203 protein-coding genes and 5 pseudogenes (1 of these 208 cut by a window edge) are annotated in these 227,715 nt (G+C 64.6%); 113 read left to right on the top strand and 95 right to left on the bottom strand.

Annotated features, from left to right (window positions below):
- The 3 genes from LDZ27_RS24230 to LDZ27_RS24220 all read left to right on the top strand — a co-directional run.
- A protein-coding gene (locus tag LDZ27_RS24230; RefSeq protein WP_244817639.1) for an ATP-binding cassette domain-containing protein crosses the window boundary here: on the top strand, positions 1 to 626 show its final stretch. 880 nt of this gene lie to the left of the window's left edge; the window shows 626 of its 1,506 coding nt (coding positions 881-1,506); its start codon lies off the left edge, out of view; the stop codon is at positions 624 to 626.
- A 232-nt stretch (positions 627 to 858) separates the two neighbouring features.
- A complete protein-coding gene (locus tag LDZ27_RS24225; RefSeq protein ID WP_244817638.1) occupies positions 859 to 2,007 on the top strand; it encodes a porin in 1,149 nt (382 codons plus the stop codon).
- A 59-nt stretch (positions 2,008 to 2,066) separates the two neighbouring features.
- Entirely contained in the window at positions 2,067 to 2,684 is a 618-nt protein-coding gene (locus tag LDZ27_RS24220; protein ID WP_244817637.1) for a hypothetical protein, read from the top strand.
- Positions 2,685 to 2,741: 57 nt separating this feature from the next.
- On the opposite strand, the gene LDZ27_RS24215 is transcribed toward LDZ27_RS24220, so the two are convergent.
- The 4 genes from LDZ27_RS24215 to LDZ27_RS24200 all read right to left on the bottom strand — a co-directional run bounded on the left by LDZ27_RS24215 (position 2,742) and on the right by LDZ27_RS24200 (position 5,512).
- Complete coding sequence (locus tag LDZ27_RS24215; RefSeq protein ID WP_244817636.1) at positions 2,742 to 2,903, bottom strand: hypothetical protein; 162 nt, start codon at positions 2,901 to 2,903, stop codon at positions 2,742 to 2,744.
- A gap of 158 nt (positions 2,904 to 3,061) precedes the next feature.
- The gene (locus tag LDZ27_RS24210; RefSeq protein WP_244817635.1) at positions 3,062 to 4,210 is read right to left on the bottom strand and encodes an alanine racemase; all 1,149 of its coding nucleotides are present in this window, start codon (positions 4,208 to 4,210) and stop codon (positions 3,062 to 3,064) included.
- Entirely contained in the window at positions 4,207 to 5,109 is a 903-nt protein-coding gene (locus tag LDZ27_RS24205; protein WP_244817634.1) for a DMT family transporter, read from the bottom strand. Before LDZ27_RS24205 ends, LDZ27_RS24210 begins: the two co-directional genes overlap by 4 nt.
- Positions 5,110 to 5,125: 16 nt before the next feature.
- Entirely contained in the window at positions 5,126 to 5,512 is a 387-nt protein-coding gene (locus tag LDZ27_RS24200; RefSeq protein ID WP_244818033.1) for a hypothetical protein, read from the bottom strand.
- Positions 5,513 to 5,921: 409 nt separating this feature from the next.
- Between LDZ27_RS24200 and LDZ27_RS24195 the strand changes: the two genes are divergently transcribed.
- Complete coding sequence (locus LDZ27_RS24195) at positions 5,922 to 6,188, top strand: hypothetical protein (RefSeq protein ID WP_244817633.1); 267 nt, start codon at positions 5,922 to 5,924, stop codon at positions 6,186 to 6,188.
- A 69-nt stretch (positions 6,189 to 6,257) separates the two neighbouring features.
- Positions 6,258 to 6,485: a hypothetical protein gene (locus LDZ27_RS24190; protein WP_244817632.1), complete on the top strand. Its 228-nt coding sequence runs from the start codon at positions 6,258 to 6,260 to the stop codon at positions 6,483 to 6,485.
- A gap of 43 nt (positions 6,486 to 6,528) precedes the next feature.
- Here LDZ27_RS24190 and LDZ27_RS24185 read toward each other — a convergent pair whose 3' ends face one another.
- Entirely contained in the window at positions 6,529 to 7,113 is a 585-nt protein-coding gene (locus LDZ27_RS24185) for a TetR/AcrR family transcriptional regulator (RefSeq protein ID WP_244817631.1), read from the bottom strand.
- A 160-nt stretch (positions 7,114 to 7,273) separates the two neighbouring features.
- Here LDZ27_RS24185 and LDZ27_RS24180 point away from each other — a divergent pair, with 160 nt between their 5' ends.
- The 5 genes and pseudogenes from LDZ27_RS24180 to LDZ27_RS24160 all read left to right on the top strand — a co-directional run bounded on the left by LDZ27_RS24180 (position 7,274) and on the right by LDZ27_RS24160 (position 12,088).
- The gene (locus LDZ27_RS24180) at positions 7,274 to 7,915 is read left to right on the top strand and encodes a DsbA family oxidoreductase (RefSeq protein ID WP_244817630.1); all 642 of its coding nucleotides are present in this window, start codon (positions 7,274 to 7,276) and stop codon (positions 7,913 to 7,915) included.
- Between the two features lie 15 nt (positions 7,916 to 7,930).
- Positions 7,931 to 8,833 (top strand): annotated as a pseudogene (locus tag LDZ27_RS24175) (LysR family transcriptional regulator); the annotation flags it as partial.
- A gap of 49 nt (positions 8,834 to 8,882) precedes the next feature.
- Positions 8,883 to 9,299 (top strand): annotated as a pseudogene (locus LDZ27_RS24170) (phage minor tail protein L); the annotation flags it as partial.
- Positions 9,286 to 9,519: a hypothetical protein gene (locus LDZ27_RS24165; RefSeq protein ID WP_244818032.1), complete on the top strand. Its 234-nt coding sequence runs from the start codon at positions 9,286 to 9,288 to the stop codon at positions 9,517 to 9,519. The pseudogene LDZ27_RS24170 and the gene LDZ27_RS24165, both read left to right, overlap by 14 nt.
- A 217-nt stretch (positions 9,520 to 9,736) precedes the next feature.
- Complete coding sequence (locus LDZ27_RS24160) at positions 9,737 to 12,088, top strand: type VI secretion system Vgr family protein (protein WP_244817629.1); 2,352 nt, start codon at positions 9,737 to 9,739, stop codon at positions 12,086 to 12,088.
- Here LDZ27_RS24160 and LDZ27_RS29130 read toward each other — a convergent pair.
- A complete protein-coding gene (locus LDZ27_RS29130; RefSeq protein WP_370653467.1) occupies positions 12,070 to 12,945 on the bottom strand; it encodes a hypothetical protein in 876 nt (291 codons plus the stop codon). The two genes, LDZ27_RS24160 and LDZ27_RS29130, sit on opposite strands and share 19 nt — an antisense overlap.
- Positions 12,946 to 12,963: 18 nt before the next feature.
- On the opposite strand from LDZ27_RS29130, the gene LDZ27_RS24150 reads away from it, so the two are divergent.
- The 7 genes and pseudogenes from LDZ27_RS24150 (at position 12,964) to LDZ27_RS29120 (ending at position 17,539) form a co-directional block, all read left to right on the top strand.
- Positions 12,964 to 14,529: a hypothetical protein gene (locus LDZ27_RS24150; protein WP_244817628.1), complete on the top strand. Its 1,566-nt coding sequence runs from the start codon at positions 12,964 to 12,966 to the stop codon at positions 14,527 to 14,529.
- Entirely contained in the window at positions 14,522 to 15,187 is a 666-nt protein-coding gene (locus LDZ27_RS24145) for a hypothetical protein (protein WP_244817627.1), read from the top strand. Before LDZ27_RS24150 ends, LDZ27_RS24145 begins: the two co-directional genes overlap by 8 nt.
- On the top strand, positions 15,184 to 15,444 hold the full coding sequence (locus tag LDZ27_RS24140) for a PAAR domain-containing protein (RefSeq protein ID WP_244817626.1): 261 nt from the start codon (positions 15,184 to 15,186) through the stop codon (positions 15,442 to 15,444). Before LDZ27_RS24145 ends, LDZ27_RS24140 begins: the two co-directional genes overlap by 4 nt.
- Positions 15,445 to 15,447: 3 nt before the next feature.
- Positions 15,448 to 15,828 carry a hypothetical protein gene (locus tag LDZ27_RS24135; protein WP_244817625.1) on the top strand — a complete coding sequence of 127 codons (381 nt, stop codon included), beginning with the start codon at positions 15,448 to 15,450 and terminating at the stop codon, positions 15,826 to 15,828.
- A 561-nt stretch (positions 15,829 to 16,389) separates the two neighbouring features.
- Positions 16,390 to 16,569: pseudogene (locus LDZ27_RS24130) on the top strand (type VI secretion system baseplate subunit TssF); the annotation flags it as partial.
- Positions 16,570 to 16,899: 330 nt separating this feature from the next.
- Positions 16,900 to 17,091: a hypothetical protein gene (locus LDZ27_RS29125; RefSeq protein ID WP_370653486.1), complete on the top strand. Its 192-nt coding sequence runs from the start codon at positions 16,900 to 16,902 to the stop codon at positions 17,089 to 17,091.
- Between the two features lies 1 nt (position 17,092).
- Complete coding sequence (locus LDZ27_RS29120) at positions 17,093 to 17,539, top strand: DUF6216 family protein (RefSeq protein ID WP_370653466.1); 447 nt, start codon at positions 17,093 to 17,095, stop codon at positions 17,537 to 17,539.
- 19 nt (positions 17,540 to 17,558) lie between these two features.
- On the opposite strand, the gene LDZ27_RS24125 is transcribed toward LDZ27_RS29120, so the two are convergent.
- Positions 17,559 to 18,233 carry an HAD family hydrolase gene (locus LDZ27_RS24125; protein ID WP_244817624.1) on the bottom strand — a complete coding sequence of 225 codons (675 nt, stop codon included), beginning with the start codon at positions 18,231 to 18,233 and terminating at the stop codon, positions 17,559 to 17,561.
- A 181-nt stretch (positions 18,234 to 18,414) separates the two neighbouring features.
- On the opposite strand from LDZ27_RS24125, the gene LDZ27_RS24120 reads away from it, so the two are divergent.
- Positions 18,415 to 19,533 carry a 3-deoxy-7-phosphoheptulonate synthase gene (locus tag LDZ27_RS24120; protein WP_244818031.1) on the top strand — a complete coding sequence of 373 codons (1,119 nt, stop codon included), beginning with the start codon at positions 18,415 to 18,417 and terminating at the stop codon, positions 19,531 to 19,533.
- Positions 19,534 to 19,653: 120 nt separating this feature from the next.
- On the top strand, positions 19,654 to 21,459 hold the full coding sequence (locus LDZ27_RS24115) for a phosphodiesterase (RefSeq protein ID WP_244817623.1): 1,806 nt from the start codon (positions 19,654 to 19,656) through the stop codon (positions 21,457 to 21,459).
- Positions 21,460 to 21,464: 5 nt separating this feature from the next.
- Here the strand turns inward: LDZ27_RS24115 and LDZ27_RS24110 are convergent, their stop codons facing one another.
- Positions 21,465 to 26,381 (bottom strand): response regulator, encoded by a 4,917-nt coding sequence (locus LDZ27_RS24110; protein WP_244817622.1) that lies wholly within the window; start codon positions 26,379 to 26,381, stop codon positions 21,465 to 21,467.
- A 617-nt stretch (positions 26,382 to 26,998) separates the two neighbouring features.
- Here LDZ27_RS24110 and LDZ27_RS24105 point away from each other — a divergent pair.
- Positions 26,999 to 27,898, top strand: a complete 900-nt coding sequence (locus tag LDZ27_RS24105) for a tetratricopeptide repeat protein (RefSeq protein WP_244817621.1) — start codon at positions 26,999 to 27,001, stop codon at positions 27,896 to 27,898.
- A gap of 84 nt (positions 27,899 to 27,982) precedes the next feature.
- The gene (locus tag LDZ27_RS24100) at positions 27,983 to 28,474 is read left to right on the top strand and encodes a low affinity iron permease family protein (protein WP_244817620.1); all 492 of its coding nucleotides are present in this window, start codon (positions 27,983 to 27,985) and stop codon (positions 28,472 to 28,474) included.
- Positions 28,475 to 28,497: 23 nt separating this feature from the next.
- Here the strand turns inward: LDZ27_RS24100 and LDZ27_RS24095 are convergent, their stop codons facing one another.
- From LDZ27_RS24095 to LDZ27_RS24070, 6 genes are all read right to left on the bottom strand, one after another.
- Entirely contained in the window at positions 28,498 to 30,300 is a 1,803-nt protein-coding gene (locus LDZ27_RS24095; RefSeq protein WP_244817619.1) for a thiamine pyrophosphate-requiring protein, read from the bottom strand.
- Positions 30,301 to 30,497: 197 nt separating this feature from the next.
- Positions 30,498 to 31,454 carry an ABC transporter permease gene (locus tag LDZ27_RS24090; RefSeq protein WP_244817618.1) on the bottom strand — a complete coding sequence of 319 codons (957 nt, stop codon included), beginning with the start codon at positions 31,452 to 31,454 and terminating at the stop codon, positions 30,498 to 30,500.
- Between the two features lies 1 nt (position 31,455).
- On the bottom strand, positions 31,456 to 32,451 hold the full coding sequence (locus LDZ27_RS24085) for an ABC transporter permease (RefSeq protein ID WP_244817617.1): 996 nt from the start codon (positions 32,449 to 32,451) through the stop codon (positions 31,456 to 31,458).
- Positions 32,448 to 34,007: a sugar ABC transporter ATP-binding protein gene (locus LDZ27_RS24080; RefSeq protein WP_244817616.1), complete on the bottom strand. Its 1,560-nt coding sequence runs from the start codon at positions 34,005 to 34,007 to the stop codon at positions 32,448 to 32,450. The genes LDZ27_RS24085 and LDZ27_RS24080 overlap by 4 nt, the downstream gene beginning before the upstream one ends.
- 70 nt (positions 34,008 to 34,077) lie before the next feature.
- The gene (locus LDZ27_RS24075) at positions 34,078 to 35,079 is read right to left on the bottom strand and encodes an ABC transporter substrate-binding protein (protein ID WP_244817615.1); all 1,002 of its coding nucleotides are present in this window, start codon (positions 35,077 to 35,079) and stop codon (positions 34,078 to 34,080) included.
- A gap of 171 nt (positions 35,080 to 35,250) precedes the next feature.
- Positions 35,251 to 36,324, bottom strand: coding sequence for a LacI family DNA-binding transcriptional regulator (locus LDZ27_RS24070; protein WP_244817614.1), 1,074 nt, complete (start codon positions 36,322 to 36,324; stop codon positions 35,251 to 35,253).
- Between the two features lie 236 nt (positions 36,325 to 36,560).
- On the opposite strand from LDZ27_RS24070, the gene LDZ27_RS24065 reads away from it, so the two are divergent.
- Together LDZ27_RS24065 and LDZ27_RS24060 are read left to right on the top strand one after the other, a co-directional pair.
- Complete coding sequence (locus LDZ27_RS24065; protein WP_244817613.1) at positions 36,561 to 37,361, top strand: phytanoyl-CoA dioxygenase family protein; 801 nt, start codon at positions 36,561 to 36,563, stop codon at positions 37,359 to 37,361.
- Positions 37,358 to 38,326 (top strand): aldose 1-epimerase, encoded by a 969-nt coding sequence (locus LDZ27_RS24060; protein WP_244817612.1) that lies wholly within the window; start codon positions 37,358 to 37,360, stop codon positions 38,324 to 38,326. Before LDZ27_RS24065 ends, LDZ27_RS24060 begins: the two co-directional genes overlap by 4 nt.
- Before the next feature lie 45 nt (positions 38,327 to 38,371).
- Here the strand turns inward: LDZ27_RS24060 and LDZ27_RS24055 are convergent, their stop codons facing one another.
- The 3 genes from LDZ27_RS24055 to LDZ27_RS24045 form a co-directional block, all read right to left on the bottom strand.
- The gene (locus LDZ27_RS24055; protein ID WP_244817611.1) at positions 38,372 to 38,695 is read right to left on the bottom strand and encodes a hypothetical protein; all 324 of its coding nucleotides are present in this window, start codon (positions 38,693 to 38,695) and stop codon (positions 38,372 to 38,374) included.
- Between the two features lie 408 nt (positions 38,696 to 39,103).
- Positions 39,104 to 39,424, bottom strand: a complete 321-nt coding sequence (locus tag LDZ27_RS24050; RefSeq protein ID WP_244818037.1) for a hypothetical protein — start codon at positions 39,422 to 39,424, stop codon at positions 39,104 to 39,106.
- 114 nt (positions 39,425 to 39,538) lie between these two features.
- The gene (locus LDZ27_RS24045; RefSeq protein WP_244817610.1) at positions 39,539 to 39,760 is read right to left on the bottom strand and encodes a hypothetical protein; all 222 of its coding nucleotides are present in this window, start codon (positions 39,758 to 39,760) and stop codon (positions 39,539 to 39,541) included.
- 200 nt (positions 39,761 to 39,960) lie between these two features.
- Between LDZ27_RS24045 and LDZ27_RS24040 the strand changes: the two genes are divergently transcribed.
- From LDZ27_RS24040 to LDZ27_RS24010, 7 genes are all read left to right on the top strand, one after another.
- Positions 39,961 to 40,260 carry a DUF3140 domain-containing protein gene (locus LDZ27_RS24040; protein ID WP_244818030.1) on the top strand — a complete coding sequence of 100 codons (300 nt, stop codon included), beginning with the start codon at positions 39,961 to 39,963 and terminating at the stop codon, positions 40,258 to 40,260.
- Positions 40,261 to 40,335: 75 nt separating this feature from the next.
- Positions 40,336 to 41,547, top strand: a complete 1,212-nt coding sequence (locus LDZ27_RS24035; RefSeq protein WP_244817609.1) for a putative DNA modification/repair radical SAM protein — start codon at positions 40,336 to 40,338, stop codon at positions 41,545 to 41,547.
- Position 41,548: 1 nt separating this feature from the next.
- On the top strand, positions 41,549 to 42,982 hold the full coding sequence (locus LDZ27_RS24030) for a UdgX family uracil-DNA binding protein (protein WP_244817608.1): 1,434 nt from the start codon (positions 41,549 to 41,551) through the stop codon (positions 42,980 to 42,982).
- 154 nt (positions 42,983 to 43,136) lie between these two features.
- Positions 43,137 to 43,913: a DUF4410 domain-containing protein gene (locus tag LDZ27_RS24025; protein WP_244817607.1), complete on the top strand. Its 777-nt coding sequence runs from the start codon at positions 43,137 to 43,139 to the stop codon at positions 43,911 to 43,913.
- A 69-nt stretch (positions 43,914 to 43,982) separates the two neighbouring features.
- A complete protein-coding gene (gene cls / locus LDZ27_RS24020; RefSeq protein ID WP_244817606.1) occupies positions 43,983 to 45,254 on the top strand; it encodes a cardiolipin synthase in 1,272 nt (423 codons plus the stop codon).
- 125 nt (positions 45,255 to 45,379) lie between these two features.
- The gene (locus LDZ27_RS24015) at positions 45,380 to 47,446 is read left to right on the top strand and encodes a bifunctional diguanylate cyclase/phosphodiesterase (RefSeq protein ID WP_244817605.1); all 2,067 of its coding nucleotides are present in this window, start codon (positions 45,380 to 45,382) and stop codon (positions 47,444 to 47,446) included.
- A 70-nt stretch (positions 47,447 to 47,516) separates the two neighbouring features.
- Positions 47,517 to 47,813, top strand: coding sequence for a DUF4148 domain-containing protein (locus LDZ27_RS24010; protein WP_244817604.1), 297 nt, complete (start codon positions 47,517 to 47,519; stop codon positions 47,811 to 47,813).
- 69 nt (positions 47,814 to 47,882) lie between these two features.
- Here LDZ27_RS24010 and LDZ27_RS24005 read toward each other — a convergent pair whose 3' ends face one another.
- Together LDZ27_RS24005 and LDZ27_RS24000 are read right to left on the bottom strand one after the other, a co-directional pair.
- Positions 47,883 to 48,752: an EAL domain-containing protein gene (locus LDZ27_RS24005; protein WP_244817603.1), complete on the bottom strand. Its 870-nt coding sequence runs from the start codon at positions 48,750 to 48,752 to the stop codon at positions 47,883 to 47,885.
- Positions 48,753 to 49,062: 310 nt separating this feature from the next.
- Positions 49,063 to 50,184, bottom strand: coding sequence for an ABC transporter ATP-binding protein (locus LDZ27_RS24000; protein ID WP_244817602.1), 1,122 nt, complete (start codon positions 50,182 to 50,184; stop codon positions 49,063 to 49,065).
- A 271-nt stretch (positions 50,185 to 50,455) separates the two neighbouring features.
- Here LDZ27_RS24000 and LDZ27_RS23995 point away from each other — a divergent pair, with 271 nt between their 5' ends.
- The 7 genes and pseudogenes from LDZ27_RS23995 to LDZ27_RS23965 form a co-directional block, all read left to right on the top strand.
- The gene (locus tag LDZ27_RS23995; RefSeq protein ID WP_244817601.1) at positions 50,456 to 51,826 is read left to right on the top strand and encodes a sugar ABC transporter substrate-binding protein; all 1,371 of its coding nucleotides are present in this window, start codon (positions 50,456 to 50,458) and stop codon (positions 51,824 to 51,826) included.
- A 29-nt stretch (positions 51,827 to 51,855) separates the two neighbouring features.
- On the top strand, positions 51,856 to 52,797 hold the full coding sequence (locus LDZ27_RS23990; RefSeq protein WP_244817600.1) for a carbohydrate ABC transporter permease: 942 nt from the start codon (positions 51,856 to 51,858) through the stop codon (positions 52,795 to 52,797).
- A complete protein-coding gene (locus LDZ27_RS23985; RefSeq protein ID WP_244817599.1) occupies positions 52,794 to 53,675 on the top strand; it encodes a carbohydrate ABC transporter permease in 882 nt (293 codons plus the stop codon). Before LDZ27_RS23990 ends, LDZ27_RS23985 begins: the two co-directional genes overlap by 4 nt.
- 37 nt (positions 53,676 to 53,712) lie before the next feature.
- Positions 53,713 to 54,693, top strand: a complete 981-nt coding sequence (locus LDZ27_RS23980) for a sugar-binding transcriptional regulator (protein ID WP_244817598.1) — start codon at positions 53,713 to 53,715, stop codon at positions 54,691 to 54,693.
- A gap of 16 nt (positions 54,694 to 54,709) precedes the next feature.
- Entirely contained in the window at positions 54,710 to 55,456 is a 747-nt protein-coding gene (locus LDZ27_RS23975) for an SDR family oxidoreductase (RefSeq protein WP_244817597.1), read from the top strand.
- A gap of 46 nt (positions 55,457 to 55,502) precedes the next feature.
- Positions 55,503 to 56,537 (top strand): NAD(P)-dependent alcohol dehydrogenase, encoded by a 1,035-nt coding sequence (locus tag LDZ27_RS23970; RefSeq protein ID WP_244817596.1) that lies wholly within the window; start codon positions 55,503 to 55,505, stop codon positions 56,535 to 56,537.
- A gap of 96 nt (positions 56,538 to 56,633) precedes the next feature.
- Positions 56,634 to 56,828 (top strand): annotated as a pseudogene (locus tag LDZ27_RS23965) (hypothetical protein); the annotation flags it as partial.
- Here the strand turns inward: LDZ27_RS23965 and LDZ27_RS23960 are convergent.
- On the bottom strand, positions 56,776 to 57,141 hold the full coding sequence (locus tag LDZ27_RS23960; RefSeq protein WP_244817595.1) for a VOC family protein: 366 nt from the start codon (positions 57,139 to 57,141) through the stop codon (positions 56,776 to 56,778). The pseudogene LDZ27_RS23965 and the gene LDZ27_RS23960 sit on opposite strands and share 53 nt — an antisense overlap.
- A gap of 118 nt (positions 57,142 to 57,259) precedes the next feature.
- On the opposite strand from LDZ27_RS23960, the gene LDZ27_RS23955 reads away from it, so the two are divergent.
- Positions 57,260 to 57,661 carry a hypothetical protein gene (locus LDZ27_RS23955; protein ID WP_244817594.1) on the top strand — a complete coding sequence of 134 codons (402 nt, stop codon included), beginning with the start codon at positions 57,260 to 57,262 and terminating at the stop codon, positions 57,659 to 57,661.
- A 219-nt stretch (positions 57,662 to 57,880) separates the two neighbouring features.
- Positions 57,881 to 58,048 carry a hypothetical protein gene (locus LDZ27_RS29115; protein WP_370653465.1) on the top strand — a complete coding sequence of 56 codons (168 nt, stop codon included), beginning with the start codon at positions 57,881 to 57,883 and terminating at the stop codon, positions 58,046 to 58,048.
- A 106-nt stretch (positions 58,049 to 58,154) separates the two neighbouring features.
- Here LDZ27_RS29115 and LDZ27_RS23950 read toward each other — a convergent pair whose 3' ends face one another.
- A complete protein-coding gene (locus tag LDZ27_RS23950) occupies positions 58,155 to 58,298 on the bottom strand; it encodes a hypothetical protein (protein WP_244817593.1) in 144 nt (47 codons plus the stop codon).
- A 45-nt stretch (positions 58,299 to 58,343) separates the two neighbouring features.
- Between LDZ27_RS23950 and LDZ27_RS23945 the strand changes: the two genes are divergently transcribed.
- From LDZ27_RS23945 to LDZ27_RS23935, 3 genes are read left to right on the top strand one after another with little or no spacing between them, the layout of a single operon-like run.
- Positions 58,344 to 58,799: a (2Fe-2S)-binding protein gene (locus LDZ27_RS23945; protein ID WP_244817592.1), complete on the top strand. Its 456-nt coding sequence runs from the start codon at positions 58,344 to 58,346 to the stop codon at positions 58,797 to 58,799.
- Position 58,800: 1 nt separating this feature from the next.
- Positions 58,801 to 61,047: a xanthine dehydrogenase family protein molybdopterin-binding subunit gene (locus LDZ27_RS23940; protein WP_244817591.1), complete on the top strand. Its 2,247-nt coding sequence runs from the start codon at positions 58,801 to 58,803 to the stop codon at positions 61,045 to 61,047.
- A gap of 11 nt (positions 61,048 to 61,058) precedes the next feature.
- Positions 61,059 to 62,354 carry a cytochrome c gene (locus LDZ27_RS23935; RefSeq protein WP_244817590.1) on the top strand — a complete coding sequence of 432 codons (1,296 nt, stop codon included), beginning with the start codon at positions 61,059 to 61,061 and terminating at the stop codon, positions 62,352 to 62,354.
- Between the two features lie 32 nt (positions 62,355 to 62,386).
- Here the strand turns inward: LDZ27_RS23935 and LDZ27_RS23930 are convergent, their stop codons facing one another.
- A complete protein-coding gene (locus LDZ27_RS23930; RefSeq protein ID WP_244817589.1) occupies positions 62,387 to 62,656 on the bottom strand; it encodes a DUF1488 family protein in 270 nt (89 codons plus the stop codon).
- A 353-nt stretch (positions 62,657 to 63,009) separates the two neighbouring features.
- Here LDZ27_RS23930 and LDZ27_RS23925 point away from each other — a divergent pair, with 353 nt between their 5' ends.
- Positions 63,010 to 63,432, top strand: a complete 423-nt coding sequence (locus LDZ27_RS23925; protein WP_244817588.1) for a DUF3331 domain-containing protein — start codon at positions 63,010 to 63,012, stop codon at positions 63,430 to 63,432.
- Between the two features lie 141 nt (positions 63,433 to 63,573).
- On the opposite strand, the gene LDZ27_RS23920 is transcribed toward LDZ27_RS23925, so the two are convergent.
- Positions 63,574 to 65,010 carry an amidase gene (locus LDZ27_RS23920; RefSeq protein ID WP_244817587.1) on the bottom strand — a complete coding sequence of 479 codons (1,437 nt, stop codon included), beginning with the start codon at positions 65,008 to 65,010 and terminating at the stop codon, positions 63,574 to 63,576.
- Positions 65,011 to 65,121: 111 nt separating this feature from the next.
- On the bottom strand, positions 65,122 to 65,829 hold the full coding sequence (locus tag LDZ27_RS23915) for a YceH family protein (protein WP_244817586.1): 708 nt from the start codon (positions 65,827 to 65,829) through the stop codon (positions 65,122 to 65,124).
- 163 nt (positions 65,830 to 65,992) lie between these two features.
- Here LDZ27_RS23915 and LDZ27_RS23910 point away from each other — a divergent pair, with 163 nt between their 5' ends.
- The 3 genes from LDZ27_RS23910 to LDZ27_RS23900 are packed head-to-tail and all read left to right on the top strand — an operon-like array spanning position 65,993 to position 68,809.
- Positions 65,993 to 66,259, top strand: coding sequence for a hypothetical protein (locus LDZ27_RS23910; RefSeq protein WP_244817585.1), 267 nt, complete (start codon positions 65,993 to 65,995; stop codon positions 66,257 to 66,259).
- The gene (locus tag LDZ27_RS23905; RefSeq protein ID WP_244817584.1) at positions 66,256 to 67,728 is read left to right on the top strand and encodes a circularly permuted type 2 ATP-grasp protein; all 1,473 of its coding nucleotides are present in this window, start codon (positions 66,256 to 66,258) and stop codon (positions 67,726 to 67,728) included. Before LDZ27_RS23910 ends, LDZ27_RS23905 begins: the two co-directional genes overlap by 4 nt.
- Before the next feature lie 43 nt (positions 67,729 to 67,771).
- A complete protein-coding gene (locus LDZ27_RS23900) occupies positions 67,772 to 68,809 on the top strand; it encodes an alpha-E domain-containing protein (protein WP_244817583.1) in 1,038 nt (345 codons plus the stop codon).
- Between the two features lie 9 nt (positions 68,810 to 68,818).
- Here the strand turns inward: LDZ27_RS23900 and LDZ27_RS23895 are convergent, their stop codons facing one another.
- Positions 68,819 to 69,880, bottom strand: coding sequence for a putative zinc-binding metallopeptidase (locus LDZ27_RS23895; RefSeq protein WP_244817582.1), 1,062 nt, complete (start codon positions 69,878 to 69,880; stop codon positions 68,819 to 68,821).
- 130 nt (positions 69,881 to 70,010) lie between these two features.
- On the opposite strand from LDZ27_RS23895, the gene LDZ27_RS23890 reads away from it, so the two are divergent.
- The 3 genes and pseudogenes from LDZ27_RS23890 to LDZ27_RS29105 form a co-directional block, all read left to right on the top strand.
- The gene (locus tag LDZ27_RS23890) at positions 70,011 to 73,439 is read left to right on the top strand and encodes a DUF2126 domain-containing protein (RefSeq protein ID WP_244817581.1); all 3,429 of its coding nucleotides are present in this window, start codon (positions 70,011 to 70,013) and stop codon (positions 73,437 to 73,439) included.
- 44 nt (positions 73,440 to 73,483) lie between these two features.
- On the top strand, positions 73,484 to 73,837 hold the full coding sequence (locus tag LDZ27_RS29110; RefSeq protein ID WP_370653464.1) for a hypothetical protein: 354 nt from the start codon (positions 73,484 to 73,486) through the stop codon (positions 73,835 to 73,837).
- Positions 73,838 to 73,861: 24 nt separating this feature from the next.
- Positions 73,862 to 74,512 (top strand): annotated as a pseudogene (locus tag LDZ27_RS29105) (circularly permuted type 2 ATP-grasp protein); the annotation flags it as partial.
- Between the two features lie 357 nt (positions 74,513 to 74,869).
- Here the strand turns inward: LDZ27_RS29105 and LDZ27_RS23880 are convergent.
- The gene (locus LDZ27_RS23880) at positions 74,870 to 75,643 is read right to left on the bottom strand and encodes a FadR/GntR family transcriptional regulator (protein WP_244817580.1); all 774 of its coding nucleotides are present in this window, start codon (positions 75,641 to 75,643) and stop codon (positions 74,870 to 74,872) included.
- A 139-nt stretch (positions 75,644 to 75,782) separates the two neighbouring features.
- On the opposite strand from LDZ27_RS23880, the gene LDZ27_RS23875 reads away from it, so the two are divergent.
- The 5 genes from LDZ27_RS23875 to LDZ27_RS23855 all read left to right on the top strand — a co-directional run bounded on the left by LDZ27_RS23875 (position 75,783) and on the right by LDZ27_RS23855 (position 79,673).
- A complete protein-coding gene (locus LDZ27_RS23875; protein WP_244817579.1) occupies positions 75,783 to 76,631 on the top strand; it encodes an NAD(P)-dependent oxidoreductase in 849 nt (282 codons plus the stop codon).
- A gap of 83 nt (positions 76,632 to 76,714) precedes the next feature.
- The gene (locus LDZ27_RS23870; RefSeq protein ID WP_244817578.1) at positions 76,715 to 77,461 is read left to right on the top strand and encodes an amino acid ABC transporter permease; all 747 of its coding nucleotides are present in this window, start codon (positions 76,715 to 76,717) and stop codon (positions 77,459 to 77,461) included.
- Complete coding sequence (locus tag LDZ27_RS23865) at positions 77,458 to 78,111, top strand: amino acid ABC transporter permease (protein ID WP_244817577.1); 654 nt, start codon at positions 77,458 to 77,460, stop codon at positions 78,109 to 78,111. Before LDZ27_RS23870 ends, LDZ27_RS23865 begins: the two co-directional genes overlap by 4 nt.
- Entirely contained in the window at positions 78,095 to 78,823 is a 729-nt protein-coding gene (locus LDZ27_RS23860) for an amino acid ABC transporter ATP-binding protein (protein WP_244817576.1), read from the top strand. The genes LDZ27_RS23865 and LDZ27_RS23860 overlap by 17 nt, the downstream gene beginning before the upstream one ends.
- 55 nt (positions 78,824 to 78,878) lie before the next feature.
- Entirely contained in the window at positions 78,879 to 79,673 is a 795-nt protein-coding gene (locus tag LDZ27_RS23855) for a transporter substrate-binding domain-containing protein (RefSeq protein WP_244817575.1), read from the top strand.
- A 72-nt stretch (positions 79,674 to 79,745) separates the two neighbouring features.
- Here the strand turns inward: LDZ27_RS23855 and LDZ27_RS23850 are convergent, their stop codons facing one another.
- Positions 79,746 to 80,426 (bottom strand): dihydrofolate reductase family protein, encoded by a 681-nt coding sequence (locus LDZ27_RS23850; RefSeq protein ID WP_244817574.1) that lies wholly within the window; start codon positions 80,424 to 80,426, stop codon positions 79,746 to 79,748.
- A gap of 32 nt (positions 80,427 to 80,458) precedes the next feature.
- The gene (locus LDZ27_RS23845; protein ID WP_244817573.1) at positions 80,459 to 80,686 is read right to left on the bottom strand and encodes a hypothetical protein; all 228 of its coding nucleotides are present in this window, start codon (positions 80,684 to 80,686) and stop codon (positions 80,459 to 80,461) included.
- A gap of 796 nt (positions 80,687 to 81,482) precedes the next feature.
- On the opposite strand from LDZ27_RS23845, the gene LDZ27_RS23840 reads away from it, so the two are divergent.
- Positions 81,483 to 81,650 (top strand): hypothetical protein, encoded by a 168-nt coding sequence (locus tag LDZ27_RS23840; protein ID WP_244817572.1) that lies wholly within the window; start codon positions 81,483 to 81,485, stop codon positions 81,648 to 81,650.
- 29 nt (positions 81,651 to 81,679) lie between these two features.
- Here LDZ27_RS23840 and LDZ27_RS23835 read toward each other — a convergent pair whose 3' ends face one another.
- Positions 81,680 to 83,905 (bottom strand): family 1 glycosylhydrolase, encoded by a 2,226-nt coding sequence (locus tag LDZ27_RS23835; protein ID WP_244817571.1) that lies wholly within the window; start codon positions 83,903 to 83,905, stop codon positions 81,680 to 81,682.
- 449 nt (positions 83,906 to 84,354) lie between these two features.
- On the opposite strand from LDZ27_RS23835, the gene LDZ27_RS23830 reads away from it, so the two are divergent.
- The 3 genes from LDZ27_RS23830 to LDZ27_RS23820 all read left to right on the top strand — a co-directional run bounded on the left by LDZ27_RS23830 (position 84,355) and on the right by LDZ27_RS23820 (position 88,177).
- A complete protein-coding gene (locus tag LDZ27_RS23830) occupies positions 84,355 to 85,479 on the top strand; it encodes a glycosyltransferase family 1 protein (RefSeq protein WP_244818029.1) in 1,125 nt (374 codons plus the stop codon).
- A gap of 134 nt (positions 85,480 to 85,613) precedes the next feature.
- Positions 85,614 to 86,684, top strand: coding sequence for a UDP-galactopyranose mutase (gene glf, locus LDZ27_RS23825; RefSeq protein WP_244818028.1), 1,071 nt, complete (start codon positions 85,614 to 85,616; stop codon positions 86,682 to 86,684).
- A 317-nt stretch (positions 86,685 to 87,001) separates the two neighbouring features.
- Positions 87,002 to 88,177 (top strand): hypothetical protein, encoded by a 1,176-nt coding sequence (locus LDZ27_RS23820; protein ID WP_244817570.1) that lies wholly within the window; start codon positions 87,002 to 87,004, stop codon positions 88,175 to 88,177.
- 20 nt (positions 88,178 to 88,197) lie between these two features.
- Here LDZ27_RS23820 and LDZ27_RS23815 read toward each other — a convergent pair whose 3' ends face one another.
- The gene (locus LDZ27_RS23815; RefSeq protein ID WP_244817569.1) at positions 88,198 to 90,510 is read right to left on the bottom strand and encodes a PAS domain S-box protein; all 2,313 of its coding nucleotides are present in this window, start codon (positions 90,508 to 90,510) and stop codon (positions 88,198 to 88,200) included.
- A gap of 149 nt (positions 90,511 to 90,659) precedes the next feature.
- Here LDZ27_RS23815 and LDZ27_RS23810 point away from each other — a divergent pair, with 149 nt between their 5' ends.
- From LDZ27_RS23810 to LDZ27_RS23800, 3 genes are all read left to right on the top strand, one after another.
- Complete coding sequence (locus LDZ27_RS23810; RefSeq protein ID WP_244817568.1) at positions 90,660 to 91,421, top strand: 3-oxoacyl-ACP reductase; 762 nt, start codon at positions 90,660 to 90,662, stop codon at positions 91,419 to 91,421.
- A 217-nt stretch (positions 91,422 to 91,638) separates the two neighbouring features.
- Positions 91,639 to 92,499, top strand: coding sequence for an NAD(P)-dependent oxidoreductase (locus tag LDZ27_RS23805; RefSeq protein WP_244817567.1), 861 nt, complete (start codon positions 91,639 to 91,641; stop codon positions 92,497 to 92,499).
- A gap of 26 nt (positions 92,500 to 92,525) precedes the next feature.
- Positions 92,526 to 93,821 (top strand): MFS transporter, encoded by a 1,296-nt coding sequence (locus LDZ27_RS23800; RefSeq protein ID WP_244817566.1) that lies wholly within the window; start codon positions 92,526 to 92,528, stop codon positions 93,819 to 93,821.
- 113 nt (positions 93,822 to 93,934) lie between these two features.
- Here the strand turns inward: LDZ27_RS23800 and LDZ27_RS23795 are convergent, their stop codons facing one another.
- The gene (locus tag LDZ27_RS23795) at positions 93,935 to 94,768 is read right to left on the bottom strand and encodes an anti-sigma factor (RefSeq protein ID WP_244817565.1); all 834 of its coding nucleotides are present in this window, start codon (positions 94,766 to 94,768) and stop codon (positions 93,935 to 93,937) included.
- A complete protein-coding gene (locus LDZ27_RS23790) occupies positions 94,765 to 95,313 on the bottom strand; it encodes an RNA polymerase sigma factor (RefSeq protein WP_244817564.1) in 549 nt (182 codons plus the stop codon). The genes LDZ27_RS23795 and LDZ27_RS23790 overlap by 4 nt, the downstream gene beginning before the upstream one ends.
- A gap of 168 nt (positions 95,314 to 95,481) precedes the next feature.
- Between LDZ27_RS23790 and LDZ27_RS23785 the strand changes: the two genes are divergently transcribed.
- The 11 genes from LDZ27_RS23785 to LDZ27_RS23735 all read left to right on the top strand — a co-directional run bounded on the left by LDZ27_RS23785 (position 95,482) and on the right by LDZ27_RS23735 (position 108,097).
- Positions 95,482 to 95,640, top strand: a complete 159-nt coding sequence (locus tag LDZ27_RS23785; protein ID WP_244817563.1) for a hypothetical protein — start codon at positions 95,482 to 95,484, stop codon at positions 95,638 to 95,640.
- A 146-nt stretch (positions 95,641 to 95,786) separates the two neighbouring features.
- Entirely contained in the window at positions 95,787 to 96,272 is a 486-nt protein-coding gene (locus LDZ27_RS23780; RefSeq protein ID WP_244817562.1) for a type VI secretion system tube protein Hcp, read from the top strand.
- A 55-nt stretch (positions 96,273 to 96,327) separates the two neighbouring features.
- Positions 96,328 to 97,380, top strand: coding sequence for a type VI secretion system protein TssA (gene tssA / locus LDZ27_RS23775; RefSeq protein ID WP_244817561.1), 1,053 nt, complete (start codon positions 96,328 to 96,330; stop codon positions 97,378 to 97,380).
- A 67-nt stretch (positions 97,381 to 97,447) separates the two neighbouring features.
- Positions 97,448 to 97,978 carry a type VI secretion system contractile sheath small subunit gene (gene tssB / locus LDZ27_RS23770; protein WP_244817560.1) on the top strand — a complete coding sequence of 177 codons (531 nt, stop codon included), beginning with the start codon at positions 97,448 to 97,450 and terminating at the stop codon, positions 97,976 to 97,978.
- Between the two features lie 4 nt (positions 97,979 to 97,982).
- The gene (gene tssC, locus LDZ27_RS23765) at positions 97,983 to 99,491 is read left to right on the top strand and encodes a type VI secretion system contractile sheath large subunit (protein WP_244817559.1); all 1,509 of its coding nucleotides are present in this window, start codon (positions 97,983 to 97,985) and stop codon (positions 99,489 to 99,491) included.
- Positions 99,492 to 99,520: 29 nt separating this feature from the next.
- Positions 99,521 to 100,078, top strand: a complete 558-nt coding sequence (gene tssE / locus LDZ27_RS23760; protein ID WP_244817558.1) for a type VI secretion system baseplate subunit TssE — start codon at positions 99,521 to 99,523, stop codon at positions 100,076 to 100,078.
- Entirely contained in the window at positions 100,075 to 101,970 is a 1,896-nt protein-coding gene (tssF, locus tag LDZ27_RS23755; protein WP_244817557.1) for a type VI secretion system baseplate subunit TssF, read from the top strand. Before tssE ends, tssF begins: the two co-directional genes overlap by 4 nt.
- Positions 101,955 to 103,013 carry a type VI secretion system baseplate subunit TssG gene (tssG, locus tag LDZ27_RS23750; protein ID WP_244817556.1) on the top strand — a complete coding sequence of 353 codons (1,059 nt, stop codon included), beginning with the start codon at positions 101,955 to 101,957 and terminating at the stop codon, positions 103,011 to 103,013. Before tssF ends, tssG begins: the two co-directional genes overlap by 16 nt.
- Positions 103,006 to 105,654 carry a type VI secretion system ATPase TssH gene (tssH, locus tag LDZ27_RS23745; RefSeq protein WP_244817555.1) on the top strand — a complete coding sequence of 883 codons (2,649 nt, stop codon included), beginning with the start codon at positions 103,006 to 103,008 and terminating at the stop codon, positions 105,652 to 105,654. The genes tssG and tssH overlap by 8 nt, the downstream gene beginning before the upstream one ends.
- A 24-nt stretch (positions 105,655 to 105,678) precedes the next feature.
- Complete coding sequence (locus LDZ27_RS23740; RefSeq protein WP_244817554.1) at positions 105,679 to 106,068, top strand: DUF4280 domain-containing protein; 390 nt, start codon at positions 105,679 to 105,681, stop codon at positions 106,066 to 106,068.
- A gap of 22 nt (positions 106,069 to 106,090) precedes the next feature.
- A complete protein-coding gene (locus tag LDZ27_RS23735; protein ID WP_244817553.1) occupies positions 106,091 to 108,097 on the top strand; it encodes a type VI secretion system Vgr family protein in 2,007 nt (668 codons plus the stop codon).
- Between the two features lie 11 nt (positions 108,098 to 108,108).
- On the opposite strand, the gene LDZ27_RS23730 is transcribed toward LDZ27_RS23735, so the two are convergent.
- The gene (locus LDZ27_RS23730; RefSeq protein WP_244818036.1) at positions 108,109 to 108,339 is read right to left on the bottom strand and encodes a hypothetical protein; all 231 of its coding nucleotides are present in this window, start codon (positions 108,337 to 108,339) and stop codon (positions 108,109 to 108,111) included.
- On the opposite strand from LDZ27_RS23730, the gene LDZ27_RS29100 reads away from it, so the two are divergent.
- The 5 genes from LDZ27_RS29100 to tagF all read left to right on the top strand — a co-directional run bounded on the left by LDZ27_RS29100 (position 108,245) and on the right by tagF (position 117,369).
- On the top strand, positions 108,245 to 110,458 hold the full coding sequence (locus tag LDZ27_RS29100) for a type VI secretion system-associated FHA domain protein (protein WP_370653485.1): 2,214 nt from the start codon (positions 108,245 to 108,247) through the stop codon (positions 110,456 to 110,458). The genes LDZ27_RS23730 and LDZ27_RS29100 overlap by 95 nt on opposite strands.
- A gap of 9 nt (positions 110,459 to 110,467) precedes the next feature.
- Positions 110,468 to 111,805, top strand: a complete 1,338-nt coding sequence (gene tssK / locus LDZ27_RS23715; RefSeq protein ID WP_244817552.1) for a type VI secretion system baseplate subunit TssK — start codon at positions 110,468 to 110,470, stop codon at positions 111,803 to 111,805.
- Entirely contained in the window at positions 111,802 to 113,181 is a 1,380-nt protein-coding gene (tssL, locus tag LDZ27_RS23710; protein ID WP_244817551.1) for a type VI secretion system protein TssL, long form, read from the top strand. The genes tssK and tssL overlap by 4 nt, the downstream gene beginning before the upstream one ends.
- A gap of 64 nt (positions 113,182 to 113,245) precedes the next feature.
- Positions 113,246 to 116,701, top strand: coding sequence for a type VI secretion system membrane subunit TssM (tssM, locus tag LDZ27_RS23705; protein ID WP_244817550.1), 3,456 nt, complete (start codon positions 113,246 to 113,248; stop codon positions 116,699 to 116,701).
- Positions 116,701 to 117,369 carry a type VI secretion system-associated protein TagF gene (gene tagF, locus LDZ27_RS23700; protein ID WP_244818026.1) on the top strand — a complete coding sequence of 223 codons (669 nt, stop codon included), beginning with the start codon at positions 116,701 to 116,703 and terminating at the stop codon, positions 117,367 to 117,369. Before tssM ends, tagF begins: the two co-directional genes overlap by 1 nt.
- 507 nt (positions 117,370 to 117,876) lie before the next feature.
- Here the strand turns inward: tagF and LDZ27_RS23695 are convergent.
- The 8 genes from LDZ27_RS23695 to LDZ27_RS23665 all read right to left on the bottom strand — a co-directional run bounded on the left by LDZ27_RS23695 (position 117,877) and on the right by LDZ27_RS23665 (position 126,469).
- On the bottom strand, positions 117,877 to 118,713 hold the full coding sequence (locus LDZ27_RS23695; protein WP_244817549.1) for a PP2C family serine/threonine-protein phosphatase: 837 nt from the start codon (positions 118,711 to 118,713) through the stop codon (positions 117,877 to 117,879).
- A 41-nt stretch (positions 118,714 to 118,754) separates the two neighbouring features.
- Entirely contained in the window at positions 118,755 to 120,113 is a 1,359-nt protein-coding gene (locus LDZ27_RS23690) for a serine/threonine-protein kinase (protein ID WP_244817548.1), read from the bottom strand.
- 16 nt (positions 120,114 to 120,129) lie between these two features.
- Positions 120,130 to 121,008, bottom strand: a complete 879-nt coding sequence (locus LDZ27_RS23685; protein WP_244817547.1) for a DUF3365 domain-containing protein — start codon at positions 121,006 to 121,008, stop codon at positions 120,130 to 120,132.
- Complete coding sequence (locus tag LDZ27_RS23680; protein WP_244817546.1) at positions 121,005 to 121,877, bottom strand: FecR domain-containing protein; 873 nt, start codon at positions 121,875 to 121,877, stop codon at positions 121,005 to 121,007. The genes LDZ27_RS23685 and LDZ27_RS23680 overlap by 4 nt, the downstream gene beginning before the upstream one ends.
- Before the next feature lie 57 nt (positions 121,878 to 121,934).
- Complete coding sequence (locus LDZ27_RS23675; RefSeq protein WP_244817545.1) at positions 121,935 to 123,470, bottom strand: hypothetical protein; 1,536 nt, start codon at positions 123,468 to 123,470, stop codon at positions 121,935 to 121,937.
- 69 nt (positions 123,471 to 123,539) lie between these two features.
- The gene (locus LDZ27_RS28890) at positions 123,540 to 123,674 is read right to left on the bottom strand and encodes a hypothetical protein (RefSeq protein ID WP_255751462.1); all 135 of its coding nucleotides are present in this window, start codon (positions 123,672 to 123,674) and stop codon (positions 123,540 to 123,542) included.
- Between the two features lie 48 nt (positions 123,675 to 123,722).
- The gene (locus tag LDZ27_RS23670; protein WP_244817544.1) at positions 123,723 to 124,070 is read right to left on the bottom strand and encodes a hypothetical protein; all 348 of its coding nucleotides are present in this window, start codon (positions 124,068 to 124,070) and stop codon (positions 123,723 to 123,725) included.
- Between the two features lie 23 nt (positions 124,071 to 124,093).
- Positions 124,094 to 126,469: a bifunctional diguanylate cyclase/phosphodiesterase gene (locus tag LDZ27_RS23665; protein ID WP_244817543.1), complete on the bottom strand. Its 2,376-nt coding sequence runs from the start codon at positions 126,467 to 126,469 to the stop codon at positions 124,094 to 124,096.
- Between the two features lie 341 nt (positions 126,470 to 126,810).
- On the opposite strand from LDZ27_RS23665, the gene LDZ27_RS23660 reads away from it, so the two are divergent.
- A complete protein-coding gene (locus LDZ27_RS23660; protein WP_244817542.1) occupies positions 126,811 to 127,086 on the top strand; it encodes a GlpM family protein in 276 nt (91 codons plus the stop codon).
- Positions 127,087 to 127,096: 10 nt separating this feature from the next.
- Here the strand turns inward: LDZ27_RS23660 and LDZ27_RS23655 are convergent, their stop codons facing one another.
- Positions 127,097 to 127,792, bottom strand: coding sequence for a GNAT family N-acetyltransferase (locus LDZ27_RS23655; RefSeq protein ID WP_244817541.1), 696 nt, complete (start codon positions 127,790 to 127,792; stop codon positions 127,097 to 127,099).
- A gap of 103 nt (positions 127,793 to 127,895) precedes the next feature.
- Between LDZ27_RS23655 and LDZ27_RS23650 the strand changes: the two genes are divergently transcribed.
- A complete protein-coding gene (locus tag LDZ27_RS23650) occupies positions 127,896 to 128,870 on the top strand; it encodes a GlxA family transcriptional regulator (RefSeq protein ID WP_244817540.1) in 975 nt (324 codons plus the stop codon).
- Positions 128,871 to 128,936: 66 nt separating this feature from the next.
- On the opposite strand, the gene LDZ27_RS23645 is transcribed toward LDZ27_RS23650, so the two are convergent.
- Positions 128,937 to 130,511 carry a catalase gene (locus LDZ27_RS23645; RefSeq protein WP_244817539.1) on the bottom strand — a complete coding sequence of 525 codons (1,575 nt, stop codon included), beginning with the start codon at positions 130,509 to 130,511 and terminating at the stop codon, positions 128,937 to 128,939.
- A 600-nt stretch (positions 130,512 to 131,111) separates the two neighbouring features.
- Between LDZ27_RS23645 and LDZ27_RS23640 the strand changes: the two genes are divergently transcribed.
- The 3 genes from LDZ27_RS23640 to LDZ27_RS23630 all read left to right on the top strand — a co-directional run bounded on the left by LDZ27_RS23640 (position 131,112) and on the right by LDZ27_RS23630 (position 133,689).
- Positions 131,112 to 132,116, top strand: a complete 1,005-nt coding sequence (locus LDZ27_RS23640) for an aldo/keto reductase (protein WP_244817538.1) — start codon at positions 131,112 to 131,114, stop codon at positions 132,114 to 132,116.
- A gap of 111 nt (positions 132,117 to 132,227) precedes the next feature.
- Positions 132,228 to 133,241, top strand: coding sequence for an NAD(P)-dependent alcohol dehydrogenase (locus LDZ27_RS23635; protein WP_244817537.1), 1,014 nt, complete (start codon positions 132,228 to 132,230; stop codon positions 133,239 to 133,241).
- A 106-nt stretch (positions 133,242 to 133,347) separates the two neighbouring features.
- Entirely contained in the window at positions 133,348 to 133,689 is a 342-nt protein-coding gene (locus LDZ27_RS23630) for a hypothetical protein (RefSeq protein WP_244817536.1), read from the top strand.
- A gap of 14 nt (positions 133,690 to 133,703) precedes the next feature.
- On the opposite strand, the gene LDZ27_RS23625 is transcribed toward LDZ27_RS23630, so the two are convergent.
- A complete protein-coding gene (locus LDZ27_RS23625) occupies positions 133,704 to 134,630 on the bottom strand; it encodes a sensor domain-containing diguanylate cyclase (RefSeq protein WP_244817535.1) in 927 nt (308 codons plus the stop codon).
- A 207-nt stretch (positions 134,631 to 134,837) separates the two neighbouring features.
- Here LDZ27_RS23625 and LDZ27_RS23620 point away from each other — a divergent pair, with 207 nt between their 5' ends.
- The 3 genes from LDZ27_RS23620 to LDZ27_RS23610 are packed head-to-tail and all read left to right on the top strand — an operon-like array spanning position 134,838 to position 136,991.
- Positions 134,838 to 135,152 carry a hypothetical protein gene (locus LDZ27_RS23620; protein WP_244817534.1) on the top strand — a complete coding sequence of 105 codons (315 nt, stop codon included), beginning with the start codon at positions 134,838 to 134,840 and terminating at the stop codon, positions 135,150 to 135,152.
- A gap of 17 nt (positions 135,153 to 135,169) precedes the next feature.
- Positions 135,170 to 136,462 (top strand): sulfite dehydrogenase, encoded by a 1,293-nt coding sequence (soxC, locus tag LDZ27_RS23615; protein WP_370653463.1) that lies wholly within the window; start codon positions 135,170 to 135,172, stop codon positions 136,460 to 136,462.
- On the top strand, positions 136,455 to 136,991 hold the full coding sequence (locus LDZ27_RS23610) for a c-type cytochrome (protein ID WP_244817533.1): 537 nt from the start codon (positions 136,455 to 136,457) through the stop codon (positions 136,989 to 136,991). Before soxC ends, LDZ27_RS23610 begins: the two co-directional genes overlap by 8 nt.
- Positions 136,992 to 137,001: 10 nt before the next feature.
- Here the strand turns inward: LDZ27_RS23610 and LDZ27_RS23605 are convergent, their stop codons facing one another.
- A complete protein-coding gene (locus tag LDZ27_RS23605) occupies positions 137,002 to 137,997 on the bottom strand; it encodes a sulfonate ABC transporter substrate-binding protein (protein WP_244817532.1) in 996 nt (331 codons plus the stop codon).
- A 115-nt stretch (positions 137,998 to 138,112) separates the two neighbouring features.
- Positions 138,113 to 138,466 (bottom strand): hypothetical protein, encoded by a 354-nt coding sequence (locus tag LDZ27_RS23600; RefSeq protein WP_244817531.1) that lies wholly within the window; start codon positions 138,464 to 138,466, stop codon positions 138,113 to 138,115.
- A 574-nt stretch (positions 138,467 to 139,040) separates the two neighbouring features.
- Between LDZ27_RS23600 and LDZ27_RS23595 the strand changes: the two genes are divergently transcribed.
- The 3 genes from LDZ27_RS23595 (at position 139,041) to LDZ27_RS23585 (ending at position 142,512) form a co-directional block, all read left to right on the top strand.
- Positions 139,041 to 140,090: an SDR family oxidoreductase gene (locus LDZ27_RS23595; protein WP_244817530.1), complete on the top strand. Its 1,050-nt coding sequence runs from the start codon at positions 139,041 to 139,043 to the stop codon at positions 140,088 to 140,090.
- Between the two features lie 202 nt (positions 140,091 to 140,292).
- Positions 140,293 to 141,681, top strand: coding sequence for an FAD-binding oxidoreductase (locus LDZ27_RS23590; protein ID WP_244817529.1), 1,389 nt, complete (start codon positions 140,293 to 140,295; stop codon positions 141,679 to 141,681).
- A gap of 48 nt (positions 141,682 to 141,729) precedes the next feature.
- Positions 141,730 to 142,512 carry a substrate-binding domain-containing protein gene (locus tag LDZ27_RS23585; RefSeq protein WP_244817528.1) on the top strand — a complete coding sequence of 261 codons (783 nt, stop codon included), beginning with the start codon at positions 141,730 to 141,732 and terminating at the stop codon, positions 142,510 to 142,512.
- Between the two features lie 25 nt (positions 142,513 to 142,537).
- On the opposite strand, the gene LDZ27_RS23580 is transcribed toward LDZ27_RS23585, so the two are convergent.
- Positions 142,538 to 143,068: an SLATT domain-containing protein gene (locus LDZ27_RS23580; RefSeq protein WP_244817527.1), complete on the bottom strand. Its 531-nt coding sequence runs from the start codon at positions 143,066 to 143,068 to the stop codon at positions 142,538 to 142,540.
- A gap of 184 nt (positions 143,069 to 143,252) precedes the next feature.
- Here LDZ27_RS23580 and LDZ27_RS23575 point away from each other — a divergent pair, with 184 nt between their 5' ends.
- Complete coding sequence (locus LDZ27_RS23575) at positions 143,253 to 144,026, top strand: SDR family oxidoreductase (RefSeq protein ID WP_244817526.1); 774 nt, start codon at positions 143,253 to 143,255, stop codon at positions 144,024 to 144,026.
- 16 nt (positions 144,027 to 144,042) lie between these two features.
- Here the strand turns inward: LDZ27_RS23575 and LDZ27_RS23570 are convergent, their stop codons facing one another.
- The 3 genes from LDZ27_RS23570 to LDZ27_RS23560 form a co-directional block, all read right to left on the bottom strand.
- Positions 144,043 to 145,497, bottom strand: a complete 1,455-nt coding sequence (locus LDZ27_RS23570; RefSeq protein WP_244817525.1) for an MFS transporter — start codon at positions 145,495 to 145,497, stop codon at positions 144,043 to 144,045.
- 40 nt (positions 145,498 to 145,537) lie between these two features.
- Positions 145,538 to 147,496: an aconitase family protein gene (locus tag LDZ27_RS23565; RefSeq protein WP_244817524.1), complete on the bottom strand. Its 1,959-nt coding sequence runs from the start codon at positions 147,494 to 147,496 to the stop codon at positions 145,538 to 145,540.
- Between the two features lie 105 nt (positions 147,497 to 147,601).
- Positions 147,602 to 148,492 carry a LysR family transcriptional regulator gene (locus LDZ27_RS23560; RefSeq protein ID WP_244818024.1) on the bottom strand — a complete coding sequence of 297 codons (891 nt, stop codon included), beginning with the start codon at positions 148,490 to 148,492 and terminating at the stop codon, positions 147,602 to 147,604.
- A 258-nt stretch (positions 148,493 to 148,750) separates the two neighbouring features.
- On the opposite strand from LDZ27_RS23560, the gene LDZ27_RS23555 reads away from it, so the two are divergent.
- Positions 148,751 to 151,750, top strand: coding sequence for an AAA family ATPase (locus LDZ27_RS23555; protein ID WP_244817523.1), 3,000 nt, complete (start codon positions 148,751 to 148,753; stop codon positions 151,748 to 151,750).
- Between the two features lie 19 nt (positions 151,751 to 151,769).
- On the opposite strand, the gene LDZ27_RS23550 is transcribed toward LDZ27_RS23555, so the two are convergent.
- A complete protein-coding gene (locus LDZ27_RS23550; protein ID WP_244817522.1) occupies positions 151,770 to 152,693 on the bottom strand; it encodes an alpha/beta fold hydrolase in 924 nt (307 codons plus the stop codon).
- Positions 152,694 to 152,775: 82 nt separating this feature from the next.
- Positions 152,776 to 153,042 carry a DUF4242 domain-containing protein gene (locus LDZ27_RS23545; protein ID WP_244817521.1) on the bottom strand — a complete coding sequence of 89 codons (267 nt, stop codon included), beginning with the start codon at positions 153,040 to 153,042 and terminating at the stop codon, positions 152,776 to 152,778.
- Positions 153,043 to 153,245: 203 nt separating this feature from the next.
- On the opposite strand from LDZ27_RS23545, the gene LDZ27_RS23540 reads away from it, so the two are divergent.
- Together LDZ27_RS23540 and LDZ27_RS23535 are read left to right on the top strand one after the other, a co-directional pair.
- A complete protein-coding gene (locus tag LDZ27_RS23540) occupies positions 153,246 to 153,518 on the top strand; it encodes a hypothetical protein (RefSeq protein ID WP_244817520.1) in 273 nt (90 codons plus the stop codon).
- Positions 153,519 to 153,521: 3 nt separating this feature from the next.
- The gene (locus LDZ27_RS23535; RefSeq protein ID WP_244817519.1) at positions 153,522 to 153,782 is read left to right on the top strand and encodes a hypothetical protein; all 261 of its coding nucleotides are present in this window, start codon (positions 153,522 to 153,524) and stop codon (positions 153,780 to 153,782) included.
- A gap of 37 nt (positions 153,783 to 153,819) precedes the next feature.
- Here the strand turns inward: LDZ27_RS23535 and LDZ27_RS23530 are convergent, their stop codons facing one another.
- Together LDZ27_RS23530 and LDZ27_RS23525 are read right to left on the bottom strand one after the other, a co-directional pair.
- A complete protein-coding gene (locus tag LDZ27_RS23530) occupies positions 153,820 to 154,794 on the bottom strand; it encodes a 2-hydroxyacid dehydrogenase (protein ID WP_244817518.1) in 975 nt (324 codons plus the stop codon).
- Between the two features lie 49 nt (positions 154,795 to 154,843).
- A complete protein-coding gene (locus tag LDZ27_RS23525; RefSeq protein WP_304657617.1) occupies positions 154,844 to 156,199 on the bottom strand; it encodes an MFS transporter in 1,356 nt (451 codons plus the stop codon).
- 118 nt (positions 156,200 to 156,317) lie between these two features.
- Here LDZ27_RS23525 and LDZ27_RS23520 point away from each other — a divergent pair, with 118 nt between their 5' ends.
- The gene (locus LDZ27_RS23520; RefSeq protein ID WP_244817516.1) at positions 156,318 to 157,499 is read left to right on the top strand and encodes a citrate synthase family protein; all 1,182 of its coding nucleotides are present in this window, start codon (positions 156,318 to 156,320) and stop codon (positions 157,497 to 157,499) included.
- Positions 157,500 to 157,509: 10 nt separating this feature from the next.
- Here LDZ27_RS23520 and hutG read toward each other — a convergent pair whose 3' ends face one another.
- From hutG to LDZ27_RS23485, 7 genes are read right to left on the bottom strand one after another with little or no spacing between them, the layout of a single operon-like run.
- A complete protein-coding gene (hutG, locus tag LDZ27_RS23515) occupies positions 157,510 to 158,316 on the bottom strand; it encodes an N-formylglutamate deformylase (RefSeq protein ID WP_244817515.1) in 807 nt (268 codons plus the stop codon).
- A gap of 28 nt (positions 158,317 to 158,344) precedes the next feature.
- Entirely contained in the window at positions 158,345 to 159,754 is a 1,410-nt protein-coding gene (locus LDZ27_RS23510; protein ID WP_244817514.1) for a formimidoylglutamate deiminase, read from the bottom strand.
- Complete coding sequence (locus LDZ27_RS23505) at positions 159,751 to 160,308, bottom strand: HutD family protein (protein ID WP_244817513.1); 558 nt, start codon at positions 160,306 to 160,308, stop codon at positions 159,751 to 159,753. Before LDZ27_RS23505 ends, LDZ27_RS23510 begins: the two co-directional genes overlap by 4 nt.
- Entirely contained in the window at positions 160,305 to 161,069 is a 765-nt protein-coding gene (locus LDZ27_RS23500; RefSeq protein ID WP_244817512.1) for an amino acid ABC transporter ATP-binding protein, read from the bottom strand. The genes LDZ27_RS23505 and LDZ27_RS23500 overlap by 4 nt, the downstream gene beginning before the upstream one ends.
- Positions 161,066 to 161,734 carry an amino acid ABC transporter permease gene (locus LDZ27_RS23495; RefSeq protein WP_244817511.1) on the bottom strand — a complete coding sequence of 223 codons (669 nt, stop codon included), beginning with the start codon at positions 161,732 to 161,734 and terminating at the stop codon, positions 161,066 to 161,068. The genes LDZ27_RS23500 and LDZ27_RS23495 overlap by 4 nt, the downstream gene beginning before the upstream one ends.
- A 2-nt stretch (positions 161,735 to 161,736) precedes the next feature.
- Complete coding sequence (locus tag LDZ27_RS23490) at positions 161,737 to 162,507, bottom strand: transporter substrate-binding domain-containing protein (RefSeq protein WP_244817510.1); 771 nt, start codon at positions 162,505 to 162,507, stop codon at positions 161,737 to 161,739.
- A 42-nt stretch (positions 162,508 to 162,549) separates the two neighbouring features.
- Complete coding sequence (locus LDZ27_RS23485) at positions 162,550 to 163,299, bottom strand: IclR family transcriptional regulator (protein ID WP_244818023.1); 750 nt, start codon at positions 163,297 to 163,299, stop codon at positions 162,550 to 162,552.
- Between the two features lie 276 nt (positions 163,300 to 163,575).
- On the opposite strand from LDZ27_RS23485, the gene LDZ27_RS23480 reads away from it, so the two are divergent.
- The 7 genes from LDZ27_RS23480 to LDZ27_RS23450 all read left to right on the top strand — a co-directional run bounded on the left by LDZ27_RS23480 (position 163,576) and on the right by LDZ27_RS23450 (position 171,901).
- A complete protein-coding gene (locus LDZ27_RS23480) occupies positions 163,576 to 165,117 on the top strand; it encodes a methyl-accepting chemotaxis protein (protein ID WP_244817509.1) in 1,542 nt (513 codons plus the stop codon).
- A 292-nt stretch (positions 165,118 to 165,409) separates the two neighbouring features.
- On the top strand, positions 165,410 to 166,444 hold the full coding sequence (locus LDZ27_RS23475; RefSeq protein WP_244817508.1) for a substrate-binding domain-containing protein: 1,035 nt from the start codon (positions 165,410 to 165,412) through the stop codon (positions 166,442 to 166,444).
- 33 nt (positions 166,445 to 166,477) lie between these two features.
- Complete coding sequence (locus LDZ27_RS23470; protein ID WP_244817507.1) at positions 166,478 to 167,965, top strand: sugar ABC transporter ATP-binding protein; 1,488 nt, start codon at positions 166,478 to 166,480, stop codon at positions 167,963 to 167,965.
- On the top strand, positions 167,962 to 168,912 hold the full coding sequence (locus LDZ27_RS23465) for an ABC transporter permease (protein WP_244817506.1): 951 nt from the start codon (positions 167,962 to 167,964) through the stop codon (positions 168,910 to 168,912). Before LDZ27_RS23470 ends, LDZ27_RS23465 begins: the two co-directional genes overlap by 4 nt.
- Positions 168,909 to 169,895 (top strand): ABC transporter permease, encoded by a 987-nt coding sequence (locus tag LDZ27_RS23460; protein ID WP_244817505.1) that lies wholly within the window; start codon positions 168,909 to 168,911, stop codon positions 169,893 to 169,895. Before LDZ27_RS23465 ends, LDZ27_RS23460 begins: the two co-directional genes overlap by 4 nt.
- 41 nt (positions 169,896 to 169,936) lie before the next feature.
- Positions 169,937 to 170,845, top strand: a complete 909-nt coding sequence (locus tag LDZ27_RS23455) for an SMP-30/gluconolactonase/LRE family protein (protein WP_244817504.1) — start codon at positions 169,937 to 169,939, stop codon at positions 170,843 to 170,845.
- Between the two features lie 36 nt (positions 170,846 to 170,881).
- A complete protein-coding gene (locus LDZ27_RS23450) occupies positions 170,882 to 171,901 on the top strand; it encodes an ABC transporter substrate-binding protein (protein ID WP_244817503.1) in 1,020 nt (339 codons plus the stop codon).
- A 171-nt stretch (positions 171,902 to 172,072) separates the two neighbouring features.
- On the opposite strand, the gene LDZ27_RS23445 is transcribed toward LDZ27_RS23450, so the two are convergent.
- A complete protein-coding gene (locus LDZ27_RS23445) occupies positions 172,073 to 174,193 on the bottom strand; it encodes an EAL domain-containing protein (RefSeq protein WP_244817502.1) in 2,121 nt (706 codons plus the stop codon).
- Positions 174,194 to 174,571: 378 nt separating this feature from the next.
- On the opposite strand from LDZ27_RS23445, the gene LDZ27_RS23440 reads away from it, so the two are divergent.
- Complete coding sequence (locus LDZ27_RS23440) at positions 174,572 to 175,555, top strand: sensor domain-containing diguanylate cyclase (protein ID WP_244818022.1); 984 nt, start codon at positions 174,572 to 174,574, stop codon at positions 175,553 to 175,555.
- A gap of 583 nt (positions 175,556 to 176,138) precedes the next feature.
- On the opposite strand, the gene prpR is transcribed toward LDZ27_RS23440, so the two are convergent.
- A complete protein-coding gene (prpR, locus tag LDZ27_RS23435) occupies positions 176,139 to 178,091 on the bottom strand; it encodes a propionate catabolism operon regulatory protein PrpR (RefSeq protein ID WP_244817501.1) in 1,953 nt (650 codons plus the stop codon).
- 195 nt (positions 178,092 to 178,286) lie between these two features.
- Between prpR and prpB the strand changes: the two genes are divergently transcribed.
- The 4 genes from prpB to prpF all read left to right on the top strand — a co-directional run bounded on the left by prpB (position 178,287) and on the right by prpF (position 184,299).
- Entirely contained in the window at positions 178,287 to 179,183 is an 897-nt protein-coding gene (gene prpB / locus LDZ27_RS23430) for a methylisocitrate lyase (RefSeq protein ID WP_244817500.1), read from the top strand.
- A 23-nt stretch (positions 179,184 to 179,206) separates the two neighbouring features.
- A complete protein-coding gene (gene prpC, locus LDZ27_RS23425) occupies positions 179,207 to 180,376 on the top strand; it encodes a 2-methylcitrate synthase (RefSeq protein ID WP_244817499.1) in 1,170 nt (389 codons plus the stop codon).
- Positions 180,377 to 180,491: 115 nt separating this feature from the next.
- The gene (gene acnD, locus LDZ27_RS23420; RefSeq protein WP_244817498.1) at positions 180,492 to 183,089 is read left to right on the top strand and encodes a Fe/S-dependent 2-methylisocitrate dehydratase AcnD; all 2,598 of its coding nucleotides are present in this window, start codon (positions 180,492 to 180,494) and stop codon (positions 183,087 to 183,089) included.
- A gap of 22 nt (positions 183,090 to 183,111) precedes the next feature.
- Positions 183,112 to 184,299: a 2-methylaconitate cis-trans isomerase PrpF gene (prpF, locus tag LDZ27_RS23415; protein ID WP_244817497.1), complete on the top strand. Its 1,188-nt coding sequence runs from the start codon at positions 183,112 to 183,114 to the stop codon at positions 184,297 to 184,299.
- A 69-nt stretch (positions 184,300 to 184,368) separates the two neighbouring features.
- Here prpF and LDZ27_RS23410 read toward each other — a convergent pair whose 3' ends face one another.
- The 7 genes from LDZ27_RS23410 to LDZ27_RS23380 are packed head-to-tail and all read right to left on the bottom strand — an operon-like array spanning position 184,369 to position 192,204.
- On the bottom strand, positions 184,369 to 185,235 hold the full coding sequence (locus LDZ27_RS23410; protein WP_244818021.1) for an alpha/beta fold hydrolase: 867 nt from the start codon (positions 185,233 to 185,235) through the stop codon (positions 184,369 to 184,371).
- 29 nt (positions 185,236 to 185,264) lie between these two features.
- Positions 185,265 to 186,506 (bottom strand): 3-(3-hydroxy-phenyl)propionate transporter MhpT, encoded by a 1,242-nt coding sequence (gene mhpT, locus LDZ27_RS23405; RefSeq protein ID WP_244817496.1) that lies wholly within the window; start codon positions 186,504 to 186,506, stop codon positions 185,265 to 185,267.
- A 60-nt stretch (positions 186,507 to 186,566) separates the two neighbouring features.
- On the bottom strand, positions 186,567 to 187,586 hold the full coding sequence (dmpG, locus tag LDZ27_RS23400) for a 4-hydroxy-2-oxovalerate aldolase (RefSeq protein ID WP_244817495.1): 1,020 nt from the start codon (positions 187,584 to 187,586) through the stop codon (positions 186,567 to 186,569).
- Positions 187,587 to 187,598: 12 nt separating this feature from the next.
- Positions 187,599 to 188,552 (bottom strand): acetaldehyde dehydrogenase (acetylating), encoded by a 954-nt coding sequence (locus tag LDZ27_RS23395; protein ID WP_244817494.1) that lies wholly within the window; start codon positions 188,550 to 188,552, stop codon positions 187,599 to 187,601.
- Positions 188,553 to 188,577: 25 nt separating this feature from the next.
- The gene (gene mhpD / locus LDZ27_RS23390; protein WP_244817493.1) at positions 188,578 to 189,357 is read right to left on the bottom strand and encodes a 2-keto-4-pentenoate hydratase; all 780 of its coding nucleotides are present in this window, start codon (positions 189,355 to 189,357) and stop codon (positions 188,578 to 188,580) included.
- A 14-nt stretch (positions 189,358 to 189,371) separates the two neighbouring features.
- Entirely contained in the window at positions 189,372 to 190,358 is a 987-nt protein-coding gene (locus tag LDZ27_RS23385; RefSeq protein ID WP_244817492.1) for a 3-carboxyethylcatechol 2,3-dioxygenase, read from the bottom strand.
- A 1-nt stretch (position 190,359) separates the two neighbouring features.
- The gene (locus LDZ27_RS23380; RefSeq protein ID WP_244817491.1) at positions 190,360 to 192,204 is read right to left on the bottom strand and encodes a bifunctional 3-(3-hydroxy-phenyl)propionate/3-hydroxycinnamic acid hydroxylase; all 1,845 of its coding nucleotides are present in this window, start codon (positions 192,202 to 192,204) and stop codon (positions 190,360 to 190,362) included.
- Positions 192,205 to 192,368: 164 nt separating this feature from the next.
- Here LDZ27_RS23380 and LDZ27_RS23375 point away from each other — a divergent pair, with 164 nt between their 5' ends.
- Positions 192,369 to 193,154 (top strand): DNA-binding transcriptional regulator, encoded by a 786-nt coding sequence (locus tag LDZ27_RS23375; RefSeq protein ID WP_244817490.1) that lies wholly within the window; start codon positions 192,369 to 192,371, stop codon positions 193,152 to 193,154.
- 74 nt (positions 193,155 to 193,228) lie between these two features.
- Here LDZ27_RS23375 and dmpG (LDZ27_RS23370) read toward each other — a convergent pair whose 3' ends face one another.
- From dmpG (LDZ27_RS23370) to LDZ27_RS23330, 9 genes are all read right to left on the bottom strand, one after another.
- On the bottom strand, positions 193,229 to 194,263 hold the full coding sequence (gene dmpG / locus LDZ27_RS23370; RefSeq protein WP_244817489.1) for a 4-hydroxy-2-oxovalerate aldolase: 1,035 nt from the start codon (positions 194,261 to 194,263) through the stop codon (positions 193,229 to 193,231).
- Positions 194,260 to 195,210 (bottom strand): acetaldehyde dehydrogenase (acetylating), encoded by a 951-nt coding sequence (locus tag LDZ27_RS23365; protein ID WP_244817488.1) that lies wholly within the window; start codon positions 195,208 to 195,210, stop codon positions 194,260 to 194,262. Before LDZ27_RS23365 ends, dmpG (LDZ27_RS23370) begins: the two co-directional genes overlap by 4 nt.
- Positions 195,211 to 195,252: 42 nt before the next feature.
- Entirely contained in the window at positions 195,253 to 196,038 is a 786-nt protein-coding gene (gene mhpD, locus LDZ27_RS23360) for a 2-keto-4-pentenoate hydratase (protein ID WP_244817487.1), read from the bottom strand.
- 113 nt (positions 196,039 to 196,151) lie between these two features.
- Positions 196,152 to 196,898, bottom strand: a complete 747-nt coding sequence (locus tag LDZ27_RS23355; RefSeq protein WP_244817486.1) for an alpha/beta fold hydrolase — start codon at positions 196,896 to 196,898, stop codon at positions 196,152 to 196,154.
- A gap of 113 nt (positions 196,899 to 197,011) precedes the next feature.
- Positions 197,012 to 197,869: an alpha/beta fold hydrolase gene (locus LDZ27_RS23350; RefSeq protein WP_244817485.1), complete on the bottom strand. Its 858-nt coding sequence runs from the start codon at positions 197,867 to 197,869 to the stop codon at positions 197,012 to 197,014.
- Positions 197,870 to 197,888: 19 nt separating this feature from the next.
- Entirely contained in the window at positions 197,889 to 199,166 is a 1,278-nt protein-coding gene (locus LDZ27_RS23345; RefSeq protein WP_244817484.1) for an MFS transporter, read from the bottom strand.
- Between the two features lie 13 nt (positions 199,167 to 199,179).
- On the bottom strand, positions 199,180 to 200,310 hold the full coding sequence (locus tag LDZ27_RS23340; RefSeq protein WP_244817483.1) for a porin: 1,131 nt from the start codon (positions 200,308 to 200,310) through the stop codon (positions 199,180 to 199,182).
- A gap of 192 nt (positions 200,311 to 200,502) precedes the next feature.
- On the bottom strand, positions 200,503 to 201,039 hold the full coding sequence (locus LDZ27_RS23335) for a VOC family protein (protein WP_244817482.1): 537 nt from the start codon (positions 201,037 to 201,039) through the stop codon (positions 200,503 to 200,505).
- Between the two features lie 183 nt (positions 201,040 to 201,222).
- Entirely contained in the window at positions 201,223 to 201,480 is a 258-nt protein-coding gene (locus LDZ27_RS23330; protein WP_244817481.1) for a hypothetical protein, read from the bottom strand.
- A gap of 74 nt (positions 201,481 to 201,554) precedes the next feature.
- Between LDZ27_RS23330 and LDZ27_RS23325 the strand changes: the two genes are divergently transcribed.
- Positions 201,555 to 203,131 (top strand): IS3 family transposase gene (locus LDZ27_RS23325; RefSeq protein ID WP_244814132.1). Its coding sequence is split into 2 segments (ribosomal slippage): positions 201,555 to 202,023 and positions 202,023 to 203,131, totalling 1,578 coding nucleotides; the frame shifts between segments, so codons are not numbered across the junction.
- 2 nt (positions 203,132 to 203,133) lie between these two features.
- Here the strand turns inward: LDZ27_RS23325 and LDZ27_RS23320 are convergent.
- From LDZ27_RS23320 to LDZ27_RS23310, 3 genes are read right to left on the bottom strand one after another with little or no spacing between them, the layout of a single operon-like run.
- Positions 203,134 to 203,877: a VOC family protein gene (locus LDZ27_RS23320; RefSeq protein ID WP_244817480.1), complete on the bottom strand. Its 744-nt coding sequence runs from the start codon at positions 203,875 to 203,877 to the stop codon at positions 203,134 to 203,136.
- 13 nt (positions 203,878 to 203,890) lie between these two features.
- The gene (locus LDZ27_RS23315; RefSeq protein WP_244817479.1) at positions 203,891 to 204,457 is read right to left on the bottom strand and encodes a flavin reductase family protein; all 567 of its coding nucleotides are present in this window, start codon (positions 204,455 to 204,457) and stop codon (positions 203,891 to 203,893) included.
- A gap of 26 nt (positions 204,458 to 204,483) precedes the next feature.
- A complete protein-coding gene (locus tag LDZ27_RS23310) occupies positions 204,484 to 205,731 on the bottom strand; it encodes an acyl-CoA dehydrogenase (protein ID WP_244817478.1) in 1,248 nt (415 codons plus the stop codon).
- A gap of 113 nt (positions 205,732 to 205,844) precedes the next feature.
- Here LDZ27_RS23310 and LDZ27_RS23305 point away from each other — a divergent pair, with 113 nt between their 5' ends.
- Positions 205,845 to 206,753: a LysR substrate-binding domain-containing protein gene (locus tag LDZ27_RS23305; RefSeq protein ID WP_244817477.1), complete on the top strand. Its 909-nt coding sequence runs from the start codon at positions 205,845 to 205,847 to the stop codon at positions 206,751 to 206,753.
- A gap of 306 nt (positions 206,754 to 207,059) precedes the next feature.
- On the opposite strand, the gene LDZ27_RS23300 is transcribed toward LDZ27_RS23305, so the two are convergent.
- The 4 genes from LDZ27_RS23300 to LDZ27_RS23285 are packed head-to-tail and all read right to left on the bottom strand — an operon-like array spanning position 207,060 to position 210,809.
- Positions 207,060 to 208,019, bottom strand: coding sequence for a LysR substrate-binding domain-containing protein (locus tag LDZ27_RS23300; RefSeq protein WP_244817476.1), 960 nt, complete (start codon positions 208,017 to 208,019; stop codon positions 207,060 to 207,062).
- Between the two features lie 22 nt (positions 208,020 to 208,041).
- Positions 208,042 to 209,514 carry an NAD-dependent succinate-semialdehyde dehydrogenase gene (locus tag LDZ27_RS23295; protein ID WP_244817475.1) on the bottom strand — a complete coding sequence of 491 codons (1,473 nt, stop codon included), beginning with the start codon at positions 209,512 to 209,514 and terminating at the stop codon, positions 208,042 to 208,044.
- Positions 209,499 to 209,855, bottom strand: a complete 357-nt coding sequence (locus LDZ27_RS23290) for a hypothetical protein (protein WP_370653462.1) — start codon at positions 209,853 to 209,855, stop codon at positions 209,499 to 209,501. The genes LDZ27_RS23295 and LDZ27_RS23290 overlap by 16 nt, the downstream gene beginning before the upstream one ends.
- A 51-nt stretch (positions 209,856 to 209,906) precedes the next feature.
- On the bottom strand, positions 209,907 to 210,809 hold the full coding sequence (locus tag LDZ27_RS23285) for an NAD(P)-dependent oxidoreductase (protein WP_244817474.1): 903 nt from the start codon (positions 210,807 to 210,809) through the stop codon (positions 209,907 to 209,909).
- A 170-nt stretch (positions 210,810 to 210,979) separates the two neighbouring features.
- On the opposite strand from LDZ27_RS23285, the gene LDZ27_RS23280 reads away from it, so the two are divergent.
- Complete coding sequence (locus LDZ27_RS23280) at positions 210,980 to 211,819, top strand: FadR/GntR family transcriptional regulator (RefSeq protein WP_244817473.1); 840 nt, start codon at positions 210,980 to 210,982, stop codon at positions 211,817 to 211,819.
- Between the two features lie 80 nt (positions 211,820 to 211,899).
- Here the strand turns inward: LDZ27_RS23280 and LDZ27_RS23275 are convergent, their stop codons facing one another.
- From LDZ27_RS23275 to LDZ27_RS23260, 4 genes are all read right to left on the bottom strand, one after another.
- Positions 211,900 to 212,709 (bottom strand): enoyl-CoA hydratase/isomerase family protein, encoded by an 810-nt coding sequence (locus LDZ27_RS23275; protein WP_244817472.1) that lies wholly within the window; start codon positions 212,707 to 212,709, stop codon positions 211,900 to 211,902.
- Between the two features lie 34 nt (positions 212,710 to 212,743).
- Positions 212,744 to 213,808: a tartrate dehydrogenase gene (locus LDZ27_RS23270; RefSeq protein WP_244817471.1), complete on the bottom strand. Its 1,065-nt coding sequence runs from the start codon at positions 213,806 to 213,808 to the stop codon at positions 212,744 to 212,746.
- Positions 213,809 to 213,935: 127 nt separating this feature from the next.
- On the bottom strand, positions 213,936 to 214,517 hold the full coding sequence (locus tag LDZ27_RS23265; protein ID WP_244817470.1) for a flavin reductase family protein: 582 nt from the start codon (positions 214,515 to 214,517) through the stop codon (positions 213,936 to 213,938).
- Between the two features lie 87 nt (positions 214,518 to 214,604).
- The gene (locus LDZ27_RS23260; RefSeq protein WP_244817469.1) at positions 214,605 to 215,840 is read right to left on the bottom strand and encodes a sensor histidine kinase; all 1,236 of its coding nucleotides are present in this window, start codon (positions 215,838 to 215,840) and stop codon (positions 214,605 to 214,607) included.
- Positions 215,841 to 216,023: 183 nt separating this feature from the next.
- Here LDZ27_RS23260 and LDZ27_RS23255 point away from each other — a divergent pair, with 183 nt between their 5' ends.
- Complete coding sequence (locus LDZ27_RS23255) at positions 216,024 to 217,940, top strand: ATP-binding protein (protein ID WP_244817468.1); 1,917 nt, start codon at positions 216,024 to 216,026, stop codon at positions 217,938 to 217,940.
- Positions 217,941 to 217,950: 10 nt separating this feature from the next.
- On the opposite strand, the gene LDZ27_RS23250 is transcribed toward LDZ27_RS23255, so the two are convergent.
- The 4 genes from LDZ27_RS23250 to LDZ27_RS23235 form a co-directional block, all read right to left on the bottom strand.
- On the bottom strand, positions 217,951 to 218,790 hold the full coding sequence (locus LDZ27_RS23250) for a hypothetical protein (RefSeq protein WP_244817467.1): 840 nt from the start codon (positions 218,788 to 218,790) through the stop codon (positions 217,951 to 217,953).
- Positions 218,791 to 218,867: 77 nt separating this feature from the next.
- The gene (locus tag LDZ27_RS23245) at positions 218,868 to 221,132 is read right to left on the bottom strand and encodes a xanthine dehydrogenase family protein molybdopterin-binding subunit (protein ID WP_244817466.1); all 2,265 of its coding nucleotides are present in this window, start codon (positions 221,130 to 221,132) and stop codon (positions 218,868 to 218,870) included.
- The gene (locus LDZ27_RS23240; RefSeq protein ID WP_244817465.1) at positions 221,129 to 222,139 is read right to left on the bottom strand and encodes a xanthine dehydrogenase family protein subunit M; all 1,011 of its coding nucleotides are present in this window, start codon (positions 222,137 to 222,139) and stop codon (positions 221,129 to 221,131) included. The genes LDZ27_RS23245 and LDZ27_RS23240 overlap by 4 nt, the downstream gene beginning before the upstream one ends.
- Positions 222,136 to 222,693: a (2Fe-2S)-binding protein gene (locus LDZ27_RS23235; protein ID WP_244817464.1), complete on the bottom strand. Its 558-nt coding sequence runs from the start codon at positions 222,691 to 222,693 to the stop codon at positions 222,136 to 222,138. Before LDZ27_RS23235 ends, LDZ27_RS23240 begins: the two co-directional genes overlap by 4 nt.
- A gap of 151 nt (positions 222,694 to 222,844) precedes the next feature.
- Here LDZ27_RS23235 and LDZ27_RS23230 point away from each other — a divergent pair, with 151 nt between their 5' ends.
- The 3 genes from LDZ27_RS23230 (at position 222,845) to LDZ27_RS23220 (ending at position 225,733) form a co-directional block, all read left to right on the top strand.
- A complete protein-coding gene (locus LDZ27_RS23230) occupies positions 222,845 to 223,138 on the top strand; it encodes a hypothetical protein (protein WP_244817463.1) in 294 nt (97 codons plus the stop codon).
- 54 nt (positions 223,139 to 223,192) lie between these two features.
- Positions 223,193 to 224,500 (top strand): cation:proton antiporter, encoded by a 1,308-nt coding sequence (locus LDZ27_RS23225; RefSeq protein ID WP_244817462.1) that lies wholly within the window; start codon positions 223,193 to 223,195, stop codon positions 224,498 to 224,500.
- Positions 224,501 to 224,605: 105 nt separating this feature from the next.
- Positions 224,606 to 225,733: an aminotransferase class V-fold PLP-dependent enzyme gene (locus LDZ27_RS23220; protein WP_244817461.1), complete on the top strand. Its 1,128-nt coding sequence runs from the start codon at positions 224,606 to 224,608 to the stop codon at positions 225,731 to 225,733.
- A gap of 318 nt (positions 225,734 to 226,051) precedes the next feature.
- Here the strand turns inward: LDZ27_RS23220 and LDZ27_RS23215 are convergent, their stop codons facing one another.
- Positions 226,052 to 227,599, bottom strand: a complete 1,548-nt coding sequence (locus LDZ27_RS23215) for an EAL domain-containing protein (protein WP_244817460.1) — start codon at positions 227,597 to 227,599, stop codon at positions 226,052 to 226,054.
- Positions 227,600 to 227,715: the final 116 nt, after the last annotated feature.

Below are 227,715 nucleotides of genomic sequence, written 5' to 3'. Positions count from 1 at the left end.
TGAACGGCGCGGGCAAGACCACGCTCTTCAATGCGATCTCCGGGCTCGTGCCTTATCACGGGACCGTGCGCTTCGCCGGTCAGGACCTGAAGGGCATGAGCGGCGCGGCCATCGCGCGGGCGGGCATCGTGCAATGTCCGGAGACGCGCGAGTTGTTCGGCGACATGACCGTGCGCGAGAACCTCGATCTCGGCGGCTATCATCTGCCGGGCAACGAGCGCGCCGAACAGCTCGCATGGCTCTTCGAACTCTTTCCGATTCTCAAGTCGCGTCAGGCGCAGACGGCTCGCACGCTCTCGGGCGGCGAGCAGCAGATGCTCGCCATCGCGCGCGCTTTGATGATGCAGCCGAAGCTCCTGATCCTCGACGAGCCGACGCTCGGCCTCGCGCCGGTGATTCTCGAACAGTTGTCGAAAGCGCTCGACAAGTTGCAGAAGACCACGCCCATCACCGTGCTGCTCGGCGAGCAGAACGTGACCTTCGCGCTGCCGCATGCGGACCGCGTGTATGTGCTGGAGCATGCGCGCATCGTGTGGGAGGGCAGCCCCGCGCGCTTCGAGCGCGAGATGAGCGAAGGCTTTCTCGATGCCCCCGCTTCGGGGCAGGCGCAAACGGCGCGCGCCTGAATCGGCGAGGCGCGGCTTCGCGTCGGCATAACGCGCAGTTGCGGAAAAAACCACACAACCCCGCGACTGGCGGCGCATTGCGTGCGCCGCCGTATCCGGTGTGATAAAAGTCCGCGTGCTTTCACGCGCGCGTAGCTTTGCCTATTCGCGAGCCGTCAAGCTTCAGACAGCGTGACGAAAGCTCGCGCGAAGGCGCGCATCACATCGATCAAAAAACCAAGCCATCACATTCATGAAGACGATCTCATCGCGCGCGGCGTCCGCGTTCGCCGCATCCGCCATCGCGCTCGCCGTTGCGCTGCCTTGCCAGTCCGCGTTCGCGCAAAGCTCCGTCACGCTTTATGGCGTCGCCGATGTCAGCGTGCGCTATCTGACGAACGCGAACGCCAACAACGACGGCAAGCTGTTCATGACGAACGGCGCGATCACCAACAGCCGTATCGGGCTGAAGGGCACGGAAGAACTCGGCGGCGGTCTGAAGGCCGTGTTCCGGCTGGAAAGCGGCGTCGAACTGGAAAACGGCCAGTACTCGGACAGCCAGCGCGAATTCAATCGCGCGGCCTACGTCGGGCTTGCGAACCAGTATGGCGCGCTGACGCTCGGCCGTCAGAAGACGCCGCTCTTCGACATGCTCGGCGACGTGTACGACCCGCTCACCGTCGGCAATTACTTCGAGAACGCGTGGCTGCCGGTCGCGCTCGGCGCGGGTCTCTATGCGGACAACGCCGTGAAGTACACCGGCACGTTCGCGGGCCTGAGCATCGGCGCGATGTACTCGTTCGGCACGAACTTCACCGCGACCGGCCCCGGCGGTTTCTCGGGCCAGGTGCCGGGGCATCTCGGCGCGGGCAGCATGTACGGCTTCACGGCTTCCTATGCAATGGGACCGTTGTCCATCGGCGGCGGGTATCAGCAGAACAGCGACAACGCGAGCAACAAGCAGAAGATCTGGAACGCGAACATCGTCTATGCAATCGGCAACGCCAAGCTCTACGCGGGCTATCTGCATTCGACGGACGACACCGGCTTCGTCGACAGCCTGCTCGCGCAGCGCAATCTCGTCGCGGGCGTGGATATTCTCAAAGGCTCGGGCCGCCGCGACGATGGCCCGTTCGCGGGCGTCACGTGGCAGGTCACGCCTGCGCTTCTGCTCACGGGCGCGTTCTACTACGACCACATGAAGAACGCGGCCATCGGCGGCGGCGAAACGGGCAGCGGCAACCGCTACACGGGCGCGGCAGTGGCGGAATACGCGCTTTCGAAGCGCACCGAAGTGTATGGCACCGTGGACTTCAACAAGGTGACGGGCGCGGGCGTCGTCGAGTTGCCGGGCAGGTCGAATCAGACGGGCGTGTCCATCGGCATGCGCAATCTCTTCTGACGCTTTCGCGGGTGCGGTTTTTGCGTGTCGGGGTCATTCAACAAGAAAAGGAGACGACGATGCCCGACACGACACATCTCGACCCATGCAGGCTCGGCGTCGCGTTCATCGACGCGCAGCTGCTCTCGCTCTACGCGCACGCCGGCCTGCTCGCCGACTGGATCGATCACGGCGAGCGCGCGCCCGACCTGAGCGCGGTGGCGCGGCTCGTCGCGCATCGACATGGGCATCCGGAAGCGCATGCGCACAGCGAAGACGGCATGCCGATGAAGGAGGAGCCATCCGATGCGCCGCCATCGTGGCCGAGCTTCGACGATGCCGCGCAACGCATGACGTTCGCGCTGCACGTGCCGTGCACCAACGCGATCCTCGCGGTGGCGGATTTCTTCGACGTTCATCGTCTTTCGAGTTCGCGCACGCCCGAGGTCCAGTTCCTCATGCGTCTGCGCAGTGCCGCCGTGAACGGCGACCGCTTTCACATCGGCGAGAACGAATACGTGCCGCATGCGGCGTATGGCGGGCTCATCATCGATAAGACGCTCGATGGCCGCGCGCTCTTCGGCGATGGGAGCGAGCAGGGCTTCATCGCGTTCGGCGATGTCGTCGGGCTCTTTCGGTATCTGCGCAAGCTGCTGGTGAGCATGCAGTCGGTGATCAGTTCGGGCGACGCCGGCTGAACGAACGCGGCCGCTGCAATCGCTTGCAGCGGCCGCGTTTCTTCTTGCGTGGCGAATTTATTCCGCCGCTTTCTTGTGATGTTTGTGATGCTTGTGCGTCTTGCTGTAAGCGGGACGCTTCTGGTTGGCCGGATACTCGGCCGCCGCAAACGACAGCGTAGGCGCAGCGAACGCCGCGAGCACGAACAGCACGAGGGTCTTCTTGAAGGCAGTTTTCATCGGAAGCTCGCAGAGGAAAAGTCATGACGTCGCGATGACGAACGCTCGTGCTTCGAACGCAACATTCACCGCGCTGCGCAGTGTAAGGCGCAAAAAAAGAGCGTGCCATATGCGTGTGACAGTGTCGCGAATAAGCGCCCGCAATGACACGTCGCGCCTTACCAGCCGTGAAACCTGCTCCATACCGCGACGTGGCCCTCAGGCATGACGGCGTAATACTCCGGAAATTGCGCGCCCGTCGCGCACGCGTGATTCGGCAGGATGCGCAGCTTCATGCCGAGCGGAAAGCGCGTTGCGAGCGCATCCGCATCGTGCGGCTCGATTGCGACGATGCCGTGTTCCTGATTCGCGCCGACGAACGCGGCGCCAGCGATCGGCGTGCCGTCGAGCGCGCATACGAGGCCGTAGCCGAAATCGTGCGACTGCTTCGCGGTGCCTCGGTCGCGGCTCAGGGCCATCCATCCCGCATCGACGATGACCCAGCCCTTGTCCGGCTGATGACCGATCACGCTCGCCAATACGCTTAGCGCGATGTCGTTCGTGCCGCATACGCCGACGTTGCGCATCACGAGATCGAAGAATACATAGACGCCGGCGCGCACTTCGTCCACGCCCGGCAGTTCCCGCGCATGCAGGGCGGTGGGCGTCGAGCCGACGCTCACCGTCTTGCACACGACGCCCGCCGCGCGCAGACGCTCCGCCGCGAGGACGCATCCGGCGCGCTCCTGTTCGGCGAGCGCGGCAAGCGCTTCGACGTCGTGCAGTTCGTAGCTGGAGCCTGCGTGCGTCATCACGCCGCCCACTTCGACGCCGCCATCCTGCAGCGTGCGGCCCACTTCGATCAGTGCGTCATGGCCCGGCGCGAGCCCTGAGCGATGCCCGTCCGTGTCCACTTCCAGCCACACTTCGAACGCGTGTCCGTGCACCTTGCCGAATTCAACGACGGCATTCGCCGCAGCCGCATTGTCGAGAATCAGCTTGAGATCGCAGCCGCGTTGCCTGAGCGCGAGCGCGCGCGGCAGCTTCGACGGCGTGATGCCGACTGCGTACAGAATGTCCCCGATGCCCGCCGCGAAGAACGCCTCGGCTTCCTTCAACGTCGACACGGTGATGCCCTGCGCGCCCGCCGCGATCTGCGCGCGCACCACGTCCACGCATTTCGTCGTCTTCACGTGCGGGCGAAACCGCACGCCGAGTTCGTCCATGCGCGTCTGCATGCGCGCGATGTTGCGCTGCATGCGTTCGACGTCGATGAGCGCGGCCGGTGTGTCGATGGCATCGAGCTTCGGGCTGTGTGCTGTGTTCATGCGTTCGGTCCTTCCGGTAACTTGCGCTGCCACGCGACCGCCATCGCGCTGCCGACGATGAGCGCGATGCCCGCAAGCGGCAGCGGCTCGATGGTTTCTTCCCACACCGTGTAGCCGAAGAGGGCCGCCCACGCGATGCTCGTGTAGTTGAACGGCGCGAGCGCGCCCGCGTCGGCGCGGCGATACGCGACCGTCATCAGCAACTGGCCCGCGGTGGCAAACGCGCCGAGCAGCGCCATGATGACGAGTGCGTCGAGCGTCGGCGTCTTCCATGCGAAGGGAAGCGTGCACGCGGTCACGATGGCGCCGACCGCGCTGAAAAAGAGCACCGTCGTGCGCGAATCGTCGGTGGCGCGGATGCGCTTGATCTGCATGATCGACAGCGCGCCGAAGAGCGCGCAGCCAATCAAGAGCAGCGGCCCGAGCCAGTTCGTCTGCCCGCCGCCGGGCCGCACGATGAGAAGCACGCCCGCGAAGCCGACGAACGCCGCGCATGCGCCGCGCGCCGTCATCTTTTCGCGCAGGATCAGCGGCGCGAGCGCGACGACGATCAGCGTCTCCGAATACGCGATCGCGACGGCCTCGCCGAGCGGAATGTACGGCAGCCCCGCGAAGAAGCAGCCGGAGGCGCACAGCAGCGTGAGCGCGCGGCCCGTTTGTCCTTTGAGATCGAGCGTTCGCATGCGATCCGCGAAGGAACGCTTGCCCGCGCAGCACATCGCGAATGCGGGAACGACGCCGAACAGCATGCGAAAGAACGTGACTTCGTTCGCCGGATAGTGAAGCGCAACGGCTTTCGCGAGCGCATCGACGATCGCGAAGCAGAACATCGACGCGAGCACGCAGCCGATGCTCGCAAGTGGAAGCTGGCCGCCCCGTGCGGCGATGGATGTTGTCATGTCCGTTTGACCTGCATTAGTCGTTGAACTGCTTTGTGCGCGCTGCCTTGCGCGGTTTCGGCGCCACACCGATGCGCGGATCGCGCGCGAGCACCAGATCGGTCACGCGCTGCGCCACGGCTTCGAACGCCGGGTGATCCTGCGCGACGTAGAGCCATTTGCCGAGGACCGGATGCGGTGCGAGAGCCGGCATCGCATCGATGAGCGCGGCGTGACGGTCTTGCGACGTGCAGACGAGAAGCCCGTTCCACGGCTTTTCGCGATCCGCCGCGACGAGACACAGCATGCCGTCGAGATACGCGGCGTCGCACCCGAACATGCGCTTTCGTATGAATGTCGGATCGCGCTCGAATGGCTCGAAGATCCAGACGAGCGAGTTGCGAATCGAAGCGGGCGTGGGCAGTCAGTGCGTCGGTACTCGAGGTCCGACGATTCTCGCATAGCTGGCTCGGCCGCCATTCATTGAAAAGATCGGTACAACGTTCACGGCGAATCTACCGATTGCCTTTACGCGCGCGTCGGAAGAAGCCGGGCGCTTACCGAGCTTTTAGCATCGGCTAGCGCGCCGCGATCGCCAAGCGTGCGTTGAAGAACGCGCGATGCGTTTAAGTACGAATTAAGGAGTCTCTCCACATTGGTAACGAGACGTTAAAGCTGATGCATCGTCAGATCGATGTCGGTAATGTTGTCGACGTCGTCAAAACTTCGACATATTACGAACGGTCGATAAGTTGTCCTCGTGAATCGAACCGTCCTACAACGATCGAGAACGCCTCCACGATGAGCCGTTCCAGACATGAACCTGAGAGAAGATGAGCCAGAGCAAAGAGATCGCGTACAAAGGACACATACTCACCGCCACCCCCGTCGTGGACCGCCTCATGTATGCCGTGACTATCGCCGTGCGCGGACCGAGCGGCGTGCGGCGCAGCAGCGGCATCCTCGGTGAATTCCCCAGCGAAATAGACGCCGTGCGCTATGCGTTCGCCTATGGCATCGCGGCCATCGACGATCGCCGGCCGCCTTCGAACTGGCAGCAGACCCCGGCGAAGCACAGCGACATGCGCGCGTCCGCCTGAGGCGTAGCGGCGACGCGAGTCATCCGGGCGCAGGCGCCCGCATCAATTTTTCTTGGGGGAAGCCAGATCATGATCATCTACCACCGTGGAGCGGCATTCGAGCCTGACGTTACGCGTGCGGGCGGCGCTTTCGTGGCGACGGCCTCGATCTTCGAGGAAGACGGCCATACGACCTCGCTCGGCAAGCTCGGCATGTTCGCGAACCAGGAGTGCGCGATCAACTTTGCGGTCCGGTGCGCGACTGCATTTCTCGAAGGCGACGACATGCCCTTGCCGCCTTTTGCGATGCGTTCCTGAGCGTTCCTCTCATCGAGTGAAGGCGGCGCTGCATCGGCGAGCATTACGACGTGCGTAGCCCGCCAAAGAGTCCGCGCAATGCAACGCGCAGCAGATCGCCGGACGTGGGCTTGCTGACGAAGCTCATGGCCGGCGCATAAGTCAGTTCGAAGACGAGCGCACCGACAATCTCAGGCTTGAGTTGCAGTTGCGGGTCGAACTGCAACAGCAATTCGCCCAGCGCCCTCCACTGCGCGCGCAAGACTTTCTCTTGCGACTTGCGAAACGTGTCGTCGGGTCTTGCGACACGGGAATATTCGAGTATCAGCATCGGCCAGTTTCCGTGGCTGGAACTGCGCGTGGCCCAGGCCGCGATGCGGTCGATGGCCTTTGTGATATCCGGTGCGTCCTTTAATTCTTCGAGAATCTCGTTCACGCTGAGTCGGCCGTGTTCCTCCAGCACGCCGAGGAACAATTCGTCTTTTCCCGCGAAATTCGAATACACGGCGCCTTTGCTGAAGCCCGCATCTTCGGCAATGCGATCGACTGACGCGGTTACGTAGCCGTCGCGTGCGAAATGTTCTCTTGCGACCGCCAGAAGCCGCGAACGAGTGAGTGCCTGAGTTTGTTCGCGAGTGAGCCGAGCCATTCATTCCTTCCGATTCGTTGGGTTTTCCGGATGCTAACAAGTATCCGGAAGCATGAGAAGGCGCGTCCACATAAAAGCGCATGACGATGAAAGCGCCCGGCGAGCGCACCCGATTCGCGATAATCTGCGCACTTCATCGACTCACTGCGCGGGAACGCTCATGACTCAACCGCTTCGCATCGACTTCATTTCCGACATTGCGTGCCCGTGGTGCGCAATCGGCCTCGCCTCGCTGCAGATCGCGCTATCGCGCCTTGCGGATGTCGTCGAGCCGGAAATCGTCATTCATCCGTTCGAACTCAACCCGCAGATGCGTCCCGAGGGCGAAGTCATCGTCGAGTATCTGGGACGCAAATACGGCCGCACGCCCGCGCAGATCGAAGAGACGCAACGGCTGATCCGGGAGCGCGGCGCGAGCGTTGGCTTCGCATTCGGTCCGCGTACGCATGTGTACAACACGTTCGACGCGCATCGGCTGCTGCACTGGGCGGGCATCGAAGGCAGGCAGGTGCTGCTCAAGCTCGCGTTGCTGCGCGCCTATCACGGCGAAGGCAAAAGCCCGAGCGATCACGATGTGCTGATCGAGACGGCGCAATCCGTCGGACTCGATGCCGCACGCGCGCGCGAAGTGCTGCAAAGTGGCGCATACGCGGACGAAGTGCGGGCGCAGGAGCGCGAGAACGAAGCGATGGGCATTGCCTCCGTTCCGGCGATCGTCTTCAACCAGCGCTATCTGGTGAGCGGCGGTCAACCGCCCGAAACGTTCGAAGCAGCGATCGGGCAAGTGATCGCGCAAGCGTGATGGCGAGAATCGCACATGAAAGATGAACGACTGCTGGAGATGCGCGTATCCAAGGCCGTAGTGGAAGCCGGGGGCTTCACCGCTGCGGCTAATCTTCTGAACGTGAGCCAGCCGTTCGTCAGCCAGAGCGTGAACAGTCTGGAAGGCCGGCTGGGCGTGCAATTGCTGCATCGTTCGACGCGCATGTAGCGTCTGACGAGCGAAGGCGAGCGCTTTCTCATGTCGTGTAACGACATCCTCGACGGTCTGGAAGAAGCCGAGAGGCGCAAGTGCGTTCGAGCGAGCCGACGGGCAATCTGCGCGTCAGCGCGCCTCACGCCTTCGGCATGGATCAACTCGTGCCAGCCATCCCCGCCTTCATCGCCACCTATCCGAAGCTGTGCATGCACTTTTCGCTATCGGATTCGAACGTCAATCTCATCGAAAGACAATTTCGATGTCGCGGTCCGCATGGGCCGCCTGCAAGACTCGTCGCTGCGCAGCAGAAAGCTCTGCGACCTTCAACGCATCGTCGTGGCTTCGCCGGGCTAAATCGCAGCGCACGGCCAGCCGGTGACGCCGCAGGGCCTCGGCAAGCACGCGTGTCTCACATGGGAATCGCCGCGCGAGCATCTGAACCAGTGGCCGTTCATCGTCAACGGCCGGCTCGAACGCGTGGCGGTTCGCGGCAGCTTTCGCAGCACCGACGGCACCACGCTCTTCCAGCTATGCGTGGCCGGAGTCGGCATCATGCGGCTCGCCGAACATCTGGCCTTGCCTGCGATTCGCCGTGGCGATCTCGTGTGGCTCCTGCCCTAATACGAAGCGAAGGACGATACCGCGATTCATGTCGTGGATCTTCCCGAGCGGCAAGCGGTGCCGCGCATCCGCGCTTTCATCGACTATTTCGTGGAGGCTTTTCGCGCGCCGCCGTGGCTCAGGGCTCGCTGCTCTATGAACTGTCGTTCACGTTCGAGCAGGTGTTTTTATGAGCGTCAAGAGCACGCGCCATATCGATCAGGTGCTGCGCTTTCACGCCGGGACCAACAGGCTCGGCGGCGATGTGATCTGGCAAGGCGTGACGTATGTCCGCTATCCCGTGCGTGCGACCGGTTTCGAGTGGAAGGCTCGAGGCGCATTACCCCATCCGCGCCTCGCGGTGGCGAATGTGATCGACATCGTCTCGGCGATGTGTCATCAGTACAGCGACCTCGTTGGATGCCCCGTCACGCGTAAGCGCACGCTCGCGCGTTATCTCGACGCGGCCAACTTCGCGAACGGCAATCCGTTCGCGAATCCCGCCGACCACTTCAACGACGACCTGTTCGCGGTCAACCAGAAGGTGCGTGAATCGCTCGATATCGTCGGGTTCGAGTTGGCTGCGCCGATTGATGTCGAAGGCGTCTTACTGCCGCGCCGACAGGTCGTGTGCAACGCCTGTCCGTGGCGCGATCGCGGGGACCGGCTGCGGCTACGCCGGACCGCCCGTCGCCGATATCAACGACAACCCGACACGCGACGCGACGGCCGACGCGAGCGGCAAGCGCCTGAAGTCTTGCAAGCTGCGCTTTGGCAACGGCAGGCTGCCGTTCGGCGGTTTCCCCGGCGCAGGACGGTATCGCTAACGACCTATGCTGCTTCAACAGGTATGGGGCGTTTGAGAAAAATCCGAATTTCAGCTTGATAAGGAATGCAGCAATTATATATCTCGATGAATCTATAAGTGTTTCTCTTGCAGGAAACATGATTAGCTTACCGAAGCATACTTTGCGCGTATCGTCGTTGAAAGTATGATGTACTGACCCGAATTGGGCTGTACATAAGGACGAGGCGACGCACGGCATGGCTGCACTTGATTTTCTGACGGCGATCAAAGATCCCAACGCTTGGCTATCTCAGCATCTGTCACTGATGGTTGCGGGATTGAATTCAGCAGTCAGTCCGCTGGAATACAGCATCGACGAGGAAATGAACGAGTTGTTCGAACTCGAAGTCCTCGTTCATTCTGATGACCAGACGCTTGACGGCGCCGACTTTCTCGGCAAGAACGTCACCTTCGTCATTGAGGAACGTGCCGCGCTGAAGTACCTGGAGCCAGCCTCGCGACATGCACGCACGGTTCATGGGGTGGTGCGGCAATGGGAGCACGAGAAATCGACTCGGGACGGCGCGCAGTTTCGCCTGCATATCGGCCCGCGCATTTCCCTGCTGGACCTTGAAATCGACTCAGATGTGTTTTTGAAAAAGACGCTGAAGGAGATCTTTTATGACCTGCTCGTGGATCGTCAGCGCATCTTCCCGCACGACATCGAACTGAATTTTGAAGGGCTGGAACAACGCTACGACCAGCTTCTGATGGTCGATGAAAGTGTCTTCGGTTTCGTCAGGCGCCAGTGTTTACGGCACGGCCTGAATATGTACTTCAGGCACGCTCCGGTCGACAGCAAAACCCACCGCGATACGCTGGTGATCGACAATCGTGCAAACGGCTACATGCGTTCGATCGATGTGCCGTTTGTGCGACCCAATGGTCTAGATGGCGAATTCCATGAAGCGCTGCTGAGCCTCAAGCTCAAGCAAACGCTGATGCCCGAAAGCATCGAGCTACGTGACCACAACTATCGCACGCCTAACGCGCCGGTCTCAGCCATCGCCTACGTCGATCGCGGCGAGAAAACGCTCTATGGCCGCATTAATCGCAGCAACGAGCATTTTCATACGAAAGAAGAGGCGCAGACACTGACCAAGGTGCGTGCGCAGGCGATCGGCTCAAGGCAGGTGGTTCACACCGGCACCTCCAACATCGTCGGACTGTATCCGGGTTGGGTGCTGAATACCACCAATCACAAGTTGCCGAAAGCGCCTTACGGGCTGGTCATCACCAAAGTCAAGACGACCGGCACACTGTCGCAACCTGCGCTGAACGAATTCGAGGGCACGCCTGCGGACAAGGTATGGCGGCCTGAGTACATCCCGGAGCGGGACTGGAAATGGATGCAGGGTTCGATTAAGGCGACGATCGAATCGAGCGCCGAGAACAGTCCCTATGCCGATTTGGATGAGCATGGCCGTTATCTGGTTCGGTTCCACTTCCATCATGGCGCGGGCAAGTCGGGTTCGAACAGCATGCGATTGCGGTTGATGGTGCCGTCTGCATCGAAAGAAGGTGGGTTGCATTCGCCCTTGCTTCCGGGAACCGAGGTGCGAATATTTTTTACAAATGCCGATGTGGATAGGCCCTACATTGCATTTGCCGCATATGACTATTCGCACGCCAATCACGTTCACGGTCGTGAGGGCTGGAATTCGCGGGCCGTGTGGCGCTCGCCGCTGCTGGCGAACAAGGTGCGCTTCGAAGACTTCAAGGGTCGGGAAGGCGCGAAGATCGCGACGATCTATCAGAAGTCGTCGATCAGCATGGGCTATCTGGTGGACAGCCAGAAGCAACTTCGGGGTGAAGGCCTTGAAATTCACTCCCAGGGCCATGCAACCCTCCATGGCTCAAAGGGCGTGTTTCTCTCCGCCGATGCGTTGTCGAGCCCGAATGCGCCGCATCTGGAGATGAATGCGGCGTTGCGGGAGTTGCAGTCGGCTTTGAATCGCGTGACGTCGCTTGTTCAGGCGACGACCCAGGCGAAGGCGACGCCCGCTGACTCCGATACGCAAGCCAGCTTGATGGACACGCTCGATCAGCTTAAAAGCGCCGGGTTGCTCGCCAGTGCGCCGGGCGGCATGGCCTTTGTGACGCCGCGCTCGGTGCAGCAGGCCGCGGGTGACAACGTGATGCTCAGCGCAGGCAAGCACGTCGATATCAGTGCGGTGAGGCGTTTCACCGTCGCGGCGGGCGATCTGATTTCGATGTGCGCGCAGAGGCTCGGCATGAAATTGTTCGCGAAAGGCCCGGTTGATATTCAGGCGCACGACAGCACGCTGAACCTCTACGCCGACCAGCAATTGCACGTCTCCAGTGCCAACGCCGATGTGCTCGTGAACGGCAAGACCAAAGCTGTGCTCGCTTGCGGAGGAGCCGCCATCAAGATCGAGAACGGCAGCATCGAACTGATCTGTCCGGGCGATTTCAAGATCAAGGCAGGTTCGTTCACGTTTGAAGGACCGCAGAGCGCTGATTCGCCTTTGCCGAAGCTGCCCGAGAGCGAATTCAAACCTACTAATTTCTATCCGTTGACCCGCTGAGCATGATTATTAGCCCTCCCTTTCTTCCGGCTGCTGGGCTCGGAAGCACCGACGCCGACGCCAACCCGCCTGTACTTGACCTGATGATGGACAAGGTGGACGCGTTCGAACTCGCCCACGGAATCTATCCAATCGGATTCGACCGACGCTGGCATTGCGGCGCGCATCTGATGCCGTCGATGCAAAACGAAAAGGTACGCGCCATTGCCGATGGCGAGGTCGTCGCGTATCGCGTGTGTCAAAAGGCCTACGATGGTGGCGGTGGAAAGCTTCGAAATCGCATCCGGGCTCACGTCGATATAACCTTCCCGGCCAGCGGCGAACGTCACCCGCATCCAAGTTGCGCGCGGATTTTGCGCATCTCTGGATCGAGGATTTCCCTGCGGGCTGGCATCTACCGGAGGTGGCGTGCCGCCCGTCGCCATACCCAACGTGGGCGATGGCGAAAGAATCCGTCCGAACCGAAGCAATTCATAGCCGTCGCTCGGACACGCCGGGTACAGTGCCGTAGCCCGCTTGTACATCTCGTACTCGTAGTCCTTCTCTTTCACTGGCGTGGGCGTGAGCAACGTTCGGCTTTGACCCGATACCGCCCACACGTTGGTGAATTTATGGCCCTTGTGAAAGAACATCTCTACAAACAACTGCTCGGCGTTCCGATCCGCCTGCAATGCTTCAAATGCAATGCCCTTGAGCGTCCTCTGTGAATCGACGCCGGGCGGTAGCGCGAGAAACGACGAGCCTGCGGGAATCACATAGTAGGTGTGCCCCCAACAATCGCTGCTGCTCGCCATACTCGCTGTCGGCGTCCCAAGCTGCGTGCGACCGAAGTAGGCATCGTAGTCCGTCTTGGTCATGAATATCTCGAAGTGCAGATGCTGCTGAGCGTGGCACGCGCCGACCCAGCCGAGCACATCCTTTCTCCGCACTTTGAGATTGACGCCTTTCTGCGCAGGCGACGGTTCGGTGTCACCACCCGGCGTAGGCATCTGCAAAAACTTCGGGAGCAGTTTTCCATCCGCTCCGTTGTAGCTGCTCAGGTCGAGCAGGTGCATATACAACGAATAGAACGTCAGTGTCCGGCCATCGCCTGTTTCGGTCGTGTGTTTGAGCAAGACGAAGCCCGCATTGCTGTCGAGCTTTCCGATGCCGACTTCTCAGTGCTCGCAGGCGGGGAGAAGATCAGCGAGGGCAACACGCCGTTCAGCGCCGACGGACTGTGCGATATCGACGCGCTGAAGAAAATCGTCAAGGACACCAAGGACCATCAGACGCCGCAGCAAGTTGCGCTGACCGAAGAGTACAGGAAAGAAGATGTGCTTGCCAATTACATCAGGTCGAATAAGACTATTCGTGAGCGATTGAAGGGGTTCGTCTGCGAAGCGCCGAGCGAGTGGGATAGTTCTAACAATGAAGCGCGTTATGGCAAGCTGAAGGATGAAGGCGAGTTTTATCACGGCGATGAAGCTGGCTATAAGGCATTTATCAAACTGCTGAAGTCATTCCAGTTTTGGGATAAGACTGACTTCACTGCGGGGCAGAAGCTTTGGTTTTTTCATCCGCTCGCGTTTGTGCGGCATTTTAGGAAGTGTGGGTGGTTAAGCATTGGGGAATTTCGTCAGGTCTATTCGGACGATCAATATGCTGGAAACTCTAGTCCGACACCCCACGAGTTACGTACAACATATCTTTTCCCTCTAAACTTTGCGACGCGCAAATTTGGGCTTACCTCGCCACTGAGGTTGTCTCATTTTCTTGGGCAAGGCGCAGTTGAAAGCGGCTGGCTCACCTCGATGCAAGAAACAAGCATGATCGGAGTCGTTGGAGCGGGGACCGTTCACGGAAAAAGAAAAAATCCAACTTCGATACTGGCGGAGTCAACGCTAGGCCACTGGTATGGGGCTGTTGCAGAAGAGGATGATCCGTGGTTTCGATCTGAAAAGTTCAATAGCCACGGAGGGCGGATTGCCGGGTCATACGACTGGAAAAACGGAAATTGCGACAGTAAGGATTCGCAAAAATTCCGAGGCCGCGGCTTTAAACAGTTGACAGGACGCAGCAACTACGCCGGCTATTGGGTATTTCGAGGTTGGATCAATTCGTCGTCATTCAATGACTCTTGGTGGACCGACCCGGAGTACATCAAACATAACAGAGGTCGAATGACGAAGATACCAGCTGAAATTAGAAACCCTCAAGAAGTGAGCCTTAAAGAAAATTGCATTGATAGCGGGGCCTATTTTTTGCTGTGCGAGCGAGCAAAATGGAAAATTACTGGGGCAATCGATAAAGATATACCTACGGTGGCAGATGACGCGGCGGGAAAACTGCGTGAGTTCAATCTTTCACGTGAGGTTACCTACGCGATCAACGGTGGCTATATTGATGACAAGCGTAGATGTGATTATACGCGGCTGGCGAAGGAGATAATTTGTGATTAAGCAATTTGCAGCAATGATTAGCCTACTAATTGTTTGCGGAGTCTATTCAAAATTGGCAGTCGCTGATACTGAGTACGCGGTCGAAAATGGTTTCGTGAAGCTAGTGACGGACGGCACAACTGTGCGCCTTTGCGAACTGAGTGAGAAACCTATTTTTGCTGTTCTGAGTTTTGATAAGTCAGCCATCATTGTTTCCGATACGGGCTATGCAGACACACAAGAACTTCAAAACTGCTCGGCCACGGTTAAAGTAAAGGTCTCGCACATTCCTGAGGGCGTTGGATTTCTGTCCGACATAAATTTATCAAAAGGAATTTACGTCTCGCTTGATTTCGTAAGTGTCCAGCCTTTCACTTGGTTGGCAACCATTGCTCGCATAGGGACAACTAAAAATCTTTTATCACTACATGGGGTTTTTCAAAAAGGGAAAGCGTTGAGAGAACTGCGGAAGTACTCTTTCGATAGTATCGGAGAGGCCGGAGCATCGGTAATTTCCGTAGACGGAGATTTTGTCGCGCCGAATGGGAAAATAAGCTGCCGAGTGGATTCATATCCTGGGGTTTGGGATCTGAAGAGAAAGAAGCGCGTAATTGCAGACGAGGCATTCTGTGCACGAATCTTCCAAAGACGGATAGAGCCAGGGATACGTCAACAATGAAATCCCCCATCCGCTACGGCGACCAACTCGAACACGGCGGCGAAGTCACTAGCGGCTCACCGTTCACGACCTTCATGGGACGCGCACTCGCCCGTCGAGGCGACAGCGCCCAATGCGATGTCCACGGACAAACAACGATCGCCGAAGGCGATGAGCGCTTCCCCGATCGTGATGGTCAGCCTTACGCGATGCACGACCACCGTTGCGCGTGCGGTTGTCGCTTAGTGTCGTCCCTGCTAAACGTCAACTTCGCTTGACGCATGCCGGTTGATCTGTCTGAGGTGGGCGAACCTTATCCGTACCCATCCCATGGTCCGCGTCTGCTGCCGTGGCTCGGTATCTGGTTCGCATGCTGCGCGGTAGGCGTGCCGCTCATCCTGCTGGCGTGGCCTGCAAGCGAGCCCGCGAGTGGTGTGGGGTTCTGGGCTGCCGTGATCGGCGGCCCGCAAGTCGTGTTTCTCGCCCTGCTGTGCATCGGACGCGTTAGCTACGCCGCTCCGCCCGTCGCCGATATCAACGACAACCCGACCAGCGACGCAAGCGCTGACGCGTGTGGCGAGCGCCTGAAGTCTTGCAAGCTGCGCTTTGGCAACGGCTGCCTGCGGTTCGGCGGTATCCCCGGCGCGGGACAGTATCGCTAACGACCTATGCTGCTCGGTAGCTCTGAATATCTGAGAGAAATCTGAATTTCAAAAGCGTTCAGGAGTGCAGGAGTTACGTATCTCGATGAATTTCAAATTGTTTATCTTGTTAACACATGATTAGCTCGCCGAAGCATGCTTTGAGTGCATCGCCTTTTAAAGAATAATGTACTGACCCGAAATGGGATGTACATAAGGACGAGGCGACGCACGGCATGGCTGCACTTGATTTTCTGACGGCGATCAAAGATCCCAACGCTTGGCTATCTCAGCATCTGTCACTGATGGTTGCGGGATTGAATTCAGCGGTCAGTCCGCTGGAATACAGCATCGACGAGGAAATGAACGAGTTGTTCGAACTCGAAGTCCTCGTTCATTCTGATGACCAGATGCTCGCCTGCAACGCCTGTGCGAAGAATTGCGCGTGTCACTGGGCTGGCGCTGGCGAAACGCGATGCCGTGGCTCATGCTCGCGGGCGACGACACCCGGCAAGACGCGCATTGATTGCGAGGCCCTGTACGCCTTCCATACAGACGCAAAGACGCGATCCCAGAATACGAATGAAAAAAGACACACCAAACGGCATCGAACCGGACTTCATAGCCGCGCGACAGAACGACGATCCGGTGCTGCGTTACTACGAAGCCGAGATGCGCTATCTGCGCGAGTCGGGTCGCGAGTTCGCCCGCGCGCACCCGGACCGCGCCCGCATGCTCAACCTTGATCGTGTCGGTGACCGTGTCCTCACGCTTCGCGCCCGAGCCGTCGGTAAGCACAAAGCCAATCGCTATCTCGCCTCGCCTGGGCTGGACCGTCTTGCTGCCTGCTCAGGCTGAACGCATCGTCACCATCGACGTCGGTGTGTGTGAGGCGATTCCAAAGCCGAAGCCGAATCCGCATCTCCAGAGGGAAGCCGCCTGAGAATTGAAAAGCGGGATCGTCTCCAACGTCAACATACCGGATTGCGCGCCCAGCAAAGAAACGAGACACCTCTATGACCGAAAATGGCTTCGTATCTCATGCGTTCGGGCTGCTCACAGTGGCGGTCGGCGTGAGGTAGCGACGATGCCCTGCTTGAAAGAACAATAAATGAGGCAAACCAACTAACGGCGTTTCGATTCCTTTTCTTGCCGGGTGTTGTTCAATGGTCCGAAGCTCAATCGATATTGCGATGGGCACGCTCGCAACAAGTCGGCATGACATCGATTGCCGCGTCTGGGAAAATATTTCGATTCAAAGAAGCAGGTTATAAACGCGGCTAGCGTGAAGTCGTCGACCAGCTATGCGGGCTATTTCGTCGCATTCTTGATTGCAGCGATCCTGATGGCAGGAGCGATTCGGTTTGCAGCATCGGCAAATACGTTTGTAACTTTCAAGAAAACGGGTACTTGGATCAGCGTGAACAAATCGTATGCAAAGCGAACCTTCGATTCGGAAGCAGCACCCGTCTCTAAAGATAGTTGTAGGGAGGGGAAGTCGAACGTGCAGGCCGCGAACTCGGCGTGGGGCGCGCTCGCCATCGCCGGCCGAGACGCGCTTCGTCCCGATTCGCCTCACGCCGTATCCGCATTCGTCTGCGGGCCGCGTGACGGACGACCACTCCGCGCAGCGCACCTGGCCCGAAGCGGCGTCGCTCACGACGGATCGCGCGCAAGCGTGATCTCGTCGATGCACTGTTTCCCTAGGACCGGCAGCAAACCCCGTCGATGAACGAGCCGCCAACGCCCCATCAAGGCCGCGCGGCCACTTCGTCCAGATGGTTCAGCAAATCGGCCGGGTCTTCATAAACGCGCAGCGCCCCCGCGCGCTCCAGTTCGTCGCTGCCGTAGCCGCCCGATAACAGGCCGACGCCGAGCGAGCGGCAACGCCGCGCCGCGAGCATGTCCCAGATGCTGTCGCCGACCACGACCGTATGTTCGATCGGCACGTTCAGACGCTCGGCCGCCGCGAGGAAGAGGTCGGGATCGGGCTTGGCGTACTTCACGTCGTCGCGCGTGACGACCACCTGTTTGGATGCATCGACGCCCAGCGCCTCCAGATTGACCGCCGCCGTTTCCATGCGCCCGCTCGTCGCAATGGCCCAGCGCGTGCCGGCATCGGTCAGCGCGGCGAGCAGCTCGCGCGCGCCCGGCAGCGGACACACCTGCGCGCGCAGCCGTTGATACGCCTCGGCGTGCAGCCGCCGCAAGTGCTCGACGCGATCCGCGCTGATTTCGCCGTGCGTCTCGCGCAAAAGCTGATTCGTGAAGAGCCCGCCGCTCATGCCGATCTTGCGGTGAATGCGCCACACCGACAATTCGATGCCCTCCGCGTCGAGCGCTTCCTTCCACGCGAGTACGTGCTGATAGACGCTATCGACAAGCGTGCCGTCGAGGTCGAAAAGAAACGACGTTTCGATCCGCATGGTTTTTCTCCCTGAATGAAGCCTCATCATACGCACGAAGCTGATGCGCGTTTGCCCGTGGCGACGCGCATGCCAGCGCATCGATGCGATAATCGCTCTGTGCGCCGAACCCCGGCAAGCACGCGAAAACGCCGCATAAATCGTGCTTTTTAAGCATCAATCACGCATGACGGAGGCTATTTTGAGCCGCATCGACAATCCCTCCCGCGATCAGGAGGCCGGCGTGGCCGACTCCACGCAAGATACGACCCGCATCGACGACACGCGCATTGGCGCGGTGCGTCCGCTGATCTCGCCGGCGCTGCTTCTGGATGAGTTGCCCGTTACGCCCGGCGTGCAAACGCTCGTCGAAAAGAGCCGCGCGGCGATTGCGAACGTCCTGCATGGCCGCGACGATCGTCTCGTCGTGGTGGTCGGACCGTGCTCGATTCACGATCACGGTCAGGCGATGGACTACGCGCATCGTCTGAAGACGGTCGCGGATCGGCTTTGCGACGACCTCGTCATCGTCATGCGCGTGTACTTCGAGAAACCGCGCACGACGGTCGGCTGGAAGGGCTATATCAACGATCCGCGTCTCGACGGCAGCTTCCGCATCAACGAAGGGCTGCGCCGCGCGCGCGAGCTTCTGCTGGAAATCAGCGCGCTCGGCCTGCCGACCGGCACCGAATTCCTCGACTTGCTGAGCCCGCAGTACATCGCCGATCTGATCGCGTGGGGCGCCATCGGCGCGCGCACGACGGAAAGCCAGAGCCATCGCCAGCTTGCGTCGGGCCTGTCGTGTCCGATCGGCTTCAAGAACGGCACGGACGGCGGCGTGCAGGTCGCGGCGGACGCGATCGTCGCGGCGAGCGCGAGCCACGCGTTCATGGGCATGACGAAGATGGGCATGGCCGCGATCTTCGAGACGCGCGGCAACCAGGACTGTCACGTCATCCTGCGCGGCGGCAAGAAAGGCCCGAACTACGACGCGCAAAGCGTGGCCGCGACCTGCACGGCGCTCGCCGCGCTCAAGCAGCGCGAACAGGTGATGATCGACTGCTCGCACGCGAACTCGAACAAGTCGCATGCGCGTCAGATCGAAGTCGCCGATGACATCGCGCGGCAACTCGCGGCGGGCGAGACGCGCATCACCGGCGTGATGATCGAGAGCCATCTCGAGGAAGGGCGGCAGGACCTGAAGCCGGGTGTGCCGCTCGAGCACGGCGTATCCATCACGGATGCGTGTCTCGGATGGACGCAGACGGAGCCGGTGCTCGAAACGCTCGCCGATGCCGTGCGCCAACGCCGCGCGCGATAAGCCAGGCGAGCGATAGGACATGGGCGCACCGCCACGGTGCAACGCTTCACGAAAGCTTCATTCAAGTTCGCGCGCGGCGCTCCGTTACTTCGGACGATAGCCCGCTCCGATTGAAGGCCCATGTCCGCCAATCCGTCCGCTCATGTAACGCCGCGCTCAAGCATCGAAGAACTCATCGCGTCGAACGCGCTCACGGCCGTGTTTCAGCCGATCGTGCGCTTCGCGGACGGCGAGATCATCGGCTATGAAGGTCTCATTCGCGGCCCTGCGGGAACCGCGCAGGAATCGCCCGCCGCGCTTTTCGAGCAGGCGGCGCGCGAACGCCACGGCGTGATGCTGGAGCACGCGGCGGCGCGCGTGTGCATCGCCGCGTTCGCGCAGCTTGCGCGCAGCGGGCTGCTCTTCATCAACTTCAGCGCGGCCGCGATCGAAGCGGCGCTCGGCGAGCGCGACGCGCCCGGTCATCTGGCGAGCGACCACGGCCTCGATGCGAAGCGGCTCGTCGTCGAGCTGACCGAGCAGAGCGTGATCGCCGATGCCGAGCGCTTCGGCGTGTGCGTGCGCGCGCTGCGTGCGTCCGGCCCGCAATTCGCGCTCGACGACTACGGCAGCGCGAATGCATCGATGAACCTGTGGGTGCGGCTCGCGCCGCATTACGTGAAGATCGACCGCTTCTTCGTGTCCGGCATCGCGCGCGATCCGCTCAAGTTCGAAGCCGTGAAAGCGATGGTGTCGTTCGCCAACGCGAGCGGTGCGTCGCTGATCGCGGAAGGCATCGAGCGCGAGGCGGACCTCGAGATCGTGCGCGATCTGGGCATTGCGTGCGCGCAGGGCTTTCTGCTCGGCCGGCCCGCCGCTTCGCCGAGCGCGCGGCTGCCGGAGCCCGTCGCGCGCGCGTTGCGCTCGGGGCAGATCGCGGTTTATCCGGCCAGCACGCGCACGGGCGCCACCGCCGACATGAACGCGGTGATGCTCGAACGCATGCTCGTCGAAGCGCCGACGCTCAACCTGAAATCCCGCAACGACGACGTCGTGCGCCTCTTCAATCGGATGCCGTCGCTGCACGCGGTCGCGATCGTCGACGAGGGGCGGCCCGTCGCGCTCATCAATCGCCGCTCGTTCATGGATCAGTACGCGCTGCCGTATCACCGCGAACTGTTCGGCAAGCGGCCGTGCATGCAGTTCGCCAATCGCGCGCCGCTCGTCATCGAACGCGGCTCGACGCTCGAAGAAATCGCGCGGCTCTTCACGAGCGACGACCCGCACGATCTCTCCGACGGCTTCATCGTCACGGAAAACGGCCGTTATGCGGGACTCGCGACGGGCGCGAGCATGGTGCGGGCCGTCACCGAAGTGCGCGTGGAAGCCGCGCGCTATGCGAACCCGCTCACGTTCCTGCCGGGCAACGTGCCGCTCAATTCGCACATCGACCGGCTGATCGCGAACGGCTCGGCGTTCGTCGCGTGCTACTTCGACCTCGATCACTTCAAGCCCTTTAACGACCGCTACGGCTACTGGCAGGGCGACGAAGTGCTGAAGGCGGCGGCGAGCACGCTCGCCTCCGTATGCGAGCCGACGCGCGATTTTCTCGGACATATCGGCGGCGACGACTTCCTGCTGCTCTTTCAGAGCGACGACTGGCAGGCGCGCGCCGGGCGCGCCATCGACGTGTTCAATGAACTCGTGATGCGCTTCTATTCGCCGCAAGAGCGGATCGCGGGCGGCATTCACGGCGAAGACCGCCTCGCGCGGCCCGCCTTCTTCGGCTTCGTGCGGCTGTCGGCGGGCGCGGTGCCGATCGCGCCGGGCGCGGCGCACGGCAGCGCGCATGTGAGCGCGTTGGCCGTGGTCGCGAAGCGCGCCGCGAAGGAAGAGGCGAGCGGCTTCGTCGTGATGGAACTCGGCGACGCGGGGCCGCTTCAGTAACGCGTTCAGTGAGCGGTCGCGGCCTTCACCGCGTCGAGCAGCGCGAGCGGGTCGTAAGGCTTGCGTAGCTGAACGGCGTGCGGCAGCGCATCGTGCTCGGCTTCGGTCAGCGCGAGTTCGTAGCCCGTCACGAAGATGACGCCCAGCCCCGGCACGCGCCTCGATGCCGTCCGCGCCAGCTCGATTCCCGATTCGCCGGCGAGATCGACGTCCGTCAGCAGCACATCGAAGCGTTCTTCGCGTAGCAGCACGAGCGCTTCCTTGACGCTTGCCGCTTCGGTCAGATCGAGCCCCAGCGTGCGCAGCAATTCCGCGCTGCTCGCGCGCACCAGTTCGTCGTCTTCGACATAGAGCACGCGCGGATTCGAAGGCGCATCGTCCAGCAAGGCAGCGGCGCGGGCATTGGCGACGTTGGCGACGCTGGCGGCGTTGGCGGCGGTCGCGACGCTGGCCGCGTTGGTGCGCTCGTGCGCCGAGCCGGCGAGCACCTGGCGGATCTTTCGCGCGAGCGCCTCGTGCGTGTACGGCTTGCTCAACAGGTCGATGCCGTCGTCGAGCCGCCCCGCATGGACGATCGCGTTGTCCGTATAACCCGACGTGAACAGCACCGCGATGCCCGGCAGCCGCTCGCGCGCCTTCCTCGCGAGTTCCGTGCTGCGCAGCGGGCCGGGCATCACGACATCGGTGAAGAGCAAGTCGATGCGCGCGCCGCTCTCGATGATCGCCAGCGCGCTTTGCGCATCCTTCGCGCGCAGCACGCGATAGCCGAGATCCGCGAGCAGCTCGACGACAGTCGCGCGCACTTCCTCGTCGTCCTCGACCACGAGAACGGTCTCCGAGCCGCCTTTCGCCGTCCCGCCGTCGATGTGCGTTTCGAGGTCTTCTTCCTGGCGCGCGCGCGGCAGATAGATGCGCACCGTCGTGCCGTGACCCTCTTCGCTGTACACCTTGACGTGCCCGCCCGACTGCTTCACGAAGCCGTAGACCATCGAAAGCCCGAGGCCCGTGCCCTGTCCTTCGCGCTTGGTCGTGAAAAACGGCTCGAACGCGCGTTCCTGCACTTCCGGCGACATGCCCGAGCCCGTGTCCGTGACGGCGACCATGACGTACTGGCCGGGCGTCACGTCGGCGTTGCGCATCGCGTAGGTTTCGTCGAGCGATGCGTTGCCCGCCTCGATGGTGAGCTTGCCGTGGCCGTTCATCGCGTCGCGCGCGTTGATCGCGAGATTGAGCAGCGCGTTCTCCACCTGAAACGGATCGACGAGCGTGTTCCACAAGCCGCCCGTCACGATGGTCTCGATCTCGATGCCGTCGCCGAGCGCGCGGCGGAACATGTCGTCGAGGCCGCGCACGAAGCGGCCGAGGTTCACGACTTTCGGCGCGAGCGGCTGGCGCCTGCCGAACGCGAGCAGTTGCGAGGCGAGATTCGCGCCGCGCGCGACGCCCGCGAGCGCGCTCTTCACGCGCTGTTCCGGCTTGTCCTGTCCCGCCACGTCTTTCGCGAGCAATTGCAGATTGCCGCCGATCACTTGCAGCAGGTTGTTGAAGTCGTGCGCGACGCCGCCCGTCAGCTTGCCGATGGCTTCCATCTTCTGCGCCATGCGCAGCGCTTCCTCGGCGTGGCGCAGCGCCTCGGCGGTTTCGCGGTCGGCGGTCACATCGCGGCCCACGCCGTGAATGCGGCGCGTGCGCGGATCGAGCGACAGCGTCCATGCGATCCACCGCCAGCCGCCATCGATGCGCGCGAGGCGGCATTCGTAGCGCGTCGGCAGGCCGCTCGCGCGCAGCTTGTCGAGTTCGAGCGCGACGGCTGCCGCATCGTCGGGATGCACGAGATCGAGCATCCTGCGCGCGTGCAGGCGTTCGCCATCCATGCCGAGCACCGACGACCACGATGGACTCACGCGCAACAGCGCGCCGTCGAAGCTCGTGATGACGAAGAGGTCCTCGCTCAGTTCCCACAGCCTGTCGCGGTCCGCGACGACTTCGGTCACGCGGCGCTCCAGCGTTTCGTTCAAATCGCGCAGGGCGGCCTGCGCCCGCGTGCGCTCGGCGATCTCGTTCTGCGCCGCCTGAAAGAGGCGCGCATTGTCGATGGCGACCGCCGCCTGTGCCGCGATGCCCGCGAGGATGCGCTCCGCGCGCTCGGTGAACACGCCCGCGTCCGCATGGCCGAAGAAGAGGCCGCCGAGCACTTCGCCCGTGCGCGAGACGACGGGCGCGGCGAGATAGCTGCGCACCGCGAGGTGGCCTTTGGGCATGCCGAAGTGCGGCGAGTTGTGGCCGTAGCGCGGATCCTTCGTGATGTCGTCCGAGCGCACGATGCCCTCGCCGCGAAACGTCGGGCCGAACACGGCGGTGTTGCGCGGCATCGGAAAGCTGGCGAAGCTCTCCTTCGCCGCGCCGGAGAGCGAGTAGAGCGTGTAGCTGCCGCCTTCGTCATCGAGGACGTTGTAGAAGAACGCGCCGAACGCCGCGCCGGTCAGCTCGGTGGCCGCGTCGGTCACGACCTGCACCGCGCGCGACAAGTCGAGTTCCGCGGCAATCGTCTTGCCGACGCGATTGAGCACTTCCAGCACGCGCGACTCTTCGAGCAGCCGCTCTTCCGTCTCGCGGCGCAGGCGCGCGAGCCGCAGGTTGCCCGTCACGCGCGCGAGCAGTTCGCGCGCGGAGAAGGGCTTGGTCAGATAGTCGTCGGCGCCGGCTTCGAGGCCGCCCACGCGCGCTTCCTCGCCCGCGCGCGCCGAGAGCAGCACGATGGGCGTCTCGCGCAGCGCCGCGTCCTCGCGCAAGGCGCGCAGAAGGCCGTAGCCGTCGAGGCGCGGCATCATCACGTCCGACACGATGACTTCCGGATGCGCCGCGCGTGCCGCCTCCAGCGCGGCACGGCCGTCGGCGGCGACGCGCACGTCGTGGCCCGCCGCCGCGAGCAGGCGGCGCATGTATTCGCGCAGGTCGGCGTTGTCCTCGACGACGAGCACGCGGCCCGTCGTCGCGTCCGATGCCGTCGCCGGCTCGACCGGCCGCAGCGATGGAACGTCGAGCGCGATGCCCGCGTCGTTTGCATCGTTCGCGGCGCCGTCCGTGTCCGGCGCCCAGCGCAACGCGGCGCTCACATACGACCGCGCGCCGCTGCTGGCTTCGGCGCGCGGCGTGTCGTCGGGGCAGGCAAGCGCCTCGCGCGCGGCCGGCAGCGTCACCGTGAAACACGCGCCCGCGCCCGGCCGGCTTTCCACGCGGATGCTTCCGTCGTGCAGCTTGACGAGTTCCTGCACCATCGCAAGCCCGATGCCGCTGCCTTCCACCGAACGGCCCGTCGCGCCCGCCACGCGATGAAAGCGCTCGAACACGCGGTCGAGTTCATGCTCCGGAATGCCGATGCCCGTATCGCGCACGCTCATCTCGATTGCGCCGCGCGCGTCGGCGCGAAGCGCGACTTCGATGCGCCCCTCGAACGTGAACTTGAACGCATTCGACAGCAGGTTCATCACGACTTTTTCCCACATGTCGCGGTCGATGTCCGCGAGAACGGGCGTCGCGGGAATGTCGGTGCGCAGCGCAAGCCCGGCCGTTTCGATGGCCGAGCGGAACAGCGACACCAGTTCCGCCGTGAACGCGGCGATGTCCGTGCATTGCCGATGAATCTCGATGCGCCCCGCCTCGATGCGCGAAAAGTCGAGCAGCGCATTGACGAGCGTGAGCAGGCGCATGCCGTTGCGATGCATGATCTCGACGAGCCGCATATCTTCGGGACGAACGCGCGCGGGATCGGCGAGCAGTTCTTCGAGCGGTCCGAGCATCAGCGTGAGCGGCGTGCGGAATTCGTGGCTGATGTTGGAGAAAAACGTGGTCTTCGCGCGGTCGATTTCCGCGAGCGCTTCGGCGCGGCGGCGTTCCTCGTCGTAGGCATGGGCGTAGCCGATGGCCGCGCTGATCTGCCCGGCGACGAGATTCATGAACGCGCGATAGCCTTCGTCGTACAGGCGATACGGATTGAGCGCGGCGACGAGCACGCCCGCGTGCCCCGTTTCGCCGGTCGGCGCGATGGGCAGCAGCACGGCGCAAGTCGGCGCGGCTTTCCATGCGCCTGTCGGCAGCGCGCCGCCGAAACGCTGATGCAGATGGGGCATGACGCGCGCGCGGTTCTCGCGCAGGACATCGAGAACGGGCCACGGGCCGGGTCTTGCCGCATGAAGCGTGGCGGGCGCGGCGGGATGCCCCGGCGCGATGCCGCACGCGCTGACGAGCGTCGCCGTCTCGTTGCCCGGCTCCGCCGAATAGAGCAGCGCGAAAGGCATGTCGCGCGGGGCGTTGGCGAGCGCGCGCATCGAGCATTCGGACGCCTCGCGCCAGGTGCGCGCATCGGCGGCGGAAGTGGCGAGTTCGCGCAGCACGAGCAGTTGCCGCTCGCCGAGCACGCGCTGTGTGTCGTCGCTATTCGCGCAGATGATGCCGCCCGCGCCGCCGCGGTCGTCGGGAATCGGGCTGTACGAGAACGTGTAGTACGTTTCCTCGGGAAAGCCGTTGCGCTCCATGATGAGCAGCTTCTGTTCGACGAACGTGCCTTCGACGCCTGCGAGCGCCGTGTCGAGCAACGGCCCGATGTCGTCCCATATTTCGCGCCATACGACCGAAGCCGGCTGGCCGAGCGCGTGCGGATGCTTGCCGCCGATGATCGACTTGTACGCGTCGTTGTAGAAGAAGAGCAGGTCGCGGCCCCAGCCGATCCAGATGGGCTGGCGCGACGTGAGCATGATGCGGATGGCGGTCTTGAGACTTTGCGGCCAGTGCTCCGGCGCGCCGAGCGCGGTCTGCGTCCAGTCGAACGCGCGGATGAGCACGCCCATCTCGCCACCGCCCAGCAGGAAGCTCGGGTCGAGGCTTTTCACTCTCGTATCCGGGATCAGACTGTCAGGTTTCATCGACGCTTCAATCTCCACGCCTTCGATGCGGCGGCTCGATGCTCGCTGGGCGAACGTTGTGTCGGAACGATGCTGGCTGAAACGCCGGGCTGGATGCTTCGCGATTCTCGCACGGAAAGTCACATTTCCTGCGTCGCGACGCTCGTCGCGCGGAGGAAAGCAAGACGCGTGACAGCCGCCGCGAGATGCCGAACGCCGCGCGCTTGAATCAATAAACGAATTGCGCATTTCAAAGCGCGATTCGAATGACGGTGCAGCGCGCGCCCTTCTTTTCGCGATAATTTTTTGCACTATACTGAAGCGCATCCGTTATCGTTTCTCGTTTCCGTGAATCGGTGAAACGACGCGAGACGGGTCCCGCCGCAATCACTCAATCACGCTGTCGGCCTAGAACGGTATCGTCATGAGGCGCGGCGATGCCCGAGACCCGCGCTGCGCGCGCGTTTGCCCGCCCTTGTCCCGATATTCATTCGTATCGCCCGACTCGCCGCCGATTCACGCTGAATCGCGTTCGCGCTTATTGAAACCGATATCGTCGATAAAGCCCTGAACCATTCATTCTTATTCATTCTTGTTCCTTCTTTTAGCCCGAGATAATGCTCATGAACGAAACTCCGATGAGTGAACCAATTAGCCTCACCGAAGCGGAAGCCCTGCTTCGGCAGGAAATCGCCGATCGTCCCGAATCGCCCGCGGCGCACAATAACCTCGGTCTCGTATTGCGCCAGTTGGGGCGTCTCTCCGAAGCCGAAGACATGTTCCGCCGTGCGCTCGCGCTCAGTCCGGACTCGCCCGACGTGCTTCTGAATCTGGCGCTCGTCGCGTGGGACGAAAAGCGCCACGCCGAATGCCAAAGCACGCTGGACCGCGCGCTCGCGTTGCGCCCCGACTTCGGCATCGCGCGGCATATGCTCGGTTGCGTGTTGCAGGCGCAGGATCGCAGCGACGAGGCCGAGCGCGCCTTCGCCAGCGCGTGCGCGCTCCTGCCGGACTACGCGCCCGCGCACGTCGCACTCGCCGACGCGTTGCGCGCTCAAGGCCGCGTGCCCGAAGCCGAGGCCGCGTGCCGCCGCGGAATCGCGCTCGACCCGGACAACGTCGCAGCGCATCTCACGATGGGCGACGTGCTCTGCGCGGCGGGACGGCTCGTGGACGCGGACGCATCGTTCAACCGCGCGCTGGCGCTGGACCCACAGTCGGCGGAGGCGCATTGCGGGCTCGGCAACGTTGCGCAACGCCGTTTCAACCTGCCGGAAGCCGAAGCGGAGTACAGGACCGCTCTCGCAATGCGTCCCGTCTTCTTCGAAGCGAGCCGCGGTCTGGGCATCGCGCTCGTCGGACTCGGACGCCCGGTCGAGGCGGAAAGCGCGCTGAGACAGGCGCTGTCGATCAAGCCGAACGACGCGGCCGCCGCGGGTGCATTGAACGCCGCGCTCACGATGCCCAAGGCGCAGTCCGGCCCGGACTTGCAGGCGAGCATCGACACGCTGGCGACAAAGCGCGGTCCGTCGGCGTGAGCGTCGCCGGGCGGCGGGATGGTGAAGGGTAGCTGTAGGGATCGTTTCTTGCTTGCGCTCGAATTGCAACGCAGGAGGATAACTATGCAAAACAGACACCCAAGCTCGACCGACCAGCTCGACACCATTCCCGACACGGCGAGTCCCGCATATGCGAAGGCGCATCCGCTGATGCGCGCGTTCGACAGCTTCGCGAGTCTCGTCACGCGCTGGGCGGGCTCGCCTTTCGCGTTCGGCTTCGCGGTCACGAGCATCGTCGTGTGGGTCGTGACCGGCCCGATCTTTCATTACTCGGATGGCTGGCAACTCGTCATCAACACCGGCACGACGATCGTCACGTTCCTCATGGTCTTTCTGATCCAGCAGAGCCAGAACAAGGACAGCGTCGCGCTGCATCTGAAGCTCAACGAATTGCTCGCGACGCATCGCGCGGCGAGCAACCATCTGATCGGCATCGAGGATGCGAGCGAAGACGAATTGCGCAGGCTCGCTGCCGCGTATCTGCGGCTCGCCTCGGACGGCGGCTCGGCGGCGTCGCCGGCGGACGACATCGCCGGTTCCGACGAGACGCGCTGAACCGCGCCTCGCGCTATCCGTTCTTATCGTCCTTCGTCCTTATGCCCCGGCAACACCGCGCCGAGCACCTGCTTCGCGGTATCGACGATGATGTTGCCTTCGTTCGGATCGCCCTCGAATAGCGTGGTCGCGAACGCCTTTGCTTGCTGCAGCGTGATGTGCGGCGGCAGCGGCGGGATGTTCGGATCGGCCTTCACTTCGATCACGACAGGCCTGTCCGACGCCAGCGCCTCGTCCCAGACGGCGGCCATGCGTTCGGCATCATCGACGTAAAAGCCGCGCAAGCCGATCAACTCCGCGAACCGGTGATACGGCACGGATGGAATATCCTGCGACGCCTCGAATTTCGGATCGCCGTTCATCACGCGCTGTTCCCACGTGACCTGGTTGAGGTCCTCGTTGTTGAGCACCATGCAGATCCATCGCGGGTCGGACCACTGTTTCCAGTACTTCGACACGGTGATGAGTTCGGCCATGTTGTTCATCTGCATCGCGCCATCGCCGACGAGCGCGATCACCGGCCGTTCGGGATGCGCGAACTTCGCGGCGATCGCATACGGAACCGCCGCGCCCATCGACGCGAGCCCGCCCGACAGCGAGCACATCATGCCGCGCTTGACCTTGAGATCGCGCGCGTACCAGTTTGCACAGGAACCCGAATCACTTGTTACGATTGCGTTGGCTGGCACGCGCGGCGACAGTTCCCATACCGTGCGCTGCGGATTGACGCCTGTCGTGCCCGGCTCGAGTGCGCGCTTTTCGAGCTTCGTCCACCAGTCGCGCATCCAGCCTTCGATGTCTTCACGCCACGCGCGATCCGTCTTCTGTTCGAGCAAGGGCAAGAGCGCGCGCAAGGTTTCCGCGCTATCGCCGACGAGATTCACTTCCATCGGATAGCGGATCGACAGCATGTCCGCCTTGATGTCGATCTGCACGCCGCGCGCCGCGCCTTCCTTCGGCAGGAACTCCGAGTAGGGGAAGCCCGAGCCGATCATCAGAAGCGTGTCGCATTCGGTCATCAGCTTGTAGCTCGGTTCCGTGCCGAGCAGACCGATGGAGCCGGTGACGTAAGGCAGATCGTCGGGCAGCGCGGCTTTGCCGAGCAGCGCTTTGGCGACGCCCGCGCCGAGTTTTTCGGCGACGGCGATCACTTCGTCCGTTGCCTGAAGCGCGCCCGCGCCGACGAGAATCGCGACCTTCTTGCCCGCGTTGAGGACGTCGGCGGCGCGCTTGAGATCGTCGGGATAAGGGACGATTTTCGGCTCGCGATAGCCGACGCCCGAATGCAACGTGCCGTGCTTGCGCGGCGGCGGTTCGTATTTCAGGTCTTGCAGATCGTTCGGTAAAACCAGTGCTGCGACCTTGCGCTCACCAAGCGCGGTACGAATCGCGCGATCGACGAGATGGCGAATCTGCGAAGGCACGCTCGCCTGCTGCACGAACGCGCCGGCGACGTCCTTGAACATTGACTGCAAATCGACTTCCTGCTGATAGTGCCCGCCAAGCGATGCACGCGCTTGCTGCCCCGCAATCGCGAGAACGGGCATGTGATCGAGCCGCGCGTCGTAGAGGCCGGTCAGCAGATGCGCGGCGCCCGGTCCCGATGTCGCAATGCACACGCCGAGTTCGCCGGTGAACTTCGCGTGCGCAGAGGCCATGAACGCGGCCATTTCCTCGTGCCGCGCCTGAATGAATTCGATCTTGCCCTTCGCGCGATTGAGCGCGCCGAACACGCCGTTGATGCCATCGCCGGGATAGCCATAAATCCGGCGCACGCCCCAGGCGTAGAGGCGGTCGACCAGAAAGTCGCCGACGGTGGTGGTCATGAAGAATGCCTCCGGTGTGCGTTCGAGGGAAACTGCGGGAACAGAACGCCGGCAGCAATGGCCATGCCGAAGACGCGCAAGGCTAACGCAAGCCGACTGCGCGCGCGTCGGCGTCGAAACGCGCAGGCGAACGCGACAGAAAGGACGAGGGCCGCATCGAGCGGCCCTTGTGCTGTCATCCCCAAACGAACACGCGCTCAGTGCGCCACTTTCGCCGGCGTCGTCTTGCGGTTCAGCACGCGCGCCTGCAGCACGATCACGAGCAGCAGGAATAAGCCGCGAATCACCGACTGCCAGTACGCGGACAGGCTGATATACCCGAGCCCGTTCTCGAAGTTCAGCAGGTTGAAAACGAGTCCGAGCAGCGCGACGCCTGCAATCGTCATCGCAATGGAGCCTTCGCCGCCCGTTAACCGCGTGCCGCCGAGCACCACCGCCGAGATCGCGAAGAGTTCCCAGCCGACGCCTTCGTTCGGCTGTCCCGCGCCGAATTGCGCGGCGAGGATCGCGCCCGCGATGCCCGCGAGCAGGCCGCTCACTGCATATACGGCGACGAGCGTGCGATCGACGTTGAGTCCCATGAGCCGCGACGCTTCCTCGCTGCCGCCGATGGCAAGCGCATGCCGGCCGAAGCGCGAACTGCGCAGCGCGATCCATCCGGCCACTGCCGCGACCAGCGATACGATGCCGGGAATCGGCAAGCCGAAGAGATCGCCCTGACCGAACGCGGCGAAGGCCGTGTCGGATGCAATCGCGACGGCATCGTTATGGCCGAGCAGCAGCGCGAGCCCATGCGCGCCGAGACTCGTCGCGAGCGTGACGATGAAGGGCAATATCCGCATGTGCGTGATGACGAGCCCGTTCAGCGCGCCGACCGCAAGCCCCGCGAACGATCCCGCGAGCACGCCCGCCACCGCGCCGTGCGGACTCGCCAGCGCCGATACGACGCTCGCGAGCGCGGCCACCGCGCCCACGGACAAGTCGATGCCGCCCGTGATGATGACGAACGCCATGCCGATGGAAATCAGCGCGAACATCGAGTTGTATCGCCAGAAGGACGTCACGTTGTACGCCGACGCGAAATGCTCGTAGCGCACGACGCCGAGCACGAGCAGCGCGGCGAGCGCGATCAGGATGGGAAGGTTCCGCTTCATGTCATGAGCCCCGGCGACGCTGCACGTACACGGCCGCGATGATGATGCCAGCCTTCAGCACGAGCGCGGCGGCATCCGGAATGCCGTGCGCGAGCAGCGTGTAGCGCAATAACTGGATGATGAGCGCGCCGATCAGCGTGCCCGTGATGTACGCCTTGCCGCCCGTGAGCGCGGTGCCGCCGACCGCCACCGCTGCGATCGCATCGAGTTCGACGCCGAGTCCGACGACGTTCGCATCCGACGACGAATTCACCGAGATCGATATCAGCCCGGCGAGACCCGCAAGCGCGGCGCATGCGGTGTACGCGATCAACTTCACGCGCGCGGTCGGAATGCCGGAGAGATACGCGGCGTCCTCGTTGCCGCCCGTCACAAGCAAGTACTTGCCGAAGAGCGTCTTGCGCACGATCCACGTAAAGATCACGACGAGCGCGAGCATCAGCAGGATCTGAAACGGCACGCCCGCAATCTTGCCGAGCGCGATCCATTGAAACGCGGGATTGTTGAACGCCTGCAAGCTGCCGTCGGTGATGACCTGCGCAATCCCGCGTCCCGCGATGAAGAGCACGAGCGTCGCGACGATGGGCTGCACGCGAAGCCTCGTCACGAGAAAGCCGTTGAATGCGCCGCACAGCGCAGCCGCCGCGACAGGCAGCGTGAACGCGAGCAGGATGCCGGGCGCGCCCTCGATGTTCATGAAGAGCATCGGCGCGAGCGCGCCCGCAATGGCCATCGACGCGCCCACCGACAAATCGATGCCGCCCGTCGCGACGACGAGCGTCATGCCGATGCCGACGATCACGATCGTCACCACCTGCGTGAGATTCACGTTGAAGGTCTGCAGCGACCAGAAGTGCTCGGTGAAGATGAGATTGAACACGATCATCGCGAGCAGCACGACGATCTCGCGCTGAATCGCGATGCCGCGCTTCTTCGTCGAAGGCGCGCCTTGCGTGTCGGCGGCAAGCGGCGCTGCCGGCTGCGTCTTGTCCGTCATGACTCGTTTCCTTGCGCGGCCGTTGCCTGCGCGAGCGACGATTGCTCGCCCGCGCCGTAGGCGATCGCATCCATGATCGACGCCTCGTTCATCTGCGCGCCGTCGAGTGCCGCCACCGTTTCGCCGTCGCGGATCACGACCGCGCGGTCGGCCACGGCGGTCAGTTCTTCCAGTTCGGACGCGGACAAAAGCACCGCGAGGCCCGCGTCGCGCAACTCGCGCACGATCTTCGCGACATCGGCTTTCGCGCCGACGTCGATGCCGCGCGTGGGTTCGTCGAGCAGCAAGAGACGCGGATTCGTCGCGAGCCAGCGCGCGAGCAGCACCTTCTGCTGATTGCCGCCCGAGAGTTCGCGTATCGGCTGATCGGGCGAGCGCAGCTTGATCCCGAGCGATGCGATGAAGCCATCGACGATCTCGCGCTGCTTGCCGACATCCACCACGCCGCGCTTCGTGAGCGCGGGCAGGCAGACGAGCGTGAGGTTGTCGCGCACGGAAAGCTCCGGCACGATGCCTTCGGCCTTGCGGTCTTCCGTCAGATACGCGATGCCGCGCGCGATCGCATCTTTCGGCGATTTGAACGTGACGCGATCGCCGCCGACCGCGAGCGCGCCCTGCGACGGACGATCCGCGCCGAACAAGAGGCGCATGGTCTCGGTGCGGCCCGAGCCGAGCAGTCCGGCGAGACCGACGGCTTCGCCCGCATGCACGTCGAGCGACACGTTCGTGACCTTCGCGCCCGCCGCGAGCGACTGCGCCGAGAGCGCGAGCGCGCCGCGCTTCGCGAGATTGGCTTCCTTCACCGCGCTGTCTTCGTGCACGACGGCGGCGAGCGTGCGCCCGAGCATCGTCGTGACGAGCTTGAGCTTGTCCATTTCCTGCATGCTGCTTTCGGCGACGGTCTGACCGTCGCGCATGACGGTCACGCGGTCGCAGAGCGCATACAGTTCGTCCAGCCGATGCGACACGAAGATGACCGCGCGCCCGTCGTCGCGCAAGCGCCGCACGACGGTGAAAAGCAGTTCCACTTCGCGTTCGTCGAGCGAGGACGTCGATTCGTCCATGATGACCATCTTCGCATCCGACGACACGGCTCGCGCGAGCGCGACCATCTGCTGAATCGCGGTCGAGTATTCGCGCACGGGCTTTTTCACATCGATATGCAACCCGAACGATTCCAGCAGTTCGCTCGCGCGCCGCTGCACCGTCTTCCAGTCGATGAGGCCGAAACGACGCGGCTCGCGCCCGAGAAAGACGTTCTCCGCGACCGAGCGGAAGGGCACGAGGTTGATCTCCTGATAGATCGTGCTGATGCCCGCTTCGCGCGCTTCCTTCGGCGAGCGGAAATCCACGTCGCGTCCGTCGAAACGGATGGCGCCAGCGCTCTTGCGATACGCGCCCGTCAGAATCTTGATGAGCGTCGACTTGCCCGCGCCGTTCTGGCCGATGAGCGCGTGCACTTCGCCCGCCGCCACGGTGAGGCGCGCGTGCTTCAACGCCGCGACGCCGCCGAAGGCGATGTCGATGTCCTGCATGTCGAGTAGGGGAGGGGACATGGCCGAACGATCCGTTCACTTGAAAAAGCGAGCGCCCGAAGGCGCCCGCGTTTCGACGTTGAATGCGCGCTCAATAACCGTACTGCATGCTCTGGTCGACGTTGCTCTTGTCGTAGAAGCGGTCCGACACCTTGACCCACGGCGGAATGGTTTCGCCCTTTGCGTACTTCTGCGCGACATCGCAGGCAAGCGGGCCGAAGAACGGACTCGACTGCACGCTCGCGCCGAGTTCGCCCGCCTTGATCGCTTCGAGGCCGCCCTTCGTGCCGTCGATGGTCACGATCTGGATGTCCTTGCCCGGCTGCTTGCCCGCCGCCTTGATCGCGGCGATCGCGCCGAGCGCCATTTCGTCGTTGTGCGCGTAGACGGCGGTCACGTCCGGATGCGCCTGCAACAGCGTTTCCATGACCTGACGGCCCTTGTCGCGCGCGAAGTCGCCGCTTTGCGAAGCGATGATCTTCATGCCCGGATTCTTCGCGATGACTTCGTCGAAGCCCTTCTTGCGGTCGTTCGCGGCGGATGCGCCCGTCGAGCCTTCGAGTTCGATGATCGTCGCTTTGCCGTTGGTCGCCTTCACGAGCCAGTCGGCGGCGCGGTGTCCCTGATCGATGAAGTCCGAGCCGATGAACGTGATGTAGTCGCGGCCCGCCTTCGCCATCGACTGATCCACGTTGCGGTCGACGAGAATCACCGGAATGCCGGCCTTCTTCGCTTGCAGGATCACCGGCACGAGCGGCTTTTCCTCGCGCGGCGGGAACACGAGCAGATCGACGTGCTGCGCGACCATGCTCTGAATGTCCGACACCTGTTTCGCGGCGGAACTGTTGGCATCGGTCATGACCATCTGCCAGCCGCATTTCGCGGCGATGTCCTTGAAGCTCTTCGTCTCCGCGAGCCGCCACGGATTGTTGCTCTCCGTTTGCGCGAAGCCGACGCGCAGCGGCTTCTTGTTCGGGATCTTCGGCAACGCGTCGTCGGCGGCGTGCGCGGCGCCCGCGCCGAGAACGAATGTCAGTGCGGTGAGCGCGGCGGCGAGCGGGCGCAGGCCCGATTTTTTTTCTAGCGACAGCATGTCTTCCTCCGATAGGGATGAAACGCCTTGTCGACCAAAGCCGGCGCTTGCTGCCAGCGCTCCGGTCCCATGCAACTTCCTTTCTGCGGTGATGCCGATGCCTGGTGTTGCCCGGTTGCCCGGTGTTTCGTGCTGCGAGAGTCGCCGGCCTTGTAGCGCTGTTATGACCGTTTAATCGCTAATATTATTAGTGGCGAGTTGTTTTGCTTCGGTGATTACCTTCACCGATCCGCGCTCGATGAGCGGACCGTCGAGCTTCACCGTGCGGCGTCGCAGCGGCGCGCCCGCCGCGCGGTTGTGTTCTTCCTGCAAGAGCGTTTCGACCGCCCAGCGTCCCAGTTCGTAGTTCGGCAGGACGACCGTGGAAAGCGGCGGATGCGTATGCCGCGCGATTTCCTGATCGTCGTAGCCCACGACCGACACGTCGTCGGGCACGCGAAGGCCCAGTTGCTTCAACGCCTCGATCGCGCCGAGCGCCATCAGGTCGTTCGCGCAGAAGATCGCGGTCGGCGGATTGGGCTCGCGCATCAGCGAAAGCGTCGCTTCGAAGCCGGCGCCCGAACTCCAGTCGCCTTCGCGCAGCAGTTCCGGCGCGAACGGCAAATCCGCCGTCGCGAGCGCGGTGCGATAACCCTTGAGCCGCTCGCGCGCCGCGTCCTGCCACGGCTCGCCGTTGATATAGCCGATGCGCCGATGCCCCGCCGCGAGCAGATAGTCCGTCGCGGTATGGCCGCCCGCGACTTCGGCGGGCACGACCGACGACACGTTCGCGTCGTTCGCGTAGCAGTTGAGCAGCACCGTCGGCACGCGCGCGAGCGCCGCCGGCAGCGTCACGCGGCGCGTGTATACGGTCGCGTAGATCACGCCGAAAACGTTGGGATTGCCGAGCGTGGCGTCGAGCACGCGCGCCTCGATCTGTGCGTTGCCGTGCGTCGAATAGACGGCGAGGATGCGGCCGTGGCTGAACGCGGCGTCGCGCGCGCCGTCGATGCTCACGACCGGATGCGGGCTCGTCGAGATTTCGTCGGCGAGATAGACGATCAGATTGCGCTCGCTTTCGGTGCCGAGCGCGTCGAACGCGTCGAGCGCGGCGGGTTCGCGCGGCGTCATGCGATAGCCGAGTTCGTGCGCGGCGCGCAGCACTTTCTCGCGCGTCGCGTCCGAGAACTTTGCGCCGCTCGCGTTGTTGAGTACGAGCGAGACCGTCGATTGCGAAACTCCGGTGAGCTTCGCGATGTCGGTCATCGTCGGGCGTCGTTGCGTGGTTTTTTTCATCGGGCGCGAATGGCGGGCGAGTGCTGAAACGTCCAGAGCGAAGGAAAGTTACCACTAATATTAGTGATGGACAACGCGGAAACCACCTTATCGAATGGGCTATGCGCACAGGGTTTTCACGGAGCATTACTAATAATATTGACGACTCGATTACCCCCATGCGATTCTGTTCGCGTTCCCGTCACGACCGAAAAAAGGAGCGGCGCATGGGCCGGTACGACGAAAGCGCGCGAGACGCGCTCGCACAAGCGTTCGAGCAAGATGGCTTCGTATTGCTGCGCGATCATTTCGACCGCGCGAAGATCGACGCGTGGCGCGATGCGTTCGCGTCGCTCCTTCAGCCGCATGTCGACGCCGCGCGCGAGGCGTCGTCGAGCGGCAATCGCGGGCCGGGCCGCTATTACGTGACCTTGCCGTTCGAAGGCGAATTCGCGGACCCGTCCGTCGTGTGCGACGAAGATATCGTCGCGATCGTCGAGCGCGTGGCCGGGCGCGATCCGGTGATGTGCCAGCTCGCCACCGATACGCCTGTGCTCGGCTCGGAGTTTCAGGACTGGCATCGCGATACGCCGCCGCTCTTCGACGATGCGCCGGAAACGCCGTCGTTTCAGCTCGCGGTGAATTTTCCGCTCGTCGATGTGGACGACAGCAACGGCCCGCTCGAAACCACGCGCGGCACGCACCGCATCTCGCGCGAGGAAGCGCTAGCCGGTCTCGCCGATGGGCGCTTCCCGCCCGAGCGCGTGCCGATGCGCGTCGGCGACGTGATGATCCGCGACGTGCGCGGGCTGCATCGCGGCACGCCGAACCTGACCGGCGCGCCGCGTCCGATGGTCGTCATCGGCTATAGCCGCGCGTGGTATTTCCGGCCCGAGGTGCATATCGATGTGCCGCGCGCCGTGCTCGCCGACCTGCCGCCGCGCGCGAAACGCCTGCTGCGCTATAACCCGGTCGTCGAGCGCACGGAGCGCATCTTCGACGAAAACTACCGGCAGTTCGCATATTGAGCGCCGACAGAAATCCGGACCGGATCGCCGTCGAACCGCTCGTCGAACCGCTCGTCGAACTGAGTCACGGCGCGCGCCGCGTGCTGCTTGCGCCGCATGTCGGCGGGGCGATCGCGGCGTTTTTCGACATGCGCGATGACGCCGAAGGCCCGCTGCACTGGCTGCGTCCCGCCACGCCGGATGCGCTCGCCGCGCGCAATCCGCTCGGCATGGCGAGCTTTCCGCTCGTGCCGTATTGCAACCGCATCCGCGATGCGCGCTTTACGTTCGATGGCGTGGGCGTCGATCTTTCCGGCGACGGCAACGCGTTCCCGCACGCGCTGCACGGCAACGGCTGGCGGCGGCCGTGGCGCGTCGATGCATTATCCGAGGCGAGCGCGCGGCTCGCGCTCGTGCATGAGCCGTCGGGCGAGCCGGCGCATCATTGGCCGTTTGCGTTCGAAGCGGCGCAGGACATCGCGCTCGACGCGCACTCTCTGACGGTCACGATGTCGATGCGCAACCTGTCCGCGCGGCCCATGCCGTTCGGCCTCGGCCATCATCCGTACTTTCCGCGCACGCGGCACACGCGCGTGCATGCGCGCGTGAAGTCGATGTGGCACACGACGCCCGACCCGCTGCCGACGCACGCGGGCGCGCATCCGAGCATCGACGCGCTCGGCTCGCCGCAGGGCATGTCCGCCGATGCCTTCGATCTCGACAACAATTTCGTGGGCTGGTCGCGCGAAGCGACGATCGCGTGGCCGGACGAGCATCGCGCGGTCACGCTGCGAGCGGACGCGCCGTTCGACTTCATGGTGATTTACGCGCCCGTTGCGCACGACGCGCTCTTGTGCGTCGAGCCGGTAAGCAACGTGGCGGACTGGGTGAATCTCGATGCCGACCACGCTTCGAAGGGCGGCGGCGTGCTTGCGCCGGGGGCGTCGGTGAGCGCGCGGTTTTCGCTGACGCCGCGCATCGGGTGAATCGAGAGGGAAGTCGGCGGCGCGGAGTCCGCGCCGCTCGATCGCTCAGTGTCCGAAGAACACCTCGCAGCGCGGCTGATTCCTGCACGCGTCGGGAGCGCGTCCGCTCGCCGACATACTCGTGCCGGCCTTCGCGCCGCCGTATGCGGTTTCATCCGACGACTGCGCCGTCTGCGGCGCGGGCGCGTCTCGGTCCGCTTGCATCGGCTCCATCGGCTCCATCGGCGGCATCGGCTGCGTGGGGCGCATCGTCTGCACGAGTTGTTGCGCGGCGTCGGGCATGCCTTGCGCGCGCGCCGTGCCGATACTCGCGACCAGCGCGCAGGCGGCCATCATCGCGACGAGTTTCGGGTTCGGATTTGCGTTCATCTTCCAGCTCCTCTAAACGAATCGAATGCTCAAGCAGCCGGAAGCGCGTTCTCGGACTCCTTGCAGCGTTGGGGCGAAATCGCGCATGCCGGGATGCCGGCTCGGGCGCGCGAGCGATGCCGGCATGCGGGGATTCGCCCGATCGCTCGGGCGGGCGCGATGCCGAAGGTGCAAGGACGCGAACGGAACCCGGTTCTTAGGCGACCGATGTCGAAGAACCGGCCGTTGCGTCAGGCGCGATCAGAACCGCGCATGCACACGTTACGTTTGGATGAGAAGACGCGAAATCCCGATGTGGAAGGGATGCGTAAGGAGGGAGTCAGCGCAGCCGCGCTGACTTTCAGACTTTGAGCAGGCGCGGTCCGCGTGGACCGCCCTGCATGGCGGTGGTTCGGAAAACGTGGTGCTTTAGTCCGACTTCGACGTGCCCGAACCGGAACCGCTCTTCTTTTTCATCATCTTGCCGCCGGAACTGCCGGAGTTGTTGGCGCCGTTGGACGTATCCATCGTCGTCGAGCCGGATGCGCCGGAGGTCGTGCCGGTCGCGCCGTGCGCGTTCGGCGTGCTCATGCCCGTGCCGCCTTGGCCCGCGCCGTTGCCGCCCGCCGTGCCGCCGCCCGCACCGGCACCGCCCGCGCCGCCACCGCCGCCCGCGCCCTGCGCGAACGCCGCGCCCGACAGACCGAGGATCATTGCGGATACGAGCAAGCTCTTCTTGGCGATTTTCATGGTGCCTCCCTTTGATTGGTGGTTTGATGCGCGCCGCCTCGTTAGCCCGCGGCTTCGCGGCTTACACAACGCAATCGCCGTGCCGCGGCTGTAAGCGCCGCGCTACGCCCGCTTTCAGGCAAGCGCCTCGTCGCACCATTCGATGGCCCACGCCCGCGCGCAATGAAGCGCGTCCCACTCGTTCGAAAAGGCATCCAGGTCGCCGGATTCGTGGACTTCGACATGCGGCGTGTACTCGTTCGGCGCGCTCACGATGCGGGCGTGCGCGTAGAAGCGGCCGTCTTCGTCATGGCGTGCGGTGCAGTCGATGTGGAAATTCTTGTAGTCGAAACGCATAGGGGTCTCCGCAAACGAGGTTGGTCAGGCAATGACAGGCATGGCACGGCAGCGGACCACGCAGGAGCGCGCCTTGCTTGAATCCAGCCATGTTTGTTCGAAGCCAGTGGAGCGCGCTCGTGACGACGCATCGGGAACATGGACATTCGCCGGACGATCAGGACAAGGCGGCGCTCGACGAGTTCAAGACGCTCGTCAACATGACGGCGCATCAGCTCGACAAGTGGCTTGCCACCGAGGAATCGCGCGCGGTCGGCCAGAAGACGGACGATGCGGCGGACGACCCAGGCAAGGCGGAGTCGGTCGGGCATCGGTCGGGCAGACGCATCGTCGCGTTGCTCGGCACCAAGAAAAGCGACTTCGACGCCGACGACTACGCGCACATGCGCAAGGTAGCCGGCTATATCAAGCGCCATCTCGCGCAACGCCCGCACGGCGATGTGGAACACACGAAGTGGCGCTACTCGCTGATGAACTGGGGACATGATCCGCTCAAATAACCGGGCGCCGACGCATTTGCAAACTTCGCGCCGCGCGCATACCATACTGTATAAACATACAGTATCATAGCCACGATGGACTTGCCGGAAAAGCTCGAAATTCTCGCCGACGCAGCAAAGTACGACGCCTCGTGCGCGAGCGGCGGCGCGCCCAAGCGCGAGTCGCGCGGCATCGAAGGCGTCGGCGCGAGCACCGGCTCGGGCATCTGCCACAGCTTCACGCCGGACGGCCGCTGCGTGTCGCTGCTGAAAATTCTGCTTACCAACTTTTGCCTGTACGACTGCCGGTATTGCATCAACCGCCGGTCGAGCAACGTGCCCCGCGCGCGCTTCACGCGGGAAGAAGTCGTCACGCTGACGCTCGACTTTTACCGCCGCAACTACATCGACGGGCTGTTTTTGAGTTCCGGCGTGATCCGCTCGTCGAATTACACGATGGAGCAATTGGTCCTCGTCGCGAAGACGTTGCGCGAGAAGCATCAGTTTCGCGGCTACATTCACCTCAAGACCATTCCGGACGCGGACCCGGAACTCATCGCGCAGGCCGGGCTTTACGCGGACCGTCTGAGCGTGAACATCGAATTGCCGACGGAGATCGGGCTGGAACGGCTCGCGCCCGAAAAAAACGGCCGCACGATCAAGCTCGCGATGGGCAACATCCGCGTCGCGCGCGAGGAGTCCGAAGCGGAGCCGCGCGCGCCGCGCTTCGCGCCGGCGGGACAGAGCACGCAGATGATCGTCGGCGCGGACGAAACGGACGACCGCACCATTCTCGGCACCGCCGAAACGCTGTACGGCTCGTATCAGCTCAAGCGCGTCTATTACTCGGCCTTCAGCCCGATTCCGGACAGTCCGTCGGGCGTGCCGTCGAAGGCGCCGCCGCTGTTGCGCGAGCATCGGCTGTATCAGGCGGATTTTCTGATGCGCGGCTACGGCTTCAACGCCGCCGAACTGTTTGGCGATGCAGGCAATCTCCCGCTCGATGTCGATCCGAAACTCGCGTGGGCGCTTGCGCATCGCGAACGCTTTCCCGTCGATCTGAACGCCGCGCCGTTGCGCATGATCGCGCGTGTGCCGGGCATCGGCATGCGCAACGCGAAGCGCATCGTCGAACTGCGGCGCGCGCGGCGCGTGCGTTATGCCGATCTCGCGCGGCTGCGCTGCGGCATGGACAAGGTGAAGCCGTTCGTCGTGACGGAGGACTATCGGCCACCGCTTTCGGAAGCGCCGTCGGATCATCTGCGGCGCGCGCTTGCCACGCAGCCCGTGCAGCTTTCGCTGCTCTAGCATGCGCGTCATCACGATCGACGACGACTTCGACGCCTGGCGCAGCGCCGCGCTTGGCGCGCTGTCGCAAGGGCTCGCGCCCGAGTCGATCGACTGGCGCACGCAGCAAAGCGACACGCCCGCGCTTTTCCCGGCGGCAGGCGAGGCCACGGCATCGGACGGCGATGCGCCGCAAGTGCGCGTCTCGCGCGAACTGGCCGCGCTCGTGAAGGATGCCGCGCATTGTCGCGACGAGCGTCGCTGGGGCTTTCTGTATCGCGTGCTATGGCGCTGGACGCGCGGCGACCGCTCGGTTGCGTCCGCCGCCGACGAAGACGGCGCGCGTCTCTACAAGATGGCGAAGGCCGTGCGGCGCGCGCAGCACGACATGATCGCCTACGTGCGCTTTCGTCAGCGCGATGCCGCGCTCGGACCGCCGGAATTCGTCGCGTGGTACGAACCGGATCACGATGTCCTCGCGTGGGGCGCGGAGCATTTCGCCGCGCGCATGGGCCGCTCGACGTGGCTCATCACCACGCCGGACGGCGCGGCGATGTGGAACGGCGAGCGCTTGCAGATCGAGCGCCGGCGCGCGCTGGCATCGGAACATGCGTCCGATACGCCGGACGCCGCCGAAGACCTGTGGATGACCTACTACCGCAGCATCTTCAACCCCGCGCGCCTGAACGAATCCGCGCTCGAACAGCAGATGCCCGTGCGCTTCTGGAAAGGCTTGCCCGAAGGCGCGCTGATCCCGCAACTCGTGAGCGATGCGCGCGGCGGCGCACGGCGCGTCGCGCAGGCAAAGACGGTCGGCGCGCTCGGCGGCAAGGCGGTGCAGGTCGAAGCGCGCGACGCGCAACCCGAGCGCGACGCGCCCAGTTCGCTCGATACCTGCCGCCGCTGCGATCTCTGGCGCAACGCGACGCAGGCGGTGCCCGGCGCCGGGCCATCCGACGCGCGCATCATGCTGCTCGGCGAGCAGCCCGGCGACCAGGAAGACCTGAAGGGCGAGCCTTTTGTCGGACCGGCCGGCCAGTTGCTCGACGACGCCATGCGCCGCGCGAACGTGCCGCGCGAGCAGGTGTATCTGACCAACGCCGTCAAGCATTTCAAATGGGAGCCGCGCGGCAAGCGGCGTCTGCACAAGACGCCGGGGCAGCAGGAAATCGAAGCGTGTTCCTACTGGCTCGAGCGCGAACTCGATCAAACCGGCGCGCGTGTGATCGTTACGCTCGGCGCAACGGCACTGACCGCGCTCCTCGGCAAGCGCGCGACGCTGCGCGCGCACGTCGGGCGCGTGGTGCCGTATGGCGACAAGCTGATCGTCGCGACGTATCACCCCTCGTATGCGCTGCGTCAGCTCGACGACACCGCGCGCGAAAAAACCCTCGCCGATATCGCCGATGCGCTCGCGCGGGCGCGCTCGCTCGCCGCTTCAGCCGATAAGCGCTAGACGCCGCGCGGCGCCCGCTGGCAATGACACTTCACGACATAACTGTCCGATGGCGCGCTCGAATGCCATCGCGCATAGTTGCGCCAGCGTGATCGAGAGGCAAAACGCCGTGTCACGCACAGATGCCACTGAGCCAATCACCCGAGATGCCGACATGCCGCAAGCCTTCCGTTTTCCTTCGTTCCGTTTCATCCTCAACCATGCGCGCCGCGCCGCCGTCGTCGGACTGATGACGGGCAGCGCGCTCTTCGCCGGCTGCGCGCAGGCCGCGAGTCAGTACGGCGACGCGGCCCAGCCAACGCAAAGCGTCGCGACGACGCCCGCCGCGCGGCCCGACGTCATCTACGTGTACCCGTTCGACAGCAGCCTCGCCGATGTGAAGCCCGACAATCACGGGCTCGCGGCGAAGCTCAGGTCGTCTGCGTCCAGCGAACCGGCGATGGCGCAGCAAGCTCAGGAAGAACTCGCCGACGAGATCGTCGCCAAGCTGCAGTCGATGGGCCTTCGCGCAGTCCGGGCCGACGCGCCGCCGCCCGGCGGCCAGAACGCGCTGGAAGTGACCGGCAGCATCGATACGATCGATGCGGGCAATCGCCGGCGCCGCGTGCTGATCGGCCTCGGCGCGGGCGAAAGCAAGGTCGCCGCGACGGTTGCGCTCGTCTACAGGCCGGCCAACGGCGCGCCGCAAGTCATCGAACAGTTCGATGCCAGCGCCGACAGCGGCCACGCGCCGGGCGTCGCGGAGATGGCGGGCGTCGGCGCGGCGGCGGGACATGCGGCGAGTTCGCTCGCGGTATCGGGCGGACTGCATGCGGTATCCGAAACGAAGCGCGCCGGTGTATCGCCGGATGAAAAACGCCTCGCCGATGCGATTGCGAAGCAAATCGGCGAGACGGGCACGCAACAGGGCTGGTTCTCCGCGAAAACGTGAACGCCATGCGCGCGCCGGAACCCATACACTAGCGGTTCCGGACGGATGTTCGCTTCCCGAGAATCCCGCATGCCGATGATCGCCCTCATTGCCCTGACCGTCGTAGTCACCGTCATCGTCGTGCTGGTGATCGCCAATCTCACGAGCGGCGAGAAGAAGATCGAGCACAAGATCGAGCGGCTCTATCCGAGCGACGACCCGCAGTTCATCCGCTCGATGGGCCTTCTGCTCGGCCCGCCCGTCGTCGACGGCAACCGCTTCGAGGTGCTCGTCGACGGCGACGAAATCTTTCCGTCGATGCTCGAAGGCATCCGCTCTGCCAGAAAGACCATCACGTTCGAGACGTTCATCTACTGGTCCGGCGCGATCGGCGAAGAGATCGCGACGGCGCTCGCGGACCGGGCGCGCGCGGGCGTGGCGGTGCATGTGCTGCTCGACTGGCTCGGCTCCATGAAAATGGACAAGCGCTATTTGCGCATGCTGCGCGACGCGGGCGCGGAAGTCATCCAGTATCACAAGCCGCATCTCACGGGCCTTGGCCGCATGAACGACCGCACGCATCGCAAGATTCTCGTGATCGACGGTCATACGGGCTTCACGGGCGGCGTCGGCATTGCGGACGAATGGACCGGGCACGCGCAGGACGAAAAGCACTGGCGCGACACGCATTTCCGCGTGGAGGGCCCGGTGGTCGGGCAGATGCAGGCGGTCTTCATGGACAACTGGGTCAAGGCCACCGGCAACGTGCTGCACGGCGCGAATTATTTCCCCGAGATCGCGCGTGCCGGCGACGGCCTCGCGCACATGTTCAGCAGCTCGCCTTCGGGCGGCAGCGACGACATGGAGCTCATGTATCTCATGGCGATCACCGCCGCGACCTACACCATCGATCTGTCGAGCGCGTACTTCGTGCCGGACAAGCTGACGATCAACGCGATCGTCGAGGCCGCGCGGCGCGGCGTGCGCGTGCGCGTCGTGACGCCCGGCAAGCGCATCGACACGCATACGGTGCGCGAGGCGTCGCGCGCATGCTGGGGCGATCTGCTCGCGGCGGGCGTCGAGATGTACGAGTATCAGCCGACCATGTTTCACTGCAAGCTGATCGTCGTGGACGAGTTGCTCGTCTCGGTCGGCTCGACCAACTTCGACAGCCGCTCGTTCAAGCTCAACGACGAGGCGAACCTCAACATCTACGACCGCGACTTCGCGCGCCAGCAAACGGCGATCTTCGACGAGGACATCGCTCATTCGAAACGCATCACGCTGCAGGACTGGCAGCGGCGCGGGCTCGGCGAACGTTTGCTGGAACGTCTCGTGGCATTGCTGGACCCTGAACTTTGAGCGCGCGGGCGATGCGCCGCAGTGGACAAAACCTGTGCGACATAAATCGCTCGACGGACCTAAAGATCGAGCGATGCGCGCCGATAAGACGCTCAAGCTAGCAAGCACCTTCGACCCCGGCACCCATGCACGGAACCTACAACCTCTGGCTCGTCGCGGCATCGCTCATTGTCGCCACGCTCGCCTCGTACACCGCCCTCGATATCTCAGGGCGCATCGCGATGCTTTCGAAGTCGCGCATGCGCCATCTCTGGCTCGCGGGCGGCGCGACTTCCATGGGCACCGGCATCTGGTCGATGCACTTCGTCGGGGTGCTCGCCTTCTCGTTGCCGATTCCATTCGGCTACGACCTGAAGATCACGGCGGCTTCGCTCGTCATCGCGATACTGGTGTCGTCCTTCGCGCTGTCGGTCATCAATCGGGCGCGTCTCACGTTCGCACGTCTCGCGGCAAGCAGCATGCTGATGGGCGCGGGCATCGCCGCCATGCACTACACCGGCGACGCCGCGATGCGGATGCATCCCGCCATCCAGTACGATCCGCTGCTCTTCGCCGCATCCATCGTGATCGCGGTGATCGCATCGGGCGCGGCGCTGTGGATCGCGCGGGCGTTAGCCGATGTGAGTCAGCGCAACGTGACGTTCAAGCGCATGGTGGCCGCGCTCGTGATGGGCGTGGCGATCACCGGCATGCACTACACCGGCAACGCGGCCGCCGAATTCCTGCCCGGTTCCGTGTGCGGCGCGGCCAACGACGTGGACGTGCACTGGCTCGCCACGACGGTCATGCTGTTCACGTTCGGAATCCTGGTCATCACGCTCGTGCTGTCGCGCTATGACGCCCGCAATGCGCTGCTCGCCGGGTCCGTGTCGCGTCTCAACGGCCAGATCGTCCACATGGCGACTTTCGATGCGCTCACGGACCTGCCGAATCGCCGCACGGCGACGGAGCGCATCGAGCGTGCGGTGAAGCAGGCGCGGCACGCGGGCAACCGTTTCGCGATTCTCTTCATGGACCTCGATGGTTTCAAGACCATCAACGATTCGCTCGGCCACTCGACCGGCGACGAAGTGCTGAAGGCGTTCGCGAAGCGCCTCTTGCAGTGCGTGCGCGGCGGCGATACCGTAGGCCGGCTCGGCGGCGACGAGTTCGTCGTGATGCTGGAGAACATCAACGTGCCCGGAGAGGCCGAGCGGCTTGCCGAGCGCATTCTGGAGGCCATGAAAAAGGGCGTGACGGTCGACACGCTCTCGCTCCAGGTGATGCCGAGCATCGGCATTGCGCTCTTTCCGGACGATGGCGAGAGCGTCGAAGTCCTGCTCAAGCACGCGGATGTCGCGATGTATGAGGCGAAGCGCGGCGGACGCAGCACGTATCGCTTTTTCGAGGCGAGCATGAACGAAGCGGCGGTTCGCACGCTGCAAATTCAGCAGGCCTTGCACGAGGCGTTGAACGCCGAATATTTCTATTTGCTCTTTCAGCCGAAGTTCCGCAGCGGCGGCGACCTTGCGGGCGCGGAGGCGCTCATCCGGCTCGAGCATCCGCAACTCGGGCTGCTGAAGCCGCTCGAATTCATTCCGATTGCGGAGCGCTCCGGGCAGATTGTCGAGATCGGCTACTGGGTCGTGCGCGACACGTGCCGGCAGATGGCGCGCTGGCGTGAAGCGGGGCGCGCGCCGGTCAAGGTGGCGATCAACCTGTCGCCGCGGCAGTTGCACGAAGCGGATCTCGTCACGCGCGTGATGGACATCGTGCGCGAAGAGGGCATCGAAAGCGCGCAGATCATGTTCGAGATCACCGAGACCGTCGCGATGCAGGACGCGCCGCGCACCATCGAAATGATTCGCGCGTTCCAGAATAATGGCTTCGAGATCGCCATCGACGACTTCGGCACCGGCTATTCAAGCCTCGCCTATCTGCAGCGCTTCGGCGCGAAGCAATTGAAGATCGACCGGTTCTTCACGAACGGCCTCGATGCCAACGGTCATGAAGGGCGCGCAATCGTCTCGGCGATCATCGCGCTTGCGCATTCGCTCGACATGGACGTTGTGGCCGAGGGCGTCGAGACCGGCTCACAGCTCGACCGGCTGCAGGACATGATGTGCGACGAAATGCAGGGCTTCCTGCTCGCGAGGCCGCTTTCGGCGGAGGCGTTCGGCGTTTTGCTGGAAAGCGGAAAAGTGAGCGCGTGAAGCTGAGTGCCTGAAGACGCGCGTGGAGCGGTTCTTGCTCGTGCTGCGTCGTCCACACCGGAGAACCGCCATGCTGAACCTACGCACTGCACCGCTCGCCGTCATCGCGCTGTCCGTCGCTGCGCTCGTGACGTTGCCCGCTACGCCCGCCGTCGCGCAGGACAGCGGCGCATCCACGCCCAAGCAGGTCAGGAAAGCCGAGCGCAAGGCCGCGCGGGCCAAGAAGAATGCGGAACTCGGAGACCTCGAGAAGAACGGCTATAGCCCGTCGGGTGAGCAGACGGACTATCCGCAGAACTTGCAGAACGCGCCGCGCCGCGTCAACGCGCAGAAGGCCGGGCAACCGGCGCCCGCGTCCGCGCCGTAAGCAAGAAGGGACTCGCCAAGGCCGCGCCATCGATGCAAAGGCGCGGCGTCAGGCGTTAGGCGTTAGGCGTCAGGCCGCGTTGGCGAACGGCACGGACCGGCCATGCGCGCCTGCATTGCCGGCAGTTACGATGCGCGCGCCCGGAACGTTCGCGATGCCGAACAGCGGACGCGCGAGATGGAAGCCTTGCGCGAGCACATGCGGCCATTGCGCGAGCCATTGCGCCTGCGCGCGCGTCTGCACGCCTTCCACGATCACGCTCACGTTCAGCCGCGTCAGCAGGGCGAGCACCGACCAGAACACCGTGCACGCGTTGGGGCAGCGCGGCGCTTCGGCAAGCAGTTCCTTGGCGATCTTCACCGTGCCGAACTTGACCGGCCCGAGCGCCGCGAGACACGCGAAGCCAGTGCCGAAGTCGTCCATCGCGACGTTCACGCCGCGCTCGCGCAAACGTTGCACAACCTTTGGAATGGAAGGGTAGCGGGCAAGATCCTGGTTTTCCGAGAGTTCGATCTCCAGCGCGGACGACGCGACGCCATGCGCGGCGCAAATCCCATCCATGCGCTCGATGAAGCCGTCGGCCGCTGCGATCGAAGGCGGCACGTTGATCGCCACCGGATAGTGCGCGCCGCCGTGCGCCTGCCACGCCGCGATGTCGAGCGATACCGCGTTCATCACGAAGTCGGTGACCTCGCTCATCACGTTTTCGTCGGCGAGCGCTCCCTGAAACGCGCCGGGCAACAGCAACCCGAACTCCGGATGACGCCAGCGAAGCAGCGCCTCCAGCCGCGCAAGTTCACCGCTATCCACGCGGTAGATGCCCTGATAGGCCATGCAGAATTCGCCGGCTCCGAGGCCCTCGAGCACGCGGCGCTTCAAGGCTTGATCTGACCTCGGCGCGAGCGTCGAACCGTGCGAGCGGAGGGGAGTTGTGTTCATGCTATGCGCCTTCGAATGGAACAAGGCGCTTAAATGCATGACTCATGCCCGAGAAGGGAATTTGTCGGTCGATTGAGGAACTGTCGGGGGAAACCCTGAGGAATGCATCGTTTCGGCACACGATTCTTCGGGACGAAGCGTTTCACCGCGGCCCGAGCAAGCGTCGACCGGTAAATAAAGCACCATGGATAAAGGCTGGGCGGAACAGCTTGCTCGCAACCACTCCAGCGCGCCGTCAGGTTTTTGCATTTTCTGCTGACGGTTGCTGGAAGTTTTGCAAAATGAAATCGAACGACGGAATGCCACGTCGTTAGGCCATCGCCGTTTGCGCAACAGGACGCAAACGTTGGATTGCGCTGCCGTCCTCATTAAACAAATGCACGTGGCGGATGCTGAATCCGACGTTGATGCGCTGACCGTCTACTGCTGTCGACTCGCCCGAGCCCTTCACCTGAATCAGCAGATCATTCGGCAAGCGGATATGCAGCAACGTCTCGCCGCCGAGATGCTCGATGACCATCACATCGCCGGTGAGACCGCTGTCGACGTCGCCGCCGCCCGCTTCGATGAAATGCTCTGGGCGAATGCCGAGCGTGAGTTTCTCTCTGGGCTTCAACGTGCCCGGCGCGAACGGCAGCGTCAGCGGTTCGTTGCCCGGCAGTTCGATGGTCACGCCCGCGTTGTCCACGCGCACCACCTGCACGTCGATGAAGTTCATCTTCGGTGAGCCGATGAAGCCCGCGACGAAGCGATTCTGCGGTGTGCGATACAACTCGAGCGGCGAACCAACCTGCTCCACGCGGCCATGATTCAGGACGACGATGCGGTCTGCCATGGTCATCGCTTCGGTCTGATCGTGCGTGACGTAGATCATTGTCGCGTTCAGTTGCTTGTGCAGCTTGATGAGTTCGAGCCGCATCTGTACGCGCAGCGCAGCATCGAGATTGGAAAGCGGTTCGTCGAAGAGAAAGACCTTGGGTTCGCGCACGATCGATCGCCCGATAGCCACGCGCTGACGCTGCCCGCCCGATAGCGCGCGCGGACGCCGCTCCAGCAATTGCCCGATCTGCAAAATCTCGGCCGCGCGATGCACGCGATGCTTGGTCTCTGCCTCGGGCAGTTTGAGCATGCGCAAGCCGAACGCGATGTTCTCGTACACCGACATGTGCGGATAAAGCGCATACGACTGAAACACCATCGCGACGCCACGCTGCGACGGTTCCAGCTCGGTCACGTCTTCGCCGCCAATCAGCACTTGTCCGGAGTCGCAACGTTCGAGGCCCGCAATCGTGCGAAGCAAGGTGGACTTGCCGCATCCCGAAGGACCGACGAACACCATGAACTCGCGGTCAGCCACTTCGATGTCGACGCCCTTGAGCACATCGGTGCCTGCAAAGGCCTTGCGAATCTGCTGCAAATGGACCGCGCTCATGCGTGTCTCCTACCGGAACGAGTCGCTTGCGGACTGCGCGCCGCATGGTGCCGTGGGTGCCGTATGGTGCCGTATGGCGCCGCAGCGCATCATCGAATGCTTCTTCGATTTTTCTTGACATCCTGTTCGGGCCCAAATATACAAGTGTAAAACCAGAATTACAAGTGAAACGGCACGGCGTTCGAGAGGGACGCGATCGCCATAGACGAAGCAGAGGATGACAGAACGAATCCGCAAGCCATCATCGCACGAAGAAAAACAGGAGACAGGCATGAACAAGCGTTTCATTCAACGCAAGCCGCTCGCGCCGATCAGACATGTCGTGGCGGTTTCGTTGCTCGCGGCAAGCGCGGCGTTCGCTGCATCGAATGCACAGGCGTGGACGCTCAAGGAAGCGGCACAGCCTTATTCGGGCACGACCATCAAAGCCATATTCCTCGATCGTCCCGGTTACAAGGCCGCACAAACCCTGATTCCTCAATTCGAGAAGGAAACGGGCATCAAGGTGCGCTGGGAAGTGATCCCTTACGAAAACACGCGCGAGAAGGAAGTGCTGAACTTCGTCGGTGGCGGCGATCAGGATGTCGTGCTGGTGGATGTCGTGTGGATCGGGGAATTCGCGAGCAACAAGTGGCTCGTGCCGATCAAGAAGTTCACCGACGACCCCAAGCTCGCGGACCCGAACCTCAATCTCAAGGGGTTTTTCCCGATTCTGCTCGATTCGTTCGGTACGTGGGACAAGGTCACGTATGGCCTGCCGTTCGATAACTACTCGGGCCTCATGTTCTACAACAAGTGCATGCTGAAGGACGCGGGCTTCGACGAGCCGCCGAAGACCTGGGACGATCTGCTCAACACCTACGCGCCGAAGCTCACGAAGGGCGACAAGTTCGCGTTCGCGTTGCAGTCGCGGCGCGGCGAGACGCAATCGGCGGACAGCTTCATGCGCGTGCTGTGGCCCAACGGCGGTTCGCTGCTCGATGCGAAGTTCAGGTCCAACCTGATGTCGCCGCAATCGCAGGCGGGCCTCGAATACAGGCAGAAACTGATGAAATACATGCCGCCGGGCATTGTCGATTTCGATCACGCGGAAGCGGTCAACGCACTGGCGCAAGGGCAGGTCGCGATGATCACCGAATGGTCCGCGTTCTATCCGACGCTGACCGACCCGAGCAAGTCGAAGATCGGCAATTGCCTCGCCATCACGACGGAGCCTAAAGGTCCCGCGGGCCTGAAGCCCGCGCTCGGTGGCTTCTCGCTTGCGGTCAACGCGAAGTCCAATGCGAAGAAGCAGGCCGCATCGTGGCTCTTCATTCAATGGATCACGTCGGAGGCAATGGCCAAGCCTTATCTCGAAGCGGGCGGCGTGCCGGCGCGCACGGCGGTGTATCAGGACAAGGCCGTGCAGGACAAGTATCCGTTCGTGAAGCCGATGGTCGAATCATGGCAGGGCGGCGTGCCGGATTATCGTCCGCGCTTCCCTGAATGGCCGGCCGTTTCGGAAGTGATCGGCGAATGGGGCAGCAAGATGATGCTCGGTCAGGTGACGGTGAAAGAAGGCGCGCAGACCATCGGGCAGAAGACCGAGGACATACTCAAGAAGGCGGGCTATTACGACGGCAAGAAGCCGCTGCTCAAGTAAGCGCGGCTATCGGGAACCGGAGGCGATTCATGGCGAATGGCACGGCAACATCGGCGACGCGAGCGAGCGGTCCCGGCAAGGGCGCGCGACGCGTTCGCTTATGGCCGCGCTCGCCCGCCTTCTGGTTCCTGATTCCGGCGATCTTCGCGCTTGCGGTCATCGGCATCTATCCGCTCTTGCTTGCGCTCTATAACTCGTTCCATCAATACAAGCTCGCGGATCTGGCTTCGGGGACGCCGTTCGTCGGAATCGACAATTACACGGCGACGCTCTCCGATCCTTCCTTCTGGGGAGCGCTCGGACGCACCGCATTGTTTCTTTGCGTCACCTTGCCTATAGAAATCGCGCTCGGTCTCTTCGCGGCGTTGATGCTGCATCGCACGGACCTGCGCGTCATGCGCGCGGCGGCGCGCGTGAGTCTCGTCATTCCGATGGCGACGACATACGCGGTCGTCGGATTGATCGGGCGGCTCATCTTCAATCGGCAATTCGGTGTCGCCAATTATCTGACCGGTTTTCTAGGCATTCCGCCGCAGGACTGGCTTGCGGACCCGACGCTTGCATTCGTCTCCGTGATGATCATGGATATCTGGCAATGGACGCCCTTCTGCGCGCTCATCATGCTTGCCGGACTCTCCATGGTGCCCAAGGAAGCGGAAGAGGCGGCGCGGCTCGAAACGCCCAAGTGGACGATGATTCTCTGGCACTTGCAGCGGCCTTATCTTCTTCCGGGGCTGACGGCGATTCTTATTCTGCGTTCGGCGGACATGCTGAAGATGTTCGACGCCGTCTTCACGATGACGCGCGGCGGCCCGGGCGCCGCGACCGAGTTCATCAGCGTCTATATCCAGCGCGTGGGCTTTCGTCTCTTCGATCAAGGCATGGCCTCCGCGCAGGCCATCATCCTGCTGATATTGACCATCGTGCTGTCGCGTCTTTACATTCGCTTCGTCTATCGGGAGGCCGCGTGAGCACACATGCCCTTGAAGCCGCAAAGGCGGGCACGAGCCAGCGCGCAAGGCGCGCGCGCGCCGCACGCAAGCGCGCGACGATATGGCATTTCTTAGGCCTTCTAGTGGTCTTTCTGTCGTCGGTCTTTCCGTTTTACTGGATGGTCACGACGAGCCTCAAGAGCCAGTCCGATGCGCTCGCCTATCCGCCCAAGTGGTTATTCAGCCCGACGCTGCATCATTATTCGGCGGCGCTCTTCGAACATGACGTGGCGGGAAGCCTGCTCAACTCGCTCATCATCGCGAGTTCCACGACTGTGCTTGCGATCCTGCTCGGCACGCCCGCCGCCTATGCATTGGCGCGCTATGAATTTCGCGGCAAGGAAGACCTCTGGTTCTGGTTCATCTCCAACCGCATGGTGAGCCCGGTGGTGCTAGCGGTGCCGTTCTTTCTCATCGCGACGAAGCTCGATCTCGTCGATACGCATATCGTGCTGATTCTGCTGTACCTGACGTTTTCACTGCCGATCGTCGTGTGGATCTGCACGGACCAGTTCCGCAATATCCCCGTCGAACTCGACGAAGCCGCGCGGCTCGATGGCGCGTCGCCGTGGCGCGTGTTCTGGCGCATCAACTTGCCGCTCGCGATGCCGGGCATCGTCGTATCCGCGATCTTCGCGTTCATCTTTTCGTGGAACGACCTGCTCTATGCGCTCGTTCTGACGCGCACGGACGCCATGACATCGCCCGTCGCCGCAACGAGCTACATGAGCGGCTACGAATTGCCCTGGGGCGAGATCATGGCGACAGGCACGTTGATCGTCCTGCCGATGGTGGTGTTCGCGTTGCTCGTCTCCGGGCGGCTGGTGCAAGGACTCACGATGGGCGCGGTGAAGTAAGATCGCGCGGGCCCTTCATTGTGACGATATCGAGACTATGAGCAAGACAGCACCGCCCATCGCGATTGCGGAACCGGACGAGTCCATCGACTCGGAAGAGGAATTGCAGGCGCGCGTGGCATGGCATTACTACGTCGGCAATCTCACGCAGCAGGAGATCGCGCAGCGCATCGGCAGCAATCGCGTGCGCGTGAACCGGCTGCTTGCGGCGAGCCGCGAATCGGGTCTCGTGCAGATCACCATCAACAGCAAGATCGCGCCGTGCGTGGCGCTCGAAGATGCGCTCGAGAAGCGCTTCGGCCTCGAATGTGCCGTCGTCGTGCCGACGGGCGCGAACAACGAGGCGAACAATGCGGCGCTCGGCATCGGAGGCGCGACGTACTTCGCGAGGCAGATCGTCGCCGGGCAAACCATCGGCCTCGGCTGGGGCCGCACGATTCGCGCGGTCTTGCGCGCCATGCCGCAGCGCGGTTATGGCGCGGTGTCGGCGGTATCGCTGCAAGGTGGCTTGTCGCATTGTCCGAGCATCAATACGTTCGACATCGTCTCCGACTTCGCGAACATCTGCCGCGCGGATGGCTATCTTTTTGCCGCGCCCATCTACGTGAGCAGTCAGAAGGCACGCGATGTGATCCTTCAGGAAGAGACCGTGCGCGAAACCTATGAGCTTGCGCGCAACGCGGACCTCGCGTTGCTGACATGCGGCGATCTGACTGAATCGCTCGTCGTGAGTTATGGCATCGACAACCCCGAGCAATTGCGCACGCTTCAGAAAGCGGGCGCGGTGGGCGACATGCTCGGGCACTTCATGGATGAAGACGGCGAGTTGATCGATCATCCGTTGAACCGCCGCACCGTCGCCATCACGCTCGAAGATTTGCGCAAGATTCGCCGCGTGATCCTGGTGAGCGGCGGAACCAAGAAGTTTCATGTGACGCGAGCGGCGTTGCGCGGGCGTTATCCCTCGGTTCTCGTGACCGATGAAGACACCGCCCGGCGCCTCTGCGACGAACCCTGATGCCTTGCCACATGCCATGACGACGATCGATCGTAACCGCGAATTCGAGGGCAAGACAGCGCTCGTGACGGGCGCGGGCAAGGGCATCGGCCACGCGACGGTGCATGTGCTGATCGAGCGTGGCGCGCGTGTGATCGCGTTGAGCCGAAGCGAGGCGGACCTCGATGCGCTTCGAGAAGAAACCGGCTGCGAGACCATCGCCGTCGATCTAGCGGATGCCAGTGCCGCACGCGATGCGGCGCGCGCGGCGCAGCCCGTCGATTTACTCGTCAATTGCGCGGGCCTCGTCGAATTGCAGCCGTTCATCGATACCACGGTCGATGCCTTCGACCTCACGATGAACGTGAACGTGCGCGCGGCGATGATCGTCGCGCAGGAATGCGCAAGGAGCATGATCGCGCGCGGCAAGGGCGGTGCGATCGTCAATGTGTCGAGCGTGTCGGCGACGGTCGGCTTGCCGTTGCATGCGTCGTATTGCGCATCGAAAGGCGCGCTCGACGCCATGACGCGCGTGATGGCCGTCGAGCTCGGGCCGCACGGCATCCGCGTCAATGCAGTGAACCCGGTTATCACCATGACGCCGATGGCCGAGAAAGCGTGGAGCGACCCGGTGAAGTCGGCGCCGATGCTCGCCCGCATTCCACTTGCTCGCTTCGTGCAGCCCGTCGAGGTTGCGCGAACGATCGCCTACTTGCTAAGCGACGATTCGAGCATGGTGAGCGGCGTCAGCCTTGCGATAGACGGCGGCTTTCAGGCGGGATGATGCGGTCAGAAGTTAGTCCAACGAACGTTTTCAGAAGGGATAGAAAATGGAAGCACTGGTTCTCGAAGAAGCGCGCCGCATCAGCCTGCGTCCTTTCAGCTTGCCGCAGGTGGTCGGCCCGCGCGATGTGCGAATCCGTATTCATACGGTCGGCATATGCGGCAGTGACGTGCATTACTATCAACATGGACGCATCGGTCCATTCGTCGTCAATGAGCCGATGGTGCTGGGCCACGAGGCGTCGGGCACCGTCGTCGAGGTCGGCGAAGAGGTCACGCATCTGAAGGCCGGCGACCGCGTGTGCATGGAACCCGGCGTGCCCGACATGGAATCGCGGGCCTCGCGCGAAGGCATGTACAACCTCGATCCCAAGGTGCGCTTTTGGGCGACGCCGCCCGTGCATGGCTGCCTTGCGCCTTTCGTCGTGCATCCGGCTGCCTTCACTTATAGGCTGCCGGACAACGTGAGTTTTGCGGAAGGCGCGATTGTCGAGCCGCTGTCCATCGGCCTGCAGGCGGCAAAGAAGGCCGCGATCAAACCGGGCGACGTGGCCGTCGTGCTCGGGGCGGGGACCATCGGCATGATGTGCGCGCTCGCTGCGCTCGCCGGTGGCTGCAGCCGCGCGATCGTCTGCGATCTCGTACAGGAGAAGCTCGATCTGATCGCGGGCGTGCAGGGCGTGACGGCAGTGAACATCCGCGAGCAGCGAGTCGCCGATGTGATCGCTCAACTCACCGATGGCTGGGGCGCCAATATCGTCATCGAAGCAAGCGGTAATGAGAAGGCTTTCGAGGGCATCGTCGATCTGCTTTGTCCCGGTGGATGCCTCGTGCTCGTCGGCATGCCGCAACGCGCGATTGCGCTCGATGTCGTCGCGCTGCAGATCAAGGAGGCGCGCATCGAGTCCGTCTTCCGTTACGCGAACATCTTTCCGCGCGCCATTCAACTCATTGCGTCGGGCAAGCTCGATGTCAAGCCGTTCATTTCCCGCACGTTTCCTTTTGCAGAAGGCATCAAGGCATTCGAAGAAGCGGCAAGCGGCGTGCCCACCGATGTGAAAGTGCAGATCGTCATGGAATGAGATCATTGTCTGCCGCGCGCCGAAGGACTTTCGCGTGGAGCGCGCGGCATCTGTGCGAGCGATTGCAAGTGCTGGTCGGGCGAGAAAAAGTTTGGGAATCTACTGGCGCGCGGTCTCGTCACATCCAAGGGCATCGTGACGCACGGTCTTACGCTAGAGGAATGGGATCAAGCGATCGAGGTCCCCAATTCGCTCGATTCCATCAAGGTTCTTCTCCGTCCGAGACAAGTAGCCGGCTTCAGAACGGCACTTCGGCGACATGCCATAACACGCCGGATGGATCGAAAATGAAGCCGACTTTCATGCCCCAGCTTTGCATCGATGGCGCACGCGCGGCGTTCACCTGGAATGGTCCGGCGAGCGCTTCCGGAGTTGTCTGCTGCCACCATGCGTCCACATCGCGAACGAGCAGTTGCAGCATGCAGTTTTCTGCGAACTCTTTCGCATAGAAATTTTGAAGAATGAAACTGAAGCTCTCGGTCTTGAGCATGGCCATGCGCTCGTCTTCATGCGTGATGCGAAAACCGAGTGCTTCGTAAAAGCGCTTGGAAAGAGAAAAGTCTTTGGCCGGCACGAAAGGGCGCAAGGCGAGAATCTGGCTCATCGTCTAAATCGTTAAGAATGCGAAGCGCAAAGTGTAGCGCATGGAGCGTAATGCTCGCGACTCACGCTGCCCGGTACTATGACGTGAGGGTGAGCGTCGAACATCGCAGAGGCCAGACGTGAAACCAAGGGATCTGCTCTATATCGTCGTTCTGGCGATTCTTCTTTGGTTCGTTCCCGCCTTTGCGATCCCGTTCATCGCCTGCGGCCTGGCGGATTTCCAGCGTAGCCGACAGTTCGACATGCGCAGTTGGCGCCGCTATTTCTTTGGCAATTGGCTTGCTGACTTGGGTGCTTTCGCCTGTCAATCTCTTCGTCGATTTGCTTTGCAAGCGCAATCGCGGCATTTATGCGCCAAGCGATTTGCCCGTAGGCCATCAGGAAGAAATCCGCTACGTCATCGCAGCGTTCAGCCACAATCTTCCGCTCGTGCAGCAACGGCTGGCAGCGCAAATGTCGGACAAGCGGCGTGGCATGTGCTTCGCGCGATGATATGGCGTGGCGATCGAAAGCTCGCTTGACTTGCCCGAGCTGGCGCGCCATTTCGAATGCGTGCAGACGATCGGTGTATCGGTGTTCAACGAGCGGCAGAGTACGTCGGTGCATTACGGGCCTCTGCGATTGACGTTGCGCTGCCTCTATAACCTTCAGCCCGTGCGCGATGAGCGTGTCTTCATCGCCGTAGCGGGGCGTCGTCATTTGGGCACGATGATCCGCTCTTTATCTTCGACGACACGCTCGTGCATCAGTCGGTCAATGAGTCTGACCGCCTGCGCCATTGCGTCTTCCTCGACGTCCTCCGTCCGACGCGCTCTACCGGGGTTCTGAGCGCGCTTGTCAAAGGCGTGCGCTCGAGCGTGATTTCTGTGCGCCGAATGTTCTATGCCAATTGGGAAGTGATTCGCTAATTGAATAGCGCGATGCAACGGCGTTGGCCGCGCAACTAACTGTCAATCCGCAAACCATCCGTATCAATAGTCAAGAAGGCTAGGCGCCAAGCGCGTAAGCCTTCTGTCATTCAAGCCCGTTTTCCAATGCGGCGCTACAATCGCCGAGCCTTGCGATGCGCAACCAGTCGCCTTGCATACGGCGATATTCAATCCGCCAAGTAACGCCCGTTGCTGCAGGCCAATGCCCGGCATCGAAATAGCTAGCCATCGCTGCCATTCGCTGATCACAAACGTATAAAGCCGGAGCTGCTTAATGACTACGCTTTCCATCAATGGCCAGTCTTACACCGTGGATGCGCCGCCCGACATGCCGCTACTCTGGGTATTACGCGATCTCGTCGGCCTCACAGGTACCAAGTTCGGCTGTGGCATCGCGCAATGCGGCGCGTGCACGGTACATCTGGATGGCGTTGCGGTGCGCTCTTGCGTCCTTCCGGTCGCGGCCATCGGCGAGCGCAAAGTGACGACGATCGAAGCCGTCGGCGCCACGCCCGCGGGCAAGAAGGTGCAGAACGCCTGGCGTCAGCTCGATGTCGTTCAGTGCGGCTACTGCCAGTCCGGACAAGTGATGTCCGCCGCCGCGCTGATCGCGACCGTTCCACATCCGACCGATTCCGATATCGATGCCGCGATGGCCGGCAACATCTGCCGCTGCGGAACGTATAACCGCATTCGCGCGGCCATCAAGCAAGCGGCGAAGGAGGCGTGACATGTCCCGAGGACTTCTCGAAGCGGGACGTCACGCGGCTTCCGCTGGCTTCTCTCGCCGCTCGTTTCTCAAGCTAGGCCTTACAGCGGGCGTTACCGCGAGCGGCGGATTCCTGATCGGCTTCAGCTTGCCGGCCGCAAGCCAGAACCAGGGCCAAGGGCAAAGTCAAGGCAAGTCCGTCATCGGCGGCGATGGCATCGAAACGCCCCAGGAGGGCATCTTTGCGCCTAACGCCTTCATTCAAATCGACAGGAGCGGCAAGGTCGTCCTCATCATTCCCAAAGTGGAAATGGGACAGGGCGTCTATACGTCTTTGCCGATGCTGATTGCCGAAGAACTCGAAGTGCCGCTCGACAGCGTGACGATCGATCACGCGCCGCCCAACGAAAAACTTTTCAGCGATCCCTTATTGGGCGGCCAATTGACAGGCGGCTCGACATCCGTGCGATACGCATGGGAGCCGATGCGCAAGGCCGGCGCGGCTGCACGCATGATGCTGGTCGCAGCGGCCGCGCAGCAATGGCAGTGCGATGCATCCACATGCCGCGCGCAAGACGGCAAGGTGGTACAGGCATCCGGCGGTCGCAGCGCAAGCTACGGCGAACTCGCTCAGGCCGCCGCTCAGATGCCCGTTCCGAAAGAAATCAAGCTCAAGGACGCCAAAGACTTCAAGATCATCGGCACGCAGGTAAAGCGCCTGGATTCGCCAGAGAAAGTGGATGGCACAGCGCTCTTCGGACTGGACGTGCGCTTGCCGAATATGGTCTATGCGGCCATCGTCAATTGCCCGGTCTTTGGCGGCAAGCTCGCCTCGGTCGACGATGCCAACGCGAAGAAAATCCCCGGCGTAAGGCAAGTCATCAAGTTCGACAATGGCGTTGCCGTCGTCGGCGATCATACGTGGGCAGCTAAACGCGGTGCGGCAGCGCTCTCCATTCAATGGGACGAAGGTCCGGGCGCCAACGTGTCGATGCAGCAGATCATCGATGACCTGGCGAAGGCATCGCAAAGACAGGGTGCGGTGGCACGCAAGGACGGCGACGTCGGCAAGGGCTTTGCGGACGGCAAGACGCGCGTCGACGCGGTGTATCAGCAGCCCTTTCTTGCGCACGCGACGATGGAACCGGTCAACTGCACGGTGCATGTGCGCCCCGACGCCTGCGATATCTGGATCGGCACACAGGTTCCGACGCGCATTCTCGGTGCGGGCGTTCAGGCAACCGGACTGCCGCCTGAGAAGATCGCCGTGCATAACCATTTGCTAGGCGGCGGCTTCGGCAGGCGCCTCGAATACGACATGGCGACGCAAGCGCTCAAGATCGGCAAGCAGCTTGGCGTGCCGGTCAAGGTGACATGGACGCGCGAGGAAGACATTCAGCACGACCTGTATCGCCCGTATTACTACGACAAACTCTCTGCCGCGCTCGATGCAAACGGCAAGCCGATCGCGTGGACGCACCGCATCGTGGGTTCATCGATTCTCTCTCGCTTTGCGCCGCCTGCCGTCAAGAACGGCATCGATCCGGATGCGATCGAGGTCGCGGCGGACTTGCCTTATGACTTGCCGAATCAGGTCGTCGACTATGTGCGACAGGAGCCGCGAAACATTCCCACTGCGTTCTGGCGCGGCGTGGGACCGACGCGCGGCACGTTCGTCGTCGAGAGCTTTATCGACGAACTCGCAGCGCAGGCGAAGATCGATCCCGTTCAATATCGCCGCGATTTGCTCGGCAAAACGCCGCGTGCGCGCAACGTGCTCGATGTCGCGACGCAAGCGGCGGGCTGGGGCAAGCGTGCGGTGGCGCAGGGCCAGGGGCGCGGAGTATCGGTGATGCATGCATTCGGCAGTTTCTTCTCGATGGTCGCGGATGTCACCGTCGACAAGGACGGCGCCGTGCGCGTGGACCACATCGTATGCGCGGTCGATTGCGGCATGGTGGTCAATCCCAATACGGTCGAAGCGCAAGTGCAGGGCGGCATTATCTTCGGCATTACGGCGGCGCTGTATAGCGAAATCACGATCAGGAACGGTCGCGTGGAACAGAGCAATTTCACCGATTACCGCATGCTGCGCATCGACGAAACGCCGCCTATCGAAGTGCATATCGTCAAGAGCACCGAAGCGCCTGGCGGAATAGGCGAGCCGGGCACGGCGGCACTCGCGCCTGCGATCACCAATGCGATTCATGCCGCAACGGGCAAGCGACTCAGGCAATTACCGGTCGGCAACCAGTTGCGCAGCGCATGAGGAGATCAGCCATGAAAAACGCCTTGAAGCCTTTCAAAGCCGCGCTGCTTGCGATGAATGTGTTGCTTGCCGCAGCGCCCTTGGCGGCGCACGCGGACTCGGCCAACGATACGCTCGTGGCGCGCGGCGCTTATCTCGCCAAAGCGGGCGACTGCATCGCGTGTCATTCGGCCCCGCGCGGCAAGTTAATGGCAGGCGGCTTGCCGATGATGACGCCGCTAGGCGCCATCTATACGACGAACATCACGCCGGACCCGGATACGGGAATTGGCCGCTATAGCGAAGAGGATTTTGCGCGCGCGCTGCGTGAAGGCGTGGCTAAAGACGGCCACAATCTTTATCCGGCGATGCCTTACCCGTCTTACGCCAAAGTCAATGACGATGACATGCACGCGCTCTATGCGTACTTCATGCATGGCGTCACGCCGGTCAGGCAGGCGAACCGCGAACCGGACATGAAATGGCCGCTCAATATGCGCTGGCCGTTGAAGCTATGGAACGCGGTGTTTCTCGACAAAGGCGTCTATAAGACGAAGCCCGGCAAGGACGTCGTGTGGAATCGCGGCGCCTATCTCACTCAAGGACTCGGGCACTGCGGGGCGTGCCATACGCCGCGCGGCATCGCATTCCAGGAGAGGGGCCTCGATGAAAGCAGCACGCTTTATCTGACAGGCGGCGTGCTCGACAACTGGTTCGGCTCCAATCTGACAGGCGAGCACAATACCGGTCTCGGACGCTGGAGCGAAGAGGATCTCGCCACGTTTCTGAAGACCGGCGCGAACGCGCATGCAACGGCGTTCGGATCGATGACGAGCGTGATAAACAACAGCACGCAAGCAATGAGCGACGGCGATATTACCGCGATGGCCCGCTATCTCAAGTCTTTGCCGGCTGCGGGCGGGAACGGCGGCGCCCCTTATTCATACGATCCGAAAGCGACGAAGGTATCGTTGGCAAGGCCGGCCCCGAACGACGCCGGCGCGCGCGTTTATGCGGCGTTCTGCATGCATTGCCACGGAGCGGACGGCCGCGGCTTTGCGCCAATGCTCTCGCCGCTTGCAGGTAATCCGAATGTGCTGGAAAAAGACGCGTCTTCTCTCATCAACGTGACGCTGAATGGAACCGCCGATCTCGTGATTCAGGGCGTGCCAGCACCTTACCCGATGCCGAAATACGCGCCCGTGCTGAATGATCAGCAGATTGCGGACGTGGTGACGTTCATTCGCGCGGCTTGGAACAACAATACGGCGGCGGTCAAGGTGGAAGACGTGGCGAAGTTGCGCAAGGCGACTGAAGCGGCGCGCTAGTTGCGCCGTTTTTGCCGCTCGGCTATGGCGTATCAGGAAGAAAAGTCGATGACGTCCAGATGGATGGAATTCGACGGATGCGCCAGAAACTTACGATGCACGCGAGCGCTGATGCGCTCGTAGCCATCGCACAGCGCCTTGAGAAGGCGCTCGTCGCTTGCACCGGCGGGCGCCCAGAAGCACTGCTCCAACGCTTTTCGCGTGATATTGCATTGAATCTCGCGCTCACGCGAGAAGGCGACGAAGCTGACGGAAGCACGGTCCGCCGAAATAGTCGCGTTGATGGAGAGCTTGCTTGCCATGATTCGACAGAGGTTTTCCGGTTCGCTGGTTTTATTTTGTCAGAAATCCGCGATATTGCGCATCCTCGATGAGTGCGGAAAAGTGGGGAACCGGGCATAGGACTTACGCTAGTCACGTATGCATAATCGAACGTTCGTTCGTATCGTCCACTGCTCTGTCGTTTCCGATGAACTCCGCGCAGCCGCTTCGACAAAACGCGGGCAAGAAAATAAAACAAACACATCCTAAGGTGTACTACCCTAGGAACGGTCATCGAACGAGCGGGGCGCGCATGGATCGGTGGTGCGCGCTATCCAGACAAATCGACACGCAATGCGGGACCGGCGCGCATTGCGGCAAGCAGGAGCGGAGCATGAAGCATCCCTCTCTGGTGGATCCGTGGAGCCGTACGCTCGCCATGCTCGATGATCGATCGAGCCGCCATGACGAACCCGGCGAGAGGCGATCTGCGTTTGGACGGTCGCTCGTGCGTGGTGGCTTGGCCGAAACGGATGAGCCGCACGGCGCGCGCTGCGTGAACATTCGGTTACTCGAGCGCTTGAGCGAATCGACGCTTGCGTTGTCGTGGCACGATCCGACATCGTTCAATTATTCGGAGCAAGTGTGGGCGCTTTGCACGGCGCGCAAGCGCGGCGTGTGTGCGCTGAGCGGTCAGGCCATTCGCCGCGGCCAACCGGTTTATCGCCCACGGCGCGTCGGCAGTTCCGTCCCGCTCAATAGTGGCGCAATGATTCTTGCGCTCGCCCTCGCGTCGTGCGATGACGCATTGGAATAGCGCGCCAAGCGGTAATCCATGCATTGCGTTCCACTCCATATCGCTGGATGAGCGGCATATGTTCAGCCAGGGGCTTGTGCTTTTTGGCTCCAACGAACGCGCGCGTGGCCGCCTGAAAAGACGCGGTGCTTCTTTCAGCCTTTAGTCGAGTAAAGGACTGCGAATGCGCGAATAGCCGCTTGCCCGGTCATAGGCTGATCCCATTTGCAAGACGGCAAGGTCCATTTGCACAGCGCCGATGATCTGCAATCCGGCCGGCAATCCATTGGGACCGAAGCCGGCCGGTGCGCAAAGCGCCGGCAGTGAGGCCATCGTTGCCGGGATCACCGCTTCCATCCAACGGTGATACGTATCCATTGCGCAATCACCAATGGCATGCGGCCAATCGAGCGCTGCATCGAATGGAAATACCTGTGTCGCGGGCATGACTAAAAAGTCGAAGCGTTCGAAGAGGCCGTTGATGGCCTGATACCACGCCGAACGGTCGCGCACCGCGCGGTAGACGTCCTCGCCGGAAAGTCGCAAACCGCGCTCTATCTCCCATACCGCTTCGGGCTTTAGCTTTGCCCGCTTTGCGTCGTCGCGATAAAGCGGTGCATTCACGCCCGCAAAAGTGAAGCTGCGCAAATCGAGCCACGCTTGCCACAACCGCTCGAAGTCGAATTCTATTTTGGCCGATTCCACTATGCATTCCGCCGTTTCGAAGTGGCGCAATGCCGAAGCGCAAGTGTTCAGCAAGCCGGTTTCCATCGGGAGACGGCCGCCGAGGTCGCCTAGCCATCCGATGCGTGTTCCTCGCATGTCGCGCTCCAGCTCGCGAGCGAAATCAGGAGCGTTGTCGCTTCGACGCGAGAGCGGTGCGCGCGCATCGAATCCGGCCTGAACCGAAAGCAATAAGCCCAGGTCTTCGACCGTTCGCGCTATCGGTCCCACGACGCTGAATTGCTGAAAGAACACATCGTCGCTTGGCGCATAAGGTACGCATCCCGGCGACGTGCGAAATCCGAACACATTGTTGAAAGCGGCGGGCGTTCTAAGCGATCCCATCATGTCCGAGCCATCGGCGAAGGGCAGCATGCGCAGCGCGACGGCCACCGCCGCGCCTCCGCTGCTGCCGCCTGCCGACCGCGAAACGTCGAACGCATTGCGCGTCGTGCCGTACACCGGGTTATAAGTGTGGCCGCCCAGACCGAATTCAGGAGAATTGGTGCGCCCGAAGAATATCGCGCCGGCGCGTCGCATACGCTCATAGACGATAGCGTCTGCTTGCGTGATCTGGCCTGCGAAAATTGGCGAGCCCTTGGTCGTCACCATGCCTGCGACGGGCAGAATGTCCTTGGGCGCTTGAGGAAATCCATGCAAGGGGCCGAGGCTTTGATTGCGCGCCAATTGGTCGTCCCGCTCGCGTGCGAGCGCCTCGAGCGATTCGCGATCCTGCATGGCGACGATTGCATTGACCTGCGGATTGAAGCGGTCTGTTTGCGCCAAATAGGCGCGCATGACTTCGACGCAGGAGAGTTTGCGCGCATGAATCGCTTTAGATAAGGCGATTGCGTCAAGCGAGACGATGTCGTTCATCGGCGATTGGGAGAGAAGTGGCGTCGAGTGCGGGATGAGTTCTGGCAAGTCTATCGCGGATGGGATGCGAATGAATCATAGTGACGAGGGGCGCGGGCGTCAGCGGATGCATCACGCTTCAGGCGACGATTTGCCAATCTCGATGCCTAATTCGCTAGCCATACGCTCGACCATTGCCCGCAAGAGAGCCACTTCATGAACGAGGCGTTTCTGTTCTGCCTTGAGTGCCTCGAATTCCGAGAGCGAATACGACTCGCTGGCGGACGCTTCGCCAACGGGAGTATCCGGAGCGCTCACTTCGCCGCACAGCAGATGCATCCAGCGGCTTTCGCGCTCGCCCGGCACGCGTGGCAACTTTACGACACGCGGCGGATCGTTTGTCGCAAGCTCTTCAAGGAAACTTTCGACTGACGATATATCCGCGAAACCATGCAGGCGTGCACTGTTCGCACGCAGTTCGGCGGCGGTTTGAGGTCCGCGCAAGAAAAGCGTGGCAAGCAAGGCGACGGATTGGCTCGGCACCCCAAGGACGCGCTGAACGTTGTGCTCGAAGCGCGGGACGCGGCTGCTGCTGCCTTCGATGACGAGCGAAAGGCGCTTGAGACCGTCGATGGTGGTCAGCACTTCATCTTCGCTGACGTTCATGACCGGAGCGCGCGCCGTTTTCTGATTGCAGCCCGCGGTGAGCGAATTGAGCGATAGCGGATAGGTATCCGGGACCGTGTGCTGCTTCTCGACGAGCACGCCAAGCACACGCGCTTCTAGCGGCGTAAGTTCTCGCAAAGGCGGACGCACTGAGCTTGCGGAAGGTGTATTCATGGACGATCGGGCAAGGCGGTAAGACGCCTATGATACCGGCGCTGCGCCGCCAGGCGCAGGCAACGCACCTCGGTGTGGCACGCGACCGTCACGCGCACTATGCGCATCCAGCAATGGCGCGCCCATTTGGTGCAGAAACGCACGGCGGCGCAACGACGCCACGATGTTTCAAGCAGTTAGCGCAAAGCTATTCATGGCATTGAAGTTGCTCGTTCCATTGCGGCACTGGGCCACCCGCGCAATCGATGCAAAAACTGCAACCGGCATCGCGCGCTTAGAGGTCGCCTATGAAACGCTTGCCGAGCGTATCGAACGATCATGCGGGCAAGCCACATCGTCAGGCTCTTCAAGTCATTGCGAGTGCAACCAGAACATTAACCAAAAAGGATTGCCGTCCCACGACGCACTTGACAGGAAAGACCGGCCATGACGCAAGTCTTCTTCAACGAGATGTTCGAGCGCAACGACCTAGAGGCGCGCGGAGTGCCGGCTTCGGCTTTTCGCGGCGTCGGTGCGACGCGCACGCATTACCGGGAATTCATGGACTGGTTGAGTGCGCAAAGCGATCAGCACATCGAGATCAAGCGTGCCGAAGCCGATCTGAATTTTCGCCGCGTGGGAATCACATTCGCCGTCTATGGCACGAGCGACGTGCCGGGCATGATTCCCGAGCGCACCATTCCCTTCGATGTCATACCGCGCATCTTTCCCGCCGACGAATGGAAGGCGCTGGAGCGGGGCCTTCGACAACGGGTGAATGCGCTGAATCGCTTCATCCACGACATCTACCACGACCAGGACATCCTTCGTGCCGGCATCATTCCCGAAGCGCAGATCATAGGCAACGCGCAGTATCGGCCGCAGATGCGCGGCGTCGATGTCGCGCGGAACATCTATGCCCACATCGCGGGCATCGATATCGTGCGCGCCGGGCAAGGCGAGTTCTATGTGCTCGAAGACAATCTGCGCGTGCCATCGGGCGTCTCGTACATGCTGGAAAACCGCAAGATGATGATGCGGCTCTTTCCCGATCTGTTCGCGCGTAACCGCGTCGCGCCCGTGACGCACTATCCGGACTTGCTGCTCGATACGTTGCGCGCAGCCGCGCCTGCCGCAGCCGACCATCCCACCATCGTCGTGATGACGCCCGGCATGTATAACTCGGCCTATTTCGAGCATGCTTTTCTTGCGCAGCAAATGGGCGTGGAGTTGGTGGAGGGGCAGGACCTCTTCGTCGAAAACGATCACGTCTACATGCGAACGACGCATGGGCCGCAGAAAGTCGACGTCATCTATCGGCGCATCGACGATGACTTTCTCGACCCACTCGTCTTTCGCGCGGATTCCGCCCTGGGCGTGGCGGGTCTGATCTCCGCGTACAGGGCGGGCAATGTCTCTCTTTGCAATGCAGTGGGAACGGGCATAGCCGACGACAAATCCATTTATCCCTACGTGCCGGACATGGTGCGCTTCTATCTCGGTGAGGAGCCGATTCTCAACAACGTGCCGACGTGGATGTGCCGCAAGGCCGACGATCTCAAGTACGTGCTCGATCACTTGCCCGAACTCGTCGTCAAGGAAACGCACGGCGCGGGCGGTTATGGCATGTTGGTCGGACCGTCATCGACAAGCGCGCAGATAGAGGCTTTTCGCGCGGCGCTCAAGGCCAATCCCGACAAATACATCGCGCAGCCAACGCTCGCGCTTTCCACTTGCCCTACGTATGTCGAAGCGGGAATTGCGCCGCGCCATATCGACCTGCGTCCGTTCGTGTTGTCGGGCACCGAGGTCCGCATGGTGCCGGGCGGTCTCACGCGCGTGGCATTGCGAGAAGGCTCGCTCGTCGTCAATTCGTCGCAAGGCGGCGGCACCAAGGACACATGGGTGCTGGAACGCTAGGCGCGCGCTGAGGAATCACCAAAACATACGAGCGAGACTATCCATGCTTAGCCGCACCGCGGATCATCTTTTCTGGATGGCGCGCTATACCGAACGCGCCGAAAACACCGCGCGCATGCTAGACGCGAATTACCAGCTCTCGCTCTTGCCGCAGTCCGACGAATATGCCGAATTGGGCTGGCGCGCGATGCTGTCTATTTCCGAATTGAGCGGCACGTATTCGGCTGCGCACCGGACGATGAGGAGCCGCGATGTCATCGACTTCATGGTGCGCGACATGTCGAATCCCTCGTCGATCGTGAGCTGCCTGCGCGCGGCACGGGAAAACGCGCGTGCGGTGCGTAGCTCGACCAATAGCGAGCTATGGGAAACGCTCAATACGACGTGGCTCGATTGTCAGCGCATGCTTGCCGATGGCATTCTTGAACGCGAGCCGTATGCGTTCTTCGAGTGGGTCAAATTTCGCTCGCATCTCTCGCGCGGCGTGCAACTCGGGACGCTCGTAAAAGACGACGCTTTCCACTTCATGCGTTTAGGGACGTTCATCGAACGCGCGGACAATACGGCGCGTATTCTCGACGTTAAATTCGAAATGATGGAGCAGCGCGCGGATACGTCCGCGCAGCCGTTCGATTACCACCACTGGACGGCGGTGCTTGGCTCGGTATCCGGATTCGAGGTGTATCGAAGGGTTTATCGCGATGTCATCACGCCCGAGCGCGTGGCGGACTTGCTGATTCTTTACCGCGATTGGCCCCGTTCGCTGGCGGCAAGCATCGCGGAGGCCGAGCAACTCGTGGCGCATGTCACTCAAGGACGCGATAGCGCAGCCGCGCGGCTGGCGGTGAAACTGAGCGCAGAGATTCGGGGCGCGGATATCGGCGACATTCTGCAAGGCGGGCTGCATGCCTATCTCGTCGATTTCCTCGCGCGAGTGAACCAACTCGCGAGCACCATCAGTCGCGAGTTTCTCTTGCCTCTTGCGCCCGAAGATCATGAAGCGCCTGAAGCACCGCTAGCGCCGCAGACATCATCTGCAGAGACGCAATCGCAATTCCAGTCGCAAAGCTCGTCGAGCTAAGCCGTGCCTTTAGCGCTTTGCGGCCGCCGCCACGACACGATGCACGAAGCGCAGCTTGTCTATCACGGGCGGTGCGAGCGCGAACGGATAGCCGTCCGGCATGCCGAGACTGCGGTTGAGACTGTTGAGCACATAGGTCAGCGGAAACCAGCGCTTCATGAGGTTATCGAAAGTGGTTTCCTCGATTGGCGTCTGGTCCGTAAGCGTGGGTTCGTGTGGACTGTCCGGCACGAGCGCGAGGCCGCAGGACACAGCGGTGTCGAGCGTATCGACGATATGCAGATAGTGCGCCCACGTTTCAGCCCAGTCTTCCCACGGATGCATCGTGGCGTAGGCGCTGATGTAGTTCTCCGCCCAGTTCGGCGGCGGGCCTTCCTTGTAGTGACGATCGAGCGCGGCGGCATAGTCCTGTTGCTCGTCGCCGAAAGCGGTGCGAAACGGCGCGATGCGCGGGGTATCGGCAATCAGGCGGTCAAAGAAATAGTGCCCCGTTTCATGACGAAAATGACCGAGCAGCGTGCGATACGGCTCGTGAAGCGCGGAGCGTACTCTCTCGCGATGCGCGTCGTCTGCCTCCGCGACGTTGAGCGTAATGATGCCGTTGCTATGGCCTGTCATTACACCGTGCCCTTCCGCGTCGCCTTGGAGAAACTGAAATTCGAGGCCGTGTTCAGGGTCTTGCTGGCGCGACTGGACAGTCAGGCCAAGATCGGCAAGCGTGTAGAGCAGACGGCGCTTGGCGGCTTCGAGGCGATACCAGTAGAGTCGGTTTTCCGGCGTCGCGAGATTGGGGATGGTGCTCGTCAGTTGGCACGACGCGCACAGTGTTTCTTCGCAATCGGCGCGAACCATCCAGTTGCAGACGTTCTCGACCGCATAGTTGTAGCAAGGGCGGTAAAGCAAATCTTTAGCGAGCGGATGCAGGCTCTGCCACTTGCCATCTTTCGTGACGTCGAATGCGCTGATCTGACTCAGTTCGGGAACATAGCCGAGTTGCGCGCCGCAATTCTCGCAATGGGTGTTTTCGAAAAACACCAGCTGATCGCAGCGGTTGCAGTGGAAGGTCTTCATCGTATGCGCCGAAACAGGTGGTAGAGGCAGAGATTGCGTTAGTCAGGCCGAGCATTGCAAAGAACGTGCCGCCGGCGTGCGCTGTCGAAGACAATGCGCGCAAGCGTGAAAACCGAGAAAAGGAGTTGGAGTGTCCATTCGTGTCGCGTTGAACCATGTCACGCAATATCGCTATGACCGGTTCGTGGGTCTTTCGCCGCAGGTGGTCCGCTTGCGGCCGGCACCGCATTGCCGCACGCCGATCCTGTCTTTCTCGATGCGCGTCGAGCCGGCAGAACACTTCATCAACTGGCAGCAGGATGCCTTTGCGAATTATCAGGCGCGCCTCGTCTTTCCCGAGAAGACGCGTGAGTTCACGGTGACGGTGGACCTCGTCGCAGAGATGGCCGTCTATAACCCGTTCGATTTCTTTCTCGAGCCGTCTGCGGAAACGTTTCCCTTCAGTTATGCGCCGGAGCTGCATCGCGATCTCGCGCCTTACATGGTCAAGCGCGCGATGACGCCGCGCTTTGCGGCCTTCGTCGAGAGCATAGACCGCGCAGCGCAACCGACGGTGGATTTTCTTGTCGGCCTCAATCAACGGCTTGCGCGCGAGATCCGCTACCTGCTTCGCATGGAACCGGGCGTGCAGACGCCCGAGGAGACGCTTGAGAGCGCTGTGGGTTCTTGCCGCGATTCGGGCTGGCTGCTCGTCGAGACGCTAAGGCATCTCGGACTTGCGGCGCGTTTTGTGTCGGGCTATCTGTTGCAGCTCGCGCCCGATATCAAGTCGCTCGATGGTCCTAGCGGCACCGAAGCGGACTTCACCGATCTGCATGCATGGTGCGAAGTGTTTTTGCCGGGCGCGGGCTGGATCGGCCTGGACACCACATCGGGCCTGCTCGCAGGCGAAGGCCACATTCCGGTTGCATGTACGCCCGAGCCGGGTAGCGCGGCGCCCGTTTCCGGTGCAGTCGACGAATGCGAGGTCGAGTTCAGCCACGAGATGTCGATTGCCCGCGTGCGCGAGACGCCGCGCGTAACGAAGCCCTATAGCGAGGAAGACTGGGCCGCGGTCTTGCGCGTGGGGGCGCAGGTGGATGCGCAACTGGATGCATCCGACGTGCGGCTCACGATGGGTGGCGAGCCGACTTTCGTCTGCGCGCGCGACCGCGACGCACCGGAATGGAACACCGATGCGCTCGGGCCTACCAAGCGCGCCTACGCCGTAGCGCTGATGGACAAGCTGCGCCGGCAATACGGCGCGGGTGGTTTTCTGCATATGGGGCAAGGCAAGTGGTATCCGGGCGAGCAGTTGCCGCGCTGGGCGCTCTCGCTGTTCTGGCGAGCCGACGGCGGACCTTGCTGGGAAAATCCGGACCTTCTTGCCGACGAGCGCCGGCCCGCGAGTTATACGGCGGACGATGCGGCGCGCTTCATCCGTCATCTCGCGGGCAAGCTATCTTTGGATACAAAATTCATTCAGCCCGGATACGAGGACACCTGGTACTACCTGTGGCGCGAGCGGCGCCTTCCGGTGAACGTCGATCCGTTCGATTCGCGTCTCGACGACGAACTCGAGCGCGTGCGCTTGCGCCAGGTGTTCGATTCCGGTTTGTCTTCGGTGACGGGATATGCGCTGCCGATCGCGCGGGACGACGCCGGCGGATCGGGGCCGTCGCGCTGGACCACCGGTCCGTGGTTCTTCCGCGACGAGCGCATGTACCTCGTTCCCGGCGATTCACCGATGGGCTATCGCTTGCCGCTGGACTCTCTGCCGTGGGTGTCGGAGAGCGACTATCCGTGGCCGCACGAACGCGATCCGTTCGGGCCGCCGACTCCGCGCCGGCGCGCCGCCGAGCTACGCATGCAATGCCCGAAATCGGATATTGCATCCGGCGCGCAGCATGCAAAACGCAAAATGCCACGAGAAGCGCTGAGCGCCGACACCGGTCGCGTGCCCGAACGAGGGGAGTCGGCCGGCTGGATCGCACGCACGGCGGTGTGCTTGGAAGCGCGCGATCCGGCTCGCGCCGCCGGCCCTAAAGTCGAAGCCGCGACGCTCGAGAAGGGCGAGAACGGCAACAAGCTGATGCATGTGTTCATGCCGCCGCTCGTTGCAATCGACGACTACCTCGATCTGCTTGCCGCCGTCGACGCCACGGCCGCCGATCTCGCGATACCCGTCATCATCGAAGGCTATCCGCCGCCGCGCGATGCGCGTCTCAAGATGCTGCAGGTCACGCCCGACCCCGGCGTCATCGAAGTGAACATTCATCCGGCATCGAATTGGAAGGAACTCATGGAGCGCACCGAGTTTCTCTACGGCGCGGCGCACGAGTGCTATCTGAGTCCCGAGAAATTCATGCTCGATGGACGGCACACCGGCACCGGAGGCGGGAATCACTTCGTGCTGGGCGGGGCCACGCCGCCTGACAGTCCGTTCCTGCGACGCCCGGACCTGCTCGCGAGCCTTATCGCGTACTGGCATAACCATCCCTCGCTTTCGATGCTCTTTTCCGGCCTGTCCATCGGCCCGACGAGCCAGGCGCCCCGCGTGGACGAAGCGCGCAACGATCAGGTCTACGAGCTGGAAATAGCGTTTGCGGAACTGCAGCACCAGATCGATTCGCTTGGCGGACGAGGCAGCGCCGTGGTGCCGCCATGGCTTATCGATCGCATTTTGCGCAACATTCTGACCGACGTAACCGGCGACACGCACCGCGCCGAATTCTGCATCGACAAGCTCTATTCGCCCGACGAACCAACGGGGCGGCTCGGTCTGCTCGAATTACGCGGCTTCGAAATGCCACCGCACGCGCGCATGAGCCTCGTGCAACAACTCCTGTTGCGCGCGCTCGTCGCTCGCTTCTGGGAGGCGCCGTATCGCACGCGGCTCACGCGCTGGGGCACCGAGCTCCACGACCGTTTCATGCTGGGCGCTTTCGTGCAGATGGATTTCGACGACGTGCTGGCCGACTTGCGCGAAACGGGCTTTGCGTTCGAACGGAATTGGTTCGAACCGCATTTTGAATTCCGTTTTCCACTTGTCGGCGCGTATGAAACGAATGGCATCGCGCTCACCATTCGCAATGCGCTGGAGCCGTGGCACGTCCTCGGCGAGGAAGGCGCGATCGGCGGTACCGTGGGTTATGTGGATTCGTCTGTCGAAAGGCTCGAAGTGCGCGTGCTCGGGCTCAACGGCGATCGGCATGTCGTCACGGTCAATGGCGAGCGGTTGCCGCTGCAACCGACAGGGCGCATCAGCGAGTACGTGGCGGGCGTGCGTTTTCGCGCGTGGTCGCAAGCCGCGTCGCTGCATCCGACCATTGGCGCGCACGCGCCGCTGACCTTCGATATCGTCGATACATGGACGGGCCGCGCAATCGGCGGATGCCAATATCACGTCGCGCATCCGGGCGGGCGCAACTATCTAACGTTCCCCGTGAACGCCTACGAAGCCGAAAGCCGCCGGCGTGCGCGCTTTTTCGCGAGCGGACATACGCCCGGCGCAGTGCACGTGCAGCATCGCGAGCGCGGCCTCGAATTCCCGTTCACGCTGGACCTGCGGCATCGTTGAGCGGCCATCGAGCGCAGCCGGTATTCAATAAACACGAGACGACCTTGGCCTTTCAATCGACACTGCCGTTCGATGACACGGCCAACGGCAACGATGCCTTATCGCGCTTGCGCACGTTGCCCGCGCGCGAGGGGCATTGGGACGAACTGCGCGATGCGTCGGGACAGATGCGTGCGCCGTGGCGCCGCTTCTTCGAACTGCTCGGCGAGCACGGCATAACGCGGCTCGACGATGGCGTGGCCGCCGTCGCCCGGCAAGTGCGCGGCAACGACATCACGTGCAACGTCTATGCGGACAACGGCAAGCCGCGCGCATGGTCGCTCGACCTATTGCCCTTGCTGATCGGCGAAAGCGAGTGGGCGGTAATCGAACGCGCGTCGTTCAGCGTGCGCGATTGATGGAAGCCATCGTCGCCGATACCTATGGCGCACACGCTCCTGCAGCGCGGACTGTTGCCCGGCGCGCTCGTGTTCGGGCATCCCGGCTATCTACGCGCGATGAAGGGCTATATGCCGCCTGGAGGGCGGTATCTGCAGATCGTCGCGGTCGATCTCGTGCGCTCGCCATCCGGTGCATGGACGGTCATCTCGCATCGCACCGAAGCGCCGTCTGGGCTCGGCTACGCGCTCGGAAATCGCATGATCGTTGCGCGTCTATTCACGGAGCCGTTCCGCGCGATGCATGTCAAGCGGCTCGCGGAAACGTATGCGCAACTCGTCGCGACGCTCGCGCATGAAGCGCGCGCAACGATGCGCGAGGACGAAGGCGAAGCGCGCGATGCGCCTCATATCGCTCCTGAGTCCAGGACCATTCAGCGAGACTTACTTCAGGCGCGCGCTTGCGGCGAGATACGCGACAGGCTGTCCACCGATCACTGGCGCACCATCCTCGCCGCGCGCAATGACTTCGGCGATGCGCTCGCGCGGCTCGGGCTTGTACTGCCCGATGCGGCCCGAGACTATGACCGCGTGATGCTGGCGGCCGCGCTCGAACATCTCTCCACGCAGCTTCTCGCGATCAGCGGCGCGCAAGCGGACCGCATGACGCGCGACGAAGCGTGGCGGATGATCTTCATCGGCAGGATGATCGAGCGCCTTGCGACGATGGCGACGTTCCTGCGCGTCGTTGCAAGCGCATGGCCGCCTCGTCGCGCCCGCGCGGGCTGTTTGGCGTGGCTTCGCGGTTGCGCAAGAAGCTCGGCGAGATGGCGGCCGTCGGAAGTAGGGCGCCTCATGCGCACGATGTCCAAATATATTTGGACACCGAAGCATATCCAGACGTCGACGCGTTGTGCGAGGCCCGCGACGACGGACGTCATACGAAGGTCATTTGCTTTATGCGAGCGGCTCGCGGCATCTGCGAGTGCGGCGTCCAACGAAGTCAGCGCACGCTATTTCCGTCATGCTGCTTCGCTCGCCGCGCAGGTTCACTCAGCGTTGCGCCCGGCGAAGCCGCTCGCGGCTATTGATCAGATGCAGGCGCATCGCGGTGCGCGCGGAATCGGCATCGCCGCGCTCGATGGCGTCGGCGATCTGTTCGTGCTCTCGATTCACGCGGAGCAGGTAGTCGGCGTATTCTTCCTGCGGTATGGAAGTGGCGGTCAAGCGTGTGCGCGGAAACATTCGGACTCCGAGATGTTCCATGATCTCCACGAAGTACCGGTTACCCGTCGCGTGCGCGATCTCAAGGTGAAAGCGGAAATCGGGCGAGAGCGTGCCGGAGACTTCGTCGACGCGCTTCGCGAAGTCTTCGAGGGCCGAGCGCATCGTTGCAAGCCGCGCGGCGTCGCGGCGCATCGCCGCCAGTCCGGCGCTTTCGGTTTCGAGGCTGATGCGTAGTTCGAGAATCGCGAGCGCGTCCATCGATCCAGCGACATCGGCGGGATCGAGCTGTAGCAGCGGTTGCGTCACGCTCTCGCATACGAACGTGCCGATGCCATGCCGTGTCTCGACGAGACCGGCCGCTTGCAGGCGCGACAACGCTTCGCGTACCACTGTCCGGCTCACGCCGAAGCGTTGCACCATCTCGGCTTCAGTGGCGATTCGAGTGCCGGCCGAAAGCGTGCGCGATTCGATTTGCGCACGCAGCGCATCGACGACTTGCGCGGTGAGACTGCGTCGTGCGCCAGTGACGGGCGGCGAGGGGACGTCCGCCGCGACGGGCGATGCGTTGATGCCGGCAAGCGATTGGGGCGAAGGCGTCACGGCGCTCCTGAACATGGTTTTGACAATCATTGACAAATCAGGCGGTAAATGATGATATGCGCCATGCGGTGATATGACAACGTACAAGAAGAGGCGCGCAGGGTAATCCCTAGCGGCACTCACAGCGGAGACGACAGGCATGGCACATCCTCACGGCACGGCCGAGCAGGGCGGCGGCTACGGCCGCTTGCTGCTGACAGGCGCGGCAGGCGGCATTGGCCGCGCAGTTCGGCATCGCGTCGCCAAATTTGCACAATGCATTCGAATTTCCGATTTGCCCGGCGTGCTGCCGAGCGATGCGGCGCCGAACGAAGAGGTCGTGCCCTGCGATCTCGCTGACCGTCGCGCAGTCGATACGCTCGTCGCGGGATGCGATGCGATCGTTCATCTTGGCGGCGTCTCAGTCGAGCGTCCGTTCGAGGAGATTCTCGAGGCGAACATCAAGGGTGTCTTCCATATTTATGAAGCGGCGCGGCGCCATAGTGTGAAGCGCGTCGTGTTTGCAAGCTCGAACCACGTCACCGGCTTCTATCGGCAGGACGAACGAATCGATGCCGATGCGCGCAAGCGTCCCGACGGTTATTACGGCCTGTCGAAGTCGTTCGGCGAGGACATGGCGCAGTTGTACTTCGATCGTTATGGCATCGAGACCGTGAGCATTCGCATAGGCTCCGTGTTTCCCGAGCCGAAGGATCGCCGCATGATGGCAACCTGGATGAGTTGTGACGACTTCGTCGAGCTATTGCGGCGTGCGTTGTTCACGGCGTCGGTCGGCCACACGATCGTCTTCGGTGCGTCGGCGAACGCGCATACGTGGTGGGACAACCGCGAGGCGGCGTGCCTGGCCTTCGAACCGCGCGATTCCTCGGAGCAGTTTCGGCAAAAGATCGAAGCGGCACCGCCGCCCGCGCCGGACGATGCAGTCGCAGTTTTTCAGGGCGGCGTCTTCACGACGATGGGACCTTTCGATCCGCTGCCACCGGTTTAATGCATGCCGCATGCGGCGTGCAGAATAATGAATGCCATCGCGTAGTCAGTCGTCATACATCGACGACGCACCGGACATCATCCATGTTTTCGCTCGACTTCTCTCCGTTGTTGCCGTACTGGCCGACCTTCCTGTTAGGCGCGTGGCTCACGCTGAAGATGACATGCGTGGCCGTGTTTTTCGGGCTGATTCTGGGCATGCTCGTAGCGTTCGCCAAGCGCGCGAAGGTGCCGGTGCTCACGCGCGTTTGCATCATCTACATCGAGGCGGTGCGCAACACGCCATTCCTCGTGCAGATATTCCTGCTTTACTTCGGGCTCGCGAGCATTGGCTTGAGAATGCCGACCTTCGCCGCCGCCGCGCTCGCGATGACGATCAACATCGGAGCCTATGCTGCCGAAATCATTCGCGCGGGCCTCGAATCGGTGCCGCGCGGACAAATCGAAGCGGCGGAATGCCTGGGACTGTCGAAATGGCGTATCGGCTGGCATGTGATGCTTCAACCTTCGATCGAGAAGGTTTATCCGTCGCTCACGAGCCAGTTCCTTCTGATGATGCAGGCGTCCGCGATCGCGTCGCAGATATCGGCTGAAGAACTCACTGCCGTGGCCAACACCGTGCAGTCCGATACGTTCCGCTCGCTTGAAACCTACATCGTGGTTGCGGCCTTGTATCTCGCGCTTTCGTTGCTCATCAAGCTCGCCGCATGGGGCGTCGGCGAGCATATCTTCAAGCGCCGTCGCGCGATCCGGCTTGCCGCAAGGCGAGCGGGCAAGGCGCCGCCCGATGCCGAACGCATCGATACCGTCATACCCGGAGGTGCGGCATGAGCGGTGGATTCACCTTCTCGCATCTGACTTATCTGGTGCAATCGATCGGCTGGACGCTCGTGCTTTCCGCACTCGCATTCGTGCTGGGCGCAATAGGCGGCTTCGGCGTAATGCTTGCGCGCATTTCGCCTCGTCGCTGGCTCTCACGCAGCGCGCTCGTCTATATCGAGGCGATTCAAGGCATTCCCTTGCTCATCCTGCTGTTCATTGTGTACTTTGGGCTGTCGGTCTACGGCTATCAGGTGCCGGCACTCGTCGCCGCAGGCATCGCCTTAATGGTCTATTCGAGCGCCTATCTCGGCGATATCTGGCGCGGCTGCGTTCAAGCGATGCCGAAGCCGCAATGGGAAGCGGCCGAGTGTTTGTCGCTTTCACGCTGGCAAAGCCTGAGACTCGTCATCATTCCGCAGGCGATGCGTCTTGCATTGCCGCCAACGGTCGGCTTTCTCGTGCAGCTCATCAAGATGACTTCGCTTGCTTCGGTCATCGGCTTCATTGAATTGACGCGGGCAGGGCAAATCATCAACAACTCGATCTTTCAGCCGTTCCTCATCTTCGGACTGGTCGGCGCTTTCTATTTCGTCCTGTGCTATCCGCTTTCGCGCTGGAGCCAATCGATGGAGAACAAGCTCAATGTCGGCAATCGTTAAGGTCGAGGACATTCACAAGAGCTTCGGCGCTAACCACGTTCTTAAAGGCGTGTCGTTCGAAGTGAACAAGGGCGAGATGATCGCGGTTATCGGCGCAAGCGGTTCGGGCAAGAGCACGGCCTTGCGCTGCATAGATCGCCTCGAAACGGTGGATCGTGGGCAGATAGAGGTATGCGGCATTCGTGTCGATGATCCAAAGGTCGATCTGCATCGGCTCAGGCGGGAAGTAGGCATCGTCTTCCAGAGCTATAACCTTTTTCCGCATCTCACGGCGCAAGAAAACATTATGCTTGCGCTGCGTCACGTAAAGAAGCTATCGCGCGACGAAGCGCAGCGCATCGCGACGAAAGTGCTCGACCAAGTCGGGCTCGCGCAAAAGGCCGACGCATATCCGGAACAATTGTCGGGCGGGCAACAGCAGCGTGTGGCGATTGCGCGTTCGCTTGCAATGTCTCCCAAGGTCATGTTGTTCGACGAAGTGACGTCGGCGCTCGATCCGCAACTCACGGGCGAAGTGTTGCGCGTGATGGAAGACCTCGCAGCGGACGGCATGACGATGCTGCTCGTCACGCACGAGATGGCCTTTGCGAAGCGCGTGGCCGACCGCATCATCTATATGCATCACGGCAAGGTATGGGAAGTGGGCGATGGCGGCATGCTCGACGCGCCTCGCACGCCTGAATTGCGCGCATTCCTCGATAACGGTCTATGAGCGTTGCCTCGCTCGCGACCGCATCGATTCACAATCAATAACGATGGAGACACACTTGAAAGCAAAGAATTGGGTGGCAAGGAGCTGTGTGGCGGCATTGATGCTCGCAGGCGTCGTTCAGAGCGCCATGGCCGATCAGCTCGACGACATCAAGAAGGCAGGCGTCGTGCGCGTGGCGATTGCAATGGGCACGCCGTTGTTCAGTTATGCGGACGAAAACCTCAAGCCGGCAGGCTCCGATGTCGATACGGCCGCCGCGCTCGCCAAGGACCTCGGCGTCAAGCTGGAACTTGTGCAAATCACTAACGCAGCGCGCATTCCGACGCTGCAGGCGAAGCGCGCGGACCTCGTCGTCGCGGACTTGTCGATCACGCCGGAGCGCTCGAAGGTCGTGGACTTCTCGGTGCCTTACGCGGTCATCACGATCATCGTGGGCGGTCTGAACAGCATCAAGGTGAAGGACTACGCGGATCTCGATGGCAAGACGATCGGCCTGACGCGCGCGACCGTCAACGATACGCTGACGACGCAACTCGCGAAGGGCGCGCAAATCCAGCGCTACGAGGACGATGCGACGCTCATTACGTCGATGGTCACCGGTCAGATCGATATCTTCTCAAGCACGCCGTCCAACCTGCAGGAAATGCAGCGCCGGGCGCCGCAGCGCCACATCGAAATGAAATTCGAGCAAAAGAATTTCGACCTCGGCATTGCGATGAACAAGGACCAGCCGCGTCTCAAGGAATGGGTCAACAACTGGGTCCATACGAATATGCAGAACGGCAATCTGAACGCGATCTACAAGAAGTACCACGGTCGCGACTTGCCGGACAACGTGCGCAAAAGCTGACGCTTTAGCGCGTGCGGCGGGGCATGATCCTGCTCCGTCGCACTGACTGCGTTCGAGTTGCGCGAAGCTACGTCAAGGCTTGCGCGTATAGCGCAACCAGACTACGTCGTTGTCCAGCTTCTCCACCGATTCGAGCTTGAGATACGCGGGCTTCTGCCACTTGTCCATTGCGACTTCGAACGATGACGGATGCGCTTCCCGTCCGTCGACGAGCGGAATCAGCAGCACGCTCACTTCATCGGCCAGTCGCGCATTGACGAAGGCCCCCGACACATGGCCGCCGCCTTCGACGATCAGCTTGCGGATCTTCAATTCGCTTTCCAGCGTGTGCACCACGCGTCCGAGATCGATATCTTCTTTGCCGCCAAAGACGTATGACGCGCCGATGGATTGCAGATACGCGAGGTAATCGTCCTCTACGGTTTCAGCGACGACTTCGACGATATGCGAGTCCAGCGCCGTGTTCGATTTCCACGCGACGCGTCCCTTTGGATCGATGGATATTGCGTACTGGCTTGCATCACGCACCGCGAAATAGTCACTCCGCGCAATGGCGCCTTTAGCGAGGCTGCGCGGATAATCGCGGTCCTTGCCGTGCGAGATTTCCTGCATCGTGACGCGGCCGCATACCCACGCGTCGGCCTTGAAACGCGCGGCTGTTTCCTCGTAGCAAGGCGAGGCGAAGTCGAGATGCCAGCCATCGGTCAGGCTGCGGCCATCGACCGACGACATCATGTGGCAAACGATATGCATGAACGCTCCAATCGGGCAATGCGGTTTTTCGGCTACTCCTTAGGCTTCTCATCCGGCGGCAAGGGGCCTTCCTGGTCGATCGTGCTGCCTTGTCGCCAGACGTCCTTGCCTGCTTCGGAGAGCTGTCCGCTGCTCGCGTTCTTGTCGGCTTCGGTGCCGTCCACCGCCATTTCTCCGCCCGCCTGCTCCTGCGACGGCAGTTTCTCTCCCTTTTCCGCGGCAAGGCGGTCCTCATGAGATCTGCCTGCATGTGTGGCCATGGTGCCCTCCATTAGACGATTGCACTGCATTCATTGGCTTAGCAAGCTGCAAGCCAAGTCCGCTCACGCACCGCTTAACTCAAGGACGATTGCATCGTCGAAGTCGGTGCGATTAGCCGTTCCAGTTCGTGTAGTCCCGATGCGCCCGTTTTAGCGAGAATTCCGCGATTCTGGCTGCGCACCGTATCGAGCGATACCTGTCGGGCGCGCAAGCGCGGCGGCAACTTCTCGTTCCGAGCGAGTAAGACCGAATAGTTCGACAGGTAGTTCGAGCGGCGGCGGCGTGTCCGCATACGACGACGCCGGCACGCAAACGTGCCGCAACGCGGGACATACAGATCGACGGGATGAATGCCGTTGCGGAGCCGGATATACAGGCCACCGCCCGCGCCGCCATTTACGACGCCAGCGACGACCCGCCATAAAAGCGCATCGTCCTCAGAATGACGCGCGTAAAGCCGCGAGTGCGATGCCGAAGGCATCGGGCCTTGCCGCGCGACCGTAAGCCCGAAGCGTGGATCGCGTGTTCGCGCCGCGCCTTGCGCATTGGCGTAAAGCACCAACATGCTGTCGGCCATCCGGCGCGTCTGCGCGCGGAATGCGCGGCCTCGAACGCGCCGCGCGAACCCGAGTTCACGACCCTCGGCACTTATCCGCTAACCGGCAACGAATCCCGGCGCGACCGCGCGCGTAGAAAATGCATTTCGCATGCAATTCGGCGAACGTGCGTTCGAGACGGGCATCTTCAACCGCGAATGGCAGGCGCCATATGTGTATTGGATCGTCGGCTGCATCGATGAAGCCACCTAAAACCAAGGCGAAGCACGATGGCATGCTGAATCACATTCCGGGCAATCATTCGTCGCGCTTCGCGCCTGCGTTGCATCCGACGATCGAGACCGGCGTGATGGCGATGCTCGCGGCGGTGACGCCGGGGTTGTCCGAGACGACGCAAGCGCAGTAGTCGTTAGCGTCGGAGAGCGGGGCGCGGCTTCATCGTCCGCTTCTGAGCGCGAGCGCCGGCTGCGCTTCACGCCTTCGAACGTGCGAGTTCCAGAATTGAATGCAGCGGCGAAGAGCGTCGTCGAGCGTCGGAAGAACAGCCGCTCGTCGGCTTGCAAGCGCGCGATAGGGCGGTTGCCGCGCGACCAGATGCATTGCTTCGAGCGCGCGTGCTCGCACCAGCCTTGCATCGAGTCCCGCGATCACCGCTGCCTGTGCCACAAAAGCCGCGCACGTCAGCGAGCCGCGGCTGCTCAAATGGACGATGCCCGATTCGCGATCGATCAGAAGGTCGAGACATGCATGAACGAGATCGGGCGCATACGTCGGCGACACGGTGACGTCCTTCGGGGCGACGAACGAACGATCGTCGGCGAGCGCGCGCAACGCAGCATCGAGAAGGTCTGCGCTTTCCCACAGGCCGAATAGCGGACCGGTGCGCACGACGAGCGCCTGCGGCCATGACCGCAGCACTTGCCGCTCGGCGTGCGCCATGCAGCGGCCAAGGCGGTTGAGCGGTCTGACATCGTCGGTTTCGACATAGGGCTGTGCGCTGCAACCATCGAAAACGAAGTCGGACGAGAAGGTCAGATATTCGATGTTGCGCATCGCGCATGCCTCGGCTAACGCGGACGCCATTTTGATGATCCGCGCAAGACGATTGCTTGCGCCGCGCTCCACTTCGTCCGCGTCCACGGGATCGGAAGCGTTGACGATCGCCCAGGGCGCATGCGTGTCGATTGCCTGTTCGAGCGATGCTTCGAGCGATGCGGCATCGATGCAGACGGTCGCGCATCGCAGATCGCGTTGCGCGCACATATCCACGAAGAGCCGCGCGAGCGCGCCGTTGCCGACGATGAGTATCGGCGCCGCCTCATTGGTTTCGTCATGCGTGCGCGCGGGCGCGCAGAGGCCGCCGAATGCGTCGTAGACGACGGGCTCGCATAGAAAGCGTCCGGGGCGTCGCCACCATCCGGTGCCTTGCAGGACAGGATGTTCGTGCGGCCGGCCCGCGGCAAGGTCGCGCATCAGCGCAGCAACGGCGGTTTCGCGAGGCTCGAGCGCCCGCACGTCGAACGCGCCGGATTCGTAGTAGCCGCGATCTTCGGTGACCAGGCAATTCCAGTCGTAGGAACCGAGCAGCGCCCACACCGTGACCGCGCGGACATCGGCGCCCGCTTCGCGCGCATCGCTTGCGGCTGTCCAGATTTCATGCAGCCAGCGCAGCTGATCCTGGCGCGTCGAGTCGATGTGCGCTTCGGTGACGGCAAGCGGCAAGCCATATCGCTGCCATGCCTCGTCGATCACCGCGCGTATGCCCGGCAGCGGGTCGGCGAGCGCGCGTGCCGCTTCGATATCGGCGAGCCGGTGTCCGTACCATTCGCAGTGATAGGCCTGCGGGTATTGGTGGGTCCGGTGATCGAGCCATCGCTCGCTCGTGATGTAGTAGTTGATGCCGATGATGTCGGGCGGACAAGGATTATCGGTGAACCACAAGACATCGTCGGGCGCGATGCCGGCATCGATGATGTATCGCCAGAGCGCGTGGCCCGGCGCAATCTTTCCGCACAGCAGGTCCCAGGAAAGCCAGCGCCGTTCATTGTAAAAATCGACAAGTTGCGCCATTGCGGGCGTGCCTTGCGTCTTGCCGAGGTCGTCGGTCTGAACGAGCTTTGCTTGGGGATTGATCTTGCGCACTTCGCGCATGGCAAAGACCGCAGCCTTGCATTGATTGATCAAGGCCTGGAGATATGTGCGGTCGTCCGTTCCATGCGGATGCCAGACGCCGTAAAGACCGCTGAAGCGCGCGGTGGTATTCGGTTCGTTGACGGGTGTGTAGTACGAGAGCCACGGATAGCGTTGTGCGACCGCTCGTGCGAATTCCGCCAGTCTCGTCGCGAAGTCCGCGTCCAGCAGTCCGCCGGGCAAAGGTCCGCTTCCGTGGTGCAACAAGCCGGCAATCGGCTCGACGCCCAGTTCGCGAAGCGTCGGCAGACGCGCATCGAGCCACGACCAGTCGGCTGTCTCGATGCTCGTCGGCGCTGTCCTTTCCCATAGCACCGGATATCGCAACGCCTGTATTCCGAGCGAGGCAAAACGCTGCAGATCGTCCGCGCGCGTCGCATGCCCGTTACGGTCCAACTGGCTGAAGAACCTGTCCCGAACCCGGTTGACCGTGCACTCCAGTCCACCCCAAAGCACCAGCCGATCATCCATATTCTTGCGTCCGAAGTTATGTGCGACGTTTCGGCGAAACCGCGCAGCTTCTAAGCAGTCGCTATGCCCTCGCCGTGCGCGATCGGTATTTGCCCGGCACACGCACGCGCTGGAACAACGATTGCCGTGACGTCCCTGAATTGTCAGCGAACGCAACGATACGCGCGCGAAGTACTCCCGATGCTTTGCGCCGTTCTTGCGTGAGCGCACTGCTTAGCGTCACTTCAGCTTCAACGCGAGGCGAATGCAGCCGAGCTTCGGAGGCCGCTGACGCGGCGAATGGATGTCCTCATTGGAACGCTGTTCCGGTGGGATCCCGGCCGCGAGGCCGACCGTCGTCAGTCACTTTCGGAGGCACTCCCTTGCGCCCGCCCCAAGCCCGCCCAGAGCCCGTAGCCGCCAGTGCGGCCGGGTCCGCTGTCCGTCCGTCGACGCACGCTCGTCCGCGCATCTCGATCGCGCGCGCGGGCCTGCCGCGGACGCTTCTCTGCCTGTCGCACTTGCGCTGGAACTTCGTCTATCAACGGCCGCAGCACTTGCTGTCGCGCATTGCAAAGCATGCGGAAGTGCTCTTCTTCGAAGAGCCGCGCCGCACGGATCAGGCCGATGCGTGGCTCGACGTTCGGACTACGGACGAAGGCATACGCGTGATGACGCCGTGCCTGCCCGCCGGGCTTACGCGCGAGCAGGAAGAACACGCGCAGCGCGCACTGCTCGACGCCTATCTCGCAGGCTCGCAGACGTGGGACCTCGGCCTTTGGTACTACTCGCCGATGACGCTTTCCTTCACGGATCATCTCGATGCCAGGCTCATCGTCTACGACTGCATGGACGAGCTGTCGGCATTCAAGAACGCGCCGCCGCAACTCGCCGAAAGGGAAGCGCGCCTCATGCGCAAGGCCGACGTCGTATTCACGGGCGGTCAAAGCCTCTATGAATCGAAACGGCGTTTTCATCATAACGTCCACGCGTTTCCGAGCAGCGTCGATATCGGACACTTCGAAAAAGCCTGCAAGCCGTTGCCCGAACCTTCGGATCAGGCGGAGTTACCCGGACCGCGTCTTGGCTTCTACGGCGTGCTGGACGAGCGTTTCGACGCCGCGCTCATCGGCGCGCTCGCCGCAGCGAGACCCGACTGGCAATTCATCATGCTCGGGCCGGTTGCGAAGATTCGTCCCGCCGATCTGCCGCAGGCGCAAAACATCCACTATCTCGGCCAGAAAGCGTATGAGGACCTTCCGCGTTATCTCGCCGGCTGGGACGTGGCGCTGATGCCCTTCGCGATCAACGAGGCCACGCGTTACATCAGTCCGACGAAGACGCCGGAATATCTTGCCGCAGGACGTCCCGTCGTGTCGACGCCCATCGCCGATGTCGTGTCGCGTTATGGCGATAGCGGCGTCGTTCACATTGCAAACGATGCGGGCAGCTTCGAGCGGGCCATCGAAACGGCGCTTGCCGATGCCGCCGACCGCGCGGCATTCATGGACCGCGTCAAGTCGGTACTCGCGGGCATGTCGTGGGACAACACGTGCGCGGCAATGTTGGCCGAGGTGGAAAAATGCGTATCGTAGACACGACGACAGAGACGGCGAACGCCTCGTCCAACTCGGGCCTGAGCGGGCGCGCAACGGTATCGGATGCGGCGCGGCAGGAGCGCAGAGGCTTCGACTATCTCATCGTCGGCGCGGGTTTTGCCGGAAGCGTGATGGCCGAGCGGCTCGCGGCGCAATACGGTCAGCGCGTGCTGCTCGTCGACCGGCGTTCGCATATTGCCGGCAATGCCTACGATGAGTACAACGCGGACGGCATTCTGATTCATCGCTATGGGCCGCACATCTTTCACACGAACGCGCAGCGCGTCGTGGATTATCTGTCGCGATTCACGGCGTGGCGTCCCTACAGACATCGCGTATTGGCTTCGGTCGACGGCATGCTCGTGCCGGTTCCAATCAACCTGACGACGCTCAACCGGCTCTATTCGCTCGACCTTTCGCCGGAAGAGGCCGAGGCCTTTCTCGCGGCGCGCGCCGAACCGATTGCGAACGTGAGGACGTCCGAAGACGTGGTGGTCGGCAAAGTCGGGCGCGAGCTGTACGAGAAGTTCTTTCGTGGCTACACGCGCAAGCAATGGGGCATGGACCCCTCGGAACTCGACCGCTCGGTGACATCGCGCGTGCCCGTGCGGACCACGGCGGAAGACGGCTACTTCAACGATGAATTTCAGTGCATGCCGCTAGAAGGCTATACGCGCATGTTCGAGAAGATGCTGGCGCATCCGAATATCAAGGTCATGCTCAATACGGACTTCAAGGAAATTCGCGCCGAAGTGAGTTTTCGCAAGCTGATCTATACGGGACCCATAGACGAATATTTCGATCACTGCCTTGGGAAGCTGCCGTATCGCTCTCTCGCGTTTCGTCATGAGACGCTTGATCAAGAGCGTTTTCAGTCGCTCGCTGTGGTGAACTATCCATCGGAAGACGTGCGTCATACGCGCATCACCGAATACAAGTATCTGACGGGGCAGCAGCACGCGAAGACGAGCATCACCTATGAATATCCAAGCGATGAAGGTGACCCGTACTATCCGATTCCCCGGCCGGCGAATGCCGAGCTGTTCAAGCGTTATGAGGCGCTTGCCGAAGCGCATCCGGAAGTGACGTTTGCGGGAAGGCTCGGCAGTTACCGCTACTACAACATGGATCAGGTCGTCGCTCAGGCACTGAGTCTCGTCGAACGTATTGCAGAAAGAGAAGCGCTCAAGCAAAGCGCCTGAAAATCTCTCTCTAAAAGCGATGCGTCGATGTCAGTCGACGCATTCGTCTCCTAACGATTCTTCTATCCTCCGCAAAGGTATTTTTTACCCGCTAAATATGCGGTTTATCTTCTTGCGGATAAACCCTGAGAACTATTACACTTGCGCCGCGATGGATTTTCCGGGTAGTTCCATCGCAGTAGAGTGAAATCGGCATTCCTTACCGAGGGCGATCGAACGTTGCCTTTGAACGGCTTCATGCACCGAGCATCACTGTTGGCCCGGTGCCGGTTCTTTACCGCGGAGCGATAAAGAACCTCGATCCTCCACGTAAGACCATGTCGAAGCACGAGCAGGAAATGCTCCTCTTTGTCTCCCTGCAAGGAGCAATCGGGACGCTGGCCGGATTCATCGGTTACTTCGTCGTCGGAGTCGACGACACCAACGCAATGTTTCGCTTCACCGCGTACATGCTGTGCGATGCGAGCGGCGCCGCGCTCATCGCGTATTTGCTGGGGCCGCGTTTCGGTCTGACCGGACGCCGTCTGATGCGCCTCAGTTTTCTGTTGCCCGGCGCGCTTCTCCTTGGCGGCGGCGACTCCATCCCCGTCATGGCGGCCGTCTATGGCCTGTTTCTGGGCCTCACGTGGAGCGCGCGTTACTGGCTGGAGATGAGCGTCCTCACCGACGCTGAACGCGACGGCTATGCATCGCGCTCGGGCGCGCTCGCGGTCGCGGGCGGAATCGTCGCGACGCTGGTTGCCACGCTCTGTCTCGCGAAGACAGGAAACAGCAGTCACGCGCTCTACATGGTGTACGGCGTGGTGTGCGTGGTCGCCGGTCTCGCGCTCGGCCGCCATGTTTCCGAAGCGCCGATGGTTCCCGCCACCAATCCGCTCGCGGTCATCGCTCAGCCGGAATTCAGGGCTTGCCTGCCGCTCTTCTTCGTCGAGTCTGGGCTGCTCGGCGTCGGAGGCGCGGTCGGGTCGGTCGGGGCGGCGCTGTCCATCGGATCGGCGAGCGATCTCGGCTGGGTATCGACGGTGGCGGGTCTCGCGGGCGCGGCGGCGCTCTTCATGACGCGCAAGAGCCGGGGCGTGCATAACCGCTCGGGCTGGCTCGGCTGGTCGTGCATGGCCGTCGCGGTGTCGTTCGTGCTGCTCGGGTTCGCCGCGTGGCTGCCCGCGCTGTTCGTCGCGCACTCGATTCTGAGAGCCGCCGCCGGCCCGTTCCTCAATGCGAGCGAACACGTCCTCAATCAGCGCGCACTCGATATTCGCGGCGAACTCGCGGACCGCATCGTGGCGCGCGACCTCGTCATGCTCGTCATGCGCATGGGGTCGTTACTGGCCTTCTGGTGGCTGTCGAGCGCGATGTCGGCCACGCATCTGCTCGAACTCGGGTCCGCTGTGCTGGCATTGGGCGCGGCAGGCGAATACGCCGTCGGGCAAACCTGGTTCGCGGCGGACGCGCGCGGCCGGGCGAGGGGCGCGCTGGACGGCTCGCTGAACTGAACCGAGCGGCGCACGCCGCGTTATTGCGCGATGGTCGCGATGCGCGGCGCCACGCGGTAACGGTTCCTGCCTTCGCGCTTGGCCTCGTACATCGCGCTGTCGGCGGCGGCGAGGAGCGCATCGGGCGTCGTGAGCGCCGATGCGTCGCAAATCACGACGCCCACGCTCGTCGCGATCGTCACTTCGTGTCCCGACAGATCGAACGGACTGTTCAACGCGCTGCAGATGGCCTCGGCCATGCGGGCGGCGGTTGCTTCGTCCGCCACGCCGTGACTGACGATCACGAACTCGTCACCCGCAAGACGGCTCGTGAAGTCGCTATGCCGCACGGTCTGCGCGAGGCGAAGGCCGACGAGCCGCAAAAGCTCGTCGCCGGCTTCGTGGCCGTATGCGTCGTTGACCGGCTTGAAGCCGTCGAGATCGAGAAAGAATAAAGCGAGCGCCTGACGCGCCGCGTTATCGGCCGCCACGTTGTGCTGAAGATGCAGGAGCAACGCGCGCCGGTTGGGCAGCCCGGTGAGCGGGTCGCGCATCGCCTGCGCCCTCAGCTTGCGCTCGGCCTGCCTGCGCGAAGTGACGTCCTGCGCCATCATGTAGAAGCCGATCACCTCGCGTCCGCGCACATCCGGCACGAGCGAAACGCTCCATGTGCGGCGATCCGGCCCGTGGTCTTCCACGTCGTCGTGTTGCAGACGCTCGCCCGCGAGCGCGCGCTGAAACGAAGGCGCGAGCGTCCGATACATCTCGGGCGGCATGACGGAGGCGATTTCCTTTCCGCGCATCGACATGACGTCGCGCCCGAGCAGCCGCCGATAACCGTCGTTGTTGAACTGATAGCGCAGTTCCCGATCGACGTAGGCAATCAGCACCGGCAGGCTGTCGGTGGCCTTCTGTATCGCTTCGCGGCTCTCGATGATCTCCGCTTCCACGCGCTTGCGCTCGCTCACGTCCGTGATGAACGCGAAAAGCGTCTCGCCGTTCGCGGTCGCCGCGGTCGAAATGCGCAATTCCGCCGGAAAACTTTCGCCCGAACGCCGCAGCGCTTTCACTTCGGTGGGCTTCGAAAGAATCACGCCCGCTCTCGTTTGAAGGAAACGGCGCATGCCCGCATCGTGCGCGTCGCGCCATGCCGGGGGGATGATCGTCTCGGCCATCGGCAGCCCGAGCACCTCGTGCCGCGCCCAGCCGAACATATGCTCCGCCGCGTCGTTCCATTCGGTGATGTTGCCGTCGGTGTCTATCGCGACATACGCGTCCTGCGCGTTGTCGATCACCGTCTGAAGATGCTGGTTCTGCGCGCGCAGCGTCGCTTCGACCGTCTCGCGCCGTGCGACCTCGCCGCGCAACTGCATGTTCGTCGCGCGCAATTCGGCCGTGCGCTTTCCCACCTGCTCCTCGAGTGCCGCGCGATGCTCGCGCTGCAGGCGCTCGTTCTCCTTGCGCGCCTGAATGTCCTCGATGGCCGCGATGTAGTGCAGCGGATCGCCGTTGGCTCGCCGCACGAGCGCCACGTGCAACTGCACCCAGAAATGCGAACCGTCGCGGCGCACATAGCGCTTTTCCATCGCGTAGGTCGTGCTGCGTCCCGCGAGCAACTGACGCAGATGGTGCAGGTCCGTGTCCAGATCCTCGACGAAGGTGATCTGCTGGAAAGTCAGCGCCAATAGCTCGTCGGCGCTGTAGCCGACCATCTCGCACAGCCGCGCGTTCACTTCGATGAAGCGCCCGTCCAGTCCGACGATGGCGGCGCCCGTCGGCGTCTGCTCGAAGATCGTGCGAAAGCGCGTCTCCGAAAGCAGGATGGCCTGCGTGTCCGCGTGATGCAGCACGCGCGCGAAGTGGTTGGTTTCGCGCGACATCAGTTCGCGCTCGACGATGGCGGCAAGGTCGCGCATGGCGGCGCGCTCATCGGCGGACAGCGTGCGCGGCACGGTGTCGATGGCGCAGAGCGTGCCGATCGCGTAGCCGTCGACCGAGCGCAGCGGCACGCCCGCGTAAAAACGCACCGACATCGGACCGGTGACGATCGGGTTGTCGAAGAAACGCGGATCCTCGCGCGCGTCGGTGACGACGAGCATGCCGTCCACGTTCAGCGCGTGCGCGCAGAACGACACGTCGCGCGAGGTCTCGCAGGCTTCGATGCCGAGCCGCGACTTGAACCATTGCCGATGTTCGTCCACGAGTGAAACGAGGGCGATCGGCACGTCGAGCAGACGCGCGAGCACGCGCGTCACGCGGTCGAACGCTTCTTCGGGAGGCGTATCCAGGATATGCAGCCTGTGCAGCACGCGCAGGCGTTCGGTCTCGTCGGCGGGAAGGGGAGCGACTTGCATGGATGGCGGTTCTAGCGCATGAACGCGGACATGACGGTCCATTTTAACGGCACCCGGCGCGCGAGCCTTGCGCCCACGCGCCGATGTGCAGGGCAGCGCGGGAACGCTGCATAATGCGCCGACCATTCAGACCAACGTTGGAGAAGCCGATGCACCTGTCCGAACAGAACGTACTCGTAACCGGCGGCGCGCGCGGGCTGGGCGCTGCGATCACCGAAGCGCTCGCACGCGAGGGCGCGAGCGTCGTCATCAACTATCGACGAAGCGAAGCGCAGGCGAAGGCGCTTGTCGAGCGGCTCGGGCCGCGCGTCGTCGCGGTGCAGGCCGATGTCACCGATGCGGCCTCCGTTGCGCGTCTTTTCGAGGAAGCGCGCGCGAAGAGCGGGCGGCCGGTGCATGCCGTGGTGAACAACGCGCTCGCCGATTTCAGCTTCGATGGCGACGCGCGCCCGAAGATCGGCGACATCGAGTGGGTGCGCTTCCAGCAGCAGATCGACGGCGCGCTCAAGGGCGCGCTCAACGTCATCCAGGCCGCGTTGCCGGACATGCGCGCGGCGCGCTTCGGCCGCGTCGTTAATGTCGGGACCAATCTCTTCCAGAATCCCGTCGTGCCGTATCACGACTACACGGCGGCGAAAGCGGCGCTCCTCGCGCTCACGAGAACGGCATCGAACGATCTCGGACCCGATGGCATCACGGTGAACATGGTGTCGGGCGGCCTGCTGCGCACGACCGACGCGAGCCAGGCGACGCCCGAGGCCGTGTTCGACATGGTCGCGGGCTTCACGCCGCTTCGCCGCGTCACCACGCCCGCCGAATTCGCCGACGCCGTGCTCTTCTTTCTGTCGCCGTGGGCGCGCGCGGTGACGGGACAAAACCTGATTGTCGACGGGGGACTCGTCAAGGGTTAGAAAACGCCCGGGTCCCATAAGACATCCTACAACCGGGGGTTCCAAAAACCGGCTGTTTTCTGCTAAAGGGGCCGCGCAAGGCCGCGTCACCAAGGGAAACTACTTAGTTGAAATCGAAACGACGATGATGGATAGTATGTCATCGTATGACTCAACTATCGCAGGGTTGCGCCCGGTACACGCCGGCAAGCGTCCTCAGCCCGCGTAAAGGAACCCCATGAAGAAAATCGCCCTCAGCGGCGCAGGAGGACAGCTCGGCTCTGTCGTCCGCGCTGCGTTCGTCGCGCGCGGCACGCCCTTGCGTTCGGCGGCAGGCTCCAAGGCGCTCACGCCGCTCGTCGAAGGCGAAGACGTGATGCACGGAGACCTGCGCGATCCGGCCGTCGTGGACCGTCTGCTGCAAGGCGTCGACGTGCTGATCCACTTCGCCGGCACGAGCGTCGAGCGTCCGCTGCCGGAAATCATCGAGAACAATCTGCGCGGCCTCGTCGAAGTGTACGAAGGCGCGCGCCGCAACGGCGTGAAGCGCATCGTCTTCGCGAGCTCGAATCACGCGATCGGCATGTATCCCGTCACCGAGCGCCTGAGCCTCGACTGCGAACTTCGTCCAGACGGCTTCTACGGCCTGAGCAAGGTGTGGGGCGAATCGGTCGCGCGCATGTACTGGGACAAGCACGGCATCGAGAGCGTGTGCGTTCGCATCGGCAGCTGCCTCGAGCGCCCGACGGAGCCGCGGCATCTGAGCACCTGGTTCGGCCATCGCGATCTGCTGCATTTTCTCGACCGCTGCATCGACGCTGACGATGTCGGCTTCCTGACGATCTGGGGCGTATCCGCGAACACGCGAAGCTGGTGGGACAACAGCGGCGCGGCGCGTCTCGGTTATCAGCCGACGCAGAACGCCGAGGACTACGCCGCCGACATCCTCGCGCGCCCGAATCCGCTCGACGCGCTCGGTCAACGCTTCCAGGGCGGCAGCTTCGTCGGCATCGACTATTCGCGTACCGACGGCGGCACCGACACACACACCCACACCGACGCAAACGGCCGTTCCGCTTCGGCGCCGGCGCAGTCCTGACGAATCCGGTTCAGGAGGAGACTCACATGAAAATCAAAGGCATTCGCTGGTGGATGGTCAGCCTCGTCGCGGCTGGCCTCATCATCAACTATCTGGCGCGCAATACGCTCTCCGTCGCCGCGCCGAGTTTGATGAAGGATCTCAACATCACGACCGAGCAATATGCTCATGTGGTGGTCGCGTGGCAGCTTTGCTATGCGTTCATGCAGCCGGTGGCGGGGTTCGTGCTCGACACCATCGGCACCAAGCTGGGCTTCGTGGCGTTCGCGCTCGCCTGGTCGCTCGCGTGCGCGGCCGCGGCCTGGTCGACCGGCTGGCGCAGCCTCGCGTTCTTTCGCGGTCTGCTCGGCGTGGCGGAGGCGGCCGGCATTCCCGCCGGCGTGAAGGCGACGAGCGAATGGTTCCCCGCGAAGGAACGCTCGGTCGCGATCGGCTGGTTCAACATCGGCTCGTCAATCGGTGCGCTGCTCGCGCCGCCGCTCGTCGTGTGGGCGCTCCTGCATGGGCAGTGGCAACTGGCGTTCGTGATGGTGGGCGTGGCGGGCGTCGTATGGTGCGTGCTGTGGATGGCGTTTTATCAGCATCCGCGCAAGCAGAAGATGCTGGGCGACGCCGAGCGCGACTACATTCTGAGCGGCCAGGAAGCGATTCACAGCGATGCAACGGGCGGCGAGAAGCGCAGCCGTTTCGCGATGCTGCGCAGCCGCGACTTCTGGGCGATCGGCATTCCGCGCATTCTGTCCGAACCGGCGTGGCAGACGTTCAACGCGTGGATTCCGCTCTACATGATGACCGAGCGGCACATGAATCTGAAGGAAGTGGCGCTGTACGCGTGGATGCCGTTCCTTGCGGCGGATATCGGCTGCGTGCTCGGCGGTTATCTCAGCCCGATCTTCCACAAGTACGCGAACGTTTCGCTCTTCACGTCGCGCAAGCTGGTGTTCGTGGTGGGCGCGTTGTGCATGGTCGGCCCGGCGTGCGTGGGTCTCGTCGCGAGTCCTTATGCGGCGGTGGCGCTGCTGTGCGTCGGCGGCTTCGCGCACCAGACGCTGTCGGGCGCGCTCTATGCGATCACGTCCGACATGTTCGGCAAGAACGAAGTCGCGACCGCGACGGGCATGGGCGGCATGGCCGGCTATCTCGGCGCAGCGGCGTTCACCGCGCTCTTCGGCGTGCTCGTGACGAAGATCGGCTATAGCCCGCTGTTCGTGGTGCTCGCGGTGTTCGACATCATCGCGGCGGGCGTGGTCTGCCTGCTCGCACGGCGCGCCGATCAGCCGGCCGGCGGCAAGTGGGTTCCCAGCGGCGCTGCCGCGAAGTAGGCGGTTTTCCGTTTACGGTTCTCGCTCCCGAGCGATACATCGCAAAGCTGCCGTCGTCGCCCGCGGGCGCGACGGCAGCTTCGCTTCATCTTCATGCTCATGCCGCCGTTGCTTCAGCTCGCGCGCGGCTCTTCTTCCAGGGTCTCGCTGTACAACTGCGCGACCTTTCCACTCGCGATGCCTTGCCCGAGCTTCTGCAAGTCGAGCGACGTGTCTTTCGCGAGCAACACGTAGGCGAGCCGGTTCGCGCGCCACGTCACCGTCTTCATTTCGCCGACCTGTTGCGTGTGCACGGCGGCATCGCCCTTGCCGTCTTCGATCACGCAAAGCGCGACAGGATCGCCCCGTTCGGGCAGATACACCATCTGGATCAGCGGCCGGTCGTGGTAGTTCAACCGCTGCACGCGCTTGAACTTGAGGCCCGCCTGCCGCAAGTCGGGCACGTTCACGGGCATGCCGTCGCGCTGATGGATGTCCGAGAGAACCTGCTCCGTACTCACCTTGTCCTCGCGAATGTTCGCCACGGTGTCGCGTCCATACAGCACCTGATAATCCGCGACACTGCGCACCCACGGATCGACGCCGGGCTTCAGCGGATTCACGCCGCCGAGATAGCCGGTCAGCACGCCCGAGCAGATCGCCCCGGCGACGAAGGCGGCCGCCGCCCATTGCATCGGAAACCGCCGGCTCGCGCGCTCGGGGCGGCGCTTTTGCGCGGTCGTCACGCTGACGAGTTCCTCGATGCGCCGCGTGAGGCTTTCCGGCACCGGCGGCACCGGCCGGCGCTCGTAGGCGGCGCGATACGGAAGCACCGACGCCTGCAACGCGGCCGCGCGGCCCGCGAGGTCGTCGGAATGCGCGATGGCCGCCTCGACTTCCGCGCGCTGCTCGGGCGGAAGTTCCCCGTCGACATAAGCCATCAGTAAGGTGTCGTCAACATTGATCATATGGATTCCCCTTTTTCTCCCTTCTGTATTTTCTGCGCCGCCGGAGCCTGCACGCCGAACTGCTGACCAATGGTGAGCCGCGCCCGCGACAGACGGCTCATCACCGTGCCGATGGGGACGTCCAGCACATCGGCGGCTTCGCGATAGCTCAGGCCTTCGATTGCCACCAGCACCATCACCACGCGCTGCGCTTCGGGCAGCGCTTCCACCGCGTTGAACACCTGCCGATGCATCAGATCCACTTCCGGGTTATGCCCGGACGGGTCCGCGAACGCCTCGATTTCCTCGTCCTGCCAGTCCATGCTGCCCCGGCTGCGAATCGAACGGGCGCGCAGTTCGTTCATCCACGTCGAATGGACGATGGAGAAGAGCCAACTGAGCGTCGATGTACCCGGTTGCAACTGATTGCGCCGCTCGAGCGCCCGCACGCAGGCGCGCTGAACGAGGTCTTCGGCGTCGTGCTGGTTCTGCGTGAGACGCAGCGCGAAGCGCCAGAGCCGTGGCAGCAAGCTCGGCAGAACGGCTGGCAAGTCGTCGTCGTTCATCGGAACTGCTCCTGGAGTCGGCGCGCTCATGACTGATAACACCCGAGCGGCCGCCTTATTCCACGTATTTTTCGATTTTTTTTGCGGAATAAGCCGTCGAGTCCGGCTGTTTTCGGGTCACTGCTCGCGCAACGAAGCGCACTCGAAGAACCGAATCGGAGACAGATCATGGAGACCCTCCTCGACCACGCCCGCCACGCTGGCAGAACGGTCGTGCTGGGCGCGTGCATCCGCCGCGCGCATGCATCAAGCATAGACGGTTACGTCGCGACGCTGAAGGCGATTTGCGCCACCGTGCCGCACAAGAGCGGACAGTTCGACGATTGAGCGAACGCGGCGCATTCAGCGAGGCGTAAGCCATCAGTGAACATTAGGCATCCGAAGTAATACATAAGAAGCATCAACCGACTTTCGCGCTCATCGACGCGAATTCACCCGTGCCGTAAGACGCACATCATTATCTGGAGACTGACATGGCGGCAGATATTTTCGTCAAGCTGGGCGACATCAAGGGCGAATCGCAGGATGCGGTTCATAAGGAAGAGATGGAAATCCTGAGCTGGTCGTGGGGCTGCTCGCAGACCGGCACCACGCACACCGGCACGGGCGGCGGAACGGGGACCGCCGCGGTGCAGGATCTTTCGTTCAGCAAGTATCTCGACAAGAGTTCGCCGACCATCGTGCAGTCGTGCTGTCAGGGCACGCACCTTAACGAAGTCGTCGTCACCATGCGCAAGGCGGGCGGCAAGGAGCCGGTCGAATACATGAAGGTCACGCTCAACGAGGTGCTGATCAGCGGCTACTCCGTCGGCATGAGCGGCGGCGATCAGGCCCAGGAAAGCATCACGCTCAACTTCGCGAAGTTCAAGATCGAATATCAGCCGCAGGACAACAACGGCGCGAAGAAGGGCGGCGTCGTGACGGGCAAGTGGAACATCCCGGAAAACAAGGCTGAATGACCGGCCTGCGTTTGCATCGGGCCTCGCGTAACCCTCAACGCCTCGGGACACCAACATGAATCGTGCCGACATCGCCGAGTGGCTGACCGACATCGCGCCGGAGACGCCTGCCGGCGACGACGAGGAATACAGCGCCGATTTTCGCGCGCTCGAAGAAGCGGTGGCGGGCAAGCCCGATGCGCAGTACGGCGGCGTCGTGATCGCGGCGACGCCGCCGGACTGGGCGCTCGCGCAATCGCTCGCGGCGTCGCTCTTTTCCCGCACGCGGGACTTGCGCGTCGCGGTGCATTACACGCAGGCGAGCGCAGCACGCGAGGGCTTTCCCGGCCTCGCGCGGGGGCTTGCGCTCATCGACGGTCTGATCGACGTGCAATGGGCGAGCGTGCATCCGCAACTCGACGATGCCGACGGCGATCCGACCGCGCGCGTCAACGCACTCACGGCGCTCATCGACGGTGCGGGGCTCGCTATCGCGTTGCGCGACATGCCGTTCGTCGCGCCGCGCGGTCATCGTGCGTTTGCATTGCGCGATATCGAAGTGCTGGCGGGAGATTTGCCGCTCGCGGAAGGCGCGGAGATGCCGAGCCTCGCGACCATCGATGCCGCGATTGCGGTCGTCGGCGAAGAGTCGGCGCAAGCGACACGCGATGCGCTTGCGTCGGCGAAGTCGTCGCTCGCGCGAATCGAAGCGTTGCTGACCGAACGCGTCGGCCCGGCGCGTGCCATCGACTTCGGCGCGCTGGCAAGGCCGCTTGCGCGCATCGACGAGTTCGTCGCGGCCCGCATGGGTGCGCGTGGCCCGCAAGCGATGCAGTGGGGCAGCGCGAAGGAGACCAGCAGCACCGAAGAGGGCGGCCCTTCCGGATCGGCGGCGCGTGACGCGGCCATGCCCGGAATCGCAATGGCCCCGCGCATCGCGAGTGCGAGCGATGTGATCGACACGCTCGACGCGCTCTGCGCCTACTACGCGCAACACGAACCATCGAGCCCGCTGCCGGTGCTGCTGCAGCGCGCGCGTCGGCTCGTCGGCAAGAGTTTCCTCGAAATCATCGAGGACATCGCGCCCGATGGCGCGCATCAGTTCAGGCATCTGGGCGGCGTCGAATAGCGGGATCATGCGTGAATCATGAAGCGTAACAATCTGAATTAGTTAGACATCCAAAAGGAGATTGACGATGGCTAAGGAAAGCAGTCAGAAGTTCATCGCGCGCAATCGTGCGCCGCGCGTGCAGATCGAATACGACGTCGAAGTCTACGGCTCGGAAAAGAAGGTGAACCTGCCGTTCGTGATGGGCGTGCTCGCCGATCTCTCGGGCCAGCCGGCGGAGCCGCTTGCGAGCGTCGCCGAGCGCAAGTTCCTCGAAATAGACGTGGACAACTTCGACGAGCGTCTCAAGTCGGTCAAGCCGCGCGTCGCGGTTCAGGTGCCGAACACGCTGACGGGCGAAGGCAACGTGGCCATCGACCTCACGTTCGAGTCGATGGACGACTTCACGCCGGCCGCCATCGCGCGCAAGGTGGAACCGCTGCGCCAGTTGCTCGAAGCGCGCACGCAACTCGCCAACCTGCTCACGTACATGGACGGCAAAACGGGTGCCGAAGCGCTCATCGCGCGCCTGCTGGAAGAACCCGCGCTGATGCGCGCGCTGTCCGCCGCGCCGCGCACCGACACGTCCGACACCGAAGCGCCCAACCACGGAGCATGACGCGATGAACGATCTCAGCATTCACCAGCAAGCCGCCACCGACGCCGCATTCGCGCTGCCCGCGCCCGAAGTCAGCGACTTCTCCGCGCTTCTGCAAAAGGAATTCAAGCCGAAGTCCGACCGTGCGCGCGAAGCCGTCGAAAACGCGGTCCGCACGCTCGCGGAACGGGCGTTGCGCGATACGCACGTCATTTCCGGCGATGTCCTCGCGACCGTCGAGGCGCTCATCGCGCAGATCGATCAGGCGCTGACCGCGCAGATCAATCTGATCCTGCATAGCGAGCCGTTCCAGAAGGTCGAAAGCGCGTGGCGCGGCCTGCATTACCTCGTCAATAACACGGAGACCGACGAATCGCTCAAGATCCGCGTGCTGAACATCTCGAAGCCCGAGCTGCACAAGACGCTCAAGAAGTATCGCGGGGTCGCGTGGGATCAAAGCCCGCTCTTCAAGAAGCTCTATGAGGAAGAGTACGGCCAGTTCGGCGGCGAGCCGTATGGCGCGCTCGTCGCGGATTACTACTTCGATCACAGCGGCCCGGATGTCGATCTGCTCACGCAGATGGCGAAGATCGCGGCGGCCTCGCACGCGCCGTTCATCGCGGGAGCGGACCCGGCCGCGCTTTTGATGGAGTCGTGGCAGGAACTCGCGAATCCGCGCGACCTGACGAAGATTTTCCAGACGCCCGAGCATGCGGCATGGCGGTCGCTCCGCGATTCGGAGGACTCGCGCTATATCGGCCTTGCGATGCCGCGCTTTCTCGCGCGCGCACCGTATGGGGCGAAGACGGACCCGGTCGAAGCTTTCGACTTCGAGGAAGACACGGCCGGCGCGAACAGCAGCCGCTATGTGTGGGCGAACGCATCGTATGCGATGGCGGCGAACATCACGCGCTCGTTCAAGACCTTCGGCTGGTGTTCGCGCATTCGCGGCGTGGAATCGGGCGGTGCGGTCGAAGGGCTGCCGGTGCATGCGTTCCCCACGGACGACGGCGGCGTCGACATGAAATGCCCGACCGAGATCGCGATCAGCGACCGGCGCGAAGCGGAACTGGCGAAGAGCGGTTTCATGCCGCTCGTACACAAGAAGAACTCGGACTTCGCCGCGTTCATCGGTGCGCAATCGCTGCACAAGCCCGCCGAGTACGAAGACGCCGACGCCACCGCGAACGCCAATCTCGCCGCGCGCCTGCCGTACCTCTTCGCGTGTTCGCGCTTCGCGCACTACCTGAAGTGCATCGCGCGCGACAAGGTCGGTTCGTTCAAGGAGCGCGACGACATGGAGCGCTGGCTGCAGAACTGGATTCTGCAATACGTCGATGGCGACCCCGCGCATTCGTCCGACGACACGAAGGCGCGCAAGCCGCTCGCGGATGCGCAGGTCGTCGTCGAGGAAGTGGAGGGCAATCCGGGCTACTACACCTCGAAGTTCTTCCTGCGTCCGCATTACCAGCTCGAAGGTCTGACCGTGTCGCTGCGGCTCGTCTCCAAGCTGCCGACCGCGAAGAGCGCATGACATCGCCCATCTGCCGACAGGAGCAAGCCATGTCCGATTCGACCGCGCGAGAGCGCCTGCAACCGTCCCTTCTCGACCGCCTGACCGACGACGAACCGCACGCGCGAACCGAGCCGCGCGAGCGTCGCGCGATGTCGCCGCGCGCGCTTCGCGCAAGCGTCCAGCGCGACATCGGCTGGCTGCTCAACGCAAGCGGTCTCGCCGCTCGCGACGACGCCGCGCGCCTGCCTCACGTCGCGACTTCGGTGCTCAACTACGGGCTGCCGGACCTCGCGGGCAGCAACGTCGCGGCGCTCACGCCGGGCGCGGTCGAACGGATGATTCGCGAAGCGCTCTGGGCGTTCGAGCCGCGGCTCGCGCGCGAAACGGTGCGCGTCACGGTGATCGACGACGCGAAGGGTAAGGCGCGCGGCCACGTCATCTGCTTCGAGATCGAAGCGCAGATGGGGTCGCGCCCGTATCCGGAGCGGCTTCATCTGCGCACCGAGCTGGATCTGGAAGCAGGCGAAGTGCGTATCGCCGATGCGGCGTCCGCGCGCAATGTGCCGGGCAAACCGGGCGCTCGCAGCGGGGAGTTTCAGATATGAATCCGGCGTTCCTCAAGTACTACAGCCAGGAGTTGCGGCATCTGCGCGAAATGGGCGGGGAGTTCGCCGCCGCTTTTCCGAAGGTCGCGGGGCGGCTCGCGCTCGACGGTCTCGAATGCGCCGATCCCTACGTCGAACGTCTGCTCGAAGGCTTCAGCTTTCTCGCGGCGCGCGTGCAGATGAAGCTCGACGCGGAATTTCCGCGCTTCACGCAGCATCTGCTGGAGATGGCCTTTCCGCACTATCTTGCGCCGACGCCCGCGATGGCAGTCGTGCAATTGATGCCCGATCACGCGAATCCGCAACTCGCGGCGAGCGCGGAGGGCGTCGCGGTGCCGCGTCATACGATGCTGCGCGGCATGCTCGACAAGTCGGCTTCGACGCGCTGCGAGTTCCGCACCGCGCACGCCGTCACGCTGTGGCCGGTGGAGATCGCGCAGGCGAGGTTCGCGGCGCACAACGGCTTCCCGTCCGCGCTCGCCGCCGATGCGAGAACGGGCGTCAAGGCCGCGCTGCGGCTGCGTCTGCGTGCGACGGGCGCGCTCGGCTTCGACCGGCTCGCGCTCGATCGTCTCGCACTGCATCTGCGGGGCGCGGACGGCCTCGCGCTGCGCATCCACGAACGGCTGCTCGCGAATTGCGCGGGCGTCGCGATCGTGCAGCCGGGCAAGGGAGGCGCCGCCGATACGACGCTCGCCGTGCTCCCGAAGACGGCGCTGCGCCCGCTCGGTTTCGACGAGGACGAAGCGCTCTTGCCCGTCGGCCAGCAATCGTTCGATGGCTACCGGCTGTTGCAGGAGTACTTCGCGTTCGCGCCGCGCTTCATGTTCGTGGAAATCGCGGGGCTGCGCGACGCATTGCGCCACTGCCGCGAGCGTGAAGTGGACATCGTCGTGCTGCTCGATCAGGCCGATGCGTCGCTGGAACGCGCCGTCGATGCGTCGCACTTCGTGCTCAACTGCACGCCCGCGATCAACCTCTTTCGCCGCCGCACGGACCGCATCGCGCTCGACGCGGCGGCGTTCGAATATCACGTCGTCGTGGATCGCACGCGGCCGATGGATTACGAAATCCACCAGATCGAGGATGTGACCGGTTACGGCTCGGGCGCCGACGCGCAACGGCAGTTCAGGCCGTTTCACTGCGCGAAGGACCTCGATGCGCCCGGCGAAGGCGGCGCGTTCTACCAGTTGCGCCGGGAGGCGCGCCGCGCGTCGGTGCGCCAGCAACGCGACGGCGCGCGCAGCGGCTATCTCGGCAGCGAGGCGTTCATCGCGCTCGTCGATGCAGCGAGCGCGCCGCTTGCCGACGACCTGCGTCAGCTCGGCCTCACCGTGTGGTGCACGAATCGCGATCTGCCGCTTTCGATGCCGCTCGGCGCGGGCGCGACCGACTTCACGCTCGACGCCGAAGCGCCCGTGACCGCCGTGCGATGCGTCGCCGGTCCGAGCCGGCCGTTGCCGTCGTTCGCGCAAGGTCCGGCGGCGTGGCGGCTCATCGATCATCTGTCGCTCAACTATGCGTCGCTCGTCGATCACGACGCGCAGCAGGGCGCGCGCGCGCTGCGCGAACTGCTCACGCTCTATTGCCCCGCCGACGATTCCGCCGCGCTGCGTCAGATCGAAGGCTTGCGCTCCGTGTCGTCGGAGCCGGTCGTGCGCCGCCTGCCGTCGCCGGGGCCGATCGTGTTCGGGCGCGGGCTTGCCGTCACGCTGAACTTCGACGACGCCGCGTTCGAAGGCGCGAGCGCGTTCCTGCTCGGCGCGGTGCTCGCGCAGTTCATGGCGCAGTATGTGTCGATCAATTCGTTCACGGAAACGGCAGTCGCGACGCTCGCGCGCGGCACCGTCATGCGCTGGCCGCACAGGAGCGGACGATGCCCGACGCTCTGAAACCCGACGCCCCCGATCTCGACGCCGTGCTCGCGCGCGACGCCCGCCGATTCGACTTCTTTCAGGCGCTGCGCCTCGTCGAACGGATGCACGAAGCGCGTCCGCGCCTCGGCCGCTCGGCGAGCGCGCGCGACGACGCCATCCGCCTCTCGCAAGAGCCGGAGCTGATCTTTCATCCGACGACGCTCGGCGGCTACACGCCGGGCGCCGACGGCAAGCCCGGACGTCTCGCGGTGAATTTTCTCGGGCTGCTCGGCCCGAACGGTCCGCTGCCGACGCACCTGACCGCCTACGTCCGCGAGCGCGCCCGCAACGCGAACGACCCGACGCTCGCGCGCTTTCTCGACGTGTTCCATCACCGGATGCTGTCGCTCTTCTATCGCGCGTGGGCCGATGCGCAGCCGGTCGTGAGCGCGGACCGTCCGCACGACGACCGTTTCGCGGATTACGTCGGCAGTCTCATCGGAATCGGCTCGCCCGCCATGCACGCGCGCGACGCCGTGCCCGATGCCGCCAAGCGTCATTTCGCCGGCGTGCTCGCCGCGCCGACGCGCCACGCGGACGGCCTGCGTCTGATCCTCGCGCGCTTCTTCGGCGTGCCGGTGTCGATCGAGCCGTGGCGCGGACACTGGATCGCGCTGCCCGCCGATTCCCTCGCGCGGCTCGGCGGCGCGCGGCTCGGCGTCTCGGCGGTGGCGGGCACGCGCGTCTGGGATTGCCAGCACAAGTTCCGCATCGCCATCGGGCCGCTCTCGCATGCCGATTTCGTGCGCTTCCTGCCGGGCGGCGCGAGCCTTCGCAAGCTGCGCGACTGGGTTCGCAACTACGTGCGCGATCCGCTCGACTGGGACGTGTCGCTGCATCTGAAACGCGACGAAGTGCCGGCGCTTCGTCTCGCGAGCCGCGGCGTCGAGCGCAATGGCGGCGCGCGTCTTGGCTGGACGACGTGGCTCACGAGCGGCACGCCGGTTCATGACAACCATCGGGTCGTGATCGCGCGCGATGCGCGCACGAGCCACATCGAGGAGACGTTCCATGACTGAAATCAGCCGTCACGCCCTGTTCGGCAAGCTGCATCCGGTCGCGTACCGCGCGATCGAAAATGCCACCGCGTTCTGCAAGCTGCGCGGCAATCCATATGTCGAACTCGCGCACTGGGTGCATCAAATCCTGCTCGCGCCGGATTCGGACCTGCAGCGGCTCGTGCGGCGCTTCGAACTCGATGAAAGCCGTCTCGCCCGCGATCTGACCGCCGCGCTCGATCGCCTGCCGCGCGGCGCGACGTCCGTCTCCGATATCTCCGCGCAGGTCGACGAGGCGGTGGAGCGCGGCTGGGTCTTCGGCTCGCTCATGTTCAACGCGACGAAGGTCCGCACCGGCCATCTCGTGATCGGCATGTTGCGCACGCCGAATCTGCGCAACGCGCTGTTCGCGATTTCGCGCGAGTTCGGGAAGATCGGCTTCGACGCGCTGTCGGAGCGCTTCGACGCGCTCGTCGAAGGATCGCCGGAAGCGGGCGTCGATGATGTGGCTCACGTCGCTGATGTCACGCGCGCCGCTGCCGAAAACGATGCCGCCGCGCCGCTCGCCGCCCACGCCGCACTCGAGCGCTACACCGTCGATCTCACCGCGCAGGCGCGCGAAGGCAAGCTCGACCGAATCGTCGGGCGCGATGCCGAAATCCGCCAGGTCATCGATATCCTCATGCGCCGCCGCCAGAACAATCCGATCCTCACCGGCGAGGCGGGCGTCGGCAAGACGGCGGTGGTGGAAGGTTTCGCGCAGCGCATCGTCGCGGGGGACGTGCCGCCCGCGCTCGCCAACGCGGTCGTCCGCACGCTCGATATTGGTCTGCTGCAAGCGGGCGCGAGCGTCAAAGGCGAGTTCGAGAACCGCCTGAAACAGGTGATGGACGAAGTGCAGGCATCGGACAAGCCCGTGATCCTTTTCATCGACGAGGCGCATACGCTCGTCGGCGCGGGCGGCGCGGCGGGCACCGGCGACGCGGCCAATCTGCTCAAGCCCGCGCTCGCGCGCGGCACGCTGCGCACCATCGCCGCGACGACGTGGGTGGAATACAAGAAGCACATCGAAAAAGACCCGGCGCTCACGCGGCGCTTTCAGGCGGTGAAGGTGCCGGAGCCATCCGAGGCCAGCGCGATCGCGATGATGCGCGGCCTCGCGAGCAAGATGGAGCAGCATCACGGCGTGCAGGTGCTCGACGAGGCGCTCGAAGCGGCCGTGAAGCTCTCGCATCGCTACATTCCCGCGCGGCAGTTGCCGGACAAGGCCGTGAGCCTGCTCGACACCGCGTGCGCGCGCGTCGCGGTGAGCCAGCAGGCGCTGCCGCCCGCCATCGACGATGCGAAGCGGCGGATCGAAGCGTGGCGGCTCGAAAGCGAGATCGTGGCGCGCGAAGCGGCGCTCGGCGTCGCGTCGGAGCAGCAGGCCGGCGAGCGCGCCGCCGAAGTCGCCGCGCGGCTCGCGAGCGAAGAGGCGCGCTTGGCCGATCTGACCGCGCGCTGGGAGGCGGAACGCGCGATCGTCGCGCGCATTCTCGCCGCGCGCAGGGAGATCGGCGAGCGCGGGGAATCGTCGGAAGAAGCGCGGCAAACCGTGCGCGAGCTGACGCAGCAACTCGCCGCGCAGCAGGGCGATGCGCCGCTCACGCTGAGCGCCGTCGATGCGCACGCAATCGCCTCCGTCGTGCAGGACTGGACCGGCATTCCGGTCGGCCGCATGGTCCGCGACGAAGTCAGGAGCGTGCTCGATCTCGCCGCGACGCTGAACCGGCGCATCGTCGGACAGGATCACGCGATGCAGATGATCGCGCGCCGCGTGCAGACCTCGCGCGCCGGCCTCGACAATCCGCAGAAGCCCGTCGGCGTGTTCATGCTCGCGGGAACCTCGGGCGTCGGCAAGACAGAGACCGCGCTCGCGCTCGCCGAGGCGCTTTATGGCGGCGAGCAAAACGTCATCACCGTGAACATGAGCGAGTATCAGGAAGCGCATACGGTGTCGCTGCTGAAAGGCTCGCCGCCGGGCTATGTCGGATACGGCGAAGGCGGCGTGCTGACCGAGGCCGTGCGCCGGCGTCCGTATAGCGTCGTGCTGCTCGACGAATTCGAGAAGGCGCATCCGGACGTGCACAAGCTCTTCTTTCAGGTCTTCGACAAGGGCCGCATGGAAGACGGCGAGGGTCGCGAGATCGATTTCAGCAACACGCTCATTCTGCTGACCACGAACGTCGGCACGGAACTCATCACGCGGCTTTGCGGCGGCGTGCGGCGCGCGCCGTCGCCGGAAGAGATCGCGCAAGCGCTGCGCACGCCGCTTCTCGACGCGTTTCCGCCCGCGCTGCTCGGCCGCGTAACGGTCATTCCCTACTATCCGCTCGATGCCGCGATGCTCGACGCGATCATTCGCCTGCAACTCGCGCGCATCGGGCGGCGCATCGAGGCGCGCTATCGCGTGGGCTTCGTGTACGACGACGCGCTCGCGCAGGAAATCGCGCGGCGCTGCACGGAGCTTCAGAGCGGCGGCCGCATGATCGACGCGATTCTGACGAACACCGTGCTGCCGCGCGTGAGCACCGAATTCCTGAACCGTCTCGTCGATGGGCGCAGCGTCGCGAAAGTCGAAATCGGCGCGCGCGACGGCGAGCTGACTTACGCGTTCGACTGAACGCCAAACCGGAAGGAGCCTGCGATGCCGCAACAAGTGAGCATGGGCGCGACGCTTCAGTGTTCGTTCGGCATGACGCCGTCGACGCTCGTCGTGCTGCCCGAGAACCGCGTGCTGTGCGAAGGCCCGCCCGCCGCGAACATCATGGATCACGTTCCACTCGTGAACATCATGCCGTTCGGCATGTGCAGCGCGCCCGCGAATCCGGCGGTGCAGGCGGCGACCGCCGCCGCGCTCGGCACGCCGACGCCCGCGCCGTGCGTGCCCGCGACCATGCAGCCGTGGACGCCGGGCGCGATCACCGTGCAGCTCGGCAATGCGCCTTCGCTCGACAACGTGTCGAAGTGCCTGTGCAACTGGGGCGGCGCGGTGACGGTCGTCGATCCGGCCACGCGCAAGACGCAGCTTCCCTGACGCCTTCTCGACGAGACCCGCGATGATGCTCAAAGACACTCACCGCATTGCCCGCGTGAACTGCGCGCTCGGCGCAGACGCGCTCGTGTTCTACCGCCTGCGCGGGCATGAAGCGCTCGGCCGCCTCGCGCAATGGGACCTCGAACTGCTCGCGGACGATTCCGCCATCGATATCGCGAAAGTGCTCGGCCAGGACATGTCGGTTTGCATCGAGCTTCCCGGCGGCGGCGAGCGCGAGTTCAACGGCATCGTCACCGCGTTCGAACTGGCGCGGCCCGCGAGCACGCAGCCCGACCATCCGGCGCTTTTCCGCGCGACGGTGCGCCCGCGCCTGTGGCTTCTCACGCGCGCGTCGCATTGCCGCTTCTTTCATCGGATGACGACGCCCGAGATCATCGCGCAAGTGCTGTCGGACTATCACATCGACTTCGAGAACAAGTGCTCGGCGTCGTATCCGGCTATCGAGCATTGCGCGCAGTATCGCGAGACGGACTTCGATTTCGTGAGCCGGCTCGCGGAGCGCGAGGGCATCTACTACTACGTGCGGCATCGCGGCGGCAAGCACACGCTCGTTCTCACGGATTCGCCGCACGTTCACGAAGCGATTGCGCACTATGAAGCGCTTCTCTTTCGCCCGGCGAAGGAGGCGCCGCGCGAGCAGGAATGCATCTATGCGTGGCACGCGGGCGCGCAAGTGCAGGCGGGCATCGTCGAAGTGAACGACTACGACTTCGAGAAGCCGTCGCAAAGCGAGCAGCAAGGGCTCGTTGCGCGCGCACGTCGCACGGAACCGTTCGATGCCGCGCTCTACACGATGCAGGAGCATGGCATCGGCTACACGCGCGCGGAGGATGCCGAGCGGCACGCGCGCGTGCGCGCCGAAGCGCATCAGGCGGCCAATGCGTGCGTGAGCGCTCGCGCGACGGTGCGCGGCATCTGGCCGGGCGGCATCGTCCGGCTGGCGGAGCATCCGCTCACGCAGCAGAACGGCGAGTATTTGATCGTCGCGGCGGAGTACGCGATTAATTCGGATGACTATCTATCCACGCTCGACAATCCGCGTCTTTCGCATGTCTTCGATTGCGCGTTTCGCGCGCTGCCGCGCGATGCGGGCTTTCGTCCGGAGCGCATCACGCCGCGCGCGACGATTGCCGGGCCGCAGACGGCGCGCGTCGTCGGGCCGGAAGGCGAGGAAATCCATACGGACAAATACGGCCGCATCAAGGTCCAGTTTCATTGGGAACAGCTCGGTCCCGAGGCGTCGCGCGAATCGCTGCAACGCTGCTGGGTGCGCGTCGCGCAGCCGTGGGCCGGCAAGGGCTACGGCGCGTTCTTTCTGCCGCGCATCGGGCAGGAAGTGCTCGTGCATTTCATCGAGGGCGATCCGGACCAGCCGCTCGTCATCGGCAGCGTCTACAACGCCGCGCAGACGACGCCCTGCGCGTTGCCCGAGAAGATGGCGCGCACGACTATCAAGAGCCATTCGACCAAGGGCGGCAACGGCTTCAACGAAATGCGCTTCGACGATACGAAGGGCGCCGAGCAGATGTTCTTTCACGCCGAGCGCGACATGGAGACGTGGGTCGGCAACGACGCGCTCGCGCGGATCGGCAATGAGCGGCACGTCATCGTCGAGGGCCACGACTTTGCGCGCTGCGGCGGAAATCGCAGCGATGCGGTGAAGGGCAGCCATAGCGGGCGGATCGGCGGGAAATGCTCGCTCGATGTCGGCGGCGACACACAAATGAAAACGGCACGGAATTTTGCGCTGGGGGCGGGTGTTAACGTCGACATCAAGGGCGGTGCGAACGTGACGATCGAAGCGGGCGCCACGCTCACGCTCAAGGCAGGCGGCAACACGATCGTGCTCGGACCATCGGGCATTGCGATCAACGCCGCCGGGCCGGTGACGATCGACGGCGCGACGGTGCAGATCAACTGCGGCGGCGCGGGCGCGGCGGCGGGCGCGGCGAGCGCATCGCCGGATGCGCCCGCCGAACCGCGCGAAGCCGACGACGGTTCCCGATGAGCGCAGCCGTTTCACCACGCACAGGCAGGAGACGCCATGCACATCACGCTCGCAGTCAGGACGTACCAGGGCGAGCCGCCGGATACGCCGCTCGTCTGCCGGTTCGACGCGGCGGGCGGGACCATCGGACGCGGCCCCGGCAACACGATGGTGCTTCCCGACGCGGCAAAGACGGTATCGCGCGTGCAGGCGCGCATCGACTGGACGGGCGATGGCTGGCGGCTCGCGGATCTCGGTAGCAACCCGTGCCGGCTCAACGGCCGGCTGCTCGCGAGCGGTCACGTCGCGCGCCTGGCGAACGGCGATCGCATTGAAGTGGGCGCGTACCAGATCGAGGTATCGACGTTGCAGGATGCGCTGCCGTTCGGTGCGCGTTCAGGCGATGCGTTCGTTTCGAGCGATGCGGCGGCGGGCGGCTTCACGCGGGTGGACGGCCGGGCGGCGGCGAAGGATGGGCTGGCTGCGGATTCGCTCGCTGGACGCGGTGGTGCGCAGGCGCGGGGTTTGGCGAATGACCCGGTTTTTGCGGTTGGCGGCGCGAGGGCGCATGTGGTTGACGGGGATTTGGCGGATGGGTCTTTGGCGCATGCGGGCAGTGGGGGGCTTAATGCGCTCGGTAAAGAGTCGCCGCATGAGTCGCCGTATGAGTCGCCATATCGCGACGGTGGTTCTCCGGCGCAGGTCTTCGGGAATCATCCGCTCGCGCACGGCGGCGTTGCAGCCGGGCATGCGCTCGCTCAAGCCTTGCCGGACTCGGCGCGCGATAGCGACGGCAACCATGCGCGAGCCTTTGCCAACGATCCGCTCATCGACGCCGATATCGCCGACATCGCCGATTACAGCGATCACGCCGCCTTGCAGCGGGACCCGCTCGCGCGCGCCGCCGTGTTGTTCGCAGCGCCGATGCCGGGCGCGCATTTCGATCCGCTCGGCGCACCGCTTGCCGATGGCCGCACGCCGCCGTGCATCGATGGCCGCGCCGCGTTCGCCGGCTCCGCGAGCGACCACGTCTCGCCGGAGCAATTCGCCTATGCGCCCGATGCCGCGCGCATGGCCGCCGCGTGCGCGCCGCAGGGCGGCATTCCGCACGACTACGATCCGCTCGACGACATCGCCGATGCCGCGCAAGCGTTCGCGATGTCGCCGACGCGCGAGCCGCGCGTGCCGATGAATGCGCTTGCGGATGCGGCGGCTTTCGCGGCAGCGAACGCGCCTTTCGACGTCGCGAGTCGCGGTGCGGTGAATGCTGCACATGCGGCAACTGCAACGAACGCGGCGGATGCGGCAAATGCGGCGAATGCGGCAAATGCCACAAGTGCCGCAAATGTCGCAAATGTCGAAAATGTCGCAAATGTCGCAAATGTCGCAAACGCCGCAAATGCCGCACACCCAGCAAGCGCATCAAACGCAGCAAACGCATTAAATGCACCAAGCGCATCGAACGCATCGAACGCATCGAACGCATCGAACGCATCGAACGCATCGAACGCATCGAACGCCTCAAACGCCTCAAACGCAGCGAACGCAGCGAACGCAGCAAACGCAGCAAGCGCAGCAAACGCCGCACACCCAGCAAGTGCATCAAACGTAGCAAGCGCAGCAAGCGAATTGAATGCAGCAAGCGCAGCAAACACCTCAAACACCTCAAACGCAGCAAACGCAGCAAACGAAAACCCCACGCTCGCCGCGTTGCTCGACGGCCTCGGCGCCGATGCCGCCATCCTTCGCGGACGCAGCGGCGCCGACTTCGCGCGGCTCGCCGGAACGCTGCTGCGCACGGCGGTGCGCGGCACGGTCGAGGTGCTGATGTCGCGCTCGGTCATGAAGCGCGGCATGAGCGTCGATACCACGCTTCTCGTGCAGCGCGGCAACAACCCGCTCAAGTTCTTTCCCGACGGCGACAGCGCCCTCGCGCAAATGCTGCGCGGCGCGAGCGCGGGCTATCTCGCGGGCGACGCCGCGCTCGAAGGCGCATTCGACGATATCCGCCGCCACGAACTCGCCGTCCTCGCGGGCATGCGCGCGGCCTTGCTGCATCTGCTTGGCCGCTTCGATCCAGACGTCATCGCGCAAACCGGAACGCAACCCGGAACGCAACCCGGAACGCGAACCGAAGCGCAAGCGCACACGCCAAAACAGCACGGCTGGCTCGACTGGCTTTCCGTCCGCCGCAAGGCGAGACAGTGGGACCGCCTCGTCGCGCTGCACGCGCAACTCGCCCGCGCGAGCGCCGACGACCTTGAAGCGCTGTGCGGCGGCGCCTTCAACGATGCCTACGAGCGGCATGCCACCGAAGCCACCGAAGCCACCGAAGCCACGGAACGCACAAACGCCGCTGCGCACCGTTCCCAACACGCATAGAGGTCGACGATGTCCGCCAACAACAAGGTGATCTGGTCCGAAGGCATGCTGCTGCAGCCGCAACATCTGCAACAGCACGACCGTTATCTGCGCGCCCAGATCGATGCGCGCTGCGCGGCGCTGCGCCCCTACGCATACGGCTTCTCCGAACTCGCGATCGATGCGGATCAACTGAAGCTCGGCCGCATCGTGCTCACGTCGTGCGCGGGCGTGATGCCCGATGGCAGCCCGTTTCGCCTGCCCGCCGACGACGACTTGCCGCTGCCGCTCGCCGTGCCGGAAGACGCGCGCGACCTGATCGTGGTCCTCGCGCTGCCGCTCGCGCGCCGGGGCGTCGCGGAATCGGCTTACGGCGGCGAAGCGCGCGAGAGCTTCGCGCGGCATCGCATCGCGGAAACGGAAGTGCTCGACAGCAACGAAGGCGCAACCGGCGCCGCGCTCGTCCAGATCGGCAAGCTGCAGATGCGGCTCGCCTTCGAAGCGGACGTGGCGCAGGCGCATACGGCGCTTGGCGTGGCGCGCATCGTCGAGCGCCGCGCGGACAACAGCATCGTGCTGGATGCGGCCTACGTGCCGCCTTGCCTCGACTATCGCGTGTCGCGCCGCCTGAGCGGTTTCGTCGACGAACTCGTCGGCCTGCTGCACCAGCGCGCCGATGCGCTCGCCGCGCGCCTCGCGCAGCCGGCCGCGACGGGCGCGGCGGAAATCGCGGACTTTCTGCTGCTGCAAGTGCTCAATCGCGCGGAGCCGCTGTTTGCGGCGCTCGCATCGGCGAGCGGCCTGCATCCTCATGATCTGCATCAGCACGCGCTGCAACTGGCGGGCGAACTCGCGACGTTCAGCTCGCCCGCGAGGCGCCCCGCGCCGTTCCCGGTGTATCGGCACGAGCGGCTCGATGCCGTCTACGCGCCGCTCGCCGATGCGCTGCGCGCCGCGCTCTCCGCCGTCATGGACCCGCACGCGGTGCCGATCGCGCTGGAGGAGCGCAAGTACGGCCTGCGCGTCGCAATCGTGCCGGACCGCGAATTGTTTCGCAGCGCGAACTTCGTGCTTGCGGTCAAGGCCGATCTCGCGCCCGCCGCGCTTCTCAACGGCTTTGCGCAGCAGGCGAAGCTCGGGCCGATCGAGCGCATCCGCGATCTCGTCAATCTGCAATTGCCGGGCATCGGCCTGCGCGCGCTGCCGCTCGCGCCGCGTCAATTGCCGTTCCATGCGGGCTTCACGTATTTCGAACTCGACCGCAACAGCGATCTCTGGAAGCAGTTCGCCGGTTCCGCTGGCGTCGCGCTTCACGTAGCGGGCGATTTCCCGGGCCTCGAACTCGAATTCTGGGCGATCCGCCCATGAACGCGCCGCCCGACGACCTCACTGATTCCGCGAAGGACCCGACCGTGAACGCACCCATCTTTCCTCATGCCGGCTTCGATCCGGACGAAACCATCCTGATCCCGCAGCCAGGCGGAAGACGCATCGCGCCGCCTGTCGATGACAGGATGCCGTCGGCGTCAACGCGCACGCTCGCCGTCGCAAGCGGCCTGAATCCGCTGGTGCGCGCGGCGCAAGCGCTGCTGGAACTCGCGCTGCCGCTGCGCACGCGCGCGGCGATGCCCGACATCGAAGCCCTGCGCGCCGAACTCGTGCAAATGGTCCGCTCCTTCGAGCGCGATGCGCGCGCGAGCGGCACCGACATCGAACGGCTCGCGGCGGCGCGCTATTGCCTGTGCACCTGCATCGACGAAGCGATTTCCGGCACGCCGTGGGGCAGCGGCGTATGGGGAAGCCGCAGCCTGCTCGTCACGTTTCACAACGAAGCATCGGGCGGCGAGCGCTTCTTTCTGATCCTGCAGACGCTTGCGCAGGAACCGTCGCGCAACATCGACGTGCTCGAACTGCTCTACGTGATCCTCTCGCTCGGCTTCGAAGGCCGCTACCGGCTGATCGACGGCGGGCGCAGCCAGCTCGAATCGGTCCGCGAGCGGCTCGCGCGCATCATCCGGCGCGAGCGCGGGACCTTCGAGCAGGAGCTGTCGCCGCGCTGGCGGCCCGTCGAGCGCGCCCGGCCGCCGCTTGCGCAGCGCGTGCCGCCGTGGGTGTTCGTGGCGCTCGGCGGCGTCGTGCTGGTCGCCACGCACGTCGCGCTGGCTCTGAGCCTCAACCGCACGTCCGACCCGCTTTTCGACGCGATGAACCGCATCCGCGTCGCCGCGCCGCGCGCGTCGGCTGCGGCTTCCACGCAAACGGTCCTTAGCGCGCACGCACGGCAAAACGCGATGCCGGCCGCCGCCGCGACGCTCGCGACCTTCCTCGCGCCCGAAATCCGGCAAGGGCTCGTGAGCGTGCGCGAGGGCGCGGACCGCTCCATCGTCACGATCAACGGCGACAACTTGTTCGCCTCGGGCAGCGCGACGCTCGATCCGGCATATGAAGCGCTCATCGCGCGCATCGGGCAGGCGCTGAAGAGCGTCTCCGGCAATGTCGTCGTGACGGGGCATACCGACGACCAGCGGCTTCTGTCGGCGCGTTATCCGTCGAACTGGCACCTGTCGCAGGCACGCGCCGACAGCGTGCGCGCGATGCTCGCGGCCAGCACCGGCACGCCCGCGCGCTTCACCGCCGAAGGCCGCGGCGACGCCGAGCCGCTCGCCCCCAACGACACGCCCGCGGGCCGCGCGAAGAATCGCCGCGTCGAGATCACGCTGCTCGCGCCGGGCGCGTCCTCGTGACGCGCGTGGCCGCTTCGCATCGACAGTAACGGAAACGGAAACGGAAACGGAAAGGGAGACACCGATGAAAAAGTTCGCAGGCTCGATCAAAACGCCGCACTGGATCACGCTCGCGGGCGTGGCGGCGCTCGCCGTCGTCGTGTGGTTCGAGGGGCCGCTCGTCGCGTATGCGGGACGCGCGCCGCTCGAAACGCGGGCGAGCCGCTTCGTGGCGATAGCGCTCATCGTGGGCGCGCTGCTGCTCGTTTGGGGCGCGCGGCTCGCGGCTGCGCGGCTCGTGAACGTGCGCTTCGTGCGCGGCGTCGGCGGTATCGGTGAACAAGGCGCCGATCCCGCGCAAACAGCGGCGAACGAGGAACTGGCCCTGCTGCGCGAACGCTTCGAGCAGGCGCTCGCGACGTTGCGGCGCGCGCGCATGAAAGGCGCGAACGGCCGCCAGTGGCTCTATCAACTGCCGTGGTACATGTTCATCGGCGCGCCCGGCACCGGCAAGACGACGGCGCTTTCGCACTCGGGTCTGCGCTTTCCGCTGCGCGAGGGACTTCGACGAGATGCAAGTGGCGCTATCGGCGCAATCGGCGGCATCGGCGGCATCGGCGGCACGCGCCATTGCGACTGGTGGTTCACCGACGACGCCGTGCTCGTCGATACCGCCGGCCGCTTCACCACGCAGGACAGCGACGCGCACGCCGATCAATCCGCGTGGACCGGCTTTCTGCAACTGCTGCGCAAGTACCGCCCGCGCCAGCCGCTCAACGGCGTGATCGTCACGCTGTCGGCGGCGGATCTCATCGCTCAGGACGACGCACAACGCGACGCGCATATCCGCGCGATCCGAAGCCGCCTCAAGGAGCTGAGCGAGCGGCTCGGCATGCGCTTTCCGGTGTATGTCGTCGTGACCAAATGCGATCTCGTCGCGGGCTTCACCGAATTCTTCGACGATCTCGGCGAAGCAGAGCGGGCGCAAGTCTGGGGCGTGACCTTCGCGCTCGACGAATCCCCCGGCGCCGACCGCGCGATCGCGACGTTTCCGGCCGAATTCGACGCGCTCGGCGCACGGCTCCGGGCGCGCGTGATCGATCGTCTGCAGCGCGAGACGGACGTCACTCGGCGCGCGCGCATCCACGGTTTTCCGCAGCAGTTCGCGGGACTCGCGCCGGCGCTCGCGCGCTTTCTCGGCGACACGTTCCACGGCACGCGCTTCGAGGCGTCGCCGCTTCTGCGCGGCGTGTATTTCACGAGCGGGACGCAGCACGGCAGGCCCATCGACCGGGCGATCAGCGCGCTCGCGCAGTCGCTCGGATCGAAGCGCGACGACGCCTATCGGCGCGACGCCTCCGGCCGCGCGTACTTCATCGAGCGGCTTCTGAAGGACGTCGTGTTCGCGGAAGCGGGGCTTTCGGGCGCCAACGCGCGGCTCGAACGGCGCCGCGCGTGGCTGCGGCGCGGCGCGCTGGCGCTCGTCGGCGTCACGCTCGCGCTTGGGCTTGTCGGCATGGGCGTGAGCTATCAGCGCAACCGCGCGTTCGTCGCCGATTTCGCGCGGCAGACGGAGCACGTCCGCCAACTGGCCCGCGAAGCGAACGCGAGCAGCGACGCGCTCGCCGCGCTGCCGCTGCTGGACGCGGCCCGCGCGCTGCCGGGCGGCTATGCCGATGCGGGCAAGCCGGTGCCGTGGCTCACGCGGCTCTGGCTCTATCAGGGCGACAAGCTCGGCCAGGAAGCGCGCGTGACGTATCGCCGGCTGCTCGATCAGACCTTGCTGCCGCTCGTCGTCGGCAAGCTGACGCTCGAATTGCGCGACGGCGGCAGCGATGCGCCCGCGCAAGCGCAGTATCGCTACGACGCGCTTCGCACGTATCTGATGCTCGGCGACCCGCATCGCTACGACGCGAACGCGGTGCGCGCGCACATGCTCGCGGCGCTGTCCGGCGCGCTCGATGCGCAGCAGAAGCGCGCGCTCGACGCCCATCTCGCCGCGCTCTTCGACAAGACGCGTTTCGATGCGTCGCTGCCGCTCGACGGCGCGCTCGTCGAGTCGGCGCGCGCGCGGCTGACGGAGTTGCCGCTGTCGCAGCGCATCGGCGACCGGCTGGATCGGGAACTCGCGCAGGCGAATGTCGCCGCGTTCAGCGTGAGCGCCGCCGCGGGGCCGAAGGCGCCGCTCCTGCTGCAACGCGCGAGCGGCGCGTCGCTGACGGGCGGCGTCGCGGGCGCGTACACGCGCGCGGGCTATGCGGTCTATCAACGGCTGCGCGATCACGCACTCGCCGATGCCGCGAGCGACGCGTGGGTGCTCGGCCGCAACGATTCGCCGCAGAACGCCGACGGCATCGCGAGCTTGCGGGCGGCGCTGGATCAGCGCTATGTCGACGCGTATGCGCGCGCGTGGGACGCGCTGCTCGACGACGTGACATCGGTGCCGGCCGCGAGTCTCGTCGATGCCGCGCGCATCGCCAACGCGCTTTCCGCGCCGGATTCGCCGCTCAGGAAGCTGATCGTGGCGGCGGCGCGCGAGACGACGCTCGGCGGCGCGGGATCGCAGACGGGCGCGAGTGCCGTCGACGATCACTTCGACGCGCTGCATCAGCTTGCGGGCAAGCCCGGCGATGCCGCGCCGCTGGAACGCGCGTTCGCGCCGTTGAAGGACGCCGCCGTTTATCTCGACGCCGCCGACGCCGCGCGCCGCCTCGGGCAGCCCGCGCCCGCGGGCGATGCGTTGACGAGGCTGCGGCTCGCGGGTCAGACCGGCGCCGCGCCGCTCACGCCGGTGGCGGCGTCGGTGGCGGCGGCGGGCGCGTCGCTCGTCGAAGGCGGGGAGCGCGCGCGTCTTGCCGCGCAGTGGAACGCGAGCGTCGGGCCGCTGTGCCACAAGGCGCTCGATGGCCGCTATCCGCTCGTGCGCGCATCGGCGCGCGATGCCGCAGCCGACGACTTCGCGCGGCTTTTTGCGCCGGGCGGCCTCATTGACGATTTCTTTCAGAAGAACCTCGCCGCGCTCGTCGATACGACGAAGCCCGTGTGGCAATGGCGCGCGGGCGCGTCGCCGGCGGGCGTGCCGCGCGATGCGCTCGCACAGTTCCAGCGCGCCGCGCAGATTCGCGACGCGTTCTTCGGCGACGGCAGCCGCGCCATGGCCATTCGCTTTCGCGTGAAGGCGCTCGCGCTCGATCCCGCCGTCGCGCGCGTGAATTTCGAAATCGACGGGCAGCAGTTCGCCGTGGCGCAGGATGGCGCCCAGTCGATGCCGCTGCAATGGCCGGGCGGCAAGAACACGGGCCGCGCGAGCGCGCAGTTCGACGCGCCGGCGGGGGGAGCATCGTTCGAGGCGAGCGGCCCGTGGGCGCTCCTGCATCTGCTCGACGCGGGCAAGCTCGACGCCACGCGCGAGCCGGACCGCTACACGCTGACGCTGCAATCGGCGGGGCGCAAGGCGGTGCTGGAAGTGGACGCGAATAGCGTCGTGAATCCGTTCCGGCGCGCGCCGCTCGAACAGTTCCGCTGCCCGGACCTGCCGTGATGCGCGCGCCTGGCGCGGCCGGATGCTTCGGCAAGCTGCGCAGCAACGGCGATTTCGTGACGCGGCGTCTTCCGGCGTCCTTCGTCGTGCCGTGGGACGCGATGCTGCAGGCGGGACTCGTCGCGAGCCGCGACGCGCTGGGGTCCGCGTGGCTCGATGCTTATCTGACGGCGCCGGTTTGGTGCTTTGCGCTCGCCGGCGATGTGATCGGGAGCGGGGCGTGGGCGGGCGTGCTGATGCCGAGCGTCGATGCGGCGGGGCGTTATTTTCCGCTGACGATTGTGGCGCCGGTTGGGGGTGGGGTTTGTGTGGGTTCTTGCGGTGGTTCGCGCGTCGATTTCCGCGTCGGACCTTGCGTCGAATCTGGCGCCGATTTCCGCGCCGAATTCTGCGTCGATTCCTGCGCCGGCTGGTTCGCGCGTTGCCGTGAGCTCGCGCTTTCGACGTTGATGCCGGGCGCGCGTCTCGCCGATTTCGATGCCGCGTTGATTGCCCTTGCCGACGCGCCCGACACGCCCGCCGCCACCGCCGATGCGCCGCCGAGCATGACTTGTGCGGCGTGCGTGCGCGGCATGTCCGCATGGTGGACGGAAGAATCGGTGCGCGTGACAGCCGGCCTGCCGGATGCCGCCTTCGTCGCGGCGTTGTTCGATGGACGCGTCGTGTAAGTGCCGTAGCGTCCCTCGAAGCACGCGGTCAGCGCCGTGCCGTTGCGTTTGCCGCCCGCTTCGCATGCTTGCTCGATCAGACGCCGGCATGCTGCATCCGCGTCGCGTCGCGTCGCGACGGTCGTTCTCAGCGCCCCGCGAAGCACACGATCACCGCCGTCACGTTGTCCTTACCGCCCGCTTTCGCAAACAGGATCGATTAGATGCCGGTAAGCCAAATCGGCCTCGCGTGGCGGCCTATTCGACAGAAGCAGGGCAACGGTCCTTCTGAACGCGCCTCGAAGCATGCGGTCACCGCCGTCGCGTTGTTCTTGTCGCTCACCTCGCAAGCAAGCTCGATCAGACGCCGGTAATCCACATCCGCATCGCGCGTCGGCATGTTCGATAGGAGCGTGGCGACCGTCTTTCTCAACGCGGCTCGACGCAGGCGAATACCGCCGTTACGTTGTCATAGACGCCGTCAAGCCGCATCCGGCATCTTCAATAGAAGCAGGGCAACGGCCCTCTTCACCGCCCCTCGAAGCACACGATCACCGCCGTCACGTTGTCCTTGCCGCCCGCTTCGCATGCAAGCTCGATAAGCCGCCCGCAAGCCGCATCCAGATCACGCGACGACATCTGCGCGAGCGTGCGCTCGATCTCGTGATGCGGCACTTCGCCGTGAAGCCCGTCGCTGCACAGAAGGTAACGGTCGCCGGGCCGCCACGCATGCGCCGCGACCTCCGGCGCAATCGACGGCTCCGGACCGAGCGCCTGCAACAGGACGTTGCGCGGCGGCAAGTGTTCGACGTCGCCCGTCTCCAGCGCATGCTGGAAGAGCGTTTGATCGCGCGTGAGTTGCGTGAGTGCGCCGTCGCGCAGACGGTACAGGCGGCTGTCGCCGACATGAAACGCAAAGAGCACGCCCAAGCCGGGCGGCAGCCAGATGCCGGTGACGGTCGTTCCCATCGACCGGTGCGCGTCGATGCGTTCGCCACGATTGAGCGCGTAAAGCGTCGCGTTGGCGTCGTCGAGCGCGTTCGTGAGCACGCGGGCCGCATTGAGCGATGCGTCGAACACGGTCGCGTCGGGGTCGTCGGCGAGCGTGGCATCGAGGGACGATGGCCGCAGCGCATCCACCGCGCGCGTCAGCGATGCCGCGATGCGTTCCAGCGCGAGTGCCGCAGCGCGTGCGCCGAACGCGTGGCCGCCCATGCCGTCTGCCACCGCGATGACCTTCGCGCGCGGATCGAACACGAAGCGATCCTGATTCTCCCGCCGCACGCGCCCCGCATCGGTCGCGCCGGATGCGACGCAGCTATCGAGACGAACGGGCGCGCACGCGTGCGAAGGATGGCGGTTCATGCGGCGGTCTCCATCGTCGGCGCGGTGCGAGTGAGGGGTCATCAGCGCAGGCCGACGTCGCGCGCGAAGCGCTCGCGGTCCCGTGTATCGGAGATCGCCGCCGCGAGTCTTTCGTGCAGCGCGCCGATGCTCGCGGCGCGTGGGGCTTCCCGCTTCGCGATGATGCCCGCGATCGGCCCGAGATAGACGGCGAGCTTGCGCGCCGCCGCGTGCACTTCGTCCGCTGCGAGCGAAGTGCGAGCGTCCGGCGGGGAGTGGCTCGCGAGCGGACCGGTGAGAGAGGCGTCGTTTCGAAACGCCGCGATGAACTGCGCCCGGCCTTTCTCCGACGGAATGCTCGGCGCGATCAACGCGATTAGCGCGCCGATATCCGTCGCGCGCTGCGCGCACCGCGCGACGAGCAGGCGGGCGACCGGGCCGATCTGCGCGGCAAGACACGCTTCGATTTGCCCGAGCGTGTTGTCCGGCCACGCGCTCAGCGAAGGCAGCGAGCCATGCGACGAAGGCGCGAGATTCGAAGCACGCGCTTCAAGCACGGTGCGGTCGTCGTCGCGGCCCGATGCCGTGCCTGCCGCGCCTGCCGCTTCGCGAATCGCATCGCCGAATGCGGCTGCGTTCGGAAAGCGCGACGCGCGCGCCTTGCCGAGCGCGCGCATCAGCACCGCATCGAACGCGGGCGGCAACGCGGGATTGCACGCCGACGGCGCGCGCGGCGTCTCGTGCATGACCTGCTGCATCACCGCGGCCTGCGACGCGCCCGCGAACGCGCGCTGTCCCGCCAACATCTGATAGAGGACGACCGCCGCCGAGAAGAGATCGGAGCGCGCATCGACGGCGTCGCCTGAAAACTGCTCCGGCGACATATAACCGGGCGTGCCGATCATTGCGCCGACCATCGTGAGCGCCGACGATTCCACATGCGCAATGCCGAAGTCCGTCACCTTGAGCCGGCCATCGGCGTCGATCAGCAAGTTGGCCGGCTTCACGTCGCGATGAATCACGCCGCGTTCGTGCGCGAAGCCGAGCGCCGCGAGCAACTGCGCGAACCACTCGAGCGCGGCGGCGAGGTCCGGAATGCGGCCGCCTTCGAGCACGCTTTTGAGGCTGCGCCCGCTCACGAGTTCCATCACGATATACGCGGTGTCGTCGGTTTCGCCGTAGTCGTACACGCCGACGATATTCGGATGCGCGAGCCGTCCCGCAGCCTGCGCCTCGTTCCGAAAACGCGCGATGAGACTCGCGCGTTCGCCGTTTTCCAGCAGTTCGCGCCGCACCGTCTTGATGGCGACGTGCCGCGCGATATGCGGATCGAACGCGCGATAGACGATGCCCATCGCGCCCGCGCCGAGCGTCTCGCCGATGCGGTACTTGCCGAGCGTGGTCAAGGACGGTTCGGTCATGGCGTCATGGCGGGCGTTAAGCTTCGATCATTCGGAACGCTTCGACGAGACTCGTCTTCATGCGCGCGAACGACGCCGCGAGCGAAGCGATCTCGTCGCGGCCGCGTTCGCTGAAGGTGGCGTCGTCGAGCTGGCCGAGGCTCGCCTGATCGGCGGCGCGCGAGAGGGCGCGGATGCGGCGCGTGACGAGCAGATGCACCATCACGTTGAGCGCGACGAGCAGCAGCACGAACACGCCGAGCAGCGAAACGAGGAACGTGCGCAGCAACGCGTCGCTGCGCGCGACCGGCAGCGCCATCGGCACCGAGACGAAGTCCGCGCCGATCACTTCGTGCATCGCCCAGTTGAAGCCGTTGTCGGGGCCGTACTTGTCGATGAGCGTGCGCGGCGCGCGCGACGGCACGCTGTGGCATTCCATGCACGCCGCATCGGTTATGCGGTTCGGGCGCGCGATATAGAGCGTCTTGCCCGTCGGCGTATCGCGCAGGCCGACGACTTCCTTCAGCTCGGGCTTGTCGTGCAGATGACGGATGACGTCGGTTTCCCAGTCGGATGGCCGGTCGCGCGGGTTCGTGGGATTGAGCATCGTCGAGCGATACGCGTAGCCGGACAGATGCTTTTCGAGCGCCATCAGCGTCTCGACCGCGGAAAACGCGGGCACGGATTGCGGCACGAAGCCATATTTGAGCTGCGTCTGCAAGAGCGGCGTGATCTGCGTCGCGGTGTAGTTCTGCGACGCGCTCGCCGCTTCCATGAGCACGCGCGCGTTCTGCACGGTTTCGTCGATGGCGGCGCGGCGCAGCAACTCCCGCGCGGCCAGTCCCGCCGACACGAAGCCGATCACGAACACGGCCAGAAAGACGAGGTTGAACTTGACGGCAAGCGACAGTCTCATGATTGGTCCTCGGAGGCGTTCGATTCGATCGGTGCAGCGGGTGTGATCTTGGGACGGCGCTGCGGCGGAGCAGGCGGGCAGAGCACGCGCCGCCATTCCGGAAGCTCGCGCAGATGCGCCCGCACTTGCGCGCGGAAAGGCTGCGCCTGAGCGAGCGGGCGAAACCGCGCGACGAACGTGCCGCGCAGGGCAAGCGGAGAGATCAGCCAGTCGCCGACATCCGCATACGACGCAGTGCGGCCCGCTGCCGGCGCCTTTTCCTTCGACACGACGCGCCGCGCGATGGAGCCGAGCGGATCGCGAAACGGCAGCGGCATCGCGGCGATGAAATCCGGCGCGGGGCGTGGCGCCGTATCGAGCGGCCTGGCGGCATCGGCGGGCGAGCGTTGCAGGTAGCGCTCGCCCGAGAGAAGCTGCGGCTCACGCCCGCGCCCGGAGAGCGTCAGCGCGACGCTGCCGTTCTCCAGAAAGAGCGACACCGCGTTCATATCCGTATGGACGACGGCCGAGCCTTCCGAAACCGCCGCGCGCCACGCCGCCGTATCGATCGGCCACGCCCCCGGCGCCGCGTGCATGCGCGCGACCTTGATCCAGCCGGAAAGCAGCGACAGCGAACCGCACGCGCCGGCCGTCGCATCGATGCCCACGCGCGTATCGGCGGCGAGCGCGGCGATGGAGCCGTCGTCGCATTCGATCTGCGCGCTCGCGTGCGGGCCCGTCGCGAGCAGATCGCCCGGTTCGAGCGCCAAAGGCGCATCGACTTCATAGACCGTCGTGGCGCGGATCAGCGTGACGGGGCCTTCGGGCAGCAGCGTCGCGTGGGCGGCTTCGGTGGCTTGTGCGGCGTGGACCGCGCATGCGAGCGCCATCGGTGCGCAGAATCGAAGCCATCGCAGGGAAGCGCGGGCGTTCATCGTCGTGTCTCGCTAGGCGTTGAGAAAACCGAGAACGACCTTGCGGAACGCGAGCGCCCAGGTCTGCTCTTCGGTGTGGCTCACGGCGAACTTGAGCAAGCCCTGGATCATCGGGTCCTTCGACTTGAAGGTGAAGCCCGAATCGTTCAGATACTCGGTGCCCCAGACCTTGAGGCTGTCGATGTACCGGCAGCCCGATGCGAACTGCGACTCGCTGATGACCGTCGCGTCGTCCTTGAACATCGCCAGAAAATGCATCTTGTCGCCGCAGATTCCCGAGTTCAGCGTGAGCACGGAGAGCGCCGGTATCGACACGGCATAGCGCTTGTACCAGCTATTGAAGGCGATCGGGCGCGTGTGCAGCGCGTCGCGTTCCAGGCGCGCCTGCCAGTGCTTTTTCGCGAGTTCGCAGAAGCGCTTGATGCGCCGGATCTCGACGAGCTTCCAGATGGTCTTAGCGAGCGTCTCGACGATGGACACGACGGCATCGACGATTGCGGTCGCGCCCTGGCTGCCGATCTGCAGGCCGAGGCTCGCGCCGCCCTTCACGAGATCGTAGACGCCCGAGCCGATGGAGAGCTTCATCGCGCGCCGGATCGCCTCGATGATGGTTCCCGGATGTCCCGCGAGCACTTGCACGTCGCGGCCCGCCACCCATTCGCGATACTTCGTGATGCTGCTGTCCACCGTATTGGCGATGCCCTTCGCAATGTCCAGCCCCGCGCCGATGAACGGCGCGGCGGTGGCGAGCAGCTTGTCGCACAGCACGTTGACGAGCTTGCGCAAGAGTCCCGGCACGGTGTCGAGCGCGAAGCCGCCCGGATCGTTGCGAATGTCGGCCACCTTCTCGCGGATCATGTCCCAGAGCTTCTTCGCGGCTTCCTCGACCTTCGCGCGAATCGAATCGTAGAGCCGGCGCGCCGCGCTCCCGAGCGCGGGCAGCGTGACGGTGCTGCGGTCGAGTTCCTTCGCATCGACGAGCTTCGGTCCCTTGTGCTTCTTGATCTTCTTCTGAACCTGTTCGAGCGCGACCGACGCCGACTTTTGCACGAGACTGTTGTCCAGCACGGCGCCCGCGCGCGATGCCGCCACGTTCGATTCCGGCGCGAGGCCGAGGCCCGCGTTCGTCACTTCGAACGCGCCTTCGAGCAGCACCTGGAAGGTGTCGTCCTCGATCTCCATGTTGCCGAAGAGATACAGCACGCCGAGCCGCGAGTTGATGAGCGCGGGCGTCATGAAGTCCATCGCGCCCGCCGCGGCATCGGTGTCGCCTTCGCCGCGCAACTGCCGCTCGAGTAGCGTGAAGTAATCCGAATCGTTGCGCGAACTGTTCTTCCAGGCATCGCCGGGACCGATGGACGCCTTCCAGTCCTCGAACGCCTTCACGAGTTCGTGGAACCGATAGACGGTGTGGTTGCGTCCGTAGAAGAGAATCTGTTCGTCGAGGCGCTTCAGCGGGGCGCTGCGCACCTGAAGCCGCGACGAGGTCCGGCGCAGCCATTTCTCGTAAGAGACGATGTCGGGCAGCCGGGCATACGAATAGGTCATGAAGGTCTCCCTGCGGTTCGATGAATGAACGCGGCACGCGTCACTCGTCACGCGTCACGAAGCGCGCACTCAGCACCAGGTGATGTCGCTCAGTTCCACGTAGTGCGTTTCGATGAGCCGCCCGCTGCGGCTGCGCACATCGACGCGATAGAAACAGCCGAGATTGAAGAAGCTCTGATCCATGGCATAGATGGCGCGGTGCATGACTGTCTCCGTTGGATGCGCGGCAGGCGTTGATTGCTGCTGCGTTCGCTACGAAAACAACGGGCGCGGCGGATTTGTTCCGCGCCCGGTGGGGAGAATATTTTTGTGAAGCGAGGGAATAGAGGCGGGATGCCGGGTGTTCGGCGGACGGCGCGGACGGGCGCGAATGGCGCGGACGGCGCGGACAGCGCGAAGGGCGCGGACGGCGCGGACGGCGCGGACGGCGCGGAAGGCGCGGAAGGCGCGGAAGGCGCGGAAGGCGCGGAAGGCGCGGAAGGCGCGGAAGGCGCGGAAGGCGCGGATGGCGCGGATGGCGCGGAAGACGCGGAAGACGCGGAAGACGCGGATGGCGCGGATGGCGCGGACAGCGCGAAGGGCGCGCACCCGCCCGAACATGAATGCGCGACTGCGTCCGTCGGCTACACGCGCTCGCGCTCGACCGCCGCGATCGCGGACAGCCCGAGCACGCGCTCGGACGCAACGGGCCGGCTCAACAGGAAGCCCTGCACGAAGTCGCATTGCGCGCGGCGCAGCAGGTCGAGCTGCGCGGGCTCCTCGACGCCTTCGCCGGTCACGCTCACGCCGAGCGCATGCGACATCTGAATGATGCCGGACACGATGTTGCGCGTGGCGTCGTCGTTTTCGAGGCGCGCGACGAACGAGCGGTCGATCTTGAGCGAGTCCGGCGCGAAATCCGCGAGATAGCGCAGGCTCGAATAGCCAGTGCCGAAGTCGTCGATGGCAATGCGAACGCCCAGCGCCTTGAGCGACGACAGCGTGCGCTGCGCGAGCGCGGCGTTCTCCATCAGCGCGCTTTCGGTGAGTTCGAGCTGCAGGCTCGATGCCGGCAACTGATGCCGCCGCAACGCGCCGCGCACCACATCGACGATATCGGAATCGCGCAGCTGCCGCGCCGACACGTTCACCGACACGCCGAGCGCGACCGCCCCCGCGCGCCGCCATTGCGCGAGCTGGCGCAGCGCGTCGTCGAGCACCCACGCGCCGACTTCGCTGATAAAGCCGCTCTCTTCGAGAATCGGAATGAACACGCCCGGCGAAACGAGGCCGCGCGTCGGATGCCGCCAGCGGATCAGCGCTTCGACGCTATGCACTTCGAGCGTGCGCGGCTCGTGGATCGCCTGATAGTGCAGGATGAACTGGTTGTTCGCGAGCGCGGCGGGCAGATCGCGTTCGAGCTCGAAATCGACGATGCGTTCCGTCGCATCCTTGTCCGCGAAGCGAAAGCCGTTGCGCCCGGCCTTTTTCGCGGCGTACATCGCGATATCGGCGCTCGTGAGAAGCGTTTCGGGGTCCGCGCCATTTTCCGGATACACCGAGATGCCGATCGACGCGGTCACGAACGCGCGCAGCCCCGCGCTCTGGCGCGTTCCGAGAAGCGCGCCGAGGATGTTCCTCGCGATCTGCGCGAGCCGTTCCTTGTCTTCGGCGCCCTCGACCAGCACCGCGAATTCGTCGCCGCCGAGACGCGCGAGGAACGCATCGGCGGGCAGCGTGGCGCTGATCGTTTCGCTGAGCGAGCGCAGCAGGCGGTCGGCGGCGGTGTGGCCGAGCGTGTCGTTCAGCACCTTGAAGCGGTCGAGATCGATGAACATCAGCGCGAACGCCTCGCTCTGCGCGCAGCGTTCCTCGATCCTGCGCACGAGCGCGCCGCGATTGGCGAGACCCGTCAGCGAATCGGAGAACGCAAGGCGGTCCAGTTCCGCGAGCCGTTCGTGTTCCGCGGTGATGTCCTCGCTGATGCCAACGATGCGCGCGACCTTGCCGCCCTCGTCGATGACGGGATAGCCGGTGCTGCGAATCCAGCGCACGTCACCGCCCGGCCTGCGAATGCGGTACTGCATGCGTCCGCCCGTCGCATTTTCCGCGATGAGGCGCATCGCCGCCTCGACATGCGGCCGGTCATCCGCAAGCACGAGGTCCATCCACGCCTGCGGGCGCTTTCTGAGCGACGCGGCGTCCAGCCCGAACACGGACGCGCAGCCCGCGCTCACGTGATGAAAGAAGCTGAAATCCGCGCTGTACGAGTAGAAGCACAGGCTGACGTGCGCTTCCATTTCCGACATGAGCGCATCTTTCGCGCGCAGATCGGCGATGAGCGCCGCCTCCGCGGTCACGTCGAGCGACGCGCACAGCACGCCAAAGACGCCGCCCTTGCCGTCGTCGATCGGAATGAGGCGCGACTCCCATACCTTCGGGATGCCTGCCGTCGTCGGGCATGCGGCGGTGAACGCGGTGCGCGAGCCGGCGAGCGCGCCTTCGAGCGCGGTGCGCGCGGCGCGTGCGTCGTCGCCTGACCAGAAGCCGAGCCAGTCGGCGCCCGCGAGCGCCTCCGGGTTGGCCGCGTGCATCAACTGCGCGCCGTACTCGGAAATGCGGACCATGCGGCCGTTCGAATCGAGCAGCTTGAGGCACTCGCGGTTCGCATCGAGCAGGGCCTTGGCGAGCGCGCCGGTCGCTTTCGCGCGCGCGGCGGCCTGCTGCGCGTGGCGCAGCCCGAGCACGAGAACCATCGCGGCAGCCGCCGCGGCGACCCCGAACGCGGCTTCGCGCGAAATCGCCGCGAGGGCGAAGAACACGGCGACATAAGCGCCGAGCGCCGCCAGCGCATGCTGCGCGATGCTCGTGAGCGGGAGCGCCGCGCCTCGCGCGCGAAGCGCAAGAAAGAACGCGAGGAAGCCCTGATTCTGCGGGAAGCGTAGCTCCGAACGCGCATCTCCCTGTGTCGGGTGGCCGCGCAGCGGATCGGGCGAAGCGGGCGAGGCGTGGTGGAGCATTGACGTCTTGATGCGGGAATTTTTTCGATGAACGCGGATTCGGGTACCGGCCGCGCGATGGATTCAAGCGTGTTTACGACGCATCGGCGGGGAAGCTTTAGGGCGGGCGGCGGTGTGGCGCTGTAGGGCGGCTCGGCGTACCGTTCTTTCATGTCGCTAACTTGCGACGCCTCGTGCGCGACACTGGACACGCGGAGGCGAGGCATAGTCGCGTCTTGCGGGCGCGGCGCCTTTGCCCGCGTTTCCCTATAATCGCCGTTTTTCGAAGCGGCAGCGGCGGGAATCCGATGGACGTTTTGTGGAAGGCTCTGGTCGGCGGTCTCGTAACCGCGCTCATCACAATGGCATCCAGGCGAGGCAACGTGCTGCCCGGCATCCTGCCGCTCGTGCCCACGTTCGCGATCATCGCGCTCATCGCCGTAGGCTCGAAAGGCGACGCGGACGGCTTTCGGACCGCGTGCCTTTCCGGTGCGCGAACCATCCCCGCGTACCTCGTCTTTCTCGGCGCGTGCTACGTGCTCACGCATTACGTCGACTATCGGCTCGCCATTCTCGGCGGACTGGCCGCGTGGCTCGTCGTCGCGTTGACGATCTTTCTCGCGCCGCGCTTCCTGTAGCCGCGCGCGCTCACGCGTCGCGGCGCGCGATGCGCGTGAGCGCGAAGGTCCGGCGCAACGCGAAGCCGAGACGTTCGTACACCGCGATGGCGGCGTGATTGTGGCCGAAGACGTGCAGGAACGCGGTGTCGCCGCGCGCTTCGATTTGCCGCCGCAGCACGCTGACGAGCCGCCCCGCGATGCCGCGATTGCGCCACGCGTCGTCCACGCAGACGCCGCTGATTTCCACGTAGCCGCTCATCTTCATGCGCTCGCCCGCCATCGCGACGAGCCGCCCCGCGTCGCGCAGCCCTATGTAGCTGCCCATTTCGTGCGTCCGCTTGCCGAACGGGCCGGGCTGCGTGCGCGCGACGAGCGCCAGCATGTCGGGCGAATCCGCCGCGCCGAGCGTGACGAAACCGCTTTCTTCGATGCGCGCGGGCGCTTCGCGCGTCGCCACCATCTGATGAATCGTGCCGATATGCGTCGCCTGCAGCGCATCGGTCACGGCGGGCGCATCGGCGGATAAGACGACGACCTGTTCCCCCGGCATCAACAACCGATGCAGCGCCTGCCACGCGGCCTCGGTCTCGCATGCGACGGCGGCGAACGGCGCGACATCGGCGAGATAGCGGCGCGCGAGCGCATCGCCCGCGCCGAGGTGCGCTTGCTGCGTGGCGAGCGCGGTCCAGATGGGTTGATCGAGCGGAGAGGGAAAGGCGGGCATGGCGTCGTCCGGTTGAGTGGGATTCGAGCATCGTCGTTACTGTAGACGGCGCGTGGCGCGGGTACTATTGTCGCGAATGCCAACTTTGGGGGTCATTTACGCCATGCGACTGACGGTTCTCGCCCTCGACGGCGTGTTCGATACCGCGCTTTGCACCGTGCTCGATGCGTTCAACACCGCGAACGAACTCGCGGGCATCGACGCGCGCGGCGCGCGCCCGCACTTCGACGTTGAGGTGATCGGCGTGCGTCGCGAAGTTCGGACGGCGCTCGGCATGCGTGTGCCTGTCGAACCGCTCGCCGCGATGCGCGATTCGGACTGGCTCGTCGTGCCGGCGCCCGGCACCAAGATGCCGGAGCAACTCTTGCCGGCCCTCGCGCGCCGCGACATGGCCGACGCGATGGCGCTCGTCAACGAGCGCCATGCAGGCGGCGTGAAGGTCGCGGCGGCGTGCATCGGCACGTTCGTGCTGGCGGAGGCCGGCTTGCTCGACGGGCGCGAGGCGACCACGAGCTGGTGGCTCGCGCCGCTCTTCCGGCAGCGGTATCCGCAGGTTCGGCTGGACAGCACGCGGATGCTCGTGCCTTCCGGCGACATCGCGACGGCGGGCGCCGCGATGGGCCATCTCGATCTCGCGCTGTGGCTCATCAATCAGGCAAGCCCGGATATCGCGTCCACCGTCGCGCGCTATTTGCTCGTGGACCCGCGGCCTTCGCAGGCGCCTTACATGATCCCCGCGCATCTGGCTCGCGCCGATCCGCTCGTCGAACGCTTCGAGCGCTGGGCGCGCGGCCGTCTCGCGGAAGGCTTCTCGCTCGACGCCGCAGCAAAAACGCTCGCCACCAGCGGACGAACCTTGCAGCGGCGCATCGAAGCCGTGCTGGGCAAATCGCCGCTTGCGTATTTTCAGGACCTTCGCGTGGAGCGCGCGGTGCATCTGCTGCGCACGAGCCGGCTCGGCGTCGATGCCATCGCGATGCAAGTCGGCTATGCGGACGGCGCGACGCTGCGCACGCTATTGCGCCGGCGTCTGGGACGCGGCGTGCGCGAGATACGCGGCGGCGCCAGCGATGATTGAGGACGGGAGCGCATCGGCGCGACGGATGAACGCCGCGCCGACGGCTTGTATGACGCTAAACCGCGCTTATCGAGCGGTCGCGTTTTCCGGCTCGTTGCTCGTATAGACCGGTGTTTCCCGACGCTCGCTCGGCGCGGGCTTGCCTTCGAGCGGCGGCAGCTTCTTCGCCTCTTCGAGATCGATGCCCGCGCCTTGCGCGACGCGCGTGCCGTAGTCCGGGTCGCAATGCCAGAAATGCCAGACCATGCGCAACGCGATGGGTTTCGGGCAAGCCTTCATGTCGGCGACGAGATTCGCGATGAGATCGTCGCGCTCCCAGTCCTCGAAGCTGCGGTAGCGTTCGCCCGCCTGCCGGTAGTCGTCCTGCGTGCGCGAAGTCTGATAGCGCCCGAGATGACCTTCGACCCACTGGTGATAGTCGTGCTCCTTCTTGGGCGCTTCCTCGAGTCCGCCGATCATGCTCGGCTCGTAGTTCACATGCGGATTCTCGCCCGCGTTGTCCACGTAATAGGCCATTTGTCCGTCGCGCTGATTGGTGCGCGCGCCGTTCTTCGGCGCGTTGACCGGCAATTGCAGATAGTTCGGCCCCACTCGATACCGCTGCGTATCCGAATACGATAGCGTTCGTCCTTGCAGCATCTTGTCGTCCGAGAAGTCGATGCCGTCCACCAGCACGCCGGTGCCGAATGCCGACTGCTCCGTTTCCGCGAAGACGTTCTTCGGATTCGCGTTCAGCACGAGACGGCCTACCGGCAACAGCGGGAACGTGTCCTCGGGCCAGCGCTTGGTGTCGTCGAGCGGATCGAAGTCCAGTTCGGGATGCGCGTCGTCGGACATGATCTGCACGCACATTTCCCATTCGGGATAGTCGCCGCGTTCGATGGCATCGTAGAGATCGCGCGTGGCATGGCCGACATCGCGCGCCTGAATCTCGGCCGCCTGCTCGGACGTCAAGTTCTTCACGCCGAGCTTCGGCTGGAAGGAGAACTTGACGAGCACCGCTTCGCCCTGATCGTTCACGAGCTTGTACGTGTTGACGCTCGAACCTTCCATGTGGCGATAGTCGGCGGGAATGCCCCACGGACTTTTCACCCATGTGACCATGTGCAGCGATTCTGGATGATGCGCGATGAAGTCATAGAAGCGCCACGCTTCCTGCCGGTTCGACACGGGATCGGGCTTGAATGCGTGGATCATGTCGGGAAACTTGATCGCATCGCGAATGAAGAAAATCTTGAGATTATTGCCGACGAGATCCCAATTGCCGTCTTCGGTATAGAACTTGATCGCGAAGCCGCGCGGATCGCGCGCCGTCTCGGGCGATTCCTTTCCGCCGATTACCGTGGAGAAGCGCAAAAAGACTGGCGTCTTTACGCCGGCTTTCGTTAGCACTTTCGCGCGCGTGTATTTCTCCGCGGATTCGTCGCCGATTTTGCCGTAAGCCTCGAAATAACCGTGCGCCGCCGTGCCGCGCGCATGCACGACGCGTTCGGGAATCCGTTCGCGGTCGAAGTGCGTGATCTTTTCAATGAACGGATAGTTTTCGAGCGTCGCAGGCCCGCGTTCGCCGACGGTGCGCAAACTCTGGTTATCCTCGACAGGGTGTCCCTGTCGCGTGGTCAGTACTTGTTTTTCGCTCATAACGTGCTCCTTGCTCCGTGCCAGCTTCATAGTTGACGTTGGGCGCCGGCGCATCCCGCGGCGCACCGGCGTTCGGTACAGCAAACTGCATACCGTTTTTTCGATTCCGTTCGAAGGCGACGCGTGTCGAAGATTCGTCGATGATCGCGCGTCGGTGTGTCTTTATAGTTAAGGCGCAAGTCGGGAGGGATGCAATGGGTGCGTGAGGGCCTGGATAAGGCGCATTCGGCGCGGCCCGTTACGCCCGTTTGCTTGCTGTCGAAATGTGTAGGCTTGGTCGCCTGTCGCTTATGTAGTTGTATGCTGGACTGTCTCATCGATTTGTGAGCGTTTTCAAAGCAGATGCCTCAAAAACGCATAACGAAATGAATATGCGACGAGAGTCAGGGATACATGCATTCGGGTAACTCTCCTGAGAGGAAAACAGAATGCGGTCTGGAATCCGCAGGCGGATGGCCAGTTCATGCTTTCGGTGGGAGTTTTGTTATTCGGCTGTTCCGATCATCAAAACGAGACCTGGATAGCTAAGGCGTTGCATATCGTTCGGCCCGCTTATTGCGAATTCGAAGCCTCAATGAACACCCTCCCAAAGGAGCGAACATGAAACAACGTCGACTGGGCGCAACCGGTCCGCAATCGTCGATCATCGGCCTCGGCTGCATGGGGATGTCGGGCATGTACGGGCCGTCCGATCGCGCCGAGAGCATCGCCACCATTCACGCGGCGCTGGAGGCGGGCGTCACGCTGCTCGATACCGGCGACTTCTACGGCATGGGCCACAACGAGATGCTGATCGGCGAAGCGTTGAAGAGCGCGCCGCCCTCGCGCCGCGATCATGCGATCCTGAGCGTGAAGTTCGGCGGCATGCGCGACCCGGCAGGCAACTGGACCGATTACGATGCGCGGCCCAACGCCGTCAGGAACTTTCTCGCCTACACGTTGCAGCGTCTCAACGTCGACCATATCGACATCTATCGACCCGCGCGGCTCGATCCGAAGGTGCCGATCGAGGACACCGTCGGCGCCATCGCCGACATGATCCGGGCGGGCTATGTGCGTCACGTCGGCCTTTCGGAAGTGGGCGCGGCGACGATCGCAAAAGCCGCCGCCGTGCATCCCGTCTGCGACCTCCAGATCGAGTATTCGCTGATCTCGCGCGGCATCGAGGACGCGATCTTGCCGGCGTGCCGCGCGCATGGCATCGGCATCACCGCGTATGGCGTGCTGTCGCGCGGACTCATCAGCGGACACTGGACGAAGGATTCCGCGCAGTCGGGCGACTGGCGCGCGCACAGTCCGCGCTTTCAGCAAGGCAACGTCGAACGCAATCTCGCGCTCGTCGATGCGCTCGCAAAAATCGCGCAGGCAAAAGGCGCGAGCGTCGCGCAGATCGCGATTGCGTGGGTGCTCGCGCAGGGCGACGATATCGTTCCGCTCATCGGCGCGCGGCGGCGGGAACGCCTGAACGAATCGCTCGGCGCGCTCGACGTGACGCTCGATGCGAACGACCTCGCCGCGATCGAAGCGGCCGTGCCAAAGGGCGCCGCGGCCGGCGACCGCTACGCGGCCGCGCAAATGGCGCATCTCGACAGCGAGACGCACTGAAACGCCGCCGGGCGGGTCCGCGAGTTGCAAGGCTCGCTCGGTCTGCGCGATGCGGGAAAGCGCGCGGCATCACCGCTAATCGAAAGCCGCAGCGCGGCGAAGGAGATTTTCATGAAGGCATTCGTGGTCCGCGCGCCGGGCGGACTGGACAAGCTCGAAATCCGCGACGTTCCCGATCCCGGCCAGCCGGGTCCGGGCCAGATTCGCGTCGCGCTGCACGCGACCTCGCTCAATTTTCACGATCTGCTCGTGGTGAGCGGCAAGAGCCCGACCGCCGATGGCCGTATCCCGATGGCCGACGGCGCGGGCGTCGTCGAAGCCGTCGGCGAGGGCGTGAGCGAATTCCGCCCGGGCGACCACGTCGTGTCGTGCTTCTTTCCGCAATGGCCGGATGGCCTGCCGCAGGCCGAGGTCGGCAACTTCGCGGGCACGCCGGGCGACGGCATCGACGGCATGGCGACGATGCACGTCGTCTGCGCGGCGGGCGCGTTCACGCATGCGCCGCGCGGCTGGAGCCATGCCGAAGCCGCGACCATCACGACGGCGGGCCTCACCGCCTGGCGCGCGCTCGTCGTGGACGGCGCGCTGAAGGCCGGCGACACGGTGCTCGCGCTCGGCACGGGCGGCGTGTCGATCGCGGCGTTGCAGATCGGCAAGATGATGGGCGCGCGGGTGATCGTCACATCCTCCTCGGACGAGAAGCTCGCGCGCGTGAGCGCGCTCGGCGCCGACGATGTCGTCAACTATCGGACGCACGAGAAGTGGGCCGGCAAGGTGCGCGAACTGACGGGCGGGCGCGGCGTCGATCACGTTATCGAGGTCGGCGGGCCGGGCACGCTCGCGCAGTCCATCGAAGCGGTGCGCGTGGGCGGGCATATCTCGCTCATCGGCGTGCTGACCGGACGCGAAGGCACCGTGCCGACTGCGCTTCTGATGGCGCGGCAGGCGCGGCTGCAGGGTCTCATCGTCGGCAGCCGGCGGCAGCAGCAGGAGTACGTGCGCGCGCTGGAGCAGGGCGGCGTGCGGCCCGTCATCGACCGGACATTTCCCTTCGATGCCCTCGCCGATGCGTTCCGGCATCAGGAAAGCGGCGCGCATCTGGGCAAGGTCTGCGTGGAATGGTGACATGCGGTGACGCGTGGTGACGCACGCGGTAGTCCGCTTCCGAAAACGTGGCATGTGCATTGCAGGGTCGGCTCAATCCCATGAGTCGACCAGAAAGGAGCACGCCATGACAAGCAAACGCATAACCAGTTTCGCCCTGATGCTGTCGGCAGCGAGCGCGGTAGCCACGATGATCCCGACAGCCGCGCACGCCGACGACACCACGCGCGGCGCGGCAGGCGGAACGCTCGTTCTGGCGCAGGCGACGCCGGGCAACCAGCAGCGCAACGAAGGCGTCGGCGTGCGCGGCGGGCAGTCGGGCCAGAGCGGTCAGGGCGCGAGTCCGCAGGGCGGGCAGGGCGCCGCGACGCAGACCGGCACGCCGCCCGCGCAGCTCAAGCGCGACGAAGAGGCGCACCAGCGCGGACAAGCCGGACATTCCGGCGCATCCGGGACCGGCGCGAAGTAAAGTCCTGCCGCCCTTCAATCCTCTTCGGGGAGCAGATCCGCCACGGCGCGATGGCTCGCCGGATCGAACGGCGTGTGCGTTGCCGCGAACTCGATGCGATACCCCCGGTGCACACGCGCCTCGCGCTCGCCGACCGCCGCACGCACGCGCTCGACGAGCGCCTCGGTTTCTGTCAGGCCCGCATCGGTGAGCAGCACGCCGAACTCGTCGCCGCCGAGCCGCGCGATCACGTCGCTTTCATCGAACACCTCCCGTAACGCTTCGGAGAAGGTCTGCAGCGCGCGATCGCCCTCGGCGTGCCCGTAGGTGTCGTTGATCGCGCGAAAGCCGGTGAGATCGAAGACGAGCAGCGTGGCGGGCCGCGCGAGCCGCTTGCAGACGTTGAGCGCGTGCTGCGCCAGCGCCTCGAAGCCGCGCCGGTTCGAAAGCAGCGTCAGTTCGTCGATGGTCGCGAGTTGCAGCGCGGCGATCTCCTGTTCGGCCATGCGCCCGAGATCGCGCAGAAGCCGGCGCTCTTCCTCGCCGAACGCGCGCGGCTTCTCGTCGATGAGACAGAGCGTGCCGAGCTTCTCGCCATTGGGCAGGCCGAGCGGATAGCCCGCATAGAAGCGGATGAACGGCTGCCCGACCACGAGCGGATTGTCGTGGAACCGGAAGTCGGCGCGCGCATCGGGGACGATCAGCACGTCGCTGCCGACGATGGCGTGCGCGCAGAACGACACGTCGCGCGACGTCTCGCGGGTCTTTAGCCCGTTGCACGACTTGAACCACTGGCGGTTCTCGTCGACGAGACTCACGAGCGCGATCGGCACGCCGAACACGCGCTTCGCGAGCCGCGTCAGGCGGTCGAACCGCTCTTCCGGCGGCGTGTCGAGAATGTTGAGCGATCGCAGCGCCGCGATGCGCTCGCTTTCGTTGGCTGGTTGAATGGGGACGAGCATCGGTCGTGAATGATCGAGGTTCCGGATGCCGGGCTGCGCCGGCAGAACTGCATCATATTTTAACGTTTCCGCATCCCCATGCGCGGCGCTGATGGTCATGCGGAGCCGCGCTCGATATCGATATGAAACCTCGTTGTTTCGTGCCGCGAAACGCCGTGACTAGAATGGTTCGCCTTCGCCGGGCTTCCGGCTCATCACCGCGCGTCCATGCCACGACCACTGACCCGAACCTCTTCGTCCATTGCGACGCGCAGCTTCGCGCGGGAATATCCCGCCGCGCTGCGTCTGCTCCTCGACCAGCTTGCCGCGCATCCCGACGAAGCGGCGCGCTTTCTCTCGAGCATTACGGGCGTGCCGAACGACGTGCGGACGAAAGCCATCGGCCGGCTCGAATGGGGCGTAACCTATCCGATCAGCGAGCAAGTCATCGCCGCGCAGCAGGATTCGGCCGATCTCGCGTTTCGGGACAAGGTCATTCCACGCCGCATCGGTGTGCGCGAGGCGATGTTGCAGATCAAATGACGTGCGGATAGCGAGTTATGCAAGAGTTATCGAAGAAGAAGCGGCGCGGGAGTGCGCCGGATGCGCCGAATGCGCGGCGCGACGCCATGCGCAAGCTCGCGGTCGGCGCGCTCGCGGCAGGCGCCGCATTGCGGGCTCATGCGCGCACGACGCCCGATACGGCCAGCATCGCACCGCTCGAAGTCGAGCCGTGGACGCTCGCGCCGGGCGCATCGCTGCTGTCGCCGCCTTACGGCGTGCCTTCATCGTTCGAAGCCGACGTGTTCCGGCGCAGCGCGCGCGCCCCCGCGATGCCCGGCTCCGGCTCGTCGATGACGCCGCTCGCGGACCTGTCCGGCACGCTCACGCCGAACGGCCTCGTCTACGAGCGTCATCACGCGGGCGTGCCCGCCATCGATCCCGAGCGGCATCGGCTCGCGATTCACGGCCTCGTGCGCGAGCCGCGCATCTTCAGCATGGACGACCTGTTGCGCCTGCCGTCCGAATCGCGCGTGTATTTTCTGGAATGCTCGGGCAATACCGGCACCGAATGGAACGGTCCGAGCGGCTTGCCCGTGCAACTCACGCACGGCCTGCTTTCGTGCTGCGAATGGACCGGCGTGCGTCTTTCCACGCTGCTCGACGAAGTCGGCGTGGACCCGTCCGCGCAATGGGTGCTCGCCGAAGGCGCGGACGGCGCCGCGTTGACGCGCACCCTGCCGCTCGAGCGCATCGTCGAGCGGGCGCTCGTCGCGTATGCGCAGAACGGCGAGCGTCTGCGCGCGGAGAACGGCTATCCGGTGCGGCTCATCGTGCCGGGCTTCGAGGGCAACACGAACATCAAGTGGCTGCGGCGCCTGAAGCTCGTGCGCGGCCCGGAGATGACGCGCGAGGAAACGTCCAAGTACACGGGACTTCTGCCCGATGGCCGCGCGCGCCAGTTCGTCTTCGAGATGGACGCGAAATCGGTCATCACGCGCCCGTCGGCGGGGCACCGCCTGACGGCGCGCGGTTACTACGCGATCAGCGGCTACGCGTGGTCGGGCCGCGGACGCATACGCAGCGTCGATGTCTCGACCGATGGCGGTAAGACCTGGCGGCCCGCGCGCCTGACGAGCGCCGTCCACGACCGCGCGCTCACGCGCTTCGAAGCGGACTGGCAATGGGACGGCGCGCCGGCGAATCTGCAAAGCCGCGCCATCGACGAGACCGGCTATGTGCAGCCCACGCACGATGCGCTCGTGGCCGCGCGCGGCGTCAATTCGCAATACCACTACAACGGCATACAGAACTGGCATGTCGAGGCGACGGGCGAGGTGCGCAATGCGTAAGCCGCTTTTTATAGCTTCGTTCACGATGATCTGCGCCCTCTCCACGACCATCCATGCCGCGAGCGCCGATTACGGCATCGGACAGCCCGTCGATGAAAAAGCGCTTGCCGCATGGAACATCGACGTGGACCCAGCCGGACACGGCCTGCCAGCCGGTTCCGGCGATGTCGCGCACGGCTGGGAGATTTTTGCGGCGAAATGCGCCGCGTGTCACGGCGCGAAAGGCGAGGGCGGCATCGGCGATCCGCTCGCGGGCGGCATCGGCACGCTCACCGGCGCGAAGCCGAAGAAGACGGTCGGCAGTTACTGGCCCTATGCGACGACGCTCTTCGACTACATTCGCCGCGCGATGCCGTACAACGCGCCGCAGTCGCTCTCCGCCGACGAAGTCTATGCCGTGAGCGCGTATGTGCTGAACCTGAACGGCATCGTGCCCGGCGACGCGCGCCTCGATGCGAAGTCGCTTCCGAAAGTGAAGATGCCGAACCGCGATGGTTTCGTCGGCGATCCGCGGCCCGGCGCGCTGTGACGCGCAGACATCACGCGAGGTTGGGCGGCGCGGCCTTCGATACTTCGACGTGCTTCGGAATGAGGCCGAGGTCGAGAAACGTATCGGCGATTTGCTGCTGCTCGCCGAGGATCGCGCGCGTGATCGGCTCGGTGCCGAACGTCTGCCGGCTCACCGCAAGCTCCACGACAGCCTTCGGCAAGCCCCAGAGCTGCGCGAGTTCGGTCGCGAGCGCGTCGTGGTTCGCCTTGCCCCAGTCGTCCACCTTGCCGATTTCCTCGATGAGAACGCGGACCACGTCGGGATTCTTCGCCGTATAACTCTGCGACGAAAAGTAGTACGCCCGATTGCCGACGACACCGCTCGCATCGGCGACGACGCGCGCATCGAGCGTTTTTTGCGCCGCTGCGAAGAACGGGTCCCAGATGACCCACGCATCGATCGACGCGCGCTCGAACGCGGCGCGCGCATCGGCGGGAGGCAAAAAGACGAGGTTCACGTCGCTGTATTGCAGCCCATGCTGACGCAGCAGCTTGACGAGAAAGTAATGCACGTTGCTGCCCTTGTTGAGCGCGATCTTCTTGCCCCTGAGGTCCGCGACCGAGCGGATCGGCGAGCGCGCCGGCACGATCACCGCTTCGGAGCGCGGTCGCGCGGGCGTGGCGGCGACATACGCGAGCGGCGCGCCGGCGGCCTGCGCGAAGATGGGCGGCGCTTCGCCGACATCGCCGAAATCGATCGATCCGACATTGAGCGCTTCGAGCTGAACGGGGCCGGCGCCGAATTCTGTCCATGTCACCGAGACGTTGAGCGGCGCGAGACGCTTTTCCAGCGTGCCGCGGCCTTTCAGCAGATTGAGATAGCCCTTCTGATTGCCGATGCGAAGCACGCGCGGCGCGTTCTGCGCGTTGCCTTGCGCGAACGCGGCAGTCGCTGCCGGAAGCGTTGCGACGGCGGCGGCGGCGGCTGCGCGCAACGTCGTGGAGAGAAAGGCGCGACGGTCGGCGTATACGATCGTTCTGGACATGGCGGGCGTGGGAAAGTAGTCGATGCGCGAGCTATCGTACCTTCCACGCGTCACGCCAATTAACGATCTTTATTGCTTAGCAAATGCGAATCGTCGAATAAGGCGCAACGCACGTTCACCAGCCGCCGCTCGATCCGCCGCCGCTCGGCGATGGCGTGTTCTGCGGACTCGTCACGCCGGTGCCCATGCTGCGCGTGCTGCCCGGCGGCTGCATGCCGCCCATGCCGGCGCCGCTGCTGAGCGTGCCGTTGTTCGCGCCGCCGATGCCGCCGCCGCGCGTGCTTGTGCCGCCGGTCGTCGTTCCTGGCGCATTCGCGCCGTTCACGCCGGTCGTATTCATGCCCGCGCTGCTCGTGCCGCCGACCGCGCCGCCCGCCGCGCCGCCGATATCGCCGCCCGCCGCGCCCTCCGCATGCGCGCCGCCCGCGAGAGCGAGCAGCAACGCCGTGACCGCAAGTCTGGATTTCATCGTGAGTCTCCCGCATCGACATCGATGCTCGATACAAAAAAGCGCAAGCCGCGTGCCGCGCTGGAAATCGCCGGGCGCGGCTTGAAAGCACGCAAGCCCTTGCGCGCGAACACATGTCGATGACGCGCTGGCGTTCGTCGTAGACGCACAGCATGCGCTCCTTCGGGATCACGCCGCTCCAAAGCCAGCCGCGCTTCAGGCGATCGTCCGCCTGTCGGTCGCCCGCGCGGCGCATGCCGACGTGCGCGTCGGGCCACGCTTTTCGTTTCCGCGCGAGCTTCGTCGCTGCGGCCCGAGGCGATCCAGATGCGATGCTTCATCGCACGAAAACGCGTGCCAGTCGCGACGTTTTCGGCGAACGTAATGCTCGCGGTGCGGGATCGGCCCGATGGTGCCGTCCAGATTAAAGATGACGATGTCTCGCATGATGTTGTTCGTGACGCGAAACAAAGCAGTGGCCGTGCATGGGTCGCTCGGGCGGCGCCACGATTCTTGGTGCGCCGATTGCTGCGCGGACCGGATCGCTTCGCAAGAACGCGGAACGCGCGAAGCACTTCATCGGCCAAGGAATTGCATGAAACAGTACAAGGCACTCGTGGCGGGCGGCGTCGGCGTGATCGGGCGTCAGCTCGTGGATCATCTCGCGTCGCTGCCGCGATGGGACGTCATCGGCCTGTCGCGGCGCACGCCCGACGATGCGAAACCGGGCGCGCACATCGCCGTCGATCTGCTCGATGCCGAAGACGTGCGCGCGAAGCTCGGCGGTCTGAACGACATCACGCATATCTTTCACGCCGCGTATCAGGAGCAGCCGACGCCGCAGGCGCTCATCGACGTGAATCTCGGCATGCTGCGCAACCTCGTGAGCGTGGTCGGCGAGCACTCGCCGGCGCTCGAGCGCGTCGTGCTCTACGAGGGCGCGAAGTATTACGGGGCGCATCTCGGCCGGTTCAGGACGCCCGCGCGCGAGGACGATGCGCGCCACATGCCGCCGAACTTCTACTACGACATGCAGGACTGGCTCGCGCAGGAAGCGTCGGGCAAGCCGTGGGATGCCGTCGTGCTTCGGCCGGACGTGGTGTGCGGCTTCGCGCTCGGCAATCCGATGAACCTCTCGATGGTCATCGCCGTGTACGCGGCGATCAGCAAGGAACTCGGCCTGCCGCTGCGCTTTCCCGGCACCGCGACCTGCTACGGCAAGCTCGCGCAAGTCACCGATGCGGCGCAGCTCGCGCGCGGTTCCGTGTGGGCCGCGACCGACGCGCCGGGCGGCGAGAGCTACAACCTCACGAACGGCGACGTGTTCCGCTGGGACCAGCTATGGCCCGCCATCGCCGATCATCTCGGCATGCCGCTCGCGGAGCCGCAGACCATCAGCCTGCGCGAATACATGGCGGACAAGGGTCCGCTCTGGGAGCGCATCGTGAAGAAGCACGGTCTCGTGCCGGTTCCCTACGAGCACGTCGCGGCGTGGGGCTTTGGCGACTTCATCTTTCGTTGCGACTGGGACGTCATCTCCAGCACGACGAAAATCCGGCAAGCCGGGTTCCACGATGTCGTCGACAGCACCGGCATGTTCCTGCGTCTCTTCGACGAATTCCGCGAGCGAAAGGCGATTCCGTGATGCCCGCGCGCCGCAGCGAGCCGCGCGGATGTTACCGGTAAAGCAGGGAGGCGGCGCGCTCCGCAGCGTTGCCTATTGCCGTCGCACGCCCGCGCGGTATAAGGTGCGGCACTGAGGCGTCGTCGTGCGAAGGCCGAAAGAAGATCGAAACCTTGGCCATGACCGCCGGCGATGCACACAACATCAAGGAGACACGCAGCACATGATGGCAAGCGAAGCTGTACGCGCATTGCGCGACACCCTCGGCGCGGACGTGGTCGCGCTGCCGGACGAATTCGGCGAGCGGCGCGTCGTCGACTGGAGCGGGCTGCCAGGCGAAGTGCCGCTCGCCGTCATCCGTCCCCGCACGACGGAGGAAGTCGCGAAGGCGCTCGAAATCTGCTCGCGCCACGGCCAGCCGGTCGTCACGCAAGGCGGGCTGACGGGACTCGTCGGCGGCGCGAACGCGCTGGGCGGCGAGGTCGCGCTGAGCCTGGACCGCATGAACCGCATCGTCGAAATAGACGAAGTGTCCGGCACGATGACAGTGGAAGCCGGCGCCGCGCTGCAAACGGTGCAGGAAGCGGCGAGCGCGGCGGGCTTCTACTTTCCGCTCGATCTCGGCGCGCGCGGCAGTTGTTCGATCGGCGGCAATCTCGCGACGAACGCGGGCGGCAACCGCGTCATCAAGTACGGGATGATGCGCGATCAGGTGCTCGGCCTCGAAGCGGTGCTCGCGAGCGGCGCGGTCGTCGGCGATCTCAACAAGATGATCAAGAACAACAGCGGCTACGATCTGCGCCATCTTCTGATCGGCAGCGAAGGCACGCTCGCGGTCATCACGCGCGTGGTGCTGCGTCTGCGTCCGAAGCCCACGGCAACCGCGACCGCGTGGTGCGGCCTGCCGGACTTCGAGGCCGTGACGACGCTGCTCACGCGCGCGCAGGCCGGCCTCGCGGCGGGCGTCTCCGCGTTCGAAGTCATGTGGTCCGGCTACCACGACGCCGTGCTCGCCAATCTGCCGCAGCTGCGCGCGCCGCTCGGCTCGGCGCATCCGTTCTATGTGCTGCTGGAAAGCGTCGGCGCCGATCCCGCGCGCCACAACGATGCCTTCGAGGAATTTCTCGGCGCGATGCTGGAGGAAGGCATCGTCGCGGATGCCGCGATCGCGTCGTCGGAGGCGCATGCGCTCGCGTTCTGGGCCATCCGCGATGCGCCCGGCGAATATCAGCGCTTCATCCCGAATCACGCGGCCTATGACGTGAGCTTCTCGATCGCGCAGGTCGGCGAGGCCGCCGCGCGCTGCGAACAACGGCTGCGCGAACGCTGGCCGCAGGCGCTCGTACTGATCTACGGGCATCTGGGCGACGGCAATATTCATATCGTCATCGACGTGCCGGGCCTCGGCAAGCACGATCACGACGACATCGACCGCGTGATCTACGACGTGACGCGCGAGCTGGGCGGATCGATTTCGGCGGAACACGGCATCGGCGTCAAGAAGCGGCACTTCCTGCCGCAAAGCCGCCGCGCCACCGACATCGACGCGATGCGCGCGATCAAGGGCGCGCTCGATCCGCTCGGCATTCTCAATCCCGGCAAGGTAGTTTGACGCCGCTTTTTCGTCGTCTTTTTTTTCGCGGCTTCGCACGACACTTACATGAAGACATTGTTTTCCCGCGTTGCGGCGTTTTCCTTCGTCGCCGCCGCGTCCTTTGCGAGTGTCGCGGCGCGCGCCGTCGAACTGCACGTCATGACGTCGGGCGGTTTCACCGCCGCGTACAAGGCGCTCGGGCCGGCGTTCACCGAACGCACCGGCGACACGCTCGACACCATCCTCGGCCCTTCGATGGGCGAGTCGCCGCAGGCGATTCCCAACCGCCTCGCGCGCGGCGAACCGGCGGATGTGGTCATCATGGTCGGCTACGCGCTCGACGGTCTCATCAAGGACGGCAAGGTGATGCCGCAATCGCGCGTCGAACTGGCGGATTCGCGCATCGGCATGGTCGTGCGCGCGGGCGCGCCGAAGCCCGACATCGCGCGCGTCGATGGGCTGCGGCAGACGCTTCTGCACGCGAAGTCCATCGCGTATTCGGATAGCGCGAGCGGCGTGTATATCAAGAACGAGATGTTCAGGAAGCTCGGTATCCAGGACGAAGTCGCGCCCAAGGCGACGATGATTCCGCGCATTCCCGTCGCCTCGGTCGTCGCGAACGGCGACTATGAGATCGGCTTTCAGCAGGTCGCGGAACTGCTGCCTGTGCCGGGCGTGGAATTCGTCGGCAAGGTGCCGGAGGAAGTGCAATCCGTCACGCGCTATGCGGCGGGCATTCCGGTCGGCTCGAAGCATCCCGAGGAGGCGCGTGCGCTGCTCCGGTTCCTCGCATCGCCGGCCGCGCAGCCGACCGTGCGCAAGACGGGGCTGGACCCGATCGCGCAATAAACCGCAAATAAGCGACGCATCGGCGCTAACGCGCGGCGCTTGGCGCGCATGTGGACGCTTCGTGCGTCAGATGCGGCGCGGTCTGCGCGATGTCGTCGAGTTCGTCGCGAACGCGCGCGATGTCGCGCATGTCGAGCCCGAGCGGATCGCCTACGTGAATGGTCTCGATGCGCCGCCGTACCGCGCCATAGCGCGCGCCCGCCCGCCGATGCGCTTCCGCGCGCTCGCCATAGCGCAGAAACGTCTGCAGCGAGGCGAGCACGGCCGCGCTCATGCTCGTCATGCCGACGAGGAGGCGCAGTCCGGGCGACACCGCCATGATGACGAGCGACAGGAACGCGGACGTGCCGGTGAGCGTCGTAATGGCGATGACCGCGAGCCCGAGACGCTTGGCGCGCGTGGCGAGGCGCTCGGCGAGCGCGTAATGGCGCATCTGCGCTTCGCGGGCGCGTCGCGCCCATGCCAGCAGGAGCGTGTCTACGTTCTCGGGTGGATCGTAGCGGCGGCAATCGTTTGCGCGGCTGGGGGCGTGCGTTGTTTCGTCTTTGAAGGTCATGTTTCGGGCGATGTAGGTTTATGACAAATATGCGCCCGAGGCGGGACACGAAGTGTCTCGAATGGGGATGCGTCACTCGGCCAGTCCGATCCGCAAAGTGCTAGCGGTGCTCGCGTTCTACCACCCGCACCAAGCATGTCACACTGGACCAATCACCCTCCCGCAACAACAAAGGAGCCACACATTGAACACCGTCCTCAACCTATTCGATCTCACCGGCCGCCGCGCGCTCGTCACCGGATCGAGCACCGGCATCGGCTTCGCACTTGCGCGGGGGCTCGGCGGCGCGGGCGCGCGCGTGATCCTGAACGGCCGCAACCGCACGCGGCTCGATGAAGCCGTGCGGCAGCTTCGCGACGAAGGCATCGAGGCGGACGCCGCGGGCTTCGACGTCACGTCGCCCGAGGACGTGCGCGCGGGCATCGAACGGGTGGAAGCGGAGATCGGCGCGATCGACATTCTCGTCAACAACGCCGGCATGCAGCGCCGCGCGCCGCTCGAATCGTTCTCGCACGATCAATGGCGCGAACTCATGCAGACCAACGTCGACAGCGTATTCCTGGTCGGTCAGGCGGTCGCGCGTTTCATGATCGCGCGCGGCGCGGGCAAGATCATCAACGTGTGTTCGGTGCAAAGCGAACTCGGGCGCCCGAATATCGCCGCGTACACCGCGAGCAAGGGCGCGGTGAAGATGCTCACGAAAGGCATGGCGATCGACTGGGCGCCGCACGGACTTCAGGTGAACGGCCTCGGACCGGGCTACTTCAAGACGGAACTGAATCAGGCGCTCGTGGATGACGAGACCTTCAGCAAATGGCTCGTCGCACGCACGCCCGCGCGTCGATGGGGCGATGTGGAGGATCTCGTCGGCGCGGCGGTGTTCCTCGCGAGCGATGCATCGCGCTTCGTGAACGGCCACATCCTCTATGTCGATGGCGGCGTGACCGCAACGCTCTGAGGCGCGCGAAAGCGCCTCAATGCGAGATGCTTTCGAGCGATTTGCCGAGCGTGCGCGGACCCATCAGGCCGATGGCGAGCATCACGAGCGTCATGGCGCCCGCGATGAAAACGAACACGCCATGCACGCCGAATTCCTTCAGCGTGAACGCGATCACAAACGAACTGAACACGGCGGACAGCCGGCTCCACGAATACACGAAGCCGACGGCACGCGCGCGAATCGCGGTCGGATAAAGCTCCTGCTGATACGTGTGATACGTGAGCGAGATGATGTTGCCCGCGAGCGTGAGCAGCACGCCGAGCGCGACGATGCTCGCCGCCGACGACGCCTGGCTGAACATGAGCCCGCTCGCGATATTGACCGCCGCCATGCCGACGATCACATGCTTGCGCTCGAAGCGATCCGCGATCCAGTAGCCGATGAGCGGCCCGAGCGGGGCGGCAAGCCCGATCACGGTCGTATAGAAGAGGCTCGACGTCACCGTGATGCCCTGCTTGACGAGCAGCGTCGGCACCCAGTTCGCGAAGCCGTAGAAGCCCACCGTCTGAAAGACGTGGAAGACGACGAGCATCACCGTGCGCCGGCGATACGGCGGCTTCCACATGTCGGCGAAACCGGCCTTGCGCGGCGCGGGATCGGACGGACCCGGCGGCGGCAGCGGCGCGCCATGCTGACGCGCGACGGTGGCTTCGAGCCGCGCGAGCACCGCGTCCGCTTCGTCCAGGCGACCCTTGCTCGCGAGCCAGCGCGGGCTTTCCGGCAGATTGCGGCGGAAGTACCACACGAAGAGCGCGCTCACGCCGCCGAGCAGCACGACCCATCGCCAGCCGTCGAGTCCGAACGGCGCGCGCGGCACGAGCAGATACGACAGAAACGCGACTACCGGAACCGCCGAGAAGCCGACCGCCTGACACACTGCGAAGGCGCGTCCGCGCAGATGCTTGGGCGCGAGTTCCGACATATACGTGCCGATGGTAATCAACTCCACGCCGATGCCCATGCCCGACACGAAGCGCCAGACATTGAGGCCGAACGCCGTGTCCTGAAAGGCCATCACCGTGTTCGCGGCGACGTACCACAGCAGCGACCAGGTGAAGATCGCGCGGCGCCCGAAGCGGTCCGCGAGAAAGCCGCACGCGATGGTCCCGATAAAGAGGCCGCTGAAGAGCGCCGCGATGAAGCTCGCCACGCCCGCCTTGCCGAAAAGCCCGGAGGTCGTCGGCGTGAGCAGGCCGCTTTTGACGAGTCCCGGCGCGACGTAGCCGGTGAAGAGCAGGTCGTAGAGTTCGAAAAAGAAGCCGAGGCTCAGGAGCAGGATCAGCTTCCAGACGGCGCGCGTCGCGGGCAGACGGTCGAGGCGGGCGGCCAGCGTCGAAGAGTCGATGACGGGATCATCCGCGGTGATCGCGGTTTGCGCGCCTATTGGATAATCCGTCGCGCACAGCGAGGCGCGCTGCATGATGGCCATGATCGTCTCCTGTATGTCTTTTGAACGACGCCGCGCCGTGTCAGCGGTGGCGTTGCTGCAACTCCGCGAACGACGCGATCGTGCCCGCAAGCGCGCTCGCCACGACCGTCGGCGGGCTCGCGAGCCACACGCTGCCCGGTCCCGAGCGGCCGGGGAAATTGCGGTTGATCGCGCTGATCGTCACTTGCGCCGAATCGGTGGATGCGCCCGGTCCGCAGTTCGCGCACGCGCCGCACGACGGCTGCAGGAGGATCGCGCCGACGCGCTCGAATGCGTCGATGTAGCCGCGCTCGATGCAGTAATCGCGCACAGCGGACGTGCCGAACTGAAGGTAGAGCGTGACGCCCGCCGGCACGCGCAGCCCGCGCGAGGCGGCCCACGCGAGCACTTCGTGATAGTGGTCGAAGTCCTCGCGCTTGCCCGCCGTGCACGAACCGCCATACGCAATGTCGATGCGCGGACGCTCCGCGAGATCGTTCAGCGCGACGCCGTTGCCGGGATCGCCGGGCGCGGCGAGCATCGGCGTGACGTGCGCGCAGTCGATTTCGATGACGTCCGCGTAAGGCGCGCCGGGGTCGCTCGTCATCCACGGCTCGATCACGAAGTCGATGCCGCGCCGCTCCTTCAGAAAACGGACGGTCTCGGCATCCGGCGCGACGATGCCCGTAAAGCCGCCGAGTTCGGCGGTCATGTTGGTGAGCGTCGTGCGCTCGTCGGTGCTCAATTGCGCGATGGCCGCGCCCGCGAACTCGAACACCTTGCCGACGCCCGCGCCAGCGCGAATGCGCGGGTCCGCGAGAAGATGCAGCACGAGATCCTTTGCGGTGACGCCCGGCGCAATCGTCCCGCCGAACTCGATGCGAAGCGTCTGCGGCACGGTCATGCGCACCGCTCCGGTGATGAACGCGTTCGCCATGTCGGTCGTGCCGACGCCGAACGCCACGCAGCCGAGCGCGCCGCTATGCGGCGTATGCGAGTCCGTGCCGACGACGACTTGCCCCGGCAGCGCGTAACGCTCGGCCATCATCGCGTGCGAGATGCCTTCGGAGCCTTCGGCGTTGGCATCGCCGAGCGATTTCAGATAGCCGTGATCGGCGATGCCGTAGTCGCGCACGAACGCGCGATGCGCCGCCGAGAGTTCGCCCACATCCGCGAGCAGGCCGTGGCGCACATGAAGCTCGCTCTTGTGCGAATACGAAAGGTGGTCTTCGAACGCGAGGATCGTCTGCGGTTCGTGCAGCGCGAGCGGCTTACCGAAGGCGGCGTGCAGCAGGTGCGTCGCCATGCCGGTGTAGTACTCGTGGATGAACCGCCAGTCCGCGCGCACGAAGATACCCGCGCCCGGCGCGAGCGATTCGCCGGTGGCTTCCGTGCGCAGCGCATGACGTTCGATGATCTTCTGCACGAGCGTGCGCGGAGCGTCATCGTTCGCGCGGGGAATCGGCTCGATGCGCCGCATATGGCGCGCGCCGTAGCCGAGCAATCCGCCGCTTCGCAGAATGGCCGCCGCGAGACTGTCGCGCGTGGCGACGAGTTCGTCGATATCGATCGCCTCGTCGCGACGAATGCGCTCGATGAGACCGAAATCGGTCGACGTGAAAAGGCCGAGATTGTCCGCGTTCTGCCGATAGATGCGCTCGAAGCTCTTCGCAATCACGAGCCGTATGCCGGCGCGGTATTCCGCCACCGGGCTATGCTCGCGCGAAGAGCCTTTGCCGTAGCGATTGCCCGCCACCGTCACGCGGAAATGGCCCGCGCGCACCGCGTCGGTACCGAACGGATTGCGTCCGCCCGCGCGAAAGCCGAGATACGGAAAGCGGCCGAGACGTTCGTCGAAGCGCGTGAGGACGCTCATCGGCGTGATCTCGTCGGTGGAGACATCGTCGCGCAACGGGCCGGCCGTTGCTTCGTCGAGATCGGCGCCTTCGAGCTGGCGCTCGATCTTCGCGGGGTCCGCGCTCAGAAACAGCACGCGGCCGTTGAGTTCCAGTGTCGACATGCAAGCTCTCCTTGCCCGCAATCTAGCCACGTCGACGGGCGCGCGCGAAGTGCTCGATCGGCAAGGGGGGCATCGCGCATCGCGATGTCCTCGTAAACCCGCGCGCTATGCGTCCGATGTGAGCGTATCGATCAACGCCTGCACCGCTTTCAGACGCGGCGACTTCCTGAGCGCATGAAGACGCAGCGTGCGTTCGCGCGCCCACGTCTCGGCAAGCGGCCTGCGCACGAAACCGCGCGATCCGGCGAACGCGGAGGCCGCGCTCGTCGGCACGATGCCGATGCCGAGCCCCGCTTCGACCATGCGGCACTGCGCGTCGAAACTGTTCACCGTGACGGACAACTGCAAGGGCGTGCGCGCGGCGTCGGCGCGTTCCTTCAGCACCTGATCGAGCGAGCCGCCCGCCTGCAGCGCGACGAGCGGATAGCGCAGCACGTCGGCGAAGGAAGGCGCGGCGGTCGCGGCGAGTTCGTGACCGGGCGGCAGCACGACCATCAGCGGATCGTCGGCGAAGTGCCATGTGTCGAGTCCGGCGGGCGCGTGGCTGCTCGCGCTGATGCCCATGTCCGCGCGATCGTCGATGCAGGCGCGCACGACTTCATCGCTGATCTGTTCCGTGAGCGCGATGCGCACGAGCGGATAGCGCGCCCGAAACGCCTGCAATCGCTCGGGCAGAAAGCCCACGATGGCCGACGCGTTCGCGAAGAGCCGCACGACGCCCGCGATCTGGCCGCTCATCGACTGCACTTCGCGCGCGAAGCGCTGAAGCTGATCGTGGAACGAGGCCGCGCGCGCATACGCGGGACGTCCCGCTTCCGTGAGTTCGACGCCCGCGGGCGAGCGAATCAGCAGCGCGAGTCCGATGGCCGCTTCGAGGTCCGCGATGCGCCGGCTGAGCGCCGACGACGCAATGTGATTGCGGCTCGCCGCGCGCGCGATGGAACCTTCTTCCACGACCGAAATGAATAGTTCCAGGCTGTACGGGTCGATGCGCATGCGGTCGATGATCGAGAGTCGTTGCGGGGCCGGACCGATTCTAGCAGCGGCCATGCGGTGCCATGTTTCGCCGCGCGCTTCGCCCAATGCGCTTAAAACAGATGCGCGCGGCTGAGAAACGCTTCGGAAAACGAACGAAAGTCCACGAACGAGCCGCGAGAGCCGTCCCCGCTTGATGCAAACCCGCGCGTTGCCTATAACCGACTAGACAGGCTTTCAACCGCGCGCGCGCCGCGCCCCGGTTTTCCGGAACCGCACATGGACGCAACGACCACCGGAACGCCCGGCTTCTTCATCGGCCGGGACGACGAATTACGGCTGGCGGAGGCGTCGCTCGTGAAGGCCGCCGACGGGCACGGCCGCGTCATGCTGCTGGCGGGCAACGCCGGCATCGGCAAGACGCGGCTCGCGCAACAGATCGTCGCGACGGCGGCAGGCGGGCGCTTCGCCGTGCATTGGGCGCGCTGCCCGGAAGAGCCGGGCGCGCCCGCGTACTGGCCGTGGCGACAACTCTTCCGTTCGGCGTCGAGCGAGGGCGCGCCGGGCGCAATCGACGACGAGGCGAGCGGCGCGGACAGCGCCATCATCGGCGCGGCGATTCCGGACGTGCTGGCCCGCGACGCGGCGGACGCGGCATCGGCCCCGCAACTCGACACGGCTCAGGCGCGCTTCACGCTCTTCGACGCGATCACGCGCTTCTGGCAGCGCGCGGCGGCGCATCGGCCGGTGCTGCTCGTCTTCGACGACCTGCATTGCGCCGATCCCACGTCCATCCGGCTGCTGTCGTTCTTCGCCGCCCAGCTCGCGCAAGTGCCGGTGATGGTGCTCGCCACTTACCGCGATACGGACGTCGCCGGCGATCATCCCTTGAACGACGCATTCGCCGATCTCGTCCGCACGCCGGGCTTTCGTCGGCTGCATCTGAAGGGACTCGATTGCCGCGAGTCCGGGCTTTTCTTTCTCGCGGCGAGCGGGGCCGTGCCGAACGCGCCGCTCGCGCAGGCGCTCTATGGCCGCACCGAAGGCAATCCGCTCTTTTTGCAGGAGACGGTGCGCTATCTGATCGAACATCGCGAGCGCGCGGGCGTCGTCGCGCGCGACGAGTCCGTGCTGCTCACGGCCATTCCCGAAGGCGTGCGCCATGTCATCGCCAAACGCGTGCGGCATCTGCCCGAGCGCGCGCGGCGCCTGCTCGCGATGGCCGCGTGCATCGGACGAACGTTCGACATCGAACTGCTGATGGCGCTCGCCCCCGAGGACGATGAAGAAGCCGTGCTGGCAAGCCTCGAAGCGGCGCTTCGCGCGAGCCTGATCGAGACGGCAACGACGGCAACGACGGCAACGACGGACAAAGGCGAATTGCGGTTCAGTCACGTATTGATCCGCGACATGCTCTACGACGACCTGCTCGCCGCGCGCCGCGCCCGGCTGCACGGCGCAATCGGCGAATGGCTGGAAGCGCACGAGCGCGGCAGCCGGGCCTCGCGGCTCGCGCAGCTCGCGCATCACTTCGCGCAGGCCGGGCGCCACGCCGATGCCGCGAAAGCGCTCGGCTACGCGCGCGAAGCCGCCGATCAGGCCGCGCGGTCGTTCGCGTTCGAGGAAGCGTCGCGGCTCTATCGTCTTGCGCTTTCGCTGCAGGCCGCGCACTGTCCCGGCGATGCGCCTCTGCGTTGCGAGCTGCTTCTCACGCTCGGGCGCGCCGAGGCGGATGTCGGCGCGCCCGAGCCGAGCCGCGCGGCGTTTCTGGAAGCGGCGGAAGTGGCGGGCGACAACGGCCTGACGGCGCAGTTCGCGCGCGCGGCCATCGGCTTCGAGCAGGCGAATTTCCGCAGCGCGCGCTCCGGCGAAGCGTCCGTCGCGCTGCTGATCCGCGCCATCGACGCGCACGAGCGCAACGACGCGATGCGCGTCGAGTTGCTCGCGTGTCTGTGCCGCGCCTACGTGTACTCCAATCTCGCCGACGAAGCGCAGCGGACGTGGCACGCGTGCGTCGCGCTCGCGCGGGAGCTTGGCGATGCGCGGGGCCTCTATCTCGCGCTGACGGCCATCACGTCCGCCGGTTACTGGCCGACGCTGCTGCACGAGCGCCTGGCCGCGGGCCGCGAGGCGTGGTCGATCGCGCAGACGTCGAGCGAGCTGAAATGGACGCTTGCCGACCTCATGGCGTATCGCCTGTGCGACCTCTTCCGCGTGGGCGACATGGCCGGGCTGCGCGCCGCGCTCGATGCGGACCGCCGCGTCTCCCGCGACATGAATTCGCTCTATCACCAGGCGGTCGTGCTGTGCTTCGAAACGCTTCTGTCGATCAACGAAGGCGCGTTCGACCGCGCCGAATGCGAGGCGCAGCAGGCGCTCGCGATGGGCGAGCGCGTCGCGCAGGACGTGGCGTCGACGGCATTCGGCATGCAGATGTTCTGCATCCGGCGAGAACAGGGGCGCCTCGCCGAAGTGCTGCCCGCCATGCAACTGATGCTTCGCCACAGCACGACGGCATCGCTCTGGCGGCCGGGCATCGCGCTGATCTACGCGGAGCTCGACATGCGCGACGGGGCGCGCGCCGAATTCGACGCGCTGCACGTCGAGGCAATGGCCGGCGTCCCGGCGAACGTGGACGCGCTCACGCGCGCGTCTTTCGCGGCGGAAGTGTGCGTTTACCTGGAAGACGCGCCGCGCGCCGCGGCGTTGTATCGCATGCTCGAACCCTACGAAGGCACGACCTTGCTGGTCGACATCGGCGGGCCGTGTCTCGGCGCGGCGGACCGTCTGCTCGGCATGCTCGCCGCCGCCGGGAAGCGCTGGGAAGCGGCGCAGAAGCATTTCATCGCGGCGCTCGCCATCGACGAGCGAACGGGCGCGCGCGTCTGGCTCGCGCACGGCCGTTACCGATACGCGCGCATGCTGCACGCGCGCGGCGCGGCGCAGGACCGCGCGGCCGCGATCCAGTTGCTCGATGCCGCGCTCGCCGATGCGCGGCCTCTCGGCATGGCGACGCTCGTCGCGCGCATCGGGGCGTTGCGTGCGGCCATCGATGCGTCGGGCGCGGAGCCGGTCTATCCGTGCGGCCTGACGCGGCGCGAGGTGGAAGTGCTGCGCCTTGTCGCCATCGGGCGAAACAATCGGGACATCGCGCGCGTGCTCGACATCAGTTCGAATACCGTCGCGAACCACATCCGCAGCATCCTCGAGAAGACGTACACGGCCAATCGCACGGAAGCCGCCGCGTTCGCGAGTCACGCCGGATTGCTCGATGCCTGACGCGCTCCGCTGCGACGCTTTAGTCGCGCCGCGACAGGAAGCCGAGCAGGGCGGCGTCGAAATCGCCGGGCATTTCGACGGGCGCGAGATGGCGTCCGTTTTCAAGCAGCACGAGCCGCGAAGCGGGGATGCAGCGATGCGCCGTATCCGCCGCGATGCGAAAGAACGGCCGCGTGAGCGTGCCGCGCGCGATCGCGACGGGCGCCGCGATCGTGCCGAGCTGCGCGCAGGTGATGGCCGGAGGCGGCGGCGCGTTAAGCTGCAGCGGAATCGTCCGGGCGTTGTCCGACAGCACGACGCGCACGCGGTCGGGAAGCCCGTCGTAGGTGCCGGGCGCGCCGTTCACGCCATCGACGAATGGACGCAGCGCCGCTTGCTGGTCGCCGCGTTTCGATGCGACGAATGCGGGGCCGAACGCCTGCTGCTGATCGGCGGCGATCGCCTTGCGGTCCGATGCGTCCGTGACGAACGTGGTGAGCGACGGTTCGTAGGCGAACACGCTGCGCACCAGTTCCGGATGCTGGACCGCAACGACGAGGCCGATATCCGCGCCATACGACCAGCCGACGAGATCGACCGGTCCCGCGTTCAGCGCGCGGATGAAGGCGGCGAGATCGTCGGCGTGCGTCTGCATCGAGAAGCGCGCGCCGTCATCCGGCCAGGACGCTGCGCCGAAATAGCGGTTCGACGGCGCGACCACGCGATAGTGCGCGGCGATCGCATCGCGGGCCGCGTCCCACGCGCGGTAATCGGCGATGGCGCCGTGAATGAGCACGACCGTTTCGCCCGCGCCCTGCTCTTCGTAGCGCAGCGGCACGCCGTTCACGTTCGTCTCGCGAAGCTGCGGCTGGCCCGCATCGAGCTTCGCCGATCCGCACGCGGCGAGCATCGATAAAAAGAGCGCCAAGACCGACAACAACGCCATGCGTGCGCGATTTCTCATGTCGGCTCTCCGGTTCGGCGTGGCATGCAGCGTTTATACGCACGGCGGCGCGGCGTGCATATAGTCAATTCTGATCACCGCGTCAGCCGGCGGGCATGAGCCACTCCGGTCTGTGTTCCGTGACTTCGATGATTTCGTCAGCGGGGATGTCCGCGCGTTTCGCTGCCTCGCGAATGGCTTCCATGTTGTTCGCTTCGTAGAGGCAATACGTCTTGCGCTTGTCCGCCGTCAGAAACGAGACGAGCCATTTGACGCCGACTTCGTTGTTTATTTCGGTCACCTCGGCGGCGCCCTCGACCGTGAATTCGAGTTGCTCCGCGAAATTGCGCTCGATCAGAAAGAGAGTCATGGTGCCTCCGTTTCGACACAAGGACGACGCACATTCGGCCCGGACGGTGCCGCCAAGCCTACAAAAGTTTAGTTCACCCGCAGGAAGTGATGAGGCCGCGATGGTCATTCCTCGCTATTTGCACGGGGGCGCCGCGCCTATACAAATGCGTCTACGGCAGCCGCTTTTTTCCGTCGAGGCCGCCGTGCTTTGGGAGACGCATCATGAAGCGCGAAATGATCCCCGGAATGATCGTGGCGCTGGTGCTGCGCGCGCCGGTTTCGCCGCTCGCCGACGCCCGGCTGCCCGCGGACATGTCGCGGCTCGGCGACGCCTGGACCGCGCTCGAACAGATCGACGCGGGAAGCGGGGTTTTCGGCGCGCATCACGCGCTTTCCGGCTTCATCGGGAGTCAGGGCCAGCCGATGCGCTTCGGCGACAGCCCATTGCTGTTTCGCACACCGACGGACATGACGTTGCAACGCAGCGAGAGGTGAATCATGAGGAAGCATGCGGTACTGACGGCGTGTGCGCTCGCATCGGCGGCGCTCGCGCAGGGCGCGTTCGCGTATTCGCAGGAAGAAGTGAATGCCTTCGACGAACCTGCTGTTTCGGCGGCCGGCGCGAATGCGGGCGGCGGGCCGCAGCGCGAAGCGCTCACCGCGCGCGATGGCGGCTTGAAAACGAACCGGCGCGACGCGGCGAAACCCGCCGACGAGACGCCGGGCGCAGGCTGGAGCGACGGCCGGATTCAGCCGTAGAGCGAAGCAATGGAGGCGATGCCGATGCAAGCGCCGTTCAGCTCTCCACCGCGCAGCCTCGCCCGGCCACGCGATGCACCGCATCACGCGGCCCCGCGACATCGAAATGGCGCGCGAGCGCATCGACGACATGCTCGGCCATGCGGCGCCGCGTTTCCTTCGTTCCGGAACCGAGGTGCGGCGTCAGCACGACCCGGCGATCGCGCATCAGCGCATCCGGCACGCGCGGTTCGTGCTCGAACACATCGAGCGCCGCGCCCGCGATTCTGTCGGCGGCCAGCGCCTCGACGAGCGCACGTTCGTCCAGCACCGGACCGCGCGCGATATTCACGATGAACCCGTCGCGCCCGAGCGCATCGATGACCTTCGCATCGACGAGATGATGCGTCGCGGGCGTGAGCGGGCACGTCAGGATCAGCATGTCGCACGCGCGCGCGAGTTGCGCGACATCGTCGAAATACGGCATCGCGACGGGCTTGCGGCTCGGCCCGAAATACGCGAGCTCGCAGCCGAACGCGGCAAGGCGCAGCGCGATGGCCGAGCCGATCGTGCCCAGCCCGACGATGCCCACCTTCATGCGCGTGAGGGAACGCGCGAGCGGATACTCCTTTTCCTGCGGCCAGCGCCCGGCGCGCACGAAGGCATCCGCGTTGACGAAATCGCGCGTCACGGCGAGCGCGAGGCCGACAGCCGCGTTCGCGACGTCGTCGGACAGAATGTGCGACGTGTTCGCGATGGAGACGCCGCGCGCCTTCGCCGCGTTCACGTCCAGATTGTCGAGGCCCGCGCTATAGCTTGAAATAATCTCGAGCGCGGGAAGGGCGTCGAGAAACGCGGCGTCGATCGGCGTCTTGCGCAGCGCAATGCCGCGCACCTTCGGGCCGTGCTGGGCGAGAAAGGCGCGCGCATCGGCGCAATCTTTCGGGAGATCGAGCACCGTGAAGAGCGCGTGCAGTTCTTCGTGCGCCCAGCCGGGAAGTTCGGCTGCGTTGAGAATGACCGGCTTGACCATAGCCCTATGACGTGTTTTCAGTTGAAATGCTTTGAGTCGTGACGGCCGCTCAGTTGACCTTCACGCGTTCGATCGTGCCCATCGCGAAGAGATAGACGAGCGCCGCGACGAGGCAATGCGCGGCCACGAAGTACAGGCCGACGGTAAAGGCACCCGTTGCCTGGACGATATAGCCGAAGACGATCGGCGTGACGATGCCGCCGATGTTGCCGACGCAGTTGAACACCGCCCCCGCGAGGCCGACGGCTTCGCGCGGCGCCGTGTCGCTCACGACGGCCCATGTGCCCGCGCCCGCCGCCGCGCCCTTGCCGAAGAACGCGAGCGTCATCAGCATCACGATCACGACGTTGCTTTCGGTGAACGCGGAGAAGACGAGGCAGCAGCCGACCAACATCCCGACGATATACGGCGTCTTGCGCGCCCACGAAATGCTCCAGCCGCGGCGGATCAGCGCGTCGGAGATCACGCCGCCCGCGATGCCGCCGAGAAAGCCCGCGACGGCGGGAATCATCGTCGCGAAGCCGGCCTGCATCACGTTCATGCCGCGCGCCTGAACGAGATAGATGGGAAACCAGGTGATGAAGAAGTAACTGAGCGCGATCGTGCAGTACTGGCCGATATACGCGCACCACAGCATGCGATTGGTCACGAGCGTGCGCGCCACGGCCCACGTGAGCGTCGGGCGCGATTGCAGTTCGTGCTTCGAGTCGATGTCGATCATCGCGCCGCCGTTCACGATGTGATCCAACTCCGCGCTCGACATGCGCGGATGCTTGCGCGGCTCGTGCATGACGAGCGCCCACAATCCCGCCGACGCGATGCCAATGAGACCGAGCGCGATGAACGGCGCGGGCCAGCCGAACTTCGCGGTGAGCCAGCCCGCGAACGGCGAGAAGATCGCGACCGCGAAGTACGACGCCGAGGCGAACAGCGACGTCGCGAGGCCGCGCTCTTCCTTCGGGAACCACATGACGGTGACGCGCCCGTTCGCCGGAAAGCTCGGCGCTTCGATGAGACCGAGCGCGAAGCGCAGCGCGAACAGCAGGCCGAGCGCATCCGACAAATCCGACGTGACGTGGCCGACGAAACCGACGAGCATCGTCGCGACGGACCAGAGAACGAGCGTGGCGCCGTACATCGTCTTGGTGCCGATCCGGTCGAGCAGCAGGCCGCCCGGAATCTGCCCGACGACATAGGCCCAGCTGAACGCGGACAGCACGTAGCCGAGCTGGACGTGATTCAGGCCGAACTCCTTCGATATGCCGGGGCCGGCAATCGAGAGAATGGCGCGGTCGGCATAGGCGACCGTCGCGAGCAGCAGGATCACGGCGAGCACGCCATAGCGGGTGCGGGTCATGGGGACCGATGCCGTCGATATATACTCGTTGGTTCTGTCCGAAGCCATCCGATGTCTCCTCCTTTCGATGTCCCTGTGTGGCGCTGCCTGCGTCGCTGAAGCGGCGCGGTCTTTTTGCCATTGCGTTTTGCTGCATTAGACCGATGCCATCGCGAAGCCGTCAATCTTGATCGACTCAATCAACGTGAAGAACTGGATGAGCCAGGAAGAGGCCTGCGAAGCGCTCGGCGTGCGCCGGCAGACCTTGTACGCCTACGCGAGCCGCGGGCAGATCGAGGTGCGCGGCGATCCGGAACATGCGAACCGCAACCTGTATCGCGGCTCGGACATCGCCGGGCTGCTCAAGAAGCGCAGCCTCGGCCGCGCGAGGAACAAGATCGCCGCGAGCACGATGGCCTGGGGCGAGCCGATCATCAATACGAGCATTTCGACCATCGCGCGCGGGCGGCTTTTCTATCGCGGCAAGGACGCGGTGCGGCTCGCCGCCACCGCCACGCTCGAGGAAGCGGCCGGGCTGCTATGGGCGTCGGCGGATGTGCCGCGCTTTCCGACGGTCGAACCGCTTCGTCTCGCCGGCACGGTCGGCGCGCGCGTCTATGCGGCGATGGGCATGGCGGCGGCGGAGCGCGCAATCGGCGAGACGCCCGGTTTCGATGCGCTCTGCGACGAGGGCGCGCGTCTCATCGGCCGGCTCGCGAGCAATCTGGTCCAATTGCGCACGGACGATGGCCCGCTGCACGCGCGCATCGCGGATGCGTGGGGCGTCGCTCATCACGCGGACCTGCTGCGCCGCGTGCTCGTCATGTTGGCCGATCAGGAGTTGAGCAGTTCGGCGTTTGCGGCGCGCGTCACGGCATCGACGGGCGCATCGCTCGGTGCGAGTCTCGTCGCGGGACTCGCGGCGTTTTCCGGGCCGATGCACGGCAACGCGATCGTGCCCGTGCGCGAATTGCTCGATGAAGCGCGGCGCGTCGGAACCGAGGCCGCGGTGCGCGCGCGGCGATCCGCCGGCAGAAGCCTGCCGGGATTCGGGCATGAACTCTATCCGCAGGGCGATCCGCGCGCGGCGGCGCTCTTGTCTGCGTTCGAGCCGCCTGACGAGGTGCGCGCGCTGGTCGAATGCGTCGAGCGCATCGACGGCAGCAAGCCGACCATCGACGTGGCGCTCGCCGCGCTCGCCGGGCATTGCGGGCTTGCCGAAGACGCGGCTTTCGCGCTCTTTTGCATCGCGCGCAGCGTGGGCTGGATCGCGCATTCCATCGAGCAGATGACGAACGGCAGCCTGCTGCGGCCACGCGCGCATTACGTCGGCCCGCCGGTCGCCGATACCGACGAAGCGACGCGGTAAAGCGCCGGCGCTACGCCGACCTATTCATCGCGACGACCGCCTCCAGCGCGCCGCTCACCATCGCGCGCACGACAGGCTCGACTTTGCGCGCGGCATCGGGCAGATAGCCGAACGGGGCGTCCTCGCTCATGTAAGTGGACTGGCACATCTCCAGTTGCACCGCGTGCACGCCGTCTTGCGGCGCGCCGAAGTGCCGCGTGATGAAGCCGCCCTTGAAGCGTCCATTCGCGATCCACGTGAACGGACCGGCCGCCGCCGCACGCTCGACCGCCTGCTGCACCGGCGCCGCCGCCGTGCGTCCGTCCTGCGTGCCGATGTTGAGGTCGGCCAGCTTGCCTTCGAAAAGACGCGGCAGCACGCTCGCGATGGAATGCGCTTCCCACAGCAGCACGTTCGCATGCTGCGCGCGCAAGCGGGCAAGCTCGCCGCGCAAGGCGTCGTGATACGGCTGCCAGTAAGTCGCCACGCGCCGGCTGCGCTCGGCGGCGTCGGGCGTTGCGCCGTCGCGATACAGCGGCTCACCGCGGAACGTTTCGGTCGGGCAGAGCGATGTCGTCGTCTGTCCGGGATACAGGCTTTCGTCGTTCGATGGCCGGTTCAGGTCGATCACATAGCGCGACACGCGCGCTCCGAGCATCGTCGCGCCGAGCGACCGGGCGAACGCATAGAGGCGGTCGAGATGCCAGTCGGTATCCTCGACCGTCAACGCCGCGTCCGTGTACTGGCTGCGCAACGAATCGGGAATGTGCGTGCCGAGGTGCGGAATCGAGATCAGAAGCGGCGCATCGCCGCGTTCTAGAGAGAAGAGATCGTTCATGGTGTGTCGGTCCTTGAGCGCTGTGCAGTCAATCGTTGGCGAGAACGTGCGATAGCGCGCGCCGGTAGTCCGCGTAATGGCGCGCCTCGGCGCGATGCCGCCGATCCTGCACGACGCGCTCGCCGCCGACGAACACATCGCGCACGGGCGTTTGCCCATGCTCGCAGAACACGGCGGACGAAAGCCATGTCGCGCTCGTCTGCCCGGCGAGATTCGGATGGTCGGCGTCGAGCACGAGCCAGTCCGCGCGCGCGCCTTCCTGCAACGCGCCGACCCCGCGGCCCGTCGCGCGCGCGCCGCCTGCGAGCGCACCGCGAAAGAGCCGGTCGGCGACGTGCGCCGTGTCACGCGACGCAAGCACGTTGCGCTCCCGCCGCGCGAGCCGCTGGCCGTATTCGAGGAGGCGCAGTTCCGCGCGCCAGTCCACGGCGATGTGACTGTCCGAGCCGATGCCGAACGCGCCGCCCGCGTCGAGATAATCCATCGCGGGAAAGATGCCGTCGCCGAGATTCGCTTCGGTCGTGAGACACAGGCCCGCAATCGCGCCGCTTTGTGCGAGGGCGCGCGTTTCTTTCGCGTCGATATGCGTCGCGTGCACGAGGCACCAGCGCGCGTTCACGTCGAAGCGATCGAGCAGCCATTGCGCGGGCCGCGCGCCGAGCGCCGCGAGCGATGCATCGACTTCCGCCGTCTGCTCCGCGATGTGGATGTGAACCGGCGCGCCGGGGGACATCGCATCGAGCGCTTCGATCACATCGCGCAGCGAAGCCTCCGACACCGCACGCAGCGAGTGCGGCGCGACGCCGTAGCGCAGCGCGCCGTGTTCGGGGCGCGCATCGCGCAATGCGCTCAAGAGCGCGAGAAAGTCGTGCGTCGTATTGACGAAGCGGCGCTGGTCGTGGCGCGACGGCTGCGCGTTGAAGCCGCTGTACTGATAAAGCACCGGCAGCATCGTCATGCCGATGCCCGTCTCGCTCGCGGCATCGACGACACGTTGCGCGAGTTCCGCCGGATTCGCGTGGCGCGAGCCGTCCGCCGCGTGATGCACGTAATGGAATTCGCAGACGGACGTGTAGCCCGCCTTCAGCATTTCGACATAAAGCCAGCGCGCGATCGCGCCGAGCGTCTCGGGCGTGATGCGCTGCGCGAAGCGATACATCAGCTCGCGCCAGCTCCAGAAGCTGTCCGACGGATTCGCGCGATATTCGGTCAGCCCGGCCATCGCGCGCTGGAAGGCGTGCGAATGCAGGTTCGGCATGCCGGGAATGATGGGTCCAGCGGCGGCGGGGATCGCATGCGGATTCGTCGTATCGGGCTTGACAGTGACGAGCGTGCCCGCATCGTTCCATTCGAGCAGCACGCCGGTGCGCCAGCCTTCGGGCAGCAGCGCATGCGCCGCGAAAAGCGCCCGCGTTCGTGCCTGGGTACGTGAATTCATGGTTGGCCTTCTATGTCGAGCGACGCGCACACCAGCACGGCATCGCATGTATTGCCCTGTATGTCGATTTCAGCGCGATTCGCGCCGTCGATGCGCAGCGTGTCGTTCTGCATCAACGCGATGCGCGTATCGCCGACGCGCACGTCGAGCGGACCGCGCGCGCAATGCAGCAGCGCCGTGCCGGCATCGACGATACGGCTTGCCGGCGCGCGCCAGAGATCGACGCGCGCCCGCGCCGCGCCGCGATGCGTCATCACGTTGAAGACGCGCACGGCACCGTCGGCGAGCCGCGCATCGACCTGCGATTCGCCGGGGAATCGCGCGATGCCGAACGCGCGCAGGACGCTCTGCGCGCCGAGCATCAAGCCCGCGCCGTCGAGCACGACGAGCATGCGGTCGATGCCGTCGAAGCGCGAGAACGGCCCCGGCCGGTCGATGTCCGCGATGCTCACGCGCCACGCATCGGCGCGCGCCGCGACTTCGCGCGTGATGCCGCCGCCGTTCTTCCACGGCGTCGCGACGAGATCCGCACCGCGTATCAGCGCGACGTTCATGCCCGCGACAACACCGCTTGCAGGAACGAGCGCGTGCGCGGCTGCGTCGGCGTCGAAAAAATCTGCGCGGGCGGACCGGCCTCGACGATTTCGCCGCCATCCATCACGACGACGACATCCGCCACTTCCTTCGCGAAGCCCATTTCGTGCGTGACGACGAGCATCGTCATGCCCTCGGCTGCCAGCAGTTTCATGACCTGCAGCACTTCGCCGACGAGTTCGGGGTCGAGCGCGGACGTGGGTTCGTCGAAGAGCATGACGCGCGGCTGCATGGCGAGCGCGCGCGCAATCGCGACGCGCTGCTTCTGGCCGCCCGACAGGCTCGCGGGCATCGCATGTGCCTTGTGTTCGAGGCCCACCTTTTTCAGCAGCGCGAGCGCGGCGGATTCGGCGTCGGCCTTGGTCGCACCGCGCAACATGCGCGGACCGACCGTGATGTTGTGCAGCACCGACAGATGCGGAAACAGGTTGAACGACTGGAACACCATTCCGACTTCGGTGCGCAGCGCATCGAGGGCGCGGTCCTTGAGCATCGCGCCGTCAGTGACGAGCCGATGCCCGCAGATATCGACCGTGCCGCGCTCAGGCTTCTCGAGTCCGTTGCAGCAGCGCAGAAACGTGCTTTTGCCGGACCCGCTCGGCCCGATGACGACCACGACCTGACTCGGCGCAATGTCGAAGTCGATGCCGTTGAGGACGCGCTGCGCGCCGAACGACTTGCCGAGGTCGCGAATGCTGACGATGGGTTGAGCGCTGTTCATTGCACCATGCCTCCTGCGCGCAGCCGCCGCTCGACGCGATGAAGAATGTAGTTGGTCGCCTGCGTGAGCACGAGATAGACGAGCGCGATCACGATATACACCTCGAGCGACCGGTACGACACGCTGATGATCTTCTGGCCTTCGTGCATCAGATCGTGAATGGTCAGAAGCGACACGAGCGCCGAGTTCTTGATGAGTGCGATGAACTCGTTGCCGAGCGGCGGAATCATGCGCACGATGGCTTGCGGAAGAATGATCGCGCGCATCGCCTGTCCCGCCGACATGCCGATGGACCGCGCCGCTTCCATCTGCCCGCGATCCACCGACTGAATCGCGCCGCGCACGATCTCCGAGACATAGGCCGCCGAGTAGAGACCGAGTCCGAGCATGCCGCACACGAACGCGGGCAACAGGATGTCGAACTGCGGCAGCCCGAAGAAGAGCAGGAACAGTTGCACGAGCAGCGGCGTGCCGCGAAAGAACACCAGATAGCCGGTGCAGAAGCCGTAGACGAGGCGACGCTGCGGCGCGAGCCTGCCGATGCCGATGAGCAGCCCGAGCAGGCACGAGAGCACGAGCGCGGCGGCGGTCACTTCGACAGTGACGAGCGCGCCGTGCGCGATATCGGTCCATCCGGCGAGGGCCGGCGTAAAGTCGAGCTGCATCGTCACTTCGCGCTTGCCGTGGTGCTGCCACTGCCGCTGAACCACTTCTTCACGATGGCGTCATACGTGCCGTCCGCCTTGATCTTCGCGAGCGCGGCGTTCATCGCGTCGCGCAGCTTCGGCTCGTCCTTGCGCACCGCGATGCCATACGCTTCGGTGGTCAGCTCCTTGTCGAGCACGCGAAAGCCTGCGCGCGTGCGGACGAACTGATACGCGGCGGGCTTGCCCGTGACGGCGGCATCCGCGCGGCCGATGCCGACGAGATCGAACATCTCCTGATTCTTTTCCACTTCCACGCGCTCCACTTGCGGGTAGTTGTCGCGCAGGAAGTTCACCGACTTCGTGCCGACCTGCACGGTCACTTTCTTGCCGTTGAGATCGGCGAGCGTTTTGATGGGCGAATCGGCCTTGACGAGTGCGGAGAGGCCGCCCGCGAAGTACGACTGCGTGAAGTCGACGACCTGCGCGCGCTCCGGCGTGATGTAGATGCCCGAGATCGCCGCGTCGAAGCGGTGCGCGACGAGGCCCGGAATCAGCCCCTTGAAGTCGATGTCCGTCCACTGGACCTGCTTGCCCATCGCTTTCGCGAGCGCGTTCATGATGTCGATGTCGAAGCCGGTGCGCTGGCCTTTGTCGACGAATTCCATCGGCGGGAAGGTGGCGTCGGTCGCGACGTTCAGCACGTTCGAGTCTTGCGCGAAGGCCGCGCCGGGCGCGGCCATCGTCATCGCGATGCCGAGGCTCGCGGCGCAGAGGAGAGTCTTGAGTTTCATCGTGTGGGCTCCGAAAGGTGTGGGATCAGTCTTGCGTTGGGGTCAGGCGGCTTGCAGCCGCGCGGATATGGCGTTGGCCGCTCGCACGGTCCAGTCGGCGAACTGCTGCTCGCGGCCCGCCGCGCGCGAGGAAGGCGCCATCAGCGTGATCGAGGCGCTCGCGCCCGCGCCGCGCGACGCGCGCCGGAACACGGGCGCGCTCACGCCCCAGACGCCGGGATCGACTTCGCTGTCGCTCATTGCGTAGCCGCGCGCGCGGATGCGTTCCAGTTCCGCTTCGAGCGCGGCGCGCGCGGCGTCGCCTTCGGCGAACTGGCGCGCGAGCGTCTCGGCGCGCGTTTTCTCCGCCATGAACGCGAGCAGCGACTTCGCCGATGCGCCCGCGCGCAACGGCACCGCGCGGCCCTTTTCGAACGAGCAGCGCAGCGAGTGCGTGCTTTCGATCATCTCGAGGCAGATCACCTGATCGTTGACGGCGACGATCAGCCCGACGCTTTCCTGCGTCGCGCGCGAAAGCTGCATCATCGCGTCGCGGCTCGCTTCGACGAGCATCGAATTGATGTCGAAACCGAGCGCGAGTTGAAGACTGATGGGGCCGGGCGCGTAGTAGCCCGAATCCTCGGTCACGAAACCCCAGCGCTTGAGCAGCGCCACTTGCCGATACAGCGTGCTCTGCGCGAGACCGGTCGCGCCGAGCATGTCCTTCACGGACATGGCCTTGCCGTGGCCCGCGAGCGCGGTCAGCACGAGGAGCAGCCGCTCGGCGCCCGTTGCGCCCGATTCCTGTTTCACGTTGTGTTTGAGCACGGAAAGAAGCGATGAAGACGTAGCCGAAGCATGCCACGCCGCTCCCGCCGGACAAAAATGCGATTCCCGCGCCGTGGGAATCCCGTCGTCAGGGTTTTCCCTCGTCTTTTTTCCTCGCGCGGCGGGCGATCGCGCTTGCGCCGCCGCATTTTTCCGCGCGCACCATCAAGTCGCCCCGTCCGTTTCCGTTAATGCAGCACGAAGGCTCATTGGCCGACGCCCACTGCGGCGCACATCAACGAAATTAGCAACGAGCAACGCATGACTTTTTCCAGAAAACTGTGGCTTCCTCTCATCCTGAGTCTCGCGTGCCTCGCGGGCATCTCGGTCGCCGACGCGTTTCGCATGCGCGCCTTGCGCACCGAAGAGACGCGGCTCGACATCAAGCACGCGACCGAGGTGGCGAACAGCATCATCAAGGAATTCGCGCAGCAGGCGGCTTCCGGCGCGATCACGCAGGAGGCGGCGAAGCAGGGCGCATTGAACGCGCTCCGCGACATTCGCTTCGGCGACAGCGGCTACTTCAGCGTGTTCGATTCGCAGGCGAAGGTTCTCGCGCACCCGATGAAGCCGGAGTTCGTCGGCAAGACCATGATGGACTTCAAGGATCCGAAGGGCGTCTATCTGTATCGCGAGCTCATCGACGTGGGCAAGCGCGAGGGCGCGGGCTACACGTACTATTCGTTCGCGAAGCCCGGCACGAATGAAATCCTCCCGAAGATGTCCTACGTGTCGATGTACCAGCCGTGGGACTGGCTCATCGTGACGGGCGTCTATATCGACGACATCGACGCCGCGTTCTACACGTCGCTCGGCTGGAGTCTCGGCCTGCTCGCGGTGATCGCGCTCGCGCTGTGCATCGTCGTGTCGCGGCTCAATCGCGGCATTCTTCGCGCGATGGGCGGCGAGCCGGCCTACGCGGCTGAAGTGGCCAATCAGATCGCGAACAACAACCTGACGGTGGACGTCGCCGTGCTCGCGAACGACCGCGCGAGCCTCATGTATGCGATGGCGCGCATGCGCACGCAACTGGTCGCGGCAATCGGCAGCGTGAAAACCGCCGCCAACGCGATTGCGAGCGCGAGCCGTGAAATCGCCGTCGGCAATACGGACCTGTCCTCGCGCACGGAAGAACAGGCCGCGTCGCTCCAGGAAACCGCCGCGAGCATGGAACAACTGACGGCCGCCGTTAAGCACAACTCGGAGAACGCGCGTCAGGCGAGCGGGCTTGCCGGCAATGCGCGCGACGTCGCGAAGGAAGGCGCGAACATCGTCGGCGAAGTCGTCGGCACGATGGCCGAGATCGAGCAGAGTTCGCATAAGATCGCCGAGATCATCGGCATGATCGAAGGTATCGCGTTCCAGACGAACATCCTCGCGCTCAATGCGGCGGTCGAGGCGGCGCGCGCGGGCGATCAGGGCCGCGGCTTCGCGGTCGTCGCGGGCGAGGTGCGCAGTCTCGCGCAACGCTCGTCCACGGCGTCGAAGGAAATCCGCGAGCTGATCCAGGCGTCGAGTTCGCGCGTTCAGGCGGGCACCGAACTCGTCGGTCTCGCGGGCGAAACGATGAACAAGATCGGCTCGGCGATCGAGCGCGTGACGAACATCATGGACGAAATCGCGTCGGCATCGAACGAGCAGAGCCGGGGCATCGAGCAGGTGAATCAGGCGATCAGCCAGATGGACGAAGTCACGCAGCAAAACGCGGCGCTCGTGGAACAGGCCGCTGCCGCCGCCGGCTCGCTTCAGGATCAGGCCGAACAGCTTCGCTCGACGATGGCCGTGTTCCGCACGTCGCACTGAGCGCGGCGCGCAGAATGGCGAAAGCGTCGACCGTCTCCCGACGCTTTCGCCGGTGCCGAGTCCGGCGCCGTTACCGGTAACGCACGCGAATTGCACGAGCCGCCCAACAGTCGCTATACTGGCTCGGCGATCGGGTGGCCTGACCACCGCGATTGGCCTGACCGCAGGACGAATCAAGCAGACTGACTGGAAGCGTCGCATCGGCATTGTTGTCCGATGCGCCCGGAAGGGGCGTGCTGTAGATGAAGTCGCGCAGCGCCTCTCGACAAGAAGAATGAAAGGAGACGACTCGATGTTCCGTAAAGGAATGCAGGTCAGGGCCGCGTTCGCGCTTGCCGCGTGCGCGCTCGCAGGCGCCGCGCACGCGCAGGTCGCAACCGGCGACACCTCGCAGAAAAAGATCGCGCTGTCCAACAGCTTCGCCGGCAACGCGTGGCGGCAGTCGATGCTCAAGAGCTGGAACGCCGTCGCGCAACAGGCGGTTGCGGACAAGAAGATCGCCGCCGCGCCCGCTTTCACGACCGCCGAAAATCAGGTGACGGAACAGGCGCAGCAGGTCCAGAACCTCATCCTGCAGGGCTACAACGCGATCGTCATCGACGCCGTGTCGCCCACCGCGCTCAACGGTACGATCAAAAAGGCCTGCGCCGCGGGCGTGGTCGTCGTGTCGTTCGACGGCGTCGTCGACGAACCGTGCGCGTATCGCGTCAACTTCGACTTCAAGGGCTGGGCGGAGCAGGGCGTCGACTATCTGGCGACGCGGCTCAACGGCCACGGCAACGTTCTGGAAGTGCGCGGCGTGGCCGGCATTTCCGTCGACAACCTCATGCACGAAGGCGTGCTCGACGGCCTCAAAAAGCATCCGGGTCTCAAGCTCGTCGGCTCGGTGAACGGCGACTGGACGCAATCAGTCGCGCAAAAGGCCGTCGCAGGCATTCTGCCGACGCTGCCGCAAGTCGATGGCGTCGCCACCGAAGGCGAGATGTCCTTCGGCATCGCGCAGGCGTTCAAGGCCGCCAATCGCCCCGCGCCGCCGATGATCATCGGCAGCACGTATCCCGAACTGCAATGGTGGAGCGAGCAGGCGAAGACCGGCTATCAGTCGCGCTCGCTGTCGAACCCGCCCGGCGCGGTCTCGTTCGCGTTCTGGGTCGCGCAGCAGGTGCTCGCGGGCAAGAAGATCCCGAAGGAAGTGACCATCAACGTGCCGCTGCTCGCCATCTCGCAGCAGGAACTGCCCGCGAAGCTCGCAGCGACGCCTCCGGGCGGCATCGCCGACGTGACCTACACTTTGCCGCAGACGGTGGCGCTGCTCGACAAGAAGTAAGCATGGCGTGACGCCACGCATGGAGGCATGTGAATGGGCGCAACAGCAACGATCGGCAACGAGCAACCGCGCGCGCTGATTCGCTTCGAAGGCATCGGCAAGACTTTCGGGCGGGTGCGCGCGCTCGCGGACATCGACTTCGCGTTCGTGCGCGGCGAATGCGTCGGCATCGCGGGACACAACGGCGCGGGCAAATCCACGCTGATGGCGGTGCTCGCGGGCGTGTATCCGCCGACGCAGGGACGCATCGAAGTGGAAGGCGCGGCCGCGCCGCACTACGACGCCAACGCCGCGCGCGAGGCCGGCGTGCGCTGCGTGTTTCAGGAACTGTCGCTGTGCGCGAACCTGACGGTCGCGGAGAACATGACCATCGTGCATCCGCAATTGCACGGACGCGGCTGGCGGCGCAAGGCCACCGCGCTCATGCGCGAGAAGCTCGAAGAGATTTTCCCCGGCAACGGTCTCAAGGGTAACGAGCTCGTTTCCGATCTCACGCTCACGCAACAGCAGATGGTGGAGATCGCGCGCGGCTTCACGGTGACGGACACGCCCGTGCGCCTCGTGATTCTCGACGAACCGACTTCGTCGCTCGACGCGCACACCGCCGATCAACTGCTCGCCTTCGTGCGGCGCGCGGCAGAAAGCGGCATTACGTGCCTGCTCATCACGCACATGCTGGGCGAAATCGAGCGCGTGGCGGATCGCGTGATGGTGATGCGCGACGGCGGCATCGTCGGCGTGTTGCCGCGCGAGCAAGCGCAGCGCGCGTCGATCATTCAGGCGATGGGCCAGCATCTCGAAGCGGAGAAAACGCCCGCGACCGCGCGCACGCGCGAAGCGCTGCGCGACGAGCGTGCGTTTCGCTGGCACGTCGGCGCGAGAAAACATACGACGATCGAGGCGTCGCGCGGGGAAATCGTCGGCTTTGCGGGACTCGCCGGGCAAGGTCAGACCGAGGCGCTGCTCGCCATCTACGATGCCGCGACGAGCCACGGCGCGGGCCGCGTGAAAGCGGCGTTCGTCGCGGGCGATCGCGGGCGCGACGGCGTGTTTCCGGTGTGGTCCATCGCGCAGAATCTGGATGTGCGGTGGCTGCTCGGCGGCGCGAAACGCCGACGCGGCCTTGTCGATCTCGCGGCGGCGCGCGCGCTCGTCGAAGCGTGGCGCACGAAGATCGGCATACGCGGGGCGTCGATGAACGCGGGCATTCTGTCGCTCTCGGGCGGCAATCAGCAGAAGGTGCTGTTCGCGCGCGCGCTGGCTTCGGACGCACAGCTCATCCTCATGGACGATCCCACGCGCGGCGTCGATGTCGGCACCAAGCGCGACATCTACCAGCTTGTCCACGACGAAGCCGCGAAAGGCCGCACGTTCGTCTGGTACACGACCGAAAACGAAGAGCTGTCGCATTGCGACCGCACGTATGTTTTCCGCTCGTCGGCGGTCACGCGCGTGCTGCACGCCGACGAATGCACGGAAGAAGCGCTGCTCGCAGCGAGCTTCGAGGAGCACGCCGCATGACGCCCGCGCGCATCACGTTTCAGGGCACGCAGGCGCGTCTGCGCGCGCTGCTGCCGGCCATCTCGCTCGTCGCGGTGCTGGTGCCGATCCTCGTCATGCAGCCCACCGTGATGACCTATTTCGGATCGAGCCTGCTGCTCAACCTCGCGGTGCCGATCGTGCTCGCGACGCTCGCGCAACTCGCGATCATCACCGTCAACGATCTGGACTTGTCCATCGGTCCGTTCGTGAGTCTCGTCGCGTGCATCGGCGCGACGCTGCTCGTCAGCAAGCCGTGGCTCGGCGTGCTCGCGCTCGCCGGCTGCGTGCTGGCGTATGCGGCGGTCGGCGCGCTGATCGAATTGCGGCAGATTCCGTCCATCGTCGTGACGCTCGGGCTTTCGTTCGTGTGGAGCGGACTCGCCATCGTGCTGCTGCCTTCGCCGGGCGGTACGAGCCCCGGCTGGCTCGGCACGGCGATGAGCTATCAGACGCCGCTCATCGCCGCGCCTATCGTGTGGTCGGTGCTGATCGCCATCGTCGGGCACTTTCTGCTGATGCGCACCTCGGCCGGCGTGCGCATACGCGGCGCGGGCGGCAATCCGCGCGCCATGCGGCGCTTCGGCTGGTCGCTCGTGCGCGCGAAGGCGACGCTCTACGGCATCGCGGGCGTGTTCGGCGTGCTGTCGGGTCTGTCGCTGCTCGGCCTCACGACTTCCGCCGATGCCAACCTCGCGCTGCGCTACACGCTGCTGTCGATCGCGGCGGTGATTCTCGGCGGCGGCGAATTCGTCGGCGGGCGCGTGTCGGTCATCGGCGCGGTCCTTGGCGCGATCACGCTCACGCTCGCGGCATCGTTCCTCGCCTTTCTCAACATCTCGGCGGACTGGCAAGTCGGCATGCAGGGCGCGATCCTGATCGTCGTGCTGTCGCTGCGCGTGCTGCTGCAACGCGGGGAGCGGCAATGAAACCGCAGACATCGGGCGAAGCCGTCGCCAACGGCGAAACCGCGTGGACGCGGCTCAGAAGCCTTCAGGCGCCGTGGGCGTGGTCGTTCGTCGGCACGGTGCTCGTGTGGTTCGGCATCGTCGGCATCTTCGGCTTCGGCATTGCGAGCAACGTCGCGCAGACGGCGCTCACCTACGGCGTGTTCATGGTGCTCGTCGGACTCGGGCAGATGCTCGTCATCACGTCGGGCGTTGGCAACATCGACCTCTCGGTGCCATCGACGATCGCGCTCGCGGGCGTCGTCGGCATGCACGCGATGGGCGGCGTCGACGGGCGCATCGCGCTCGGCGTGGCGGCGGCGCTCGGCGTGGGCGTCGCCGTCGGCATCGCGAACTACATGCTGATCCGCCTCCTGCGCATTCCGCCGATCATCGCGACGTTGTCGTCGAGCTTCATCATCCAGTCGATCGCCATCACGCAAGGACGCCAGCTTCCGCCGCCGCCGCCCGCGCTCGGCGCGTTCGCCACGGGCCGGTTCCTGCATGTGCCGTATATCGCGTTCGTCGCGCTCGCGTTGTCGGTGGCGCTCGCCGTGCTGCTGCATCGCGCCGTGTACGGGCGCAGGCTTTCCGCCATCGGACAGAACGCGCGGGCCGCCTGGCTCGCGGGCGTAAACGTGCACCGCACGCGCTGCCTCGCCTATGTGCTTTCCTCGATGATCGCGGCGCTCACGGCGCTCCTGCTCGCGGCGACATCGGGCGGCGCGTCGCTCGACATGGGCGTCGAGTACATGCTGATCTCGATTGCCGTGGTCGTGATCGGCGGCACGCTGGTGACGGGCGGCAAGGCGACGATCGTCGGCGTATGGGGCGCGTCGATGTTCCTGTTTCTCACGAACGCCGCGCTCAACGCGGTCGGCGCGGATGCCGGCGTGCGCGCGATCGTCTATGGCGTGCTCATCATCGCGGTGACGGTCGCGGCCGGCGGAAAGACGGCGCGCTGATATGGCGCGATGAGATGGCAATTGACACCAGGCGAGGAGACATGAAACCCAGCGATTTCGAAGTGCACGATCCGCGTTTCAGGCTGCTGCTTCAGCCCAACGCGTTCCTGAGCCGCCTGACCGACGAATGTCTCTGGGCCGAAGGGCCGGTGTATTTTCCGGCGACGGATCTGCTCGTGTGGAGCGACATACCGAACAACCGCATGCTGCGCTGGGCGCCGGGCATGGGCGTGGGCGTGTTTCGCGCGCCGTCGAACTACAGCAACGGCAACACGCGCGACCGCGAAGGGCGGCTCGTGAGCTGCGAACACGGTGCGCGGCGCGTGACGCGCACGGAGCACGACGGCAGCGTGACCGTGCTTGCATCGCACTTCGAAGGCAAGCGGCTGAATTCGCCGAACGATGTCGTCGTCGATTCGAAGGGCGACATCTGGTTCACCGATCCCGACTACGGCATCCTGAGCGACTACGAAGGCTATCGCGCCGACAGCGAGATCGGGCGATGCAACGTGTATCGCGTGTCGCGCGATGACGCACGCGTGCAACTGGTCTGCGACGACTTCGTGAAGCCCAACGGTCTCGCTTTTTCGCCGGACGAATCGCGGCTCTATATTGCGGATTCGGCCGCTTCCCACGACGACGAAGCGCCGCGTCATATCCGCGTATTCGATGTATCGGGCGAAGGCGCGTTGCGCCACGGACGCGTGTTCATCGAGATGCAGAGCGGCGTGCCGGACGGCATGCGTATCGACGAGCACGGCAATGTCTGGACGAGCGCGGAAGACGGCGTGCACTGCTACGCGCCCGACGGCACGCTGCTCGGCAAGGTACTGATACCGGAGGTCGTCGCGAACCTGACGTTCGGCGGGATCAACCGGAACCGCCTGTTCATCGCGGCGACGTCATCGATCTATTCGCTTCATGTCGGCGTGCGCGGCGCGGGACGGTGAAGCGTCACAACATCAAATCGACAACCGGAGACGAGCATGAGAATGACTAGATTCGCCGTGGCACTGTGCATGGCCGCGGCATCGGCGGGCGCGTCGGCGCAAGTCGCAACGGGCGACACATCGTCGATGAAGATCGCGCTATCGAACAACTACGCGGGCAATAGCTGGCGACAGCAGATGCTCAAGAGCTGGTCCAACGTCGCCGATCCCGCCGTGAAGCAGAAGATCGTCGCGGCAGCGCCCAGTTTCACCACGGCGGAAAGCCAGGCGACCGAGCAGGTTCAGCAGATTCAGAACCTCATTTTGCAGGGCTTCAAGGCGATTGCCGTCGATGCCGTGTCGCCCACGGCGCTCAACGGCGTCATCAAGCAGGCGTGCGGCGCGGGCGTGACGGTCGTCTCGTTCGATGGCATCGCGACCGAGCCGTGCGCGTATCGCATCGCGGTGGATTTTCAGGGAATGGGCCGCATGCAGGTGGATTATCTGGCGAAGCGGCTGAACGGCAAGGGCAATCTGCTCGAGATTCGCGGGCTCGCGGGCGTGTCCGTGGACGACGAGATTCATCAAGGGATCGTCGATGAACTGAAGAAGTATCCGGGGCTGAAGATCGTCGGTTCGGTGCATGGCGACTGGACACAGACGGTCGCGCAGAAGCAGGTCGCGGGCATCTTGCCGACCTTGCCGAAGATCGACGGCGTGGTCACGCAGGGCGGCGACGGCTTCGGCGCGGCGCAGGCGATCAAGGCAGCGGGGCGGCCGACGCCGATCATCATTCTCGGCAACCGGCAGGAAGAACTCGCGTGGTGGGCCGATCAGAAGAAGAGCGGTTACGAGACGATGTCGGTGACGATTCCGCCCGGCGCGTCCTCGTTCGCGTTCTGGGTGACGCAGCAGATTCTCGCCGGCAAGAAGGTGCCGCACGATATCCGCATGCCGGTTCTCGAAGTGAAGCCGGACGAACTCGACGCCGTGCTCGCAAAAACGCCGGCGGGCGCGCTCGCGAACAAGGAATACACGCGAGAGGAAGTCGTCGCGGTGGTCGACGGGAAGAAGTAGGAGAGGGCGGGCGGCTCTGGCTCGATGGCATGAGCCGCCTCGTTTCTTCGACGCTGGTTAGTAGGATTACTGATGAAATGGGTTCAGGCGTTACGCATGGCGCGCGCTGGTTCTGACAGTCGCTTCCGACAAGGATCTGTAAGCAACGTGACGCAATCGATGGCGTGAATTCTAGTCGAACGCTTCGTCATCCGCGATGCGGTCCACCATTTCGCGGCGCGCGTTTAGATACTGCGGACTTCCGAAGCCATGATGCGTCGCCGCGCAGACCAGCTTCGCGTGAGTGTCGGCGTCGGCCAGATGCGGAAGGCCGTTCGACAGTTCGATCAGTAGCGGATCGACGCACTGTTTCATGTTTCCGGCGCTCGCGCTTCCCGCCTTGAGCTTGCGCGTCTCCGACATGGCGATCGAACACATGCACAAGCTCTCTTCCCAGACCAGCAATTGTGCGAGCTTGCCTAGCCGGCTCGACGGGCGGCTCAAGTCGGCAAGCACGCGCTGCATGCCATTGCCGAGCCATGAATCGAGTTTCCGCGCGGACATTGGTCGCGCGATCGCGAAACCTTGCACGCGCTCGGCGCCGATTATCGCCATCGCTTCGAGCAGCGCCGAGTCTTCGACGCCCTCTACCGTGACGGACTTGCCCATCGAATGCGCGAGCCGCGTCAGTTGAATGGCGAACTTGAGCATGTCGCACGCATCCTGATCGCTTCGCGCGACGATGCTCCGGTCGATCTTGATACAGTCGAACGGCAAGTCCCGCAAGCGCGCGAGGCTGCTATAGCCCGCGCCAAGATCGTCTTGCGCGAGGCCTATTCCAAGCCTCTTGTACTTGTTGAGCTCCTTGCGGATATCGGCGCCAGCAGGGTTGTCTTCCGTCTCCAGGACTTCGAGCATCAATGCGTGAGGCGGGCAGGAAGCCGCTTCGAGAGCGCGGCGGGTATGCTCGAAATACCGTGGATCTGCGAATGCGACGGGCGGGAGATTCACCGTGACGCTCAGTGCGAAACCCGCATCGCGCCACGCGCAGACGTCTCTCGTTGCCTGCTCGAGCCCCTGCATGAAGAGCACGAGAAGATCCTCGGAAGTGAGCGTCGGAAGGAATTGTCCCGGCGTGATGAGCGTGTCGCCATCACGCAGACGCGCGAGCGCTTCGACTGACGAGATCGTGCCCGATTGCAGATCGAGAATCGGCTGGTAATGCATTTCGAGGCACTTGGAGCGCAGTAGCCCCGACCACCGTTTTCTCGTTGCATAAGGAACCGTCCGGCTGCGGCCGTTCTTTTCCTCGATCCGTGCCAGCGCGAAGGCGAGAAGCGATTGAAGTTGCTGGACGAAGGCAATCTGCTCGTTCGAACAGCCGCCGGGTAATCGGCGGTAGAGCGTCATCACGGCGCGCGGCTTGCCATCGGGCGGACAGAGTGGAATCGCCACGCTCGAACGAAAGCCCGCGGCGAGGGCGCTGGTTCGCCACGTGGCTACGCGCGGGTCTGTCGCGAGGTTGATGCTCAGTTCGATGCGCCGATTGATCCACGCCTGCCCGGTCGGGCCTCTTCCCTGAGGCTGGTCGCCGATGGTGATGCGCTGCATCGCATCCTGCTCCAGCACGGCGATGTAGTCCTCCGTCTGCTGCCCGAATACCGACTCGTATCGGAAGACGCCGTGCGAATCGGGGCGTCCGACGCAGCAGCCCGCCACTTCCGCGTGTGCGCCGACAATGCGCGTGACGCTCTGGATCAGATCGGCATAGCTGTCGACGGTCCATGCAAGATTCGTCACTTGCTGAAGGACGTCGGTGCGCGCGCTCTGCAGCTCGGCGTAGACCTGCAACTGGATGGTCACCTCGCGCATCAGGCGTTGCGCAAGCGTGGAAAGCGCGGCAGCGTGTGCGTCCGATCCGAATTCGTTCTGAAGAGACGACATGAGCAAGCCGAAACTGTCCGCGATCTCTTCGCGGCTCACGCCGAGAATCGCGTTGCGAAGGCCGGCCCCGCGTGCTGCCCGAGCGTGCGTCTGAGCGGTCAGATCGGGACGTGCAAGCGCGATGAGATAGCTGCTTTGAACTGCTTTCGCGTTGCGCAGTTCCACCTCGGACAGACTGCGCACGATCTGCGCGATGCTCGGCAGCGCGTCAAGGTTGCGATGATACCGGTCGACGACACGTCCGACGATGCTTTCTGCCTCGCTGCAGAGTGCCGCCATATGAGGCGCATGCTCGCTGCCGTATAACTGGGCCTCATGCCGATGCCAGTCGTCGGTCAGTACATTCGGTGGTGCAAACTTCGCGAACATCGTTAGGCAGCCTCGGCCGACAGTCGGTATGACGGCGCGCTTGAATATCTCTTTCGATGGAGGAGCGTTTCTCCTGGCGGGCGGCGGCACGGACGCCTTTTCCCCATAGCCGGCGACAAAGCGATAGCGCCTGACACCGCTCAAGGCGCCCGGTGTCTTCTGCTCACCGCGCATAACGGCACATCGCCTGGAAACTTTAGCGTCCGTCCCGCGGCGACACTGATCGCGTCAAGCACCGCCCGCATCGGGATTGCTTATCCGACGTTCAGAATTTCATAGATCTGCCGTAAACAATGATGCGACCACCCTGTGACAACGGCGTCTGCCTGGGGCGGCGTGTTTGCAATATGACGCCGCGGAACATGAGCTTTGCGCACCATGCACAGTGCACCCCGAATTGCCCCTTTGTGCGACTCGTCCGCATTACTGGATGCATGGTCGATCGGCAGCGCTTTAGTCGGTATTTACGACGAGCGCGATAATCTGCGCCATGCGAACGATGCGTTCCTGCGGGCCTTCAACCTGACAATCGGCGACGTCGCGAGTTTCGATAGCATCATTCACGCATGCTTTCGGGATAAGATCGGAGTCCGAATCGATTCGGACGATCCCGAATCGTTCATTGCGGATGCGCAAGTCCGTCGCCGTCCGTCGCCTTCAGTGGCGCGTCAGCGTTCGTTTCCAATCGATTTCGTCGACGGTACATGGTTCTGGTGCACGGAAACGCTGCTGCCGAGCGGCTGGATCGTGCTGACCGGTGCGGATATCACATCGCTCAAGCAGGCGGAAAGGGAGTTAGCGGCGGCGCGTGACAGCGCGCTGATGCTTAGCCGCGTCGACGAGCTGACCGGCGTGCCGAACCGTCGCTTCGCCTTGTCGAAGCTCGCTAGCGTGCTCAACAGCCTCGACAGCGCAGAAGCGGATTTCAGCGTGGCTTTGCTGGACCTCGATCACTTCAAGTCGATCAACGACACATTCGGCCACGAGACCGGCGATCTCGTGCTGCGGCACTTCGCAAAGCATTGCGTGTCCAGCGTGCGCAGCCTGGATCTGGTGGGCAGGCTCGGCGGGGAGGAGTTTGTGATTCTGCTTCCCGGCCTGAATTCCGAACAGGCCAAGGCGGTCCTCGATCGCATACTCGCGACAGTTCCGCCGGTGCCCGTCAAAGATTGTCAGCCCGCGACCATTTCCGTGGCGTTTTCTGCGGGCGTGACGCAGGCGGCGTGCAACGAGCGTCCCGAGGAAGTGCTGGCGCGTGCCGACAAGGCGCTGTATGCCGCGAAGCATGCGGGGCGCAATCGTGTGGAGATCGATGTCGATGTCCGCGAACGCCATGAGTCGGGGAATTCGTGCGTCGTTTGAAGGGGACGGCGTGCGGTTTCGATTGACGGAGCGGCCGTCGCGGCATTGATCGGCTAACGGGTCGGGCCATGAAGCTATCTGGTCTTACGCGGGAATCGAGCCGCGCGGCTACGTAGCTCGCGCATCGACATCGTGATGGTCCCAGCGGTGTTCATCGCCAGCGCGCATGAAACGCTTGTCTCGCAATGAACCTACATCGAGACACGACATTTCTATCTGGGACCTACAATCAAAAAGGTGCTAATTTACATTATGTCAATTCTAAGGTTGCGCTGGACAGTGTCGAAGCAATCCCTCGCAGCGAGCCTCATCGCGCTGGTGGCGCGACAGCCGCCGCGCAAACTCCTGACACGAAACGTATAGCCGGCACAAAACCGAAGCGATCCATCTCGTCATGCCCGGCCCCGTGAGCTTCGACCGCTTCGGCGCGAACCGCGGCCGACGGGTCTTTTCATGAGCGCGCCGCAGCGGATGAGCGCCGATTAGCCATTCTGGAACTCGATTCCCGACACGGCGCTACCAAGACGCCCCGCCCGCTAGCGCGTCGCCGGACTAAGCGCTCCAGTTCCCAAAAAACCAACCTTCAATCCAGCCCCTTCGTGTTGAGCCTCCGCCAAAGCGTCGTCTTGCTGATGCCGAGCGCCTTGCACACGGCGTCCCGATCGCCGCCGAAAGCGGCCAGCGAAGCGCGCACCTGATCGGCCTCGACCGAACGGCTGAGATCCCGAAGCGATCGATCCACGTTGCTCTCGCGCCGGACATCGAACAACTCCGGCGCAATGGCTCGCAGTTCATTCGACGTGAGCGCGACGGGCCGATCCCCGTCCGTCTCCATGTCCGAAATCTCCACCGCGATGCGCTCGACGACGTTCTGCAACTCGCGCACATTGCCGGGCCACGGATAGTCGCAAAGCGCAGGCGCGAGCGGCGCAAGCACGCGCAGCGCCGCCTCGCGGGACGGCACGCGCAACGCGAGCGCGCGGTCGCGCCTTGCTGCCTGCAACAGCAGCGCCGCCGCCAGCGGCACGATGTCGCCGGAGCGCGCGCGCAACGGCGGCACGGCGATGCTCAGAATGTTGATGCGATAAAAAAGATCGGCCCGAAACGATCCGTTCGCGACGCCGTCGGCGAGCGTGCGATGCGTCGCGGCAATCACGCGGATATCCACGCGCGTCGGCTCCGTCGATCCGAGGCGGATGACTTCTCTTTCCTGCAGCACGCGCAACAGCCGGCTTTGCAGCGAGGGCGGCATCTCGCCGATTTCGTCGAGAAACAACGTGCCGCGATGCGCCGCCTCGATCAACCCCGCTTTGCCGCCCTTGCGCGCACCGGTGAACGCCCCTTCCTCGTAGCCGAAGAGCTCGCTTTCCAGCAGCGCTTCGGGGAACGCGCCGCAGTTCATCGCGACGAACGGAAAGTCCTTGCGCCGGCTCAGCCGATGCATGCTCTGCGCGACCATCTCCTTGCCCGTGCCGCTTTCGCCCAGGATCAGGACGGTCGCATCCGATTTCGCGTAACGGCGCACGAGCGCCCTCACCCGCTCGATCGGCTCGGACTCGCCGACCACGTCCTCCAGCCGGTAGCGCGCGGCGAATTCCTGCGCGCCGCGCCGCGATCGCAGCGAGCGATCCAGCCGCTCGACCGCACGCGATTCCTGAAATGTGAAGATCGTGCCGCCCGATGCGCCGTCGCTCGCCAGCGGACCGCGATGGATCGCATAGCTCACGCCGCGCACCGCGCCGAACACGTCGCCGTCGGCGGCGGGCAAGACGCCATCGAGCTCTGGCGCGACGTCGAGCAGCGCTTGCCCGACCGCACGCGACGGGTCCGCGATTCCCAGCGCATCAGCCAGCCGGCGATTGATCGCTTCGATGCAGCCGGCCGCATCGACGGCGACGACGCCATCGCGAAGATGCTGCAGCAGGTTGTCGAGCCGATCGCGCCGCGCGGCTTCCCGGCGCATTGCGTGGGCGACTTCGAGCGCGGTGTCGAATGCAGCGGCGACGGACGTGCGCGAGTACAGAAACACCGAACTCATGCCCGCGTCCGCCGCAAGATCGGCCACGAGACCGGGGCCGACGACGACATCGACGCGGCGGTCGCGAAGATCCAGCACGAGATTCTCCGCGTCCTGCGCCGAGCGATACGACTCGCAGATCACGTCGATGCCGTACGCGCTGAGGAATCGGCGGATTTCAGCGGGCGTGTCGCCGTGCGTGACGAGCGCGACGCTCGCGCCCTCGCGCCGCGCCTTCGTGAGCGCGTGCATCACGTCGAAGCCGGTCGGACTGATGATGACGACCGGCACCGACACGCGGCCCTTGAGATAAGCGCCGTTGGAGCCGCCCGCGACGACGACGTCCGGCCGCCCCGCGCCCGCGGCTTCGATGCTGCTGGCCGCGTCTTCGAAGCCGAGCGGCACGACATCGAGTTCGGCGCGCCCGGCATACGCGCCGGCGATATCGATGAACAGTTGTCTGAGCCGGCTTATGCCGACGGCCCAGATGCGCGGGCGAGGCGCGGTTTCGGTTTGCATGAAGCGTCCATGTGGAGTGACGGCGCAATGCAGGGAGTATGCGGCATGCGTTTCAGATTCGAAAGGCGCGATTTCAGTTTCGAAATGCGGGTCGCAAACGTAGAGTGGCTTTTGCTGAAGAATCACGTACTTGCGCGCACGATCCATCTTGGCAAGCTACTTGCACGTCACCGCGCATCTTTTCAGGAGGCAATTGTGAATTCCCAAATCCAGACCGTACAGACTGCCGGCGCGCGCTTTCGCCACGCCGTCCGCGAGGAATCGCCGTTGCAGGTCGTCGGCGCGATCACCGCTTATGCCGCGAAAATGGCCGAGGCCGTCGGCTTCAAGGCGCTCTATCTCTCCGGCGGCGGCGTCGCGGCGAATTCGCTCGGCATGCCCGACCTCGGCATCAGCACGATGGAAGACGTGCTGATCGACGCGCGCCGCATCACCGATGCATCCTCATTGCCGCTGATGGTCGATATCGACACCGGCTGGGGCGGCGCCTTCAACATCGCGCGCACGATCCGTTCGTTCATCAAGGCGGGCGTCGCGGCCGTGCATCTGGAGGATCAGGTCGGACAGAAGCGTTGCGGGCATCGGCCGGGCAAGGAAGTCGTGTCCACGAGCGAGATGGTCGATCGCGTGAAGGCCGCCGTCGATGCGCGCACGGACGAGTCGTTCGTTATCATGGCGCGAACCGACGCAGCCGCCTCCGAAGGCATCGACGCGGCGATCGAACGCGCGCTCGCGTATGTCGAAGCGGGCGCGGATATGATCTTCCCCGAAGCGATGAAGACGCTCGACGACTATCGCCGCTTCAAGGCTGCCGTGCGCGTGCCGATCCTCGCGAATCTGACCGAGTTCGGCTCGACGCCCATGTTCACCGTCGAAGAGTTGAAGGGCGCGAACGTGGATATCGCGCTGTATTGCTGCGGCGCGTATCGCGCAATGAACGCGGCAGCGCTGAACTTCTACGAGACCGTGAAGCGCGACGGCACGCAAAAGGCCGCCGTCGAAACGATGCAGACCCGCGCCGATCTCTACGCGTATCTCGGCTATCACGCCTACGAAGACAAGCTGGATCAGCTCTTCGCGGCGAAGAAATAACTCAGGTTCTGGAGACGAATTCAATGAGCGAAGCAGACAACAGCACCGCATCCGTCGGCGCATTCAAGCCGAAGAAGTCCGTCGCGCTGTCAGGCGTGACGGCGGGCAACACCGCGCTGTGTACCGTCGGCAAGACCGGCAACGACCTGCACTATCGCGGCTACGACATTCTCGACGTTGCGACCACGAGTGAATTCGAGGAAATCGCGCATCTGCTCGTGCATGGCAAGCTGCCGAACGTCGCGGAACTGAAGGCGTACAAGACGAAGCTCAAGGCATTGCGCGGCCTGCCCGCGAACCTGAAGGCGGCGCTCGAATGGATTCCCGCGTCGGCGCATCCGATGGACGTCATGCGCACCGGCGTCTCCGTGCTCGGCACCATCCTGCCGGAGAAGGACGATCACAACGTTCCGGGCGCGAAGGACATTGCTGACAAGCTGATGGCGTCGCTCGGTTCGATGCTGCTTTACTGGTACCACTATTCGCACAACGGCAAGCGCATCGAAGTCGAGACCGACGACGATTCCATCGGCGGCCACTTCCTGCATCTGCTGCATGGCGTCGAGCCTTCGCAATCGTGGGTTCAGGCGATGCACGTCTCGCTGAATCTCTACGCCGAACATGAGTTCAATGCATCGACGTTCACGAGCCGCGTGATCGCGGGAACGGGATCGGACATGTACTCCGCGATCACCGGCGCAATCGGCGCGCTGCGCGGCCCGAAGCACGGCGGCGCGAACGAAGTCGCGTTCGAGATTCAATCGCGCTATCAAACGCCCGACGAAGCCGAAGCCGACATTCGCCGCCGCGTCGAAAGCAAGGAAGTCGTGATCGGCTTCGGGCATCCGGTGTACACGATCTCGGACCCGCGCAACAAGGTCATCAAGGAAGTCGCGAAGTCGTTGTCGAAAGAAGCGGGCGACACGAAGCTCTTCGATATTGCCGAACGCCTCGAATCCGTGATGTGGGACGCGAAGAAGATGTTCCCGAACCTCGACTGGTTCAGCGCGGTCTCGTATCACATGATGGGCGTGCCGACCGCGATGTTCACGCCGCTTTTCGTGATCTCGCGCACGTCGGGCTGGGCGGCGCACATCATCGAGCAGCGCATCGACAACAAGATCATCCGGCCGAGCGCGAATTACACCGGTCCCGAGAATTTGAAGTTCGTCCCGCTCGAGAAGCGTGCCTGAGACATCCGAATCACTCGGCGGCGCGCAACGACGCCGCGTTCCGGGTGACGGTGTTTTCCCGACAATACTCTTCACGCATGGCGTGTGATCGCCATGCCATGACCGAAACACGGCAATGAATACTGCACACCGCAAACCCCTGCCCGGCTCCTCGCTCGATTACTTCGACGCACGCGCAGCCGTCGAAGCGCTCGCGCCCGGCGAGTACGACAAGCTGCCCTACACCTCTCGCGTGCTCGCCGAAAACCTCGTGCGCCGCTGCGATCCGGCGATCCTCGAAGCCTCGCTGATGCAGCTCGTCGAAAGAAAGCGCGAGCGCGATTTTCCGTGGTTCCCGGCGCGCGTCGTCTGTCACGACATCCTCGGCCAGACGGCGCTCGTGGATCTCGCCGGACTGCGCGATGCAATCGCCGATCAGGGCGGCGATCCCGCGCAAGTGAATCCGGTGGTGCCGGTGCAGCTCATCGTCGATCATTCGCTCGCGGTGGAATGCGGCGGATTCGATCCGGATGCCTTCGCGAAGAATCGCGCGATCGAAGACCGGCGCAATGAGGATCGCTTCGACTTCATCAACTGGACGAAGAAAGCGTTCAGGAACGTCGATGTGATTCCGCCGGGCAACGGCATCATGCATCAGATCAACCTGGAACGCATGTCGCCGGTGATTCACGCAGTCGATGGCATCGCGTATCCGGATACGCTCGTCGGCACCGACAGCCACACGCCGCACGTCGATGCGCTCGGCGTGATCGCAATCGGCGTCGGCGGCCTCGAAGCCGAGAACGTGATGCTCGGCCGCGCGTCGTGGATGCGGCTGCCGGATATCGTCGGCGTCGAATTGAGCGGCAAGCGGCAGCCGGGCATCACGGCCACCGATATCGTGCTCGCGCTCACCGAATTTCTGCGCAAGGAGAAAGTCGTCGGCGCGTATCTCGAGTTCCACGGCGAAGGCGCATCGAGCCTCACGCTCGGCGACCGCGCGACGATCTCGAACATGGCGCCCGAGTACGGCGCGACCGCCGCGATGTTCTATATCGACGAGCAGACGATCGATTATCTGCGTCTCACCGGCCGCGACGATGTGCAAGTGAGCCTCGTCGAGCGTTATGCAAAAACTGCCGGCCTGTGGGCCGATTCGCTCAAACACGCGGAGTATGAACGCGTACTGCGCTTCGATCTCTCGACGGTCGTGCGCAACATGGCGGGACCGTCGAACCCGCACAAGCGCCTGCCGGTTTCCGAACTGGCGGCGCGCGGCATCGCCGGGAAATGGGAAGAGACGCCCGGGCAGATGCCCGACGGCGCGGTCGTCATTGCCGCGATCACGAGCTGCACGAACACGAGCAATCCGCGCAACGTGATTGCAGCCGCCCTGCTCGCGCGCAATGCGAATGCACAGGGCCTCACGCGCAAGCCGTGGGTGAAGTCGTCGCTCGCGCCGGGCTCGAAGGCGGTCGAGCTGTATTTGCAGGAAGCCGGTTTGCTGACCGATCTGGAGCGGCTCGGCTTCGGCATCGTCGCGTTCGCGTGCACGACGTGCAACGGCATGTCCGGCGCGCTCGACCCCGCCATCCAGCAGGAAATCATCGATCGCGATCTGTATTCGACCGCCGTGCTCTCGGGAAACCGCAACTTCGACGGCCGCATTCATCCGTATGCGAAGCAGGCGTTTCTCGCGTCGCCGCCGCTCGTCGTCGCGTATGCGATCGCGGGCACGATCCGCTTCGACATCGAACGCGATGCGCTGGGCGTCGGCAAGGACGGCCAGCCCGTGTATCTGAAAGACATCTGGCCGAGCGACGAAGAGATCGACGCCATCGTCAGACAGAGCGTGAAGCCCGAACAGTTCCGGCGCGTCTATGAACCGATGTTCGCGCTGACCGCGCAAAGCGGCGAGGCTATCAGCCCGCTCTACGACTGGCGCGCGCAAAGCACCTATATTCGCCGCCCGCCGTACTGGGAAGGCGCGCTCGCGGGCGAACGCACGCTCAAGGGCATGCGTCCGCTCGCGGTGCTCGGCGACAACATCACGACCGACCACCTTTCGCCGTCCAACGCGATTCTCGCGAACAGCGCGGCGGGCGAATATCTCGCGAAGATGGGCTTGCCCGAGGAAGACTTCAATTCATACGCGACGCATCGCGGCGACCATCTGACCGCGCAGCGCGCGACGTTCGCGAATCCGACGCTCGTCAACGAAATGGCGATCGTCGATGGCGAGTTGAAGAAAGGCTCGCTCGCGCGCATCGAACCGGAAGGCCGCGTCACGCGCATGTGGGAAGCGATCGAAACCTACATGGAACGCAAGCAGCCGCTCATCATCGTCGCGGGTGCGGATTACGGACAAGGCTCGTCGCGCGACTGGGCCGCGAAAGGCGTGCGGCTCGCGGGCGTGGAGGCGATCGTCGCGGAAGGGTTCGAACGCATTCATCGCACGAACCTCATCGGCATGGGCGTGCTGCCGCTCGAATTCAAGCCGGGTTCGAATCGCGAGACGTTCGGCATCGACGGCACCGAGACGTATGACGTGATCGGCGAACGCAAGCCGCGCGCCGATCTCACGCTCGTGATGCATCGCAGAAACGGCGAGCGCGTCGAGATTCCGGTGACGTGCCGGCTCGACACGGCCGAAGAAGTGTCGATCTACGAAGCCGGCGGCGTGCTGCAACGTTTCGCGCAGGACTTTCTCGAGTCGTCGAAGGCGGCGGCCTGACATCACAAAGGATTCGAACGACATGACACACAGACCTCAGATCAGGATTCCCGCGACCAACATGCGCGGCGGCACCAGCAAGGGCGTCTTCTTTCGCCTGAACGACTTGCCCGAAGCGGCGCGCGTGCCTGGAGCCGCGCGCGATGCGTTGTTCCTGCGCGTGATCGGCAGCCCGGACCCGTATGGCAAGCAGATCGACGGCATGGGCGGCGCCACGTCCAGCACGAGCAAGACGGTCATCGTTTCGAAAAGCACGCGGCCCGGACATGACGTCGATTACCTCTTCGGCCAGGTGTCGATCGACAAGCCGTTCGTCGACTGGAGCGGCAATTGCGGCAATCTCTCGGCGGCGGTCGGCCCGTTCGCGATCGCGAGCGGCCTCGTCGATCCCGAGCGCGTGCCGGACAACGGCATCGCGATCGTGCGCATCTGGCAGGCGAATATCGGCAAGACGATCATCGCGCATGTGCCGATGACGAGCGGCGCCGTGCAGGAAACCGGCGACTTCGAACTGGACGGCGTGACGTTTCCGGCCGCCGAAGTGCAACTCGAATTTCTCGATCCTGCTGCGGAGGAAGAAGGCGCGCAAGGCGCGATGTTCCCGACGGGCAACGTCGTCGACGATCTCGACGTGCCCGGCATCGGCACCTTCAAGGCGACGATGATCAACGCCGGCATTCCGACGATCTTCGTGAACGCGGACGCCATCGGCTACACCGGTATGGAACTGCAGGACGCGATCAACGGCGACGACGCGGCGCTCACGCGCTTCGAGACCATTCGCGCCTACGGTGCGCTGCGCATGGGGCTGATCGGCAGCCTCGATGAAATCGCGAAGCGTCAGCACACGCCGAAGATCGCGTTCGTCGCGCCGCCGGCGGCGTATGTCGCATCGAGCGGCAAGCGCATCGGCGCGGACGATGTCGATGTGCTCGTGCGCGCGCTATCGATGGGCAAGCTGCATCACGCGATGATGGGCACGGCGGCCGTCGCGATCGGCACGGCCGCGGCGATTCCGGGCACGCTCGTCAATCTCGCGGCGGGCGGCGGCGAGCGCCGGTCCGTGCGGTTCGGCCATCCGTCCGGCACGTTGCGCGTGGGCGCTCAGGCCGTGCAGTCCGGCGGCGAATGGCGCGTCGAGAAGGCCCTGATGAGCCGAAGCGCGAGAGTGCTGATGGAGGGATTCGTCAGGGTTCCCGATCCGGCCTGATGCGGTCGAACGCCGACCGGGTATCGCATGCGGCGATACCCGGTTCGACATCCGCCGCACGGCCTGCCTTTACCGCGCGAGGAACGCCAGCACGGTCTCGTTGAATCGCTCGGCATGCTCCCACTGCGCCCAATGCCCGCAGCGGCCGAACACGAGCAGGTCGGCATTCGGCATGCCCCAGACGAGACGCAAGCCGACGTCCATCGGCACGAAGCGGTCGTCGCGTCCCCAGATGACGAGCGCAGGCACCTTGATTTCGTTCAGCCGATGCCCGTAATCGGGAAACTGCTTCGGGTTCGCGGCGAGACTCTTGACGAAGTTTTCCAGATGATCGCGCCGCGCCAGCATGTTTTGCAGACGCGCCTCCAGCAATTCCTCGGTCATCGTGCTCGCGTCGTACACGAACACGTTGAGCATGCGCTTGATGTTCTCGATCGACGGATCGCGATAGACCGCCTGCAAGAGCTTGATGCCTTCGGTCGGCATCGGCACGAACTGGCTCGGGCCGCCGGTGCCGCCGCCCATCAGCACCAGCTTGCCGACGCGGTCCGGATATGACAGCGCGAACGCCACCGCGCTGTGGCCGCCCATCGAATTGCCGACGAAGTGCACGCGGTCGATGCCGAGCGTATCGAGCACGCCCTTGACGACGCGCGCGTTCAGATCGGAGCGCGAACTCGTGCAGACGATCGAATCGCTCTTGCCCCAGCCCGGGCAGTCGATGAGCAGCACGCGATAGCCCGCATCGGCGAACGCATCGACGTTGCGGTGATAGTTCGCCCAGCCGCTCGCGCCGGGGCCGGAACCGTGCAGCAGCACGAGCGTTTCGCGGCCCGCGCCGGTGTCGTTGTAGTGGATGCGCAGTTCCGTATCGCCTTCCATCACGCTCACGAACTTGCTCGTGGCGGCTTCCGTCCAGGTTTCGTTGGTCGTCATGTTCATGTTCATGTTCCTCAGAGATCGATTCAGATAGATTCGGTTCGAAGTGCGCGCGCAACGTCGGGCGTTTCGCGCGTCAGATTGGCCGCCACGGTGAGCGCGCCGACTGCCGCGATCACGATCAGCGGAATGCTCGACAGCACGAGCATCGATGCGCTCTGGCCCAGCGCGAGCAACTGCCCGGCGATCAGCGGCCCGACCATCGAGCCGACGCGCCCGACGGCCACCGCCGCGCCGACGCCCGTTCCTCGCACCTGCGTCGGATAGGCAGCGCCCGCGAGTGCATAGAGGACCGATTGCCCGCCCACCAGAAACAGTCCTGCCAGCAGTCCGCCGCAGGCCATCGATACGCTGCCGGTGGCGCCCGCCAGCGCAAGCAGCGCCGCCGCGATGCCGACATACATGCCGACGACGACCGGCCGCTTGCCGATACGGTCCATCAGCGCCGCAATGACGATCGCGCCGATGCCGCCGCCGATGTTGAACATCATCTGCACGACGCCCGCCTGCACGCGCGTCAGGCCGCGGCTCACGACCATCGACGGCAGCCAGTTCATCAGGAAGTACAGCACGATCAGCGTGCCGAGATAGCTCGTCCACAGCGCGATGGTCGTGCCCGCGCGCCCTTCCTTCCAGAGCGCCTGCACGACGCCGCCGGGCGCCTGACGGCTCGCCGCGACGAAGTGCGTCGATTCCTTGAGGAACAGCGCGAGCAGCGGCAAGGTCAGGAGCGGCCCGAGACCGCCGACATAGAAAATATGCCGCCAGCCTTCCTCGCCCGGACTCACGATGCCGATGACCGCCGCCAGCGCCGCGCCGAACGGCATGCCGCAGTACATCGCGCCGACGGCGACGCCGCGACGCTCGGGCGGAGCGGCTTCGGCGCATAGCGCGATCAGGTTCGGCATCGCGGCGCCGAGGCCGAGACCGGTCAGGAAGCGCATCGCGAGCAGGCTTTGCAGGTTCCACACCTGTGTCGTCGCGATGGAAAAGACGCCGAAGAGCGTCACCGACAACATCAGCACGCGCTTGCGTCCGATGCCGTCGGCGAGACGTCCGCCGATTGCCGCGCCCGGCAAGAGCCCGAGCGCGCCGATACCGAAAGCCCAGCCGAGTTGCGCGACGGCGAGATGGAACTCGGCCGCCATGCGGGGCGCGGCGACGCCCGTCGATTGCAGGTCGAGCCCTTCCAGCAGCGCGACCACGAGGCACAGGCCGATCGTGAGTGCGCCGCCGGAACGCCCGGGCGCGGTCGTAGAAGGTTTCATCGAGAAGTCTCCGGTTTTGACATGCGGCGCTCTTCATGGCGCTTCGCTGATTCGGGTTGCTCAGGCGTGCGCGGCGCGCTTCTTGAGATCGAGCGCCACGTCGACGATCATGTCTTCCTGGCCGCCGACCATGCGGCGCTTGCCCAGCTCGACGAGGATGTCCACAGCCTTCAGGTCGTATTTGCGCGCGGCGGCTTCCGAATGCCGCAGGAAGCTCGAATACACGCCTGCATAACCGAGCGCGAGCGTCTCGCGGTCCACGCGAACCGGACGATCCTGCAGCGGGCGCACGATGTCATCGGCTGCGTCCATCAGCGTGTACAGATCGGTGCCGTGGTTCCATCCCATGCGCTCGGCTGCCGCGATGAACACTTCCAGCGGCGCGTTGCCCGCGCCCGCGCCCATGCCCGCGAGACTCGCGTCGACGCGATCGCAGCGCTCTTCCACCGCGACGATCGAGTTCGCGACGCCGAGCGACAGGTTGTGATGCGCGTGCATGCCGGTCTGCGTCTCCGGCTTCAATGCGCCCTTCAGCGCGCGGAAGCGATCGCGTACATCGTTCATGTTCAGCGCGCCGCCCGAATCGACCACATAGATGCAGGTCGCGCCGTAGCTTTCCATCTTCTTCGCCTCGACGACGAGGTTCTCCGGCGTCGTCATGTGGCTCATCATCAGAAAGCCGACGGTGTCCATGCCGAGTTCGCGGGCGTACTCGATATGCTGCTTCGACACGTCCGCCTCGGTGCAGTGCGTCGCGACGCGCACGACGCGCGCACCGGCGTCGTAAGCGGCTTTGAGGTCGTGGATCGTGCCGATGCCCGGCAAGAGCAGCGTCGCGACCTTCGCGTGCCGGACCACGTCCGCGACGGCCTCGATCCATTCGAGATCGCTGTGCGCGCCGAAGCCATAGTTGAAGCTCGAACCTTGCAAGCCGTCGCCGTGTGCGACTTCGATGCTGTCCACCTTCGCCTTGTCGAGCGCGCGGGCGATCGCCTGCACATCGTCGATCGAGTATTGATGACGGATCGCGTGCATGCCGTCGCGCAGGGTCACGTCGGAGATATAGAGTTTCTTGTCCATGTTGCCGTCCATTTAGGCTGCTGTGTCCACGAGCGTCGCGGCCATGCGCTCGGCGGTGGCGAGCGCGGCGGACGTCATGATGTCGAGATTGCCGGCATACGCGGGCAGGTAATGCGCCGCGCCTTCGACTTCGATGAAGATCGATGTTTTGAGGCCGCTGAACTTGCCGAGGCCCGGAATATTGAGCGGCGCGTTCTCGGGAATCACGTCGAACTGGACCTTCTGCTTCAGGCGATAGCCCGGCACATACGCGTTCACGGCCTTGGCCATCTCTTCGACGGATACCTCGACCTCGGTTTGATCGGCGGCTTCGGACAGCACATACACCGTGTCGCGCATCATGAGCGGCGGCTCGGCCGGGTTCAGCACGATGATCGCCTTGCCTTTGGCCGCCCCGCCTACCGCTTCGATCGCCTTCGACGTGGTCTCGGTGAACTCGTCGATATTCGCGCGCGTGCCCGGACCCGCCGACTTGCTGCTGATCGACGCGACGATTTCCGCGTAATGCGTCTTCGCGACGCGCGACACGGCGGCCACCATCGGAATGGTCGCCTGCCCGCCGCAGGTGACCATGTTGACGTTGAGCGCATCGAGATGCGCGTCGAGGTTGACCACCGGCACGCAGTAGGGGCCGATGGCCGCCGGCGTCAGGTCGATCATGCGGATGCCGGGCTTGAGCCGGCGCAGGAACGCGTCGTTCTTCACGTGCGCACCGGCAGACGTCGCATCGAACACGAAGTCGATCTCGTCGAATACGGGCAGGCGCGTCAAGCCTTCGACGCCTTCGTGCGTGGTCGCCACGCCGAGCCGCGCCGCGCGCGCCAGCCCGTCCGACGCCGGATCGATGCCGACCATCGCCGCGACTTCGAGGTGCTCGCTGCGGCGCATGATCTTGATCATCAGATCCGTGCCGATGTTGCCCGAGCCGATGATCGCGGCCTTGCGTTTGGGATTGTCAGTTGCCATCGAGTGTCTCCGTATGTTTCGTGAATCATTCGCCGAAGGTGGCGCGCACGCTGCCGAGACCTTCGATCTCCGTCAGGTATGAACCGGGTCCTTTCACCGCGACCATCGCGCCGAGCGCGCCGGTCAGCACGACGTCGCCCGCGCGCAGGGGCGTGCCGAGCTGCACCATGCGGTCCGCGAGCCACGCGGCGGCGTTGAGCGGATTGCCGAGGCACGCCGCGCCGTTGCCGCGCGACAGCACTTCGCCGTCGCGGGAAAGCGTCATGGCGCATGCCGTCAGATCGATGTCGCGCAGCAGCACCGGACGGCTGCCGAGCACGAAGAGCCCGCTCGACGCGTTGTCGGCGACGGTGTCGAAAAAGCGGATGTTCCAGTCGCGGATGCGGCTGTCCACCACTTCGATCGCGGCGACGGCGTAGGCGGTGGCACGCATCAGATCGGCGAAGGTGTGCTTGTCGGCGGTGAGATCGCGGTCGAGCACGAGCGCGATCTCGGCTTCGACCTTCGGCTGAATCAGCGATGCGAGCGGCATCGGCTGGTTGTCGCCGTAGGCCATCGACGCGAAGAGCGTGCCGAAGTCCGGCTGATCGACGCCGAGCTGTTGCTGCACCGCTGCCGACGTAAGCCCGATCTTCCTGCCGACGATGCGCTCGCCCTGCTCCACGCGCAGATCGGCGTTGATCTTTTGAATGGCATAGGCGCTCGCCACGTCGCCTGCTTGCGCTTCATCGCGCACGGGCGCGATCGCCTCGCGCGATGCTTGCGCGTCGCGCAGGCGCGCAGCGATCGATTGAATGTCCGGCATTTGCTTGTCTCCTTTCATGCGCGTTCGTTGTCAGTGGCGGCAGCGATACGCAACGGCGCGCGTTCGGCCGAGTGCGCGTGCATCGCGCCGAAGCCCGCGATCCATTCGGGAATCGCGCGGTAATAGTCGATCGACGCTTCGTAAGGCCCGCACGCCGCGAGCGCGCCGAACGCCGCGATCCATGTGCGGACTTCGTGCGCCGATTTGCCGGCATCGCCCGTGATCGCGTCGTTGGTGAAACCGTCGGCGGCGGCGACGTCACCGCGCGCCAGCAGGTCCAGAAAAGCCCAGTCCCACGCCGGATTCAGCGGATGCAGACGGCTGTCGCCCGAGGCGAACGCTTTCGCCGCCGCGACCGTGCGCGACTGACGCGCCTCGCGCGATTCGGGCGATGGATTGCGTCCCGCGATCAGACGTTCGGCCACGACGTCATCCGCGCCGTGAATCTCCGGAACCGGCGGCTCATGCGAAATGCCGCCCGAACCGATCAGCAACACGCGCCGCTGGGAACCCGCGACGAAGCGGCCGATGGCCTCGCCGAGCAGCCGCGCGCGGCGGCACGAAGCCATCGGCGGCGCGACCGAATTGATGAACACCGGCACGACCGGATAGCGATCGAGACCGCCCGTCAGGATGTCGAGCGCCTGCGCGCAACCGTGATCGACCTGCATGCGATACGACACGGCGACGTCGATATCGCTCGCGAGCACGGCATCGGCGAGCGCGAGCGCGGCTTCCTGCGGGACGCGAAGCGGCCCGGCCGCGCTGCCGAAGTCGCCGATGGCCGTCGCGTTCACGCCGATGCAGAACTGCGGCATCACGTCGTAAAAGAAGCCGTTGTAGTGATCGGGCGCGAACACGATCACGAGTTCGGGATCGAACCGGCGCACGCGCTCGCGTGCCGCCTGTTGCATCCGTTCGACTTCCGCGACGACTTCCGGCGCGGGGTCGTAGTAGCCGGAGAGCGGCGTATGCGACATGCATTCGAGATGGATCGTCATGTCAGGCTCCTTCGGTGACGATGTCGCGGGAACGCGTGCGTTCCGCCGGCGTTTCAGCCGCCGGTACGAACGCGAGCTTTTGCGCGAGTTGCATGACGTGATCGGAGGCGCACTGGGGCGAGCACATCGACGCCACGAAGCGGTCAGGGCGCAACAGCACGACCGATTCGGGCAGGCGCGCGAACCAGTCCTTCAGACGCGCGTCGATATCGCCGAGCGCGATCACGCCTTCGGGCACGTCGTCATGAAACGCGAGTTGCGTGTCCGGCTTCGCGATGACGAACACGCCGCCCAGCGACGTCCAGATGCGCCGCGCTTCGGGCGTGAGGCAGAACGTCGGGTCCGCGCCCCAGCCGATCATCGCGAAGCGATTGCCGATGGCATCGTCGAAGCGCGCGATCGCGCCATCCGCGAGACGCACGCGCGGCTGAATGAACATGCGGCCCACCGGCGTATGCGCGTGCGGATCGCGGCCGTGCACCACGCGCCCGATCCACGATTCGCGCTTCTCGCTCATGAGTCCGAGCAGGCGGCCGAGCGCCGAATGACCGCCCTTCGCGATCATGCGGGCAAGCACACCGTCGCGCCGCTCGCGCGGCTCCAGCAGCACGGCGCCTTCCTCGTAGCGCGGCATCGGCTTGAAGCGCATCTCCACGAAATAGCGCTTCATGGTAGGGAGCACGTTGAAACTGCGCACGAAGGCATCGCGCACCTTCGAGCCGAAGAAGCTCGTCGGCGCGAAGATGTCGCCGGCCACTTCGGAGAGATGGATCATCGAGCGCGCATGGGCGCGGCGTTCCATCGTGTAGCTGTCGAGCAGCGCGTCGCCCGCGACGCCCTTCACGACCATCGCGAGCTTCCAGCCGAGATTGCTGGCGTCGCGGATGCCGCTGTTGTAGCCCTGGCCCTGCCACACGGGCATGATGTGCGCGGCGTCGCCGGCGAGCAGGATGCGCTTCACGCGAAACGTGCTCGCGAGCCGCGCGTTGTGCGTATAGACGCGCTGACGGATGTAATCCACCTTGTGCGGGTCGGCCACGACGTTTTTCACGAGCGCCGCCATGTTCTCCGGCTTCGAAAGCTCCTCTTCGGTCTCGCCCGGCATCACCATGAACTCGAAGCGGCGAATGCCGTGCGGCAGCGCGGCGGAGACATAGGGACGCTTTGCATCGCAATGAAGATAGATGTGCGGCGAGCCGATAGGATCATGGCGCACGTCGATCACGATCCACTGATTCGGCTTCGTGCGGCCTTCGAACGGCACGTCGAGCGTGCGGCGCACGAAGCTGTTGCCGCCGTCCGCGCCGACCAGATAGGCCGCGCGCACGGTCTTGCGCGCGCCACTGGCGTCCGTCACGTCGACGATCACGCCGTCTTGGTCCTGAGCGACACTCTCGACCGTATGGCCGAGCAAGGTCTCGACATGCGCGAAACGCGCAAGGCCGCGGTACAGCAGTTCATCCGCGAGCGGCTGAAGGAAGGCGTTGCGGCGCGGCCAGCCGAATTCGTCGGTGCGCGGTTCGATCGACGCGAAGCACTTGCCCTTCAGCGTGAAGCGCATCCAGTGATTCGGCGTCGTGTGCGGCAGCAGGTCGTCGGCAAGGCCGATCGACTGGAAGACGCGCAATGCTTCGTCATCCAGACCAATGGCGCGCGGATAATCGATGATCTGCGGGAGCTTCTCCACGAGCACGACGCGCACGCCCTGCAAGCCGAGAATGTTCGCGATCATCAGCCCGACGGGACCGGCTCCGATGATGGCGACATCGGCGTGAATCGTCTGCTGCGAGGTTTTTGAAGGATGAGCGCGGCCGTTGCCGGCCGCCGGATCGAAGGCGGGGCGCATGCTTGTCTCCTGAATGTATTTGTCGACCGCCCGGCGAGACGCGGCGGAAGCGAGGTGTCTTTATTAGATGATGTGTGCAGTCTATGGGCGGCCACCAACGCGCTCAACAAAATCTCGAATTTGTGCATAGAATGCACATGCCTGATTCAGAAGGAGATTTCGCGGTGGCAACCTATACCAATGTGCGTGGCCTCGCGCGCGGCCTCGACGTGCTGCGCGCCCTGAACGCGATGGAAGGCGGACGCGCGACGAGCCAGCAGATCGCGGAATTGACGGGCCTGCATCGCACGACGGCGCGCCGCCTGCTGGAAACGCTGATGGAAGAAGGATTCGTGCGCAGAAGCGCGTCGGACGACAGCTTTCGTCTCACGCTCGCGGTGCGTTCGCTGAGCGAAGGCTTCACGGATACGGAGCGCGTCGCCACCGTCGCACCGCCGATCATGGGACAACTGCTGCAGCGCGTCGCGTGGCCGTCCGATCTCACGACGCCCGATGGCGATGCGATGATCATCCGCGAGACGACGCATCGCTTCAGCCAGTTGTCGTTTCATCGCGCGATGGTCGGACGCCGTCTGCCGATGCTGTTGACCGCGGCGGGTCGCGCCTATTTCGCGACGTGTCCCGACGAGCAGCGCGAAGACATCCTGGAACTGCTGCGATCGGGTTCGGGCGGCGAAGAGCAGCAGACCATCGCGCGCAACGACAGTCTCGTGTCGAGCCTGATCCGGCGCGTGCGCGAAGACGGCTTCGGGACGAATTTCGGCGACTGGACCGCACAGGCGAAGATCGGCGCGGTGGCGGTCGCCATCAAGGACAAGGATCGCGTTCTCGCGAGTCTGAACGTGGTGTTCCTGTCGCGCGCGGTGACGCTCGCGGAAGCCGTGCGCCGCTATGTGCCGCCCCTGCAGGAGGCGGCGGCGGAAGTGGTCGCCGCACTGGAAGGAAAGTAGCGCCGCTGCCCAAGCGGCGCGGCAGGACCGAGGCTCGCCCTGTTCGGGAGCCTCGGTCAGGGAATGCGCCGCTCTCAGGCGTGCGCGGCGCGCTTCTTGAGGTCGAGCGCCACGTCGACGATCATGTCTTCCTGGCCGCCGACCATGCGGCGCTTGCCCAGCTCGACGAGGATATCGACGGCCTTCAGGTCGTATTTACGCGCGGCGGCTTCCGAATGCCGCAGGAAGCTCGAATACACGCCCGCATAACCGAGCGCCAGCGTCTCGCGATCCACGCGAACCGGACGATCCTGCAACGGACGCACGATGTCGTCGGCTGCGTCCATCAGCGTGTAGAGATCGGTGCCGTGGTTCCATCCCATGCGCTCGGCTGCCGCGATGAACACTTCGAGCGGCGCGTTGCCCGCGCCCGCGCCCATGCCCGCGAGCGATGCATCGACGCGATCGCAGCCCTCTTCCACCGCGACGATCGAGTTCGCGACGCCGAGCGACAGGTTGTGATGCGCGTGCATGCCGGTGTGCGTCTCCGGCCTCAATGCGCCCTTCAGCGCGCGGAAGCGATCGCGCACATCGTTCATGTTGAGCGCGCCGCCGGAATCGACTACATAGATGCAGGTCGCGCCGTAGCTTTCCATCTTCTTCGCCTCGACGACGAGATTCTCCGGCGTCGTCATGTGGCTCATCATCAGGAAGCCGACTGTGTCCATGCCGAGTTCGCGGGCGTACTCGATATGCTGCTTTGACACGTCCGCTTCGGTGCAGTGCGTCGCGACGCGCACGACGCGCGCGCCAGCGTCGTAAGCGGCTTTCAGATCGTGGATCGTGCCGATGCCCGGCAAGAGCAGCGTCGCGACCTTCGCGTGCTGGACTACGTCCGCGACGGCCTCGATCCATTCGAGATCGCTGTGCGCGCCGAAGCCATAGTTGAAGCTCGAACCCTGCAGGCCGTCGCCGTGTGCGACTTCGATGCTGTCCACCTTCGCCTTGTCGAGCGCGCGGGCGATCGCCTGCACATCGTCGATCGAGTATTGATGACGGATCGCGTGCATGCCGTCGCGCAGGGTCACGTCGGAGACATAGAGTTTCTTGCCGGTATTGTTCGCGTTCATGCGAGCACTCCCTGAAGCATCGACTGAGCCATGCGCTCCGCAGTCGCGAGGCCGGCGGATGTCATGATGTCGAGATTGCCGGCGTAGGCCGGCAGATAGTGAGCGGCGCCTTCGACTTCGAGGAACACCGACGTTTTGAGGCCGCTGAACTTGCCGAGGCCCGGAATATTGAGCGGCGCGTTCTCGGGAATCGCGTCGAACTGTACCTTCTGTTTCAGGCGGTAGCCCGGCACGTAGGCGTTCACGGCGGCGACCGTTTCTTCGATCGATTTCTCGATCTTCTCCTGATCGGCCAGCGCGGACAGCGTGTACACCGTGTCGCGCATCATCATGGGCGGCTCGGCTGGGTTCAGCACGATGATCGCCTTGCCCTTCGATGCGCCGCCGACTACTTCGATCGCCCGCGACGTCGTTTCCGTGAACTCGTCGATATTCGCGCGCGTGCCCGGACCCGCCGACTTGCTGCTGATCGACGCGACGATTTCCGCGTAATGCACCTTGGCGACGCGCGAGACCGCCGCCACCATCGGGATCGTGGCCTGACCGCCGCACGTGACCATGTTCACGTTGAGCGCATCGAGGTGAGTGTCGAGATTGACCACCGGCACGCAGTACGGACCGATCGCCGCAGGCGTCAAGTCGATCACGCGGATGCCGGGCTTGCGTTCACGGAGAAACGCGTCGTTCTTGATGTGCGCGCCGGCCGAGGTCGCGTCGAACACCACGTCGATGTCCGCGAAAACCGGCAGGTTCACGAGACCTCGAACGCCTTCGTGCGTCGTCGCCACACCCAGACGCGCGGCGCGCGCGAGACCGTCCGAGTTCGCGTCGATGCCGACCATCGCGCCCATTTCCAGATACTTGCCGTGCCGCATGATCTTGATCATCAGGTCGGTGCCGATATTGCCCGACCCGATGATCGCGGCCTTGAGTTTTGCCGAAGCCATTTCGTTTCCTGAGAGTGTGTTGAGTTGCCGGCCAGCAATCGGCTACGCGAAGGTTGCCCGCACGCTGCCGAGCCCTTCGATATGCGCGGTATAGGTGCCCGGTTGCGTCACCGTGACCATCGGGCCGAGCGCGCCGGTCAACACCACGTCGCCGGCACGCAACGGTGTGCCGAGCTGGGACATGCGGTCGGCCAGCCACATCGCGGCGTTGAGCGGATTGCCAAGGCAGTTCGCGCCGCCGCCGCCCGACAGCACTTCGCCATCGCGTTCCAGCGTCATGCCGGCGTTGAACAGGTCGATATCGGCCAGCGCGACCGGACGGCTGCCGACCACGAAGGCCGCGCTCGAAGCGTTGTCGGCCACCGTGTCGACGAACCGGATATCCCAGCCACGGATGCGGCTATCGACGATTTCGATCGCGGCCAGCGCGTAGTCCGTGGCGTTGATGATGTCGGCGTAAGTGTGCTTCTTGCGCGTGAGGTCGCGCTTGAGAACCAGCGCGATCTCGGCTTCGACCTTGGGCTGAATGAACAGGCCGAGCGGGATCGGCTGATTGTCGCCGTAGGACATGCTGTCGAACAGCGCGCCGAAGTCCGACTGATCCACGCCGAGTTGCTTCTGCACGGCGAGCGAAGTCAGACCGATCTTGCGGCCGACGATGCGCTCGCCCGCCGCCACGCGTGCATCGACGTTGGCCTGCTGCACGGCATACGCCATCGCCAGGTCGTCCAGCGCAATCTCGCCGCGAACCGGCTCGATCGCGTCGCACGCGAGTTCCGCCTTGCGCAGGCGATCCGCGAGCGCGTCGATAAGGGTGGCGTTTGCCATCGATTACCTTTTGTCTGTTATGGCTTCGTCACCGCAAGCCACGATCGATACGGATACCGAACTATTGTGCGTGCCTCTGCGACGAAGCGTCTGGTGAATATCAACCTGCGTGGTCAGGCTTCGAGCAGAAAAGCGATGCTTTGCTGATTGAAGGCGTCCGGCTGTTCATACTGGGCCCAGTGATCGCAACCCGTCATTTCCACGATGCGCGCATCCGGCGCAATCTCGGCGATCGCATAGGCGTTGCTGAGAAACATATTGGGCGCGTCCACGGCGGCAATGACCTGCATCGGCAGCGCGAGGCTACGCCATTGTTCGGCGCTGAGCGCCTGACCGCCCTTCGAGAAAGCGAGCAAACGCGGCATGGCAGCCTTCATGCGCGGGTCCTGATAGATTGCGAGGCGAACGGCGACGATTTCATCGGACAGCGTTTCCGGGTCCAGAATCAGGGCTTTCAGCGCGGCGGACACGGTTTCCCAGGTCGGCTCGGCTGCGGCGGTCGAACGACTCTTGCGCAGCTTTTCGGCGAAGCGTTGCTCTTCCTCCGGATCGGTGATGATGCCCGCCGGCGACACGAGAACCAGCCTGTCGACGCGTTCCGGGTGTGCCTGCGCCAGCGCGGCGCCAACCCACGCGCCCAGTGACACGCCCACCACGGCGGCCTTGTCGATGCCGAGCGCATCCATGAAGCTGCGCACGTGTTCGGCGTAGTGATTGATCAGGTAGTCGTAATCCGGCTTGTCGGTCCAGCCGCAACCGAGCATGTCGAGGCCAATGACGCGAAAGTGCTCGGCGTAGGCCGCGTAATTCGCGCTGAAATTCTCCAGACTGCCCGCAGTGCCATGCAGCAGGATGACCACCGGTGCATCGGCCGGTCCCGCTTCCAGATAGCGCGTGTTGACGCCGCCTGCATCGATCCACGCGAGCTTGTGAGGCGTCTTGAAGAGGTGCTGCCAGATACTCGTGTGCTTCATCATTGTGCGGGCCTCGCCGTCAGGTCCACCGACAGAAAGCCGGTGACGTTGCTATTGAACTCGTGCATCTTCTCGTAAGGCACCCACAGGCCGCAGTTGCCGTGGATATGAACGCGCGCCTTCGGAATCCGGGTCAGCATGAACAGAGCGTGGTCGTAGTTGATCGTCTGGTTATTGCGGCCCCAAATGACCAGTGTCTCCGCCTGAATCCGGTGCAGGTCCTGCCACAGCGGCTCCAGCGTTTGCCCCGGCTTGCCGCCATGCCCTTCCGGTGCCTGATTCATGAACTCCGGCTCGATGCTGGCTTCGTAGCGTTCGCGGATCACTTCCTCGGTCAGGATCGTCGGGTCATAGACGAGCCGCTCCAGATTTGCGCGCATGCGTTCCATGCTCGGGCCTTCGCCGCTGTAATAGCTGTGCGTGTCGGGCTTCGGCGGCATAGGCTGGAAAAGCGAGAGGCCGCCGGGCGAACTGATGACCACCAGCCGATCGACGCGCTCGGGAAAGTCGAGCGCCATCTTGAGCGCGACGGAACCGCCCGTTGCAAGCCCCATCACATGCGCGCGGCCGATATCCAGTGCATCCAGCATGTCGCGGAAGGTACGCGCATAGAAGCTCGTGCGCGGCCCTTCGATTCGAGGTTTGCCGGAGCGCCCGTAACCCGGCAGATCGACGATGATCGTCCGGAAGTTGCGCGACAGCGCCTCCAGATTGCGGCCGAAGTTGCCCCAGCCGAACGCGCCTGGCGCGCCGCCGTGGATGCACAGCAGGACCGGGCCGGTGCCGGCCTCGTGGTAATGCACCTTGACGGCGCCGGCCTGCACGAATTTCGAGGTGTTGTCTCTTGTGAGCTTCATTGATCTGCCATCCTGATCGTTACTGATCCGTGGTCTCTGCCGGATAACGCCCGAGCAAGAGGACTGCGAACGCGCCGACGAGACATGCGGCCAGCGACACCGCATGCACGAGGGTATAGGAGCCGAGGCGGTCAAAAGCGAGGCCGTACAGGAACGGGCCTGCCCCGCCACCCAGCGTCGCGGCCCCGAACAGGCAACCGTAGATCGAGCCGAACGAACGCTTGCCGAAATATCGGCGTGCCAGAAACGGAATCAGATCGCCTTCTGAGCCTGTCGAAATGCCGAGCAGCAGCGCAGCCAGAATGACCATCGACGGGACATGCGACGCATCGGTCAGGAAGATCGCGAAACCGACTGCGCCGACAAAGAAGGCAGTGCAGGCCACGAGCGGCGCGAACACGCGATCGAGCACCACACCCAGCCCCACTCGCGCAATCGCGAGACCGGCGCCGACGACGCCTGCCGCTTGTGCGCCGACATCGCGTCCAAGGCCCCGGTCGCTCGCGAACGGCGCGAGATGAACGAAGCCGCCGATGATCGCGCCCGAGATCAAGAACACGACGACCGCGAGCAGCCAGAAGCGGAAGCTGTGCACCGCTTCGCCGAGCGTGTAGCCTGCCTCGACGGACGCAGCCGCCTGCACATCGGCGGCGAAGTACTTCTGAGCCGGCAGATTCCGGAACATCAACCGATGCGCAACGAGGCCGAGCACAAGCGCGATCACCGCGCACACGCCGAACCAGTGGCGCCAGTCCATCGTCGCGCTGAGCCGGTTCGCGGCGATCGGCGCAACCAGCCCGCCGATACCGGTGCCGATCATCGCGAATCCGAGCGCCATGCCGAGCCGCTTGTCGAAGACGCGCGGCAGCACGCCGAGATAGCCCGCCGGCGTCGTTCCTGCCCCGAGAAAGCCGATCAGGAAGCCGATTGCGGCAATGTAGGCATGACTGGCCGGCGCAACGGCAAGCGCCGCGAGCGAGACCGCGAGCAGCACGATCGAACCCGCCAGGACCTTGCTCCATCCGAGCCGGTCCGCGAGATAGCCGACGGCAGGCCCGCCTAATGTCGTTCCGATCAGCGAAAACATCGGCAGCATGGCGACGGCGGAGCGGCCCCAGCCGAACGTCGCGGCCATCGGTTTCAGAAAGACGCCGGCGACGCTGAAAAACAGGGGGCCGAAGCCGAACATCAAGCCGATGGCGGCGCCGCAAACAATCCAGAAGCTCGCGGATTGACTGACTTTCGACGAGGCCTCAAGCGAGCCGGGCATCATCTTCGTGCTCAAAGGACTGCTCATGACGCTCTCCTTCTCAGAACTTGTGACGGATGCCGATCTGCGCGACCGCCTGATTCGCTGTCGACGACGCGCCCGCGCCGTTGGGCAACGTGGGCGACTGCGAATACGGCGTTACCGCGTAGAAATTGCCCGCGACATGCGCTCCGCCGAGTGCGTGCTGGAACGTGCCGACCGCGAACACATCGGTGCGCTTCGACAGGAGGTAGTCGAAGCCGAGCGTCGCGATGTCGTATTTGCCGCGCTTGCGTTCATCGATATAAGCGAAGCCTGCGCCAGCCAGAATGTCCGGCGCGGGGCGCCAGCTCAGGCCGCCCTCGTAGGCGTTCACGGTCACGGTGCCTTGCGGGGTATCCGACGCGTTCGTGTAGGTGTACACGCCGTTGACGGAGAAATTGCCGAACTTCACGAGCGCGCCGAGGGCTGCCGTATAGATCGACTTCGCGCCCAGCGCGACCTGGGCGATGGAGCCCGCGCCGGGTGCGGCATTGCCGCCATCGAGCTTGGTGAACGCGGCGCCGAACGAATACGGCGCATTGAAGGTGCCCGTCGGGCTGTACTTGAGTCCGACGCTCATCGCGCGCGGTACGGTCGACGTGCCGCCGAACCCGCCCGCCACGTTGCTGAAGCCATACATGACGCCCGCGTTGAAGCCGCCGACCGTGGGCGTCTCGTAGCGCACCACGTTGTGCACCTGTTCGCCCGCCAGCCGGTCGATGTCGTAACCGAGGTGGAACGAGTACACGCCACCGAACTGCCCGGTGTTCGAGTAGAACGTCACATAGTCGTAGATGAAGTCGTAGTCGTTACCGAGGATCAGTGTTCCCAACCGGTTGCTGGACAAGCCGACGAATGCGCGCCGTCCAAACAGCGCGCCGCCCTGCGCTGCGGCGCCGGAATTCACATCGAAGCCATTTTCCAGCGTGAACACGGCTTGCAGGCCGTTGCCGATGTCTTCCTTGCCGGTCAGACCCCAGCGGTCCGAATAGATCACGCCACTGTCCATCTTGAAGTTGCTGTGACCGCCGGCGTTGCTGATGTAGCTCAGGCCGTGATCGACGACGCCATACAGCGTGACGCTGCTTTGCGCGTGTGCAGCGCCCGCGAACGTCGCGGCGACTGCAGCGAGCAGGACTCCCTTCTTCATCTTTGTCTCCGAATTGCCGTTGAACGGCAATTTGTTTTTTAGAATGTCGATCGCACTACGATGCCGGCACGAGCTGCGGCGTCCGAACGCATGCATGATGCGGTTCGTCATCGCGAAATTTTTAATGGAATCGCCCGTTGCGGCAGAGGCTTGCCCGATATCACGGGCATTGCGAGAGGTGTCTGTTCCGGCTCAGTTCGCCATCAGTTGCTCGGCCTTTTTCACCCATTCGTCCTGCATCATGAAGGTCGGATTGGCGCGCACTGCCTTTTCCACCTGCGCCAGAATGTCTTCGTCGGACTGGCTCAGATCCAGCGGCAGGCTGACCGGCTGGCTGACGTACCAGGGCGTGTCGCAATAGATTTCCATCTGGTTGCCTTCGGGGTCCAGCACGTAGATGCTGAATGAATTGCCGTGGCTCTTGATCTGCGTGATCGTGCGGCCTTCGTCCTGCGCGCGCTTGTGATAAGCCCGCACCGTCGCGAGATCGTCAACCTGGAAAGAGAGCTGATTGATGATGGACTTGGTGCCGGGTTCGCGGCCGGCCACGAACACGATTTGATGATGCTCGCTCGGGTCTCCGCTCAGGAATACGCCCTTGCCGACCGGGCCATTGCCTTCATCCGTCTTGACCAGACCGAACCAGTCCGTATAGAAGTCCACCATCGTGTCGACGTCCATCACGTGAATACCGACGTGCTTGAAGCTGGCCTTGAGCGCCTGTGACATGCTGAGTCTCCTGTTTATAGGTCTGTCTGGTAAGGATATGGGTCGATAACTCTCTGACAAAGCAACATTTTCGACGCCTACATGACCTCACATCATGCAAGCGCCTTCATGACCATACTGGCGACCGCGCCGCGCCGTGGACGTCGCACCGGGTAGGCGCGTGCGCGCCCTCGCGGCCATGGGTCAGATCGCGGCCCCGCGAGTCACGAAGCCACCCGCCTCATTGGTTTCCACCGGCGTGAGCCGGCCCTCGGTGGCCGCGCGTTCTTTCTGGGCGCGCTGCTTGACCTGGTTGTCAGGCGTTTCCCAGCTGCGTTCATGCCCCCACAGGCTCATGCACCAGAGTTCGACGGGTTCCCAGCTTTCGCGGTCGATCAGCCGGCCGCCCCAGCCCGTTTCGATGAGAAAGCCGCCCGGCGTCTTCGAATAGAAGGACAGCATGTGGTCGTTGTCCCCCGGCGTCAGACTAGTTGTCGCCTCTGAACTTTCTTATCGAGAAGAGTCAGAGGTACAGGGTGAAGGCGAAACAAACGTATTCTGTTGAATTTAAGGAACAGGCGCTGTCGAAGGTCCTGCAGCGCGGCCCCCGAACGGTTGGAGCAGTGGCCGACGAATTGAACGTGAACGTACTGACGTTAAGGAAGTGGATGAGAGGCGCCGCCGCCGCGAAGCGGAGCTCGGGCTCCGAACACGCAAGACGTCCGGAAGACTGGTCGCTGGAAGAACGGCTGATGGCCTTGCAGGAGAGCCACGGGTTGGTCGACGAAGCGTTGAACAGCTGGTGTCGCGAGCGCGGCCTGTTCGCACATCATCTCGCGCAGTGGCGAGCGGATTTTTGCACGGTCGGTGGAACCGGTAGTCGGCGCGAGAGCGCCACGGAAGTCCGGGATCTGAAGCAGGCCAATTTCGAGCTGCAGCGCGAACTCAAACGCAAGGAGAAGGCGCTGGCTGAAGCTGCGGCGCTGTTGGTGCTGCAAAAAAAGCACCGTGCGCTGTTCGGGGGCGAGGCCGAATGACGGTCCCTGAAGAGCGCAAGGCATTGATCGACCTGATCAGCGAGGCGACCCTGGCCGGGGCTCGCCAGGCGCGTGCGTGCAGCATTCTAGGGCTCAGTGCTCGAACGGTTCAGCGCTGGCAGCGCGGCGAACCTGACGCGGTGGACGGGCGCTCGTTACGGCATCACGCGCCGCGTCACAAGCTCTCTGCCGACGAACGCGCCGAGCTTCTGGCGATCGCGAACTCGCCCGAATTCGGTCATCTGCCGCCAAGCCAGATCGTGCCTCGACTGGCAGACCAGCAACGCTATATCGCCTCCGAATCGACGTTCTACCGGGTCCTGAAGGCCGAGAAGCAACTCGCACACCGGCGCAGCGAACGGCCGGCACAGGCACGCAGCAAACCCCGTTCGGTTTGCGCCGATGCACCGAACCAATTGTATAGCTGGGACATCACGTATCTGCCGACCACGGTTCGTGGGCAGTACTTCTACTTGTATCTGTTTCTCGACGTGTTCAGTCGCAAAATTGTCGGCTGGCAGGTGTATGCCGAGGAAAGCAGCGTGCTGGCCAGCGAAGTCCTCAAGGACCTCTGCGCGCGCGAAGCGATACAGCCCGCCCAGGTGATTTTGCATTCGGACAACGGCGGCCCGATGAAAGGCGCGACGATGCTTGCCACCCTTCAGGCGCTGGGCGTCATGCCGTCGCTGAGTCGCCCGGGCGTGAGCAACGACAACCCTTACTCCGAGTCGTTGTTCAAGACCCTAAAGTATCGACCTGCTTATCCGCTCAAGGCATTCGATACCCTGTTTGCCGCGCGCACGTGGGTGGGCGCACTGGTGCGCTGGTACAACGAGGAGCATCGTCACAGCGCGATCCGGTTCGTCACGCCGGCGCAGCGTCATGCCAACCTCGATCAGGACATTCTGGATCGACGCGCGGCGCTCTACGAGTACGCCCGGCAACGCAATCCGCTTCGGTGGAAAGGCCCAACGCGCAACTGGCAACGCGTCGATGCTGTGCACCTGAACCCGGATCGAATCGATAACCAGGGCGGTACCCCACGACGCCCTAACCAGGAGAGAAAGGCAGCCTGAAATTATTCGTTGAGGCGACAACTAGCTTGAAAATTTCCGTTGTCGTGCCGGCCGAGGCTCGTCTGGATCATGCCGGGGATGGTCAACGCCTTGTCGTAGAGCCGGCCGACATCGTCCATGAAGTTGTATTCGACCATCACGTGATGCAGGAATTTGGCGGGCGTCTTGACCAGCGCGAGCGAATGATGCCGCGCGTTCGCATGCATGAAGCGAACCTTGATGTCCTTGTCGATGTAGTCGCTCAGGCCGAAGCCCAGCAGCTTCATATAGAAGTGCTCCATCTCTTCCAGCAGCGGCGTGCCGATCACCACGTGGCCGAAGCCGAGCGGCCCCGTGCGGAAGCCACCGATCGGACGGCCCGGCCGGAAGGACGCATTGTCGGCGCTGCGTCCGACAAAGAACTCGACGCGATTGCCATCCGGGTCCGCAACCCACAGCAGTTGCTGCACGCTGCGCTCGGCACGCTCTTCAGCGCTGCCCTCGTGCACTTCGAAACTTGCCGCGGTCAATTCGCTGCGCACGGTCTCGAGCGCTTCCGGGCTGTCGATCTTCATCCCGAGAAAACCGACGCCATTGCGCTCGGCGGGACGCACGAGCATCCGCCAGGCAAAGTCGTCCATGCGCAGTCCCAGTTGCCCGTGATCGAGCTGACGGACTTCGAATCCGACGTAATTCGCCGCGAAATCGCGCCACTCTTCCATGTGCGTGGCGTCGATGCCCAGATATCCGATTTCTTCGATTTTCAATTTGAGTCCCTCGTCAATTGGGCTGGCAGGCCGGCTCGCGCGGAAGCACCTGCGTCATCGCATATTCGCCGTTGCTGAACGTCAGCGGCTTGCCGTCGAAATGCGCGTACTGCTTCACCTCGCCGATCAGGATCAGATGATCGCCGGCTTCCTGAATCGAAACGCGCTGGCATTCCAGGTGCGCCACCGCTCCGTGGATCAGCGGTGCGCCGCCGAGCCCCGCTTCCCACGCCACCTGCTCGAACTTTTCCGGGTGGCCCTTGCAGAACCAATTCGACACCTCGATCTGATCGTGCGCGAGCACGTTCACCACGAAGTGCTCCGCACTCTGGAAGGCCTCGACACTTCGCGACTCGCGCCGGATCGACCACAGGATCAGCGGCGGATCGAGCGAGACCGAAGCAAACGAATTCACCGTCATGCCGACCAGTCCGCTGTCGTGGCTGGCGGTGATGACCGCCACGCCGGTCGGATACTGGCCGAGGCAGCGCCGGAATGCGCGGCTGTCATCCAGCGGGCGGCCACGCTCGAGCAGGGACGCCTGTCCCTGGCCGACGGCAACTTGTTCTTCCATCAACATTTTTCGCCTCCGTGAGGTTCGGGTGCTTAGCGCCAGTAGGCCGCGGCGCCAAAATCGACGACCTTGAATTCCGGCGCCGGCAGGCCCAGCAGCGAACGCGAATACGCGATGGCCGCGAATTCCTTGCCGCCCGTGCCGTGCACTCGCGACGCCATCAGGTTGCGGTAGATCAGTTGCATCGGATTGGAGGTCTGCGAAGCCACCGCGCCGACCATCGGCCAGATGTCGTGCACGACATCGAAGCAGGCAGCGAACGAATCGGCCGATTCGAAACGCACGCGCAGGCGTTCCTGATGCGAGATGGGCTCGCCCTTGCAAGCCTGATCGAAGATATGGCGCCAGTTGTTCAGCGTGCGCATGCGGATGTCGTTCATGCGCGTTTTGGCATCCGCGATCTTGAGATTGAGGAAGGGATTTTCGGCCAGTCGCGCGCCGGTTCCCATCTTCGTGTAGCGGTTGCGGGACTGCTCGAAGAACACGTTGACGGCTTCCATGGCGGTGCCGATCACGGTATTCGCAGCCGTTGCGTAGAACACGGTCATCCACGACACGCCGCGATACAGCGGCGTGGTGATGCTCTCATAGCCGGGGTTGATGTCGTTGACGACATCGGCCATCACGTGAATGCGGTGATTCGGCACGAACACCTTGTTCGCCGTGACCGCCTTGCTGCCGGTGCCGCGCATGCCCTGCACGTCCCAGCTGTCGTGGTCGATCACCAGATCGGTGATCGGCACGAGGAAATTGCGCTCGCCGCCGCCGAGCACCACGTAGTGCGCGAAGTCGACGCCGCTGGAGAAGGTCCAGCGGCCGTCGAGCATGTAGCCGCCCTCGACCGGCTCGGTCTTGCCGAGCGGCGCGTAGGAACTGGACGCGCGTGCATCCGGACCGTAGACGCCCCAGAAATCCTCGTGCATCTGCGGGTGCATCGCGGCGATTTCGAGGTTGTGACAGACGATCTGACCGGCGATCCACGCGGCGGAACTGTCGCATTGCGCGATGCGCATCAGGCCGTCGTAGAAGTCCGCCGGGGACAGCTCCAGCCCGCCGTACTGCAACGGCGTGAAGGCGCGGAACACACCGGCTTCGAGCATGGCCTCCACGCTCGCGTCCGGCACGCGGCAGTCGCGCTCGGACTGCTCACGGCCGGCGCGCAGCACTGGCGCGATCGCATCGATGGCCTTGAGGAATGCCTGGCCCGCTTCCAGCGCGCGCTGGCGGTAGACTTCGCCTTCGGTGACCGTGAAGGGTCGGGTTTCAATCACTGCGTCCATGTCGTGTCTCTTTTGGCGTAGTTCGAGTGAACACAGTTTAGGTGGCGCAGTTGCCCGATCTAAAGCGATTCCTTCTGCGTTAGAATGAGTTCAACTCATGCAAGATCGTTGAAATGAAGCGCCTTCCTTCCCTGACCGCCGTCAGATATTTCGAGGTTGCAGCCCGTCTGGAGAGCTTCACCGCGGCTGCCACCGAGCTCCATGTGACGCAGGGGGCGGTCAGTCGCATGATTCAGACGCTCGAGGAACAGCTCGAGGTTCGCCTGTTCGAGCGCAACGGCCGCTGGATCACACTGACGCCCGCCGGCAGGACGTATCACGAGCAGATCACGGCGGGGCTGAACCTGATCGCCGAGGCCGGCAGCCGGCTCAAGGAAAGCGCGGCGCAGTCGACGCTGGTCCTCTCGGTGAATGTCGGTTTCACGCTCTGGCTGGTGCGCAACATCGGCGACTTCCGAGTCCGGTATCCCGACATACAGGTGGACGTGCTGGCGGAGGAACTGAAGGAACTCGACCGCGACGCGCCCGTCGATGCGCGCATCCGCTACGGCTCGCCGCCCTGGCCGGGCTTCGATTCGGTCAGCCTGTTCGACACCACGCTGGCAGGCGTGGTGTGCTCGCCGCGCCTGAAGCAGCAGGCCAACGTGCACGAACCCGCCGACCTGCTCACGGCGCCCTTGCTGAGCGTGGCCGGCGCTCGCGAGGAGCCGTGGAAGAATTATTTCGAGCACTACGGGCTGCAAATGCCGAGCTTGGGCAAGTCGCCGCGTTTCCTGCAGATGCTGATGATGCGCGAAGCTGCCATGTCGGGCCTCGGCTTTGGACTAGTGCCCCTGTTCCTGTTCCAGGAGGACTTTAACGACGGGCGGCTCGTGCAGGCCATTCCGCACACGGTCCGCATTCACCATGGATACCACCTCGTCCACAGCAAGGGCGACCTCAATCCGAAGCTCAAGGTCTTCAAGAAGTGGCTGTTGGCCCGGCTTCGGACGTTGATCGATGTTTCATCGACGGATCGATGAAATGCAACGCGATGCGCCCATTGGTTCGGGCGCACGCCAGGATCGGCAAGCCCGCCACAGCGCAATCATCCCTAGCCGCCCACGCGCCTCATGAGACGCTCCGAAAGCCCTGGCCGACGAACTCGCCGACGACGTCCGCCGCGGCCGCATTCCGACTGGCGCGCGCCTGCCATCGCTGCGGCGGATCATCACGCTACGCCCATCATGCGCGGGCGCGACTGACCGAAAAAGCAGCAGATGGCGCGAATTCATGCGAAGCAGCGGGGCTCTCGTCCGGAGCCACTGCGACGCGAGCGCGCACGCAGATCAACGCACGCGCGCGAGCCTCCGGCGCGCATCGCCGGGTGCGGATTGCGCCGCGCGCGCCCATCCGGCCTGCGCGAACTCGGCGGCGAGAAACTCCACGCACGCCTTGATGCGCGCGGAGGTGGCGAGCCGCGACGGATACACGGCCCACACATCGGCGGGCTGCGTCGCGTGCGGCAGAATCTGCACGAGGCGGCCGTCGTCGAGATAAGGGCGCACGTTCCAGATCGAACGCAGAATCACGCCGCGTCCAGCGAGCGCCCATTGCACGGCCACTTCGCCGTCGTTCGACGCGAGCGATCCACGCACCTTCACGCGCACATCGTCGCCATCGTCCACAAAGCGCCATACGCCGAACGGATGATCGCGCTCCTTGATGCACAGGCATTCGTGCGCCTGCAAGTCCGCGACGCGCTGCGGCACGCCCCGCGCGCGCAGATAGTCCGGCGACGCGCACAGAATGCGGTGGTTCGTCGCGAGCCGCCGCGCGATGAGATGCGGCGCGATCTCGTCGCCGATGCGGATATCGAGGTCGTAGCCTTCGGCGGCGATATCGACGAGGCGATCGAAGAGATCGAGCCGAACGTCGAGCTGCGGATGCGCTTCGACGAAGCGCGCAAGCACCGGCGCGACGACATGCCGCCCGAAGCCGAAGCTGCTCGAAATGCGCAGCGTGCCGCGCGGCGCGCGCTTCACGCCGGAGACGTCGTCGACGAGCTGGTCCATGTCGTCGAGCACTTTCTCCGCCCAGCGATAAAGCCGCTCGCCCGCTTCCGTCATCGCGACGCGGCGCGTCGAGCGGTACAGGAGCGGCGCATCCAGCGCCGTTTCGAGCAGCCGGATGCGCTTGCTGACATACGCCGCCGACACCGAAAGCGCATCGGCGGCGGCGGAGAAGCTCGCCTTTTGCGCGACGACATGAAACACGCGCAGATCGTTGAGGTCGATACGAGGATTCATCGCCTGCTCCGTCCGGCGCGGCTCAATCGAGACCGCCTTCGCAAACGTACTTGACCGAGAGATAGTCGTCGAGTCCGTAGCGCGATCCTTCGCGGCCATAGCCCGATTCCTTCACGCCGCCGAAAGGCGCGGCCTCGCTCGCCACCGCGCCCTCGTTTGCGCCGATGACGCCGGCTTCCAGTTGCGACGACACGCGATGGATGCGCCGCGCATCGCGCGTATAGAAGTAGGCGGCGAGACCAAACGGCGTGTCGTTCGCGGCGCGGATCGCGTCTTCCTCGCGCTCGAAGCGAAAGAGCGGCACGACCGGCCCGAAGGTTTCCTCGCAGCACACGACCATCTTCTCGCTCGCGTCGACGAGCACGGTCGGCGCATAGAAGTTCGGTCCGAGTTCCGTGAGCCTGCGCCCGCCCGTCAGCACGCGCGCGCCGTGCGAGAGCGCGTCGTCGACGTGGCGCGCGATCTTGTCGACGGCGCGCGCGTTGATCATCGGGCCGATCAGCACGCTGTCGTCCGTGGCGGGGCCGACCTTCAGCGACGACACGCGCTCGGCGAGCCGCCGCGCGAACGCATCGTAGACGCCCGACTGCACGTACACGCGATTCGGGCACACGCACGTCTGCCCGCCGTTGCGGAACTTCGATGCCATGAGACCGGCGATGGCCGCGTCGATGTCGGCGTCGTCGAACACGATGAACGGCGCGTTGCCGCCGAGTTCGAGCGAGAGCTTCTTGAGCGTGCCCGCCGATTCGCGCGCGAGATGCTTGCCGACGGGCGTCGAGCCGGTGAACGTGATCTTGCGCACGCGCGCGTCGGCGAGCCAGTCGGCCACTGCCGCGACGCCCGCATCGCGCGACGCGGAAATCATGTTGAGCACGCCATCGGGCAAGCCGGCTTCCTGCGCGAGCAGCGCGAGGGCGAGCGCGGTGAGCGGCGTGTCTTCCGCGGGCTTCGCGACGACCGTGCAGCCGACGGCGAGCGCCGGCGCGATCTTGCGCGCGATCATCGCGAGCGGAAAGTTCCACGGCGTGATAGCCGCGACGATGCCGATCGGCTCCTTCACCGCGATCATGCGCTTGCCGCGTTGCTGCTGCGGGATGATGTCGCCGTACACGCGCGGGCCTTCCTCCGCGAACCATTCGACATACGACGCGCCATAGCGCACTTCGCCCCGGCTTTCGACGAGCGGCTTGCCCTGCTCCGTCGACATGATGCGCGCGAGGTCTTCCAGATTCGCGAGGATGAGCGCGTGCCAGCGGCGCAGAATGGCCGCGCGCTCGCGCGGCAGCGTCGCGCGCCAGCCGGGCAGCGCGCGCGCGGCGGCATCGGTGGCGGCGCGCGCATCGGCGGACGTGCTGTTGGCTGCATCGACGAAGCGCTCGCCGTTCGCGGGATTCGCGACGGGATAGCGCGCGCCTTCTGCGGCATCGGTCCATTTGCCGTCGATCAGATTTTGCGTGCGGACCAGTTCGGGCCGCGTCAGTTCGAGAAACATGCGATGGTCCTTGTTCGGGTGAGACGGGATTGAATAAGGCTTAGCCGGCGCGTGCGTAGACGGTGCCGCTTTCGTGCATCTGGTCGATCCGCGCGTCCGCATAGCCGATCTCGCTCGGCACTTCGCGCGTGTGCTGTCCGAGCAGCGGCGCGGCGCGGCCCGAGAAGCGGATCGGCAGGGATGCCCTTCACGTCGCCCGCGAGCGGATGATGCGACTCGACAACCATGCCGCGCGCCTGCGCCACGTCCAGCACGGGACCGGCGGGCAGACCGGCTTCGTCGAACGCGCGGACCCATTCGCCCGTCGTGCGCGTGACGAGCCGCTCGGTCAAAAGGCGCACGAGTTCGTCGCGAAGCCGATCCGTTCGACGACGCGCGCGCGGGCTCAACGCTCATGCCGCCCGCGCCGCTTGCCCGTTTTTTCCGGCCTCGCCTTCGAGCAGCGCGATCAGTTCCGGAACCGGCGTGTTCGGGCCGCCTTCGGCGACCGCGCGCTCGTAGACTTCGCGCACTGCACTGGCGGCGGCGTTGGACGCGCCCACTTCGTCCGTCATCTCGACGTAATAGCCCATGTCCTTGAGCGCGTTGGACATCGAGAAACGGAAGCCCGAACTGTCCGCCGATTCGATGAACGGCCGCAGGCGCTTGAACACGACGCCATCGCCGCCGCCCGCCGCGAGCACGCTCACCAGCACGTTCGGATCGACGCCCGCGCGGTTCGCGCACGCGGCGGCTTCGGCAAGCACCGCCGAAAATCCGAGCGATACGAAGTTGTGCAGCAGCTTGAGGCGATGCCCCGACGACGCCTCGCCCGCATAGACGATGTTCTCCGCGAAGCTCTGCAGGAGCGGCAGGCATTCGTCGAAGAGCGCGCGCTCGCCGCCCACGATCAGGTTGATGCGGCCTTCGGCGGCTTCTTTCGGCGTGCGCGTCATCGGCGCATCGAGGAAGCGGCCGCCCGCGTGCTTCACGGCCTCGGCGATGCGCAGCGTCGAGGCGGGAATCGCCGTCGAACAGTCGATGATGACCGTGCCGGGGCGCAAGGCATCGAGCACGCCGTTCTTGAACAGCACCTCTTCGACCTGCGGCGTGCCGGTGACGCAAAGCAGCAGCACATCCACCGATGCCGCGAGCGCCGCCGCGTCGGGCGTGCTGGTCGCGCCGGCCGCGCGCAGCGCATCGAGCGGCTGATTGCCCGCGTGTTCGAGCAGCGCGAGTTCGTAGCCGTGTTTCGCGATGTTCGTGGCGATGCCGTGACCCATCATGCCCACCCCGATCACTCCGATCCGCTTCATGTCGTCTCCTGTTCTTCGTTCGATGTTCCAAGGCGCTTCCGGCCGGTCCGATGCCTTGCCCAGCAGCCGTCGCGCATCGGGTCATAGTACAAATTTATAGTACACATTTGTCAAGCAAATTTACAGTGCGATGCTATCATCGCCCTGCCAGAATCCACCGCCGAACCGCCATGCAAGACGCCAAGCTGAAGCGCGACATCGCCGCAAGTCCCGAGGAATTCACGCTCGCCGACCGCGTCACGCGGGTTCTCGTCGACCAGATAAGAAGCGGCTATTACCCGGTCAACGCCCGCCTTCCCACCGAGAAGTTCATGACCGAACAGTACGGGGTGAGCCGCACGGTGGTGCGCGAGGCCATCTCGCGGCTCAAGTCCGAAGGTCTCGTCGATACGCGTCAGGGCAGCGGCACCGTGGTGCTCGATCCGAAAGCGTCGCAAGTCTTCCGGCTTTCGCGCGACGAACAGAATCCGGCTGCGGGCGTGGTCCGCATCATCGAATTGCGGCGCGGCATCGAGGCCGAGATGGCCGCGCTCGCCGCCGAACGCCGCACCGCCGCGCAGATGACGCTGATACGCCGCGCGCTGAAAGCCATCGACCGCTCGGTTTCGGAGGGCGGCGACGGCGTCGAAGCGGACCTCGAATTCCATCTGGCGATTTCGCGCGCGGCGGGCAATCCCTACTTCACCGAATTGCTGTCGCTTCTGACGAACGCATTGCAGGACGCCATTCGCATCACGCGTCAGAACGAATCGCGCCGCGCCGATCTCACCGCCGACGTGCGCGCGGAACACGAAACGATCGCCGCCGCGATCGAGGCGCGCGACCCCGCAGCCGCGCGCAACGCAGCGTATGCGCACATGCAGCGCACGGCCACGCGCATCCAGCATGCAGACCGCAGTTTCTGGAGCGGCGACAGCGCCGCCACGGCGCAACGTCTCGCGCGCGCGAAGCTCGACGCCGTCATCGGACGCGGGCCGCGCGGCGCCCTGAAGCGTCAGCGCGGGGAGTAGAAGGCCACGGCGTTTCGCGACGCTCGGCAAGCCTTCGCGTTCACGCGATTTGAAGAAATGCGGCGCGCGGGCCGCCCGCGTCAGACGCCCTTCCAGAGCGGCGGGCGCTTCTCCGTGAACGCCGCGACGCCCTCGCGGAAATCCTCGCTGCCGTAGCACTGGCGCACGAGGTCGTCGCCGGAAAGCGGCAGCGCGGCGAGCATGCGGGAGACCGATTGCTTCGTCACGCGCATGGTGATGGGCGCATTGCGCGAAAGCCGGTCGACGAGCGCGGCGGCGCGCGCGTCGAGCTGGTCCGGCTCCACGCTTTCGATGACGAAGCCGGCAGCGATGGCCTCGTCGACATTCAGCATGTCGCCGAGCACCAGCATGCGCTTCGCGCGCCCGACGCCGAATTCCGCGACGAGCCGCGCCGTGTTGCCGATGGCAAGGCAGTTGCCGAGCGTGCGCGCGATCGGCACGCCGAACTTCGCGCCCGGCGCGGCGATGCGAAGATCGCAGCACGCGGCGATGGCAAGCCCGCCGCCGACGCACCATCCATCGACGATGGCGAGCGTCGGCATCGGCAGGCCGTCGAGCTTGCCGAGCACCCGCTCGATGCGATGCTCGTACTCGACGCCGTCCTCCGCGCTTTGAAACGCGCTGAACTGCTGGATGTCCGTGCCCGCGACGAACGCCTTGCCGCCCGCGCCGCGAAACGTCGCCACGCGCACGTCGCGTTCGCGCGAAAGACGCTCGCAAACGGCTTCGAGTTGCTCGTACATGTGCCACGTCATCGCGTTATGCGCGTCCGCGCGATCGAACACGATATGCGCCGCCGCGCCTTCGATCGTCAAACGCACTTCGCCGCTCTTGCCTTGTTGCTGCGTGCTGCCGTCTTGCTGACTCATTGCTCCTCCCGTTGATGCCGTCTCTTTTGCGGCTTTAGCCGATGCGCGCTGCCACCGCTTCGCCCACTTCCTGCGTGCTCGCCTTGCCGCCGAGATCGCCGGTATGCGGCCCGTCCTTCAGCACTTCGGTAACGGCGGAGAGGATCGCGTCGTGCGCCTCGCGCTCGCCGAGGAACTCCAGCATCATCGCGGCGGACCAGATCATCGCGACCGGATTGGCAATGCCCTTGCCCGCGATATCCGGCGCGGAGCCGTGCACCGGCTCGAAGAGCGACGGAAAATCGCGCTCGGGATTCATGTTGGCCGATGGCGCGATGCCGATCGTGCCCGTGCACGCCGGGCCGAGGTCCGAAAGAATGTCGCCGAAGAGATTGGTCGCGACGACTACATCGAAGCGGTCCGGGCTCAGCACGAAACGCGCGGACAAGATATCGATGTGCTGCTTGTCCCACGTCACGTCCGGATACTGCCCGGCGATTTCCGCGGCGCGGGCGTCCCACCACGGCATGCTGATCGAGATGCCGTTGCTCTTGGTCGCGACCGTCAGCTTTTTCTCGCGCCGCTGGGCGAGATCGAACGCGAACTTGAGCACGCGCTCCGCGCCCTTGCGCGTGAAGATGGAGGTCTGCGAGACGAACTCGCGCTCGGTGCCTTCGAACGATACGCCGCCGACCGACGAATACTCGCCTTCGGTGTTTTCGCGCACGATCATGAAGTCGATGTCGCCCGCCTTGCGGTTCGCGAGCGGCGAAGGCACGCCGTCGAAAAGACGCGCGGGCCGAAGGTTGATGTATTGGTCGAACTCGCGGCGGAACTTCAGCAGCGAGCCCCACAGCGAGATATGGTCGGGCACTTTGGCGGGCCATCCCACCGCGCCGAACAGAATGGCGTCGCAACGTTCGAGACGGCTCTTCCAGTCGTCCGGCATCATCTGGCCGTGCGCGAGATAGTAGTCGCAACTCGCCCATTCGATATGGTCGTATTCGAGCGAGAGATCGAAGCGTTTGGCGACTGCATCGAGGGCGCGCAAGCCTTCCGGCATCACTTCCACGCCGATGCCGTCACCGGGAATCACGGCGATGCGATAGGTCTTCGTCATTGCAAGGTGTCTCCTGTCCTGTGAGCGTTGACGCGAGCCATTCTATAGACCCGAATGCGCGTCGGCGACAGCGTTCAGGTTAAGCGATTCTGCACGATTCGTGGATAATCGCGCGCGGCCGCCGTTCTTACTGGCCGATGGCTTTCGCCTGCTGCATCCCCGACGCGCGCACGAACTTGCCCGCGCCGAGATGATGAATCGTGTGCAAGTCGACGTTCGACGCATCCACGTTCCAGTGTCCGTCCGCGAACACGCGCGGATCGGCAGCCGCCGCGACGACCTCGGCGAAGCAGGTGTCGTAGGCGTCTTCGGTGTGCGGCTCGCTGATGAGCCGGCACTCGAGCCACGCCGCGCAGCCCGCTTCGATGAGCGGCACGCCGAGCACCGGGCCTTGCAGCGATTGAATCCCGAAAGCGTCGAATTTGTCGGTGTCGCGGCCGCTCGTCGTGCCGACCGCGTAAGTCAGGTCGACCAGCGCCGCGCCCGGCACGCAGATGCCGAGCCGCCCGCTCGCGGCGACCAGCTCGCGCGTGTACGTGTTCTTGTCGATGACGACCGCGATGCGCGGCGGCGTGAACTCGACGGGCATCGACCATGCAGCGGCCATCACGTTGCGGCGCTCGCCATGCGCGCTCGTGACGAGCACGGTCGGGCCGTGATTGATGAGCCGGCTCGCGTGTTCGAGCGCGACGGGAAGGAATTGAGTCATGGGGCGATCCGGATGCAAAGCGTGAATTCTGCGTGATTTTGGGCGATTCCAGGCGATCGCCCACGCACTCGATGCCCTGCCGCCGTGCTATTTCTTCCGGCTGCCGGGCTGGGCGATCGGTAACTTCACGCTGAAAGTCGTGCCGGCCTCTCGCGTGGACGACACATCCACCGAGCCGTGGTGAGCCTCGGCAATCTCCTTGACGATGAAAAGCCCGAGGCCGATCCCATGATTGGACTGCCTGTTCTGCGCGTTCTTCGGGAAGCGTTTGAGCGGGTCGAAAATATCCTTCAGGTGATCGGCGGCGATCGGTTCGCCCAGGTTGTGCACGTCGAGTCTTACGTTAAGACCGTCTTCCGAAGCGCTGACGGCGACCGGAGAATCCGCCGCGCCATGTTTCAGCGCGTTTGCCACGAGATTCGATATGACCTGTCTCACGCGATCGCCGTCCCAGTCGCCTTCGAGCTCGTCGCTGACATTGAGTTCGATCGCCCTGTCCGGGTGATATGCGCGCAGTTCGCCGACGGCGTCGTTACACGTTTTGCGCATGGACGTCTTCGCGCGCGAGATCGACAGATGTCCTCCCATGCGGACCTGCGCGAAATCGAGGAGGTCGGCGACCATCTTCTCCATCGCCGATGCGCTGCCCAGCACTCTCGCGGCGGCCTTCATCTCCGGTCCGCCGATGGATTCGCTGCGCAGCAGATAATTGGCCGACATCATGATCGCGCCGAGCGGGTTTCGCAGATCGTGCGCGATCATGCCGGCCATCAGTTCACGGGCGCGATCCGTGCGAGACGCGTACCACTGAATGGATTCCATGAGCGCCTGGTCGATGGCTTCGTCAAAGCGGATCACATCTTCGATCGCCGTTGCGGGGTCGCCCACGGCGGCGTCTCGCCAGCGTCGGACCACGTTCGCCCGAAGCGCCCGATACTCGGACACCATTTCCATCAACGAGAAGCTGGAGCCGAGACGGTCCCGCGCGTGACTTTTCGCGTCCTCGACCAGCGCGGGCGAATTGTTCGGCGTATCTCCGCGGCTTTTTTCCGATCGATCGGAGTCGCTCTGGGACGACTCCATGTCGTCGGCAATGTTGTTCAGCAAGGAGGCCGCTGTATCGCGCAACTCCTCCGCGGGAAGCCGTTTCGCGCTCTCGATGTGAGTCTGCGCGAATTCGGCGAACTCATCGACGATGCTGTCGACTTCGGCACGGATGTAATCACCGAGGCCGATGAAATCCTGCTTTGCTCTTGCGGACGAAGGTTTGTTGCGCATGTCGCCACTGTCTATGCGGTTCCCACGGAATTTAGCGCGCAGCATGGCTCGTGCCGCGCCGCGTCCCGGAACGCACGCCTCGCTGCGAGATGCCTGACGGCGAGCCGGACCGGGTGCTTTTCATCACGGGCGAATCGCGATGATGTTCTATCGGCATCGCGATGCACGAGGAACCGATCTTGCGGGAGAACCGGACAATCGCTCTACACTTCTGCCGCTGGAAAAACGATGTCCTCGTCCCTTTTCGAACTCGTCTTCAACGGGTCGCCCATCGGTAACTACCTGCTGACGCCGACGCCCGAAGCGACGATCATCGCCGTCAACGACGCTTTCCTGAAGGCGTCGTCGCGCAGACGGGAAGATCTCGTCGGCATCAGCTTGTTCGAGGCATTTCCCGGCAACCCCGCCGACGCGGACGACAGCGGCGAGGCGGCGCTGCGCCGCTCGCTCGCGCGGGTGGTCGAAACGGGACAGCCGGACCCGTTGCCCGCCCAGCGCTACCCCATTCAGGTGGAGCTTCCCGGCGGCGGCGTGGCCTACGAAGAGCGTTTCTGGGGCGCCGTGAGCACGCCGATTTTCGACGACGATGGCCGGATCGTGTGTATTTCGCACACGACCATCGACATGACGGAGCAGGTCAACTCGGCCGCGGCGCTGACGGAGAGCGAGCGGCGGTATCGCGCGCTTGCGACTGCGACCGAAGACGTGGTGTATCGCATGAGTCCGGACTGGAGCCACATGCGCCAGCTCGAAGGGCGCGGTTTCCTGAAGGATATCGCCCAGCCGCGGCGCTCCTGGCTCGAGGAATTCATCCCGCAAGAAGATCAGGAAGGGGTGAACAAAGCCGTCCACGATGCGATCCGCAACAAGACGATTTTCCAGCTCGAGCATCGGGTGCGGCGGGTCGACGGAACCTGCGGCTGGACGGCGTCGCGTGCCGTGCCGATGCTCGACGCCGACGGAGAAATCTACGAGTGGATCGGCGCGGCCAGCGACATCACCGAGCGCAAGGAGGCCGAGCAGAAGCTCAAGGACGCGGACCGGCGCAAGGACGAGTTCCTCGCCATGCTCGCGCACGAACTGAGGAATCCGCTAGCCCCCATCGGCGCGGCGGCCGAGCTGTTGCAGATCGCGAACCTCGACGAGGCGCGCGTTCGGCAGACCAGTCAGATCATCAGCCGGCAAGTCGCGCACATGAGCCAGTTGATCGACGATCTGCTCGACGTATCGCGCGTGACGCGGGGTCTCGTCTCGCTCGACAAGACGCCGGTGGACATCCGGCGCGTCCTCATGGAAGCGGTGGAACAGGTCGCGCCGCTGATTCATGCGCAGCGGCATCACCTCGAACTGCATTTGCCGCCGGGCGCGACCATCGTCACCGGGGACAAGAACCGGCTGGTGCAGGTCTTCGTGAACATACTCAACAACGCCGCGAAATACACGCCTGGCGAGGGCCGGCTCGAACTCGGAGCCGATGTGGAAGCGTCGCGAGTGGTGGTGAGTGTCACCGATAACGGCGTCGGCATGACGCCGGACGTCGCGGCGCATGCGTTCGAACTGTTCAGCCAGGCCAAGCGAACGCCGGATAGATCGTCCGGCGGACTGGGGATCGGCCTCGCACTCGTCAGAAGCCTGGTGGAACTGCATCACGGCACCGTCTCATGCGAGAGTCCGGGCGACGGGATGGGCAGCCGATTCGTCGTCTGTCTGCCGCGCGCGTGCGTGGAACCCGTCCATTCGGAGGGCATGCGCAGTAGCGGATCGTCGGCCGAGCCGGCGACGAGTCTGCGCATCATGGTCGTCGACGACAACGTGGATGCAGCGTCCGCGCTCGCGATGCTGCTCGAAGCGCTGGGCCATGAGGTGATGGTGGAACACCGGCCGACCCGGGCCTTGCAACGCGCCCGCGAAGCGGCGCCGCAGGTTTGCCTGCTCGATATCGGCCTGCCGGAAATGGACGGATATGAACTGGCGAGGCGCCTGCGCGCCGCACCCGAGACTGCTTCATCCTTGCTTATCGCCGTGACCGGGTACGGGCAGGAAAGCGACCGCGAGAGCGCGCTCGCCGCCGGTTTCGACCATCATCTGATCAAGCCGATCGACCCGAAGAAGCTCTATTCGCTGCTTGCCGAGGTCAGCGTTTGAGGCATCGCCGTCAACTGCGGGCCGGCTCGCCTCCGTCCGCGCGCGCCGGGTCCGGGAACCGGTCTTCCAGCAGTTCGATATAACGATCCACCGACGCAGCCACGGCGGCTTTGCCATCGGCTTCGATCTGCGCATGGCGGAAGCTGCCGTATACGCTCTCGTACTCGAAAGGTTCCAGAAGCGCGGCCATCGCCCGGACCTTCGATGCCGACAGCGGCAGGTAATTCGGATAGCTGAACATGAACGACACGTGCGACCGGTCGGGCGTCACCTGGAGGATGTCGCCGGAAAGGAGCGTGCCGGCCCCCGATCCCCAGTGCAGCACGGCGCCGCCGGCGAAATGACCGCCGAGCCGCACGAGGGTCATGTCATCCGTGAGCGGCAACGTATCCCCCGACCAGAGTTGCACCGCATCGCCGGGGGACACGATCCACTGCCTGTCAGCCTCGTGAATCCATACTGGACAACCGAACGCGCGCGCCCACTCGGTCATCGTCGAGTAGTAATGCGGATGCGAGATCGCGATCGCCTTCAACCCGCCGAGCGCGCGGATGATTTCCCGCGTCGCGTCATCCAGCAAGGTGATGCAGTCCCATAGCACGTTGCCATGCGGCGTGCGCGCGAGGAGCGCCCGCTGTCCGATGCCGACCGCCGGCTCCGTGCGAATCTCGAACAGATCGTCTTTCAATGCGCGCCAGCCGTTCGTATGGCCTCCTTGAAGCGTATCGAGCGTCGTCCACTGCTGCCCCGAGGGCGGCACGTACTGACGGACGTCATCGCAAATCACGCAGGCGCGCGGCGGTTCGCCCTCGGGATATTGCGTGCCGCACGCCTTACAAATCGGCTTCATCGAACGCTCCCTGCGGGCTGGCTGCTACTGATGGAGGCGGCGCGAGCACGACGCCCCCGCGAAAACATACAGCGCCCTCACGCGAACAGTGTGTCGAGCGTGATCGGCAAATCCCGCACGCGCTTGCCCGTCGCGTGCCAGATCGCGTTGGCGACAGCCGCCGCCACGCCGACCACGCCGATCTCTCCGACGCCCTTCGCGCCAAGCGGATTGACGATGTCGTCATGCTCGTCGACGAAGAGCACGTCGATGTCGTGTATGTCCGCGTTCACCGGAACGTGATACTCCGACAGGTTGTGATTCATCTGCCGGCCGAGCTCGTGATCGAACTGTCCGTGTTCGTGCAGCGCCATGCTGATGCCCCACACCACGCCGCCCGATACCTGACTCGCCGCCGTCTTCGGATTGACGATACGCCCTGCCGCCACCGCGCTGACCACACGCGTGACACGCACGGTCCCGAGCGCGGCATCGACGCGCGCTTCGACGAACACCGCCGAGTGCGTGCCGATCGAATACGACTGCTGCTTGTCGTGCGGCGTCACGGTAATCTGCGCATCGAGCGTGTCGAGGCCCGCGCGCGTCAACAGTTCCCGCAGCGGCAAGCGTGGCGCGTTGCCTTCCCCGCATGCGACGTATTCGCCATCGAGCCGCACCGCGTCCGGCTGCGCGCGGGCGAACGCATCGCCGCCGTGTTCGATCGCGAGCGTCGCGAGCTTCCCGCGCAAGCGCGTACACGCCGCATGCACCGCGCTGCCGACCGACGACACCGTCCACGATCCGCCTTCGAGCGGCGCCTTCGGCAGACGGCTATCGCCCAGACGAAAATCGACGTTCTCGAGCGGCACGCCGAGCGCATCGGCGGCAAGCTGCGTCATCACCGTGTAGGTGCCGGTGCCGATGTCCGCCGTGGCGCTCGCCACGACGACACGTCCGTCCGCCCCGATTTCCGCGAGCGCGGACGCCTCGTTCTGCATCGCGTCCCAGATGCCCGTCGCCATGCCCCAGCCGACCAGCTCGTTGCCATCGCGCATCGAACGCGGCGCGAGCGGGCGCTTGTCCCAGCCGAAGCGCGCGGCGCCCTCTTCGAAGCACTGCCGCAGCGCCTTGCTCGAAAACGGCAGGTTCTTGTTCCCGTCGCGCTCCGCGTAGTTGACGAGGCGCAGCTTCAGCGGGTCCATGCCGAGCGCCTCGGCGAGTTCGTCCATCGCCATTTCCAGCGGAAAAAGCCCCTGCGCCGCGCCCGGCGCGCGCATGTCCGCGGGCGTCGGCACATCGAGCTTGCTCACCTTGTAGTCCATCCGCACGTTGTCGCACGCGTAAAGCTGTCCGGCCCAGTTCACCATGACGTCGCAGTAGTCCTCGTATTGCGATGTCTCGGACACTGCCTCGTGGATGACCGCTTCGAGCCTGCCATCGCGGTTCGCGGCAAGCGCGACGCGTTGCAGACTCATCGGCCGATGCGCGAAGGTGAACATCTGCTGCCGCGTCAACACCACGCGCACGGGCCGCTTCAGATCGCGCGCGGCCATGACCGCAAGCGGCAGATGGTATTGCGGACGCAGCCCGGAGCCGAACGCGCCGCCGACGAACGGCGAGATCACTTCGAGCGTGTCGTCGTCGAAGCCGAAGAGTTTCGTCAGATACGCCTTGGTGTTGAGCACGCCCTGCGTCTTTTCATAGACGGTGAACTTGCCGGACGGCTCGGGAATGACCGTGCAGCCGTGCAACTCGATCGGGTTGTGATACTCGGCCGGCGTCGAATAGCGGCAGTCGATCTTCACGGCGGCTGCGGCAAGCGCGCCGTCGGCATCACCGCGCGGCGGGGGCGGTGGCTCGAAGCCGCCCTTTTCGGTCGACGGCGGATAACTGTCGGGCTCCGCCTCGCGCAAATCCGTGCGGTGGCTCGTGCGCTCGTAGGTGACTTCGATCAGCGATGCGGCATGACGCGCCAGTTCATGACTTTCCGCGACAACGAGCGCGACCGGCTGGCCGCTGTACCAGATGCGGTCGTCCCACAGCGGACGAAACGGCATGCCGCCCGGCGCGGACTGGTCTTTCCACGCGGCGTCCTGCAGCGGCAGCTCGGGCCGGTTCTCGTGCGTGAGCACCATGAGCACGCCCGGCAATTCGAGCGCGCGCCGCGATTCGATCGACACGATGCGCCCGCTCGCGATGCGGCTCGGAAGCACGAAGCCGTAGCTCATCGCATCCGCGAAGAATTCGCCTGCATAGCGCGCCTCGCCCGTCACCTTCTTTCTGCCGTCGACGCGGTTGACGGGCTTGCCGCTGAACGGCGCGCCCTGCTGCGCGATGCGTTCCAGCTCGTTCGGAAAATTCATGATGCGTCGTCCTCTCTGGCGGCGAGGCTGATGCCCGATGCCTGCTCGAAAGCGCGCTCGATGGCGCGCGCGGTCAGTTCGATCTTGAATGCGTTGCCGGGCAGCCCGCGTGCGTCGCGCACCATCGCGCTCGCGAAATCGCGCACCGTCGCGGCATCGAGTGTCTTGCCGCGCAACGCGGCTTCGGCGTCGCGGTTGCGCCACGGTTTGTGCGCCACGCCGCCGAGCGCGCAGCGCACCTCTTCGATGCGCCGGCCATCGAGCTCGAGCGCGAGCGCCACCGACACCAGCGCGAACGCATACGACGCCCGGTCGCGCACTTTCACGTAGGCGTGATGGTCCGCGAAGCCATCGGCGGGCAACGTGACCGCGACGATCATCTCGTCGTCGCGCAGGTTCGTGTCGATGTGCGGCGTATCGCCGGGAAGCCGGTGAAACGCGTCGAAAGGCACGACGCGCTCGCCTTCGTCGCCTCTCACGCGCACGGACGCGTCGAGCGCCGCGAGCGCCACGCACATGTCCGACGGATGAACGGCGATGCAATGCTCGCTCGCGCCGAGGATGGCATGGATGCGGTTCACGCCATCCATCGCGCCGCAGCCGCTGCCGGGCTGGCGCTTGTTGCAGGGCGTCGCGGTGTCGTAGAAATAGTGACAGCGCGTGCGTTGCAGCATGTTGCCGCCCACGGTCGCGACATTGCGAATCTGCGCCGATGCGCCCGCCAGTATCGCCTTCGACAACAGCGGATAGCGCGACTGAATGCGTTCGTCGTAGGCCACGGCGCTATTCGTGGCGAGCGCGCCGATTTCGATGCCGCCGTCGGCGGTCGGCGTAATGCCGGTCATCGGCAGGCGGCGAATGTCGACGAGCGTATCGGGGCGCGCAACGCCTTCCTTGATGAGATCGACGAGATTGGTGCCGCCCGCGAGGAACGCCGCCGATGGCGCGCGGTGCGCTTCGAGCGCCGCGGACACATCGTTCGCGCGCGTGTAGGAGAACCGGTTCATGGGCGCGCCTCCGCGTTCTCGACGGCGGTCTCACCGGCGCCGTCCGCGCGAGACGCATGCAGAATCGCCCGCACGATGTTCGGATACGCGCCGCAGCGACAGACGTTGCCGCTCATCGCCTCGCGCACCTCGGCGGCGTCGCGGGCATGGCCTTCCGAGAGCATGCCGACGGCCGAGCAGATTTGCCCCGGCGTACAGTAGCCGCACTGGAACGCGTCGCAGTCGATGAACGCCTGCTGCATCGGATGCAGCGTGTCGCCGCTCGCGAGTCCTTCGATGGTCGTGATGGCCGCGCCGTCGTACGAAACGGCAAGCGCGAGACATGTATTGATGCGCTGGCCATCGACAAGCGCGGTGCACGCGCCGCATTGTCCGTGGTCGCAGCCCTTCTTCGTGCCGGTGAGCTGGCAGTGCTCGCGCAAAAGGTCGAGCAGTGTCGTCCACGGCTCGATGTCGAAAGTACGTGCTTCGCCATTGATTCTCAGCGTGCAGGCGACGTGCTGCGCGTGCGGCGCGTCTACGTCCAGCGCCGTCGCGGTCGTTGGGGTATTCATGGGATCTCCATACGGGAATCCCGGTTCCGAGCATGCCGCGTGCCTTGCGAGCAAGGTCCACGCGGCATGGCGGGCCGTCTTATTGCTGGTGAGACATCCATAGCCGCTTGCCCGATGACGGGTAGCACGCGCGAAACCGTCGGGGAGTGCCATGCAAGCCAGCGTATTCGATCTCATAAGCAGCCTGCGCCACTGCAGAGAGGAACTGGAACCCGGTTCACATAATGTAGACAGAGACCGGATTCTGGAACTGTGTGACGTGGCCGAGCCGTTCTGCCGCCTGGATCTCGCGCGACAGACCGACCTTGCGGTGGCGCGCTCGCTCGCCGTGCTGCGACGCCCCTTTTTGGCGCTCGCCCGGCTGGAAGCGATGCTTTGCAACGTAGCCTGTTCGGAATCAGCCGTCGCCAGGCCGTCGGAATCAACGGCTGACGGGACCTTTTAGCCGCGCGAGTCCGAAAGAGGGACGCGCATGCGGCGCCCCTGACCACAGGAGGCCGTGTTGACGATCGAAGGCGTCTGGTTCCTGATTGTCGGGGCGCTGCTCGTTTTGATGGCGATCGGAAGAAAGATCGTCGAGCGATTGCCGATGACAGGCGCGATGGTCTACCTCGTCGTCGGTTTCGTGCTCGGCCCCGCGTGCACCGGCCTGTTGACCATCGACCTCGAAGGCCACGCCCGGCTGCTGCGCACGCTGACCGAAGCGGGTCTCGTCGTCTCCCTGTTCGCGATCGGCATGTATCTTCGGATCGAACTGTCGAATCCGCTCTGGAGACTGACGCTGCGCCTCGCCGGTCCGGCGATGCTCATCACCATCGCGATCATGTACGCCGCCGCGCACTGGGGCCTGGGCCTCGCGGCAGGCCCGGCGCTGCTTCTCGCCTCGGCGCTCGCGCCCACCGATCCCGTGCTCGCAAACGAACTGCGCGTGGAGGAAGCAGGCGACGACGAGCCGCTGCGATTCGCGTTGTCATCGGAAGGCGGAATCAATGACGGCGCGGCCGCTCCGATGATCTACATCGCGCTCGCGCTGTGCGGCGTTCCGAGCCTCGGCAGCGACAATCCATGGACGTTCGGCCTTGCGATTGCGTGGGGGCTGGGCAGTTCGATCGTCATCGGATGGGCGCTGGGCACGGCTATCGTCGTGTTCGTCACCCGGTTGCGCACGCGCTACGATCACGCGCTCGGCCTCGAAGGATTCCTCGCGCTCGGCGTCATGGCGCTCGCCTACGGCGCGACGCTCGTCGTCGACGGCTATGCCTTTCTCGCCGTGTTCGCCGCCGGCGTCGCGCTGCGGCGGCAGGAGATGAAGGCGACCGGAGAGAAGCCGCCGAACGAAGTGCTCGAATCCGTCGAACGTGGCGAGCGCAAGGAAGCGGCCACGGACCCGGAACTCGCCCACGCCTATATCGCCGAGACGATGATGGGATTCTCCGTCGAAATGGAGCGATTCATCGAGCTGGGCCTGATGGTCCTCATCGGGAGCGTGGTGTCGGCGCACTGGCGAGCGCTGCTTCACTGGGACGTCATCTGGCCCGCGCTGTTCCTGTTTTTCATCGCACGGCCGCTCGGCAGCAGTCTTTCGCTCGTCGGCTCGTCGCTGGATCGCCATCAGCGGTTTCTGTCGGGGTGGCTCGGGTTGCGCGGCGTCGGCGCGTTCTATTACCTGTTGTTCTCGCTCGAAAGGGCCGGGAGCGCGACGGTCAGTTCCCTTTCGCCGATCATTCTGGGGACGATCGTGTTGTCCGTGCTGCTGCACGGCGGCACGGCGACCATCCTGCTCGATCGTTACCTCAGGAAAAAATAGCGACCGCCGATGCGTATAGAGCCGACTTGCAGCGCGCGCGGCTTCGCCACGGTTATCGTTAGAATCAGAAGTCATTCCTTTATTAGTCTGTTACAGGAGGCGAGCGTGCCAGCGTTACTCCCCGATGTCGACCGAGATGGACTCCTCGAATACTCGGTCGTCTTTACCGACCGATCGCTCAACCACATGTCGCAGCGCTTTCAGGGCGTCATGCGCGATATTTCCGCTTCGCTCAAGAAGGTCTACAACGCCAGGTCTGTCGTAGTCGTACCGGGCAGCGGAACCTTCGGCATGGAAGCCGTTGCCCGGCAGTTCGCGACGAACAAGAAGTGTCTTGTCATCCGCAACGGCTGGTTCAGTTTCCGCTGGTCGCAGATTTTCGACATGGGCGGCATTCCTTCCGAATCGACCGTGCTGAAGGCGCGTCCCGTCGCCGAAGGCAGGCAGGCCGCATTTGCCCCGCCTCCGGTGGAAGAAGTCGTCGCGGCGATCAGGGAGCAGAAGCCGGACCTCGTGTTCGCGCCGCACGTCGAGACCGCAGCCGGGATACTGTTGCCCGATTCGTACTTGCGCGCGGTGGCCGATGCGGTTCATGACGTCGGCGGAATGTTCGTGCTGGATTGCATCGCTTCGGGCACGATCTGGGTCGACATGGAAGCGAGCGGCGTCGATGTGCTCCTCAGCGCGCCGCAAAAGGGATGGAGCGCATCGCCGTGCTGCGGCCTCGTCATGCTCAGTCCTCTCGCCCGCGAAAGAATCGACGCGACGACGAGTTCCAGTTTCGCCTGCGACCTTCGCAAATGGCTGCAAATCATGGAGGCCTATGAGAACAACGGCTTCGCCTATCACGCGACGATGCCCACGGACAGCCTCGCGATACTTCGCGACGTGATGAAGGAAACCGAGTCATACGGCTTCGAGAAAGTGAAGGCGGAACAGTTCGAACTCGGCAAGCGCATTCGCTCGCTTCTCGCCGACAAGGGCTTCAAAAGCGTAGCCGCCGACGGTTTCGAAGCGCCGGGCGTCGTGGTCTGCTACACGGACGACGATGACATCCGCTCCGGCAAGAAATTCGCCGATGCGGGCGTGCAGATCGCCGCCGGCGTTGCGCTTCAATGCGACGAGCCGGGAGACTTCAAGACGTTTCGCATCGGCTTGTTCGGTCTGGACAAGCTGCATGACATCGACGGCACGGCGGCGAGATTCGCGAAAGCGCTGGACAGCATGTCGTAGAGGCATCGCGCAGTCGTGCATCGGGGACGACGCCCTTCTTCGCAGTCTTTGAAGGGCATCGCCGCCAGAGCGTCGATTGGCCGTCACGACGAAGCTGCTTGCGCCCCGGCCTCGGACATGAGAAAGGCGAACGCGGACAAGGCTAGATACGCCACGACGAGACCGGAACGGTCCCCGCCGTTGCCGATGCATAGCGGCATCAGTCCCTGAGCGGGATCGAAGCGCCCGAGCCGCGTATCAGAACGAAACCGGCTTCATCCGGCAAGCTGGCACGAGCGCACAAGCGACCGAGGCGCCGAGGCACCGAGCCGCGATCGACTAGCTGATCTCTTCGGTGCGACGCAGCGTCGCGAACCGCTCGGCTGGCATCGGCCGCTGATACAGATAGCCCTGCGCGAACGGCACTTGCGCTTCGAGCAACGCGGCGTGCTGCGATTCCGTCTCGACGCCTTCCGCGATCACCTTCAACCCGTAGTGCCTCGCGACGGAAACAATGCCCCGGACAAGCTCGGTGCCACCGTTGTCGACCTGACCCACGAACTGCCGGTCGATCTTCACGTAGTCGAACTGGAAGCGGCCGAGCAGATCGAGATTGCTGTGCTGAGTGCCGAAATCATCGATCGCAAAGCGGACGCCCCTCGCCTTGAGCGCGCTGAAGATGGCCGACGTGTGCGCGCTCTCGCCAAGCAAAAACCGCTCGGTCAGTTCGAGAACGAGCGTGACGCCGGCCGGCAACTGCGCTGTGAGCGCTTCGACCTGCGCGACGAAACCCTTGCGTTGAAGATCGCGAGGCGCAACGTTGACTGCGATGCGCAGCGGAATCGCGGCTGGCCGCAGGCCCATCTCCGCAACTGCCGTCCTCATCACGAATTGCGTGACGGGTCCGAGCATGTCGCTCGATTCGACTTCGCCCATGAACGAGGCGGGATTTATCGCGCCCCACTTCGGATGTTCCCACCTCAGCAACGCCTCGACGCCGACCGGTGCGCGAGTGGCGGTGTCGACGATCGGCTGGTAGACCACATGAAACTCGTTGCGCCGAAGCGCCTGACGCACCGCGTTCAGCAGCAGTCGCCGAGGGGCGAACATGAGCAGGTAGCCCGCTGCAATGAGGCCGTCGAGCAGCAGGCCGACTGCGAGGCCCGCGATTCTGTACTTCCAGTGCATGCCCGATACGAAACCCTCGGAGGACGACACCAGAATGGAGAACGGCCATTTACGCGATGCCACGCGCGTCGTGTATGCCGTGAGCGGCGCTGACGCCGTCCTGAAGCTCCCACGGGCATTGATACGCCCGCTATCCGCCACCGATATCGACGCGATCTGCGCGCCATATCGGACACCGTGCGCGAGGGCATCGGCGAGATAATCGCCTTCGACAATCGACAGCACGCCCGTACCGGCGGCCGTCCGGTTGAAGATGACGAGCACCGGCACGCCGGGCTGATAACGCGTCTGAGCAAGCAGGCCGATGCTGTCGCCACTGCCCGCCGAGAGCGGATAGTCCGACAAGGGCGCGTCGATGGCGCCGAGCGCCGAGGAGCAGTAAAGGCGGTCGCCGGCTACGAGCGCGACCGCGCGGACATAGCGCAGATACGTTTCGAGATCGGCCAGCGTCGCCCCGACCCGGCTGCACGGCTGACCGGCGAGCGCCGCAAGTTCGTTTCGATGTCGCGAACTCACGCTGTCCAGAATCCGGTCGACGGACTGAACGAGATCGTCACCGATCAGTTGCTCATGGTCGGCGACGCGTACCTTCGCCTCGTGCTCGCTGAACAGCATCGCGCCGAGCATGACCGCGCCGCCGCAAACGACGCACAGAAGCAACGACAGCCGCGCTGACCTTCGATGAAGTCGATCAGGCATGGCCGTCACCCGTCGCCTTCGCACGGAGCGCAGCGGGCGGCGCGTTTCGGTGTCGTTTGAATCCGCCAGCAGCGCCTCGAGACGTGTTCGCCCATGATCTTCTGGTTCTTCTTTGC

Source organism: Caballeronia sp. Lep1P3, from assembly GCF_022879595.1.
In the GTDB taxonomy this organism is placed as follows: domain Bacteria; phylum Pseudomonadota; class Gammaproteobacteria; order Burkholderiales; family Burkholderiaceae; genus Caballeronia.
The sequence above is the reverse complement of the archived record's forward strand: the minus strand, read 5'-3'. Positions and strand labels throughout refer to the sequence as shown.

Bases quoted from the DNA above. Each gene is read 5' to 3' on its own strand.
- LDZ27_RS24225 (WP_244817638.1), top strand. From the start codon at position 859: ATGAAGACGATCTCATCGCGCGCGGCGTCCGCGTTCGCCGCATCCGCC.
- LDZ27_RS24220 (WP_244817637.1), top strand. From the start codon at position 2,067: ATGCCCGACACGACACATCTCGACCCATGCAGGCTCGGCGTCGCGTTC.
- LDZ27_RS24215 (WP_244817636.1), bottom strand. From the start codon at position 2,903: ATGAAAACTGCCTTCAAGAAGACCCTCGTGCTGTTCGTGCTCGCGGCG.
- LDZ27_RS24210 (WP_244817635.1), bottom strand. From the start codon at position 4,210: ATGAACACAGCACACAGCCCGAAGCTCGATGCCATCGACACACCGGCC.
- LDZ27_RS24205 (WP_244817634.1), bottom strand. From the start codon at position 5,109: ATGACAACATCCATCGCCGCACGGGGCGGCCAGCTTCCACTTGCGAGC.
- LDZ27_RS24195 (WP_244817633.1), top strand. From the start codon at position 5,922: ATGAGCCAGAGCAAAGAGATCGCGTACAAAGGACACATACTCACCGCC.
- LDZ27_RS24190 (WP_244817632.1), top strand. From the start codon at position 6,258: ATGATCATCTACCACCGTGGAGCGGCATTCGAGCCTGACGTTACGCGT.
- LDZ27_RS24185 (WP_244817631.1), bottom strand. From the start codon at position 7,113: ATGGCTCGGCTCACTCGCGAACAAACTCAGGCACTCACTCGTTCGCGG.
- LDZ27_RS24180 (WP_244817630.1), top strand. From the start codon at position 7,274: ATGACTCAACCGCTTCGCATCGACTTCATTTCCGACATTGCGTGCCCG.
- LDZ27_RS24165 (WP_244818032.1), top strand. From the start codon at position 9,286: ATGTCGAAGGCGTCTTACTGCCGCGCCGACAGGTCGTGTGCAACGCCT.
- LDZ27_RS24160 (WP_244817629.1), top strand. From the start codon at position 9,737: ATGGCTGCACTTGATTTTCTGACGGCGATCAAAGATCCCAACGCTTGG.
- LDZ27_RS29130 (WP_370653467.1), bottom strand. From the start codon at position 12,945: ATGACCAAGACGGACTACGATGCCTACTTCGGTCGCACGCAGCTTGGG.
- LDZ27_RS24150 (WP_244817628.1), top strand. From the start codon at position 12,964: ATGCTGCTGAGCGTGGCACGCGCCGACCCAGCCGAGCACATCCTTTCT.
- LDZ27_RS24140 (WP_244817626.1), top strand. From the start codon at position 15,184: ATGAAATCCCCCATCCGCTACGGCGACCAACTCGAACACGGCGGCGAA.
- LDZ27_RS24135 (WP_244817625.1), top strand. From the start codon at position 15,448: ATGCCGGTTGATCTGTCTGAGGTGGGCGAACCTTATCCGTACCCATCC.
- LDZ27_RS24125 (WP_244817624.1), bottom strand. From the start codon at position 18,233: ATGCGGATCGAAACGTCGTTTCTTTTCGACCTCGACGGCACGCTTGTC.
- LDZ27_RS24115 (WP_244817623.1), top strand. From the start codon at position 19,654: ATGTCCGCCAATCCGTCCGCTCATGTAACGCCGCGCTCAAGCATCGAA.
- LDZ27_RS24110 (WP_244817622.1), bottom strand. From the start codon at position 26,381: ATGAAACCTGACAGTCTGATCCCGGATACGAGAGTGAAAAGCCTCGAC.
- LDZ27_RS24105 (WP_244817621.1), top strand. From the start codon at position 26,999: ATGAGTGAACCAATTAGCCTCACCGAAGCGGAAGCCCTGCTTCGGCAG.
- LDZ27_RS24100 (WP_244817620.1), top strand. From the start codon at position 27,983: ATGCAAAACAGACACCCAAGCTCGACCGACCAGCTCGACACCATTCCC.
- LDZ27_RS24095 (WP_244817619.1), bottom strand. From the start codon at position 30,300: ATGACCACCACCGTCGGCGACTTTCTGGTCGACCGCCTCTACGCCTGG.
- LDZ27_RS24090 (WP_244817618.1), bottom strand. From the start codon at position 31,454: ATGAAGCGGAACCTTCCCATCCTGATCGCGCTCGCCGCGCTGCTCGTG.
- LDZ27_RS24085 (WP_244817617.1), bottom strand. From the start codon at position 32,451: ATGACGGACAAGACGCAGCCGGCAGCGCCGCTTGCCGCCGACACGCAA.
- LDZ27_RS24080 (WP_244817616.1), bottom strand. From the start codon at position 34,007: ATGTCCCCTCCCCTACTCGACATGCAGGACATCGACATCGCCTTCGGC.
- LDZ27_RS24075 (WP_244817615.1), bottom strand. From the start codon at position 35,079: ATGCTGTCGCTAGAAAAAAAATCGGGCCTGCGCCCGCTCGCCGCCGCG.
- LDZ27_RS24070 (WP_244817614.1), bottom strand. From the start codon at position 36,324: ATGACCGACATCGCGAAGCTCACCGGAGTTTCGCAATCGACGGTCTCG.
- LDZ27_RS24065 (WP_244817613.1), top strand. From the start codon at position 36,561: ATGGGCCGGTACGACGAAAGCGCGCGAGACGCGCTCGCACAAGCGTTC.
- LDZ27_RS24055 (WP_244817611.1), bottom strand. From the start codon at position 38,695: ATGAACGCAAATCCGAACCCGAAACTCGTCGCGATGATGGCCGCCTGC.
- LDZ27_RS24050 (WP_244818037.1), bottom strand. From the start codon at position 39,424: ATGAAAATCGCCAAGAAGAGCTTGCTCGTATCCGCAATGATCCTCGGT.
- LDZ27_RS24045 (WP_244817610.1), bottom strand. From the start codon at position 39,760: ATGCGTTTCGACTACAAGAATTTCCACATCGACTGCACCGCACGCCAT.
- LDZ27_RS24040 (WP_244818030.1), top strand. From the start codon at position 39,961: ATGACGGCGCATCAGCTCGACAAGTGGCTTGCCACCGAGGAATCGCGC.
- LDZ27_RS24035 (WP_244817609.1), top strand. From the start codon at position 40,336: ATGGACTTGCCGGAAAAGCTCGAAATTCTCGCCGACGCAGCAAAGTAC.
- LDZ27_RS24030 (WP_244817608.1), top strand. From the start codon at position 41,549: ATGCGCGTCATCACGATCGACGACGACTTCGACGCCTGGCGCAGCGCC.
- LDZ27_RS24025 (WP_244817607.1), top strand. From the start codon at position 43,137: ATGCCGCAAGCCTTCCGTTTTCCTTCGTTCCGTTTCATCCTCAACCAT.
- cls (WP_244817606.1), top strand. From the start codon at position 43,983: ATGCCGATGATCGCCCTCATTGCCCTGACCGTCGTAGTCACCGTCATC.
- LDZ27_RS24015 (WP_244817605.1), top strand. From the start codon at position 45,380: ATGCACGGAACCTACAACCTCTGGCTCGTCGCGGCATCGCTCATTGTC.
- LDZ27_RS24010 (WP_244817604.1), top strand. From the start codon at position 47,517: ATGCTGAACCTACGCACTGCACCGCTCGCCGTCATCGCGCTGTCCGTC.
- LDZ27_RS24005 (WP_244817603.1), bottom strand. From the start codon at position 48,752: ATGAACACAACTCCCCTCCGCTCGCACGGTTCGACGCTCGCGCCGAGG.
- LDZ27_RS24000 (WP_244817602.1), bottom strand. From the start codon at position 50,184: ATGAGCGCGGTCCATTTGCAGCAGATTCGCAAGGCCTTTGCAGGCACC.
- LDZ27_RS23995 (WP_244817601.1), top strand. From the start codon at position 50,456: ATGAACAAGCGTTTCATTCAACGCAAGCCGCTCGCGCCGATCAGACAT.
- LDZ27_RS23990 (WP_244817600.1), top strand. From the start codon at position 51,856: ATGGCGAATGGCACGGCAACATCGGCGACGCGAGCGAGCGGTCCCGGC.
- LDZ27_RS23980 (WP_244817598.1), top strand. From the start codon at position 53,713: ATGAGCAAGACAGCACCGCCCATCGCGATTGCGGAACCGGACGAGTCC.
- LDZ27_RS23975 (WP_244817597.1), top strand. From the start codon at position 54,710: ATGACGACGATCGATCGTAACCGCGAATTCGAGGGCAAGACAGCGCTC.
- LDZ27_RS23970 (WP_244817596.1), top strand. From the start codon at position 55,503: ATGGAAGCACTGGTTCTCGAAGAAGCGCGCCGCATCAGCCTGCGTCCT.
- LDZ27_RS23960 (WP_244817595.1), bottom strand. From the start codon at position 57,141: ATGAGCCAGATTCTCGCCTTGCGCCCTTTCGTGCCGGCCAAAGACTTT.
- LDZ27_RS23950 (WP_244817593.1), bottom strand. From the start codon at position 58,298: ATGGCTAGCTATTTCGATGCCGGGCATTGGCCTGCAGCAACGGGCGTT.
- LDZ27_RS23945 (WP_244817592.1), top strand. From the start codon at position 58,344: ATGACTACGCTTTCCATCAATGGCCAGTCTTACACCGTGGATGCGCCG.
- LDZ27_RS23940 (WP_244817591.1), top strand. From the start codon at position 58,801: ATGTCCCGAGGACTTCTCGAAGCGGGACGTCACGCGGCTTCCGCTGGC.
- LDZ27_RS23935 (WP_244817590.1), top strand. From the start codon at position 61,059: ATGAAAAACGCCTTGAAGCCTTTCAAAGCCGCGCTGCTTGCGATGAAT.
- LDZ27_RS23930 (WP_244817589.1), bottom strand. From the start codon at position 62,656: ATGGCAAGCAAGCTCTCCATCAACGCGACTATTTCGGCGGACCGTGCT.
- LDZ27_RS23925 (WP_244817588.1), top strand. From the start codon at position 63,010: ATGAAGCATCCCTCTCTGGTGGATCCGTGGAGCCGTACGCTCGCCATG.
- LDZ27_RS23920 (WP_244817587.1), bottom strand. From the start codon at position 65,010: ATGAACGACATCGTCTCGCTTGACGCAATCGCCTTATCTAAAGCGATT.
- LDZ27_RS23915 (WP_244817586.1), bottom strand. From the start codon at position 65,829: ATGAATACACCTTCCGCAAGCTCAGTGCGTCCGCCTTTGCGAGAACTT.
- LDZ27_RS23910 (WP_244817585.1), top strand. From the start codon at position 65,993: ATGTTTCAAGCAGTTAGCGCAAAGCTATTCATGGCATTGAAGTTGCTC.
- LDZ27_RS23905 (WP_244817584.1), top strand. From the start codon at position 66,256: ATGACGCAAGTCTTCTTCAACGAGATGTTCGAGCGCAACGACCTAGAG.
- LDZ27_RS23900 (WP_244817583.1), top strand. From the start codon at position 67,772: ATGCTTAGCCGCACCGCGGATCATCTTTTCTGGATGGCGCGCTATACC.
- LDZ27_RS23895 (WP_244817582.1), bottom strand. From the start codon at position 69,880: ATGAAGACCTTCCACTGCAACCGCTGCGATCAGCTGGTGTTTTTCGAA.
- LDZ27_RS23875 (WP_244817579.1), top strand. From the start codon at position 75,783: ATGGCACATCCTCACGGCACGGCCGAGCAGGGCGGCGGCTACGGCCGC.
- LDZ27_RS23870 (WP_244817578.1), top strand. From the start codon at position 76,715: ATGTTTTCGCTCGACTTCTCTCCGTTGTTGCCGTACTGGCCGACCTTC.
- LDZ27_RS23865 (WP_244817577.1), top strand. From the start codon at position 77,458: ATGAGCGGTGGATTCACCTTCTCGCATCTGACTTATCTGGTGCAATCG.
- LDZ27_RS23860 (WP_244817576.1), top strand. From the start codon at position 78,095: ATGTCGGCAATCGTTAAGGTCGAGGACATTCACAAGAGCTTCGGCGCT.
- LDZ27_RS23850 (WP_244817574.1), bottom strand. From the start codon at position 80,426: ATGCATATCGTTTGCCACATGATGTCGTCGGTCGATGGCCGCAGCCTG.
- LDZ27_RS23845 (WP_244817573.1), bottom strand. From the start codon at position 80,686: ATGGCCACACATGCAGGCAGATCTCATGAGGACCGCCTTGCCGCGGAA.
- LDZ27_RS23840 (WP_244817572.1), top strand. From the start codon at position 81,483: ATGAAGCCACCTAAAACCAAGGCGAAGCACGATGGCATGCTGAATCAC.
- LDZ27_RS23835 (WP_244817571.1), bottom strand. From the start codon at position 83,905: ATGGATGATCGGCTGGTGCTTTGGGGTGGACTGGAGTGCACGGTCAAC.
- glf (WP_244818028.1), top strand. From the start codon at position 85,614: ATGGCCGAGCGGCTCGCGGCGCAATACGGTCAGCGCGTGCTGCTCGTC.
- LDZ27_RS23820 (WP_244817570.1), top strand. From the start codon at position 87,002: ATGTCGAAGCACGAGCAGGAAATGCTCCTCTTTGTCTCCCTGCAAGGA.
- LDZ27_RS23815 (WP_244817569.1), bottom strand. From the start codon at position 90,510: ATGCAAGTCGCTCCCCTTCCCGCCGACGAGACCGAACGCCTGCGCGTG.
- LDZ27_RS23810 (WP_244817568.1), top strand. From the start codon at position 90,660: ATGCACCTGTCCGAACAGAACGTACTCGTAACCGGCGGCGCGCGCGGG.
- LDZ27_RS23805 (WP_244817567.1), top strand. From the start codon at position 91,639: ATGAAGAAAATCGCCCTCAGCGGCGCAGGAGGACAGCTCGGCTCTGTC.
- LDZ27_RS23800 (WP_244817566.1), top strand. From the start codon at position 92,526: ATGAAAATCAAAGGCATTCGCTGGTGGATGGTCAGCCTCGTCGCGGCT.
- LDZ27_RS23795 (WP_244817565.1), bottom strand. From the start codon at position 94,768: ATGATCAATGTTGACGACACCTTACTGATGGCTTATGTCGACGGGGAA.
- LDZ27_RS23790 (WP_244817564.1), bottom strand. From the start codon at position 95,313: ATGAACGACGACGACTTGCCAGCCGTTCTGCCGAGCTTGCTGCCACGG.
- LDZ27_RS23785 (WP_244817563.1), top strand. From the start codon at position 95,482: ATGGAGACCCTCCTCGACCACGCCCGCCACGCTGGCAGAACGGTCGTG.
- LDZ27_RS23780 (WP_244817562.1), top strand. From the start codon at position 95,787: ATGGCGGCAGATATTTTCGTCAAGCTGGGCGACATCAAGGGCGAATCG.
- tssA (WP_244817561.1), top strand. From the start codon at position 96,328: ATGAATCGTGCCGACATCGCCGAGTGGCTGACCGACATCGCGCCGGAG.
- tssB (WP_244817560.1), top strand. From the start codon at position 97,448: ATGGCTAAGGAAAGCAGTCAGAAGTTCATCGCGCGCAATCGTGCGCCG.
- tssC (WP_244817559.1), top strand. From the start codon at position 97,983: ATGAACGATCTCAGCATTCACCAGCAAGCCGCCACCGACGCCGCATTC.
- tssE (WP_244817558.1), top strand. From the start codon at position 99,521: ATGTCCGATTCGACCGCGCGAGAGCGCCTGCAACCGTCCCTTCTCGAC.
- tssF (WP_244817557.1), top strand. From the start codon at position 100,075: ATGAATCCGGCGTTCCTCAAGTACTACAGCCAGGAGTTGCGGCATCTG.
- tssG (WP_244817556.1), top strand. From the start codon at position 101,955: ATGCCCGACGCTCTGAAACCCGACGCCCCCGATCTCGACGCCGTGCTC.
- tssH (WP_244817555.1), top strand. From the start codon at position 103,006: ATGACTGAAATCAGCCGTCACGCCCTGTTCGGCAAGCTGCATCCGGTC.
- LDZ27_RS23740 (WP_244817554.1), top strand. From the start codon at position 105,679: ATGCCGCAACAAGTGAGCATGGGCGCGACGCTTCAGTGTTCGTTCGGC.
- LDZ27_RS23735 (WP_244817553.1), top strand. From the start codon at position 106,091: ATGATGCTCAAAGACACTCACCGCATTGCCCGCGTGAACTGCGCGCTC.
- LDZ27_RS29100 (WP_370653485.1), top strand. From the start codon at position 108,245: ATGGTGCTTCCCGACGCGGCAAAGACGGTATCGCGCGTGCAGGCGCGC.
- tssK (WP_244817552.1), top strand. From the start codon at position 110,468: ATGTCCGCCAACAACAAGGTGATCTGGTCCGAAGGCATGCTGCTGCAG.
- tssL (WP_244817551.1), top strand. From the start codon at position 111,802: ATGAACGCGCCGCCCGACGACCTCACTGATTCCGCGAAGGACCCGACC.
- tssM (WP_244817550.1), top strand. From the start codon at position 113,246: ATGAAAAAGTTCGCAGGCTCGATCAAAACGCCGCACTGGATCACGCTC.
- tagF (WP_244818026.1), top strand. From the start codon at position 116,701: ATGCGCGCGCCTGGCGCGGCCGGATGCTTCGGCAAGCTGCGCAGCAAC.
- LDZ27_RS23695 (WP_244817549.1), bottom strand. From the start codon at position 118,713: ATGAACCGCCATCCTTCGCACGCGTGCGCGCCCGTTCGTCTCGATAGC.
- LDZ27_RS23690 (WP_244817548.1), bottom strand. From the start codon at position 120,113: ATGACCGAACCGTCCTTGACCACGCTCGGCAAGTACCGCATCGGCGAG.
- LDZ27_RS23685 (WP_244817547.1), bottom strand. From the start codon at position 121,008: ATGAGACTGTCGCTTGCCGTCAAGTTCAACCTCGTCTTTCTGGCCGTG.
- LDZ27_RS23680 (WP_244817546.1), bottom strand. From the start codon at position 121,877: ATGGCGCTCGCATGCGCGGTCCACGCCGCACAAGCCACCGAAGCCGCC.
- LDZ27_RS23675 (WP_244817545.1), bottom strand. From the start codon at position 123,470: ATGACCTATTCGTATGCCCGGCTGCCCGACATCGTCTCTTACGAGAAA.
- LDZ27_RS28890 (WP_255751462.1), bottom strand. From the start codon at position 123,674: ATGCACCGCGCCATCTATGCCATGGATCAGAGCTTCTTCAATCTCGGC.
- LDZ27_RS23670 (WP_244817544.1), bottom strand. From the start codon at position 124,070: ATGTTCGGGCGGGTGCGCGCCCTTCGCGCTGTCCGCGCCATCCGCGCC.
- LDZ27_RS23665 (WP_244817543.1), bottom strand. From the start codon at position 126,469: ATGCTCCACCACGCCTCGCCCGCTTCGCCCGATCCGCTGCGCGGCCAC.
- LDZ27_RS23660 (WP_244817542.1), top strand. From the start codon at position 126,811: ATGGCATCCAGGCGAGGCAACGTGCTGCCCGGCATCCTGCCGCTCGTG.
- LDZ27_RS23655 (WP_244817541.1), bottom strand. From the start codon at position 127,792: ATGCCCGCCTTTCCCTCTCCGCTCGATCAACCCATCTGGACCGCGCTC.
- LDZ27_RS23650 (WP_244817540.1), top strand. From the start codon at position 127,896: ATGCGACTGACGGTTCTCGCCCTCGACGGCGTGTTCGATACCGCGCTT.
- LDZ27_RS23645 (WP_244817539.1), bottom strand. From the start codon at position 130,511: ATGAGCGAAAAACAAGTACTGACCACGCGACAGGGACACCCTGTCGAG.
- LDZ27_RS23640 (WP_244817538.1), top strand. From the start codon at position 131,112: ATGAAACAACGTCGACTGGGCGCAACCGGTCCGCAATCGTCGATCATC.
- LDZ27_RS23635 (WP_244817537.1), top strand. From the start codon at position 132,228: ATGAAGGCATTCGTGGTCCGCGCGCCGGGCGGACTGGACAAGCTCGAA.
- LDZ27_RS23630 (WP_244817536.1), top strand. From the start codon at position 133,348: ATGACAAGCAAACGCATAACCAGTTTCGCCCTGATGCTGTCGGCAGCG.
- LDZ27_RS23625 (WP_244817535.1), bottom strand. From the start codon at position 134,630: ATGCTCGTCCCCATTCAACCAGCCAACGAAAGCGAGCGCATCGCGGCG.
- LDZ27_RS23620 (WP_244817534.1), top strand. From the start codon at position 134,838: ATGCCACGACCACTGACCCGAACCTCTTCGTCCATTGCGACGCGCAGC.
- soxC (WP_370653463.1), top strand. From the start codon at position 135,170: ATGCAAGAGTTATCGAAGAAGAAGCGGCGCGGGAGTGCGCCGGATGCG.
- LDZ27_RS23610 (WP_244817533.1), top strand. From the start codon at position 136,455: ATGCGTAAGCCGCTTTTTATAGCTTCGTTCACGATGATCTGCGCCCTC.
- LDZ27_RS23605 (WP_244817532.1), bottom strand. From the start codon at position 137,997: ATGTCCAGAACGATCGTATACGCCGACCGTCGCGCCTTTCTCTCCACG.
- LDZ27_RS23600 (WP_244817531.1), bottom strand. From the start codon at position 138,466: ATGAAATCCAGACTTGCGGTCACGGCGTTGCTGCTCGCTCTCGCGGGC.
- LDZ27_RS23595 (WP_244817530.1), top strand. From the start codon at position 139,041: ATGAAACAGTACAAGGCACTCGTGGCGGGCGGCGTCGGCGTGATCGGG.
- LDZ27_RS23590 (WP_244817529.1), top strand. From the start codon at position 140,293: ATGATGGCAAGCGAAGCTGTACGCGCATTGCGCGACACCCTCGGCGCG.
- LDZ27_RS23585 (WP_244817528.1), top strand. From the start codon at position 141,730: ATGAAGACATTGTTTTCCCGCGTTGCGGCGTTTTCCTTCGTCGCCGCC.
- LDZ27_RS23580 (WP_244817527.1), bottom strand. From the start codon at position 143,068: ATGACCTTCAAAGACGAAACAACGCACGCCCCCAGCCGCGCAAACGAT.
- LDZ27_RS23570 (WP_244817525.1), bottom strand. From the start codon at position 145,497: ATGGCCATCATGCAGCGCGCCTCGCTGTGCGCGACGGATTATCCAATA.
- LDZ27_RS23565 (WP_244817524.1), bottom strand. From the start codon at position 147,496: ATGTCGACACTGGAACTCAACGGCCGCGTGCTGTTTCTGAGCGCGGAC.
- LDZ27_RS23560 (WP_244818024.1), bottom strand. From the start codon at position 148,492: ATGCGCATCGACCCGTACAGCCTGGAACTATTCATTTCGGTCGTGGAA.
- LDZ27_RS23555 (WP_244817523.1), top strand. From the start codon at position 148,751: ATGGACGCAACGACCACCGGAACGCCCGGCTTCTTCATCGGCCGGGAC.
- LDZ27_RS23550 (WP_244817522.1), bottom strand. From the start codon at position 152,693: ATGAGAAATCGCGCACGCATGGCGTTGTTGTCGGTCTTGGCGCTCTTT.
- LDZ27_RS23545 (WP_244817521.1), bottom strand. From the start codon at position 153,042: ATGACTCTCTTTCTGATCGAGCGCAATTTCGCGGAGCAACTCGAATTC.
- LDZ27_RS23540 (WP_244817520.1), top strand. From the start codon at position 153,246: ATGAAGCGCGAAATGATCCCCGGAATGATCGTGGCGCTGGTGCTGCGC.
- LDZ27_RS23535 (WP_244817519.1), top strand. From the start codon at position 153,522: ATGAGGAAGCATGCGGTACTGACGGCGTGTGCGCTCGCATCGGCGGCG.
- LDZ27_RS23530 (WP_244817518.1), bottom strand. From the start codon at position 154,794: ATGGTCAAGCCGGTCATTCTCAACGCAGCCGAACTTCCCGGCTGGGCG.
- LDZ27_RS23525 (WP_304657617.1), bottom strand. From the start codon at position 156,199: ATGGCTTCGGACAGAACCAACGAGTATATATCGACGGCATCGGTCCCC.
- hutG (WP_244817515.1), bottom strand. From the start codon at position 158,316: ATGAACGATCTCTTCTCTCTAGAACGCGGCGATGCGCCGCTTCTGATC.
- LDZ27_RS23510 (WP_244817514.1), bottom strand. From the start codon at position 159,754: ATGAATTCACGTACCCAGGCACGAACGCGGGCGCTTTTCGCGGCGCAT.
- LDZ27_RS23505 (WP_244817513.1), bottom strand. From the start codon at position 160,308: ATGAACGTCGCGCTGATACGCGGTGCGGATCTCGTCGCGACGCCGTGG.
- LDZ27_RS23500 (WP_244817512.1), bottom strand. From the start codon at position 161,069: ATGAACAGCGCTCAACCCATCGTCAGCATTCGCGACCTCGGCAAGTCG.
- LDZ27_RS23495 (WP_244817511.1), bottom strand. From the start codon at position 161,734: ATGCAGCTCGACTTTACGCCGGCCCTCGCCGGATGGACCGATATCGCG.
- LDZ27_RS23490 (WP_244817510.1), bottom strand. From the start codon at position 162,507: ATGAAACTCAAGACTCTCCTCTGCGCCGCGAGCCTCGGCATCGCGATG.
- LDZ27_RS23480 (WP_244817509.1), top strand. From the start codon at position 163,576: ATGACTTTTTCCAGAAAACTGTGGCTTCCTCTCATCCTGAGTCTCGCG.
- LDZ27_RS23475 (WP_244817508.1), top strand. From the start codon at position 165,410: ATGTTCCGTAAAGGAATGCAGGTCAGGGCCGCGTTCGCGCTTGCCGCG.
- LDZ27_RS23470 (WP_244817507.1), top strand. From the start codon at position 166,478: ATGGGCGCAACAGCAACGATCGGCAACGAGCAACCGCGCGCGCTGATT.
- LDZ27_RS23465 (WP_244817506.1), top strand. From the start codon at position 167,962: ATGACGCCCGCGCGCATCACGTTTCAGGGCACGCAGGCGCGTCTGCGC.
- LDZ27_RS23460 (WP_244817505.1), top strand. From the start codon at position 168,909: ATGAAACCGCAGACATCGGGCGAAGCCGTCGCCAACGGCGAAACCGCG.
- LDZ27_RS23455 (WP_244817504.1), top strand. From the start codon at position 169,937: ATGAAACCCAGCGATTTCGAAGTGCACGATCCGCGTTTCAGGCTGCTG.
- LDZ27_RS23450 (WP_244817503.1), top strand. From the start codon at position 170,882: ATGAGAATGACTAGATTCGCCGTGGCACTGTGCATGGCCGCGGCATCG.
- LDZ27_RS23445 (WP_244817502.1), bottom strand. From the start codon at position 174,193: ATGTTCGCGAAGTTTGCACCACCGAATGTACTGACCGACGACTGGCAT.
- LDZ27_RS23440 (WP_244818022.1), top strand. From the start codon at position 174,572: ATGCACAGTGCACCCCGAATTGCCCCTTTGTGCGACTCGTCCGCATTA.
- prpR (WP_244817501.1), bottom strand. From the start codon at position 178,091: ATGCAAACCGAAACCGCGCCTCGCCCGCGCATCTGGGCCGTCGGCATA.
- prpC (WP_244817499.1), top strand. From the start codon at position 179,207: ATGAGCGAAGCAGACAACAGCACCGCATCCGTCGGCGCATTCAAGCCG.
- acnD (WP_244817498.1), top strand. From the start codon at position 180,492: ATGAATACTGCACACCGCAAACCCCTGCCCGGCTCCTCGCTCGATTAC.
- prpF (WP_244817497.1), top strand. From the start codon at position 183,112: ATGACACACAGACCTCAGATCAGGATTCCCGCGACCAACATGCGCGGC.
- LDZ27_RS23410 (WP_244818021.1), bottom strand. From the start codon at position 185,235: ATGACGACCAACGAAACCTGGACGGAAGCCGCCACGAGCAAGTTCGTG.
- mhpT (WP_244817496.1), bottom strand. From the start codon at position 186,506: ATGAAACCTTCTACGACCGCGCCCGGGCGTTCCGGCGGCGCACTCACG.
- dmpG (WP_244817495.1), bottom strand. From the start codon at position 187,586: ATGGACAAGAAACTCTATATCTCCGACGTGACCCTGCGCGACGGCATG.
- LDZ27_RS23395 (WP_244817494.1), bottom strand. From the start codon at position 188,552: ATGGCAACTGACAATCCCAAACGCAAGGCCGCGATCATCGGCTCGGGC.
- mhpD (WP_244817493.1), bottom strand. From the start codon at position 189,357: ATGCCGGACATTCAATCGATCGCTGCGCGCCTGCGCGACGCGCAAGCA.
- LDZ27_RS23385 (WP_244817492.1), bottom strand. From the start codon at position 190,358: ATGACGATCCATCTCGAATGCATGTCGCATACGCCGCTCTCCGGCTAC.
- LDZ27_RS23380 (WP_244817491.1), bottom strand. From the start codon at position 192,204: ATGCGCCCCGCCTTCGATCCGGCGGCCGGCAACGGCCGCGCTCATCCT.
- dmpG (WP_244817489.1), bottom strand. From the start codon at position 194,263: ATGAACGCGAACAATACCGGCAAGAAACTCTATGTCTCCGACGTGACC.
- LDZ27_RS23365 (WP_244817488.1), bottom strand. From the start codon at position 195,210: ATGGCTTCGGCAAAACTCAAGGCCGCGATCATCGGGTCGGGCAATATC.
- mhpD (WP_244817487.1), bottom strand. From the start codon at position 196,038: ATGGCAAACGCCACCCTTATCGACGCGCTCGCGGATCGCCTGCGCAAG.
- LDZ27_RS23350 (WP_244817485.1), bottom strand. From the start codon at position 197,869: ATGAAGCTCACAAGAGACAACACCTCGAAATTCGTGCAGGCCGGCGCC.
- LDZ27_RS23345 (WP_244817484.1), bottom strand. From the start codon at position 199,166: ATGAGCAGTCCTTTGAGCACGAAGATGATGCCCGGCTCGCTTGAGGCC.
- LDZ27_RS23340 (WP_244817483.1), bottom strand. From the start codon at position 200,310: ATGAAGAAGGGAGTCCTGCTCGCTGCAGTCGCCGCGACGTTCGCGGGC.
- LDZ27_RS23335 (WP_244817482.1), bottom strand. From the start codon at position 201,039: ATGTCACAGGCGCTCAAGGCCAGCTTCAAGCACGTCGGTATTCACGTG.
- LDZ27_RS23330 (WP_244817481.1), bottom strand. From the start codon at position 201,480: ATGCTGTCCTTCTATTCGAAGACGCCGGGCGGCTTTCTCATCGAAACG.
- LDZ27_RS23315 (WP_244817479.1), bottom strand. From the start codon at position 204,457: ATGTTGATGGAAGAACAAGTTGCCGTCGGCCAGGGACAGGCGTCCCTG.
- LDZ27_RS23310 (WP_244817478.1), bottom strand. From the start codon at position 205,731: ATGGACGCAGTGATTGAAACCCGACCCTTCACGGTCACCGAAGGCGAA.
- LDZ27_RS23305 (WP_244817477.1), top strand. From the start codon at position 205,845: ATGAAGCGCCTTCCTTCCCTGACCGCCGTCAGATATTTCGAGGTTGCA.
- LDZ27_RS23300 (WP_244817476.1), bottom strand. From the start codon at position 208,019: ATGAATCCTCGTATCGACCTCAACGATCTGCGCGTGTTTCATGTCGTC.
- LDZ27_RS23295 (WP_244817475.1), bottom strand. From the start codon at position 209,514: ATGTTTCTCGAACTGACGCGGCCCGAACTGGTCCGCACGCAAAATCTG.
- LDZ27_RS23285 (WP_244817474.1), bottom strand. From the start codon at position 210,809: ATGAAGCGGATCGGAGTGATCGGGGTGGGCATGATGGGTCACGGCATC.
- LDZ27_RS23280 (WP_244817473.1), top strand. From the start codon at position 210,980: ATGCAAGACGCCAAGCTGAAGCGCGACATCGCCGCAAGTCCCGAGGAA.
- LDZ27_RS23275 (WP_244817472.1), bottom strand. From the start codon at position 212,709: ATGAGTCAGCAAGACGGCAGCACGCAGCAACAAGGCAAGAGCGGCGAA.
- LDZ27_RS23270 (WP_244817471.1), bottom strand. From the start codon at position 213,808: ATGACGAAGACCTATCGCATCGCCGTGATTCCCGGTGACGGCATCGGC.
- LDZ27_RS23265 (WP_244817470.1), bottom strand. From the start codon at position 214,517: ATGACTCAATTCCTTCCCGTCGCGCTCGAACACGCGAGCCGGCTCATC.
- LDZ27_RS23260 (WP_244817469.1), bottom strand. From the start codon at position 215,840: ATGCTGCGCGCTAAATTCCGTGGGAACCGCATAGACAGTGGCGACATG.
- LDZ27_RS23255 (WP_244817468.1), top strand. From the start codon at position 216,024: ATGTCCTCGTCCCTTTTCGAACTCGTCTTCAACGGGTCGCCCATCGGT.
- LDZ27_RS23250 (WP_244817467.1), bottom strand. From the start codon at position 218,790: ATGAAGCCGATTTGTAAGGCGTGCGGCACGCAATATCCCGAGGGCGAA.
- LDZ27_RS23245 (WP_244817466.1), bottom strand. From the start codon at position 221,132: ATGAATTTTCCGAACGAGCTGGAACGCATCGCGCAGCAGGGCGCGCCG.
- LDZ27_RS23240 (WP_244817465.1), bottom strand. From the start codon at position 222,139: ATGAACCGGTTCTCCTACACGCGCGCGAACGATGTGTCCGCGGCGCTC.
- LDZ27_RS23235 (WP_244817464.1), bottom strand. From the start codon at position 222,693: ATGAATACCCCAACGACCGCGACGGCGCTGGACGTAGACGCGCCGCAC.
- LDZ27_RS23230 (WP_244817463.1), top strand. From the start codon at position 222,845: ATGCAAGCCAGCGTATTCGATCTCATAAGCAGCCTGCGCCACTGCAGA.
- LDZ27_RS23215 (WP_244817460.1), bottom strand. From the start codon at position 227,599: ATGCCTGATCGACTTCATCGAAGGTCAGCGCGGCTGTCGTTGCTTCTG.